Genomic DNA, 230,686 nt, shown 5'->3' on the forward strand with positions numbered 1-230,686 from the left:
AGATGTTCTTTTGTCACTGCTAAGTTCTTTTTCACAACCGATAGGATTTCACTTTTAGTTGACGGTTTTATGATGTAGCCTTTTAAACCATAGTGAGCCCACTTTTTAACAAGTTCTTTATTTTTATTACCTGTTAATGCGATGACTGGAGTATCTATTCCCTCTGATAATTGACGGATCTTTTTCGTTGCATTTAAACCATCTAAATTTGGCATAAATAAATCCATAAGAATTAAATCATAACGACCTTTTTTAATTTTATCTAACGCACACAGGCCATCCTCAGCTTCGTCTACGTGGTAATTTTCTTTTGACAGTACATTCGATATCATATCTCGATATAGCTTGTTGTCTTCTACTACTAAAATGGAGTGAGTTAATACGTTTTTGATTGTGGTTTTTTCTACGTTAATTGACTCATCTTCATTTAATTCATCGTTGCTTTGTTCAGTGTTATCTCTTTTTTTAATTGAGGCGACGTGAGTGATTAAGCCTTTTCTTTTTTGCTTTTTAACTGGCAGACTTTCTTTTAGTGATTCTTGCTGTGAAATAAGTTGTGCGATTATACTATCGAGACTTTTACGGATATCTTCTTCAAGTAGATGTAATAGGGGGTGTACATGTTCTTGGGTAATATTATCTAACATATCCTGATGACTGTTATTTTCTTGAGCGTTTTTTGTTAAATCAGACTTGGAAATTTTAGATATATCTTCACTACTTTGTGATATTTTTTTTAACAAATGTTGTTTACATCGGCTACCTTCATCGATTAAAGCAGAAAGTTCATCATCTATTTGTTCGCATAACTCCTCACTTTCTGTTTCAATTTGACTGTCGGTTTGAGTTTCTATCAAGCCGCTTTGTACTACCATGAGTAATCTTAATCTTTCATATAGCGGTTGATATACAAAGTAATTGTCAAAAAGATTTTTCATGCAACACCTAAAGGCTAAAGAAGACTCTTTGTTGTTACATAGTACGATGCTGTAATGTATATGATTAAGTTGCGATTCTTCCACTAGATATTTGTAATATTCAACTGATTTCTCTACGTTTGATAGAGCAAATAAAATTACAGAAGGTGCTACTTGATTTAAGTATTCAGCAGTATCGTCATCTAAATTTACTGTTCTATATTCATCAATGTGTGTTGCTAAAATATTAGCAGCACCTGATGTATCTTCATCACTATCAATAATCATCACTACTTTGGGGTGACGACTCCCAACAGGTAAGGGCTTAGACTTCATTTTTTATTACTCCGTAGACTTGCTTAATTGAGTTATTAATTAAAATAATGAGTTCCTTGCATTTGTTTTTATCGTTAAGCACAGATATATCTTCTAACTTTTGTAAATAATCAGCTGTTTGTTCAGCCCCTATTGCTTTGGCTGATGTTTTTAAAAAATGCGCCTCTTCTTTCATTAACTTAAAATCAGTTTCACTATAAGCATTACTAAGTTTAGCTATAGATTGCTTAGCTTGCTGTAAAAATTCTATTTGGAATCTTTTTATTAATTCGGCGTCATCACCAACAAGCTCAAACATGGTGTTTTTATTAACTATTTTTAATTGACTATTCATGTAAGTACCACTTTTTTAACATTGTTCTTAAATCAGATAATTGAATAGGTTTACTTAAAAAATCGTTCATTCCTGAAGCGATACAATATTCAGCATCACCACTCATTGCTGCTCCTGTTACGGCAATAATTGGCGTTGCTTTTTTTTGTTTAGTTTTTTCAATCGCTCTAATTTGTTTTGTCATTTCATAACCGTCTATATTGGGCATATGACAATCGGTTAAAATCAGTTGATAGGTGCCTTCTTCCCACATTAGTTTCCCTTGTAGTCCGTCGTCGGCAAGCTCACAGTGATACCCTAATCGTTCTAGTTGCTTTACGATAAGTTTTTGATTTAAAGGGTTGTCTTCAACAACCAATATATCGGCATGAATTGTTTTTTTATCATCTTTTTCAGTTGCTACATCAAAATCGAAATCGAGTTCATCTAATTCCATAGCGTCATTATCTGCTTCAAGTTCTAAAGAGCTTAAATCTAACTCGTCAAGGTTTAGTTCAAAACGGCTTTGCCATGTATGTTGTATGCATTGCACTAATTGAATTCTCGTCATAGGTTCAGAGCAAATAACCCTGATGTTTTTAAAGGTTTTTCGTGTTTCATCTATTGCTTTTCTATTTACAGCAATGGTAATGCGACTTTTGTTATTAATACTTTCTAGTAAATTTAAAACAGTATTAATATTGTTTTCATCTTCATTTAATAAAATAAATAACACATCGTAATCATCGTTTCTTTTGACGTAGTCATTTAATGTGTATGCATTAACATCAGCGCCTTCGTATTCTAAATATTGACTAAACATCTCCGCCTTATTTTTAGATTTTTCGTTGCAATCGATGATTGAAATTTTAATGTTAGATAGAGATTCAATATCCATTGCTCGTGTTTCTTGAGACTTCAAGAAGGGGATTTCTGCATCAAAACAAGAACCTTTACCTTTTTCACTGGTTAAAGTTATTCTTCCGCCCATTATCTCGGTAAGCTTGCCACAAATGGCAAGCCCTAATCCGGTGCCACCATATTTTCGTGTCGTGGAACGTTCAGCTTGCGTAAAGGGGTTAAAAAGCTTTTCTTGGGTTTTTTTGTCTATACCAATACCATTGTCGATAATTTTTAAGCTGATGATGCTAGTACTTTTATTTTTTTGGGTTACCGTTGTTTTAAGGCTAACTTTTCCAGGTTTTTTGATAGATGAACTGGTGAATTTTAGGGCGTTACCTAAAAGGTTAAAAAGAATTTGTCGTACTCTCATTGGGTCGCCCTTAATAAACATGGGCGTATTTGGATCTTCATAAACCTGCAAAGATATGTCTCTTTTAATTGCAACAGGTATAAACACTTTAATCACATTATCAATAATTTCTGATATTGAAAAAATACGTTCTTCTAACTCAAGTTTACCCGCCTCAATTTTGTTAATGTCTAATATATCATTCAGAATAAACACAAGGTTTTCTGCAGAGGTTTTTGCTGTATCTATTAAGTCTTTTGACTCTAATGTTTGTTTAGTTCCTGTGAGCAAGTCTAAAGAACCAATAACACCATTCATGGGGGTTCTTAGCTCGTGGCTCATCATCGAAAGGAAATCTGATTTTATTTGACTTGCGTTTTCGGCATCTTCTTTGGCTTTTATTAACTCAGCTGTACGCTCTGAAACGCGGTCTTCAAGTTGAGCATTTAATTTTTTAAGTTGTTGTTCTGCTTCTTGAATTTCAGTTTCGTCGATACAAATTCCATCTAATCGATAAATTTGGCCTAAACTATTACTAACAGCGCGACCAATACTTTGGAAATATTTTATAGATTTGTCTTTGAGAATAATACGGTACTTAAATGATAAATCTTCACCTGTACTAAAAGAGTAGCGTGTTATATTTTTCATCGCGTCTCTATCATCAGGATGTATTATTGATACCCATTTATTTAATTTTCCAATATCTTCAGGGTTTAAACCAAGCATTTCATTGGCAAAGTGATCCCATTCATAATGCCAGTTATCATCAATAAGTTTAATGCACCAAGTACCTATTTTTCCTGCTTTCATGGTAATGTTTTTACTTTCTATGGCATCATTTAATTCATTAAATATTTCTTTGTTAAGTGTGCAATCAGTAAGAGTTCCAATTATTGTTTTAGGTTGACCGTTTTCATAAAATAATTCTCCTTTTATGCTAAACCAATAGTTTTTCTGATTTATTGTCATTCTAAATTCGAAATTTAACGGGGATTTTGACTGAATATGAGACTTTAGAAATATCTCGAATAAGATTAAGTCTTCATGGTATATGTCTTTTTTAAACATATCCCATGTGTATATATCATTGGATCCTATTTGAAGTAACGCTTTAAATTTAGCTGAAAATAGAGCGGATTGTTGAGCAATGTCTAATTCCCAAATACCTACGTTACTACTTTCAATTGAATTAATTAACCTTGATAAATAAATGCTTTCTTGTTGATATTTATATTGCCAATTCTCTTCTAACGACAATATGATCAAACGATAATTATGATTATTTATAGGACTTATATTAGCTTTGTATATAGTTGAATTATTACCTGCTTTATATGATAAGTAGGCGTGGCTTTGTACTTCTAATTTATCAATAAATTCCTGATTAGATAAGTTAGCGTCGTAAGGGGAAAAAAACTCAAAGAAGGAATCGTTTTCTGAAAATTCAGATGTAATATTTAATAGGTTTGATGCTAATTCATTAGAAGCAATTATCCCATAGCTGTTAGTAACCGCTATGGATGGAAAAGGGATGTTTTTTAATTGTTCACATGCTTCACATTTCATTACCATATCCTAATTAAATGATTTTTTAATTAAAATTTATTAAAAGGGGATAATAAAAATATAGCAGTTAAATTGGATATATCTATTAATGTGAAAAATAAACTTATACCAAACGCATTGATGAATTGACCTATTTTATACGAAGAATAAATGGTCAAAGGGTTATTACGAGTGGTGTTAAACTTATTAAATTAATAAGGCAATCTTTGAGGTTTAGTACATAACTGTTAGGCTGAGAATAGTACTCAAATATAACCTAAGTAGAGGAGATATTAAGTTTTTTATTAATGCTATAGGCTTTAGTGGGTAATAAAAAGCATTAGGGTGAAAAACAATATAATAATCGTGTTAAAAGCAATGATGTAAGCAAAACCTTTCCATGCTTGTTTTATCGTGTAACCTTTAGAATTTATATACCACCACCAGAATAAACACATTAATACGGGGAGTAAAAAGAATAGCTTTATCATAGTTAGATTTCATTATTAAGTGTAATTTCAATATCATAGCTCAACTAATGTTTATCCGCACTTGAATTCCTTTAAAAGTTTACTCATACAGGTTAACTATTCAAAGGAATACGAAATAAAGCGTTAATTAGCTACATGTTAATAGGGCTCTAGTTAACCTGAGTTTGCCTTAATAAATGTTTTTCTAGCAGCTGTTTTTAATCACTTCGGCGTTAAATTCACTTGCAATAGGTCAGCTATTGACGCGTAAATTTGCCTTGAATTAAGTAAAAACATCAAGCTAGACGCGATAAGTTTTTTTGTTTTTATTTTTCAATAAGTTAAATCCTTATTGAACCGAACTCAGGTTAGTTAGATGAATTGTTATTAATCAATGCCGTGAGTGGTTTTCTAATGAAATATAAAAACAATAAACTAGGAATAACCATAACGGCTGTAAGCACAAAAAACAGCGCCCAATTACCATCAAGCCAATCAACAACTATTCCTGAGTAAGAACCAAGCATCACTCGTCCGAATGTACCTAACGATACCATTAATGCATATTGGCTGGCGGTAAATGTTTTATTACACAGTACCGAAATAAGTGCTACAAAGGCTACAGAGCCCCAAGCTGAAGTAAAGCCGTCTACAAAAACCGTTGCTGCAAATAATAGTTTATTTGGCCCTACCAATGCCATTACCGCAAATAACAGGTTGCTTGCCCCCATAGCGATACCACCAATAAATAAACCTTTTAATATGCCGTATCGAATAGTAAATACACTACCAATTAAAGAAAAAACGATGGTAGTTGCCCAGTTGATCATTTTTGAATAATAAGCAATATCGCTATTAGAAAATCCCACTTCACGATAAAACACAATAGACATTCGTCCTAAATAGGCTTCACCTAACTTAAATAAGAAAATAAACAGTAAAATAGAAAGCGCTAAGCGAGTCCCATTTCTGTCGAAAAATTCTTGAATTGGGGCTACTAATGTTGTTAACAGCCACGCTGTAATTCTATGAATATGATTTGGTGTATGGGAATGATGTAATGGAGTATTTTGTCTAATGGTTAAGTTTAACTTACCTAATTGTTGAATGAATATAAATAACAATAATACGATAAATAGGGTGATAAAGGTAAAGCGATAATCTGAAGAAATAACATTTTCAGGCCAAGCTGGGTAGCCTATATTGGCATAAATAATTGACGCAAAAATAGTAGGGAGTATAAGTAAAATAAATAAAGGTTTATGGCCTTGTCGGGGAAGCACATTTAAATAGTTTGCTTGAATAGAATCTAATTCTACTTCTCTATTGGTCTCTGGTTCTTTTACTATGAAGGCGGTTAACATAAGTATCGCCATAATAATGGATAAAACAAAGAACGCTTCAGGCCATGTCCAGTTTGGTTGATCTACTAATAAAAAAGGAATACTCCCTAAACCAGCAAAACCTGTCCACCACCCAGCGGTAGCCATTGCTGAACCTGCCGACATGTAGTTATTATCGTCACCCGAAAGTATATCTATTCGGTAGGCATCTATTGCAATGTCTTGACTAGAACCAAAAAAAGCAATGGTTAGTCCTAAAAGGGCAACTAAACTTAATTGACTTGATACATTCACTTGGCTTAACTGGTAAGTTGCGAGCACAATAAAAACTTGTGTAAACATAATCCAACTTCGACGTTGGCCAAACTTTGCCGTTATAAAGGGAATTTTGAGTCGATCAACAAAAGGGGACCATAAAAAATTGATGCTGTAAGTGACAAATATTAAACCAAATAATCCAATACTTGATCGACTTAATCCTTCATCTTTTAACCAGCCACTCATAGCTGAACCTGTCATAACCCAAGGAAAGCCGCTAGCAATACCAAAGCAAAAAATACTAAGTAATCTTTTATCTTTAAAGTAACGAATAGTGTCGAAAAGGGAGTTGGAACTTGGCATTCAGAATATTCAAATAATGTTAGGTGGGTAAAGCCTATCAGACTGTTTGTAATGAAAGAAGTTAATTATATGGATTGTTACAATGTTGTGGTATTTATAAGTTAAATTTAGGTCTTTTAGATTATAAAGATTATGCGATAGGTCTCCAGCCTATGCAATCTAAAGGATAGCTACCTGTACCTGCAAAAAAGTCTACACAGGTTGTTATTTCACTTTTAAAATATAAATTATCATTTAACGAATGAGCGCCATGAAGGCTTACTTCGTGAATCAGGTGCCAAAAAACTCTTTCTCTTGCATTAGCTGGAGTTTCGTCTTGTATTTTAAGTAAAGTCCATTCATCCATAGTATTTAATATGAATTGATCTAATTCAGAATGATGTAACGAATGACTTATTACGGCTTGAATGTAATAAATGGTTTGTTTAATTTTTTCATTGATAAACTGCTCGATTATCATATATTTTACTCTTTGAGTATGACGTCTTCTTTAATTCAATTTATATGAATTAAAATCTCCATGAAGTTCAGTATTTCCTATAGTTAAGTGGTATACGTTATATATGTATCGTTGAAAATAAAGTAAAAGTCAAAGAAGTTTATCTTGAAAATCGATTCTTATTTGTTGAATAATGTTCGATTTGTTCTTTTTCTTGTTGCTTTTAGTGTTGTTTTTTTTCGTTTTTTGTTCTTTTTTGTTACTGTTTATTTGTTGTATTAATTTTTTGAGAACCATCTTATTGTTATTATTTTATTCTGTGGGTAGCAATGTAGCTTTGATTATTATAACTGGTTCAACCGGAACATCTTGCCAACCCATTCCATCATGATAGTCGGTTTTAACTTTTGCTATAGCCTCTAGTACTTCTTGACCTTCAGTTATACTACCAAAAACAGCGTATCCCCAGCTTCTTCCTGGATCCAAATTGGTGTTATCAGCCACATTGAAAAAGAACTGCCTATTAGCCGTATGCGGTTTTGATTCTTTTGCCATAGCAATAGTGCCTATTTCATTTTTTAAGCCATTGCCAGATTCATTAACAATATCTTCATTTACTTTTTTAATAGTAAAATCTTTATCATAACCACCACCTTGCACGATAAAGTCTTTAATTACACGATGAAAAATAGTGTCGTTGTATTCACCTGTAATTACATAATTAAGAAAGTTGTCTACCGTAATAGGTGCTCTTACTTTATCTAATTCAACAATAATTGTACCCATTGATGTTTCAATTTTTACTTTTGGGTATAAGTTATCAGGGTCTATCTTTATGTCGTTAGCTTTAATAGCGGAGGAAGATAAAAGACAAAAAGCAAAAATGAGTTTGATGAAAGTTTTGAGCATAATAAATGAACGCCTAGGCTACGAAAAGAAGATAATTAAAAGGTATCAGAGTTGTTTGATTGTTGCTTAATCGCATTTTGTATTTCATTACTATTAGCAATTCTTACAAGTAATGAAGCAAGTTGGTGATTGAAATCTCGCTCTAGCACAGCAATATCAGCTACTAACGGCCCAGCACTGCTGCCAGCAGTATTAAAGCTTTTTGTGGTGACTTGGTTGGAATTTGATACAGAAACGGTTAAGGCTATTGTATTTTTAGCTGTATAGTTAACTAAGCTTTGCTGAACCGTTATTAAAGCCGTATCAATAGTAATGTCAACGGTTATGTTGGCATATTGATCAAGTGTAATACCTTGTTTACGTAACACTGGATTTATCGCTTTATTGATTATATTAGTTAAACTATCTTGGCTTGAAAGTAGTTTAGCTGGCTCACCATCTTCTAAAATTTGAACAACTTGGTTACCTGTACGTTGGTCGATAATATTGAGTTGAATGCTTTTATCAAAATACACACCTTTTGAATAACCGATCAGCTCAGGCGACACCACAATATGCCGAGGTAAAGTTGTACACGCCGTTATTATGTTTAATAAAGTTATGGTTAACAGTAATTTTAATTTCATCGTTTAATTGCCGCTGTAGTTACAAACTTATCATTACTAGCAACGAGTTTTTCATTACCAAAAATTCGCTGTAACTTGATATGATAAGCTAATTGGCGGTTACCTATAATACGTAACTCGCCTCCCTTTTTTAATACTCTATGGCTATCTTTAAACATTTGCCAAGCAATATGATCTGTTGTTGCTGTTTGTTGATGAAAAGGTGGATTACACAAAATTAAATCTACGCTTCCACCTTCAACGCTACTTAAACAATCATTAATATTGAATGTACATTTTTCTGCTAAATCTGGGAAGTTTGTTTTAATATTTTCTTCCGCTGATTTTATCGCCATAAATGATTCATCATAAAAATGAATTTCAGCGTCGGGTTGTTGATCTAAAACTGACAATCCGACAACACCATTACCACAGCCTAAGTCTATAACTGTTGCTCCAGCTGACACATTCGGCAGGTTATTAATAAAATATCGAGCGCCAATATCAAGTTTTTCTCTTGAGTAAACATTAGAACGATTGGAAATAGAAAATACTTTATCTTTGTTTTGTATTGACGGCATTTCCCAACAAGTTGGAAATGGCGATTCTATGTTTGGTTTATTTTCTATATGAGTAAAAACAAGGCGAGCTTTCTTTACGGCTAATGACGTTGTTGTAGCACCTAAATGCTTTTCAAATAATTTTAAGGTTGAGCTATGAATTTCTTTTGCTCTATCAGCTGCAATAAATACAGTATTTTCGCTGTACTTCTCATTAATTTGCATCAGTTGATCAATTAATAATGATTTACTTTTTGGGATCTTATATAAAATTAAATCAATATTATCTGGTAGTTCATCAGTACTTGTTAAATAGCTAATACTTTCAGCATTTATGTAGTTTTGTTCTACATTCAGTTTTATCCCTTGCTGACTTATATATGAATCATTAACACAAAATACATGATGCTGAGATAAGTTACAGGTGAGTGCGCCAAAAGCATCGTTAAACACGAGTATGTTTTGTTGCTTATCCGTTAGGTGATTTTCATTTAAGTAATTAATTAAATATTCATCAGCGGCATCCCAGGCTTGTAAACTACGGTTAACTTGTCCTACAGGGAAACGATCTAGAAAAAGGTTTTTATCATTAAAAATAAAAGGGCTGATCATATTAAAATTTACAACGAAAAAGTGAATGTTGGAGAAGTCTATTGTGTCAAAAATTAACGAGTGCGGCTAGTCGCTTTAAAGATAAATAATTAAAACTATTTATCTAAGTTAAACACATATTTAGCGAAAAGAGCTCTATATTCTGCTTATATTTGATGGATTATTTTACTTTATAGGCTACGCTTATTAGTAATGTTAATAAAAATAACATGAGGGAATATATGGCTATTGAATTGTTAATAGAAGAGAAACTTATCAACGCATTTTCTCCGTTGCATATTGATATTACTAAGGAAAAGTTACTATTTGATTTTCCTGATCCTGAACAATTTCATTTTAATGTCGTTATGATATCCACAATATTTGAGGGGGTGAGAATTAAACAACGGCATAAAGCCATCAACAGTATTTTAGCCAAAGAATTAATCGAAAGTATTTCGGTACTCACTCTTCATACTTATACCGAGAAAGAATGGTTATATCGGTTTTCATCCTTACCTTTATTTATGAGTAACTCAAACCTGACTAGAAAAATAGCGTAAAGGGATTAACATAGACGTGTGTCTTATACGAGGGGAGAAGCTGTAGATTAAAAATACATAAACATAATTATTTTAAAATAATTATGTTTCCACTTTTGAAATTCTGTTATTTTTGTCCGTATAATAATTACAATGTATGGATTTTCACTCAATGGGAAATAATCTCATTCAATCTTTTATTCATTTTATTGATAAATTTACACATTTAACCGGCAAGCTTGTTTCTTGGTTTTCTCTTTTTATGGTACTCATCACTTTTATTATTGTTGTACTTAGGTATGGTTTTAATATGGGATGGATTGCCATGCAAGAATCTGTTTTATATATGCATGGATTAGTTTTTCTTTTAGGTTCTGCTTATACTTTGAAAGAAAATGGCCATGTACGTATCGATGTTTTTTATCAAAAATACTCAGTAAAAACTAAAGCGTTAGTGGATTTATTTGGTACTGTTTTTTTACTTATTCCTGTTTGTACTTTTATTTTTTACATTAGCTGGGACTATGTTTTAGTTTCTTGGCGCATTATGGAAACATCATCTCAACCCGGTGGCTTACCCTTTGTTTATATAAGTAAAACCTTTCTATTACTTTTTTCAATAACACTTATTCTTCAAGGTATTTCAGAAATACTCAGAAATGTACTGATATACAAGAACGAGAAAACCGATACCGTAAATAATATCGAGGGTGTAAGTTAATGGAATACCTTGCTTTGTGGATGTTTTTATTCGTTTGTATTGTTTTAGTTATTGGTTATCCCGTTGCATTATCTTTAGCTGGCTCGGCGTTGCTTTTTGCTGGAGTCGGAGTGTTTTTTGACATTTTTGATGCCAGTATATTATCAGCGTTACCTAGTCGATTATTCGGTATTGTAAATAACCAAACCTTACTTGCAGTGCCTTTGTTTGTTTTTATGGGGGCGATGTTAGAGCGTTCTAAAATTGCAGAGAACTTACTTAATGCAATGACATTGTTGTTTGGTAAATTAAACGGTGGTCTGGGGATTTCAGTAATCATAGTTGGAATGATATTAGCCGCAAGCACAGGAATTGTTGGGGCTACCGTAGTAACTATGGGAATGTTGTCGTTACCTACTATGCTCAAGCGCGGTTACTGCCCTAAATACTCTTCAGGTATTATTTGTGCTACGGGTACATTAGGTCAAATTATTCCTCCGTCAATCGCTTTAGTTTTATTAGGTGATGTACTTTCAAGCGCTTATCAAAAAGCACAGTTAAATATGGGGATCTTTAGCCCTAAAACAGTTTCTGTGGGCGATTTATTCGCTGGTGCCGTTATTCCTGGCTTCATACTTGTTGGACTCTATATTCTTTATACAATTACATTAGCTATCTTAAAGCCTTCATCTGTTCCACCCCTTGATGATGAAGAAGTGAATAAGTTGATGAATGGTGAATCAAAGCTGAGTATCTTTTTATCTGCGCTTATTCCTCCTCTATTATTAATGTGCTGTGTTTTAGGGTCTATTTTATTAGGTTATGCAACGCCTACTGAAGCGGCTGCAGTTGGTGCTGTTGGCTCATTAATATTAGCTGCTTGGCAAAAACAGTTAACCTTACCTAACCTGCAATCGGTTATGCAAAGTACGGTAAAAATATCATCTATGGTGTTTCTTATTTTGATTGGAGCGAGCTTATTCTCTTTAGTTTTTAGAGGCTTTGGGGGTGAAGAACTTATTCATAGTGTATTTGAAGGAATTCCAGGAGGTGTTATTGGTGCAACAATTGTTGTAATGCTTATTATTTTCTTTTTAGGTTTTATATTAGATTTTATTGAGATCACTTTTGTTGTTGTGCCTATAGTTGCTCCTATATTATTAGCTATGGGGCTTGATCCTATATGGTTAGGTATAATGATCGCAATTAACTTACAAACATCCTTTTTAACACCACCATTTGGTTTTGCTTTGTTTTATTTAAGGGGCGTTGCAGATAAAAATCTTAAAACAATCGAAATCTATAAAGGAGTTATTCCTTTTATTTTAATACAACTATTCTTGTTAGGTGTCTTGGCTATTTGGCCTGAGCTCATAACCTGGTTACCTCAAAAAATATATGGATAGAAAATATGAATATACTAAGAAGTAAAATGTTTTCCTTATGCTCGGTACTCTTAATAAGTGCTGTTGTAATTACAGGATGTGGTAGCGACAAACAATCAACTTCTCAAGCTGGAGCAGCCGAAGTTAAAACTTATAAATGGAAAATGGTGACCTCTTGGCCGAAAAATTTTCCTGGTTTAGGAACCGCTCCTGAAACGTTTTCCAAGTACGTCGAAAAAATGAGTGCTGGACGTTTAACCGTTAAAGTATTTGGAGCAGGGGAGTTGGTACCGGGATTAGAAGTATTTGATACTGTTTCTCAAGGTACCGTTGAAATGGGGCATAGTGGTGCTTATTACTGGAAAGGTAAAATACCAGCAGCACAAATGTTTAGTACTATTCCTTTTGGTATGACAGCAACAGAAATGAATGCTTGGTTACACTTTGGTGGTGGTTTAGAGCTTTGGGAAGAGTTGTATAAACCTTTTGGTCTTATCCCTATGGCTGGCGGAAATTCAGGTGGGCAATTTGCAGGTTGGTTTAAAAAAGAAATCAATTCGGTTGATGATCTTAAAGGCTTAAAAATGAGAATGCCTGGTTTAGGTGGCGAAGTACTTAAACGTGCGGGTGGTATTCCTATTAATTTAGCCGGTGGAGAAATTTTTTCATCATTGCAAAGTGGAGCTTTAGACGCATCTGAGTGGGTAGGACCATATAACGACTTAGCGTTCGGATTTTATCAAGTTGCAGATTATTACTATTCATCTATATGGCATGAAACAGGCACAACACTTGAATTTATGATCAACGAAAAAGCTTTTAATGAGCTGCCAAGTGATTTACAAGAAATAGTAAGAATAGCGGCCAAAGCGGTTAATCAAGACATGCTTGATGAATATACTGCTCGAAACAGTAATGCGTTAAAAGTGTTAGTTGATGAGCACAATGTAAAATTAAAACAATTTCCTGATGACGTATTATTAGCATTAAAAAAGCACACAAAAGACGTTTTAGCTGATGAGGCTAAAAAAGATAAAGACTTTGCTAGAGTATTAGAGTCTTACCAAGACTTTCTTTCAAAAGCTCGTGACTACAACGATTTAACGCTAAAAGAATATTTACAGCATAGATAAATTTTGTCTGCAAAGTGTGATTGTTTTAGTTACACTTTGCATAATTCAACTGCTCGTACCTCTTATTTTTTTCAGCAGAGTAAACTATGCCCATTAAAATGAAGAGCAGTAATACTAAACGGATGAATTCACGCTAAATGATTACTCATATATCTGATTAGTATTATCGAGCTCAACAATCGACAACATATATAAATATAAGGTTTTTTTATGGTTATTAAGCCAAAAATTCGTGGTTTTATCTGTACCAATGCACACCCTGTAGGTTGTGATACTCATGTAAATGAACAAATTGCTTATGTTAAGCAACATGAACAAGCTAACACTAAACCAAAAAATGTACTGGTTATAGGTGCATCTACTGGATACGGTTTAGCTTCTAGAATTACAGCGGCTTTTGGTAATAATGCGAAAACATTAGGTATTTTCTTCGAAAAACCACCAACTGAAAAGAAAACAGCTTCAGCAGGTTGGTATAACACAGCTGCTTTTCAAAAAGCTGCAGATGAAGCAGGCCTTTGGTCTAAAAACATTAATGGTGATGCTTTTTCTCATGAAATAAAAGCTAAAGCGATTAACACCATTAAAGAAGAGTTAGGCCAAATAGATCTCATTGTTTATAGTTTAGCATCTCCACGTAGAACCGATCCTGATACAGGTGAAGTATACTCTTCAACGCTTAAGCCTATTGGTCAAAGTGTTACCACTAAAAATTTAAATACTTCAAAACGTGTTATTGATTCTGTTTCTGTAGAAGCCGCTTCTGAAGAAGAAATTCAAGGCACTATCGACGTAATGGGTGGAGCCGATTGGGAGCTTTGGATCAAAGCACTTAATGAAGCAGGCGTATTATCAGAAGGCTTTAAAACAGTTGCATACACATACATAGGTAAAGAATTAACTTGGCCTATTTACGGTAAAGCAACTATTGGTAAAGCCAAAGAAGACTTAGATCGTGCAGCATCAGCAATTAAAGCCTCAACACAAGCTATTAAAGGCGAAGCTTACGTTACTTCACTTAATGCGGTAGTTACTCAAGCAAGCTCAGCAATTCCTATTATGCCATTGTATATTTCTGCTATGTTTAAAGTAATGAAAGCTGATGGTACATATGAAGGTTGTATAGAACAGATTCAAAATTTATTTGTTGAAAATATTTATGGTGAAACGCCTCGTTTAGACGAAGAAGGGCGCTTACGTCAAAACTACAAAGAATTAGAAGACAGTGTTCAACAACGTGTAACCGATATTTGGAATACTGTTGATACCGACACTATTGATGAGTTAACTGACTATGAAGGTTACCATCAAGAATTTTTAAAACTGTTTGGATTTGGTGTTGATAGTGTTGATTATGACGCTGATGTAAACCCTGTTGTACAAATTAATCACTTAGATTAATTTTCAACCAAGGTTGCACCAATTTGAAAAGCCGATAATTAAAATATCGGTTTTTTTTGCACTAAAATATAACTTTTTGCGTGAATTTTGAGCTAATAATTATTTATTAGCCTAAATTATAATGAAAAGTTGTAGCGACCGTAGAATGATATTGAATTATTGTGCTAAAATCGCGCCAGAAAAATTTTAACCTAGAGCCAGTGGAAACAAGTTTATTCTCTGTTTCTTACTGAAATACACTGAAATCAATATTTTTATTTGTACTGGTTATGTTCATGCGTAAATGGTTTGAATAAAAATCTTTGATTTTGATACTCCCATCAAAAGTAGTGCAAGTGTTTATGATTACAATAAAAAAAGGTCTGGATGTACCTGTAGTTGGTTCGCCCCAACAAGTGATCCACGATGGCAATGCCATTAAAACCGTTGCAACACTAGGTGAAGAGTTTGTGGGTATGCGACCTACCATGTTTGTTAAAGTGGAAGATCGTGTTAAAAAAGGTCAGGTTCTTTTTGAAGATAAAAAGAACCCTGGCGTTAAATTCACAGCTCAAGCATCAGGTGTTGTAAAAGAAATCAACCGTGGTGAAAAACGTGTTTTACAATCAGTTGTTATCGAAATAGATGGCAATGAAAAAGAGACGTTTCCAAGCTACTCAGCAAATGAACTATCTAAACTAGATCGTCAAGATGTTGTAAATAACCTCGTTAATTCTGGGTTATGGGCAGCATTACGAACGCGTCCGTATAGTAAAGTTCCTGCTATTGATTCAACACCAACAGCCATTTTTGTTAGCGCAATGGATACAAACCCAAATGCAGCTGATCCTGAAGTTATTATTAACGAACAGGCAGAAGCATTTAAACAAGGTTTAATTATTCTTTCACGCTTAACTGAAGGCGATATTTTTGTTAGCAAAGCACCAGGAGCGAATATTCCTGTTGAAGCTAATGTAAAAGTAAATGAGTTTGCAGGTAAACATCCTGCTGGCCTTGTTGGTACGCAAATACACTTTTTAAAACCAGTAAGCGCTGACAAATTTGTTTGGCATCTTGGTTACCAAGACGTTATTGCATTTGGTAAGTTATTTACTACTGGTGAACTTGATTGTACGCGTGTTATTTCATTGGCGGGTCCTGCTGCTAAAAATCCTCGTTTAGTAAGAACCCTATTAGGTGCTTCAACTGCTGAATTAACTGAAAATGAAGTTAAGCCTGGTGAGTTACGTGTTGTTTCTGGTTCATTGTTATCAGGTTCTACGGCTAAAGGTGTTCATGGTTATTTAGGTCGTTACCACGTTCAAATTTCTTTAATTTTAGAAGGTCGTGAAAAAGAATTTATTGGTTATATGTACCCAGGACCAAATAAATTCTCAGTAACTCGTGCATATATGTCTCATTTCTTCCCTAAGAAATTATTCAATATGACAACTACAACCAATGGTAGTCCGCGAGCAATGGTTCCAATTGGAAACTACGAACGTGTAATGCCATTAGATATTTTACCAACTTTGTTGTTACGTGATTTAGCTGCTGGTGATACCGATAGTGCGCAACAACTTGGTGCTTTAGAGCTAGATGAAGAAGATTTAGCGCTTTGTACGTTTGTTTGTCCAGGCAAAACAGATTACGGCGTTCTACTTCGTGATTGCCTAACCATAATTGAGAAGGAAGGTTAGTCATGGGTGTCAAAAAGTTTATTGAAGATATAGAGCCGCATTTTGAAAAAGGCGGTAAACATGAGAAATGGTTTGCTCTCTACGAAGCCGTAGCGACTGGCTTATTTACTCCAGGTTACGTTAACAAAGGCAAAACTCACGTACGTGATAGTATTGACCTTAAACGTATCATGATCACTGTTTGGTTAGCCGTATTTCCTGCCATGTTTTTTGGTATGTACAATATTGGTTTTCAAGCAACTGAAGCATTAGCTGCTGGTTATGCTTTACCTGATACATGGCAAGTAGGCCTATTTGAAACACTAGGTGGTAGCTTAGCTGCTGATACTGGTTGGTTTGGAATGATGCTCTACGGAGCAGTGTTCTTTTTACCTATATATGCCGTAACATTTATTGTTGGTGGTTTCTGGGAAGTTCTTTTTGCAGCTGTACGTAAGCATGAAGTTAACGAAGGTTTCTTCGTAAGCTCAATCTTATTTGCATTAATTGTTCCTGCAACTATTCCATTATGGCAAGTGGCTATCGGTATTACTTTTGGTGTTGTTGTTGCTAAAGAAATATTTGGTGGAACAGGTAAAAACTTCTTAAACCCAGCGTTAGCGGGTCGTGCATTTTTATTCTTTGCTTATCCAGCACAAATCTCAGGTGATTCAGTTTGGGTTGCTGTTGACGGTTTCTCTGGTGCTACAGCTTTAGCTGCAGGCGCTGCGGCAAACGTTGGTGAAATTAGCTACGCTTTAAATGCTGACTGGTGGAATGCATTCTGGGGCTTTATTCCTGGTTCTGTTGGTGAAGTATCAACATTCGCTATTCTATTAGGTGGTGCATATATCCTTTATAAAGGTATCGCATCATGGCGCATCGTATTAGGTGTGTTTGGTGGTATGGTTGTTACGTCTTTACTATTTAATACCATAGGTAGTGAAACTAACGCAATGTTTGCAATGCCTTGGTATTGGCACTTAGTTGTGGGTGGTTTTGCATTCGGTATGATGTTTATGGCAACAGATCCTGTTTCAGCTTCTTTCACAAACACAGGTAAATACTGGTTTGGTGCTTTAGTTGGTGTAATGGTTGTGCTTGTTCGTGTAGTAAACCCTGCATTTCCAGAAGGTATGATGTTAGCTATTTTATTCGCTAACTTGTTTGCTCCTTTATTCGATTACTTTGTTGTACAAGGTAACATCAAACGGAGGCTTGCTCGTAATGTCTAGTAATAAAGAAACTCCTATTAAAACGATTGGTTTTGTACTCGTTGTTTGTTTGGTTTGTGCTGCATTGGTATCAATATCTGCAGTTCAACTGAAACCTTTACAGGTTGCTAACAAGTTACTTGATCAACAAACTAAGATTTTAGAAACAGCTGGTCTATTAGATGTTGCTGGTGATGATATCGTTGCTACGTTTAACAAATATGTTGACGCTAAAATGATTGACCTTGATTCAGGAGAGTTTATTGAAGGTGATCCATTATTATTTGATGAACGCCGTAATTCGCGAGATGCAACTAAATCTGAAAAACCTGAGAATGATATTGCAGGTATCAACCGTCGTTCTAATAACGCTGTTGTTTACTTAGTACGTAATGATGAAGGTGAAGTTAACACGATTGTTCTTCCTATCGTCGGTTCAGGTTTGTGGGATTTAATGTACGGTTACGTTGGTTTAGAATCAGATTTAAATACTGTACGTAGTGTTGTGTACTCTGATCATAAAGAAACTCCGGGCCTTGGCGCTGAAGTAATGAATCCTAAGTGGAAAGCATTATGGCCAGGTAAGAAAATTTATGACGAACAAGGTGAACCTAAAGTTCATTTAGTTAAAGGTGGCGCAAAAGCTAACGACATCCATGGTGTTGATGCTTTATCAGGTGCAACTTTAACAAGTAACGGTGTTACACGTACATTACAGTTTTGGTTTGGTGAAGAAGGTTACAAACCTTTTATTGCTAAGTATCGCTCTTCATTAGGTAAGGGAGGTGTTAACTAATGGCTTCAGAAACAAATAAGGTTTTAACTAAACCTATTTTTGACAACAACCCTATAGCGCTTCAAATACTTGGTATTTGTTCTGCTTTAGCGGTAACAAGTTCAATGGCAAATGCATTAGTAATGACATTAGCTGTTATTGTTGTTACGGCATTTTCTAACTTGTTTATTTCGATTATTCGTAATCAAATACCTTCAAGTGTTCGTATTATTGTTCAAATGGCAATCATTGCATCATTAGTAATTGTAGTTGACCAAGTACTTAAGGCCTTTTCTTATCAATTATCGAAAGAGCTTTCTGTATTTGTTGGCTTAATTATTACTAACTGTATCGTTATGGGCCGTGCAGAAGCTTTTGCTATGAAAGAAAAGCCTGGTGTAAGTTTCATGGACGGTATCGGTAATGGTCTAGGTTATGGTTTCATACTAATGAGTGTTGCTTTTGTTCGTGAACTATTTGGATTCGGAACAGTCTTTGGTATCGAAATATTATCATTGATTCAAAATGGTGGTTGGTATCAAGCAAATGGCTTATTAGTATTACCATTTAGCTCATTCTTCCTTATTGGTTTCTTAATTTGGGCAATTCGCCAATGGAAACCAGAACAAGTTGAGAAGGATTAGAACTCATGGAACATTATATTAGTTTATTAGTTAAAACGATTTTTATTGAAAACATCGCTTTAAGTTTCTTCCTAGGTATGTGTACTTTCTTAGCTGTATCTAAAAAAGTAAGTACTGCTATGGGGTTGGGTGTAGCTGTTATCGTTGTACTTGGTATTGCGGTTCCAGCTAACCAAATAATCTACCAAGCAATATTAGCGCCTGGTGCTTTAGATTCAATTATGGGGATTACAGACCCTAAAGAAACAATTGATTTAAGTTTCTTATCATTTATAACGTTTATCGGTGTTATTGCTGCATTAGTTCAGATCCTTGAAATGGTGTTAGATAAATACTTCCCTGCGTTATATCAAGCATTAGGTATCTTCTTACCGTTAATTACGGTTAACTGTGCGATTTTTGGTGCGGTATCATTTATGGTATCTAAAAACTTAACGCTAGGTGAATCTGTTGTTTATGGTGTTGGCTCTGGTATCGGTTGGGCATTAGCTATTGTATTGCTTGCTGGTATTCGCGAAAAGATGAAATATTCTGACGTTCCAGATGGCCTTAAAGGTTTGGGTATTACGTTTATTACTGCAGGATTGATGGCTTTTGGCTTTCTTTCTTTCGGTGGTATTTCGTTATAATAAGATTAACAAGGAATACGAGTTGTAACTTGTATTCCCCTAGAAAAGTATAAGGAAAAGTCGATGGAAATCATTCTCGGCGTAGGCATGTTCACTGCGATCGTTATAGCTTTGGTTCTAGTAATCTTATTTGCTAAATCGAAGTTAGTTGCAGAAGGTGACGTGACTATTAGTATAAATGGCGATCCAGATAAAGCAGTTACGACTAGTGCTGGCGGAAAGCTATTAGGCGCACTTGCTGACCAAGGTATTTTTATTCCTTCAGCATGTGGTGGTGGTGGTACTTGTGGACAGTGTCGTGTACATGTTCATTCAGGTGGTGGAGATATTTTACCAACTGAGCAAGGTCATATCACTAAACGTGAAGCTAAAGAAGGTTGTCGTCTTTCATGTCAAGTTGCTGTTAAGCAAGACATGGAAATTGAAGTAGAAGACGAAATCTTTGGTGTTCAACAATGGGAATGTGAAGTTATCTCTAACGATAACAAAGCAACTTTCATTAAAGAACTAAAACTACAAATTCCAAATGGTGAATCTGTACCGTTTAGAGCCGGTGGTTACATTCAAATTGAAGCGCCAGCTCATCACGTTAAATACAGCGATTTTGATATTGATGAACAATACCGTGGCGATTGGAATCATTTTGGCTTTTTTGATGTTGAATCAAAAGTTGATGAACCAACGTTACGTGCATACTCAATGGCTAACTATCCTGAAGAAGAAGGCATTATCATGCTTAACGTGCGTATTGCTACGCCTCCTCCAGGAAGATTACACTTACCAGCAGGTAAAATGTCATCGTACATCTTTAGCTTAAAACCTGGCGATAAAGTTACTATTTCAGGTCCATTTGGTGAATTCTTCGCGAAAGATACCGATGCTGAAATGGTATTTATTGGTGGTGGTGCTGGTATGGCGCCAATGCGTTCTCACATATTCGATCAACTTAAACGTTTAAACTCTAAGCGTAAAATGAGTTTCTGGTATGGTGCACGTTCACTACGTGAAATGTTCTATGAAGATGACTATAACGGCTTAGCGGCTGCTAATGACAACTTTGAATGGCATGTTGCACTTTCAGACCCTCAACCAGAAGATAACTGGGATGGTTTAACAGGTTTTATTCATAACGTATTACATGAACAATACTTGAAAGATCATGAAGCGCCAGAAGATTGTGAGTACTACATGTGTGGTCCACCAATGATGAATGCTGCTGTTATTCATATGCTTAAAGACCTTGGCGTAGAAGATGAGAATATCATGTTAGATGACTTTGGTGGCTAATATTTTATTTTAAGCTGCCTATTGGCACTACTTCAGCGTTGGATGTACTCATTGACTATCGTCAACTCCGTGCATCCGCCTTGAATTAGCACCACTATTCTTCGCTTAACTTTAAAATATAATTCACACTAAAATATTTAATTAATATTTTATTTAAAGGCGACTTAGGTCGCCTTTATTATTTATATAAGTGCAATTTACTATCTAATAGAAGTGCATTTACATAAATAATAATCTTTTGGAAGTTGTATGAAAAACTTAATATTAATCACGCTTGTTTTAACTTTACTGACGGGATGCTTTCCTAGTAAAAACTTAGACAAAAAAGAAGTACTACTGCAAGGTAGAACAATGGGAACCACTTATAATATTAAAGTGATAGTAGAAAACGACTCTATTGATACCCAATTACTACAAAAAGATATAGACAGTGCGCTTGTTAATGTTAACCAAGAAATGTCTACCTATATTCCTGATTCAGAGCTTTCACATTTTAATCAATTACGATCGTCAGAGCCTGTTACTTTATCTAAAGGTTTAGCGCGTGTTATTGAAGAAGCTATTCGTTTAGGTAAATTAAGTAATGGTAAGTTAGATGTTACCGTAGGGCCTTTAGTAAACTTATGGGGATTTGGTCCTGAATATCGTCTTGAAAAAGTGCCTTCTGATGAGTTACTCGAACAAACTAAAAGTAAAGTAGGTATTGAAAATATTGAGTTAGTAGATGGTCGATTAAGTAAAAAAATTGATGAACTCTATATTGATTTATCTACCATTGCTAAAGGCTACGGAGTCGATCTAATTGCCGAGTTAGTGGAAAGCAGAGGCATACACAACTACTTAGTAGAAATTGGTGGTGAAATGCGTTTAAAAGGCTTTAAAGATACTGGCGAGTTATGGCATATCGCTATAGAGAAACCAGTAACAACCGAACGCGCTGTTCAGCAAGTTGTTGTTCCTAAAAATAACGCTGTTGCTACTTCTGGTGATTATAGAAATTATTTCGAATCTAACGGGCAACGTTTTTCTCATATTATTGATCCTGCTACAGGAAAACCTATTAATCATAAGTTAGTCTCTGTAACGGTAATTCATCCATCATCAATGACGGCTGATGGTTTATCTACAGCATTAATGGTGATGGGCGAAAAAGAAGCGTTAGCTTTTGCAGAAGAAAATGAAATAGCTGCTTACTTTATTAGTAAATCAGAAAATGGCTTTGTTGAGCAAAGCACGGTAAAATTTGCTCAATATCTTAAATAAAAAAAATTAAGCGAGAATATTGTTTACATATACTCGGTCTATATTAAAAGTTGTGCTTTAAATAGAATAAAGCATGAATACATTTGAACAAAATATTAAGGTTACATTGTGGGTATCTTTTTAATTACATTATGTTTTTTTCTCGTGGTTGTTGCTGCAATGGCCGTTGGTTATATTTTTCAAAATAAAACACTTGCGGGCTCTTGTGGTGGTTTATCTTCAATGGGCATTGAAAAAGCTTGTGACTGTGATAACCCGTGTGAAAAAAGAATTGAACGTGAAAAAGCCGCTGCTCTTAACGAAAATTCTATAGATATTAAAAATATCTAATTATAGTCGACTATTTTAACGACCTAATAGCTTTACAGCTTTATATCACTCCAACAATTAAATAAGTGGTGCAGCATGTATCACTTATTTCTTCGTTCATTATCTTCCTCATTGTAAATACCTAACAACTCCTTTAAACTGTTTTTATATACAGTGCTTTGAGTTTTCTATGGTTCGTAAAATTATTCATATCGATATGGATTGTTTCTATGCCGCAGTAGAAATGAGAGATAATCCTGAATTAAAAAATGTGCCTATGGCCGTTGGCGGTAATGGTCCTCGCAGTGTTTTATCCACTTCTAATTATATAGCTCGCCAATATGGTGTACGTTCAGCTATGCCAAACGCTAAAGCCTTTATGTTATGCCCTGATCTTATTATTGTGAATGGCAGAATGGATGTATATAAAGAAATATCGGTAAAAATTAGAGCTATCTTCCAAAAGTATACAGACCTAATAGAACCTTTATCATTAGACGAAGCTTATTTAGATGTTACCGACTCTAAACACTGTCAAGGTAGCGCGACACTTATTGCTGAACAGATCAGACAAGATATTTTTGATGAACTCAATCTTACCGCTTCAGCAGGTATAGCTCCCAATAAATTTTTAGCCAAAATTGCCAGCGACGAAAATAAACCTAACGGACAATGTGTTATTACGCCTGACAAAGTTAACGACTTTGTTGAAAAAATGTCGCTCAGTAAAATTCCCGGTGTAGGCAAAGTAACGTTTGAAAAACTTAAAGCACATGGCTTAGAGTTTGGGCGAGATGTTATTGCCTACGAAAAATCTGAACTTATTAATAAGTTTGGTAAATTAGGCATCTCTTTATGGCATAAATGTCATGGCGTAGATAATAGAGAAGTGGTTACTAGTCGAATACGTAAGTCTGTAGGTGTTGAGAGAACCTTTGCTCACGATATTAGCTCAGTAGAAGAACTGAGTGAGTATATGCATGAAAAGCTGATTCCTGAGCTAAAGCGGCGTTCTGAATCTTATCTTCAAACACGAGATATCAGTAAATTAGGGGTTAAAGTTAAATTCAAAGACTTTCATCAAACCACTAAAGAATTTAAGCATCATAGTTTTGACGATGATATTTTTAATCAGCTTTTACAAGAAGCATTAGCTCGCGGAGAGGGTAAAGCGGTGAGATTATTAGGTGTACATATTGGTTTGGGGGAAGAAGCTGACGAGCAACATCAATTTGAGTTGGAGTTATAAAGAGATTAGGGCTACAGCTAACTTATATTGTTAATGCAGCCCTTAATTAGTTTTAAAATTTAATGGAATTATTACTCAACGTTTAACACTACTTTGATTGTTGCTGATGCAAGGTTAGCAACATCATATACAATGATCTCGTCGTGATATATACCAGAAGCTAACGTGTTGTAATCGACTAAGGTAATAATAAGCTCACTTGGCTTTTCAGTATCTTTAGTTCCTACTATCCAATCTTCATTTCTTAAGGCTTGCCAGCCACTATCAATATTGCCTAAATTAACAATAAACTGTTCATCTTCCGGTTTAGCTAACGGTACATTAAAGGTTACTTCAAGTGTGTCAGGCATAAATGGCGCTATGTTGGCAGTAATATTATTACTTGATTTATCGTTTGTTATTATGTGTTGAGCACTGAGTGAAAAACTAATATCAACAGGCGATATATTAAATAATTGAGTATTGTTAGAGGCAGAAATACTCGACATTAATTGTTGTTGCGTACTGTAGGTATTAATGTGTGTTTCATACAATATAGGTGAAGTATTAGGTACTTTAATTGTTCTTATATAATGAGGCTGATTAAGGCTATTTAGGTAAACAGAGTGAGTAACTATATTATCTTCACTTGAGGTTATATCTTCATTTACAATTGTTTCAGTGGCTTGATCCGCTCTTAGTACCGTTTCTTCTTTCGCTAATAAACCATTATCAGTAAAGCTTGTACCATCAAAACTCAGCCATTCAGATGTTTTACTCACAAGGTATAGATTTTTTTCATCGTTAGTTACGGCTAAATCTATAATAGGTTCTTCATCAGGCAGACTCGTAGGGTGGTAACTATGAGTTAAGTTAGTGGCTACTTTTTCTGTGGTATAGTCGTTTACTTCAACTTTAAATCTTTTTATTTTAGATAAACTCGAATCCGTATTATCAATTGCAAATACACTATGAGTTAATTCAGCAACTGCAATTTTAGTTGGGTTAAATCCTTCTTCATTATTAAAGTAAAGGCTTTTTAAGTTTTCGTCTGCAAACTCTAAAGCGGTTGTTAATACAAAATATCGGCCAGACAATCTAACGATACGATCAGGTGCAGCAACTATCGTCCAATCTTCAATTTCACTTATGGTATTGTCTGCTAAGTTGATTCTATATCTATGGGTAACCGTAGATGTTTCATCATCACTCGTTGTTGTTTCAGTTGCTTGAGCTAGCAAGTAGGTGCCTTGTGGGTGCATAACAAACTGTGCTACTTGGGTGCCTTCAGGTGAAGCAATTAAAGTATTAAGCAATTCCCCCGTGTAAATATTAAACACTTTAATTTCATTATTTACACCAACATATACCAAAGGCTGCGAAGGAGATGTTGCAATCGCATTAGTGTTTACTAAAACATTACTCAGATCTATATCTTGTTTTTCAGTTAAGGTAGTTGAATGAAATAAACTTACGCTTACAACATCAGTAATAGCTTCGTTTGTAGTATTTGATTCAATACTAATGTCGGCTAGTGATGTTGCATTTTCAGTTACCTTTGAAGTATCTGCGCTTATTTTAAGGGTATTTCCATCTGCTAAAGGCGTTAAAGTTAGCCAATCAGCCGTTGTAGTTGCTGTCCAATCAATCACTTTTTCTGCATTGTTTGATACAGATATAACCGTTTCAGTTATGTTGCTATTAGGCGTAGAAACTAAAGCAACATGCGGTTGGCTAGCAAAAAGGTAAGTGTTATCTAACCCTAGTTCTACAGGAATAATAAACTCTTCACCTGTTGTCGTATTTTTTAATGTGATGTCAGTTTGTTGTAAACCTGAATCGGTAAAAGAGCTGATATCAGCTGAACTGGTTAGTGTCAGAGTTTTAGTTTCAGTATCTTTATCTAAAACAGGTGTTAGCCAAGCCGCTGTTGTAGAAGCTTCCCAAGTATCATCGGTTGAATTAAGAAGAGTAATAGTTTGGCTTGCTATGTTATTTTGTCCCGCAACTGATTTAAAACTAAAAGCTGGAGCAATTAATATCGAAACATCTATATCATGATGAACAAGATCAACACTGTTGCCTTCAATACTGCCAGTAGAGAGCCTAACTTTAGTTTGATATAAATTAGGTATATATAGATCACTATCTAAAAGCTCAACATAAACCGTTGCGGAATTGTCGGTTACATTCTCTGTTCTAAACTTTATCCAAGATAGTGGTGTTGAATCGGGAGAAAAACCGACTAATAAGCCATCACCAGAAAATTCAACGTCAACTTTTAAAGATTGAGTCGACTTTTCCTGCGCTACCGCGCTAAAGGTTAACGATGTTTTGTCAGCTGAAATTGAATAACGTTCTTTGTCACTTGAACCACCACATGATTGCAATACAACCAATAAGCCAGCTAGAAGAATATTTCGAATGGTTAACATGTTTTTTAACATACAGATCCCTGTTTAGTTTTACAGCTTTTTGGACTGTTTTTATATGACTATATTTTGCGTGATCATCATGCAAATGTAAAAGCTATTTATTCTCTTGTTTATTTGCTTAAAATATTCAGTAAAATAAGCCTACTCATTGTATAGGTTTTAATTTAATTGAATAAAAGTATTTTACATTCCGCTATCGGGTTGTTATCTCGTAGAGAACACTCCACAAAAGAATTAACGCAAAAGCTTTTATTGAGAAAATTTGAGCTAGAAGAAATAACGCCGGTTATTGAATACCTTATTGAAGAAAACTACCTAAGCCATGAACGCTTTGCTGAAAGCGTTTTTAGAACGCGTGTAAATAGAGGTTATGGTTGGTTGTATATTAAAAATGAATTAACGCAAAAAGGTATTAGTTCATCATTAATTTCTCAATTAAAGAATAATCAGCAAATTGATTGGTATCTTCAGGCCGAGCTTGCGTATAATAAGCGTTTTGGTACAACAGCTGTTATTGATCAAAAAGATAAAGCAAAACGTGCACGATTTTTACAAAGCAGAGGTTTTTCCTCTGATGAAATTTTCGCTATTTTGTAAGTAACTACAATACGAATATAAATAATTAAATGTTAACGAGTTGGATTTCCCATGATTAAAACGAGTGCTGAATTACGTCAAGCATTTTTAGATTTTTACGCATCTAAGCAACATCAAATTGTAGCAAGTAGTTCTTTAGTTCCTGGTAACGACGCTACCTTACTTTTTACCAATGCTGGAATGGTACCATTTAAAGATGTTTTTTTAGGTGCAGAGCAACGTAGTTATACACGTGCTACTTCTTCGCAGCGCTGTGTTAGAGCCGGTGGTAAACACAACGACTTAGAAAATGTGGGATATACAGCTCGTCATCATACATTTTTTGAAATGTTAGGTAACTTTAGTTTTGGCGATTATTTTAAAGAACATGCTATTACTTATGCATGGGAATTTTTAACCACCGTATTAAAATTACCCAAAGAAAAACTGCTAGTAACTGTTTATGAATCAGACGACGAAGCATTTAATTTTTGGGCTGAAAAAATAGGCGTACCTGTAGATAAAATTATTCGTATAGGTGATAAATCTCCAGATAAAAAATACGAATCTGATAACTTTTGGTCAATGGGTGACACTGGGCCATGTGGTCCATGTTCTGAAATATTCTACGATCATGGTGAAGGTATTTTTGGTGGTCCTCCGGGATCTCCTGATGAAGATGGCGATCGCTTTATCGAAATTTGGAACCTTGTTTTTATGCAGTTCAATCGCCAAAGCGATGGAGCAATGGATCCACTTCCTAAACCTTCTGTTGATACAGGTATGGGGCTTGAACGTATTGCGGCTATTATGCAAGGTGTTCACAGCAACTACGAAATTGATATTTTCCAAGGTTTAATTTCTGATATTGCTAACTTGTTAGACTGTAAAGATTTAGAGCATAAATCATTACGTGTAATTGCTGATCATATTCGCTCTTGTAGTTTCTTAATTACTGACGGTGTTATGCCATCAAACGAAGGCCGAGGTTACGTACTTAGACGTATTATTCGTCGTGCAATTCGTCATGGGCATAAGTTAGAAGCTAAAACAGATTTCTTTTATAAAATAGTAGCGTCACTAGCTAAGCAAATGGGCGACGCCTACCCTGAATTAGTTGATCAACAAGCTATTATTGAAAAAATACTGCGTATTGAAGAAGAACAATTTGGCCGTACGCTTGACCGAGGCATGGCATTACTTGAAAACATACTATCTGAAATGAAAGGTAGTGTAATTTCAGGTGAAGACGTATTCAAACTTTACGACACTTACGGATTTCCGGCTGATTTAACCGCTGATATTGCACGCGAACGTGACCTAACTATTGATCAAGACGGTTTTGATCAAGCCATGGCACGTCAACGTGAACGAGCGCAACAAGCTAGCCAATTTGGTACCGATTACAACGAACAGTTAAAATCTGATCAAGTCAGTGATTTTAAAGGCTATACGCAATACCAATTATCATCAACGGTTGTAGAACTTTTTGCTAACGGCGAATCAGTAACAGAGCTGAAAGCGGGTGAACAAGGCGTTGTAATATTAGACCAAACACCATTTTACGCAGAGTCGGGCGGACAAGTAGGTGACTCAGGTGTTTTACGTTCTGACGCTGGCGTATTTGAAGTTAAAGATACCGTTAAAGTAGGTAATGCTTTTGCTCACCAAGGTGTGGCACAAGCAGCAATTAAATTACAACAAAAGGTTAATGCAGAAATTAACCTTGAAAGCCGTAATAATATTGTTAAAAACCATACTGCTACTCATTTACTTCATGCCGCTTTACGTAAAGTACTAGGCGACCATGTTACGCAAAAAGGCTCGTTATGTGATGCTGAAAAACTACGTTTCGATTTCTCTCATTTTGAAGCCGTAACAGCAGAAGAATTGCATACCGTAGAGCGCATGGTAAATAGTGAAATACGTACAAACCATAAACGCAACACCGAATTAATGGCAATAGACCAAGCCAAAGAAAAAGGCGCTATGGCACTATTTGGTGAAAAATATGACGAAGAAGTACGCGTAGTAACACTGGGTGAATTTTCTACCGAATTATGTGGCGGTGTTCATGTAAACCAAACGGGCGATATTGGCTTATTTAAAATAGCGTCTGAATCTGGTATTGCTGCTGGCGTTAGACGTATAGAAGCTTACACAGGTAACGGTGCGTTAAACTTTGTTGACGAACAAGCCAGTGCATTAAGTAAAATTGCGTCAATGGTAAAATCTGACACAAACAGCGCAGCAAGCAAAGTAGAGCTACTTATTAGTAAAGGTAAGCAACTTGAAAAAGAAATTGCCCAGCTAAAACAAACATTAGCGGCTCAAGCAGGTTCTGACTTAGTTAGCCAAGCAATCGACATTAATGGTATTAAAGTACTTATTGCGAATCTGGAAAACGCCGAAGCTAAATCATTACGTGGTATGGTAGACGACCTTAAAAACAAAATGGGCTCAGCTATTATCTTTTTAGCAACAGCTAACGACGATAAAGTGAGCTTAATTGCAGGTGTAACTAAAGACTTAACCAATAACGTTAAAGCGGGCGAATTAGTTAATGTAGTAGCCCAGCAAGTAGGTGGTAAAGGTGGCGGACGTCCAGACATGGCGCAAGCCGGTGGTAGCCAACCAGAAAACCTAGTAGCAGCACTTGCAACCGTTAAACCATGGTTAGAAGAAAAATTAGGTTAATAGCGCTTACTTAAATTAAATAAGAGTGAAACAACCTAAACATAAAAAGACGCATCCTGCGTCTTTTTTTATAGCAGTAATATTTTATATACATTAAGGATGAACAATGAACTTTCAAAAATTTAATATCCCAGTAAAAACGATTATATTTCTAATCGTCGGTTTTATTTTACTGATGGGGTCTATTTATACCGTTAACGAAGGGCATATAGGGATAGTTAAACGTTTCAGCGAAGCTAAAGAACAAGTAAACCCTGGGCTACACTTTAAAGTACCTTTTATTGATAGCGTAGAAGAAATAGAAGTAAGAACACGCAAAAACGAAGAAAGAATGGCCTCTAGCACAAAAGAACAAATGCCTGTTACGGTTAGTGTGTCTGTTAACTGGACTGTAGATAAAGCAGCTGCATTAGAGCTATTTAGACAATACGGCGGCCTTTCGCAATTTGAAAGCAGAATATTAGATCCAAGGTTTAGATCCGCAACGAAAGACGTGATCCCACGCTTTGATGCAGAAAAGCTTATTCAAGACAGAGCGAGCGCGATTCAAGCCATTGAAGCTAACTTAATTGAAGAGATGAAAGACTTCCCAGTAACAGTGGATAACATTCAAATTGAAAACATTCAGCTACCTGCTAAGTACTTAACATCTATTGAAACTAAGCAAACAGAAAAAAACTTAGCGGCAGCCGAAGAACATAAACTCGCAAGACAAAACCTAGAAGCACAACGAGACGTAAACACCGCTAAAGCAAAAGCTGATGGTATTAAATTAGTCGCTATTGCAGAAGCAGAATCTATTCGTATTAAAGGTTTAGCTGAAGCCGAAGCCATTACAGCAAAAGCGAAAGCATTAGGCGACAACCCATTAATTGTTAAGTTAACAGAAGCTCAAAATTGGGACGGTAAATTACCTTCAACCATGTTAGGTGGGCAGAACATGCCTATTTTAGATATGCGAGCTAAATAACCTTAGCTCGGGATAAGCAAAGTTACTCAACAAGCTATTTTTATGCCTAACTTCGTTGAATTTATTACTAATAGCTAGCTATTAGATAGAAAAATTCGCCTTGTTATACACAAAAATATCAATGTTGAGAAGCTAATATAGCTTATGAAAACAACGATACATATTAGGTTTTTGATAAATAATAACTTTAATTTATTCGCTAACATTCATTAACCCGAGTTGAGGTTAAATAGTTTTTAAAATATATGAGTTTTATATAAACGAAAAAAGACGCTAATCAGCGTCTTTTTGTATTTTAAAATCAATAAATTATATTGATTAAGGTTAAGTGTGCAAATGCAACGGAATAACAACCTTCAAACGTTCTAAATCACCATCGCCAACGCCGTGATTTTTGAAATATCTTCGCCATTCAGAAACAAGATCTAAGGTTTCTTTAATTATTTTTTCTGCTTTAAAACGCTTCAAACCAAATCTTTTAGCTTGCGACAATAAGTTTTCAACCGTTCCATTTCGTCCATCTGTACCAATGCCCATACCATGTTGGCCGTTTATATTAATGGGTAAAACATCATAAGCAGGTGATAAACGCCAATCTTTATTTTTGAATGAATATAAAAAAGCATGATTACGCGTATGATCATCGGTATTACCAATAAACACGTTAAACACCATACGTTGAAATAGTTCAGCAGCATCTTCAGGAACACTACCGTGCTTCAAAATAAACTCAGACAGAAATCCATAGCTGTATGTATCTACCAACAACGAGGGATTAATAGAGCGTAAATTAATAAGAGAATTAGCACTAATAAAATGGTGAGTAGGGCGTATACCTTCTAAATCAAATCGCTCAACCAATAATACATCACCATTATTTGTTTCTAACACTTTGGTATGTGCAACATGACCTGTTAGTTCTTTCAGCATATTCATCGAAGCATTTTCAACTTTAGCATGATTAAATAAATCATCAGCACGATTAAATTTAGCTAAATAGGTTATGTTACCGTCAGACACTGTGGTTTTAGGACGAGCACCCCCCATACTTGAACCATATTCAAAGGCTTTTTTTGCTTCTTTAGGTATTTCTTCATCATTTAGAATCGCGTCTTTCGCTCTCAATAACAGAGGAATATCCCCTAAAGTATTCTTATTTATTTTTAATTTAGAGGTAAGACTAGATAAGCTAAAAACTAATGATCCCACGCCCATGCCAGCACCAGCTAATAAAAACTCAAGCGCATTTTTAGGTTTAGTATTGTGTAGCGAAAGTATAACTTTTTCACCCCACGAGTCAGCACCCGCATCAGCAAGCACACCAAACATACCTCTTTGATTGGTTGTTTTATATATATTATTAGAAAGGGGGAGGTTTAGCGGGTCGAGCGGAAATGCATCTGCTCGCGCTAAATAGCTTTTACCGTAACGAAATTCACCATATTGTTTTTTTACATCAAGAGTAACTGCACCACAAACAATAGGCTTATCTTCAAGACCATCTATAAACACATAAGCTTTAGAAATCATTCGAAAGCTCTTCAGGCGCTTTTCTTGCTTTACGTGATCTAACAGATTCAATTAATGCAGAACGTTCATCAATGGATGCTTGTAGGTTTTGAGTTAAGTCTAAAAAAGCGAGAACATTAAATAACGCTTTAGAGTTAACACCAATCCCACGTTCAATGGCTGAAATAGTAGTACGGCTCACACCAACTCTTTTGCCTAACTCTGTTTGATCCATAGTTTCAGAGCGAACACTTTTAACAAGTAGTCCGATAGATTGTAATAAATTATCTGAGTTTTTATGCATTATATTTAAGTCATTAGCTTCTTATGAGTTAAATATAATGCATATTGTTTTATTTGTCTATTATGTATCAAATTTTAATCAATAGTGTTTGAAGAGGCTATGTGTTTATGGTGTAAGAGAATGTGGATTTCGCAACTTTAACGATTTCTTTTCGTCGTTAAAGAACGTTGTTGAACAAACGAAGTGCGTTAGTAAGTCTTTGATTTTAATAGGCCCCCGTTTAGTAATTCGGGGGTAAAGGTTAAGGGGGTGACGAACTATTAGCTTAGATGGTTTGTTTTAGCGACCGACCTTATTCCTTATGTTTTTACGTTCTAATATCTAAGTTTGATTTGTTAATAATAATCTATTTAGTTTACTGTTATGCATATAGTGTCCTATGCGTTCTTGCTATTTATAATTTCATTTTTTAATCAACATACTAAGTGATTGAGGATTATATTTAAGTTATATATATTGGCTTTAATTTAGGATAATTAGTTGGCTGTTTTTTTGTTTGTAGTAAACGAGAATAGTTTCTATTAATAAACTGTTAGGATTTTTATGGTGGGATTGAAGAAGGAAACATTGGTAGAAGCATTAAATCCAGATATTGATTCAAAGGATAGGCAACGATTTGAAACTTCATTTAAGGGTTTAGATTCCCAAAAACAATACTGTGAATTTCACTTCGAAGAGTATAAAAAGGCTTGTCAAAATTATGACCTTGCAATGCAAGACAAACTTAATATTAACGCACAAATAGATCCCCAGTATTATAGGATTGCTTTTGAGTCACATGGTTATGCTTTTTTTAGGTGTCTTCATGCATTGATTGAGTCAGTGCCATATATGTTAAATATTATTCTTCAAGCTAATCCTGATATTGAATTTCGTCATATTGGTTGGAGTACATTGTATGAATACATTAAAAATCATAACTTTAATGATGGTAATGCTGTAATTAATGATATTCGTCAATCTCAATCGTATCTAGAGCTTGAACATTTAGTAAATGTTTCTAAGCACCGTAGGATTCCAAGAATAGATAGCTGTTTTTTTAAAGAAATTGTTAATCAGTATAATAAACCAGAGTTTTCAAGTGAGGACTTGTGTATTGGATTCAGGAATTACAATATCGAATACCTTATGATTGAGTTATATAATGAGTTATTTCCTAAAACAATATCTTTAATTAATTGCTTCGTGTCATTTCACAGTATTGATAAAAGACTCTAATAATCAATTTAACTAGGATAAATAACTGATCTATTATTTCTATTTTAGTCAGCTATTGTGCATTCTTTTGTAGCACTTGATTGTTTATTTTGCATCCCCATATAAGTTATGTGCTATTTTCAAATATGCATTTAAAGCCTAAAACCAAGCAACACAACAAAAGGAAAAAATTATGGGAATTAAACCAGGTCCAAAACCAATTGCTAAATCAACAGGGGAGTTAGATAAGCGTCGTAGGGATAATAAAAACACTCCCGGGAATAAGCCTTCACTTAAGCCACATAAACACAAAAAAGGTGATTAGCAAAATTATTATTTCACCTAAAAAGTTACTTAAACAGAAAAGAATAATTGGTCATCGCTTTGCGATTATATACAACCATAATTTTCAGTTTAACAACGCATTAGGAAACTAAACTAGGACCTGAATTATGGGATGGATTTCATCACTTTTTAAGCGTAAAACTACTGATGGCAATGTCAATGCGTTCACTTTTCGACAAGGTAAAACTGTCGCTGTAGATGAGGCTTATGAAGCTTGAACTTCAGGTGATTTGGAGTTAATGCTAAAAGCGGTTGACTCTAAAACCAACCTGATTGATAGACATTTTCTATTACTGTCTATAGTCAGAGCTACTTACAAGTTAAGAAAAGAAGAAAAATATCGAAGTTTGTGTGTGGAGTACAGTGAAAAGCATTTACAAGAGTTTCCTGAAATAGCGCCTGCCTTAAAAGAAAATATGGGAGGTTTTCTTCCTCGTGTTACTACATTTCAAAATTATGCGACAGTTTTATCTGAAAATAATAATTTTGATAAGGCAATTGAGGTATGCCAACAAGCGCTAAGTTATGGGTTACATGATAATACTAAATCGGGCTTTAATGGGCGTATTGTAAGAATAGAAAAAAAGGCAAAAAAAATTATTTAATAAGTCGTTAAGTATGAAAAGAACAGTTGGTCATTGCATCATGATTGGAACCAATTATTATTCCCGCTTAGTTAGACATTATATTATTCACTAATCAAGGAGTTCAACTCGAAATCATGGATAATAATTTAGTAAAAGTTTGTTATAACGGTGAAACGGGGTCTAATGACATTAGAACATTTCATCGTAGTGAGATCTTATATATTTCATTACGTGATGTTTTGATTACATTGAATAAAGAAAATAAAGAAATAGATGATAACCATGTAGTGAAGTCTATGGTCAATGTAATTAAAGGGCAAATGAAAGCATTAGATTCTGATGAATACGTTATGGTTCCTGTAATAGACGGCTCTTATGTAGATGATGAAGAGGTTTTTGTTACTCAGCCGGGACTTTATAGAGTTTTATCTGGTGACAGAAGTCATGCAGGGAAAATTTTCCAAAGATGGTTATTCCATGAGGTTGTTCCTTCTTTAACTAAATATGGTGAGTACCCACCTCCTTTAGTTTCGCAAGACTCTGATGTAAAAAGATTAGCTAAAACTCTGTTACTAGAGATAGAACAAAGAGAAGAACTCGAACGTAAAACTCAAGAACAGTTTAATAAACATGAAAAAATGCTTAATCATCTTGGCAGTAAATTACAGAATTTAAACTCCAATAATCTGCATCTTGAGTTTATGTCGGTGACTGATTTTTGTAACTTGAACGAAATTGATAAAACTAATGAGCAACTAATTTTTGGGTGGAGTATTAAGATTTGCGCAGAAAAAGGTGAGCCATCAAGAAAATCTATCATTCAAGGGAAAGAAATACTCCAGTTTCCTCAATATGTTTTAATTGCGTCAGCTAAAGAGTTAAAAATAGCATAACAATTAATTATGAAAGATTAATAACTGCACTTAGCTGCCGTGCCTCGCTAATTTGGCTGACAATTTGTAACCTATGTCTGAATGGGGGCTTATCTTTCTATAGTTTTTTAAAAATTGGACAATTAGTGGACTTCAAATAAAAAAACCTTTACAACCTGTTGATTGTAAAGGGTATTGTGTGGTGGAGCGGGGGGGGGGTTCAAACCTCGCCACGCTACAGCCCTTTAAATACAGCGACTCTCTAAGGCTTCTTTATTCTGATGTGTACCAGTTTAGTGTATCAGTTAAATTGGGTTCAGTTCCCCGCTTGGGGGTTGAACTGTTTGTGTTGTTTGTTTTGATTGCTCGTATTTATTGGAACGGGATATTACTAGTTTCTATAAATAACTCTATTTCATCTTGACTCATTTTTTTATCGTTTCTGAGGAAGTGCCTCAACCCTTGCTTGCATTTGTTTTTTAATTTACTTGTTCTGATTACCACTTTTTGGATATCTTTGTAATCGAAGCAGTAACGATAGTAAGGTATAAAGACCCCGTTTTTCTCTCGATAACAGGGGTTCTGCTTATAATTCATATCAAAAGTAAGAAAGAAACGATATTCCTCCTCTTCTTTAAAGTTTTCGTTTTTGAATAAATATTTGTAATAAAGATATTCTGATAGCCACACATCTCCGGCCTCTAACCTGTGTAAGAAATGCTTTAATCCTGCGGGAGGTCTATCTAGATTAGTAAGAAAGTTATTCATATCAACCTGTAATCTAAGGTAGTCTTCCTCCATATGTGAAGCCATCTTTTTGCAAATTTCTTCCTTTTCACTATCTTCGTAGATACATGCCTCAAAACCATGGGAGTGTCTTGTTAAGACGTACGTATCATCTTTTGTCGGAGCCCCTACGATTGATAAGCCATCATCACACATGATATCTTTAAACTTATCTGGTGATTTAAAACCAATAGCGTATCCTTCTTCAGGTGGGCAATATCCTCGCCATTGACTTAATAGGTCTTTTTGTTTTGAGAAAGAACAACTATAGGCGTCAGTTCTAGTATCTATAAACTCAAGTAACTTCAATATATCTTTATTTTTAATATGCTTTCTAAGGTGTTTTAATAAGTCCGAGCCTTCATTTGCATCATTTAAAAAACTCGTATGAGTTATCCATAACTCTTGATTGGTTAAGATTTTTAAAGTCGTTGCTGCATCAGTGTAATGGTAAAATAGTTGGGTCATTTTGCACCTATTATTGGGTATTTGTCAGCTTAATGTGAATTACTTAAAAACTTCATCAGGTAAGTAAAAAGAAAGCTTAAGTTAGCTAACCAAAACAACCAATATGGAAATCTGAAATCTAGGTAGTAAGGCTCTCTAGTAATCGCCTTGTACTCGGATTTTATTATTTCATAATACTTAGTTAATTTTATTGATTGTGTAATGAAAATATATTCATTTTCTTTATCATAGTGCCTTACCTCCCATCTAGGTATACCTAGTTTATATTCAAGAGTGGGAGGAAAATACACTAAACCAGTCCAATTCTCTGATTCTCGCCCGCCCGTAAGGTTATATTTAATTGATTCAGGTAGTTTGTATGTATTACTAACTGGCTCGTCAGGCTCGTACCAATATGTTAAACCATGGGCTTCTATTGACTTCTCAGCCTTGTTTTTAAGTTGGAGGCCACACTCCGTTACAAGCTTAGGGGGGATTTTACTTCTTATTATTTCTCTAAATTTTTGACTGCCACCGCCATTACTTGTAACTAAATAAGAGTTGTAGCGTATAAAAAAATACATAAGCGTAACCATAAACAGGATTATAAATGCATTAGGATTTCCAACCTTAAGGCCTAACCCGTTCATCGATATTCCTGTTATTTGAGACTCAGATATAGAGTAAAAAATAACTAATACACTCATCAAAATTAAATTTCTTCGCTGCCTTAACAGTCCGGGCTGTTCATCTAAACTTTTAATGCTCATTTTGATTTAATTATCTCTCATTTGGTGAGGTTGACTTTTATATTAAACAATCTTTAACTGATGCGAATCGTGGAGCTATAACATACCTATTAATTGGCCGTCCTTTCCTGACGATAACTCCTGGCAATATCAATTTTTCAAACGCCTCTTTGTACCTTCCTTTGGTACTGCCTGTAGGTACTCCGCCAGAAACGGTCAGTAAGGAGGATATCTCCTCAGCCAGTTCAATATCATTCAAATGCCGATATATCATCTGAATAAAAGTTAACGGATTACCGCTTAGTATGGTTGGATGATTAGAGTACTCTGACAAACTGGCAAGAAACTTATCTGCAAGCTCGAAAGATTCGTGTGAAGCGAAGTTAATCAAACCGATTAAGCCTTCTAAGCTTGTGGCTGTATATGTTCGATTCTCCGTAAGGGCTGGGTTTTGGCTGTATTTATGTTCTATTTCTATCCGTACTCTTTTATTAGTCTTGGCGTATAACTTAAGCCTTTGTTTGGTTTTAAATTCAGCCCTAAGAGCTATCGCAGAACCCTCTGTAAGCGTTCCTGCATCATTATAATATGATGTTGACGTATTGTTTCCTAAAGACAAAAAATCGCGCTCTAATGATTTGACTGTAGCTACTGGGTTATCGCACTTTATGTCCCAATATGTTTCGATTGATTTAAGGGAGTAGTATGGTTCAAAACCTCGCAAGGCAAATCCCCCAGAGTGATATTCATTAATCTCATTGCTTAGGTAGTCGCTTATTGAGGAAATGTAACGCTCAAGGTTTTGTTGCCATAAACCTCTAGAGCCATTAAGTTTTGAAACTGGTTTCAATAAAGCATTGTCCTTGTAATCTAGAGTCCTTTCTGATGCATGGCTAATGCGGTCTTGCTTGGCAAATAAAACAAACGACTCAGTAAGTATTCTTTCAATTTTATTGTTATGTTTAACTCTTAATGGCGTGGGTTGGTAAACACAAAAGCGAGTAGGGTTAATTCGAAGCCTGAGCTTTAATATGTAGCTGTCTAGCTGTTCTGTTGCTGTTATTTTACGAACCTCTAAGTACCCTCCAAATAGCGGGGCATTATCCAGCAAGCCTCGCCCATATTTTGGCTTAAGGATTTGGAGTCGCTTAATTGCGGGAGAACTCAAATAATTATCGGATTGAAAAGCCCTGTGCGGTGATTGTGATTGACTCCTGTCTTGACTTCCTAGACATTGGATAAAGCCTGCCATCTCGGAATCAATAGCCTGAATAAACCACTCACCAACATCTAACTCTATTTTATCTTGCTTAGCATCATCAACACTAAGTGTAGTATCTAAAATATTACCTTCCATATAGTACTTGTTTTCTTCCTTTTTACACCCTCTACTAGAGGAGGGGATTTGAAACTGGTTTCAAATTATGCTTCATTTATTATGTTATAGATAGATTGTCGGCTGATATTTAATTTACATGAAACCTCAGTCTTAGGGGTGCCACTAGTGACCAGTTCAATAACCTGTGATTTTAATTGTTCGGTTATTGCGGGCTTCCTCCCCATTCTTACGCCTTGGGCTATAGCTGCTCTTCTTCCTTCATTGGTTCTTTCTAGTATCCTTTCTCTTTCTGCCTGTGCTACAGCAGCAAGGATGGTAACTACCATTTTACCCATAGTACCTTCGGTGCTTATTCCATCATCAAGGAACTTGACTGCTATTTTTCGTTTGTGTAAGTCATCAATTATCGAAATCATATCAGCAGTATTCCTGCCTAGACGGTCAAGCTTTGTAACTACAATCACATCACCTTCACGCGCTTTGGTTAGCATTAATTGAAGTCCTAAGCGCTCATCACTTTTACCAGATGCCTTATCGGTAAATAAAAAATCAGAGCTATCTTTGACGCCTTCAGCGATTAATCTTTCTTTCTGAATGCCTAAGTCCTGAATATTGGTCGATACTCTTGCATAACCTAATGAGGCCATAATGTGTCCATTAAATGGTTTGTTTTACATTGAGTGTAAATTAAGTCTAAAAAGTGAATTAATTTACACGTTATTGATGCTGTTACTGAATGTACAAAAAATGATAAATTAATTTACACTCTTTCTAACTCAGCCAATTCAACAATGCCGCAATAGAGTGGGCGGTTGTATGGACTTCTTGATTAGAAAATAGAGTTTTGTTTAGCTCAGGGTCGATATCTTTTCTGAAAGCTAAATCCAACTCTCTTTTTAGGGTGACAGCATAGGGCTTGTAATCATTAGGCGTCTTCAGCTTATTTATCATATCTTCGTTCAGAGCACCTGACTCTTTCATCGCATAAATCAGGTCTGCACACGTGGAGAGCTTGTTTTTAGAGCTTGCTGCTTGCCATATTAATGCACTTTCGGTATGTAAATTTCCTCCCTCGTACCATTTATGGTTATCACTTCTGGCTGAGCTAGATGATTCATCAATCAATCTACTTCCTGTATCAAGCCCGCCTGATGGTGAAACTAAAAGCGCCATAAAGAACAAGCCTACCACTAATTTTATTGATAATGACCTGTTAATATCAGCTAATGATAACTCAGGCTTATTGAGCTTATTCAGTAACCACGACTTTAGGTTTTTATCTAGTTGAGCAACTAGGGCTGCGCAGCAAAGTAGAAAAAGAAAGGATAATATCCCACCTTCAAGTAGTTGCCCTAATGACATTAATGTAAAGAATATTGAGGTGGCGACTATTTTTTTATTCATATTAATTCCTTGTATGATTTTATGGGTGGTCTCTGACTATAAAAAGCCAACAACCTATTATCCCAAAATGGGATGCTGCTGACAATATTCTATTTTAGGATATTTAGTTCAGGTTGGAATATTTCAGTGGCAAATAAATTATGGGACGTGAAGCGTGTAGCTTTGCGAGAAACACTGAAAGAGCTAAGGATGAATGAGGGGTACACTCAAGACCAATTGGCGGATAGCCTTTCAAAGCCACAGAGCTATGTTTCAAAGTATGAGAGTGGTGAACGTAAGTTAGACTTTGTTGACGTATTGGAGGTTATTGATGTTTTGGGTGTTGAGCTTGTAACTATGTATGGGGTGTTTAATAAAAAGCTCCAGCCCTGATTGTTTCAACTGGAGCGCCGTAGATTAGAATAAATGTGTAACTGAAAGGTTTAAATTTGTATTGTCATTAAGGTAATCAACGACTAGCTTTCTGTGGCAGAGGTGAGGCTTGTGCTCACTACAGAGTAGACAGGCATTGTTGAGAGTATTTTGGTTTATGTGTTTTTCTACATTACGTTGAGCCATCAAATTTAGAAATGACTCCTCATACCCCTCCCAAGAAATATCACCTTTCTTAAGGGATTTGAATAATTCGTCTGTTGGAGCTAGCTCAGGTAGGTGTATGTATTCTGCTTGGCATAGCTCTTTGGTAAAAAACTTTAAATCATCGCGCTTCGCAAAACCTGACAACTGAGATGTATTATTTAGCCTAACATCAATTAGAGTTGAAACTTTTGACTTTCTCAGTAGGTCAAAAAAAGCTCCTGCGTTCTTTTTGGTAAATCCTATGGTAAATACATTCATTAAATATCGCCTTATATAATTGATTAATAACAACAATATTCTGACATATTAGCTAATAAAGTACACAAGAACCGATTGTTATTGCCCTTGATTTTTATCGTTACGATTAAGTGTCGATATTAGCTCACATAAGGTTCCGTATTGGATTTTTTGAAGGTGGGTAGATAGGGTTGTCAGCTTATATCCAATACCGTAGTCATCCATCACATCTTTTGATGCTTTCCAGCCGCCTAATGCTGCACCCAGCTCTTTAGGTATTTGCGCCTCGCGAATAGCGTCGCGAAAACCATGCCTGAAACTGTGAAAGCAAACACCATTATTTTTAATATTTAAAGAGTTTAAAAACCGAGAGAACCATTTAGAAAAATTATCTGAATAACTGCCGCCTGCGCTTTGAGGTAAGTCTGGAAATAAGCGCTTATGTCCTTGGATTTTTATTTTATTAACATAATCAAGAAAGCCAATTTTAATTAGTTGCTTATGTATTGGAATATCTCTTTCACTACTAGCATTTTTAAGTGATTTCTCATTGTTATCATCAAGCTGAACTTGAATAACATTTACACCTTCAATACAGGTAATATCACTCGTAAACAACTGACAAATTTCATTTAATCTCATGCCTGTATATAAGCTAATTAAAGGTATCCAAAATTTATGTCGTCTTGGTTTATTCGTTCCAGCGGTCTTGTAGTTCCATTCGTCATCAACACACCCTGTGTATATGGGAGCTTGAAATAACGTGCTTAAAGCTTGCTCTGAAAACGATTTTTTACCATCTGTTTTTTTCTTTTTCTGCTTTAGATTGGGTACATGTTCACATGGGTTTTTCTTCAAGTATCCTTCTTGCACCGCAAACTTCAATGTGGCGGATAGCTTGTTAAGATTGCCATTAATAGAGATGATACTAAGAGTGCCTGTAGGTTTTTTAGAATGCGCTTCTATACTGTCTATGAGGGATAGGTGAGGATAACGCTTTTTAGCGTTTGAAGGGAGTTGCTGGAGCTTGTCTCTGAATTCTCTACAGTCTTCAGTGCTAATAGATGATAAAGGTTTGTTTTTACCAAATAGCTCTAGTGAAAAATCAAAAGCAAGTTTATACCCTGCTAATGTTTTATCTGTTAAACCATCACTCTTTTTAGCGGCCTTAAATTTAGCCAACACTGCGCCCCAAGTAAGCTGTGAGCTTTGATTTACTTGTGATGGTAATAGCTGCTCATTACGAGTTAAAAATAACTGGTAAGGTATTCGTTTATAAGTATCACCTAATCTTTCTAATCGTTTAAATGTTTGCTCTATAAGCGACTGGTGCATTAAAGACTGAGCAAAACGGTATTCTTCTTTTTGCTTGTGGTTATCTAAATCAGGAAAAAGGTTTTTTACTTTCTTCTGAATATCTCCGGCATATTGTGATTCATCCCCCCCATCAAAGACAGATAAGTCCTCCCGCAAATTATCAATAATTTGTATTCTTTCTTCGACAGATGAGTTAACCCTAAAGGTATCATCTTCGGTTGCATGTTTAGTTATTTCATTTTGGTGCCAGAGAATGACTCGTCTTTCTATACTTGTTCTATCAAGCAAAATGGGTAAAGGTTGAGGGGCTGGTCTTGTATTGCGAGCCTTTTCAAAGGTTTCTTCGGCCTCAAGTTGTTCAATAGGTAAACGCCTTTTAGCCTCACTGCGATTGCTCGTGCCTAGGGCTTTCTTTATTTCTTTTTTACCGATGATTGTAACCAAGTCCTTCGGAACTCTAGTTCTGAAGTAAAAGCGACCATTTCGTAGTAATAAATTAGATTGTTTTGACAAGTCTTTCATTCCTAAAGTGTACCACTAATGTGTACCATTTTAGAAACAAGAAGTTAGAGAGAGTGGGAAGTTGCTGATAATTCAACAACTTCCCATTAAGTGGTGGAGCGGGGGGGAATCGACCCTATCTTATAGCTTGATTAAATAAGGCCTTGCATTTAAAAACAATGACTTAGTGTTACATATTGTTATGGCTTGTTACTATCTGTTAGTACTGTTGGGTATTAATTGGGTACTTTGTTAGCCATTGGATTGAATTTTATAACGTCTTCTAAATGGGTTTTACTGAAGTGAGCATACTTCATTGTATCGTTTATACTAGCGTGTCCTAGTATTTGTTGAAGTACTAATATGTTCCCACCATTCATCATAAAATGACTAGCGAATGTATGCCTTAAAACATGGCTACATTGTCCTTTAGGGAGTTGAACCGCCGTCCGTTCTAATGCTTTTCTAAATGCTCCAATACAACCAGTAAATAATCTACCGCTATTTTTAGGGATCTCGTTATTTAGTTCTTTACTAATAGGAATGGTTCTATTCTTCTTACCTTTGGTGTTTATGTAGGTAATTTGATTGTTTGCAATTTGTCTTCCTGTAAGACTTTCAGCTTCACCCCATCTTGCACCTGTGGATAGGGCTATTTTTGCTACAAGGTAAGCGTCAGTATTTCTAGATTTTTTTAATTCTTCTAGTAGTAATTCTATTTCTTCAGGTGTTAAGAATCCCATTTCAGGTTGTTGGTATTTTAATGCTCTTACGTTTTTAATTGGATTGTTTTTAATTTCATTTAATCTTATTAATTCATTAAATAATGCATTTAGGTAGGTTTGTTCATTGTTTACCGTTTTAATAGATACTTTGTCTAGACGCGTAGCTCTATATTCTGACCAATCGCTACTTGTTATTTTTCTTGCAATTGGATTTTTCATTCCTTTACACATAGCTTTCATCTTGGCTAGTCGTTTTTTTATATCTGCTAGGCTTTTACCGTGTAGGTTGTACCAAAGGTTTATTAGTTCCTCAAGTCTTCTATTGTCTTCAGGAGCAGGTTCCCATTCTTTAGATGAGTTGGCGATAGATATTTGATGATTTTTGAAACGTCGTGCTTCACCCAATGTTAGAAACGTTTTTTTATATCGTGTTCCGTTGTGGCCATTTGGTCTAAAATCTAGTTGATAAGGTGTTTTTTCATCATCAGTTTTCCAAATACCATCTTCAACTTTTTTTACTTTTTTCATTGATGATGTTTGTCCCATTCAGTACTAAATCTTTCTGCCTCAACATTTCTTTTATTTAAGCAACTTGCAAATTGTGATGTGCTTTTAGGCTTTATGCATTCTTTAGGTGTTTTATAGTATTCTATCCATGCGTTTTGTTTATCTCCTTTAAACTTACCTTTTATTTTTACGGTACTCTTTCCAAAAGATTTTTTTACATATTGATTAGGGTAATACTTTTTCTTTGTAGTAGTTTTTTTTGAATAGATTTTTTTAGATTTATTATTGCTTGATTGGTTGTTTTTTCTTGACCTACATATTTGATATTTCTCATGCGCTTTATGTTCTTTATCTCTTAAATATTCACTTGTTTTATGTCTTAACAAAGATTGAATATGTTGTAATTCATTTAATTCAACTTCACATTTTGATTTTGCATAAGATTTATTTGTAATGATCAGGAATAAAATTATCCATAATGTTTTTAGCATCTAATATTTCCTTATTGCTATTTTTGTAAAACTTTAAAATTTAAGGAATGAAATGAAACAAAGCTTACTTATCCGTTATTTCGAATTAAAAAAATTACCACCTGATTTACGTTATCAAGCATTGCAACAATGGGAAAAAGAAGCGCAATTTAGAGTAATACAACAACAAAAGAACGAAGTTATTGAGCTTTGTCTAGTTTCTGGTTCTCATCGTTAATTTTACATATTTCTTTTATTTCAGACGTTATTATTTCCGTGATATGAGAAATTTTAACGTCTTTGTTTAATGTGATCATATCGGTTTGTATTGCTGCAAAAATACCTTCAGTAACTGATATTTTTAATTCATTTATATCTATTTTTTTTGAATCGTCTTCAATCCCAAAAATTAGATAATCCATAGAAACATCAAATTCTTCACATGCTTTTATACATGCTTCAAACGGAATTGAACCTCTATTTTTTACAGATGATCCCCAATTTTTTTTAAAACCAAGCAGTATTGAAAGTTCATTCAATTTTTTCGTTTTATATAACCCTAATAATCGATCAAAAATATCTTTAGAATTCAATAGCATATAAAATAAACCCCAAAACGCGATATATTTATGTTGAAATCCACAAATCGCGAGTTTAATATTCATATCAAGATTTAACGTCGCATAACGCAATGAGATATGAGTTTAAAAAATGTTAACTAATCATATTACACTTACTGACATACAATTTGAATCACTTAAAAGTGACTTGTTAGCCTCAAACCTTCCTTTTTTGAGTGTAGAAGCGTACGCACGAATTACAAACGATACAGTTGGCAATGTTCGCCAACAAGTTCATCAAGGTCGTTTACCTATCCGTAAAAAATTAAAGTCTCGCGAAAAAACATTCATCAATATGTCTGCTATTCGTGCAGAAGCTCAAGCGGCTATTTAATCATGATACCTAAAGACATTTATTTTCAAGTAGAGCAATGGGGCGATGTGTGTATTCAACACAAAGGCCAAGTGCACCACTTTACAAATCTAATGTCATTAATCTCATTTCTTCAACCTATCTACGGTGAAGACTTCAATTTAATAGAAGTAAACGACGAAAATTGGCAACAACTTTATGAACAAGGGGTGTTTGATGAACAATAAAAAAGCACTTTTTTGTAAAGTTGATGCGTTATCACTTACCTGGTCACCGCAAGAACTTCTCCACATAAAACAACTCGCTAAAGTTGGCGCTTGCATCAAAAAGAGCGATATAGAAGAAATTCAAGGTAATGCACTACTACGTAAACTGTCTAATTTAGAAATAAAAAAGAACATCGATTTATCTGCGGCTGAAACATTTAACCATGTTGCATATAACGACATTCTAGAAAGCTACAAAGAAACGGCTGAAGGTATTACGCGTGAATACAACGAGCGCAAATTCAAAGGGCTGAGTTCTGAAAGTTTTAGACTAGCAGAAAATGAAGTCGCCGCACGTTACGAACTGCGCCAAATGTTTAAAGGCGAACTCGAAGTCGATACCTCAAAAAAATACGGTGACCGATTAAACAATTTATTAGAGAACATTGGCGTTAACATGCTCGACACACTTTGTTGTGGAGAGTCAGAACGTTTCGTTTGTTTACTTAACAAAGTCTTTTCAAAAAACAACTACATGTGGACCATCAAAAACAATCCATCAGGTCGTTTTAATTACACCTACTCAGCCAATATATTTGCCGAAGGAGAACAAGCAGGTGTTATTTGTTGGGGTGGTAAAAACCTCGGCTGTTATGTGTCATTCATGGGTACGGGCTGTGAAGCTATAGACTTTCAAAGACTGTATCAAGAAATACAACATATTCCAGAAATCAAAATTACCCGTATCGATTTAGCCTATGACGATTTTTCAGGTACTCGTTCTATTAAATCAGCTAAAAGATTAGCTGAACAAGGCGCTTTTAATTGTGGCGGACGTCCTTCTTCTTACATGTATGTTGAATCAGGCCACTTATGCAAAGCCATGAAACAAACATACAAACGCCAATTTGCATTCGTTCCTGACAAGGGAAGAACCTTATATGTAGGTAGTCGTGAATCTGGAAAACTTCTTCGTGTATATGAAAAAGGCATACAGATGGGCGACCCAAAAGATAAATGGGTTCGCTGGGAACTTGAACTCCATTCAAGTCAACGTGTGATCCCATTAGAAACAATGATTAAACCCAGTGAATTTTTAGCAGGTGCTTATCCAGCGCTTCATTTTTTAAATGAAGAGCAATCAGTCATAAAAACAGTGGTTAAAAAAGCACTTATGACGGTTGAAAAAATCATTGAGAATCAAGTTGTTTCAACGCGTAAAGCTATCAACATGATGCGCCATTTATGCGATATGTCTGACAGTGAAATAGTCGATAAATTTTTAGTTGGTATCAAAAATCCATTGAGCAAGGAAGCTTTCCCTAAACGGCTACTTATACCCATAACAGAACAACAATTTTTAGAACAAACACAATCAATTTAAATGAGAGGTTAATCAAATGGAAACTGGAATTATTTTACGTGGCAAGTTACTAGGCGTTCGACCTACCGTTCGCAAATATACAAATGCTAACGGTGAAGAAAAGACAACTAACTTTACTGAAATAGGTATTGAAACATACGGAAGTGATGGTTACGGCGGTGTTAGACCGTTTGTAAATAACGTTCGTATATCAGCAGAAAAAGAAAAAGATTCTGCCTTTATGAAATCACTTAACGACAATCATTTTGCCATTGTTGAACTACCTGTTCAGTTAGGTAACTTTCAAAGTATCTATACCGATAGAAACGCCGTTTTATCTGTATTAGAACAATCAAAGGTTGCTTAACGCATGGTTCAAATAGTCGTTATTCATAACAAACCAATGAACATAACAGAGCGCGTTTTAGATAATGTGGCTTTTGAATGTACCTCATGTAACTGGGTTGGTTTTCCTGAATTTCTGGCTATTTTGAACGATTTTTCATGTTGCCCGATATGCCATGAATATGATGTACGGGTTAAAGATAAGTTACTGAGTATTACGTCATGAACGGATTTAAATTAACTCAATTTAGGGCGTTATATTTTTTAATCATTATCTTTCTTTTGCTCGTTATTTCGCAAACCGCAAATGCAGCATTTTGTGCAAGAGAACTTAACGATGGGACAGTGGGATTAACAAGCACTTCAGTAGAGCAATGTACTGGAATGATAATACTCACAAAGCCCGATTTTGAAGCATTAATTGGCGGGGCAAGCGCCTCGTCTGGAAATTTGGAAGTAACTCTCAATAAGCTTTTTGCTTTTGATGCAGAGTTATTTGCAATAGTTGAATTAGCGCTAATTATGGCTTTTTTAACGTCACACTTTGGCGGACGTATTGTTCGCTGGTTCGGTAAATCTTAATTTAAAATTATTCCTGAAGGGGAAATTATTATGTCTAAATTTGTAACGATTATTAAAAATGGTAAAGCGTGTGTTGTGGCAACGGCTGCTACTGCTCTTGTTTCTGGTGGTGCTTTTGCGGCTGATTATACAACTGAAATTGCATCGGCTTCGACTGAAGGTTCAGCAAACGTAACAGCGGTAATTTTAGCGGTTATCGGTATATCAATTCTTGGTTTTGGTGTTAACGCCTTAACGGGCTGGTTTAAAAAGTAATGGTGACAACTATATTTTTAGCTTGTGCGTTGTATTACGCAATGTTCGAGGGATTCACATCGGGTATTAGAGCCTCGTAATATAGTTGTTATCAAAATAGGGGGCTTTTTAAGCCTCCTTTTTTTTAAGGTTTTTCCTATGAAATCATTAATTTTTATTATTATCTTTTTTACCGCTTCATTTTCTAGTCATGCGGCTTTTAGTGTAAGAAGTGGTCTTCAACCTCAAATCCCTACAGGAGCAACTTGTACTGATTTTGAATCATGTGCAGGTTTATTTCATAACTTAGATGGTTATGTGTTAACGGGGGAATTTCAAATAAGTTATCCAGATTTAGTTAAAGCGACGTATCGTCGACCTAATGGAGATTTAAGGGTTTTCTCTGCTTCTTTTAATATATCTTCTGATTGTTATATGTCTTCAGAGATAGGTATGGTTTGTGGTTTAGATTGCAACTCTTCTGATTCTTGTCTTGCTTTTGCTTCTCAGGGATGCCCCTCTGGATATGTCAGTCAATTTGAGTTTACCAATGTTGCTAATTGGGTCCATTCCTGCGGTAGTTTTGAAGATACGGGGTCTATTCCTGATATCAGTCAGTTACCTGATGAAGCAATATTAACATCTACCTTGAAAGGTGATAGGGGGTTACAAGGACAAGCGGGTCAAGATGGTGCTGATGGAAAAGACGGTATTGATGGAATCGATGGTGAAGATGGAGAAAACGGTACTAATGGTATTGATGGTGTAAATGGGGCTGATGGTTTGAATGGTCTCAATGGCGCTAATGGAATAAATGGAAAAGACGGTGTTGATGGAACAAATGGAACCAATGGTGTTGATGGAACAGATGGAATAAATGGCACTAATGGAACAGATGGAAAAGACGGTAAAGATGGTGTTGTTGATCCCCTTGTTCTTCAACAAGTGCAGTCTAATGAAAATAACATTTCAGATTTATTTGATGATCTTTCTTTTTTAGACCAATCCATGAATATGGTTGTTAATGATGTGGTTCGTAACAATCAGGAGATAAGTTTATTAACTCAGGATAACACGTTACAGGACCAACAAATTTCAATGTTAGAGGTTGCTATACAGGCCGTTGATACTTCAGACGGTGTAGATGGGACAGATGGAATTGACGGAGTTGATGGAAAAGATGGTGTTGATGGCGTTGACGGAAAAGACGGTGTAGATGGGGCAGATGGAGAAGGTTGTTATACAACAACATCAACCAGTCACGTAACACAAGTTATTTGCGGTGAATCTAGTAGCTCGATTGAAAATGGCCGTGATGGTGTAGACGGTAAAGATGGGGCTGTTGGTGTTGATGGACAAGACGGCTCTGTGTTGAATCTGCAAGCGGTTGCTGACTCTATTAATGACGGTTTTGGTTATATTAAATCACCTTATAATTTTTCTTCGAGTGTTTCTAATTCTGAAGCTTATAACGGCTTCTTTACTGCTGAATCGATTTTAAACAATGATATAGCGGTCGGTAATTATAAAGAGCTTATTAAACGTGAAAACTCAACTTTTCATGACGTTATAAAAGGGAAATTTACGTTTAATGCTTCTTCTAGCGGTTATGAGTCTCGTAATCTTGATTTAGGTCAATGGGGGCAACATGACATTTCTATTTCGCGTATTACTCAACATTTTGGCGGACTCGCTAATATTATTTATTTTTTAGCGTCTTTAATGGCTTTAACGATAGTGCTGTCGGGGATTAAAGTATGAGATTAATCATTGTAGTTTGTTGTCTTTTTTCGTTTTCTGTATTGGCTCAAGAGGTTACAAGCGGCTCAGTTGATGGCCTGTCAGGCTTCTTTACGTTTGTCTCGAATATCCTTGCTGATATTAATAATTTTATCTTTGTAACAATACCTGAACTTATAAATAATTTTTTTGTTTGGGTGACTTCGTTTTACTTAAAACTTCAGTTTTTTGCTATGTATGAATCTTTGAAGTTCTCTCATGAGGTCGCGTTAACTTTTTTAAGCATGATAGATATTTCATCTTTTATTAATAGCGCGATTTCTGCATTGCCTCAGGATATGAAACAACTGGCCGTTGATTTACGATTTTTTGAAGCATTAACCTTAGTGGTTGAAGCTTGGGTTACACGACTTGTTTATACGGGGTTTAACTAATGGCGACTAAAATATTTCATGGTGCTCCAGGTTCTTATAAATCATCAACGGCCATGTGGTTTGAAATAGTACCGGCTTTACGTGCTGGCCGTGTTGTTGTTACCAATTTACAAGGTATAAAAACACTTGAGGTTATACAAAAGGAATTAGATGAGATTTTTCCTAATACCGCTAGATTATTACGTATCTCAATAGGTAATGATTTAGGCATGACGTTAATGCGTAATTTTTATCATTGGTTACCGATAGGGGCGTTAATTTTCTTAGATGAAATACAAGACATTTATCCAAACGATAAATCGTTCAAAGCATCAGATTATGATTATGTTCAGGAAGGGGCTTTTGATGAGCATTTGCCTAATGAATTTAAAGAAATATATCACCAAGAACAAAGGGCCATAAAAGGTTCTATTAACATTGAAGACTATCTTGATGATATAGGCGAATCCCTTTTTGATGAACGTGATTATTTACGTTATCCAAGAACATTACGCGAATGTTTTATGCGTCACCGTCATTACAACTGGGATATTTTAATCGCTACGCCTGATATTAAAGAGGTGTCTACGTTTGTTCGCTCTGTGTGCGAAGTGGCTTATGCGCATGTGAGTAAAGATGCAATGCCGTTACCGTACTTTAAACGACGACCGAGAATACTAGAGCATTCACCAAAATCTAACGGTATTACGGTTGGAAAAAACGATATAACTTCATATAAAAAGGTTCCTCTCGATGTCTTTAAACTTTATAAATCAACCGCAACTGGAAAAAGCACTAAGTCTGGCGCTGGTCAATCGCCTTTTACGAGTACTGTTATATTCGGCTTTATTGCTGTTCTCGCCGTTTTTGTTTATCTATTTTATTTTATACTCGATAAAACAAGCGCTGACGCTCCTAAAGAGACTCTTAAAAATTCATCTGTTCAAGAGGTCAAAGATAAGAAAGCGTTATCGAAAGTACCTGAGAGTCAAAAGCAAGTTGCTAAATCTGGTAAAGAAGTTCTTGATAAACGTGATTCTGTTTCTTTTCGTCATGATAGTTTTGAGACTATGTTTACGTCTAGCCGTTCTTTAATAAAGCATTTCGGTGTTACTTCTATTTATGTGAATGGCATTAGTACCGTTATATATGACCATAATAGGGTAGAGCGTGATTATGTATTTACCATGTATTCAGGTGAGCAACAATTTACGGTTGATTCTGATTTCTTTAAAAAGATGGGATATAAGATTTTTTATAAAAGTGAATGTCTCTTAGAGCTTCGGTACGAGTCTGTAAGTAACTATATTTTTTGTGAACCTAATAAGATTGAAACACATGATGATGGGCTTCAACAGACTGCTGCACCTAATGTAAGTTTGATTTAAATAATAAAGTCAAAGTAAACCAGCGCGAGAGCACTGAGGCGGAGGGCGAAGCCTGAGCAACGACAACGAAAGCGAGCAAGCGGTTTACCGTCTGCTCGTTTTTTTTATACCTATTAATAATATTAAATAGAGAACAATCGCAGCTTTAACGATTTCTCTTCGTCGTTAAAGAACGTTGTTGAACAAACGAAGTGCGTTAGTAAGTCTTTGATTTTAATAGGCCCCCGTTTAGTAATACGGGGGTAAAGGTTAAGGGGTGGGGAGAACTATTAGTTTAGATGGTTTGTTTCTTTTCACAGGTTCTAAATTAAGATATAAAAGTAAGTTATTGAACACAAAATATAAGTTTGATATGTTGCTTTAATTAAAAATTCATTGAGTGGATTTTTTCGCTTGTAGGAAACGAGAAATATTTCTCTTAATTTGCTGTTATGTTGCAAGGAGCTCATCTATGAGTTATATGATTAATATTGTATGTGCGTTAGGTGGAGCGTTATTTGGTTCATGGATTGGTCATAAATTTACTATAAGCTTCTTTAATTCTCGTACAAAAAAACAAAAGATAGCACTTTATGATGAAGTCCAGATTATTAACGAAGACTACATTAACTGGTTAAATATATTGATTGATGAATTTAATGAACCGTTGAAAGATAGTTATTCTGGAGCGCCATTTATACATACTAAACTATTAGATAATTTAGTAGTCGAACTCTCCAGCACTGATGAAATGTTAACTAAAAATCAAAGACGTTTACTTGTTGGTTTAAGTAATAAGAATCGAGCTTTAGCAGTTAAAGACAATGAACGAGATTTATGTATTAATGATTTGCGTACTAAAAGCGATCAACTTGACGATAGAGAACGATTTAGAGCAACTAAAAATATCGAGTTTTGGACTGCACATTTATTAAGAGAAGTAATTGAGATTATTTTTTATACGTCAAAGCTTAATGAAGAGAGTAATAATTTTATATTTGGAAAGTACGAGATTATCGAGCAGATAAAGGCAGTGTGCAAATATAGCAATCTAGACTTTGATGAGCAGTTTTGGCAAAAGGTTATTCAACGGATTTCAGCATAACAAACTGCTAAAAAAGGATCAAATACAGTTGGCTTTTTGTTTACTTATTTTTTGCCAACTTTATTTTTCCTGTTAAAAGGCTCGTTAGCTTTACTCATGAGGTTGTGGTTATGATAGGTAAGGATAAGTTTTCAAATTTGGAAGAAGCAATACGTATCATCAATGGCTTATCTCCTATAGAGCAAGCAATGAAGTCTTTTGAATCACAACAATCTTTAGTAGATAAAGCTTTAAGTATCACTAATGGCTTATCTCCTATTGAGCAAGCAATGAAGTCTTTTGAATCACAACAATCTTTAGTAGATAAAGCTTTAAGTATCACTAATGGCTTATCTCCTATTGAGCAAGCAATGAAGTCTTTTGAATCACAACAATCTTTAGTAGATAAAGCTTTAAGTATCACTAATGGTTTGTCTCCTATTGAGCAAGCAATGAAGTCTTTTGAATCACAACAATCTTTAGTAGAGAAAGCTTTAAGTATCACCAATGGTTCGTCTGCTATTGAGCAAGCAATGAAGTCTTTTGAATCACAACAATCTTTAGTAGAGAAAGCTTTAAGTATTACCAATGGTTCGTCTGCTATTGAGCAAGCAATGAAATTTTTTGACTCTCAAAAGCATTTAACAGAAAAAGCTATGTTAGTAATTTCAGGTTCTTCTTCTGTATTAGACGCTTTAGAAATATTACAGCAATCAAGTGTAATTAAACAAATATATCCTGAATTTTTAAATTGTGTAACTGGCTCTATTAATGAATCAAGTTTTACTGATTATTCGCCTCTAAATGAAGAAACTATAGAGTCTGATTTAAATGGTTTTTGCGAAGTAGTTAAGCAACTTCATCCAATTATCCAATTAATATTGATATTCTTTTTAGATGTGATTTTTTCTCAACTTAATAGTATTTCAGCGAATTTGTTAACACCTGTGGTAGAAGATTATTTATCTCAAAGTGATAAAACAAAAAGGGAAAATATTAAAAATATTAAGGTGTTGCCACGGAAAATATCTGATTTCGATACGAAAAGCCTTCGTTTTATTACTGGTAATAATGTTAGGTTAAGGGCTGGGGCATCGACCAGTTCAGTTATCTTGGATGAAATGGTTTTTGGTCAAGTTGTAACAATTCATTCTAAAAATAAAAACTGGATTGAGATCTCATATGAGTATGAGGATGGCTCATTCATGCAAGGTTGGGTATTTACTCGATATACTGAACGTTTTGTAAAGTAGTAATATTAACGAGCTGTTAAATAAGGATAAAATATAGTTATCTTTTTCTTTCAGCGCTAACTTTAGCTAATTTCTTATCAATAAATAAAAATCTAGTTTTTGATTTATCTGGATATTTTTTTCGAAACTTTTGAAGTTCTGAATACCACTTTCAAATTTTCCTTTATGTTTCCCATATTCCTTTTCATATTTTTCCTTTAGAACAATAGAAATCAGTATTTGCTCAACAGTTAAATTAATAAGAACAGTGCAATATGTTTGGTTATAATATTTTTTCTATATGTTGCAGGGTACTGATTGGGTACTAAAATAAAAAACCCTTTACAACCTATTGATTGTAAAGGGTATTGTGTGGTGGAGCGGGGGGGAATCGAACCCCCGTCCAAAAAACCTACATCCTCGGTACTACATGCTTAGTCGATTATTTATTTAACCAATTGGACGCCAATCGACAGGCTTCGTCATGGTGAGCTTAATACTATTTCGCGGTTCAGCCTTAAGCGTGCTTCCCTCGCTATCCTATTTGGGGTGACCATCGATCCTCTAAACAACAGGACAATTTTTGAGGCGATGGCTAGCCTAAGCGGCTAGTGCGAACGTTTCGTCGTTTGCAATTATAGTTTTGCGGCTTTTTACGAGGCCAACCGCCCCTCGGCATGCACCTTGGGTTTCGTGAATCTTGTCGAATCCTAGATCCGCCCCAAAGTTTTTATTAAAGTTTTCACTTTAATTTGTTCTACAACGTGCATTGTACAGCGCTTTCTTTATTTAAACAACGTGGTATTTTTTAACCAGTTAGCGCTCTAAATTTTTGTTTTTCATTAAACGGCTTTTATCAACAGCCCATTCTCTGTCTTTAATATCGGCACGTTTGTCGTGATCTTTTTTACCTTTACCTAGGAAAAATTCTAATTTAACCCAGCAGGCTTTCCAGTACATTGCTGTAGCTATAAGTGAGTAGCCATCGCGTTCTACGTAAGCGGTAACTTGTTCTAGCTCTCTGCGGTTTAGTAGTAATTTTCGGTCACGGTTTGGATCACATACTACGTGGCTAGATGCGGCATTGAGGGGCATTATTTCAGCACCAAGCAAATAGGCTTCGCCATTTTTAATATGTACGTAACAGTCTGATATGTTTACTTTACCACTTCGGATTGATTTTATTTCCCAACCCTGCAAGCTAATTCCTGCTTCAAACTTGTCGCTTAAAGTGTAGTTATGACGAGCTTTTTTGTTTTGTGCAATAGTATTGTTATTTGGTTTCTTTTTTTTTGCCATGTTAGTTCCATTCTTTTTGCCAAAATAGATAGCAAGCGGCGCCATTATACGGGGAATCTATAGTATTTAAACGGCTTATTTATCATTTTTCATATTAATGCGTTTTTTGTCGAGTTTTGTTATGATATCGCCCTTGAGAATTGGAGGGTAAATGCCAACTATAAGTCGTAGTGCCTTAGTAATGCACAGTGTTGAAGAGATGTACAAGCTCATTAATGATATTGTTTTGTATCCGCAGTTTTTACCTGACTGTAGCGATAGTAAAATTATTTCTCAAGATGAAACCTCAATGACGGCGTCGTTGCTTGTTTCAAAAGGTGGAATTAAAAAGTGGTTTACTACTAAGAATACGCTATTGAATAACTCAGAAGTTGTGATGGAATTAGTTGATGGGCCATTTAAAAAACTTACAGGTGGTTGGGTATTAACACCATTGTCGGAAGAAGCGTGTAAAATTGAGCTTGCTTTAGAATATGAGTTTTCAAGTAAGATTTTTGATTTGGCTTTTGGTAAGGTTTTTAATCAGTTAGCTAATAATATGGTTAAGTCTTTTACAAGCAGAGCAAATGAGGTTTATGGATAAAATGGAAGCTAATAGCACGTTAGATAATAAAATTACTATTGAAGTTGTGTACGGTACACCTACTAGTCAAAAGATTGTTGAAACGATTGTAGATGCCGAAACAACTATTGAAGAAGCGATTAAATCTTCAGGTATTATGGCTATTTATCCGGAAATTGATTTAGCGGTTAATAATGTTGGTATATGGAACAGAGCGGCTAAATTAACGGATAAGCTGGTTGATTTAGATAGAATTGAAATTTACAGACCTTTAATTGCTGATCCTAAAGAGGTAAGAAAGCGCCGAGCTGAAAAAGCTAAAGAAGAAGGTCGAGCGAATAAAATTACAGGCGGTAGAGTTAAGCCATTGTAATATAAATGAGTAAAAAAATTGTATTAAAAAAGGCTGATATTCAGCCTTTTTTATTGCCTTAACCCCTATTTTATTAGAATAATTGGGATGGCGTTAGTTACTTAGTTTTCTATTGGAGTGTTATATGATTCAGGTAGTTCGAAATCGCCTGAAGCTGAAACTAGATGACCATTTTCAAACACTACGGTGAATTGTTTTTTAACGTTATGTTTTTCACCTTTACCTGATTTTAAACGGTAAACATAGTGCCATGTGTCGTCGTGAAACGAGTCAACAATTACAGGACTACCTAAAACGAACTTAACTTGTTCTTTCGTCATATTTAATTGAAGTTTGTCGATGTCTTTTTGTACTAGATAATTACCTTGTGGCATATCTAATCTATAAACCCAACTCGAACAAGCACTAATTGATAAACATAAAATAAGGGTTAAAACGCGAAACAACATGTATTAAATTCTTCCTATTTAGAGGTAAGTGCAGATAATAACTAAGCTAAGCTTTATATACAAAGCTATTTTGATTTTATCTAACTTTTATACTTACTCAGCTTGTTTTTTAACCTTAACTGGCAAGTAGTTCTTGGGCATTTGCTAAGCTGGTATCTGTTATTTTATTACCAGCGAGTAAACGCGCAATTTCTTGGACTCGACCATTTTCAGAAAGTTCAGTTACGGTTGTTTCTGTTCTAGCTCCATCGGTTAACTTTGCAACAAACAGCTGTTGATGGCCTTTACTTGCTACTTGAGGTAAATGAGTTACACAAATAACTTGGGTGTTTTTAGCCAGCGTTTGTAATTTTGAACCTACCATAGATGCTGTTGGGCCACTTATGCCTACGTCTACTTCATCAAAAATGAGGGTAGGGGTTACAATTTTTTCAGCTAAAATAACTTGCATGGCTAAACTGATCCTTGAAAGTTCTCCGCCTGAGGCTACTTTGTCCATAGCTTCAAGAGGTTGCCCAGGGTTGATGCTAACTAAGAAAGACACGTCGTCGCTACCTGTAATGGATAGTTTTTCATTTTCAGAAGGTTGAATATTTGCCTTGAATTGACCATGAGGCATGTTAAGTTCTTGAATGTTAGCTGTTATTAATTTACTTAATTTTTGGGCTGATTTTATTCGTGATTTTGTGAGCGCATTAGATGCTTCAAAATAGTTTATTTTAGTTTTTTCTATTTCGTGGGCTATTTCTATTAATCTATTTTCATCTGAACTTATGTTTTTTAATTCTAGAGAAAGTTCAGCATGAAACTTAGCAAGATTTTCAGGTGCTATGTGATGCTTTTTAGCAAGTAGAATTGTTTGAGAATATCTTTCTTCAATCATTGCGTAAGTTTGGGGATCAAGCTCTAAATTATCGTAGTAGTGTTTTAATTCACTATTGGCATCTTCAATTTGAACAAGTGCTTCGTTAATTGTATTGGCGATGTTTGACAGTTTGTTATCTAATTTAGATAAGCTATTTAAGCTATCGCTTGTTTTTCTGAGTGAATCAACAATATTAAAATTATCGTCTTCAGATAGGGTTTGTATTGAGTATAGGGTATCGTTCAAAATATCTTGTGCGTTACTATGGCGTTTGTATTCAATTTCGAGGGATTCAAACTCACCATCTTGCAGTGAAAACTCATCTAGCTCTGTTACTTGATATTGTAATAAAAGTTGTTTGGCATCTCTCTGTAATTTAGTTTCATTTAATACCTCCAATTCGTTACTGAGCTTTTTGTAGTGATGAAAATAGTATTGAACATCGTTGAGTAAATGGCTGTGATTTGCGTAGCCGTCTAACATTTTGCGTTGTTCGGTACTTTTCATGATTAATTGGTGATCTTGTTGACCATGTATATTGATAAGTAAGCGGCCAATTTCTTTTAATTGAGTAAGAGGAACCTGACTACCATTAATATAGGCTTTAGAACGACCTTCTGCTGATACTACTCTACGCAGTATACATTCGCCTTCTTCGTTGATTAAATCGTGCTGACTTAACCATTTAAGTGCTTGTTTGTTTTTTGAAATATCAAACGTAGCGGCTAGTTCTGCTTTAGGTGTTTCAGGCCTTACTACGTTGGTTGTAGCTCTTTCTCCTAAACATAAACCAAGAGCATCAATAGCAATAGACTTACCAGCTCCTGTTTCACCTGTAATGGTTGTCATTCCATTTTGCCAGTCAATATCTAACGATTTTACAATGGCGAAATTTTGTATATTTAAGTGTAGTAACATAGTACGAATCAATAGTTAAAAATGATTAACTGTTAATTTATACAGTAACTGTTTTTTATGCAAGTATTGATTGAAAAATAGTTTGATTTTTTAGCTGTTGGTTATTTATGTATTAACGCATGCTATGTTTAAGGTATTAATTTAAATCATTAATGTATCATTTTTTATCGCTGTTTTGCTATTAACATTATAGTGGTTCAATTTTGTTCATTCTTATCATTAATTGTTTATCAGTAGGTTTTATATGGATCTTCATTAATAATGAGAGTTCTTGTTCAGGATTTTCTTGGTTGTAGCTATATTGAGCTAAATCAATTGAAATATTTATGTCAAAAGTCGTGAAAAACTATAAAAAATGTTACAAAAATAAGAAAATTTAAAAACTCCTAAGCTATGTAGTGAATGGTCGCTTATTAGACATTAGCTGAGGTTAGCTTTTGTGAAACCATGAGCATATTTAGGGAATATTATCCAATATTTTCTGCCACTTGTGGAGATGATTTAAGCTCATAGCTGACATTAATGTTCAAATTTTAACGTTGACTATGAGCTTTAATACATTAACTTTATAAGAGGTTCACTTCTTCAACTTTAATGATAATAAAGATGCTATCGCCACAAATAAACTTGATATCCATAAGCAGGCTTCTAGCCCGTAATTTTGATATACCCAACCTGAAAGCACAGTACCAATCAATCTCCCCATAGCATTAGCCATATAGTAGAAACCAACGTCAAGGGACACACCATCATTACCTGCATAACTTACAATTAGGTAGCTATGCAATGAAGAGTTAATAGCAAAAACAGCACCAAATATTAACAATCCTATAATGATTGAAGCTTGAATGTGAAAATTAAAGTGTAACGCTAAGGCTATCGTCGCAGGTATTACGGTTAGGTAGCTTGCCCACAAAAATGCAGATTTACCTGTTGGTACTTTTCCCTGATTTTTACCGGTAAAATAAGGCGCAAAGGATTGTACTATGCCATAGCCAATAACCCAGCTCGCCATAAATCCACCAACCCACCAATGATCCCAATTAAAGGTTACAGCTAAAAACACAGGTAATGCCACCACAAACCAAACATCCCTTGCGCCAAATAAAAACATTCGTGCCGCAGAAAGTAGGTTGATTGATGAACTTTTTGAGAAAATATCTTTAAATTTAGGTTTGTTTTTCGCTTTCCCTAAATCTTCTTTTAAAGTGATTAAACTAAATACCCATACAATGGCTAACAGTGCAGCCATTAAGATGATTGCCCCTTTAAACTCTAGTAAGGTTAATAGCAATCCACCTAAAAAGAACCCTACTCCTTTTAGTGCATTTTTAGAACCCGTAAGTATAGCAACCCACTGATAGAGCTTACTTTCAGCTCCTTCGGGCACGAGTAATTTTATAGAGCTTTTGGCACTCATTTTATTTAAATCTTTGGCAATACCCGATAACGCCTGTGCGATCATCACATAAATAACCGTTAACATTTCAGCAGGCACAGCTAACATACCAAGAGCGACTATCTGCATGGCCAAACCAATATTCATGGTTTTATTTAAGCCAAGTTTTGCACCTAACCAACCACCAACAAGGTTGGTAATTACACCAAATATTTCATAAAACAAAAACAGCATGGCAATATTTAAAGGGCTGTATCCTAATTGATGAAAATACAGCACTACCAGCATACGTAGCGCACCATCTGTTAAGGTAAAAGCCCAATAATTGCCTGTTATCACCAAGTATTGTTTAATCGCTGGAGGTAACGTTTTGAGTGATAAAAGCCCCATAAGAATTAACCTTTATCTGCCAAGCCAACCATACGTGCTAATTCTGCGGTTCTATTGGCATAACCCCATTCATTGTCATACCAAACATAAAGTTTTACTTGCGTATCATTTACGACCATTGTTGATAATGCATCAATGATGCTTGAACGTGGATCCGTTTTATAATCAATCGACACAAGTGGACGTTCCTCATATCCCATAATGTTTTTTAATTCACCTTGGGCTGCTTGTTTAAGTAATTTATTTACTTCTTCAACGCTTGTGTCACGTTCAACCTCAAAAACACAGTCAGTAATTGAAGCATTAGTTAAAGGAACTCGTATTGCATGACCATTTAATTTCCCTTTAAGTTCAGGGAAGATATGCGTAATTGCAGTAGCCGATCCTGTTGTTGTTGGTATTAAACTGATGCCACAAGAACGTGCTCTACGCAAATCTTTATGTGGTGCATCAATGATCGTTTGAGTATTGGTGATGTTATGAATGGTGGTCATTGAACCATGTTTAATGCCTATTTTTTCATGAATAACCTTAACTACTGGTGCTAAACAATTTGTGGTGCATGAAGCTGCAGTAACAATTGGATGAATAGCTTTATTGTAAAGGTTCTCATTAACTCCCATAACAATGTTCAATACACCTTCTTCTTTTACAGGAGCGGTAACCACCACACGCTTAACACCTTGGTCTAAGTAAGCCTGTAACAATGCTTTAGTTTTAATTTTTCCTGACGCTTCAATAACTACATCACAACCAGACCAATCAGTATCTTGAGTCGCTTTGTTGTGTGTACACGGTATTGCTTTACCATTAATAACGATTGAATCATTTTCATGAGTCACTTCATGGTGCCAACGGCCATGGACTGAATCAAACATCATTAAGTGTGCAAGTGTTTCAGCATTGCCTGCAGGATCATTAATGTGAACTATCTCAATATCATCCCAATCGAATGCTGCGCGCATTGATAAACGCCCCATACGGCCAAAGCCATTAATGCCAATTTTAATCGTCATAAGTGTGTCCTAAATATGTTGTTTAAATTTATAAATATGAATTAAAGTAATCGAGTTGAGCTGGATTTTTTAGAGCTTTAGGTCGTATTTTTTGAACTTCTTCAATAACCTTTTCACTAGGCCATCCAATCGCTAATAAAATCAGTCCAATCACTAAACCTGTTCTCCCAGAGCCACCTTTACAGTGGACTGCAATGGTGCCTTTGTTATTTATCACTTCTAATATGTTTGCCTTTGTGGCTGCCCATTCAGATTCAAAGGCTTGGCTTGGAGCGGCATCATCTAAAATAGGGAGTTGAACCCATGCAATGTCTTGTTTTTTACATTCTGTTGGTAAGGTGAGTGCATTGTTCTCTTCCATTTCATCATTAAACATCAAGGTAATAAGCATGCTTGTGCCTGCCTGTTTAAGTGTTGAAATAGATTGAGATAAATTAACTTCTTTCGTACCAGGGCAAGGGGTAAATATAAGTTGAGCACCGTTTTCAAGGGCTAAAATATCAAATGGATGTGTTGGCATAATATTTCCTAAAAATGAGTTTATATGGTTATGCTTTACTTAAACCAATGTTGCGTTCGATTAATAAAATAAACTAAAGAAAGCATAACAGGCACTTCAACAAGCACACCGACTACAGTGGCAAGTGCAGCTCCTGAATGTAAGCCGAAAAGTGATATAGCAACTGCAACAGCTAGTTCAAAAAAATTAGATGTACCTATTAAACATGCTGGTGCCGCAATGTTATGGGGTAGTTTCATCCATTTAGCTGCCACATAGGCAATAATAAAAATACCGTATGTTTGAAGCATTAATGGAATAGCAATTAAGCCAATGGTTTCAGGTTCAGAAATAATAGTATTTGCCTGAAAACCAAATAACAGAACTACTGTTGCTAACAAACCGATAACTGACCAAGGTTTTAATCTTGATAAAAGCTGATGTAATGACTTTTCACCGTGGCCATTATTCAATACTTTTCGAGTCAAAACGCCCGCAATTAAAGGCAGCAAAACATAAAGTACAACAGAGATTAGTAAGGTTTCCCAAGGTACTTGAATATCGCTCACGCCAAGCAATAATGCAGAGATAGGTGCAAAAGCAAAAATCATAATCACGTCATTTACTGATACTTGAATTAAGGTATAGTTCGGATCACCTTTAGTTAACTGTGACCATACAAACACCATAGCCGTACATGGGGCAACCCCTAATAAAATCATCCCTGCGATATATTCTTGAGCTGAAGCAGGATCAACTAAATCAGCAAAAAAGAAATTAAAGAACAACCAACCTAAACCGGCCATAGTAAAAGGCTTGATCAACCAGTTTATAACGATAGTTAACACAAGCCCTTTAGGGTTTTTACCCACATTTTTTATCGCTGAAAAGTCAATTTGTACCATCATGGGATAAATCATCACCCAAATAAAAACAGCGACGACAATATTTACATGTGCAATTTCAAAACCGGCAATTATTTGAAATGCATCAGGTTGCCATAAACCTAAAACCACCCCAAGCACAATGCTTAAGCCAACCCATACCGATAAATAACGTTCAAAAATTCCCATCATTAAATCCTTTATTCATTATTTATAGAAAACTTATTTACAGAAACTTGCTCGAGCAGGTCTATTTTGCATGCTAGCTAAACGCTCAAGCTCGTTACTGATCATGGGAATATTATTTTCTGTAGTTTGTGCAATAACTGACTTAGCCCATAGCGGAAGTTCAGGGGTAATACGATAAAACACCCATTGACCATGTTTTCTGTCGGTTATTACCTTAGCTTTCTTTAAAACAGCAAGGTTACGTGACATTTTAGGTTGGCTATCTTCATCCATCGCTTGCATTAGTTCGCAAACACAAAGCTCACCGTGGTAATGAGTTAACATTAATGTTTTCAGCCTAATTTCATCGGTTAGGCTTTTATAAAAAGAGAGGGGTTCAAAGCCATTAAGTTGATCATTTTCTGTGTGAACTAATGCTTCGGTAGCACCACTACTAATACTGATGTTTTTTTCTTCAACCAAAAGAAACATAGATAAGCGGTTATTAAGCTCATTTAATGTAGTAGAGAAAGGGTTACTGCCAAAGCGCTCTTTTGGATCGGGAAAATCCCATGCTAATTGCTTAACTGCATTGGGGTAGCTGCGACATTCATTATTAGCTTTGTCGCATAAAGTAATAACATAATCAAAAGCTTGACCTTCAAAGACACTCATATTTTTAGAAACTAAATTATTAGTATCTAAACCAAACTTCTCCAGTGCATTAATTGTACGAGGATCAACTATATCAGGCTGAGTACCAGCGCTATAAACATCATACTTATCACCCGCTTTATGTCTTAATATAGCTTCCGCCATTTGAGACCTAGCCGAGTTTCCAGTACATAGAAAAAGGACTTTTTGTTTACTTATTTTTTTCATGGTAATCAATAAAAATAAAATATACGAATAATTATATATATGAAAAACAATATATACAATACGGTTATTATATTTTACTAATTCATGAGGCTAGAAAAGAACGTTGAAATATTAGGTGGATTAATTTTAAGAAGTATTAGTAAATATTTTGTTAAATTTTCTTATAGGTTGAATTTCTTCTCGCGCGTCTAAAAAAGCTACACAAGTAAAAAGAAAGTTATGGTGATTATACATTAAATAATGTGAGACATGTCTTACATTGGCGTAGGACATAAAGCTTTTTTCTTAGGGGGATTTATTTGTGGTTTTTATTATCTTTATGATTTTGTTAGTTTATATTTGATTTGTTTTTTTAAAAAGTAAATGCTACTGAAGTTTTTTTAAAAGGGTATCTTCGAAAAGTAATTGATGAGCGTATCATTACCTATGTCAGGAGACACTCAGTCAGGAAGATTGATAAGTAGTAGGACTTACTGCAATGGAAGCTTAATAAAGTAGATAGACGGATCTAATGTAAAAGGATTTTTATATGGATATGTCGATATGCAGTAAAACATGGATGTAAGCATTAGGAAGATGCTAAAAATTTAATATTTAAGTAACTAAAGGGTAGTTGCTGCCATGGAAAGGTTTGAAGGACAACGAAAGATTCGTTTAAGGATTACTAAGGATAGTTATTAAGGATGATACAGGACCACTAATTGCAGGATGCAAAGGGAAGTAAGGTAAATACGGATGTGAGCATTAGGAATATGCTATAAACTTATTTGTGAGTAACTAAAGAGTAGTTACTGCCATGGAAAGGCTTGAAGGACAGCGAAAGATTCGTTTAAGGATTACTAAGGATAGTTATTAAGGATGATGCGGGACCACTAATTGCAGGACGCAATGAAAAAGCTAGTAAGAATGCGATTCATATGAATCGCATTTTTTTTGTCTGAAATTTGGGTATTAATGAATTTTGTAAGGGGGCATATTAACGCCATCAACTTTGTAGCCTCTAAGTTGCATTTCACCTAGGTATGACGATTCGCCATCACCACTAAACTCAAATTCAAAAACACTTACCCAATGTGGGCCATGTCTTTTATCAAAGCTTATTCGGCTTGATTTTCTTGCAAGTGATATGAATTGTAAATTTTCGGTATTGCAGTAGGTATTTATATGACTACGAGCGTATTCTGATATTTTTCGTAAATAAATAAAATACCAAAAAATAAGGCAGACAATCAGTAAGTAATATATGTTTTCCAATATTGTTACCTTTTATTTGTAGTTTGAAAAATATGGCCGATAGCGAGTGACAACGCTTCACTTCTTTGTGGTGCTCTCATTACTTCAAATATTTGGGGGCGTATAGAGGGAATAGCAATAAGATCTTTAAATATTTCTACAAATAATGGTAAATCATCTTTTTTAGCGATAGCTTCTAATAAATTTAATAGGGTGTTTGTATCTTCTAAAACATCCCATAAACGACCTGAAAATAAGATAATGTTGTTTGTTGATAGTATTTTTGCTTCTTCTAACTGCGCAGTTAAATATTGAATAACTAATGGGTGTTTACTTGAGCTGGCTAAACTTCTTAGTAAATTATGTTGTGTGTTTTCACTTGTATGAGTTTGTTGTAGTTGATTTAAAATGGCTTGTATTACAACTAATGGTAGTTTTTGGTTCTCTAGAGCAATACATAAAGGGGTTAAAACAGCTTCAGGTAAAAACTCAATAGCTTGAGCAAGTTTGTCAGCATTATTCGTTTCATTAATTTTGGCTGCAAAGTCGTTGATACCTTGCACACCTATATTCTGCCAATTATCCCAGCCTAAATCACCCGATATATATTGAGTAAATAATGGGTAGTGTTCACTCATTTCTCGCTTTAATTTAGTATTGATTATGCTATTTAACGCAGCTAATTTATATTGAGCTGGTGTAAAGTGATACGGGTTGTTTTTGAGTAACTCTTCCTGCTTTTCTGATGGTGTATCAGTAATGTTATTACCTAAAGCTTCAATAATAATAGCGATGTAATGGTTTCTGGCTCCTTGATTTAATAAACCTCTTTCATCAAGTGGTAACTTTATAAACCATAAAAAAGGTTGTGTTGATTCTTTTTGCCAAAAAACTACCGCTAAACAAGCATGTGATTGTGTAGGATAGGGATAAGGTAGCTGATTTAACTCTATTTTATTAAAGGTATCTTTAGATATTTTATCTATTTTTCTGCCTACATCGTAAACTCTAAATTGAGAACCGGATAAAGCGAGTAATTCTGAAATGGAAGAAATAGTAGTCATAGTTAAAATATGTATCGAATAATAAGCGCATTATAGAGATAATAGAAAGTGAACTCCACGATAAAAACTTTAGACGTACAAATTTAGATGCCTTTAGTCGCTAAGTTTTATTATCTACCTGATAAAATTCCCTTAGCATCTTGATTGGTAACGGGTATATATCTTTATTAAATAGCTTTTGAGTTGTGATAAATAAGAATGACTGAATTATTAGAAAATCACGAAGAAGATCTTGAAAAACCTGTATTAAAAATCCTTTACCAAGATGAGTTTTTAGTTGCGGTAGATAAGCCTTCTGGGCTTTTTGTACATCGTAGTTATATGAATAAAGACGAAATTTATTTTGCTTTGCAGTTGGTTAGAGATCAAATAGGGCAATACGTTTATCCTCTACATCGATTAGATAGACCAACATCAGGAGTTTTACTTTTTGGCTTGAGCGAAGAGGTTGCTCGTTTAATGGGGCAAGCATTTACCAATAAAACTATTCAAAAAACCTATTATGCGTTAACTCGTGGACATTTATTGGGTGAAGGATTAGTTGATTATCCTTTAAAAGAAAAGCTTGATAAAATTGGTGATAAGTATGTAGATCCTAATAAGGAGGCGCAAGAAGCACAAACGTATTTTGAATCGTTAGGTACAGCAACTTTAAATGAAACCGTAGGTAAATACGATTCAGTAAGATATTCCGTTGTTAAGTTAAAACCTGTAACAGGGAGAAGACACCAAATAAGGCGTCATTTAGCACATTTACGCCATCCTATTATTGGCGATATAAATTATGGCGACAATAAACAGAATCCATTTTTTAATGAGTATTTTGGTTTTAAGCGTTTAATGTTGCATGCTAAAAAGCTTAATTTTACTCATCCTATAACGCAAGAGCCTATAGAAATACAGGCTGACTTTGATGAGCAATGGAAAGGTGTATTTGAGCAACTATCGCTTAATGTAGCTGAATTAACCGATTGAGATTAAATTGGGAGTAGGTGTTGCTGGCTGTTAAGCCTTAAGGTAGTCCAGATAAGCCTGAAGTAGGCTTATTTATATTTCGTTTGATTTTAGAAGACTAGGACCTTGTATGGAAACCGCATTATTATCATTATCGATAAGTGCGCTGTAAATGTTTTGAGGTTCTGAGTTATCTATAAATTTAGGTCCTTTAATACTTACTGCGTTAACAAACATATTACTGTAATGAGTTTCTCGCTGTTGGGCAAAAGCTAACATCATTTGTTGATCTGCTGTTATGGGTCTATTGATTAATGACATCAGTAAGTAATGGTCAGATACCGCGGCTTTTTTTACAAACTTCATTTCTTTAGGTGTTGAATTACACGCGGTAATTAATAAACCTAGAATAACTGCAATAACAACATTTTTTATTTTCATGACAACAACCTAAATTAAAATCTACTTAATCTTATGATTAGGTATATCAAGTGCTGTGCCATGTTTTTAATGGATTGAATTTAAAGGAAAATATGAGAGGTTGTTGGTGTTTAATAAAGTGTTAATGTGCTGTTAACTGTTTGGGGTCAAAAAAATGACGGATATAATAATACTGCCCTAAATAAGAAATAAAAAAGCAGCGCTTATACCGCTGCTTTATTGATTTTACGTTACTATTCAATTAATCGATAGAACGTAATAAATCATTTAAACCTGTTTTACCTAATGTTTTAGCATCAACTTTTTTAACAATTACTGCACAGTATAAGCTGTAAGTTCCACATTTAGATGGCATGTTACCTGAAACTACCACAGAACCCGCAGGAACACGGCCATAAGTTACTTCGCCTGTTTCACGATCTAAAATTTTAGTTGATTGGCCAATATAAACGCCCATTGAAATAACTGAACCTTTTTCTACTATTACGCCTTCAACTATTTCTGAACGAGCACCAATAAAACAGTCGTCTTCAATAATTGTAGGGCCGGCTTGTAATGGTTCTAATACTCCACCAATACCAACGCCGCCAGATAGATGAACATTTTTACCTATTTGTGCACATGAACCAACCGTTGCCCATGTATCAACCATGGTTCCTTCGTCAACGAAAGCACCAATGTTAACGAATGAAGGCATTACTACAACATTTTTACCTATGTAACTACCGGTACGTACTGAAGCGCCAGGTACTACGCGAACGCCATCGGCTTTAAATTCTGCGTTACCGTATTCTGAGTATTTCATTGGTACTTTGTCGTAAAATTTGCTTTCAGCGCCGTCTAACGTTTCGTTATCCCAAATACGGAAAGATAAAAGTACTGCTTTTTTAAGCCATTGGTGAACGATCCACTCACCATCAATTTTTTCAGCAACACGAGCCGAACCGTTATTTAAAGCATCTAAAGCATCTAATACGGCTTTTTTTACTTCTGGTGTTACTGTTGAAGGGGTGATTTCAGCACGATTTTCAAATGCTTGTTCAATGATAGTTTGTAATTCAGACATTATATTTCCTAATGTTTTTTTTAAGGTGAATTTGGTATAGAGGTTTTGTCGCACAACATAAGCGTAAGTGCTTCTTGTTCTTCTAGAGTAAGTGCTTGTTTGTATTTGTTTGATAAAGTAAAAACATCTTCTGCTTTTTCACCAAACGTTGTTATTTTGGCCGAATGTATTTGCACTTCACATTGTTGAAATACATCAGCGATATTTGCTAGTAAACCAGGAGTATCTAACACAATAATTTCTAACATTGTGGTGTTTTTAGTTTTTGTTTCAATGAAATTAACCTGGGTGGGTATATTAAATTGTTTGAAACGTTTTACCAATGGTTTAGGCTTTATTAAACATTGAGATTCTGACAATACATTAGTTAGTGCTTCTTCAATTACACGGGTTCTATTAATATCATCAATAGGTTTACCTTGATGATCAAGTATAACAAAGGTATTTGCAGTATAACCTTTGTTACTCGTGATTATTTTTGCATCATGAATCGATAATTGTTTTGAGCCTAAAAGAGACACAATATTATAAAAGATATTGGATTGTTCTTTAGTGTAAACAAAAACTTCTGTTCCCCCCCTATAAGGAGTAGGGTTAATAATAACTAATGGTTTTTTTCTATCGTGCTTAAGTATATGTTTAGTGTGCCATGCTATTTGCGCAGGTGCATAACGTAAAAAATAATCAGCTTTAAATTCTTTCCAAACCTTAGCTGTTTGTTCTTCGGTTACATTCTGAGTTAATAGTAATTCTGTTGCTAGTTGCTGGTTTTCTCTGATTTTAGCACGCAAATCAACAGGTTTTTCTAAACCTCTTAAAAAGGCGCGCTTGGTATTATAATACAACTCTTCTAATAAGTTAGATTTCCAATTGTTCCATAAGCTTTCATTAGTTGCTCTCATATCGGCAACTGTTAAACAATATAAGTAATCTAGATGAGCTTCATCTCTAATAATATCGGCAAACTCTTTAATAACGTTTGGATCTGATATATCTCTGCGCTGTGCCGTAACTGACATTAATAAATGATGTTTAACCAACCAAGAAATTAAACGCCCGTCGTGATCGCTTAATTGGTGTAATTTAGCAAATGCTAATGCGTCTATAGCGCCTAGTTTTGCATGATCACCACCTCGACCTTTTGCTATATCGTGGAATATACCAGCGATATATAACAGCTCAGGCTTGCGAACTCGTTGAACTATTTTACTACATAGTGGAAATTCATGATTATGTTCTTTTTGACTAAATCGATATAAGTTTTTAATTAAACGATAGCTATGTTCATCAACAGAGTAGGCATGGAATAAATCAAACTGCATTTGGCCTACAATATTACGCCATTCTGGTAAATAAGCGGCTAATATTGAATGTCTGTGCATTAATGTAAAGGCTAAACCTAGACCTTTTGGGTGTTTCATTAATTGTATGAAAGTTTTTCTACAGCCTGCGTAGTCCATCATGCCCGATACTAAACGACGTCGAGCATTTCTCATTAAACGAAGTGTATTAGGGTGTAAATCAGTAATTTCATCATGTTCTGCTATTAATAAGAACATTTCCATAATTTTAACTGAGCGTGTAAAAATACGCTTGTTAGTAACTTTAATTTGACCGTCAACAATAATAAAGTCATCATTAATCGGTGTTACTTTTTTGTATTTTTTATCGTTGATAATGGCGTATTCAAAATGTTGGAGTAACATTTTGTTTAATTCAGCAACACGGCCAATAATTCTGAAGAAGCGTTTCATCATTCTTTCAACAGCGAGTTTTCCGCCATCACCAAAACCTAGTAGTTCGGCTACACTTGCTTGATGATCAAATAACAACCTGTTTTCGCTTCTGCCAGCCACAAAGTGAAGGGCACAACGCATGCGCCATAAGTAATCTTGACACTCTACAAGTTCGAAATATTCATTACTAGTGAGGTATTTATGCTCTACTAGCTCTTCTAGTGAGTCGGCAACAAAGTGACGTTTTGCTACCCAACCTATGGTTTGAATATCTCTTAATCCACCCGGATTAGCTTTTAGGTTGGGTTCAAGTGTATATGAAGCGCCATGATATTGTTGATGTCTATTGTATTGCTCATCTCGCTTTGCAATAAAAAATTTCTTAGAGGTCCAAAATACGTCTTGATTGAGTAAGGGTTGTAATTGTTCAGTTAATGCTTCGTTACCACAAACTTGACGCATTTCCATTAAGTTAGTTGCTATGGTTACGTCATTTACTGCTTGCTTTAAGCATTCTTTAACACTTCGTACGCTATGGCCAATATCAAGTTTTACATCCCATAATTGAGTAATAAAAGTTGAAATTTTATCTTCAAGCTCTTTATCTGTTTTTTCTTGAGTTAATATTAATATATCTACATCAGAATATGGGTGTAATTCAGCTCTACCATACCCACCAACAGCTAATAGGCTAATTTGGTACTCATCAAGTTCATGCTGACACCATAATTTTGTCAGGATGTTATCAACAAATTCAGCTCTTGCATTCACTATGGCGGTGATGTCTTCATCCGGAAATATTTCTCTTTGCCATTCATGAAAAGCTTTACCTAGTTGGCAGATTTCAGCACTCGATATGAAAGGGGCACTTATTGCTAACGGTTCAATAAATTGACAAGGAAGAGTAGACTCAGTATTCACTTTTTTCTTCTTATAGTAATTAATTAACTTAGAAAACATGATTAAATTGAACGCTAGTTGTGTAAAACCTTAGCTAGAGTTTCTTCCTTTCTTAAGGTGAGAATTTCACAACCTGTTTTGGTGACCACAATAGTGTGTTCCCATTGTGCCGATTTTTTACCGTCAATAGTATAAACCGTCCAGTTGTCTTCTTTATCTAAAAGGGTATTTGCTCGACCTAAGTTGATCATAGGCTCGATAGTAAAACACATGCCTTCTTCCATTTTTGTTTTATCATTATTTTTATAATGAACAATTTGAGGCTCTTCATGAAAAACTTGGCCAATACCATGTCCGCAGTATTCTTTAACAATAGAATAGCGACCTGATTTTTTAATAAACTTTTGAATCGCTGTACCTATTTCACCAAAAGTTACTCCAGGTTTTACTTTTTTAAGACCAACATAAAGGGCTTCTTGAGTAATGCGGCACAAGCGATTATCTTCTGGTGTTACATTGCCAATAAGAAACATTTTACTGGTATCGCCATGAAACCCATCTTTAATTACAGTGATGTCTATATTAAGAATATCGCCATCTTGTAATTTCGTGTCATTAGGGATGCCATGACATACTACGTGGTTTACTGATGTACAAATTGATTTAGGAAATCCGTGGTAATTTAAAGGCGCAGAAATGGCATTTTGTACTTTATCGGTATATTCAGCACAAATAGTATTCAATTCGTCAGTTGTTATACCCGCTTTTACGTGCGGTTCTATCATTTCTAGTACATCTGCAGCTAGTTGACCTGCAATACGCATTTTCTCTATTTCTTCCTGACTTTTTATATTGATTCCCATTAATGCCTCATTAATTCTTTGATGGTGTATTACTATTTAAAAATATAAATACTGATTAAAAGTTAATGCTAACTTTTAGGTTAACTATTTTGCCTAACTGCTTATATGATGTCTATCTGGATTTTTTGCTTTAACTAATTGTTTAGCTCAAGTTCTATGGCTTCTACAATAGCTTTGGGGTGTTTTAGGTATAGATTATGGTTTAATAGTATAAGCTTTTCATCAATTGCAAGTAATAGTGCGGGTATAGCTTTTGTACCCATAATATCTTGTAGTTCTTCAAGACTGCTTAATAATATTTCTGCATCTTTTGTGAATTTTTCTAATGTAAACACTTTGTTCGGTGGTGAAAGTTTAAATTCAGCGACAATATCACTAATATCATCAAATGAACGTAATTCGTTTGCTTGTTCAAAGTGAGCTTTAAATAAAGCATTTAATACTTCTAATCCTACTTGCGGAACTTTGTTTGAAACCCAAGACATCACGTTAGCGGTTAAAGTTGAGTCTTTAGCTTGCTTTAGTTGTGCTATGTAAGCATTACTAAATGTGGTTGAACTATCATCTTCAATCGTTTCAATAGTTTTTTTTGAAATATTTTCATCACCTTCATAACGAGCACAATGTAATAAGTTAAGCGTAAACTCAGGATGCGCAGCGACAATTTCATTCACCAAGGGAAGTGTTACATAGCTCCAAGGGCAGTGTGTATCGTAAATATAAAATAATTGTACAGACATAATTGTTTTCGATTGGTTATTTTGAGCTAATTTTAACGCGCAATGATCCATTAGCATAGAATATTCTTAAGCTCATCAAAAAATGATTATTGAATAAGATTATTTGCTCTAATTCCTAGTAAAAAGTGCGCCGTTATGGTATAAAGTGCGCCGCTAATAATTTGCATGGTGTTTACCATGATTTATTAAGCATTACTGAATTAACACTTAATGTTAGTTTTAAATATAAACTCACATACATCTAACAAAGATATACTGGGGTGCTCAGCTTAATCATTTTGAATGAATAAGCAATTAAAGAGTCTTGTATATTGGGTGTATGAACGCTTAACCCTCAAAGGAAAAAACATGCCAAACGTTTCAATGCGCGATATGCTTAAAGCAGGTGTACATTTCGGTCACAAAACTCGTTACTGGAATCCAAAAATGAAAAACTACATTTTTGGTGCTCGCGATAAAGTTCATATCATCAACTTAGAACAAACTGTACCTATGTTTAATGAAGCTCTTGCTTTTATTAACAACGTTTCATCTAAAAAAGGTAAAGTTTTATTTGTTGGTACTAAACGTGCTGCAAGCGATGCAATCAAAGATGCTGCGATCAAATGTGATCAATTTTACGTTAACCACCGCTGGTTAGGTGGTATGTTGACTAACTGGAAAACAGTTCGTCAATCTATCAAACGTTTAAAAGATTTAGAAGCTCAAAGCTCTGACGGTACTTTTGAAGCACTTACTAAAAAAGAAGCTTTAATGCGTACTCGTGAAATGGAAAAGCTTGAAAAAAGCCTTGGTGGTATTAAAAACATGGGTGGTTTACCTGATGTTTTATTCATCATCGATGCTGATCATGAGCATATTTCTATTAAAGAAGCTAACAACTTAGGTATTCCAGTAATCGCTGTAGTTGATACAAACTCTAATCCAGACGGTGTTGATTACATTGTACCTGGTAACGATGATGCGATTCGTGCTGTGACTTTATACTTAGATTCTGCTGCAAATGCAGTATTAGAAGGTCGTGAGAAGAATATCGTTGTTCAAGCTGAAAAAGACGGTTTTGTTGAAGCTGAATAATTAGCTCTTAACGTTTCTTTCATGTGGCGGTAATAGAGTTTCTTTATTATCGCCAACTTATTTAATACTTATGCCCAAACTGTATGGAGTGTTTATCTTAAAGGTAAGCAATCTCTTGTAACGGGGATAACTAAAAATTAGGAATTAACTCATGCAAATTACTGCTGCAATGGTTAAAGAATTACGTGAACGCACAGCTGCGGGCATGATGGATTGTAAAAAAGCTTTACAAGAAGCTGAAGGTGACATGGAACTTGCGATTGAGAATATGCGTAAGAACGGTCAAGCTAAAGCTGCTAAAAAAGCAGGTAACATCGCTGCTGAAGGTCAAATCATCATTAAAGATGGCGTATTAGTTGAAGTTAACTGTCAAACTGATTTCGTAGCAAAAGATGATAACTTTTTAGCATTTGCTAACAAAGTTGCTGATGCTGCTGCTGCTTCAAAAGTAACAATTGAAGAACTTCAAGCACAGTTCGAAGAAGAGCGTATTGCTTTAGTAACTAAAATTGGTGAAAACATCAATGTTCGTCGTGTTGCTTATGTTGAAGGTACTACTTTAGCTACTTATAAACATGGCGCTACAATTGGTGTTGTTGTTGCTGGTGAAGGTGATGTTGAATCACTTAAGCACATTGCTATGCATGTTGCTGCTAGTAAGCCTGAATTTATCAACCCTGAAGATGTACCTGCAGATGTTGTTGAAAAAGAAAAAGCTATCCAAATCGAAATTGCGATGAATGAAGGTAAACCTCAAGAAATCGCTGAGAAAATGGTTAATGGTCGTATGAAGAAATTTACAGGTGAAGTTTCTTTAACGGGTCAAGCTTTTATTATGGAGCCTAAGAAAACTGTAGGTGAAATATTAAAAGAGAAAGGCTTAACTATTTCTAACTTCGTACGTTTAGAAGTTGGTGAAGGTATCGAGAAGAAAGAAGAAGATTTTGCTGCTGAAGTTGAAGCACAAATTGCTGCTGCAAAAGCTTAATTTTTAAAAAAATTGATGTTTAATTAATTTTTGATGGTGTTATTTTGTAAATAGACTTTCGATAGTTAGCTAAACGTACTAGAATAGCCGCGACCAAATTTGGTCTCGGCTATTTTTTTATCTTCAGAAAAGTACAGGAATGTTTGTTATATGAGCGTGAACCCCAAACCTACATATCGTCGTATATTATTAAAACTTAGCGGTGAAGCCTTAATGGGCTCAGAGGGATTCGGTATTGATCCGAAAATCTTAGATCGCATGGCTCAAGAAATTAAAGAACTCATTGAAATGGGGATTCAAGTTGGCTTAGTTATCGGTGGTGGTAACTTATTCCGTGGTAAAGGATTAGCCGACGCAGGAATGAATCGAGTAGTGGGCGACCAAATGGGGATGCTAGCTACTGTAATGAATGGTTTAGCGATGCGTGATGCATTACACCGTGCATTTGTTAATACACGACTCATGTCGGCAATTGATCTTGCTGGCGTATGTGACCGTTATAACTGGGCTGAAGCGATTAGTTTATTAAAATCTGGTAGAGTGGTTATTTTTAGCGCTGGTACTGGTAACCCTTTCTTTACAACTGATTCAGCGGCTTGCTTACGTGGTATTGAAATTGAAGCGGATGTTGTTTTAAAAGCAACTAAAGTTGATGGTATTTATTCTGAAGATCCTGTAAAAAATCCTGATGCAACACTTTATAAGCATTTAACTTATGCAGAAGTACTCGATAAAGAGTTACAAGTTATGGATCTCGCTGCATTCACATTAGCACGTGATCATAGTATGCCTATTCGAGTATTTAATATGAATAAGCCGGGTTCACTTAAATCTGTTATTTTAGGTGAAGATGAAGGTACGATTATCGACCACGCAAAGAATTTAGATTAGTTTTAAGGAATATCAACGTGATTAATGAAATAAAACAAGATGCCCAAGAGCGCATGGGTAAAAGTATTGAAGCGTTAAAAAGTAGTTTAGCTAAAATAAGAACAGGCCGAGCTCATGCATCTTTACTTGATAATATTTCTGTAGATTACTACGGAATGGAAACACCTTTAAATCAAGTAGGTAATATTTCTGTTCCAGATGCTAGAAATCTTGCTATTACTGTTTTTGATAAAGGTATGATTGCTGCAGTTGAAAAAGCAATATTAAAGTCTGATTTAGGCTTAAATCCTCAATCAAACGGCACACTTATTCGTATTCCTCTTCCTCCATTAACGGAAGAGCGTCGTAAAGATTTAGTTAAAGTGGTTCGTGGTGAAGCCGAAGGTGGTAAAGTTGCTATTCGTAATATTCGTCGTGATGCGAACTCTGATTACAAGAGTCTTTTAAAAGATAAAGAAATCAGTGAAGACGAACATCATCAAGCTGAAGATGAGATCCAAAAGATCACCGATACATATATTAAGCAAGTTGATGAAATTTTGACCGCTAAAGAAGCGGAATTAATGGAAATTTAAATTTTTAATTGCTTATTAATAAACGCCGTAGATAATACCTGTTGGTAAATTTCTACGGCTTTTTTATATCGTAGAATAAGTTATACCAAACGCATTAATGAATTGACCTATTTTAGATGAGTATAAATGCTCAATGGGTTATTGCATTGGTATTATGTCAAACGGGTTAGGAAATTAGCTCTATTGGTATTAAAAGGTTAAAAGAGTAAATGTCAGAAGTTAGTCGAAAAATTCCACAGCATGTCGCTATTATTATGGATGGTAATGGACGTTGGGCTCAATCGCGTTCAAAAAATAGAGTTGCTGGACACAAAGCTGGCGTGGAAACTGTTCGTTCTTCGGTGACATCCGCAAGAAAGTTAGGTGTTAAGGCATTAACGCTTTTTGCGTTTAGTAGTGAAAATTGGTTGCGTCCTGAATCTGAAGTTAGTGTTTTGATGGAACTGTTTATGTTTGTACTGACTCGTGAAGTTAAGAGACTACATAAAAATGGTATTCGTTTTCAAATTATTGGTGATGTAACTCGTTTTTCAGATAAATTACAGAAAAAAATTAAAGTATCTGAAGAATTAACAAAAAACAACACGGATATGGTGCTATCTATTGCAGCTAATTATGGCGGGCGATGGGATATTACACAGGCAACAAAGTGTATTGCAGAAAAAGTACAAAATAAAGAATTAGCGTTAAACGATATAACAGAACAAGTTATGAATGAGCATATATCGTTAAATAACTTACCCGATTTAGATTTATTAATTCGCACCGGTGGTGATTATAGAATTAGTAATTTTTTATTATGGCAAGCTGCTTATGCTGAGTTTTATTTTACTGATATATTATGGCCTGACTTTGATAGCGAGGCTTTTGAAGAAGCTATTTATTCTTTTGATAAAAGAGAAAGGCGATTTGGTTTAACTGGCGAACAAACAAAAAATATTACCCAATAGGGAAATTAGCGATAAATATTGCTTATTAAAGCATATATTTATTTTTGTTAGTGTAATAAAGTGATTTTTAAAGCTTAATTTGTCGTAATAATTACAACAAAAAAAGCAAATAATAAGAATAAAAAATAACTTTAAAAAAAAAGGGTAAAATTTGTTAAAACATAGAATTATTACTGCACTTGTATTAGCTCCTGCAACTATAGCGAGCATTTTTTATTTACCCTTACCGTATTTTTCAGCACTAATGTTAGCTGTTATGGGAATAGGTGCTTGGGAATGGGGTCCTTTAATGGGCTTTGCAAACATAAGACGACGCTTAGCTTTTGTTATTGTTACCAGTATTTTAATCGCAACTCTTTGGTATTATTTTCCTTTATTAGAGTTATGGATAACCTCATCAAACCTTCAAAAGCCCATTATCTATATATTATGGCTTGCTGTTGCTTGGTGGTTATTATCAGCTACATTAACTTTTCTTTATCCTAGATACAGTAAATTTTGGTCTAGTCATCGTTCAATTAGAGGTGTTTTTGGTTGGTTAACGTTAGTTCCAACATGGCTTGCCTTTATTGTTATACGAAGTAGTGAATATCAAACGGATAGTTATCATGGTGCACAATTAATCATGTTCTTGTTTCTTATGGTGTGGAGTGCAGATATTGGCGCTTATTTTGTAGGTAAAGCGTTTGGTAAAAATAAGTTAATGCCTAATGTTAGTCCCGGAAAAACAATGGAAGGTTTTATTGGTGGTGTTATTGTTGCTTGTGTTTTAGTTACAATTGCTGGTGTTTCAATGAATTGGCAATCAGAACAGTTTTACTTGGTTATTCCTATTACGATATTAATTACAACGGTTTCTGTTTTAGGTGATTTGAATGAAAGTATGTTTAAAAGGCAAGCAGGTATAAAAGACAGCGGTTCAATCTTACCTGGTCACGGTGGAATTTTAGATAGGATTGATAGCTTAACGGCTACGGCTCCTATATATGCCTTATGTTACGCGTTAATAGGCTGGTAGTTAGTGTCTGATATAAAAAATGTTGTACGTCGCTTATGTATTTTAGGTGCGACAGGATCAATTGGTTTGAGTACGTTAGATGTGGTTCGCAGACACCCTAATAAATTTGATGTAGTAAGTTTATCTGCTTATTCAAATGTAGATGTATTACTAGCACAATGTGTAGAGTTTTTACCTGAATCTGTTGTTATGGTTTCAGAACCTCATGCGAAACAGTTAAAGAAACTTTTGGTTGAACAAGGCTTAGAAAGTATTCTTGTCCATTCAGGGGCTGCAGCACTAGAAGAAATTTCTAAAGAAGTAAGTACCGACACAGTAATGGCTGCTATTGTTGGCGCTTCAGGTTTAATGCCTACTATGGCTGCTGTTAATGCAGGAAAGCGTGTATTACTCGCAAATAAAGAAGCCTTAGTGACTTCAGGAGCTATTTTTATTGAGGCTGTAAAAGCGAGTGGCGCCCAACTGATCCCCATCGACAGTGAACACAATGCTATTTTTCAGTGTTTACCCATAGAAGCTCAAAATACTCCAGGTTATTGTGATCTAGCCTCAAACGGTGTCAGTAAAATTTTACTAACAGGTTCAGGTGGACCTTTTAGAACATATAATGTTGAACAATTAGAGAGCGTTACTGTAGAAGAAGCTTGTGCTCATCCTAATTGGGATATGGGACAAAAAATATCTGTAGACTCTGCCACTATGATGAATAAGGGTTTAGAACTTATTGAAGCCAAATGGTTATTTAATGTTGAGCCTGAAGATATTCAAATTGTTTTACATCCTCAAAGTACTATTCATTCAATGGTGCAATATAAAGATGGTTCTGTTCTTGCTCAGATGGGTAATCCTGATATGAGAACACCTATTGCGCATGCTTTATCTTTTCCTGAGCGCATAGAATCTGGCGTTGAACCTCTTGATTTCTTTAGTACTCCGTCATTTGATTTTCAGCCAGTAGATTTTGTTAAATACCCAAACCTAAAATTAGCTATTGAGGCTTGTAAGAATGGCCAAGGAGCATGTACAGCACTTAATGCAGCAAATGAAATAGCAGTAGATGCTTTTTTGAACAAAAAAATAAAATTTACTGATATATATAAAATAAATGAAACTTCTGTGAATAAATTTGTCTCAGAAGAGGTAACTTCAATTGATGACGTTATCAATTTAGATGGGCGAGTAAGAGAATTTACCACATCGTTGTTAGTTAATTATTCTAGAGAAGATAATCACGTGAAAGCGGATAGAGATAATCATTAGTATGTTTGAGTTTTTTTGGAATTTAGTCTCATTTGTTATTGCGTTAGGCATTTTAATTACAGTTCATGAATATGGCCACTTTTGGGTAGCTCGTAAAAATGGTGTAAAAGTTCAAAAGTTTTCAATAGGTTTTGGTAAAACCCTTTGGAGTAATGTGGGCAAAGATGGAACTGAATACGTTATTGCTTTAATTCCTCTTGGTGGTTTTGTGAAAATGTTAGATGACCGTGTTGATGACATTTCACCTGAAGATTCAGATAAAACGTTTAACAGTAAAACGGTTTATCAACGTATAGCAATTATTGCTGCAGGGCCTTTTGCTAATTTCGCCTTTGCTATTGTTGCCTTTTATTTAATGTTTTTAATTGGTGTACCTAGTATTAAGCCAATGATTGGTAATATTGAGCCAGCGTCTATTTCAGCAAAGGCAAACTTACCAGCTCAAAGTCAAATAGTTGAAGTAGCAGGGAAGAAAGTAGCCGATTGGCAAGACGTAAATCTTGCATTAGTTGGGGAGATTGGCAGTAAGGCTATTGAAATAAAAACGAAACAAGAAGACAGTGTTAATATTACTACTAGTTTATTAGACACTAACGAATGGCAGTTTTCACCTGATAAATTATCAGCTATTGAGAGTTTAGGTATAAAGCCTTTTAGCCCAAATGTTTATAATGAACTTGCTGTTATCCACCCTGATAGCCCCGCTCAAACTTCAGGATTAAAAGTTGGTGATATTTTATTAGAAGTTAATGGAATTTCTATAAAAGATGATTGGTATGATTTTTCTAATAAGATTAAAACATTAGCAGATCAATCAGTCGAAATAAAAATACAGCGTGAAGGTCTAACTCAAATAATAACAGTTACACCAAAAGCTATATCAAGAAATGGTAAAAAGATAGGCTATTTAGGTGTAACACCTAAGTCTGATAAATACCCAGAAAAATTTAAAATAAATACATCGTATGGTTTATTTGAAGCTTTAGAACAAAGTATTAATCGTACATGGAACTTGGTTGTACTGAGTTTTGATATGATAGGGAAATTATTAACAGGTGATGTTTCTGTTAAAAACTTAAGTGGGCCTATATCGATAGCACAAGGAGCAGGTGATAGTGCTAATTTCGGATTAGTATACTTTTTAGGCTTTTTAGCGCTAATTAGTATAAATCTAGGCATAATTAATTTATTACCACTACCAGTACTTGATGGTGGGCATTTACTCTATTACATTATAGAGCTCTTCACTGGGAAACCCGTACCTGAAAAAATACAAGAGGTTGGGTTTAAATTTGGTACTATTACACTATTGTGTTTAATGAGTATCGCTCTGTTTAATGATTTGTCTCGACTTTAGTAAAATTTCGACACTGACTATTTAATAAAAGAAGTAAATAAAGTTTATATTTTATGATGATAAAAAAAATTGCATTAGCTACCTTGCTTACTGGTTCAATCAACTCAGCAGTGGCAACAGAGGCGTTTCAAGTCGAAGATATCCAAGTTAAAGGATTACAACGTGTTGCCATAGGTGCGGCGTTGACTCATATTCCATTCAATATTGGAGATACACTAAACGATTATAGAATTTCTCAATCTATAAAGTCTTTATACAAGTCAGGTCATTTTAATGACATTGCAGTATATAAAGATGGCAACTCAATTATTTTCAGAGTGCAAGAAAGAGAAACTATCAGCGAAGTAACTTTTGATGGTAACAAAGATTTAAAAGACGAACAGCTAACTGAAAGCTTAGATGACAGTAATATTCGTGTCGGTGAAACGCTAGACAAAACAGTTTTATCAGGTATTGAATTAGGTCTGGAAGACTTTTATCACAGTGTTGGTAAATATAATGCTGATGTAACATCTGAGATCACCCATCTACCTCGTAATCGAGTAAAAATTGATTTTACTTTTAAAGAAGGCGATGCGGCAGCAATCGAACAAATTAATATCGTGGGTAATGAACTTTTTACCGATGAAGAATTATTAAAAAATATAGAATTAACCTTTGATTCACCTTGGTGGGATTTTATGGCGCAAGATCGCTATCAAAAACAAACCTTGCAAGGTGATATGGAAACAATAGAAAGTTTCTACCTAGATCGAGGTTATTTACAATATAAAGTTGATTCAACCCAAGTTTCAATGACTCCTGATAAAAAAGGCGTATACATTACCTTAAACATTACCGAAGGTGAAAAATACACGGTTAGTGATGTTGAATTTATGGGTGAACTTGTTGGCTTTGAAAATACAATTAAGGCTATTTCACCGTTAAAAGGAAACCAGTTGTATAATGGTGCGCTGGTTACTTATAACGAAGAAATGATCAGTAAGTTTTTTGGTCGTTTTGGTTATGCTTATCCTAAAGTAACGACGATTCCAGAAATTAATGAAGAAGATAAAACAGTTAAACTCGTTGTATCTATAGATGCAGGTAAAAGAGTATATGTTAATCGTATCAACTTTAAAGGTAATGATGTAACTGCCGATCGCGTATTACGTAGAGAAATGCGCCAAATGGAAGGTTCATGGTTATCAAATAATAATGTGGAATCTTCAAAAGCTTGGTTACAACGTTTGCCTTATATGGAAAGTGTTGAATTTGAAACAACTAAATTACCAGGTGAAGATGATTTAGTTGATGTTGACTTTAGCGTAAAAGAGCAACCATCTGGATCTTTTACTGCAGGTATTGGTTATGGTGATACAACTAAATTAAGTTTAAATGCTGGTATTCAACAAAATAACTTCTTAGGTACCGGTAACCGTCTTGCTTTGAGTCTTAATACTGTAAGTTATCAAAGTAGTGCAAGCTTATCTTATACGGACCCATATTTTACCGTTGATGGTATTTCATTGGGTGGAAGTATTTTTTATACAGAGTTTGATGCTGGAGCGGCTAACCTTGAGCAATACAACAGTAAAAAGTATGGTATTGGTGCTAACTTAGGTTTTCCTATTAACGAATATGTTCGCTTAAACTTTGGTATAAATTATAAAAATGAAACAATCACACGATTACAGTCTTATGAACAAATAGAAACTTTTTATGATTTATATGGTGATCCTAATGATCCCGGTGCAAAGCTACAATTTGAAACATATGATTTTTCGGCTGCCATTATACGTAATACGTTAAACAGAGGTACCTTTCCGTCTGACGGATCAAACCAAAGTTTATCATTTAAAATAACAACGCCAAACTCTGACTTACAATTCTTTAAAGTTAATTTAGATACAAAATGGTATTTTCCAATATCTAGAGATCAACGTTGGACGTTTTTAACACGTTTCCAAGCCGGTTATGGTAATGGCTACGGAACTATTAATGGTAACGATCAGATTTTCCCATTTCAAGAGAACTTTAGAGCAGGTGGTGCAGATACGTTACGTGGTTTTGAAACCAATATTGTAGGTCCAAGGGCTATTAATAGATATCCAAGAACTATTCCTTCTTTAGGTCAAGAGGCTTGTTGTTTTAGTGAAGATAGTGATGCTGTATTTTTGTCTCAACGTTCAGTTGGTGGTAATGCACTTGTACTAGCGGGAATAGAGTTAATTGTTCCTACTCCATTTTTAGATGAGGGATTTTCTAATAGTGTTCGTTCAAGCTTTTTTGTTGATGCGGGTAATGTATGGGATACTGAGTTTAATATAAATGATTATCGTGATTTAACGCCAATAGAGTTCAGTAAGGTAAGAGATTTTTCAGACCCTAATACATATAGAGCTTCTGCGGGTATGTCAGTACAATGGCTTTCACCAATGGGACCTATGATATTTAGTTTTGCTAAAACATTGAAATCTGAGTTTGATGATGATACTAAGTTCTTCACCTTTAATATCGGTCAAACCTTTTAAAAATAAAATTGATCCCTATATAGATATAATGATCAGTAACTAACATAAAATAAAAAGACACTTAGGAGTACACATTGAATAAATTTATGAAATCTTTAGTAATGACTACAGCAGCATCTGGAATGTTATTAGCTGGTTCAGTAATGGCAGCAGATCAAAAAATAGGCGTAGTTAATTTTCAAGAAATTATGAGTAAAATTCCACAGACTGCTATTGTTATGCAAACGTTAGAAGCGGAATTTAAAGACGAAAAAGCAGAACTTGCTCAATTAGAGAAAGACATTAAGTACTTTCAAGAAAAGCAACAACGCGATAGCTCGTTAATGAGTAAGAAAGAAAAAGAAAAGCTTGAGCTAGATATCACGACTAAATATCAAGAATATCAAACTAAAGGTAAAGTTTTTCAACAAAAAACTGGCGTTCGTCAAAACGAAGAAACAACTAAAATTATCGCATTAGTGCGTCAAGCAATAAATAGTATTGCTGACTCAGGTAAATACGATTTAATTTTAGAACAAAAAGCGGTTGTTTTTTCAAAACCTAATGCAAGTATTACTGACCAAGTTGTAGAAAAAGTTAGTAAACTTAAATAACGATGATAAAAAAAAACTTCACGCTAGCTGAAATAGCGAAAGAAATTGGTGCAACTGTTAATGGTGATGAAAATTGCGAAGTTAACAGTTTAGCCACTTTAGCAAATGCTAAAACAGGGCAAATTGCGTTTCTAGCGAATAAAAAATATCGTCAACAATTAAATCATACGCAAGCCAGTGCTGTTATTATCAATAAAGAGTGTTTAGAGGATGTACCTACAAATGCTTTAGTTATGGATAATCCTTATTTAGGATATGCACTTACAGCTCAATTACTTGATACCACGCCAAAACCTTCCTCATCCATACACTCATCTGCGGTTATTCATTCTTCTGTAACTTTAGGCGAAAATGTCTCTGTGGGCGCGAATGCGGTTATAGAAGCTGGTGTTGAACTTGCTGACAATGTAATCATTGGCGCAGGTTGCTTTATTGGTGAGAATACTTCAATTGGAAGTCATACTTCCATGTGGGCTAATGTCAGTATTTATCATAATGTTAAAATTGGTACGCATTGCTTAATTCAAGCGAATAGCGTTATCGGTTCTGACGGTTTTGGCTATGCACCTGTTAGTGGGAAGTGGCTTAAAATACCTCAACTAGGTTCTGTAATTATTGGTAATAATGTGGAAATTGGAGCAAGTACTACGATTGATCGTGGTGCTTTAGACGATACGATTATTGAAGATAATGTTATTCTCGATAATCAAATTCAAATTGCACATAACGTGGTTATAGGGGCTGGTACGGCAATGGCCGCATGTAGCGTTATTGCTGGTAGCACAACTATAGGTAAAAATTGCACTATAGCTGGCCTTGTAGGAATCAATGGACATATTGAAATTTCCGATAATTGTATTTTTACTGGTATGGCAATGGTCACTAAATCTATATCCACATCAGGAGTTTATTCTTCAGGAATGCCGGTTACTCCTAATAAAGATTGGCGCAAAATTAATGTTCATCTTCGTAGGCTAGACAGTATGTCGAAACGTCTTAGTACATTAGAATCTGAATTATTAGAAAAAAATAAGTAATTTATATCGGTTCTTTGATAAAATTATTTTAATTAAATTACTTTCATAAGGAATAATGAATTGGAATCTCAAAAAAATGAGTTAAACGTTCATGAAATTCAAGAGTTAATCCCTCATCGTTACCCAATGCTGCTTGTAGATCGTGTTCTGGATTATGAACCGGGTAAAAGTCTTCACGCAATAAAAAATGTTACTTTTAATGAACCTGTATTTACAGGGCATTTTCCTGAACTTGCTATTTTCCCTGGTGTTTTAATACTAGAAGCATTAGCACAAGCAACAGGGATTTTAGGTTTTAAATCGAGCGAAGGTCGAAAAGATGGCGAAATGTATTTATTTGCATCTATAGATAAAGCTCGCTTTAAGCAACCGGTTGTTCCCGGTGATACAATGCACTTGCATGTGGATTTCATCAAAGAGCGTCGTGGTATGTGGAAATTTTACGGTGAAGCGAAAGTGAACGGTAAAGTTGTTTGTTCTGCAGAACTGATGTGTGCCAGACGTAAGCTATAAACGATTTCAAAGTAAATAAATGGTGAAAAAATGATTCACGAACAGGCTATTATTGAGCCAGGTGCTGTTATTGGTAAAAATGTAACTATTGGACCTTGGACATATATTAGTAAAAACGTCGTTATTGGTGATGATTGTGTAATAAGCTCACACGTTGTCATTAACGGCCCTACACGAATCGGTAAAGGAAATCGTATTTTTCAGTTCGCTAGTATTGGTGAAGACTGCCAAGATTTAAAATATGCTGGTGAACCAACAGAGTTAATTATTGGTGACAATAATACCTTTAGAGAGTCGTGCACGATTCATCGCGGTACTATTCAAGATAATAGCCTGACTCAAATAGGTAGTAATAACTTATTTATGGCTTATACCCATGTCGCACATGACTGTGTGGTGGGCAATCATTGTATACTTGCCAATAATGCTTCTATTGCTGGTCATGTACATGTAGGTGATCATGCTATTTTAGGTGGTATGTCTGGCGTTCATCAATTTTGTTATATTGGTGCGCATAGCTTTATTGCTGCTAATGCCTTAGTGTTAAAAGATGTACCTCCTTATGTAATGGCTTCAGGTCAGCCGGCAAAACCTTTTGGATTAAATTCAGAAGGTTTAAAGCGTCGTGGTTTTGATAAAGATGTTATTTTAACTATTAAGCGTGCATACAAAGAAGTTTACAGAAAAGGCTTGTCAGCTGATGACGCTATTGAGTCAATGAATAAATTAGCTGATAACATGCCAGAATTAGATCTATTTTCTGATTTTATTCGAGATTCAAGCCGCGGTATTATTCGTTAGATACCGCATATTCTTTGCCTTTATCGTATAAGAAGTATTGTGATTCATCATTTAGACGAAACTTATTCAGTAGCACCTTCAACATCTAATATTCCTGTTATTGGTATTGTTGTAGGTGAACATTCTGGAGATACTTTAGGTGAAGGCCTAATTATAGCGCTAAAGCGTACTTACCCTAATGCTAAGTTTGTTGGTATTGGCGGCCCTAAAATGCTTGCACAAGGTTTTGAAAGTTTATTCGCAATGGATGAACTTTCTGTTATGGGAATTGTTGAAGTCTTAGGGCGCTTAAAGCGATTAATGTATGTGCGTAAAAGCGTTGTTAATTATTTTAAAGAGAATAAGCCGGATATATTTATTGGAATAGATGCACCTGATTTTAATTTAACCTTAGAAGAAAAATTAAAGCAGTGCGGAATTAAAACAGTTCAATATGTAAGTCCATCCGTTTGGGCTTGGCGAGAAAAGCGTATTTTTAAAATAGCGCGTGCAACTCATTTAGTCTTATCTCTACTCCCGTTCGAGAAAAAGTTTTACGATAAACATAATGTCCCTTGTACCTTTGTAGGGCATTCACTTGCTGACGATATCCCATTAGTTTCCAGCAAAACGGAAGCTAGAAAGTCTCTTAATTTACCTGAAAATGCTAAGATTTTAGCACTTATGCCAGGAAGTCGTGGTGGTGAGTTAGCTAAATTGGTAGAACCTTTTTTACAGAGTGCATTAATACTTGCTGAGCAAGATGATAATTTGTTATTTATTGCACCGATGATCAGTGAAAAAAGAGCAGAGCAATTTACTACGCTTAAAAATGAAATTGCACCTAATTTACCTGTACAAATTATTATTAACCAAACACATAAAGTGATGGCGGCAAGTGACTGCTTATTAACTGCTTCGGGCACAGTAACACTTGAAGCTGCTTTAATTAAACGGCCTATGGTGATTACATATAAGTTTAACCTTATCACTTATATGTTAGCTAAGTGGTTAGTAAAACTTAAGTGGTTCTCGTTGCCTAATTTGCTGGCGAATGAAACGCTTGTACCAGAGTTATTGCAAGATGAAGTGGTACCAGAAAAAATAGTGCCTTTACTACAGCAATTTTTAAACGAAGATCAATCTAATTTAAACGAAAAGTTTATGAAAATTCACCAAAGCCTTAAGCAAGACGCAAGTGAAAAAGCGGCTCAAGCAATTATCGGATTAATCGAATCATGAGTGAAAAATCAAACAAAGCTCTGGCTAGCAAAACTATTAAAAAGCCTAAAGTCGTTTTTCCACCCTTTGAATATCCATTAGCCTATTGTATTGCCGGTGTTGATGAAGTTGGTCGAGGCCCTTTAGTGGGAGATGTTGTTACTGCGGCAGTAATACTTGATCCCGATAATCCTATTGAAGGTTTAAAAGATTCTAAAAAATTATCGGAAAAAAAACGTCCATTATTAGCTGAAGAAATTAAACAAAAAGCCATATCTTGGGCAATAGGTAGAGCAACACCAGAAGAGATAGATACACTCAACATCTTACACGCAACGATGTTAGCTATGCAGCGTGCTGTACAAGGACTCGATGTTACACCTGATTACGTTTTAGTTGATGGTAATCGTTGCCCTGTATTTTTAGGTGAAAATGGAAATATAGAAACACAAGCGGTGGTAAAAGGTGATGATAGAGTTGCTGAAATTAGTGCAGCTTCAATTTTAGCTAAAGTTGCGCGTGATGAAGAAATGATTGCTTTAGATAAGTTATATCCCGAATACGGTTTTGCTCAACATAAAGGTTATCCAACAAAAGTTCATCTAGAAAAAATTATAGAACATGGTGTTTTAGATTGTTATCGTGCGAGCTTTAAACCTGTCGCCCAAGTTATTCAAGAACAAGGGGTTAATAAACCTTAATGTCTGATAATCAGTCTGAAGATACAAATCAACTTGTAGAAATAGCATCCGAAAGCGATGTACCTATGGCAAGAGATCCTAAATTTGTGCATTTAAGAGTACATAGCGACTATTCAATGTGCGACGGCTTAAACAAAGTTAAACCTATTGTGAGCAAAGCGGCTGATTTATCAATGCCGGCTTTAGCGCTGACAGATCAAACAAATTTATGTGGCTTAGTTAAATATTATCACGCGACTCATGGCGCTGGAATAAAACCGATTATTGGTGCTGATTTTTGGGTGAGAAGTGATGAGTTAGGAGATGAGCTTTTTCGTCTTGTGGTGTTGGCGTCTAATAACAAAGGCTATAAAAATTTAACTGAGCTTATTTCTAACGCTTACCTTCGTGGGCATATTCAAGACCGAGCAGTAATTGATAAGAGCTGGCTTGTTGATTATTCAGAAGGATTAATACTCTTATCTGGTGGTCGAGAAGGTGATATAGGAAAAGCGTTAACTAAAGGAAACATGCCTTTAGTTAACGAAATGGTGTCTTTTTACCAAGAACATTTCAATAATAACTTTTTCTTAGAGCTTATTCGTACTGGGCGAGAAAACGAAGAAACATATTTACATTTAGCGATAGACGTCGCACAAAAATATCAATTACCAGTCGTAGCTACGAATGAAGTGATGTTTTTAAAAGAAGAAAACTTTGACGCACACGAAATTCGAGTTGCGATTCATGATGGTTATACTCTTGATGACAAACGCCGGCCTAAGCGTTATAGCAAAGAACAATACTTACGTTCTGAAGAAGAAATGTGCGAGCTTTTTTCCGATATTCCTGAAGCATTAGCCAATAGTGTTGAAATTGCTAAACGATGCAACGTCACAGTAACTTTAGGTGAATATGTTTTACCTGATTTTCCCACTGAAGGTTTATCAATAGAAGATTATTTGGTTAAAGTTTCAGAAGAAGGTTTGCAAGAAAGGTTAGAGTTTTTATTTGATAAAGATGCGCCTGATTTTGCTGAAAAACGTAAACCTTATGATGAGCGTTTAGCAATTGAACTAGAAGTTATCAACAAAATGGGCTTTCCCGGTTACTTCTTGATCGTAATGGAATTTATTCAATGGAGTAAAGATAATAATATTCCAGTAGGTCCTGGTCGTGGTTCAGGCGCGGGTTCTTTAGTAGCTTATGCTCAAAAAATTACCGACTTAGATCCCCTTGAATATGATTTACTTTTCGAACGTTTCTTAAACCCTGAACGTGTATCAATGCCTGATTTTGATATCGACTTTTGTATGGATCGTCGAGATGAGGTAATAGATCATGTTGCCGAACTTTATGGTCGTGATGCTGTATCGCAAATTATTACTTTTGGTACTATGGCAGCAAAAGCGGTAATTCGAGATGTTGGCCGCGTTCTTGGCCATCCTTATGGTTTTGTTGATCGTATCTCTAAATTAATTCCTGGTGATCCGGGAATGACCTTAGCAAAAGCATTTGAAGTAGAACCCAAATTACCAGAAGTATACGCACAAGACTCTGATGTGAAAGATCTCATTGATATGTGTCGTATCTTAGAAGGTACAACCAGAAACGCCGGTAAACATGCGGGGGGTGTTGTTATTTCACCTACAACCATTACAGATTTTGCACCACTTTATTGTGATGACGAAGGCAAAAACCCCGTTACACAATTTGATAAAAATGATGTTGAAGATGCAGGTTTAGTTAAATTCGATTTTTTAGGTCTTAGAACGCTCACTATTTTGCAGTGGGCCATTGAGATGGCTGATGAGAAACTGCTAAAAGCGGGTAAAGAGCCTATTGATATAGCTAGTATCAATTTAGAAGATCCTGCTAGTTTCAAAGTGTTATTAAACGCGGAAACAACTGCAGTATTCCAATTAGAATCTAGCGGTATGAAATCACTGATCGCTAAATTAAAACCCGATTGTTTTGAAGATATTATCGCACTTGTGGCCTTATTTAGACCAGGCCCATTACAGTCAGGTATGGTTGATAACTTTATAGAGCGTAAACATGGTCGTGAAGTTGTAAGTTACCCTGATGAAACGTGGCAGCATATAGATCTTAAGCCTATATTAGAGCCTACTTACGGCATTATCTTGTATCAAGAACAAGTAATGCAGATAGCACAGGTTTTAGCGGGTTACTCTCTTGGTGGAGCTGATATGCTTCGTCGAGCTATGGGTAAGAAAAAGCCAGAAGAAATGGCGAAACAGCGTGCAGGTTTTGAGCAAGGAGCTATAAATCGTGGTGTAGATGGCGAGTTAGCCATGAAAATATTCGATTTAGTAGAAAAGTTTGCTGGTTACGGTTTCAATAAATCACATTCAGCTGCTTACGCGTTAGTTTCATACCAAACCTTATGGATGAAAACCCACTATCCAGCACCATTTATGGCGGCAGTAATGTCTGCCGATATGGATAATACCGATAAGATTGTTACCTTAGTTGACGAATGTGGAAATATGGGGATTGATATTCTTCCTCCAGATGTTAATGCCGGACATTACAAATTTACCGTAAATGAAGATAATCAAATCGTGTATGGTATTGGTGCGGTTAAAGGTGTAGGTGAAGGTCCGATTGAAGCGATTATTAACGCGCGTAAAGAAGGTGGACCTTTTGTTAATTTATTCGATTTTTGTGCCCGTTTAGATCTTAAAAAAACGAATAAGAGGGTGCTTGAAAAACTCATTAAATCAGGAGCTATGGATCATTTAGGGCCTCATCGAGCGGCATTATTTGAAACCCTACCTGAGGCTATAAAAGCAGCAGAGCAACATGCCAAAGCGCAAGCGTTGGGGCAAGACGATTTATTTGGCTTAATTAATGAAGAGCCTGAAGACACCAGACAAGCCTTTAAAGAAGTACCTAAGTGGGCTGAAGAAGTTTGGCTTAATGGTGAAAAAGAAACCTTAGGATTATACTTAACAGGCCATCCCATTAATCGATACTTATCTGAAATAAAGCACTATGCCAGTGGTCGATTAGTTAGCATGCAACCTACTAATAAAGATAAAACAACCGTAGCTGTTGGTTTAGTGTTGGGTGTTAGGGTTATGGTGAATAAACGGGGTCGTCGCTGGGCATTAGTTACCTTAGATGACAAAAGCGCGCGTATTGATATTCGACTTTTTCCTGATGATTATGATACCTTTGCCGAGCTACTTGTTACTGATGCTATTTTAGTGTGTAGTGGACAGGTCAGCTTTGATGAATATTCTGGTGGCATTACAATGACCGCCCGAGATATAATGACCATTGCTGACGCAAGAGAAAACTATGTAACATCTCTTGATATACACGTAAAAAGAGCGGCAATTAGTAATAATTTTATAGAACAATTTTCTCAGGTACTGTCTCCTTTTAAAGATGGTACTTGTCCTGTTAGAGTGTTTTACCAACGCGAAGAAGCGCAGGGAATGCTTGAACTAGGCGTACAATGGCGAGTTACTCCAGAAGATGCTTTATTGCATGAACTAAGAACACTACTTGGTGAAGAGTGCTTAGCGTTACAATTTAAATAAGAGTTGTGTACTACAGCTCAAAGACTTAGGTAAAAAATTCACATGTCATTAAATTTTTTAGACTTTGAACAGCCAATTTCAGAACTTGAAGCAAAAATTGAAGAATTAAAGTCAGTTAACTCTGGTCAAGAGCTTGATTTAGATCTTGAAGATCAAATTATGCAACTTCATGAGAAAAACAAAGAACAAACTAAAAAAATATTTGCCAACCTTGATCCTTGGCAAACGGCTCGCGTTGCTCGTCATCCACAACGTCCATATACGTTAGACTACATTGAACGTATGTTCACAGAATTTGACGAATTAGCGGGTGATCGTGCTTATGCTGACGATAAAGCTATTGTTGGTGGTACTGCTCGCTTAGATGGTATGCCTGTGATGATCATTGGTCATCAAAAAGGGCGTTCAACTAATGAAAAAGTTAGACGTAATTTTGGTATGCCACGTCCAGAAGGTTACCGTAAAGCTTTACGTTTAATGAAAATGGCTGAACGTTTTAATATGCCTATTATTACCCTTATTGACACTCCCGGTGCTTACCCTGGTATTGGTGCTGAAGAGCGAGGTCAATCAGAAGCTATCGCCACTAACTTAAAAGTTATGTCGCGATTAACTGTACCTATTGTTTGTACTGTTATAGGTGAAGGTGGTTCTGGTGGTGCTCTTGCTATTGGTGTTGGTGACAGAGTTAATATGTTGCAATATTCAACCTATTCAGTAATTTCACCAGAAGGTTGTGCTTCAATTTTATGGAAAACAGCTGAAAAAGCACCTGTAGCAGCAGAGGCTATGGGGATTACAGCAAAACGTATTAAAGAATTAGAATTAATTGATAACGTAGTTGAAGAGCCTTTAGGCGGAGCTCATAGAGATATGGATCTTATGGCCGAATGTTTAAAACAAGAACTTAAGCGTAACTTAGCTGAGTTAACTGATTTGCCTAAAGATGAACTTATTGAAAAACGTTACGATCGTTTAATGTCTTACGGTTATTGTTAATTTAGTAACCTGTTATAACTTTCCAGCGTTAAGCACTTAACGCTGGAAAATATTAAAAGAGTAAGGCTAATTTTATGTCGTTAGAATCCACTCTATTTAATTATATTACTACCTACCTTCAATCACATTCTAATACACATATTATTATCGCTTATAGTGGTGGAATAGACTCTCAAGTTTTATTACACGCATTATCAAACTTTAAAAACAACATTTTAAATAATCCTCAAAACATTAACCAAGCATTGAGTTGTTCAATAAGTGTGTGTCATGTTAATCATGGCTTAAGTAGTAACGCACTTAAATGGGAAAACTTTGCTCAACAGCAATGTAACTTGCACCAATTACCTTTAGATATTTGTAGGGTTAATGTAAAAGCTAAAGCACAACATAGTCTTGAAGAGCTTGCGAGAGATGCTAGATATGACGCGCTTAAGTCTCTCATCAAAAATAAAGAATTTAAGCACGTATTAGTGCTTACGGGCCATCATAATGATGATCAAGCTGAAACTTTTTTATTAGCTTTAAAGCGCGGTTCTGGCTTAAAAGGTTTGTCAGCCATGAAACAAGAAATGGTCTTTGGCACTTCATTATTGGGCAGACCGTTATTAGGTGTTTCAAGAAGCGAAATAGAGGCCTATGCGCAAGAGCATCAATTAACTTGGATTGATGATGAATCGAATGAAGACGTTCGATTTGATCGTAACTTTCTACGTCATCAAGTTATGCCTATTATTACCGAGCGTTGGCCGAGTTTTTTAAAAACGATGAACAGAAGCGCTGAACATTGCCAAGAAGCCGAGCTATTGTTAACTGAGTTAGCAGAGCAAGATCTGGAAAACATTCAAGTAGGTGTTAACACGTTATCGTTAGTTAAGTTACAACAATTATCTCAAGCACGATTTAATAATGTTATTCGTTATTTTTTAAGTATTCATCAATGCTTAATGCCTAGTACTGCGCAATTAATCCAATTACAAACACAGCTTTTAGCTAATAATGATAAAAGCCCTGCGGTAAAGGTAGGTAATTATTGGTTAAGGCGCTTTAAACAATGTGTTTATTTAACTCCTGACTTTAAAGACATCTCTGACTTTTATTCGTGTGTTAAGTCTGAATTAACATCTACTATAGATGAAGTTGTTAAATTGCCTGATGGTTTAGGTGATTTACTTTTTAAATATGAGGTTAAGAACAAGGATACTGAAAATCAAACTTGTCAGCTTATTTCGCCAACATGCACACAACAAGTTAGCATTCGGTTTACTCATAATAATCCAACTTGTATACCTGATTATCGACAACATTCACGCTCGTTAAAAAAGGTTTTACAAGAATTAGATATACCTACATGGCAGAGAAAACGGCTACCTTTTGTTTATTATGATGATCAGCTTGTAGCTGTAATAGGGCACTTTGTTTGTAAAGGGTTTGTGCCTAAAGATAAAGAAGATACTTTGCAGATAATATGGAATACTTGACTAAAAAAACAGCCATTTAATAATAACTAACCTGAATTCGGCTTAACAAATGCTTCTCTAGCTGCTATTTTTCCTAATTTCTGCGTTAAATTTACTTGCAATAGACCAGCTATTGACGCGAAATTTGCCTTGAATTAAGAAAAACTATCAAGCTAGAGGCTCAATGAAACTATTTTTTATATTTCAATTTATTAAACATCTCTTAAACCGAGTTCAGGTTAATCAAGTGGCTGTTTTTTTTAGTTGTATTAACGAATCTTTTTAACCAGAATTCAGGTTATTTATCCTTATCAAGATAATGAGATGCTGCAGCAGTAAACACTACATCTGTTGAGCTGTTGAGCGCTGTTTCAGCAGAATCTTGTATTACACCAATAATAAAACCTATCGCCACCACTTGCATTGCTACATCGTTAGGTACGCCAAATAAACTACAGGCTAGCGGAATAAGTAGCAATGAACCACCAGCAACCCCTGAAGACCCACAAGCTGAAATAGACGCCACTACACATAACAGTAATGCGGTAGGAAAGTCTATTTCAATGCCTAAGCTATTTGCAGTAGCAAGGGTTAAAACCGTTACCGTAATTGCAGCGCCTGCCATATTTATCGCAGATCCTAATGGGATTGAAATAGAGTAAGTGTCTTCGTGCAATTTAAGTTTCTTACATAAAGCTAAATTAATTGGAACGTTTGCTGCTGAACTTCGGGTGAAGAATGCTGTAATACCTGACTCTTTCAAACAAGTAAAAACTAAAGGGTAGGGGTTTTGTTTAGTAATAACATAAACAATTAATGGGTTAATAATTAAAGCAATGATTAACATAGAGCCAACGAGTACCGTTAATAGCTGACCATATTCAGCAAATACAGCAAAGCCAGTACTTGCAATGGTGTTAGCCACTAAACCAAATATACCAATAGGTGCAAAACGAATAACAAGCCTTACAATGCTTGTTATCGCTTCGCTAAAGTCGTGAACCATTGTTTTAGTGCTTTCATTGGAATGCTTTAGAGTGAGGCCTAAGCCAATTCCCCACGCTAATACGGCAATAAAATTACCATTAATAATCGCTTTGACAGGATTTTCTACCACTTTAAATGCGAGGGTTGTTAATACTTCACCCAGTCCTTGAGGTGGGTTTGCTACGGCACTGGCAATATTTAAAGTTAGCGTGGTTGGAAATAAAAAACTTAAGATAACTGCAACAAAGGCGGCACTTAGTGTTCCTATTAAATACAGTGCGATAATAGGTTTTAGATTAGCATCGTTGTTTGGCTTTTGATTGGCAATTGAAGACATAACTAAAACAAAAATTAGTATGGGTGCAACAGCTTTAAGTGCATTAACAAAAAGTTGGCCCAACACTGAAAACGACTGTGCTGTATCAGGGGCTATAGTCGCAAATATTGATGCAAATATAATAGCGATGATAATTTGGCTAACTAGCCCCATCGACTTTATTTTGGCGAGTAAAGAAAGGTTTTCGTTATTTGAGGTCATAAATTAAGCCTAAGTTATTGTTTTTATAATTTGAAAATTTTTTAATCATCTATAATGATGTAGACAGTTTTTCTTATTGTTAGCTTCTTGTCTACCATAATTCGACTAAGTAACGCTTTTAAGTGTTTATTCTTATTTACAATTGTTGTTTTTGCTATTGGGTCGTATAATTAGCGCACTTTTAATTTATCAATTTTGAGACATTAACATTTAGGAAAGCAAATGGTAGCGCAACAAGCATTGGAACAACGTAGTAATAACAGCTGTGAACTGTGTACAGAAAAGAATAATTTAGCTGTTTATCCCGTACCGCCGACAAGCGACTTAAGTGCGCAACAAAGTATTTTAGTGTGCAATACTTGCTTAACGCAAATTGAAGGTAATGCTGATTTAGATATTAATCACTGGCGTTGTTTAACTGACAGTATGTGGAACCAAGAACCTGCTGTTCAAGTAATGTCGTACCGTATGTTACATAAATTATCTACGGAGAGCTGGGCTCAAGATGCGTTAGATATTATTTACATGGAAGATGCTGTAAAAACATGGGCTGAACAAGGTATTGCTGCAGCAGAGCGAGCAGGGCCTACCAGAGACAGTAATGGTGCAGAATTACAAGACGGTGATGATGTTACCCTTATTAAAGATTTAAAAGTAAAAGGTGCAAACTTTACGGCTAAACAAGGTACATTGGTTAGAGGCATAACGTTAACTGACAACCCTGAGCATATTGAAGGTAAAGTTAACGGTACTCGTATTGTATTAGTGGCTGATTATCTGAAAAAAGCTTAGTTTTATTTTCTATTGATGAATTCATTTTATTATTTATGTATTGATTGAATTCATCAATATCACTTCCTTTTTATATCCAACGTCTTACCGTTAATAAGTAGTTTTGATAGTCTTCTTTAAACTTTCCTGCTAATACTTTTTCTTCTGGTTTTATTTGGTATTGAGTAATGAACCAAATAAACAATGGAATAGGTAAAAAAGCTAAAACATTTTCGTATAAAACACTTACCGCAATTAAAAAAATGAGCATAGCTAAATACATTGGGTTTCTTGAATAGGCATAAATTCCTGAATTAACAATCACTGAAGTTGTTTCAGGTTTTATAGGGTTAACCGTAGTTTGATGTTTTCTAAAAGAATATATCGCAATAAAAGCAAGCAATATTGATATTATGGTGAGTAATCCAAAAACAATAAATTTAAAGGAAAAATCAAACCTAAAGTATGGAAAAAATTTCACCATCAACTCCATTAGTATCATGGCAATGAATACCTGAAAAACAGGCAGAATTTTTTGTTCCATAAGATGTCCTTAAATTTTGCTAAATTTTAAAATGAAAATTGATCGATCTAGTTTCCCATCGAAGAAGCGCTTGAGCAAAATCACTTCTTCGTTAATCCTTTTTATAAGGGACGAAGCATTGCCTTGAATTGATATCGCTCAAGCACTCTGAAATACTCATTTGGATTGGTAACGGGTATATAAGTTAGGCTATGATCTTTTTATTTTTTAGTTCTTTCAAAATGTTATTACAATTTTCTGTTAAACATTCTCGTAGTAATCTCACTATAGGAGTAATTGATTGTTTACTTGGACATATTAGCCATAGTTCTGTCATCGTTGGTTGGTAGTCATGCATTACAGAAATCGCTTTATGGTTAATTAAATCATTTGACATATCTAAAGCTGATTTTACCGCTAAGCCCTTGCCAGAAATACACCAACGCCTGACTAAATCGCCGTCATTGGCAACTTTATTACCTTGCATTTTTATTGAATAGTGATGGGTTCTGTTGGTAAATGTCCATGTGTCGTAAACTGTGCCATTCATTTGATAAAAAAGACCATTATGGTTCGTTAAGTCTTTTGGGTGTTCTGGTGCTTTATTTTTTTGTAAATATTTTGGCGAAGCGCAAAGTAAGCGAGGTACGTCACAAATTTTAAAACCATACATGTTTGAATCTGTTGGAGCACCATACCTTAAGGCAATATCTACAGAATCACGGTAAAAGTCTAAAGCATGATCATTTAAAATTAATCTTAGGTTTAATTGGGGGTGTTGCTCGGCAAGTTCATCAAGCCATGGTGCAATAATGTTACGACCTAAATCTGAAGAGGTTGTTAAGCGTAATTCACCTGTTATAGATTCCTGATCAGTGAGTAAATCTTGTTGAGCCTTATTAAGCGTTTCTAGTGCTAATATACATTGTGGAATGTATTTTTCGCCACTAACAGATAATCTTAATTGTCGAGTTGAACGTATAAATAATTCAAACCCTAATTGTTTTTCAACACGTTTTATTGCTGCACTTGCTCTTGCTACTTGAATATCTAAATGAGTAGCCGCTGCGGTTATACTACCAAATTCAGCTGTTTTTATAATAATCTCTAAATCGGAAATTAACAATTTATGTATACTCAAATAACTATTGAAAGTGTAAGCATTATTATTAATGTTTTTACTAAATATAGCAAAGGCTTGTCAGTCTTTGCTATAACGCTCCCTCAAAATTATAGTTTATTAATATAAGCGTCTAAGCCTTTTTTAGATAAAGCTACAGCTTCTAATGAGCTTAGGTTGTTAGGGTATTCTTCTTGTTCTACTACTATCCATTTTGTGCCACCTACTGTTGAATTTGCTTTTAATAAGCTTGACCAATCAACACTATCTTGACCTATTATAGGGAGTTTTTTGTTATCTGACTTCATCGCTTCAGGTATGCGAGATTTATAATGGGTTGTTAATGTTCTTCCTGGATAACGCTTCACATATTCCACAGGATCTTTCCCAGCGTAAACTGCCCAGCCAGCGTCTAACTGCAAAATAACGTTTTGAGAGGTGTTTTGTGCAATATAATCCCAATAGGTACTGTTATTAAATGAGTTAAATTCATGATCATGGTTATGAAATCCGGTTTTCATATTATAAGGAGCAAGTTTCTTCGCTATTTCATTGAGTAAGCTAACAATTTCTTTTACTCCTTCTGGATGCCATGCGCGTTTGTCCCATCCAATAATTAAACTATCAACGCCTAATTTTTGATAAAAGCTAACGGTTTTTTGAAAATTTTCATCATTAAGGGCTTCAAATGAAACATGTGCACCACTTGCTTGTAAATTTAAAGTACTTAGGTATTGCTGGAGGTCTTCTGGTTTGTTTTTAAAAGGACCAAATTCATTAGCAAACTCTACTCCTGAAAATCCCATTGCCGATAGTTTTTTTAGTGTGCCTTTATAATCAATTTTGATTTGATCTTTGACTGACCATAATTGAACGCTTAAAGGGGGAATTATCGTTTTTTTATTTTTGCTACTACAGCTTATTTGAGACACGGTCAGTATAAACAAAGCTATTGAGACGAGTATCTTTTTCATTTTCGTTTCCTTAAATACGTTTTACTTTCATTTTTTACACAATAACCAACTTCGCGTTGTTAATGCCATACAAGTTAAAGAGAAGTTGCTACAACAGATTGATGTTACTGAAAGTGTAGCAATGGAGATTGTTTAGGGAGTAATAAATAATCGGATAATAATGCAATATTTTCGGCTTTATACCTGTTACCACTCAAGAGGCTATTTCAGAGCACTTGAGCGATATCAATTCAAGGCCGTGCTTTGTAATAATGGTTGTTCCCTTATAAAAAGCATTAACGCAGAAGTGATTTTGCTCAAGCGCTTCTTCGATGGGCCTAAAAACAATTTATGGGGCTTATTAACTTTAGTCAGGTTCCTACATGGATGTAGACCTTAGATTTCGTCTGGAACATGAAATCTGTGCCTAAATTGTTTTTAGTTCCCACTGAAACCGGCATCTTGAATGATAACGGGTATATATCATTATTTTATAAGACGTAATTAAGAGTCAGCTTATAATCATTCTGGACGTTGTTTAGTGAAAGGTTTAGTGATCCCTGCATATTCACTTGCGCCTAATCGAGCGAGAGGGTTAACCATATCAGCGTATATTTTTATTCTGTTTTTTTCATCTAGTTCGGTGACTTTATCATTGATGTAAACTTGCTTAACTTCAACAAAAATAAGGGTTTGAGGAATATCTCCAATTTCTTTTATTTCATAAAGTTCACAGCCGTAAGCAATATCGCATTGCTCTAGTCGAGGTAATGCAAAACCCTCGAAAGGCACTGTGCTTAAAAGTGAATTATCTACTGACTCATTTAAATTGATTAAATCAAGCTCTGATTCGCCATGAGGTAGTGTTGCTGCTGTTTGAGTGACTAATTCTGATTGTTGTTCAGAGGCGATATGAATGACCATTTTTTTATTTTTAAGTATATTCACCAAAGTGTCTTTAGGCTCACCTGTAGGCTTTTTACCCACAGAGATCATTAATATTGCAGGTTTACTTGAAACGGCTGTGAAGTATGAAAAAGGCGCTAGATTAAATTCACATCCATTGTCTTTTTTGGAGAGTTCATCACCAGATAAGGTGAGTGCCCATGCGATGGGGCGGGGAATAATGGTTTGAGTCATTAAATGGTAACGTTGAGTTGCTGAGTAATCTGAAAAATTTATGATCATGAAAGTATCTTATTTGGTTTAGGTTGAGTATTAAGTCAATTCAGTTGGTAAGGTTATTTTTAATCCCCACTGAAACCTGAATATAACTAACATACCTTAATCATTTTACCAACTATTGCTTGTACTCAGTAGCTTTACTTTTACAAGTTAGTTGTCTAGCTTTAGTGGTAGAAATATAAATTTATCTAACTATGTTGTCTTGTACTCAATGCGTTATTTATGTTGTGATAATTAAAATGTTATAGGCTGATTTTATGAGCGTACCCCAGAAGTTATTGGATGAAATAGCTTTATTAAAACAAGAATTAGCTCATGTGCAGCAGCTTAAGAATAATTGTGTTATTGAACACTATGATAGCAAAGGAAGGCTTATTTTTATTACGCACAACACTAATGACGGGTTGTGGGATTGGAATTTAGTGAATAATGATGTTTATTACTCTCCTAGTTGGAAAGAGATACTGGGGTACGAAGCTCACGAACTTAAAAATAATTTTGATACTTGGTCTAATAATGTTCACGTTGATGATAAAAAACTTGTTATACAGACTATAGAAAACAACTTATCAAATAATATTGACACATTTGAAATTGATATGCGCATGCTCCACAGAGAAGGATATTATCTGTACATTCGCTCTCGTATTTTACAAGTTTATCGAGATTCAAATAACAAACCTATCAGAATTATTGGTGCTCATGTTGATGTAACCCAGCGTAAACAAGCTGAATTATTTGAGCAGCGACATAGCGATATTCTAAAAATGATTGCTCAAGGCGATTCTGCTTCAAAAATTTATAATGAAATTGCTTCTCTTTATGAAGGTCGACATATAGGCATACGTTGTTCAATGCTTGAACTTGAAGGAGATACACTTATACATGGTAGTGCACCAAGTTTACCTCAAGAGTATTGTGACAGTGTTCATGGTTTAACTAATGGGCCAGAAGTGGGATCATGTGGCGCATCAACATATACAGGTAAACGTGTCGTTGTTGAAAACATAGAAACAGATCCTAAGTGGAAAAACATAAAGCATGTAGCATTGCCTTATGGTATGCGTAGTTGTTGGTCTGAACCTATCATTTCTTCTACAGGAGAAGTATTAGGCGCTTTTGGTATGTATCGAGATTATCCAGCCGTACCTAATGAAAAAGAATCAAATGATTTGACCGCAGCAGCACAGCTTACCAGCATAGTGATGGAAAGAGATAGAAACTTAAAGCGTATTCAATCTTTAGCTTATACTGATGAATTAACGAGTCTTTCGAGTCGTGCCCATTTATTTTTAAATGTAGAGCATTTGATTAAAAGTTCTGAACGTTACAAAGATCGTTTTAGCTTGTTATATATAGATTTAGACAACTTCAAAAATGTCAATGATAGCTTAGGACATGATATTGGTGATTATTTATTAAAAGAGGTTGGAGCCAGAATAGCTGATCTTAGTCGAGAAGCTGATTGCGTTGCGCGTATTGGAGGTGATGAGTTTTGTATTGTAACTAAAGAATTAAATAATAGTTATAGTGCAGCCATTATTGCCCAAAGAATTATTGATGTTGTTGCCACACCAATAGAATTATCGGGAAGAAAGTTTATACCTGCTTGCAGTATAGGTATTGCACGTTACCCAGAAGACGGTACCGATCTTAAAAGTTTATTAAAAGCTGCTGATACAGCATTATATTCAGCCAAAGATACCGGTAAAAGTTGTTATGCTTTTTATAATATTGAATTAAGTCGAATTGCAGAATACCACTTTAAAGTTGAACAACTGTTAAGAGAGGCAATTGAACAGAATCAGCTCTCATTAGTGTATCAACCTCAAATAGATATAGAAACAGGTATACTGGTAGGGGTTGAAGCTTTATCTCGCTGGTATCATCCCGAAATAGGTGAAATAGCGCCAGTAGAGTTTATCGCTATGGCAGAGCGTATAGGTATGATAAAGCCTTTAACTGAGTGGGTTTTTTATCAGGGGTGTAAACAAGCTGTAGCTTGGCGGGGAGCTGGTTTTCCAGAATTGCGTATGGCGATTAATATTTCACCTAATCACTTATTTGATCATGATTTTATTCCTTCCCTCAAATACGCCATTGAATCTACAGGGATGAACTCTCAATTCTTAGAATTAGAAATCACTGAAAGTGTTGTTCAAACCAGTGATTATGATCCTTCTATATTTAAATCACTGAAAGACTTAGGTGTGTTATTAGCCATTGATGATTTTGGTACAGGCTATTCATCTTTTGCATCACTCAAACATCTTGCGGTTGATTACCTAAAAATAGATAAATATTTTATTAACGATATGCTTAAAGATGAGAAAACTAAGTTACTCATTCGTTCAATGCTTGAGATGGGACATAACCTAGGTTACAAGATAATTGCCGAAGGAGTTGAAACGAAAGAGCAATTTATAAAGTTAAGGGTTTTTGGTTGCGATATTGCTCAAGGTTTTCTTTTCAGCAAACCCGTTAACGCTAAACACATAGAAAAGTTACTTAAAAAATCTATGAGTTTAAAACGAGTTTAACAATAAGCCTTTATTATCTATTTCAATATACTGCTATACTCCGCGCCCTAAATTGTTTGAGCTATTTGAGTCGAGGTACGCATGTCATTTTCAACACTGGGTTTATCAGAGCCCGTTTTAAAAGCAATAGCTGAGCAAGGCTATACAACACCTACCGACATACAAAAACGTGCTATTCCTATTATTTTATCTAAAAAAGATCTTATTGCTGCCGCCCAAACAGGTACAGGAAAAACTGCCAGCTTCGTATTACCCATTTTAGAGTTACTCAATACTGGTTATACATTACGAGGTAAGCGCATTAAAGCGCTTATATTGACGCCTACAAGAGAATTAGCCGTTCAAGTTGAAGCGAGTATTGCAAATTACAGTAAACACTTAGAATTAAGCTCTATGGCTATGTATGGTGGAATTGATGCTGAACCTCAAAAACAGCGTTTAATTTGGGGGATAGATATTCTTGTTGCTACACCTGGACGTTTACTTGATATGGCGCATCAACGAGCATTGCATTTTGATGAGTTGGAAGTATTAGTACTCGATGAAGCCGATAGAATGCTTGATATGGGCTTTAGAGAAGACATTAATAAAATAATTGAACGATTACCTACGCAGCGCCAAAACTTATTATTTTCTGCTACATTATCTGACGATATTCGCCAGTTAGCTAAACGAGCTATTGGTCCTCATGCGGTTGAAATTTCTATTAAACAAGACAAATCAACACAGCCTAAAATAGATCAATGGTTAGTCACTGTAGATAAAACCAATAAATCTGCTTTATTAAGTTATCTAATTAAAGAAAATGAATGGAAACAGGCGCTTATATTTATTGAAACCAAACACGGCGCTGCTAAATTAGTAAGCCAATTAGAAAAACGTGACATTAAAGCTGAGTGTATTCATAGCGGTAAAACGCAAGAAATAAGAGAAAAAATACTGGCTGATTTTAAATCGGGAAAAATTCAATTTTTAGTGGCTACTGCTGTAGCCGCCCGAGGAATTGATATTGATGATTTATCGAGAGTGATAAATTACGACTTACCTGATAAAGCTGACGATTATATACACAGAATAGGAAGAACGGGTAGAGCTGGCGCTAGTGGTGAAGCAATTTCTTTTGTGGCGAAAGACAACTTTAGAAACCTTTGTGCTATTGAAAGTAAGCTAGGGCATATTATTGAACGAAAGGAGTTCGAACAATTTCCTGTGAAAAAAGTAGTGCCTTTATCTATTTTAAATTATGTGCCTAAAAATAAACAAAGACTTTGATAGGTAAGTTTTTTAGAAAATTCAAACCGGATAAATCAGTTTTTAAGAAAGAATAACTAAACCCTAACCTCAGCATACAAGCTGAGGTTAGTAGACTTTAAGGCTAAGCTACTCAGGGGTTAGGCTTTAGATTGTTCACTTTTACGTAATGTTTTTTCTTTACGTTTTTCTTTAATAATATGTTTAACATCGCCGCCAATATGGCTTTCACCGCGTGCTTTAGCTAAATTTACTTGGCGTTCTCTTTCTCTAAAACCGGCACGTTGTGCATCCGTATATTTATCAATACAACGCGGACAGCTTACGCCTTTAACATAATGCTCACTTTGTTTTTCTTTTTCTGTAATTGGAAATCTACAAGCAAAACATTGATCGTATTGACCTTGTTCTAGGTTATGATTAACCGCAACTCGGCTATCAAAAACAAAACATTCACCTTCCCACATTGTTTCTTCTTGAGGGACTTCTTCTAGATATTTAAGAACGCCGCCTTCTAAATGATAAACTTCTTCAAAACCTTGTTCTTTTAAATAAGCTGTTGATTTTTCACAGCGAATACCGCCCGTACAAAACATAGCCACTTTCTTATGTTTATTTTTGTCTAAATTTTTTGCAACATATTCAGGAAATTCACGAAAGGTTTCGGTATCAGGATTTATCGCGTTTTTAAATGTACCTATTTCAACTTCGTAATCGTTACGAGTATCTACAAGTAGCACATCAGGATCAGAAATTAAGGCATTCCAATCTTTAGGTTTTACGTAGGTGCCAACAGTAAGCGTAGGGTCTATACCTTCAACCCCCATGGTGACTATTTCTTTTTTTAATTTAACTTTGGTACGTTGAAATGGATTTTCAGTGTTGTAAGAAACTTTAAAAGATAAAGGAGATAAACGACTGTCTTGTTCTAAAAAATTAAGTACATTATCTATACCTGCCTGAGGGCCTGCAATTGTCCCATTAATACCTTCTTCAGCTAATAATAGCGTACCTTTTACTTCGTTTTCTTCCATTGTAGAGACAAGAGAAGGTTTTAAATTTTCAAAATTTTCTAATCGAACAAACTTATATAATGCACAAACTGTAATTTGACTCATTGAGTTACCCATTGAACTAACCAGATCGTAAATCTGGTGCTGTAGATTAAAACAACATATGTAATATGTTGTTAGCTTAGTGTAATTAAAACTTCGATAGCCTTAATGACAAGGTGCGGAATTCTAGCAAATAATACGAATTAACAAAATACTTCTCGGTGTTAACTTTATGCGCTAGATCAATTTTTTTATTTAATTTCTTCAAGTTGTCATAGTTTAGTAAAGAATTAGTCATATTTTACTTTTACATTAATATCCATAAATTAAATGCTTAGCCCTATAGGTTAAGTCGTTAATTTATTACCTTATGAGCATTAATGCGATTTTAATAATACTTTTGAAGAGGCTTTGAAAATGGCTAATTATGATTTATATGAAATGGAAGAGTACTTTAACGAAGAAACAAACGTAGTCAGTAAAGTAAATATAAAAAGCACTAAAAGAAAATGGCGTGAAATAGAAAATTTTAAAGAAAAACAAAGATTACGTCGTGAACTATTAGAGTATAGCCAATATGGTTTGTAATTTTCTCATCTAGTAACTCTAATTGCTTTATTAGAGTTACTAGATACTATCCGTTACCACTCAGGTGCGTATTTCAGAGTGCTTGTTCATTCGTTCGTAGAACACTTCTTTTTCAAAAATTCGAATTAATCCTTTTTTCTTCTGTCATAGATGGGTAAGATCCTGTTTTATTTATTATTGACTTATCCCATGTTTGAACTTAAATACCATACCCCTTTTAAATGGACTGAAGCTGTTTTAGCTGATTTTGATACCTTTTTACAAGACCATGCAGCAGCAGAAAAAAAAGCTTCGGGTATGGCTATCTCTATGTTATCGCATTATCAAGACCGAACGCGCTTAGTAAAAGAAATGACGGATCTAGCACTAGAGGAACTCATTCACTTTAAACAAGTATTGAAACTTTTAACCGCTAGAAATGTCCCCTTAGCTAATGATAAAAAAGATACTTATGTAAAAGAAATACGTTCGGTATTTAGACACGGTCAAGAAGAGTTTTTTATGGACCGATTGTTAGTAGGTGCCGTTATTGAAGCAAGAGGGCATGAGCGTTTTTCATTAGTTGCAGAAGCTTTAGAAGCAGGAAAAGATAAAGATTTTTATGTCAGTATTGCTAAATCTGAAGCAAAACATAAAAACTTATTTGTAGAATTAGCTTATGAATATTTTGATAAAAATGCAGTAGATGTGCGCTTAGATGAAATTTTAGAATTTGAAGCAAAAATTTGCGCTAAACTTCCGTTTAGGGCTGCACTTCATTAGCTCATATTGTCGTGCTAATTAACCTCAACTCGGGTTAATGAATGTTAGATAATGAATTAAAATTATTATTTATCAAAACCTTAACCTGTACCGTTGTTTTCCTAAGTTATATTAGTCTCTCAACATTGATATTTTTGTGTATAACAAGGCGAATTTTTCTATCTAATAGCTAGCTATTAGTAATAAATTCAACGAAGTTAGGCATAAAAATAGCTTGTTGAGTAACTTTGCTTATTCCGAGCTGAGGTTAATTAGCCTGAAAACTGGATAAAGATTGAATTCTTTGCCCACCTTGCGATCAGAAATTTCGACTAAAAACGATTTGAAAGCAATAAATGTGGGCTAATGAATAAGTTAATAGATATATTTTTGATGTCGATGATTTTTGTCATCAATTTTTACCTGTATGGAAAACGACTTAATCGCTAACAGAACTAAAACGCGAATAAGTGTATGCCTATCGTTATAGCTTCTTATTAATAAAATACAGCTGCAAAGCGAGGCAGCTGAAGTATTTTATAAAGAGGTAATGAACAAATAAATTAATGAATTACCTCGCTAGTATTCAGTTTGTTTTACTGAGTCATATTATTTATTTTCAATTGCTTACTTTAAATCAAAAATATAACGCAGTAGGAAAATAGCCGTTATAAAGTACGTAATGCCTGATACTTCTTTCATTCTGTTTGTCCCCATCATTATGCCCACATAAGTAATAAAGCCTAATGCTATACCTTCACTAATACTAAAGGTGAGGGGCATGGCTATAAGTGCAACAGTTGCTGTGGCTAATGATGTCATGTCTGAGGTGTCTAAATGGCGAAAAGACTCCATCATAAATATGCCTACCATGATTAATGCTGGCGTAGTGGCCATTAAAGGAATAACTTTCATTAAAGGGGTTAAAAACAAAGCAAGAATAAAACAAATACCAACCACAATGGCAGTTAGACCTGTTTTTCCACCAGCAGATACACCTGCAGCTGATTCAATATATGAGGTTACGGGAGAGGTCCCTAATGAGGCACCAATAACGCTAGCACCCGCATCAGCCGTTAAAGCCGCGCCCATTTTAGGTAATTTACCGTTTTTATCAACCAAATTGGCTTTACGAGTAACGCCAATAAGGGTGCCAATAGTGTCAAACATATTAACGAACACTAACGCAAAAATAAGATCCCATGTTTGAGCTATGTTAATTATTGGGTACATAATATCCATAGCAAAAAAGGTATTACTAATACTGTCGGGGGCACCTAAAATTGATTCTGGATGAGTCGTTAAATAACCCGTTTCAGTTGGAATAAAGGCACCAATAACGGTTAATACAACCACTGAAATTAAAATTGCGCCTGTTATATTTTTAATAATTAATACAACGGTCAGTAAAACACCGAACAAAGCAAGTAAAGTGACGGGTTGCGATAAATCACCTATTGAAACAAAGGTCGCAGGATTACTTACCACTAATCCTGCGTTCTTTAAGCCAATGAAAGCGATAAATAAACCAATACCACATTGCACGCCTATTTTTAATGCTTCGGGTACTGATTCTGCAATTTTAGTTCTTATGCCTGTTAAAGAAAGAAGTAGAAATAAAATCCCATTCCAAAAAACTATACCTAAAGCAGCTTCCCAAGGAACCTCACGAGTTAAGCAAATTGTAAAAGCAAAAAAAGCATTAAGGCCCATGCCTGGCGCCATTGCTATAGGGTAATTGGTCATTAACCCCATCATTATTGTGCCGATACAAGCTGCCAGTGCGGTTACTGTAATAAGCCCTTCAATGGGCATTCCGCCAGCAGCTAATATGCTAGGGTTTACCACTAACACGTAAGACATTGCTGCAAAGGTTGTTAACCCTGCAACAATTTCTTTTCTAATGTCAGTACCGTGCTCTTGCAGTTTAAAAAGTGTTTCTAATATTTTTATCATATTATTGCTCAGTGTAAGGCTATATTTTTTATGTATGGTTTTTATGTATTGTATTTTAACGTAGTAAATAAAAAATATACTGCAAGATTGTTTTATTTATTTGGTGTTAATAAACAATAAGTTACTATTTCATTAGTCAATATTGAATACGTTTATTTTTTATCGTAAGGCATTGTAGTTCGGTACGTATCCCAATCACTTGTTAAGGTGTCGATAACTTTACTTCCTACACTATAGGCTGACTCGAGGGCTGATTGCATACCTGCGTAACCTTCAGAGCCACTTTCTTGTGCCAAGTTCTCTGCAGCGGTTAAACCATAGGGTTGAGTGGTATAGTTACTTGCTGTTCGTAAAACCATAAAGCGATTTTTATTAACTTTACCGGCATTATGTAAAAAGATCATTGCTTGGTAAGCACCTGTATCTTCCATACCAGAGCTGACAAAATTACCTTCTCCATTAGTCCAATATGTCGTCCAGTCGTTTGCCCAGTCGTTAAGTAACTTTCCGTGCCAAAATGTTGAAGATGATAGGTGTTCACCTTTTAAAACAAATGGAGGTTTTTGTGCATTTGGATATTGGCTGTACTGGTCACGTAATTTTTTCATTTTAGGGTAATCGTTAAGCTTTGTGTTTTTGGTTAGCTCATACGCCCAATTTGTAAGTTTGTGGTTCAGCTTAAACGCCTCACCATTCTTCGATTGTTGGTGATCTTCTGTGCTTGGGGGTTCTGTGTAAAAAAGTGGAAAATACCCTGTTTTCCAATCTTTAGGCATTTCTCTAGCATCAATTTGATGAGCCAAACCGCCATCTACTAACCATGTTGCCCAAGCCGCAGACCCTATCGAAGCATCTTCAGGATCAATGCCTGCAATACCTGCAACTAACCAATAGCTATGAGTTAGATCAAAGCGTTCATCAAGACCTAATGCCATAATAGCGGCAGATGCTTTTGCTATTCCCATACCTGTAACCATACCTAAAACACCTGTTTTTTCATTATAAAACAAGTCGTGGTGTCCTTGTGGGAAGTCAAACTTAGTGGAAAGGTTTTGCCCACTTTTCCATAATTGAAATTCTCCAGGTTTATCGCCACTGTCTTCGCCTATTTCAAACATAGTAACAACCACAGCCTTAACTTCGATAGGCGGTGGCGAAACACTTTGTGTAGTGTTTTTTTGTGTACAAGCGCTTACAACTATTACAGTTGTTAGTACCGATAATAGTTTTTTTATGTTAGTCATTCAAACTCCTAGGAGATTTTAAAAATGGTAAATAACGATGTTGTGCAATAATCAATTAACAAAGAGGGAACAATTAAGTTCCCATCGTATTGTTAAATGAATTTTGAAAATTTCCTCGCTTAAAATTTGTAGCTAAATTTAGCTTGAAAGTGTCGTGGCAGCTCAGGCAAGACTATTTGTCCACCGAACAAGTCAGGGAAGTTAGCACGGTAGTAATCTTCATTGGTTATATTTTTCAGGTTAATACTCGCGGTCCAAGTTTCAGCATCATAAAATACACCGGCATTAATTAAGGTATAAGCTGGTAATTCTACTGATTGAGAAAATCCTGAATATGTTGAGTCAGCTCTTACAACACTTGCATTGGCTGCAAATCCGTTAAGAAAGTCATAAGTTGCTGTTGCTGTATAGATATTTTCAGGCATGCCTGCTTTGCGAGACTCTTCTTTATTATTAACAAAGGTTAAACCTATAACGTTACCACCATAAATTAACGATGGATCAGTCAGTGATGTTAAGTCTTCTGCGCCTAAGAAACCAAATTGTGAGCCTTCTTCTAGCGCAGTTAGGTTATAGACTTTTAAGTTGGTATAACCTGCACTAATGACAAGTTGTTCGTTAACTACCCAGCGTAGTTCAAATTCAACACCTTCGTTTTGAGTTGTTGCATTGGTAATGATGGCTTGCGCATTGAAGTCGGTGCGCTTTTGTTCGTATGATGAAAGTGCGAAGTATAAACTGTCATCTAAAAAACTACCTTTAATACCAAATTCAGTTAATTCTGATGTATCAAATGCACCACCAGACGCTACTGTGCTAGCGTCTATTTCAGCACCTTGGCCTGCAATTAAGGTCGCTTGTTCAGCCTTAGTAAAATATGGAATTAAACCAAACTCTGTTTTGAATGAAATACTGGCGTTCCAAGAAATACCATCTACGGTATCTTCTTCGGTTGTTATAGGAGCTTTTACAAGTAGTTTGTCGCCTCTACTGGTCGATTTAATGTCGATACTGTCGTAACGAATACCTAACACAGCATTTAAACCAAAGTCCCATGTTAAGTCGGTCATTGCTGCTATGCCATAGTCAGTATAGTAACCCGTACTATAAGTGGTGTAATCAGAATCAATACGTGTAGATAGTAATCGTCTATCTAAAGCAGACGACGGTAGGGTTAAATCACGACGATCAAAGTATTCGTTTGTAAAATCATCACCATGCTTAAAGTTTGTATAGCGAATAGAGGGTGAAATTTGAACTTGTGCTATTAATGAATCCATTTCAAATTCGTTTGAAATAATAACTTTATCTTCAACAACGTAACTGTCATGGAATTGAGAAAAACCGTAAGCATTTTCATTTAAATTTTCGTAGGCTTCATAAAATAATTGGTTTTTAACTTCCCAATTATTGTCAGCATAATAAGTGACATCAAAATATAGTGTATCAACGGTGTTCGATAATATGTCATCAGGTGCTACAAGTACGCTACTTTTACTTAAAGTTGCTGTACCAGCATTATCAAGCATCATTTCTGGCGTTACTTGGTCATCTGTAAATGACGGTGGAAATGCGTAGAAAAAACCTGCACCTGCAAGATTAACTGCACCGTATTCTTGATGAGAGATTGAACCATCACCATCTGTATCTAGTGGTCTTGCGGTACCAGTGGTGTAAGTATTGTTGTCAATTAAGTCTTGTGTTAAACGGTTCCAGCCTGCTACTTGGTTACCATCGTATTTGTGATGCATACCACCTAATTCAATTTTAACGTTGTCGCTGATGTCTATGTCGAACGAGCCTTGTAAAATAGTTTGGTCTGTATTGGTGTTATCGTAAAAACTACCTGAATTTTCTATTTCACCATATAAGTAGAAACCAGCAGTTTTACCTGCAACAGTTGCAGGACCACCAATTTCAGCAGTCATTACACTTTTGTCCCAACTACCTGTGGTATATGAAAAAACACCTTTGTTTTCTTCTAAATAGCTACCGCCACTTGCACGTGCAGATTTTGGTGTGAAATTTAAATACCCACCAATTTTTGAAGGTCCATAAATAGGAGATGCTGGGCCACGAACAATATCTACTCGGCTAGAAGCGCCAATAGGAGTAGGGTAATTACCAGGGTTGTCTAAGCGTTTTACACCTCTGAAATAAGTTTCACCGGGAGTGCCTCGAACATCTAAAGAACCAGCAACACCGAAAAATGATTGTGTAAAAGTTCCCGGTGAGAATGCAACTAACTCATCGATATCACTTATACTAAAGCGTTCAATTTGTGCGTCAGATATTGTTGAAGCTGAACGAGGGGTTTCTAAAATTGATTTCCCAAAACCAAATACTGATTCTACATCGTTACCAGGCAAACTTCCTAGTGAACCGGTGACTTCTATTTTTTCAATATCCTTATTAGTGTTGCCAGCTTCCTCTGCCAGTACGTTAGACGAAATAGACAAGCTTAATGCTACAGCTGCGGCTAACGATGATACTTTATATTTTATTATTGGCATGATTACCCCTTGATAGTTTATAAATTTTTCGACGCTATTTTTGTAATTAGCTTTTGTATATATTTTTTTTATAAGTAAATAGTGTTTCTAAATTTAGTAACTGCAGAATTAATGCCACAATCCTGACACTGGTGTCAGGATTTGTTTTTTAATTATAAGTGGTTGTTTATTAGTCTTTTTGTTTTTGTTGATATGAGCGGGTTTATTTTTTATGCAAAAGTAATACGATAAAGTTAAGTGCTTTGTTTGTTTAATAAGCACCGTAGTGGTGCTTAATGCACCAATCAAGTTAGAGTTTTAATCTTAAAGGTAAAGTGTAGATAGCGATTTATTTGTTAGTTTGTTGATGGTTTAAGGTTTCTCCTAGAATTACGTTAATAATTCATATCTCAGGTTAATTAACATAAAGTGTGTAGTTTTTTGGCTAAATTATTATGTAATAAAAAGAGTTCTTCTTGTAATATTTTACTGTGGTTTGCATTTTCTATTACCCATTCTCCGCCTACCATCAGTTTTTCTACGTGTTGCGCACCACAAGTTACTATACTTGCGATAAAGTCACCTACACCTGAAAACCGTAATTCGTCTAACTTAAAAAAAGCAATGTCGGCTTGTTTACCCGGTGCAAGTTCACCAAGGTCACTTCTATGAAGTACGTTGGCAGAGCCTTTGGTGGCCCAGCCTAGTACTTTTTCAGCTGTAATGACTTGTGCACCATAAGTGAGTCGTTGTTGTAACAATGACTGACGTACTTCTTGTATCATATTTGAACAATCATTAGAGGCTGAACCATCAACTGCTATTCCTATGTTACAACCCGCTTTTTCGAGTGCTATGGTAGGACAAATACCTGAAGCTAACAGCATATTTGATGTTGGGCAGTGTGCTATTCCAACTTGTGCTTTACCGAGTGCATTGATTTCGTCTTGATTGAAATGAATGCCGTGTGCAAGCCATGTATTGTTAGTTAACCATCCACAATTGTTTAAATATTCAAGAGGTCTAACACCATATTGATTAACGCAGAAAGCATTTTCATCTTCTGTTTCAGCTAAGTGAGTATGAATAAGTACGTTGTTTTTGTTGGCTAGTGTTGCTGTTTCTTTCATTAATTCAGTTGTTACGGAAAACGGGGAGCAAGGCGCTAACGCTATATTCAGAAATGAGCCTTCGCTTGCGTCATGGTATGTAGAAATTAAGCGCTGGCTGTCATCTAAAATTGTTTGTTCGTTTTGTACTACGCTGTTTGGAGGTAAGCCACCGTCTTGTTCACCTAAACTCATAGAACCACGGGTTAACATAGCTCTACAGCCTAAATCATGTAATGCGTTTATTTGAATATCAATGGCATTTTCTAAACCTTTCGGGAAAACATAATGATGATCACAAACCATTGTTGTACCTGAAAGCATAAGTTCGAGCGATGCTAAGCGTGTGGCTGCATGCAACATAGGTTCATCAAGGTGTTGCCATACTTTATAGAGGGTTTTTAGCCATGGAAATAATGGTTTGTTTATCGCTTGTGGTAAGCAGCGCGTTAAGGTTTGATAAAAATGATGGTGTGTATTAATTAACCCTGGTGTTAGTACTAGATTACTGCAATCTATCACAGAGTCGTAACTACACTCGGGTTGTTTTCCTTTAGGCACACATTCTACAATTTTGTTGTTGTGAATAACTAATCCATTGCTTGCATCAAAAGTGTTAGCGGTAAATACCGCTTGAGGAGATTTAAGCCATAATTTACTTTTAGCTGTGTTTGGCTCAATCGTATTCTTTTGAATTTTTTGCATAGTTTACCTTTTAATTTTTATCTGAACTGGTATTGGTATCGAAAGCGTTTTCGTTTAGCTCAATAGTATTTTTTGGTAATAAAAGCGTAAGTGTAATGGCTGTAAACCCTGCGGTAGTTACCGGTGATGACAATATGTTTTTTAACCATAAAGGTAGCTGCGCTAATGCTTCTGGTACTAACATTGCGCCTAAGCCCATGCCAAAAGACGTTGCTATAATTAAACTGTTTCGCCTGTTAATAGGCTCGCAAGACATTATTTTTATTCCTGCAACCGCAATGGTGGCAAACATAATTAATGTTGCGCCACCCAAAACAGGTTTCGGCATAGCTTGTAAGATCCCTCCTAAAATAGGAAATAAACCTAACAAAATAAGAATGCCAGCAATGAAAAAAGCAACATATCGGCTTGCAACACCTGTTAATTGAATAACGGCATTATTTTGTCCGAACGTAGTATTAGGAAAAGTATTAAAAACCCCTGCAATTAACGAATTAATACCGTCGGCTAAAATACCGCCTTTTATTCTTTCTATATAGCTTTTACCTTTTATGGGTAAACCACAATACAAGCTATTAGCAGTAAGATCGCCAGCGGTTTCTACAGCCGTTAGCAGGTACACTAGTGCTACAGGAAGAAATATTTGCCAGTCAAACGCTAAGCCATATTTAAAAGGGAGAGGGATTGATATAACAGGTAGTTGCGACAGGTGATTAAATGAAAGTAATCCAAGCGGATAAGCGATTAATGCACCAACAAAAATGCCGATAAAAATAGACGACAATCTTAACCAAGCATTCTTGCTGGCATTTAAGGTAATTATTATGACTAGTACTGTTCCGCCTAATAACAGGTTTTGTATTGACCCGAATGATTCACTGCCAAATCCGCCAGCTAAATCTGTCATTCCTACCTTTATAAGTGACAAACCTATCGTTGTAATTACGATGCCGGTAGTTAATGGGGTAATAATTTTTTTAATTTTATCAATAAAGAAGCTAATAAAAATTTCAATAAATGAGCCAACCAGTGTTACACCAAACATCATGGCTAAAATATCATCTGCACTACCGCCACGACTTTTTACTATAAAGCCACCGGTAATTAATGCGGTAATAAAAGCAAAGCTGGTACCTTGCACTGCAATAAGCCCACAACCTATACGCCCAAACTGTTTAGCTTGAATAAAAGTCGCTATACCAGACACAATTAAAGCCATACTGATCAAATAAGGTATTTGGCTTGTTAAGCCTAAGGTTGAACCAATAATAAGTGTAGGCGTAACAATTCCTACAAAACTAGCAAGTACGTGCTGAAAAGCTGCCGTTACACTTTCAAAAAAAGGTGGTTTGTCGTTTAATGTATATAAAATATCATGATTTTTTTGCATATATTTAAACCTTAATTATTGATATTTCCCTGTTAAATAACGATAAAAAGACGGGTTCACCCAAATAGACTCTGTATTTATTTTTACAATACTCGGAGTGTTCACTAACTGTTTTTGTATATGGTTTATAACATCAGATTGTTGTGTGTTAAGTGCTAAAGTTGATGCCGTGAAATGACTAAATACGAGGTTAATGCGCGTCACTTTTTTATAGTTTTGTTCTTGAACAAGTGAGCGATAAAATGGCTGCCACCAAGCATGAATGATAAGGCCTTGTTGGTTGTTATTGTCGCGTTTAGCGTATTGGTTAATAAGGGGCATGAATTTAAGCTTTTCTTGATGGTTTTCAAAAGCTAGTTTTAAATCATATTCTTGTGCGTAACGTATTTTTTCCTGTAATTCGTTATCTGTTATGTCGTTCCAACCGGATCTAATATTAAAGGCCGATGTTTTAGGTATTAATTCCCAAGTAAATTTAACTTGATTAAGTGTTAATAAAATAATGAGCTGTTTAGCATGCGCTAGAGATGAATGCCCGTAGAGTAAGGTGTTGTTTTGTAATGAATTATTGTTATGGTTTTTGTTCTGCTTAATGTTATATCCCTGAATAATATTATTGCGTAATAATAAATTTAATGGGTTTATTATCTCTTTCGGAATAACTAAATGTTTATTGGCTAACGGGGACAGTGCTTTACATTGGATGAGTTGAGGTGGTTTAAGTTCTATTTTAGTAATACAGCCTAATTTTTTTAATAATGCGGCTGATTGACGTTCTTGGATTGTGGTTTTAAGTGTATTGATATTAAGTGTTTGTTCGCTGTCTAAGAGTATATCTTTTATCTGTGTTGGCGTAATCGTATGTGCAACTTCTGATAACTGAGCTTGGGCGATAACTTCAACATAACTCTTGTTTGATTGGCTTTTTAAAAGTTGCTTTGGAAGAGTATCTGCATAATTAAAGCAGGATATTGAAAGTAAAAAATATAAAGCGCTTTTGTATATTTTATTTTTGTTATTTATATCATTGTTTTTCATATTAACCAGCCACGGTAGGGGAATGGCTTAAAATAAATTCATTAAATACGGGACGTTTTTTTAATGACTTTTCCCCTTTGTGTTTATAGTTTTTTTCAAATTCCAAGATGTTGTTATCAAGTTTTTTCAGTAATTTTTTCTTGGTTTTAGCATCTAAAAAGCTGAAAGATAATGAGTTTTTACTTAAGCTTGTTATTTCAGACCATGACAAATTAAAATATTTAACCCCTATAAAGAATTCATCGGTCATATTTGAATGCCACATACCTCGATCGTCTGTTGATAACGCTACAGGAATCCCTAAGCGTAAAAATTCAGGAAATGGATGCTGATTAAGGTCAGCCACGTAACCGAGTTTTAAATTACTGATCAGGTTAATTTCTATTAAATAATCATTATTGCGCATTAATAATAGTGTTTGCGGATCACTTAATAAGTTAATTCCATGGCCAATCCTTTTTGCACCTAACAATAGCGTATCGCGAATATTAAAATTAGGCGCTTCAGATTCACCCGCGTGTATGGCTAAATTAATAGCTGGGTATTTGCTCCTAAGTTTTTTCAGGGTAGGTAAAAAACGAAGAGGGTGGCCTTTAGGGTTATCTTCACGGCCTACCATATTTATACCTACATAAATATTACGGTGCTTATCAACAAAGTCATACATAGATGTTAAGGCTTGTTCGGCATTGGGTAAAAATCGTAATAAGGCATATTGTAGACGCACAGTTACACCTGTTTTAATTGCATCTGGTTGACTTAAACGAGCGATATATATGTTTAATGCTTCTTCCTGTGTATAAGGGCTACCGTCTACTTTATATTTTTGCGTTGCATTTAATTGTGCTTCTATATACAGAAGTCCTTCTTTACCGAAAGACTCCATGTTTTTTACTAACATTTCTGCTGCAATAAAAGGATTTGCAGTAAGTTCGTTAAGTCGTTGCCAATGAGTTTGGAAAAACTCATCTCGTCCCTCATGAGGTTTATCTAACCAAATGCTTTTTTTCCAAGATTCAATTTCACTGTTATTGAGTTTATTGAGGGCAGTGTAATTATTTTTTTCACATTCGTTTAATTTGTTATAACTACTACCACTAATAGTACGAAACATGAGGGTTTGAGTTTCCATACCAAATTCATTTTTACCGTAACCGTTACAAATGTTTAGGTGAGTTCGGGTGAAATAGGTGTATCCACCATTTTTTTCTTTGTTCAATGCAAGCTCGTACCACCATTTAGGTAGGTGACTACCACTAGAATGATGATGGAGATCTCCACCTTTAGGCATGTTATATAAAAAGTGATAAAGCTGTTTATCTGTTGCGTTTTTTTTAAATTGTTCAAACCAAAGATGATCGTTATTTGAAGATATAAAGGAAGAAGTCACAGTTTTGTTAGCTGTAATATTATTCTTATCAACTGCAAATGAGTGCGTAGCAAAAATTACGAGTAACCCAATTATGTAATGTATGCGCTTTATAAATAAGAACATTTAACTTTCCTTATTAGAGTAATGAATGAAATGGATATGAAATCCCTTAAAGTTTAATGATAATTTTGTGTAGCATTGTTGATCACGCAACAAAAGGTTAAGCATTTCTTAGATTTATAGATACAAGCAAAAACATAACCACTTGGTTTGTTTTTTGTTTTTTATATTTTATTTTGGTGTAAGTGGTTGTATTTTAATTGAATAAATCTTTATGACATTTGCTAGATATTTTCTTATGAGGTTTGGTTAGTAATAAGTTGCAATTTAAACAATCGATAATCCTCTTTGTTGCACCAAAATCGATAGGCTTTTTTGATGAAGAGAATACAGTTAATTTAAGCCTGTTTAGTTTGTTTAAGGCTTTACTGGTTTTATAAATTGCAAAAACAGGCCGATTTACTATGTTGTAAGGCGAAATGTGCGGAGTAAATCATAAAACATTCATCATAAATGACGAATGTAGAGTAGGGTTTAAGTCGTTATTCCTGTATACTACGCGACCTTAAATTTGAGTCTTTGTTATTTAATTTTTTATTTTTATATAGCTGTTAGCACAACCTAGGAATATCCTTTTGATCACTACATCTAACATTACAATGCAATTTGGCGCAGAGCCTTTGTTTGAAAACATCTCGGCTAAATTTGGCAACGGTAACCGTTACGGTTTGATTGGTGCTAATGGTTGTGGTAAGTCTACCTTTATGAAAATACTGACGGGTGAATTAACACCAAGTTCAGGTAATGTTTCCATTTCAACGGGTAATAAAGTCGGTACCTTAAGCCAAGATCAATTCGCTTTTGAACAATACAGCGTAGTTGATACGGTTATTATGGGCGATGTGGCTCTATGGAAAGTTAAGCAAGAAAGAGACGCTATTTACGCTCAAGCTGAAATGAGTGAAGACGACGGTATGCGTGTTGGTGATTTAGAAAGCCAATTTGCAGAAATGGACGGTTACAGTGCGGAAAGTCGCGCGGGTGAAATTTTATTAGAAGCAGGTATTGAAGAATCTTTTCATTACGGTTTAATGCAACAAGTGGCGCCCGGTTGGAAACTACGTGTGTTACTTGCACAAGCTTTGTTTGCTAATCCAGATATTTTATTACTGGATGAACCAACTAACAACTTGGATATTCATACTATTAGCTGGTTAGAAAACGAGTTAAATAAACGTAAATGCACCATGATCATTATCTCTCATGATAGACATTTTCTTAATGAAGTTTGTACACATATGGCGGATATTGATTACGGTGAGTTACGTATTTACCCTGGTAATTACGAATTCTTCCTCGCGCAATCCGCCTTATTACGTGAGCAATTATTATCAGGTAATGAGAAAAAAGCTGCTGAAATTGAAGAGCTACAAGACTTTGTAAATCGCTTTGGCGCTAATGCTTCTAAAGCAAAACAAGCCAGTTCTCGCGCTAAAAAAATGGATAAAATTAAACTTGATGATGTGAAATCGTCAAGCCGTATAACACCTAAAATTGCTTTTGCTGCGGGCAAAAAAATGCATCGCCAAGCGTTAGAGCTTGAAAACCTTAGTCATGGTTTTGATGGCGAAACACTTTTTAAAAACGGTGATTTACTCCTTGAAGCGGGTGCTAAGCTTGCCATTATTGGTGAAAACGGCGTAGGTAAAACAACATTCTTACGTTGCTTAATGAAAGAATTAGAGCCACTCGATGGCGTAGTTAAGTGGTCTGAAAATGCTTCAGTAGGGTATTGCCCACAAGACAGCGGACACTTTTTTGATAACGATTTAACCTTAATGGATTGGATGTCGCAATGGCGTAGACCGTGTCATAACGATTTAACTGTACGTGGCATGTTAGGACGTATGTTGTTTACTGACGACGACGCTAACAAGAAAGCCCGTAACTGTTCAGGTGGAGAGAAAAACCGTTTACTTTTCGGTATGTTAATGATGCAAGACGTTAATGTATTAATTATGGATGAACCAACCAATCATATGGATATTGAAGCGATTGACGCATTAAATAATGCGCTTAAAGACTTTGAAGGTACACTAATTTTTGTAAGCCATGACCGTGAGTTTGTATCAAGCTTAGCAACACGTATTATTGATATTAAAGATAAAAAGGTGATTGATTTTCAAGGCACATTAGACGAATATCTTGATAACCAAAAAACTGCGGACAAAGTAGCTTAGTTTTCTAAGCCATAGTTCAGGTTATTAAATTCAAACTGTTATTTGCTATAAAAAATGCCAATCAGGTAATACTGATTGGCATTTTTATTCATGATGCAATTTAGGTATTAATCTTCCTCACTTGATATTTCAACTCATCGTACCAATTTAATAATAACGTTTACTTATAAAAACTTATTATGTTGTCATTTCTGTTACCTATTATTATTTGTGTTTTACTTATAGGGTTTTCTGTAGGTAAACCTTATTGGCGTGAATATAAACGTAGTGTTATTCGAAAAAAGCCGTTTAACAAACAGTGGCGTAAAATTATTCAACAACGTATGCCATATTTCAGAAGAATGCCGGCTGATTTACAACTACAGTTAAAACAACATATTCAAGTGTTTTTAGCTGAAAAAGAATTTGTGGGTTGCAATGGTGTTGAAATAACCGATGAAATAAAAATTACCATTGCCGCACAAGCGTGTTTACTTTTATTGAATAGAAAAACTGATTATTACCCTAAATTAAATACTATATTAGTCTATCCAAGTGCATTTGTTAAAGAACAACAAATACGAAATGCAGACGGAGTGCAATACACAAAAAGAACCGCGCTAGCAGGTGAATCTTGGGAACTTGGTAAAATAGTGTTGTCGTGGCAAGACACCTTAGATGGTGCTGAAATTCCTGATGATGGGCATAATGTTGTTATTCATGAATTTGCCCACCAGCTTGACCAAGAAGACGGTAGCGCAAACGGAGCGCCTATTTTAGGTAAAGACCAAGATTATAAAAGTTGGTCTGATGCTTTTTCAAAGCAATTTGAGTTGTTAAAAAAACAAGCCATGTCAGGTAGTCCGTCACTTTTTGATTATTACGGAGCAACAAATCCGGCTGAGTTTTTTGCCGTGGCAAGTGAGGTGTTTTTTGAGCAATCGAATAAATTCAATCATCATTACCCTACACTTTACCGACAGTTAAGTCAGTACTATAAAGTTGATCCTGTACATTGGTAGGGTAAGCCATACTAAAATACAAAATGATAATTATAAAAATTATTGGTCGGTTATCCCTGCATTTGCTAGCTGCTTAGCTTCAGTAAACAAACGTTGTGTTAGTGCTTGGAGTTCATTTGGGCCGTCTACGCCATAAGTCACGCACTTCTCATAATCAGGTAAGGTAAAACAAACCGTTGCACTTGACGCGTCAACCATACGTAAAGCATTAGTACCAATAGAGCCATTTTCGTTTAGATAAACTGAATATTTAATGTTATGACGACTTGGTAGATCGAAAAAGCGAATTTGATAGAAACTATTTAATATTTTTATAATATCTTTAGATGAATAATTTAATGGGGTTAGGTTCCCGTTTTGTTCTAATGTTGAATTACCTCGTCCAAAAATGTTGAGGCGCTGAGCACTGCTACCTTTTTTAGCTCCAGCGTGTATTGTTAGGTTAATACTAAGCTCGTCTAGTTTGTAGGTTGCAGGAGGGAAATTTGTTGTGGTGTTTCTTTCTTTTGCCATACAAGCTGTTCCCGTTAATAAAGTTCCTACTACATATATTGCGATAAGTTGATTAAACCACATTGCTTGAATACCTCGGGACAAAAACAAAAAAAAGCTCGTTTCCGAGCTTTTTAATCATTTATTTTAACACTTGTAACCGTATTATGCTTTACGGCGACGTAAAAATAATCCAGCAAGGCCAAGAAAAGCTAAACCTAAAGTTCCTGTTTCTGGCACACTTGTTGACGCAACTCTAGTGTAACCAATATCTGTTAATATACCAACGTCTACAGGACTATAATCACGAGTTTCTGGACCAAAATCTCTATCGTATTTCATCATATCAGTTGGGAAAGGCGTACCATCAATATGGCTACCACTGCTGCCGTCAACCCAAGTAGTAGGGCTGAATATTTCAACAGCGTTACCACCATTAGCCGCTACAGCATTAGCGCCACCAAAGTATAAACCATTACCTGTTCCGCCAACACTAGCAGCGTCCCAAACTGGTTGATTGATAAAGAAAGTATCAGTAACAACTTTTTCGCCTGTAGAGTCTTGTAAAAACGTATCGAATGTTGACCATTCGTCATTAAAGAAACCAACACCGTTTTGATCGATTAGTGAACTAAAACCAAGCGCATGAGTTAATTCATGAAAAAGCGCTGCAAAAAAATCAAATTCATTTGCTGTTGCGTCAGCTGGAGTGTTTGGATCTAGTTGCCAATCCCATCCCCAGTTTACATCTACGCTACCATCTAAGTCAGTGCCATTAGCATCAACACCTGTTTGTAATTTAGTTTTAACAACTTCTGTAATAACACAACCACCAGAAACAGGACACGTACTTACAAGATTTGAACCAGCTGAAGCTAGCGTACCACTTGTACTATCGTCAGTTGACGTAACGCTAATATCTAGAGTAGCAGAGTCGCTAAAGTAGCTACCAAACATAGATGAAAACATGTTGCCTGCAGTATCTAATGCAGCACGACGTGCCACACCTTCGCTGCTATCTAAAAAGCCAACACCAGCAGTGTTACTTGAGTAGTCGAAATTAAATATCACGCTAGCTTGGCTAGGCATTACAGCCATAGCTGCAAACACTGACGCTGTTATTATTGATTTTTTTAGCATTTTATATTTATCCTTGATATTAAAATGAATTCTAGATTCAAGATGATTGCTATTACATTGTGATACAAATCCGACGACGCTAGTAAAAATAGCTTGATTTTTAATCACTATTTTTTGCTTTAAAAAGCTTTTTCAACTTTAGCAAGCATCAAGCCATGTTGTTAATTTCTTGTTAAGTTACTATAAAGTAAAACTAATTTTTATATTTGAATGTGTTAAATTGTATATATAAGTATGAAGTGTAAAGTATTTCGACATCTTACGTTTGTATACAAAATACATTTCTAATGTGCTGTTTTAATAAGGTTTAATTTATAGTCAGATATGGCAGGTATTTTACTTTTATAGAAAAGGAAACAAAGCTAATTGAGTTTTTTGTTACTTATAGGTTAAGAAATAAATTCTTACATTTGTTATTATTTTGTTAATATTTTTGAGTGTGCATGATATTATTCACGCGCAATTTTTGCAGGATAAAGCATTAACTCTATTAGTACCCCTTAAGAGCTATAGGGTTAATTTTATGACATTTACAAATGGAGTGCTGTCATGTTAACTAATCTAATAAAAAATTCTAGGAAATCCCCTAAACTCAACTCAACCGCTATAAAGGTATTAATGCTTACTGCTTTTATTGGTGGCTGTAATAATGATGATAAAGATGTTGTTGTCGTTGAGCCTAGCCCTGAATCACAAGTACATTTTATGTTGTCATCTGTTGATGAAGGTACCTGTTCGATTTATGCTAATAATGAAACTATTGCTTCGGCTATTACTGAAACAGGTGTTGCAACCTTTAAAGATATTCCTGCAGATTTAGGTTTTGCACTTATTGAATGTGAAGGTGGCGAATATAAAGATGAAGCCACTGGCGAATTATTTACAGCTGGCCTTACGCGTGCCTACTACAATGTAACGTCTTCTACTTTTAGCACTAGCGTAACCCCATTAACTGAAATAGCGACACAAGTTGTTGAGGTGTATGACCTTGACCCAATTTCGCAATACTCAGGTGTTTTAACGAATGTAGCTAATGCCTTTGGTATGAATGGTTTTGATCTTACCAGCGCTATTCCAATGGATTTAAACATTGAAGAAGCTGACGGTACTGCCGGTGGTCGCTACGGTGTTGTGCTTGCTGCGTTATCTCAAATGCAACAAGATATTGAAGCTGAAAGTGCTGATGAAGTGATTGAAACGTTAGTCTATGGCATAGCAAATAATGGCTTATTCACCAGTGATGAAATACGTGATTACTATTTTTATGCAATGGAGAATATGTTTGATAACCCGCTTATTGATCCTAATTTAGGTTATGACGTAGATCTTGATGCCTATTTCCATGACGTAGTGTTAGCCCCGCTTGCTTCACAAGTTGAGTATGTAGATGCGGAGCATCCTGATAGTAATGATCATGAAGCCTTTTCAAAAATCACAGCTTTTGAAACATCGACTTTTGATATTGTAGGAACACATTTATCAATGAGTTTAGACGTTACTTTAGCGGGTGAAAAGTGTGCGGTATACGATCTTCAATCATTAAGTGATACCAATAACGCAACTAAATACAATATTATGTTTGCTGATTGTCCGGCGCAGAATGAAGGTGAAGTTGACCTTGTGATCATGGATCACGGCCGATTAGAAAACACGACGACTATTACGGTTGAAGCACCTAACGCAACTGCAAATATTAAAGAGAAAGCACCTGCTCGTGTTTCTGCTATAGCTACAGGCACAAGTATTTTATCTGGCCATATAACGGCTGAAGCACCAGGTATCGTTTACACAGAAAGTGCAGCGCATAATTACAGTAGTAACAGCTTAGAAATATTTGCTGTTGCAGGTGTACCTGTTGATATGATTGACTCAAACGGTGCAGTAATTGCTAGTACCGTGTCAGATGATCAAGGTTTTTATCAATTTGATAATGCACCTGAATCAACAACAGTTAAAGTTGTTGTTAAAGCGCAAATTCAAAAAACTCGTTCAACACCTAATGTGGGCCCTGAGTATAATTTTGCCATTCGTGACAATACAAGTGCTGGCGCGGTTAAAAAATTATACCAACTGACCTCAGACGCTATAACCATTAAAGATGAAGCCGAAAGTACTAACAAGCTCGATATTAGAGCGAAAGTTGGTTTTGACAGTGATGGGTATGTGATTGCTGATAGCGAGCGTGAATCAGCACCATTCTCAATATTACGTATTGTAAAAAGTGCAGCTGATAAATTAACAACTCTTAATCCTAATATTGAAATGCCAGATTTAAACCTTTATTGGTCTCCTAAAAACATTGCTGTTTGGGGAGATAGATCAATAGGTGAAATAGGAACTTCTCATTATAGCGGTAGCGGTTTATCGCCAGGTGTATATGTATTAGGTAAAGCTGATGCTGATACTGATGAATTTGACAAAGGTGTAATCGGTCATGAATTTGGTCATTACTTACAAGCGCAATTATCTTATGCTGATAGCCCTGGTGATAGTCATTCTTATAATGAATATAAAGACGCAAGTTTAGCCTACGGTGAAGGCTATGGTACTGCTGTGGGTGGTTTGTTGTCTGGAAGTCATTACTACTGTGATACTGCAGGTGAGCAGCAACTTGATGGTGCCTGTGAAGATTTAAACGCACCTATTGGTGAAGACCGAGCAAATGGCTTTTATTCTGAAGAGACGGTTATTAAGCTAATGTATGCAATGGGTAATATTGATGGTAAAGGTTTTAATGAGTTTTTTGATGCTGTAACTAAAATGAAAACGGGTATTCATTCAGCCACTATTTTTACCTTTTTAGATTATTACTTAAAAGCTAACCCTGATGTTGAAACAGAGGTTAAAGATTTAATGGCAATAGCTAACGTTAAAACAAGTGACCCTTTTGGTATGTATCCAGCCAATACTCCTGCGGATCCTAAAATAAGTGCAGCGGCAAATAAAGGTGGTTCAAGTGTAGGTGCAAATGATTTAGAGCAGTTATATATCACTATTCCACTTATTCAATCTGAAGCTCCAACGGATGATGCTGTAGTGATTTCATCTAATTCACCTGAGTTTTGTATCAATAATAACTTACCCGGTGCTAATTCTAGTAATGGGTTAGGGATGAGACGTAGAGCATTATTTACAGCTAACTTTACTGGTTATGTGGGTATAAAGGCTTTAAACAAGTTAGGTCATGAGGTAAGTGATCAATCGGGTTATATAAAAATACGTACTAATGCAGGACAAGCAGTTTCTCTTTATGATTATGACGATGGCTACTTTGGTCAAATTAGTGTTGTAGAGGGGAATCAGTACTCTATTGTATTAAGTATGAATAATCCTGAAGTTATTCTTCAAGGCAGCCAGTGTGGCTTTAAGTTTGAATTAGTTAGAATTGCTGATTAATTTGAATGAAACATTCATCGTTAATAAAAAGGCAAAATAAAGTGAGGGTTGCAAACTCACCTTGTTTTGCTTTATTTGCTCCTATTATTATATCTTTTGTAATGATGGGGTGCTCGCCTGAAATGACAGATACAAAAGCGTCGCTTAGCTCTGGCCATGAAGATAAAGTTGAACATGTAAAAGTAAAAAAAGTGAGTGTAAATAAGCCACTTGAGTTTGCTGTAACTGTTGACGAATCTCGAAGTGGATTATGGTTAGGTGGTAGCCCACCAATTAATAAGCGCGCTTCAGGTATGGATACTTACTATAAAATGTCTGTAGGTAGTCAACCCAATCGTTTATTAGTCACTTTGCAATTTGAAAGAGTAACAGCAGACGATGCTTATATTTCTTTTAATGCGCTTGATGGGGCTGAAATTTCATTAACTCAACCATTAAAGTACAAATTGAAAGCAAATAAAGTATCAGAAGTAACGTTTGAGGTGGCTATACCAGAAACACCTAGTTACTTAGCTCTTTATACCTTTCAAAATGGTCGAGGGGCATCTAGAGCCTTTAAATTAAAAGAGACAAAACACCTATAGTTAGTGTTTCGTTGATATTATGAAATTAAAAAATCGAGCTACGGCTCGATTTTTTATCTGATATTATTTTAATCTCAACTCGGCTTAATGAATGTTAGATGATTAATTTAAAGTATTATTTATCAAAAGTTTAACCTACTTTTTTTCCTAACCTTGTTGAGTCACTTTGCTTATCCTGAGTTGAGGTTATTTTAGCTTTTCTATTTCAATCAACGGAATATGTACGTTGTAAGAGTGCTCTCTAGTTTCGTCTGCTGCACAAAATAAAATGGCGGGCTTTCCGTCTTTAAACCAAATCTGTGGTCGTTCTAAATGATTAATTTTTTGACGACCTGATTGCCAATTTATCTCAATTTTTGAAACGAGTGGATTATTCGCTTTATGCCAATCAAAACCGTCTTTGGAGTTAAATAAAGCTAACGATTTGCCTGAACCAGTGAAGGCGCCTTTCATATCTTTAACAATGGCCCAATATTGATCATCTTGAAGCCAAATATAAGGATCTTCAGCGGGAAATTTTTCACCAATTTTAGTAAATACAGGATCTACATGTTTAGTGAAAGGTCCTGTAGGGGATTTTGCTGTTGCCATTAAGTGAACCACTGGACCACCTGCGGGTAGGGGGGCTTTTTTAGCTACCGCTTTGTAAACCATGAGAAAGGTGCCATCTGCTTTTTGCAGTACAGAAGGATTACTCACCATAAGCGCATCCCAAGCGTTGTTATTTTCGCTGGTATTAATTAACGGTGTATCTGTTCTTTTCCAAGGGCCATACGGGCTATTTGCTACAGCAACACCAATTCTTTGATTGTTACGATGAGAAAAGTTAAAGCCTTTCATCACTTTGCCATCGCCTGTATTGCCCATGTAATAAATATAATATTTATCGCCAAATTTATGAACCGTTGGGTTATGCGTAGATAAACCATCCCAGTAATTTTTACCTCTTGCAGGTAAAGCTATGTCTACATGTTTGTATGGACCTAAAGGTTTATCTGCTACAGCATGAGCTATTTCTGAGTGAGTTAACCAAGCATTATGACCGTATGATTTAAGCCAGCGGCTATAAAATAAATGATACTTTCCATCATCTCCTTCAACCATGCTAGAACCCCAAATATAATAATCAGGATCTATGAACTTTGCTGTATCAGGTACTGCTTGCATCGATTGGCTAATATCTAACTCAGCTGTATTACTTGATACGCAGCCTGATAAGCCCCCGAAACAAGCGATTAATAACAGAATATTCTTTATCATTTAATTTTATACCTTACTAGGTTTTTTTATTTTTCATGTTTAAATTTTATTCGAATTAAATGCTTGTTGCTCGCGGTGCAAGGGATATAGCATAGTTGTTCTATGTAAATTCCTTGCAACAATAATTAGCAAATATAAACAGACTCTAATCAACTAGTGATTTTTTAATAACTCATTTAGCGTGTAGTAAACTTTATCAACACTCACTGCACGGCCTTTAATATCACGTAAACCAGTAAAGTCTATTTGCACAACTTTGTCGGCTGTTAATGGCATATCAATATCAATCGATTTTCCATCTGCAGATAGCTTTATGCTATTAAGTTTTAATGATGTTAAGTTCTTTTTAGGAGAGCCGTAATTACCAGAATAATGATAATTCCATTCTTGCGCGTTTAAGCTTTCTTTGACCACACTATTTTTAGCTAATGCTTCAGTAAAGGTTAATCGAAAACCTGTTGTTGTTAGTTTTATGTCTAATAACTCAAAAGGGTTAGTACCATCCCAAACCACTTTTTGTAATCCAAAAGGTTTTCCGCCTTGTGCTCCCCAGCCTCTGGCTGTTTGCCCAACCCAAAGTTGGCCTAAAGAGTCAAATTTTGTGCGGATGTTGCCGCTTTGAAATTTGTTCATAAAGTTGATAACAGCGCCTTGATATTTACCATTAACTTTATCGAGTAGTACCCTAAATAAGTTAGATTGGGTTTGATCGCCTATAAAGATTTGTCCTGCAAATGGGCCAAACTTTCCTTTCGTTGTATCCCATTCTGGATTACCCGGTGAATTAGCCACTTCAATATGAGGGATCCAAACGACAGGTTTTTCACTCATCGCGGCAAAAGCTTCTACCGGCATTTCTTTTAGTTTATCTCGGGTGTATCCTTCAACATCAATTAACGATACCGGATGGCCGTAAAATTTGCCTTGTTCTAGTAAATGTAATTTTGACGTAGGAACCCAATCACCTTGGTTATCAGTAAAAAAGATTAATCCTTCTGGGCTAGCTCCTATCCCTGCTGGTGAACGAAGTCCCCAAGCGTAAGGGGTAAATTCGCCTTTTGGTGTTACTTTAAATGCAAATCCTCTATAACCTCCAGCACTTCCCATAGCTCCTAAACTAAAGGCTCCTGGGTTGTTATGACTTAAATTTAAGGTGCCATAAAAGTTACCATTTTTGTCTTTAACTGGGCCAAAAGTGAATTCGTGGTAATTATCATGAAAGTCCCAACCGCTCGCTAAGTTATCATATTGATCGGCTACGCCATCTTTATCTGTATCAGTTATACGGGTTAATTCAGGTTTATGAGCGATTAAAATAGAGCCTTCATCAATTAATAACCCTGTAGGTTCATGTAAGCCTTCAGCAAAAATTTTCCATTGTTCATTTTTATATAACCACACATCACCCAGTCGTGTAGTAACGTATACACCTCCGTTTTTATCTGTGTCTATACCGGTAACATGGAAGCGAACATCTTTAGGTGTTTCTATGGTGACAATTTTATAACCATCTGGTTTGTAAATGTTTTTTGGTGCACCTTGAGCAAAACTGTTAAAGGCCAAACTACTCAGTAATAACGAGGCGATTGATGTGGTAAGTATTTGTTTTTTCATGTGAACCTGCTTATTTAGTCAAGGTAGCAATTATGGCGAAGTTTCCTGATGCGTCAGGGGTAATTGTGGCACTGTTTTGTGTAATTGTGCCGCTGGGGGTTCTCCAAATTATAGAGTCTGTTTTAGGTAATTGAAGTGTAAATGTTGAGCTGTTTTTGTTATTGGTTATACGATAGTTAAAGCTGATCTCATCTGATTTTTTACTTACGGCTGTTACGGTAAACGTGTCATTTCCAATATTAAAGGTGAATACTGGTTCTTGATTTACTAATTTATAACCTTTGTAAGTGCATGATTTAGAATCGATATTATTTAGGTGTAATGTCTCAGGTGAACGGAATAACCAATTACCAAGAGGTAAACTTGGGCTTTCTCCTCTACCTGAAACGTTAGGACCTATGTTGAGTAAATCACCTTTCCATAATCCAACAACTGAACATGAACGTGTATTAAATGCATAATTAACTTTACTAGGTAAACCAACTGAAATTGAATAACTCGGTAATTTATGTATTGTTTTTCGAAGTACAAGCGTTTTTTCTGTCGCTTTAACTTCAATTTTATTGTCTGATAACACTAATTTTGCACGTGTAGATACAGGGAACCATTTAATGGTTCTATCTGAATTAGTTACAATTAACGAAAGATTTCTTTGATTAGGTTTGTTATTACCTGCGCGGTATATAATTTTTAAATGTTGTTTACCTTTTTTCAGTTTCCATGTGGGATACCAAATGGGCTCTTCTCGCTCAATTTTTTCACCATCAGTATAAAAATCAATATCGATAGGGCGGCCCCATTCAACCCAAATTTTTGTGTCTTTATCTTTTGGCGCATAAAAATCACCTTCAAACTCAATGGCGTAATGTTTTATTTCTGCTAATTGAAAATCAGGAAGGTTAGAAGCTAACTCACCTGTTTTTATAATTTTTTCAGCAGAAATAACTTTATCGTTAGCATCTTTCATTTGATATATTTTGTAGGTAAGACCTTCAAAACCTTCTCTTTTAGATAATACATAAGCAACAATTGATTGAAGTTGTAATTCTGAAAATACATTATTGAAGGCGAGCATACCGGCATCTGCAAAACCACGTTTTACGTTTTCAATTATTTGTGATGGTTGGCTGCCGTGGATCCATTCCCCATCTTTTAGGTTAAAACCTGAAGCTCCACTTAAGTCTTTTGAATGGCAAGATGCGCAAACTTGTTCAAATAATACTTTGCCTTGAGCTGTTATTTCTTGCTTGTCCGCCATATTTTTTAATTTTTGATTTAAGTCACTATCGTAGGCGTAAGCATAAATAGTAAAAGAAAATAAACATATAATGTTAAATCCTTTTTTGATTAAGTTGTTCATAACTCTGTATCCTGTTTTGTTAGCGTTATCATTTTAAGTTAAACGTATCTAAATTGTGCAGTGCCTTAAAAGTGGGTTTAAATCAGATAATATTGTTAGTCTTTTAGGTTTATTGCTGAAATAAAGCTTTCCTAAATTTGCGACCGGAAATAATTGTTTAGCTAATTGCAGGTAAGTGCAATAAAACCTTTAGCTACTTTCATAAAATTATTACTTGTTATTTAACTTCTTTGATTTTATTTTTTGGGTAGTTTTGAAAATGTAAAAATATCACATGTAGGATAGTTTTTGTCAATTGTTAACTTGTTTTATTTGATTTGTTGTTTTTATATATAAAGTAGTGTTCGGGTTTGAATGAACATTTTAACAGAAAATATAAGAGGGAAGGTGTTGTTTGATATGATTAGGTCATTTATCTTTTAAATGTTTAATGAAAATTTACTAAAAGTCAGATCAATTTAATCGTTTCAATCAAAGTATATTACCAACAGCGATGATACGATTAAATGATCTGTTTTATTGGAAAATTACTTTTATTTAAACAGCTCTTTAATTGCTTTACCTGCTTTAGGATTAAAGGCTTGTGGATCTTCATTTAAAAGCATTAATGCCGTAGCTGCAATTTGTTCTTGTTTCACTTCTTCTGTTGTTTTTAGTTCGCCCTGAGCTTTTATTTTAGGACCAATAGCAGCAAACCAAATGTTTTCTGAACCGATAATACCTTTTGGAAACTCTTTCAGGTTTTTCATGTAGTTTTGAATGGCAAGAGGTGAAGCATGATGCTGCCAATCTTTAGCTGTACTACCTCGTCCATGATCTGTGGTGATCATTAATACGGTATTATCTTTATAGTTGGGCATTGTTTGAATGGTATCCCATAAGTCTGCAATAAAAGCATCGGTTTGATGAGCTGACGTTAAATAACTGTCGTAATGGCCGTCATGAGCAAAATCATCCGTTTCTCCAAAAGAAATTATCATAACCTTAGGTTTTACGTTTAATAGATAGTCTTTTGCATATCTGTAGGTGAAGCTGTCTAAACGTACATTATGCCAAGGGCTAGGAATTTCTTTTTGTAACTGGTTGAGTAATTTGGCTTCTTCAGACAAAGCATAACCTTTTGCTTCTATAAATCCTGCATTTACATATAATTTGCTACGTTGTGTATTTAATATATATGGGATCACATCCCAGCTACCAAAAGCTGCAAGTTTATTTTGATAAAAAGGTTTGTTGTTTAACCATTCTAAAAATGACACTTGGGGATTTTCTTTTTTAGCGTTGCTGTCGAGAGAGTGATCAACAACCCCTGTAAATATTTCACTGTAACCCGGATAAGAAAAGTGCCATTTATTAGCTACAGACATAGTAGAACCTATGTTTCTGTTACCTATTAATACACCTTCTTTTGCGACTGTTTGCCAAATAAAAGGCATTAGCATTTCTCTACGTTGTGCTTCATTTGTATGCCAAAATTTTTCTTTAACCTTGAAGCCTTCACGTACAAACTCTTTATTATTAAGTAAGTTTTTGTCAGCACCTGAAAACATTTCTTGCCAGCGTAGACCGTCAATTGTAACTAAAATAAGGTTGCTATCATTTGCAGCAAATACATTGGCTGTAAATAAATTTAGGGTGATTAAAAGTAGTGAAATTTTTTTATACATATTTGATCTATTTTTATGTTGAAAAGTATGGATAAGGTCAGTTTATTGAATACATATGACGGATTGTTTAATAAATAATGACGGTTAAGTTATCTGAATCATATTTCTTCAGGTGTTAGAGAAATAACTCGGTTAACTGAGCTACTATTTTTGAGAGGAACAGCGTAAAATAGCGCTTTCAACTCTTCCTATTTTATTTGCCTTTCATGATTTCTTTATTAAAAAACACTTTACCTGCCAGTGTGTGGTATATGCTTCTTTCTGCTCTGGGTTTTTCACTCATGGCGGCTTGTGTAAAATTAGTAAGTACCTATGGCATTCCAGTATTAGAAATTGTTGCGGCTAGGGCGATTGTTTCAGGTTTTATTAGTTATGTTGATATTAAGCGTAAAGGCATATCTTTATGGGGTAATAATAAACCTTGGTTAGTTGCACGAGGTGCTGTAGGGGCATTAGCCCTTATTTTTGTTTATTATGCTGTAACCACATTACCTTTAGCTGAAGCGACTATTTTACAATATTTACATCCGGTTTTTACTGCGGTGTTGGCGGTTATATTTTTAAAAGAAAAAGTTCAGCGTTCTACTTTACTTTGTATTGTTATAAGTTTACTGGGTTTAAGTGTAATGGTTTCGCCTAACATTCAATTTTCTTCTTCTGCAATATCCACAATGCAATATTCATGGATAAGTATCGGGGCTGCTATTTTGGGGGCTTTTGGTAGTGCGGTTGCCTACGTTATTGTAAAAAAACTCACAAAAACTGAAGACAGCTCAGTGATCGTTTTTTACTTTCCTTTTGTTTCGCTTCCTATCGCCATTGCTTTATTAGGTAGCGATTTTGTTATGCCTTCATTACCGGCTTTTGGACTGTTACTTTTGGTAGGGATTTTTACTCAAGTAGGGCAAGTGGGATTAACCAAAGCGCTGCATTGTGAAGATGCCAACAAAGCAATGGCTTACGCTTATGTACAAGTGGTGTTTTCGGTATTTATTGGTTGGTTATGTTTTAGCGAAGTACCGCTTGTTACTACCTTAATTGGTGGTGGCTTAGTGGTGGGTGGTGCGTTGATTAATGTTTTGTGGAAACGATAATTTTTATGGATGTATTCACTCAAATAAAATCACTGTTAAGTGATACCAGCATTGTACTTGAAGAGGAGGTGCAATCGCTATGGAGTGGCTATGGCCAAATTATTCGCTGTAAAAGTAATAAAAGTGGGCAAAGCTATATTGTAAAAGTTGTCGCTCCTGAAAACGCCGGTGAGCATCCAAGAGGTTGGAACACATCGGCTAGCCATCAACGAAAAATACAATCGTATCAAGTTGAAGCGAGTTTTTATCAACATTATTCATATCTTGCCAATACACCTAATTATAGCCCTTTTTGTAAAGTTCCTCATTTAATGGCTAGTAGTGCAAACGACAGCCATACATTACTGGTAATGGAAGATTTAGATAGTGCAGGCTACTCTATTCGTAAAGCCTCGGCTGATTGGAGCAGTTTACGCTTAGCTATACGTTGGTTAGCATATTTTCATGCGAGGTTTATGGGCAGTTCAGCAGAAGGTTTATGGGAAATAGGAACCTATTGGCACTTAGCTACTCGAAAAGATGAATGGCTAGCTATGACTGAAAGTGGCTATAAAACACATGCTCAGGCGATTGATAACGTATTAAATAAGGCTAAATTTCAAACTTTAGTGCATGGTGATGCGAAGTTTGAAAACTTATGTTTCCACGTTAATAATGAAGAGGTAGCCGCGGTAGACTTTCAATATATTGGCCGTGGTTCCGGTGTAAAAGATCTCGCTTATTTAGTGGGGAGTTGTTTAAGTGAAGACAAACTCATTGAGTTTGAACCGTTAATACTTAATGAATACCTAAAGCAATTGAAACAAGCGTTAACCGAATACCATATAGCGTTAGACTTTGATGCGTTAGCCGCTGAAACAACTTATCTTTATCCTGTCGCGTGGGCTGATTTTTATCGATTTTTATTGGGCTGGAATCCACAAAGTTGGAAAGTTTGCGACTTCATGAAAACTAAAGCTAAGCAAGGTTTAGATATTGTTTTATCAAATTAAATTATGTTGCTCATTTCTATTTTGTTACTTAATGCCCAACCACTAAATAAGCTTTTTAAGCTGTTCTACTTGATGATAAAAAATATCATCAAAAGCGGCAATTGTTGAGGTGGCTAATGCAAAATAGCGTTGGTGATCTATGGCTATTGTTGGGCTATTTACCAAATCGTTAGATATTACTTGAGTAAAATCCTCCATTTTTAACGTTGCAGCGTTTATATAGTCGTCGTGTTGATCTACTTCATCCGATAAATAATGGAGTTTATGTAATGTGTTTGTGGTTATTTTTTTCATATTTTCAGTTAAAAAATTCAATCTGATTTTATCAACACTTGAGCAAACTTTTTGCACACAAACACTGGTGCCTATGGCTCTGGCTTGGCCAATATTTTCAGTTGAAATAATTAACTCTCTCCAGGTGTAACCAATATTAGGGAAACCATTACAATACTCAGCGGTCAATAAATAGGTTTCTGACGTATCTTCTAGCAAATAAGATAAATTTTTAACTAGTAAGCAATGCTGTTCAAAGCTATTCGCAACAGAGGGTTTGGTTTTCAGGTTCAGTAAACGTTGCCAATGATCATTAAAACTTACCCAACGTTCATTGGTGTGTAACTCGGTTTTTTTTAGATCCTTGATCATGTTTGCAATTTGTTTTTGTAAACTGGTTATCTTAGGTTTAACCGTTATATCACCGTTTAACCATGCCGATGACAGGCCTCTGTGTTGTTGTACAAGAGAAATAAGAGGCTTTAATTGCGTAATATAACTAATGCCTAACAATTGAGTTTTTTTAATTTTATTTTTGTTAAATCGTTTAATTATTAAAATACAAATAGCTAACAAGCAAATTGCAGTTATAAAAAAGTATCCCATATATGCTCCTAAACACTCGTTTGAGTGAGTTTGCGTAAATGATTGGCAACAGATTCTGATTGGTCTGCTATTTCAGCATTTTCTTTAGCACCAATAACAACAAGTGAAATATGCTCTGCTATTTCATGGGTTGCGGCGGTTTGTTGCTGTGAAGCCGCACTTACTACCTCCATGCGTAATTTAACTTGGTCTGTTGCATCATAAATATTGCTAAATGCTTCATCTACTTGTGCGGTTTTTTCTAAGCTTTGATCTGTTTTTTCTACCACTTCGGTCATGGTTTTTACAATTTCGGAGGTTTCTACGAGTACTGAATTTATGTTGGTGACAATTGCGTCGGTCGCGTTATTGGTTTTTTTTGCAAGTTCACGTACTTCTTCAGCAACTACAGCAAAACCTCGTCCCATTTCTCCTGCTCGAGCAGCTTCAATAGAGGCATTTAAGGCTAATAAATTGGTTTGTTGTGATATTTGCTGAATAGACTGAGTAATTTTTCCAACGTCTTTTACTAAATCATTGAGTAATATCATACGTTGTTGGGTTGATTGCGCACGATTACTAACATCGGTTACCGCTAAGCTTAAAGACTGTAAGGCGCTTTTTCCTTGCTCAGCAATATTTGAGGCTAAACAAGAAGATTCGTGTGTACTTGATATTTCATTATTGACTTCAATTAACGACTGACTTAATTCTTCAATAGCAGCCGCGGTTGATCTAGTAGCATCTGATTGTTTGTGTACATTGTCTTTAACTTTCGATGAGGTTTCTATTACTTGAATAGCTGAAAACTCGACTTCTTTATTACGCTCTTCATTATAGTTATTAAGTCGGCCTAGTTCGCGGTAAGTGCGTAATAATTGATCTAATAATTCAGTGTTGAAAATACTATTAAAATGTACATCTCGGTGATCAAAATCGTGTACATTAATCCTTTTTAATACACGAGTTAAATGATCTATTTGGTTTCTTGTTATAATCGCGATACCAAGCAGTAAATAAAAATAACAGGCAAAAACAATAGATAAAGCAACACCTTCTATTGTTAAACAGGCAACATAAAGCGCTAATGTATATAACAAGGTAAAAATAGTTACCTGAGTAAAGCCCACTATTTTTATAAAAAAATTGATAGGTGAGAACAATAGGTTCAAAAGCACATACTCCTTAACTTAGTTGATATTAACTAAAGCAAAACATGAGCCATTGTTAAGTTGTTGATTTATAATTGCTATGGTCTTTTTGTTTTTTGTGGTGCACTATTTTGGAGCGATAAATTAGAAAAAATCATCTTTCTGTTGAAAAGGTGAAGTCAACAATCAGATACATTAAATCGTTAAAATACATTATAAAAATGAGAGCTAATATGAATTATTCTAACTTTGGTCAAAAATTCTCAGGCAAGTCAGGCATTGTGGAATTAATGGACGACCTTGGTAGCGCATTAAATGAAAATCCAAATATGTTATTTATGGGAGGCGGTAACCCCGGTAGAGTGCCAGAGGTAGAAGCGTATTTTGAAAAACAATTAACAAGTATTGCTCAAGATCCTATTGCTCGTCATAACTTATTAGGTATTTATCAATCACCTCAAGGAGAAAAAGGCTTTCGTGAGCAATTAGCAAACTACTTAGCTAAAACGTTTAATTGGAACATTAGTGATAAAAATATTGCGGTGTCAAACGGGAGTCAATCCGCTTTTTTTATTATTTATAATATGTTGGCGGGTACGATGGAAAATGGCGATAAAAAAACCATACATTTTCCACTGGCACCTGAATACGTAGGTTATGCTGACGCTGGCTTATCTGATGAGTTTTTTTCTTCAACCAAGCCGAGTATTGAAATTATTGACAATGAAACCTTTAAATATCATGTCGATTTTTCTACGTTAAATATAGATAACAGTATCGCTGCTTTATCTGTGTCTAGACCCACTAATCCAACAGGTAATGTGATCACCGATGAAGAAATTGTTCACTTAGACAAAATAGCCAAACAAGCCAATATTCCATTAATTATTGACGGTGCTTATGGTTTACCTTTTCCTAATATTTTATTTACTGATGCTAAACCTCACTGGAACGAAAATACGATTGTAGTATTAAGTTTATCGAAACTGGGCTTACCTGGAATTAGAACCGGAATAGTCATTGCCAATGAGCAATTTATTAAAGACTTTACCAATGCCAATATTATCACCAACCTTGCTTGCGGTAATTTAGGCCCCGCACTCAGTAAAGATTTATTTAGTAAAAATGATATTCAAACATTAACCGATAAAATCACACCGTTTTACCAAGAAAAAGCAGAAAAAACCGTTGAGTTATTAAAACAAAACTTAGCGGGAATTCCTTTTAAAATACATAAACCTGAAGGCGCTATATTTTTATGGTTGTGGTTAGAAGGTTTGCCTATTACTTCCAAAGAGCTATATCAACGCTTAAAAGCTAAAGGTGTGTTAATTATTCCCGGAGAAGATTTTTTTATTGGAATTGACGATAGCTGGCAACATAAATATGAATGTATACGTTTATCTTATGCGCAAGATGAAAGCGTAGTAGAGCAAGCGGTAAAAATAATTGCAGATGAAATTAAAGGGCTCTATGTGATTTAATATTTTTTAGTGTAATTTTTAGTGTGAGTTAACTCATTTAAATAAGGAATAAGTATGAATATATCTCTTAAAGTTTTTTCAATTTTTCCGCTGTTAGTGTCAGCATCTATTTTTGCGGGTTCTTTTACTTTAACGAGTAAAGATATTACAGCAGGTGTATTAATGAATAAAACACAGGTGTTTAATGGTTTTGGCTGTACAGGGAGTAATTTATCTCCTCAGTTAAAATGGAGTAATGCACCTAAAGATACTAAGAGTTTTGCTATTACAGTATATGATCCTGACGCACCAACAGGTAGCGGCTGGTGGCATTGGCAAATAGTTAATATACCCGTAACTGTTACTGAATTAGCAACTGACGCAGGTAATACTAAAACGAATAAAGCGCCAAAAGGTAGTATGCAAATTAAAAGTGATTTTGGTAGCCGTGGCTTTGGAGGCGCTTGTCCACCAGAAGGTCATGGTGTTCATCGCTATCAATTTACCGTACATGCACTTTCGGTAGAAAAGCTTGAACTACCTGAAGATGCCTCTGGTGCATTAGCAGGTTATATGATTAATGCGAATACGATTGAAACGAGTACGATAGAGGCTTTGTATAAGCGCGATAAAAAATAAACGTAAGTATGTATTGGTTTTTATATTCGTCAATTTAAACAACGGGCTTCGGCTCGTTTTTTTGTTTTATAAACATTCAGTTCCGATAATGGCCAGTTTTTATTAAAAAATTCGTTATGATGTCGTTATCAAAAACACTTATCTTAGGTCGTTATGTTAAACGTTAAAATTTGCCAAAAAGCTCGATTATCTCGCGACCCGCGTTTCGACGGTAAGTTTTTTACTGCAGTTAAAACCACTAAAATATATTGCCGAACTATTTGTCCTGTTTATCCACCTAAAGAAGAAAACGTTTTGTATTTTTCAAGCGCGGTTGAATGCGCCAATGCAGGTTTTCGTCCTTGTTTACGTTGTAGGCCAGACAGTGCTCCAAATTCACCTGCATGGAAAGGCGTAAACGCAACACTCGACAGAGCAATTTGTTTAATTGATAACGGTGCTTTGCAACAAAGCTCATTACCTAAACTCGCAGAACGATTAGGCATTAGCGATCGTTATTTACGACAATTATTTGATAAGCATTTAGGTATGTCGCCCAAGGCATACGCCCTTTATCAACAGTGTTTATTTGCCAAGCAGCTACTACATCAAACGCAATTACCTATTACGCAAGTGGCGTTGGCAAGTGGTTTTTCAAGCATTAGACGATTTAACGACTGCTTTCAATCGCAACTTAAATTAACGCCATCGTCATTACGTAAATCGGGAGGCAACAAGCAAAATACACTACAACTTAAGTTGTATTACAGACCTCCATTTAATTGGCCATATATGCAAAATCTACTTAAAGCCAGAGCAATTAAAGGACTTGAGTGGTGCGAAAAAAATAGTTATGGTCGAAATTTTACGTGGTTAGATACCGAAGGAAGTTTTACTGCAACACATGTTAATGGCAAAAATAGATTTGACGTAACTATAGAGCTAGACGATGTAAAACACTTAAAAGGTATTGTTAATAACATTAAACGTGTTCTAGATTTAGATGTAGATATGCAAGCAGTAGAGCACGATCTTCAACAAAGTTTTGTTGCTGAGTTTCAGCTCAACACAGGTATTAGATTACCTGGTATTTGGGATATGTTTGAAGCTGGCATTAGAGCCATACTTGGGCAACAAATATCAGTTAATGCTGCAAAAAATTTAGTTGAAACCCTAGTTGTTAATTTAGGAAATAAACTAGATAACAATAAAGTCACTCGTTATTTATTTCCAACGCCTGAAGCTATTGCTAATAACGAGTTAGATTTTTTTAAAATGCCCGGTTCACGTAAACAAACCCTACGAAACTTAGCTCAGCATTTTATAACTAGCGATACACCTAACGACCCCAGTCAGTGGCTTAAATTAAAAGGCATAGGTCCTTGGACTGTAGAATACGCACAGCTTAGAGGCTTAAGTGATCCTGATATATTTTTAGCAGGAGACTTAGGCGTGAAAAAAGCAATGGAACAACTTAAAACACAATTTAAAGCCGACTTCTCACCTGAGCAAGTATCGCCATGGCGTAGTTATTTAACCTTTCAATTATGGAGTCAGTTGTAATGAACACTCAAGTTTATACCGATACGTCGACTAAAACATATATCGATTATTTTAATTCGCCTTTAGGATTAATTGAATGTAAAGCGACAGAAAACGGCCTTGCTCATGTTATTTTTTGTGGTGAAGAAAAGGGGGGTATATCGCCTAATCACTTTACCACCTTATGTAAACAGCAACTTGAGCAATATTTTAAAGGTGAACTAAGACAATTTGATATACCGTTAGATCCTAAAGGAACCGAATTTCAAAAAAGTGTATGGCAGTGTTTATCTACAATACCTTTTGGTGAAACGGTGTCGTATCTCGATATTGCTAAAATGGTAAATAAACCTAAAGGTTCCCAAGCTGTTGGCGGGGCAAATGGTCGAAACCCTATTAGCATCATTGTACCGTGTCATCGAGTGGTGGGTTCTAATGGTTCGTTAACGGGCTATGCTGGCGGAATTGAACGTAAGCTATGGTTATTAAATCATGAGGGGATTGAAGTAAAAGCATCTAAAGAAACGCAGACGCTTGATATTAACCATGTGATCAATGCAAGACAGTCAAAAACAGAGTTTTTATAAGAACTTTATATTTTTAACTTAAGCGATGAGCTCATAAAAATATTTAACCTCGAACAATGACGAGGTTAAATATTATGTATCTAATACCGTTTAGCTAACCTATGTTTAGCTTATGTATTGCTTATTAACGCGGCGTGTTAAACCACAAAATAAAGCGTAAGCAATGGTTTCTGAATACTTAGCAACTTGGTTCGCTAAAATATTATTTCCCCATAGCTCAACATCAAAACCTACACAGTTTTGACCTTCGAACATAGATAAATCAACCATCAACATGTCCATAGATACTCGACCTAATATACGGCTCTTTTTTCCATTAATATAAACAGGAGTGCCGTTGGCTGCATGCCTAGGATAACCATCTGCATATCCAATAGAAACTGTGCCTATTTGTGTCGTGCTTTTAGCTTTCCATAATGCGTTATAGCCAACGCCATCGTTTATATTAACGGTGCGTTGAGCAATAACTTTGGCATTAAATAACATAGCGGGTTTTAGTGTATTAGCTATGTCATTATCTTCTACAGGTGAAGCGCCATACATCATAATTCCTGGTCGTATCCAGCTGTTTTTAATATCACGAACCTTATTAGCTGGGTTAACTGCGTTTGTTAAAATAGCTGATGAATTAGCTAAACTAATGACTCCAGGTAAATGGTTAATTGTATTTAAAAATAGCGCTGTTTGATGCTGAGTTGCCGAAGAGTTTACATCATCTGCCGATGAAAAATGACTCATGTGTACAATTTGCTCAACTTGATTCATTTGATCTAATTGCTGCCAAGCATGCGCGTACTCATCAGGTAAAAAACCTAAACGATGCATACCTGAATCCATTTTTAACCAAACATTTATTGGCTTAGTAAGTTGAGCCTTTTTAAGGGCATCAAGTTGATATTGCGTATGTATTACGCACCATAAATTGTTTTCGCTAATGTAGGTTAATTCGTCGGCGGTAAAAAAACCTTCTAACAATAAAATAGGTTGTTTAATACCCGCATCACGTAACTCTTTTGCTTCTTCAATGCATGCAACACCAAAGGCGTCAGCAACATCGGCTAATGCAGTAGCGACTTCAATAGCTCCGTGTCCGTAGGCATTTGCTTTAACGGTTGCAATAGCTTTAGCGGGTTTAGCGAGTGATTTTGCGTATAAATAATTTTGTTTAATTGCATTTAATTTAATAACTGCAGTTGCTGTCCTAGCCATATATCCTCCTAATGTCTGTAACGTGCTATTGATAAGCCCGATTCATCAATGTCAGGTGGTTTATTACTAATAACATCGCTAATAAACTTCGCCGATCCAACTGCCATAGTCCAGCCCAAAGTGCCATGACCTGTATTTAGGAATAAATTGTCGATACCCGTTTTACCTAAAATAGGCGTGCCGTCTGGTGTCATAGGTCTTAATCCTGTCCAAAATTCAGCTTTACTTAAATCAGCTGCATGAGGGAATAAATCAGCAATCGAAAATTCGATATTTTTACGACGTTTCTCTGATAATGCTAAGTTATAAGACGTGATTTCTGCTGTGCCGCCCACTCGTATTTGATCACCTAATCGAGTGATCGCAACTTTATATGTTTCATCCATAATGGTTGATTCAGGAGCTGCTGAAAAATCATCAATGGGTACTGTAAGTGAGTAGCCTTTAATCGGGTAAACAGGGATTTTTATTCCGATATCAGCCAGCATATGTGTAGAGTATGAACCTAAAGCCATTAAATAAGCGTCAGCAATAAATTCGCCTTTACTTGTTGATACACTGGTTAATATATCGCCTTGTTTATTGAGCTTTTGAATGTCGGTATTCATAACAAACTTCACTCCTAACTTTTCGCATTCTTGAGCTAATTGGGTTACAAACATATGACAGTTTCCTGTTTCGTCGTTGGGTAAACGAATACCGCCAACAACTTTATGAATAGTATGTTTTAGAGCTGGTTCGTACATTAAGCATTCGTCGGGTGTTAATACTTGATGATCAACGCCACTTTCGTTTAATACTTGAATGTCTTTTTGCGAGCTTTTTACTTGGCTTTGCGTACGAAATAATTGCAATGTGCCTTGCGTTCTATGGTCGTAATTAATAGAAATTTCGTTACGAAGTTCTCTTAAACAGTTACGGCTGTATTCCGCTACCCGCATCATTCTTGATTTGTTTATGTGATAATCTTTGCCATTACAATTAGCGACCATTTTGGTCATCCACGCGATGGTTTCTAGATCAAAATCTTTTACGTTAATCTTTAATGGAGCAAGCTCCTGCATAAGCCACTTCATTGCTTTTGCTGGAATACCCGGTGCTGCCCACGGAGCTGAATAGCCTGGAGAAATTTGACCTGCATTTGCAAAACTTGTTTCGTTAGCTACGGTTGATTGTCTATCCACCACAATAACTTCATGGCCAGACTTAGCTAAATACCAAGCACTGGTTACTCCTATAACACCAGAGCCTAAGACTAAAATTTTCATTTATACCTCACAATAATTTTATACCCAGTTGATTCATCTATTATTCAAATGGATACGAGTTAAAAAAGATATGATAGATGACATCAATAATGATTAATGTTGGTATTTACAGAGATTTCAGGATAAAAAACCAAATTAAAAATAAAAGCAGCGCTTTAATCTGAAAATGTAAGTGGTCGAACCTGTGTGATGTTTTAATGTACAAATGTTAATAGCGCAATATTCATTTTTAAGTCGTATTTAGCTGTTTAAATAAAACATATTAATTTAAATGAATAAGCTCGTTGAAACTCAAAAAAAGAGCCATATAATAAGTTTTCTAAGCGGTGGGATTATTTTCATGTGGCGTAAATTAACAATTTTATTGTTTTTATTCGTTCTGGCTAAAACAGCTGGTGCTTTGCCGATCTCTAAAATTAATCATAATGCTTATTTATCTCATGAGAATATTTCTCAGGTAGTACCGCAAACAGTTTTTGATCTAGACTTAGAAGAAGATTCAAGTATAGATACAGAAGCACCTCAAGTTTTATATAATTTGCCAAGTTCTAGTAGGCTTAACGCTTCGTTATTTTCTGTTGAGGTTCAAAACAGTCCTGAATATGTGCTTATTGTTGAATTTTTCAAAATTAAGCTTAACGCGGGTGTATTCAAGCATTTAGCGAATCCTCCTGTAATAACGCCATGGTTTGAACAATTAAGCCATAGCAGCAATTCATCGCGACTTTCTGGTTGGAAAGACGGCAACTCTTTGTATTCTTCTCGAACGACTTACCACAGCTAATTCATAAAATGCGTTTATGAAAGTACATATCTGTATTTTCTGAACGGCAAAATCAAAAAAGTTAATTTTCCATGCTGATGTTTATCATCAGTTATTTACCGTACTTGCGATCTATAAGTCTAGTTTTTTAGCTGGGTTTTAATTGAATTGTTTGAGCAAAGTACGGTGCTATTTGATTTATATCTGTTTCGTTTATTTATTATGAATTTATGGAATGGGTGTTAGAGATTTTATGATGAATTCACGTAATAAAAAGCACGTAAAACATACAAAATGGCAGAACATTGTCATTATCTTCGTATTGTTATTTATGATAGTTAGCGCGTTGCCTAACTTATATTCTGACAAGCTAACGGTTAATTTAGTCAACAATAACAGTCAAGCTGAACAGATATCTGCGCAAGAAATTAAGACCTTGTTAGCCGAGCACAATCTAGCCATTGATGAGATAAGAACCTCGGCATCAACAACGTCTATCAGCCTATCGAACGAAGCGGATCAAAAAGCCATTGAAAAGCTTTTAAATACTGAGCTTAGTGATAGTTTTTCTATTGAAAGTGTTACAGAAAATACAGCGCCGACTTGGTTAAAAATGTTACACGGACAACCCATTAAACTGGGTTTAGATTTAAGTGGCGGCGTATTGTTTGTACTCGATGTAGATACTGAACGCGCATTACTTGATAAGTTAACGGGTATCGCTTTAGACGTTAAAACGTTAGCGATAGATAGCCGCATTCGTTTAAGTAAAGTTGCTCAGCCAGATAATCACTCAATCGTGATTAACTTTTCTTCTGCAAAGCAGTTAAGTGAAGGCACATTGTTGTCTGAAATTAAGAAAATGTACCCTGAACTGAGCCAAAAGAAACTTGATGATAACCAAGTTGTTTTAACCTATTCAGAGAAAGAACAAGTACTGTTTCGTCAAGAAACTATGACCCAAACCCTTAAAACCATGCGTGGCAGAATTGAGGAGCTAGGTATTACCGAAGCGGTAACTCAAAAGCAGGGTAAAAACAGAATTCGCATTGAATTACCGGGTGTTCACGATCCTGAAGAAGCGAAAAGAATTATTGGTGCAACGGCTTCGTTAGACTTTTACCAACTGGCTGAAAATTCAAAAGCCGCTGGTATTATTCAAATGACAGATAAAAATGGTCAACGACTTCGCATGAATAGCCAAGTGGTGTTTTCTGGTAGCCACATTAAAAATGCACGTTCAGGTGTGGGTGAAATGGGTATGCCGCTAGTTAATTTAACCTTAGATGATGTTGGCGGTAAGCAAATGTCTAACTTTTCTAAGAAGAATATTGGCAAGCCTATGGTGACTGTTTTTTCTGAGTTTTATCGTGATGTTAACGATGTGATGGTGAAGAAGAGCAAAGTAATTAACGTTGCAACGATTCAGCAACACTTAGGAGCGCAATTCAGTATTACCAATATGTCGAGCCCACAAGAAGCGCAAGAGTTAGCGTTATTGCTGCGTGCAGGTTCTTTGACAGCGCCTGTAACGATTGTTGAGCAACGTAGTATTGAAGCAACTTTAGGTGCAGACAATATAGACAACGGTATTAAAGCGTTAAGCATAGGCATAGGTATTACTTTAGTGTTTATGTTTGTTTGGTATCGCAGTTTAGGTTTGATCGCTAACGTAGCTTTAGCGCTAAACTTAGTGAGTTTACTTGGATTAATGTCTTTATTACCTGGCACGGTATTAACGCTTCCCGGTATTGCAGGCTTGGTGTTAACGGTTGGTATGGCGGTTGATACTAACGTACTTATTTTTGAAAGGATTAAAGAGGAATTGAAACGCGGTCGTAAAGTACTTTCAGCGATTGAATATGGCTATAACAATGCTTTTTCAACGATTTTAGATGCAAACATTACCACAATGATCACAGGTATTATTTTATATGCCATTGGCTATGGAGCGGTAAAAGGTTTCGCCATTATTTTATGTTTAGGTATTTTAACCAGCATGTTTACTGGCGTATTCGTATCAAAAGCATTAACTAACTTTTCTATTCGTGAAAACAAGTCTCAGTTACTTGGAGTAAAACTATGAACAACTTTATTTTAAATCAAACAGAAACCTTAAGTAAATTTCGTGTTGTCAGCTTATATTTTGCGGCCGCTTTAGTTATTTTTTCGCTAGCAGGTGTATTGAGTAAAGGTTTGAATTTAGGTTTAGACTTTACCGGTGGTTATTTAACAGAATTTACCACTCAAGAGCCTGTGAATAAAGCAGACATGGAAACCTTATTAACTGACTATCTACCCGATACATTTGGCTTAGCTTCAGCCGAAAATGGTACACATTGGAGCGTACAGCAAGCCGATAACGATATTAGCTTGAAAGGTAAAACGTGGTTAACTGACTTTTCTCAACAAAATGGCTTAAACATTACACCGCAAGACTCTATCTATATTGGTAGCCAAGTAGGAGATGAGCTGATTGATCAAGGAGGACTCGCTTTGATAACGGCTGTAATCGTTATATTGTTTTACTTGTCGTTTAGATTTGAATGGCGTTTAGCTGCGGGCTCTGTTATAGCTTTGTGTCATGACGTTATTGTGGTTCTGGGGCTATTCGCTTGGCTTGGTATTAAGTTTGATTTAACTATTGTGGCTAGTTTACTGGCGATTATTGGTTATTCACTCAATGACTCGATTATTGTCGGCGATAAGATACGTGAAATTATGAAACGTAATTCAGGCGCCAGTATTGAAAATATTGTTAACTTAGCAATTAAATCGACTATTGTAAGAACTTTGATCACTTCAGGTACAACACTGGCAACTATTCTAGCGATATGGATATTTGCAGGTGAGTCGTTATCTGGCTTTGCTATTTCATTGTTTACGGGAATTTTGATTGGTACTTTTTCATCAATTACCATTTCAGCAACAGTACCTCAGTTAATTGGTTTGTCTGCTGATTATTACAATAAACAAGAAGAAGAGGTTTGTGCGTTACCTTAATTGAAGAGGGGGGAATGCTTAATTTATAATGTGCCTGCTGTTATTTGGTAGGCACACTTATTGTTTTTTATTTACGTTTAAGCGAATTTGTTATCGTTTTAATGAATGCCTATACCTGCAATCATACTATCAATACTGTATTCAAGCTGTGACTGTTCAATACCTGAACGAGCCATTGACGCTGTTCCTTTTAGTATAGTGTAAATACTTACCCCATTGGCTTGTGCGTTTTTATTCAATCCTAAGTTTATGGCTTCAACATCATTATTAAATAAGTCTGTATAAAGCTGGCTCGGCATTACATCGGCTTTTTTAAGTAATTCTTTGGCTTGCTCTGGAATGTCGCCACTAATCAGTTCTGACTGGCATAATGCTAGGTAGCATCCTTTCGATTGTTCAGAAGCACATTGCATCGACACAATAGACATCATGTGGTTTTTTAAGCGTTGTTTTAAAGTAATGCCTTCTTCAAATAAAAATTTAATATGAGGCTGTATTTTAGTATCAATATAACATTGTGTGGCTTTAACAAATAAAGTTTCTTTATTACCAAAAGCACTATACATGCTGGGTTTGTTAATCCCCATACGTGTTGTTAGGTCTGTGAGTGAAGCACCCACATAGCCTTTTTGCCAAAATACATCCATAGCAGCATTTAAAGCTGTTTTTTCATCAAATGATTTTTTTCTGCCGCTCGTCACAATGAATGATCCTAAATTAAAAGAGATTAATAACCAATCTATTGTACCTATCGGTATTTTTTAGTCAATATGGCTGACAGGTACATAAAGCTTGCCTAACTTATTGATAATTTAGACTCATTGAAGAAGCGCTTGAACAAAATTACTTTCACTTTAATACTTTTATAAGGGAGTAACGATTATTACAAAGCACAGCTTTGAATTGATATCGATCAAGAGCTATGAAATATGCATATTGACGGGTAACGGGTATAACTGGCGCTGTGTCGATAATAGTTACTTGATTTTGATGTTTTTAAATATCATTATTTTTAAGTTTTAATGCTAGCACATTGTCAATATCTTCAGCGCTATGGCGGTTTTCAAGTTGTTCCCATGGTTCGCCCCAAGTTCGGTTGATAATACATCCTCGTTGTACACTCGGACGTTCTGACATTGCTTGAGCCCAACGTTGAACATGGGGGTAATCATCAACCTGAAGAAATTCTTTTGCATCATAAAGATTACCTAATACCAAGTTACCGTACCAAGGCCAAGTCGCAATATCGGCAATACTTAGTTCATCACCTGCGATAAATTCATTTTTTTCTAACTGTTTGTTTAATAGGTCTAACTGGCGTTTAACTTCCATGGTAAAACGATTAATAGGGTACTCAAACTTCTCTGGTGCGTAAGAATAAAAGTGGCCAAAACCACCACCTAAATAAGGTGCAGCACCATGTACCCAAAATAACCAGTTAAATACTTGGGTTCGCTTAATGCCTCTTTCAGGTAATAAAGCATCAAACTTTTCTGCAAGATAAACCAAAATAGAAGCCGATTCGAATATAGGTTCAGGCATTTCATTTGAGTGATCAACTAAAGCAGGAATTTTTGAATTAGGATTAACCGCTACAAAACCTGAAGAAAATTGATCACCTTCGCCAATGTTTATCATGTGAGCGTCGTATTCTGCACTTTTACCTAATGCTAATAACTCTTCTAACATAATTGTTATTTTTTGGCCGTTAGGCGTACCCATAGAATAAAGTTGTAGGGCATGCTTACCAACAGGTAGGGTTTTTTCATGAGTTGAGCCTGAAACTGGACGATTAATACTTGCCCATTTGCCACCACTTTCAGTATCGTGAGTCCAAATATTAGGTGGTGTGTATTGGTTTTCCATTGTTACTTTCCTCGGCTTTGTTAAATGTTATAAATGTAGGTTTTTTCTATAAAACTATAGGCTTATAAGTTCTTGGTTATTAAGGTACTTTGTGATCATTAACCTTTAAAGTCCCGCGAGTTCTTTTAATACTTCTTCATAAGTACTTTGCGGATGCGCACCTGTTATCGCGCTATTACGATTGAATATTACTGTTGGTACGCTCGAAATACCTTGTTGCTGCCATTGTTTTTCTTGATTTGATACGCGAAGGCGGCGAGCTGTGTCAGCTAAAGCTAATTTGGACGCTTCGAGATCTAGACCTACTGCTTGAGCTTCAGCGAGTAATACGACACGGTTTGAAATATCTTTATGTTCAGTAAAGAAAGCCGCAAATAAACGTTGTTTTAGCTGATGCTGTAACCCTTGTTCATGGGCAAAGTCTAGCAACAAATGAGCATCACGAGTGTTCACCATTTTCATTTCTTCAAAATAGTCAAACTTAAAACCATATTCAGCACCAAGCGCACTAATATTATCGCGTGCTTTATTGCTGTCTTCACGGCTAGCACCATATTTACGTAATACATGTTCACGTAAGTTTTCACCTTGTTCTGGCATATTTGGATTTAATTCAAACGGTTGCCATTCAATTTCTATTCTTTCTTGGAGACCTAATTCATTAATAGCAGCTTCAAGATGTTTGTATCCAACGATGCACCATGGGCACACAATGTCAGAAACAATATCCAGTTTAATTTTATCGTTCACAGTGCCTATCCTTGTTATGTATTTTTATGATGTAAAGGAGACAGTAACTAATATATGAGCAAATTCGATCAATATCAGGACTTGGTATAAGCACACTATAGAACTACTTGAATAAACGTTCAAGTTTTGTTTGAGCGATCGTTTCTGTGTTCTCTTCATGGATGCAAAAGCGTTTTGTTAAAGGAAACTGTTTTTAAATAATTTATTTATAAATTTTAAATATCCCTTTGATTTGTACCTATCGGTATGTTAAATTTACGTCATGTACCGACCGGTCGGTCTTTATGCTGTATTGCTGATTCATACTATTGTTCTGTTAAATAAGTCCTGAAAATAATAGTAAACAAAATACAGCTATAGGGTGCCGTTGTTTTTAGCCGCGGCGTTGATTTAACTAATTTTTAGAAGGTGAGATGAATATTGAATGTGTCACTTATTTAGAAAGCATTTCAATAGTCATGTAAAACTTTTACAACAACTTAACTTGAATAACATGATGAAATTTATATCTATTAATTTACTATTATTAACAACGCTATTTTTAGCATCTTTTTCTTCAATATCAGCCCCTTACTCTAGTTCGAGTGCCGTTGCGGTTGATTTATTAGTTGGCTCTGACGATATTACTGGCTTACGTTTGGCGTATAGGCCTTTTGTATATGAAATTAACAATGTCCCTTATTTAGATCAATTGAATATTTATTGGGAAGTTAGTGCAAACTTTTGGGAGTTTGGTGATTTAAATCACCATGAAACTAATTATGTATTAGCGCTTTCTCCTGTTATAGGTAAAACGTTTTATCATCTTTACCATAAGTATCCTGTGCGTTGGGAGTTTGGTATAGGGGTGTCTTTGGTACAAGATACTCGGTTTGCAGGTAAAAATATTGGTTCACACTATCAATTTGAAGATAGGTTGGGGATTGCCGTTGATTTTGATAAAGAACGTAAGCAGTCTGTAGCTATTCGTTATATGCATTATAGTAATGGTGGTCTTAACAGTCGAAACCCTGGCGTTGATTTTTTAAATTTATCGTATGCTTATTCTTTTTAAAAAATAGCGATAAATAAATGTTTAATTAAAAATGAACCTTAGCTTTGTTAATTTTTATAAATGTGTAGGCGTAATACTCTCTAGATGAGTTATAATACCGCAATATTTTGAAAAACCTTTCAAAGCAATTTTACCTTCTAGGCAATTTAATGATAAATAATGTAACTCTTAAACGTGTGTGTAATATTTTTGATTTTAACAATGAGAAAATATGCGCTGTATTTGGGCTTGGCCAATGTGAAATATCAGCAGAGCAATTAACTCAAATTTTTGTAGAAAAAAATGATCCTACATATAAAGAGTTACTTGATGTTGAATTTGCTGGCTTTTTAAATGGTTTGATTGTGGATCAACGCGGCCCAAGCGACGGTCCTGATCGTGCTGCTGAAGTGAGCCTGAATAACAATGCAGTATTTAATAAACTTAAAATTGCTTTAAATCTAAAAGCTGACGATGTAATTACTGTTTTAGGATTAGGTAAAATAACATTGGATAAATATGAATTAAGTTCATTTTTTAGAAACGTGAATAATAAACATTATAAAGAATGCTCTGATGATGTTTTATCAGCGTTTTTAACGGGTCTTAAAACTCAAAAAGAACAGTAATATAATTATTCGTACGTTTAATTGGTTCCATCAACAAAGTAATAAATAACCATCTAATTTAGATGCTTAGTTTATTGCTTTGTTCTTTACGCTCTCTTTTAATTAAATCATTAATCTCTGTATTAAGTTATTACTCTTCTTTAGCTATGTTTACGCTTTTAACATGCATGAGTTGTCTTTCTAACTGCACGCGTTGTCGCAAAAACGCTTCTTTTCAGGCTATTTGATATATATTTAACGTATAGAGTTACTGAACTAGAGGCTAAAATTAAAGTTCAGCAGCCTCCATATTTATTAATTACATGGTTTAATTGATGTTATGAAAGTAAATAAAACAGCAAGTACGCTCGAATTAGGCGCACAATCATTTTCAAAACAAAGTCATCAATTTTGGACCTTACAAATTGCAGGTTGGCTGGGTTATAGCATTGTTGTGTTTTTAGCTATTATTAGGCCGCAATTAGATCTGCCTGAATTTAACCTTGCTAGGCAATTTACCAATTTAATATTAGAAACCTTAAGTGGCTTTTTATTATCGTACTTTCAGTGGCTACTCATTCGAAAAATAGTTCATTTACCTCTTAAACAAACCCTGTTTTATAGTTTTATATCAGCCGCTGCTTTGGGCTTGGTTTTCAATGTAATGAAGCTGAGTTTTTATAAAACAATTGTATATCAACAGCAGTGGAATGAAGCTTGGAATATGTTGGAGTTTGGTGGTTGGTTATTGTTTTCGTTAACCACTATGTTTGTTTGGACCTCTATCTTTTTTATTATGTTGTACAACACTAAGCTTCAAAAAGAGCATGAAATGTTGCTAAGAGCACAAACTTCAGCCAAAGAGGCTCAGTTAGAAATGCTACGCTATCAGCTAAATCCTCATTTTATGTTTAATACTATGAATGCTATTTCAACACTTATTTTTAAGCATGAGAATGACAAAGCTAATGAAATGTTAGATAAACTATGCGAGTTTTTTAGGTATTCTTTAGACAAAAACGACAAAAGCAAAACTACATTACAAAAAGAATTAGAGTTACTCGATCTATATTTTTCGATTGAAAAAGTACGATTTGGCCAACGGTTAAATGTTGAACTTAATATTGATAATAACGTTATGGCTTGCCAAGTACCGAGTATGTTATTACAACCTTTAGTTGAAAATGCAATTAAGTACGCTATTGAATTACGTAAAGAAGGCGGCACCATTACCATTCAAGCTAAAAAAGTAAATGAAAGGTTAGTGATTAAAGTTATTGATGACGGTCGAGAATTAAATAAAAAAATGAGAGAAGGTTTTGGTATTGGGATAACTAATACGAAAGCGCGATTAGATGCTATGTTTAATGGAGACTTTGATATAAATCTCGCCAATAGTGAAGAGGGCGGTGCAACTGTATTAATTTCTATTCCTTGTGAACAATAGGCTTAATGATGAATGTAAAACCCTTAACGGCAATAATTGTCGATGATGAACCCCTTGCATTAGAAGGGCTTCGCCTTCGATTAGAAAAAATCCCTGAAATACATGTTATAGCTGAAGCGAGTGATGGTGACCAAGCTATCCATTTGTGCCAAACATTAACGCCTGACGTACTTTTTTTAGATTTACGTTTGCCTGGGCTTAACGGTATTGAAGTGGTTCAAGCACTACAGTCAGACATTTTGCCTATGATTGTTTTTGTTAGCGCATATGGCGAATATGCAATTGAGGCTTTTGAGTTAAACGCTATCGATTACGTATTAAAACCAGCTAACTTAGGTCGACTTCAAAAAACGGTTGAACGCATAATGCAGCGTGCTCAGCCTGTTAACATTAATGGTAACTCAGAAAATCATAGTGAAAGAAACGCCGCTAAAGAGAAATATAAGTTACTTAAAGCATTGGGTGAAACTTCAGGCATTGCCGTATCTGAACTAGAAAATTGGTTAGGATCAGACAGCCCTTTACCGACCTTATTTAACCAAGAGCTAGTGATTAAAAATAATGATCATGAAAAAGTATTTGTATCCGTTAAAGACATTCGTTGGATAGATGCTGCGGGCGACTATATGTGCATTCATGACAGTAATGAAACACATATAGTTCGTATAACCATGAAAAAACTAGAAAGCCAGTTAGATCCTAAATTATTTACACGTATTCATAAGTCCACTCTCGTAAACATTAACTATATTAAGAGTATTAAACCTATGCGAAATAGCGAAAGTATTCTTGATTTAGGTAATGACGTTCACCTTAAAGTAAGTCGAAATTATAGCTCTGTTATTCAACAAATACTTGAGTCGAAACAGCTTTAACATTTCATCTTATTTTTGTATCGCTTTATCTCTTAATTTTTTTCTACACCAGCATTGCCGCATGGTTTAACCATGATGCCGCATTTCAATTGTTAGTTTTATTTATTTAAACCAAGATAATTCTAGGGAGCAATTTAAAATTAAATTGTTTATCTACAAGTTTGGTTGTTTTGTATTGAGTGTTGTTAGCTAAAAACTCTCATAAAAATAGTTATAAAAAATACAAGAATACAAAAAACGAACAAATAAATCGTGTGAACTCGGGGACATTTATGAAAAAAGCTACGCATAAAGCTATGTACAAGGTATCGCAGTTAGTTGCTTTAGTTTCAACTGTATCGCTATTAGGATGTGGCAGTGGTGCAGAAACTGAAACAAATACTCGCGCTGTTGATGTATCTCAACCCGACAGTGGTTGGAAAATGGTTTGGGCAGACGAATTTGATAGCTCAGCTATCGACAGTAAAAAATGGACACATGAAGTTAACTGCCAAGGCGGTGGAAATAGTGAAAAGCAGTGTTATACCGATAGCGCTGATAATTCGTTTATTACTGACGGAAAACTTAATATTGTTGCATTACCTGCTGAAGAAGGTGCTCAACAACCTTATACATCAGCACGTTTAATTACACGTTATAAAGCAGATTTTAAATACGGGCGTTTTGAAATAAGCGCTAAATTACCGAGCGGACAAGGAAGCTGGCCAGCGTTTTGGATGCTACCAACCGATGAAGTATATGGTGGTTGGCCAAAATCTGGTGAGATCGACATTCTTGAAACCGTCAACCTTAAAACAACTGATGCAGATGGAAACGTAGAAAGTACGGTTCATGGCACATTGCACTATGGTAAAGAATGGCCTGATAACGTTAATTCAGGAAAAGCCTATAACTTACCTAACGACTTAAACCCAGCAGATGACTTTCACACTTACGCTGTTGAATGGCAAGAAGGTGAAATTCGCTGGTATGTAGATGACTATTTATATGCAACTCAACGTAAATCTGAAGTTAGAACGAACAGTAAAGACGAAGCCGTTGGCTTGTCTCACAGAGGTTGGTTTACTGAAAACTTTGATAATGTGAGTGGCGAGCTAACAACTTTTTGGGAAAATGCTCCATTTGATCAAGAATTCTATCTTATTTTAAACTTTGCAGTAGGCGGCGACTGGCCAGAAAATGTAAATAACTTAGGTATAGACGCTGAAGCTTTTGCAAATGGCCAATCATTTGAAATTGACTACGTACGCGTATACGAATGTCAGCAAAACCCTGATACAGGTAAAGGTTGTGAAACTGTTCGTCCTGGTTACGATAGTTTAGAAGATGCACTAGTAGAAGGCGAAGCACCAATTCCTTCACCTCCATCAACGGGTATTGCGGAAAACTTAACTATTTTTTCTGGCACTGTTAACCCTAACTGGCCTGCATGGGATTGTTGTGGTGGGTCAACCCCCGCGATTGTTGCAGACGGTGAAAAAGGTAATGTTACGGAATTCTCTATAGGTGCAGAACCTACAGTAATGGGCTTTATTTCTCGAGATGCATTTATAAACGACGAAGCAGGTAAAGCAAGTCCGTTTGATGCCTCACCTTTAATTGAAACCGGTACCGTTTCGTTTGATATGAAAGTGGTGTCAGCGCCTAGTAATACTGATTCAACCTGGGTCGTTAAACTAGAAAGCCAAGAAGGGACAACTGCCGCAGAGTTACCTATAACCCAAAGTGTTGAAGGTTTAGCGCCAACAACGGGAGAATGGCAAACTTATACTTTTCCTTTGAAAATGCTTGCTGATGCAGGTTTAGACCTAAGTGCAATTGACGTAGTTATGATTTTTCCTGTATGGGGAGCAGGTGATGGGGCTGTATATCAAGTCACTAATCTAACCATAGCTTCAGATGAATTATCATCTCCAGAATTGGTACTTTTTGAAAATTCAGAAAACCCTAGTTGGCCATTATGGGATTGTTGTGGCGGTTCTACACCTACTGTTGAATTAGATGACGATGCTCATACTAATGTTTCAGAGTTTTCTATTGGTTCAGAACCAACAGTAATGGGCTTTATTTCAAGAGACCCTAATACAACTCAACCTGCTCCGTTTGATGCTACAGGTATTATTACTAATGGTGTTATTCAGTTTGAGATGAAAGTAGTTAACATGCCAAGCGATTCAAGCACTGATTGGATTTTTAAAGTTGAAACCGACAATGCAGCATCTGCTTTTGAAGTGTCTTTAACAACAAGTGTTGAAGCTACTGCTCCTGTTGAAGGCGAATGGCAAACTTATACTTTTAATTTATCTGATTTAGCAACGGCTGGTTTTGATTTAAGTGCTATTGATGTTCTTATGATTTTCCCAGCATGGGGCGCAGGTGAAGGTGCAGTTTACCGTGTTGATAACGTAAAGATTTACGATCCTACAGCTGAAAGTAATTCAGATGGTTTTGTTTTATTTGATGAGCAAGCTAAAGACATGTGGAGTATTTGGGATTGTTGTGGTGGTTCAACACCAACTCTTGAAAACGATGGTACTGAACATGGCATGACTGCTCAATTTGTTATTGGCGCAACACCTACTGTTATGGGGTTGTTAGCTGATGATGACGTTTATTTAGATGTCTCTCATTTATTAGCAACTGGCGTTGTTAAATTTGATATGAAAGTGATTACTGCACCAAATGATCCTGATTCAACTTGGATTTTCAAAATTGAGTCAGGTGATACAGAGACTGCGGTTGAATTACCTATCACGGCAAGTCAAGAAGGTGTTGCGCCTGTAACGGGTGAATGGCAAACCTATACTTTTTCTTTACAAACTTTATTTGATGCCGGTTTAGATATTAGCCAGATAGATGTTGTGATGTTTTTCCCTCTATGGGCAACAGGCGAGGGTGCTGAGTACCGAATTGATAACGTACTTATTAGTAACCCTTAGCCCAAGCCATAATTAAAAATCGAGCGGTATTTACTTCTCAATTCATATAAATTTTTAAAAAGTAGAGTCAATATGAAAAACATTAAATTTAAACAAAAACATATAGCGACATGTATCTCATTAATTTTAGCTTCAGGTTTAAGTCATAGTGTATTCGCTGAAGAAGCTGCATTAACTGAGCCGAAGGCTGAAATAGAAGTTATTGAAGTAAAAGGTATACGCGGCAGTTTAGTACGTTCAATGAATATTAAACGTGATATGTCGGGTGTTGTAGATGCTATTTCTTCCGAAGAAATGGGTAAATTCCCTGATACTAACTTAGCTGAGTCATTGCAACGTATTACTGGTGTTTCGGTAAGTCGAAGTAATGGTGAAGGTAGTGAAATTACAGTACGTGGTTTCGGTCCCGAGTTTAACTTAGTTACTTTAAATGGTCGTCAGATGGCGGGTACAGGTTTTACTCGTTCATTTAATTTTGAAAACCTGTCTTCTGAAGGTGTAAGTTCACTTGAAGTAATGAAAACAGCTCGCGCTGAAGTACCAACAGGTGGGTTAGGCGCAACAGTAAATATTGTTACTGCAAGACCTTTACAAAATCCAGGTCAGAAATTCTCTATTATGGCGAAAGGTATCCATGATACATCGGTAGACGCCGGTGATAGTATTACGCCTGAAATTGCAGGTATTTATAGTAATACTTTTGATGACGATCGTTTTGGTGTTTCAGCAAACTTTTCTTATCATCGTCGAGACTTTCAACGTCAATCAGCTAATGTTCGTTCTTGGGTTGTTAATCCGAGTTTGACGGTAGATCCTGAAAATATTATTGATAACCGTCCTTTAGATGCAGATGGTAATGTGTCAAAACAGTTTTATGACCCAACTGCAGGAGAAGGAGGAGAATACATTTCAGCTTCATTCTTCCCACAAGAACTAAGCTATTCAAGAGATGACATACAACGTGAGCGAACTAATGCTCAAGTCACTTTTCAATTTGCTGCAACCGATGACTTAATATTTACGCTTGATCACACAATATCTAACGCAGTAACGGGTACTAATGCGTTATCTTGGGGTGTTTGGAATGGTTCGTTTGGTGGAAATGCTAATGCTTATGAATTAGATGAAAATGGTACTGCTATTTATTATGAATCAGCTGGAGATGACGGCTCTTTTACTTCGTTTCGTGAGACTAATGAAGTTGATTCAAAAGCAACCGGTATTAATATTGAGTGGTTCGCAACTGATGACTTAAGCTTTACATTTGATGCACATAACTCAAAAACCACAACTGATAATGGTAAGGATGCAGGTTTAGGCGCAAATGCTAGAGTGATATTGGGATCTGCTGACCTTTCAAGTAAAGAATATTTATTTAAAGAAGGTGATGTTCCTGGTTTTAATATTAATTGGAACAATGGTTCTCAAGAGATAGACCCAAGTCAGATTGGTTCTAACTTTAGTATCTTTACTAGAACTCCAGCAGAATCTGAAGTTACACAAGTTCAGTTAGACGGACAACTTCTTTTAGATACTAACTTTGGTTTAGAAACTCTTAAGTTTGGTACCGCTTATACAAAACAAACATTAACGGGATGGGGCGGTTCAAATAATGCAAATGCTCCAGGATTCAACAATGGAACATATGCTGAAATATTCCCTGATAGTATGTTTGAAAGGGTTGATTTAAGTGATTTCCTTGATGAATTTTCTTTTGGCTCTAATGGCGTTCAACCTGCCTATGCTTATACCTATAACCTTGACGAAGCTTTCACAAGACAAGCTTTATTCTTAACTGAAGATGTTGTGGGAAGTGACGTTTATGAAGTAGGAAGTTTTGACGAATTCCCAGTGAATAAAGTGGAAGAAGAAACTATCAGTTTATATCTTTCAACAGCATGGGCTTTTGAGGTTAGTGGTTATGATGTGCAGTTAAATTTAGGTGTGCGTTATGAAGAAACAGACATTGTTAGCCCTGCAAAAAGCCAAGTAGCTGAACAAGTTTACTGGGCGGGTGGCTCTGAGTGGATCACAGAATTTGCGGGTGGTGGTGAGCTTATAGAAGTAGATTTTGAAGGTGAATACGATCTGCTACTTCCTATGTTAGATATCAAGGTCGATCTAAGTGAAGATTTAGTTGCAAGAGCGTCTTGGGGACAAACTATTACAAGGCCAACACTAGACTCTATGTTGGGTAACCTTAGCTTAACATCGTCTCCTAAACTTAACTCGAGAAGTGGAAGCCGTGGTAATCCTAATTTAAAACCATTTAAATCAACGAACTTAGATCTAACTCTTGAATATTACTATGACGATGCAAGTTATGCTGCCATCGGCTTGTTCTGGAAAGATGTTGATGACTGGATTGATAACACTGAAGTTAAAACAACTTTTGAAGGTTTACATGATATTTATTTAGGCCAACGTTGGAATAATGCTGTAACTGCTATTGAAGGTCGAGGAGAGCAAGCTACTGACTCTGCTATCTACAATGAAATAGTAGCCAATGGTGTAGGTATCGGTGAAAACAATCGTGTATTACCTGATTCTGCAACTGATCCATTAATTGAATGGACTATTGGCTCACCTGAAAACGTTGGTTCACGTAAAGTAAATGGAATTGAATTAGCTGTACAACATTTATTTGGTGACTCAGGTTTTGGTGCTGGCTTTAATGCCACTTTTGTTGATGGAGATGTGGAATATGATAACTATATTCTTGCCTCTCAGGCTGTACTTTCGGGCTTAAGTGACTCAGCTAACCTGCAAGTTTTTTATGAGAAAGACGGCTTGTCTGTGAAAGTAACAGCTGCATGGCGTGACGAGTATTTGATTGGTCAAGGGTTACCTGATGCTGCAGGAACACCTCCACAATATGAAGAAGAGTACCTTCAGTGGGACTTAAGTGTTAATTACGAAGTTACTGACAAAATGACAGTGTTCTTTGAAGGCATTAACTTAACCAACGAAACCGAACGTTCATTTAGTCGTTTTGAAAGTCAATTCTTAGATGCCGCTCAATACGGACCAAGATATGCAGTTGGCTTTAGATACACTATGGACAATTAATCGACACTTAAGTTTAAGGTGGCTTATTAAAATAAGCCACCTGTTGTAGCTTGCGCTTATACGTAATGTAAGCGCACTTTCTTTCATCGGTGGACTGGTTGTTTAGCGGTTAAATTATTTCTATCTGCATAAATATAGGCAGCCAACATCGACTTATCTCAATATAGGAACTTATCTTATGGCTGGACATTCGGTCATTTTAGATCAAAACAATACTACGACTAATATTGGTTCGCCGAGTCAAAATCGTTTTGCTCTGATCTCATTAACAACGTTGTTTTTTATGTGGGGCTTTATTACCTGCTTAAATGACATTCTTATTCCTCATTTAAAAGCAATTTTTGACTTAACGTATACCCAATCAATGCTGGTGCAGTTTTGTTTCTTTGGTGCTTACTTTTTAGTGTCGTTACCGGCAGGGCACCTTGTAAAAAAAGTGGGTTATCAAAGAGGTATTGTTGCTGGATTGGTAGTTGCGGCTTTAGGCTGCTTGATGTTTTATCCTGCTGCGTCAATGCATAGCTATCCTATGTTTTTATCTGCATTGTTTGTTTTGGCAAGTGGTATCACTATATTACAAGTGTCGGCTAACCCTTATGTTACTTTACTTGGACCAACAGAGTCTGCGTCATCACGCTTAACTATGACTCAAGCATTTAATTCATTAGGTACCACAATAGCGCCATATTTAGGGGCTTTGTTTATTCTTAATGAAGCTGCCAGTTCTATGGCTGTTGCACCTTCAGCAGACTCAGTAAAAGTTCCTTACTTAATACTAACGGCCGCTTTGTTATTGCTAGCCGCTATTTTTGCTTGGTTAAAACTTCCTCATATCAGCAGTGCTGAAACGGCACCTAATGAAGTGGTATCAGGCTCTGCTTGGCAGTATCGTCATTTAGTTTTAGGAGCTCTGGGGATCTTTGTTTATGTTGGCGCAGAAGTGTCGATAGGGAGCTTTTTAATTAACTTTTTTGGTGAAGCCAATATTGCAGGTTTAGAAGAATCTCAAGCGGCCAAGTACTTAACCTATTATTGGGGAGGCGCTATGGTGGGGCGTTTTATTGGTGCCGCTGTAATGCAAAAAGTATCAGCGAGTAAAGTGCTTAGTTTTAATGGGACTTTTGCTGTTATTTTAGTGTCTGTTGCTATTTTGACAAGCGGTAGTATTGCGATGTGGTCGATCCTTTTAGTGGGGTTATGTAACTCGATTATGTTTCCTACGATTTTTAGTTTGGCGTTAAACGGCTTAGGTAAGCACACCAGTCAAGGCGCTGGCGTTTTATGTCTAGCCATCGTTGGTGGTGCTATTGTGCCGTTACTTCAAGGTGTTCTTGCTGATATTGTTGGTGTGCAATTGTCATTTATTATCCCTGTAATTTGCTATAGCTATATCGTTTATTACGGCATGAGTGGTGCTACACCAACCACAGACTTAAATCAGGAGCGCACGTAATGATTAAATTGACCTATGCAATTCTATCTGCAGCAGTTTTATTTGGTATACAGGCCTGTAACTCAGTAACTAAAGATAAAGTAAATAACAGTGAAGCTAGTGCGGAGTTATCAGATAAATCATCCTCAATTTGGCCAACAATTATTTCTGAAGTGAAAACAGATGTAGCTCTTGAGCAACAAGTAAAATCTATGCTGTTGACTATGACATTAGAGCAAAAAGTTGCACAAATGATCCAACCTGAAATTCGCGATATTACACCTGCTGATATGCGTAAATATGGTTTTGGTTCGTATTTAAATGGTGGTGGGGCATTTCCAAATAATAATAAGCACTCTACACCACAAGACTGGATTGCCTTGGCAGAAGAAATGTATCAAGCCTCAATTGACGACTCATTAGATGGAACAAGGATCCCAACCATGTGGGGCACCGACGCCGTTCATGGTCATAATAATGTTATTGGGGCGACTTTATTTCCTCATAATATTGGTTTAGGTGCGGCAAATAATCCTGAATTAGTCGAACAAATTGCCAAGATAACTGCTACCGAAGTTATGGTAACGGGCATTGATTGGGTTTTCGCACCAACCGTTGCTACAGTTAGAGACGACCGGTGGGGTAGAACCTATGAAGGCTATTCTGAAGATCCAGATATTGTAAAATTATATGCTGCTTCAGTTGTTAAAGGCTTACAAGGTCATGCGGGAAGTGACTTTTTAGGTGACGACAGAGTTATTAGTACCGTTAAACACTTTATTGGCGATGGCGGTACTATAGCGGGTAAGGATCAGGGAAATAATCCATTATCAGAGCAAGATCTTTATAAACTTCATGCACAAGGCTATGTCAGTGGATTAGCTGCGGGTGCTCAATCAGTAATGGCATCATTTAATAGCTGGAATGGTGAAAAAATTCACGGTAATCGTTATTTACTAACAGAAGTACTTAAAGAAAAAATGGGGTTTGACGGCTTTGTTGTAGGTGATTGGAATGGCCATGGGCAAGTTAAAGGCTGTAGTAACGAAAGCTGCCCACAAGCAGTAAATGCAGGACTTGATATTTTTATGGTGCCTACAGATGCATGGAAGCCGTTAATGGAAAACACCATCAAACAAGTCAACCAAGGTGTAATACCTATGTCGCGTATTGATGATGCTGTTACACGGATATTACGCGTTAAATTTAGAGCTGGTTTATTTAAAAAGCCAAGCCCAGCTAAACGCTTATATTCTGGAAAAACAGAACTCATTGGAAGTGATAAGCATCGTCAAGTTGCAAGACAAGCAGTACAAGAGTCTTTAGTGTTATTGAAAAATAAAGGTAATTTATTACCTTTATCGCCAAAGCTTAATATTTTAGTTACTGGAGATGGCGCGCATAATATTGGTAAGCAATCGGGTGGTTGGTCTATTACTTGGCAAGGTACAGGCAATACCAATGCAGACTTTCCTGGAGGTACTTCAATATTTGAAGGTATTGCAAATCAAACCTCTAAAGCGGGTGGTAAAGCTGTATTAAGTGTTGATGGACGTTACGAAGAAAAACCTGACGTGGCTATTGTTGTATTTGGTGAAAACCCTTATGCAGAAGGGCAAGGCGATTTAAAAGACCTTAACTTTCAGTCTGTTGACGAAAAATCGCTAACCTTGTTAAAGAAATTTAAACAGCAAGGTATACCCGTTGTTTCATTATTTATTAGTGGTAGACCTATGTGGGTAAATGCTGAAATTAATGCGTCTGATGCTTTTGTTGCTGCTTGGTTACCTGGCTCTGAAGGTGAAGGTATTGCCGATGTTATTTTAGCTGACAGCAATAATAATATTCAGCACAACTTTAAAGGTAAGTTGTCGTTTTCATGGCCAAATGAATCTAATCAAACCACAGTTAATCGACATGATGAAAACTATAACCCATTATTTTCTTACGGTTTTGGTTTGTCTTATGGCGATAAAGATGTGCTAACAGATACTTTAAATGAAACGGTAAGTCATACTGATTCAGTTGTTAAAGATGGAGATACTGTTCGAGCAATATTTAAAGATTCAATTAAAAAGCCTTGGTCGTTATGGTTGTATTCAGGTACTGAACAGTTAGCCGTTAATGCTAATACACATAAACTATCAGGTATTAGTTATCGAACCGTTGATAAAAGAGTGCAAGAAGACGCCTTTAAAATAACGTTAAATGATAGCGATTTAACAAGCAAAACAGCGAAGAGTTATTCTGGAATGTTTATTAAAAATAATAGCTCATTAACTGAAAACCTTAATATAACATCATCAAATAAATCGGTTTTACAACTTAGTGTGAATCTTGTAAGCAAACCATCTGATGAGGTTTTTGTGTCAATGTCTTGTGAAGGAATAAATAAATGTGGGTATAGCTACAATATTACCCAATATTTAAATGAACTCTCGATGAATAAATGGCAAACGATATCTATAGACTTATCTTGTTTTAGTCAAAATGGAATGGACTTTACTCAAACAACAGAACCTTTTGGGCTTTCATCAAAGGGTAAGTTAGAAATAAGCATTGCAGATATTGTTATTAAGCCTAAAACAAATGATGGCTTATTTCTTAGTTGCCCGTAGCTCTTTAATAAGCGCATTTTTATAAATAATAAAGAAAGTTAATAAGGTGATATACCCATAACCAATCAAGATGCTTATTTCATAGCTTTTGAGCGATATGAATTCAAGGCAATGCTTTGTAATAATGGTTGTTCCCTAAAAGCATTAACGAAGAAGTGACTTTGCTCAAGTGCTTCTTCGATGGGTTTAAAAACAATTTATGGGGCTTATTAATTTTAGTCAGGTTTCTACATGGATGTAGGACAGTTTCTTATACACACGTTTCCAAAAGCTGTTGAGTATGATCTAATACACCTCATGTGAAACTTATTTTATCAATACAATGCAGCAACTCACTTCTCAACAATGGGCTGAACAAGTATATCTCTTCTGAGGCTATTGCTGAAGCAGGATTTAAACACACAAGTGAACAGCTCCAATACGTACCACTTGTTATCATCATTCAAGATACCACCGAATTAAGTTACGAGCATAATGTCACTCAAGAGCTCGTAATGTAATTAACTCAAAGGCAGCAACCAGTCGAAAGCGCTCCTTACATGCTCACTCAACATTAATGTTAGACGCACATTCGGAAAAATATCGGACTTGCCAATCAACAATATTGGTTTAGAGAAAACAAAATTTATACCCTAAATATCAACATGCTCGTGTTACTATTTTTTGTATTTAAGGCATAAACCTGACGTATTCTTCATTCTACTTCTTTCTTCTTTTTAGTCTGGCTAAATCCCTCCTGAATAAATGATTATTATGGTACTGCTGTTATTTTTGTAACAAAACGGGGATATTTTTTAATACTCGCTATAATAGTAGAATGATCTAGAAAATTTTATTACGTAAACTACGTTAAAGAACTTTACCTGAAGTGATGTTAATTATGGAAAGTGAATAGATTTTAAGAAGGATAAGTATGAAATTCGTCTCCAAGTACGCTTTAGTTATGGTGGTTGGTATAGCATTAAGTGCTTTAATTGTTCTACCTAATCAAGCGCATACAATGCAAGCACAGCAGGGCACATTAGATATTGTCGGAAATGAAGTGTTTATTATGTTATCGCTACCTGTTTCAGCTTTTAAAAATATAGATGATGACCGTGATGGAAATTTATCGCAAGAAGAGTTTGATTTTCATCAGCAGTCTATTGTAAATACTATTAAAAAACACATTACACTTAGCGATACAGAAGGTGCTTTAGCGTTACAAGAGCTTCTAATTAAACCTATTTTAGGCCATAGTCATGGTCGTAAAACAGAGCCTGCATTACAGTTGACTCTGACAGGTAAATTTATATTAAAAGATATACATTCACCTTTAACTTTTTATATTGATTTGTACGGAAAATATACAAAAGAAAAATCATTTAAAATTACCGTAACACGTAAACTTGATAACACGAAACAAACTTTCGAACTAACACCGCAGCACTCCTTACAGCAGTTATAATTTGAAAAAAATTTATATCAAAAGGTCAAACGCTCTAAAATAAATGACATTTATTGTGTTATATAACCGAAAATTAGAGTCTAGGTTGAGGGGAGTATTTTACAGGAAAGGTATTCATTTTAAGAAAGGTATTTATTAAAAGAGTTGTGAGGTAGTAGTTATAAGGTGGTAATCTGTTAGCTTACACTCGGTATTTAACTAACAAGTTTAAGTTTTACCACCTTATTTTCTAACTATCACTCACACCCTTTGCTGTCGAATGAATAGAATATTTATTGTTATTATATTTTTAAACATATTATTCCTCGTAATATTTAGTCTGCGTAGGTTGAGTAGCTAGTATCATCACTTAATTCAACTTTACTGCTGATTAATGATAAATTTTCTTTAACTAATGGGTTACTGTCTAAAGATTTAGCAAAAGCTAAGTCGCTCATTGCACCAACCATATCATCTTTTAAGTAACGAGCAACCGCACGGTTGTTGTAACTAATAGATTGTAAGTAACGCATTTTTTTACTATTCGTATCTAATTTTTTTGCACTTCTGATTGCTGCTGTACAAGCCGTTTCAGACATTTCTTCGTTATTCGACTTTAAGTAAGCTACACATAATGTAGTGCTTTCTTCAAAATCTTGGTTCTTACTAGAAAGGTTAGCAATAGCTTCTTTGTATTCACCGTTAAGAATTGATTCGCTATCTGTAGCATCTTTAATTACAGCAACTTTAAGGTTCGCTTCACTAGCTATTGCTGCTAATGGGGCCGTAAGTATTGTCGAGCTAATCAGTGTTGTTAATAATAAAGGTTTAAGTTTCATGGGTATTCTCCGTTTGTTTAATGCCATCACCGTGATGACGGAGTAAATGTAATTAATTTAAGTGAGTACGACAAACGATTAAAATAAATGCCATGAGTGAAGAAAATTCATCTTTAATGTTTATCTAGTTTCTATACTTACTGGTTATTCTCTTGGGGCTGCATTATTTTATGAACTATATATAAATTTTTTATTGTTATTTTTTATTAAGAAAATTTTTATAGGGAGGATAAATTTAAGGCAAAAAAAAGGGTATCCGAAGATACCCAAAAATTAAACAAATTCAAACAAAACAACATTTCGTTAAAAGAAATCGGGGAGATTTCAAAACAAGTTCAGCTTACCTATGCGTAATATTGAACACAAACGGGAATTTATCATCCAACGGTTTAATTTTATTCACTTATATTGTTTCGTTGCATTGTCTTTAGTCACTTCAACTCGACTAATGTGTAGATCATTTTGAATAAAAAATAAATAAGTGAGAAATAAAACAACAGGCAAAAAAAAGGGTATCCGAAGATACCCAAAAATTAAACAAATTCAAACAAAACAACATTTCGTTAAAAGAAATCGGGGAGATTTCAAAACAAGTTCAGCTTACCTATACGTAATATTGAACACAAACGGGAATTTATCATCCAACGGTTTAATTTTATTCACTTATATTGTTTCGTTGCATTATCTTTAGTCACTTCAACTCGACTAATGTGTAGATCATTTTGAATAAAAAATAAATAAGTGAGAAATAAAACAACAGGCAAAAAAAAGGGTATCCGAAGATACCCAAAAATTAAACAAATTCAAACAAAACAACATTTCGTTAAAAGAAATCGGGGAGATTTCAAAACAAGTTCAGCTTACCTATGCGTAATATTGAACACAAACGGGAATTTATCATCCAACGGTTTAATTTTATTCACTTATATCGTTTCGTTGCATTGTCTTTAGTCACTTCAACTCGACTAATGTGTAGATCATTTTTAATAAAAAATAAATAAGTGAGAAATAAAACAACAGGCAAAAAAAAGGGTATCCGAAGATACCCAAAAATTAAACAAATTCAAACAAAACAACATTTCGTTAAAAGAAATCGGGGAGATTTCAAAACAAGTTCAGCTTACCTATGCGTAATATTGAACACAAACGGGAATTTATCATCCAACGGTTTAATTTTATTCACTTATATTGTTTCGTTGCATTATCTTTAGTCACTTCAACTCGACTAATGTGTAGATCATTTTTAATAAAAAATAAATAAGTGAGAAATAAAACAACAGGCAAAAAAAAGGGTATCCGAAGATACCCAAAAATTAAACAAATTCAAACAAAACAACATTTCAATATAAAGAAATCGGGGAGATTTCAAAACAAGTTCAGCTTACCTATGCGTAACATTGAACACAAACGGGAATTTATCATCCAACGGTTTAATTTTATTCATCTATTGCTTTGTTTTTTATCTAATTATCTTTTCTACTAAATTAGTCAATTTAATAATGAAATGGGTATAATAAGTGAAATGCACATAATAATAGGATGTTGGATGAAGCAACTAGCCGCTAGTATTGTTTTATTACTTTTCAGTGTGAATACTCAAGCCGAAAATTTATCGATAGATCAACAAGTTGATCAAATGCTTCAACCCATCGCCGATGTATTTACGAGTATAATCTTTTATACCGTTAATATTGGTGGAGTAGACGCGCCATTAATTGTTATGTGGCTTATTGTTGCTGCCGTTGTGTTTACTGGTTATTTTGGTTTCATTAATATTAGAGGCTTTAAACACTCTTGCCGAGTTATTCGAGGAGACTTTTCTGATCCAAACGATCCCGGTGAAACTACTCACTTTCAAGCATTAGCTACCGCTATTTCTGGCACGGTAGGTTTAGGTAATATTGCAGGGGTTGCTATTGCTGTTTCTATTGGTGGACCCGGTGCTACCTTTTGGATGATGCTGGCTGGCTTTCTGGGAATGTCGACTAAGTTTTTAGAGTGTACATTAGGGGTAAAATACCGACACATAAACGCCGCAGGTGAAGTACGTGGTGGCCCTATGTATTACTTAAGCGAAGGTCTATCACAACTAGGTCATCATAAATCAGGTAAAGCACTCGCTTACTTTTTTGCTGTTTGTTGTATTGTTGCTTCGTTATGCGGTAGTAATATGCTGCAAGCTAACCAAGCTTATCAGCAGTTTGTAAGTGTATTAGGTAGCGAACAAGGTTTTTGGGCAAATAATGGTTGGGTATTTGGTACCATTTTAGCTGTTATTATTGGTGTAGTTATTATTGGCGGTATTAAAAGTATTGCTAAGGTTACTGAAAAAGTTGTGCCACTAATGGCAGGTATATATTTATCAGCGGCTTTATTTATTTTGGCTTACCATTATGCCGAAATACCTCATGCATTTTCCCTTATTATTGAAGGTGCGTTTAATCCTACAGGCGTTGTAGGTGGTATGATTGGTGTTATGTTGCAAGGCTTTAAACGTTCAGCTTTTTCAAGTGAGGCTGGTATGGGCGCGGCATCTATTGCCCATGCAACAGCAGCAACTAAAGAACCTGTGCGCGAAGGTTATGTTGCCTTAATTGAGCCATTTATTGATACCGTGGTTATTTGTACTATTACCGCACTGGTTATTGTTATTACCGGAAGTTATCAAAATGTAGATGGTATTAGTGGTGTTACTTTAACCTCAAACGCATTTGCCAGTGTGATTTGGTGGTTCCCTTACGTGTTAAGTGTATGTGTTTTATTGTTTGCTATTTCAACTATGATCTCTTGGGCTTATTACGGTTCAATTGCATGGGCTTTTGTCTTTGGTGAATCTAAAAAATTAGCTATGTTGTATAAATTGATTTTTTGTTCGGCAACCATTATTGGAGCTTCAGCAAGTTTAGGTGCTATTATCGCAATTTCAGATTCTGCATTTTTCTCAATGGCAATCGCGAATATTATTGGCCTTTATTTACTAGCACCTCAAGTTAAAAGAGATTTGAAAAAATACCAAAATACCTACTGTGAAAATAAATAAAGCGAGCTAAACGTGTTTGATTCGTCAGTATTATTGGTGTTTATACCTACATTCTTTTTTGTGTCCATAACTCCTGGTATGTGTATGACCTTGGCAATGACATTAGGCATGAGTGTAGGTATTCGCCGAACAATGTGGATGATGATTGGAGAACTTATCGGCGTTTCTATTGTTGCTACTGCTGCTGTTATTGGTGTCGCGAGTTTAATGCTAAATTATCCTGACGTGTTTGTTGCATTTAAATGGATTGGTGGTGCTTACCTTGTTTATATTGGCGTTAATATGTGTCGCTCAAAAGGTAAAATGTCTGCCTCAAAAGGTCAACAAACTAGCATCAAAAGAAGTGCCTTATTCTATCAAGGGTTCATAACCGCCATAGCAAACCCTAAAGGGTGGGGATTTATGGTTTCTTTATTACCTCCCTTTATTAACGCCAATTACAACCTTGCTCCTCAATTATTAGTATTATTAAGCATAATAATCTGTACTGAATTTATCAGCATGATGGCTTATGCCACGGGTGGGAAAAGCTTACGCTTATTTTTAAACCGTGGTGATAATATTAAATGGATGAATATTATTGCAGGGGGCCTAATGATATTAGTTGGTATTTGGTTGGGGTTTAGTTAATTTTTTATATGATCAAAATTTTTTTGTAAATAACCTCAGCTCGGGATAAGCAAAGTTACTCAACAAGCTATTTTTATGCCTAACTTCGTTGAATTTATTACTAATAGCCAGCTATTAGATAGAAAAATTCGCCTTGTTATACACAAAAATATCAATGTTGAGGACTAATATAACTTAGGAAAACAACGATACAGATTAAGATTTTGATAAATAAGAATTTTAATTCATTATCTAACATTCATTAACCCGAGTTGAGGTTAAATAGGTTTTATTTTTACATACCATTCTACATGGTATGTTTTTTTGAAAAAATGGAGTTAAATACATGGAGTTTTTTACCAGCATAAAAGTGTTAAATAAACCTTTTAACGATCGTCTTGAGCAAAAAGCAGTTAATCATCATTTTCGAGATGCTTTATCCGTTAAGCGTAATAATAAAGAGCTCACACCTAGCCAAATACAATATAGAATTTTCGCTTATTTACCCCATTGGGTTAATGCTTTAATGCGTATAAGAAATTATATTGTTTCGTTTTTTGGTTTTGAAGTTGGTAAGGAAGGGCTTAGCCCTAAAGCTGAGGAATTATCGATAGGTGATAAAGCCGGCTTTCTTACGATAACTGAGAAATATGATGATGAAATAATATCGTTTGCTGAAGATAAACACATAATGATTTATATATCGGTAGCGATAAACGACAACGACATTACTGTCTCTACTTTAGTTAATAAAAAAACCTTAATAGGTCGACTTTATGTTAATTCTATTCTTCCTTTTCATTATTTTATAGCCAGAACCGTTCTTAATAATGCTCTTAAAGCAGGGAGAATATGAAGAATAAAAAGCGAAATAGAATATCTCTTCATTTATTTACGAGTTACATCTTAATATAATCGATATGGGTTTTTATTTGTGATACATTTTATTCATATATAAATACTTCTTGTGGTGTTAATAATGAAAAAAACACATTCAGTTAATAAACTTATCTCCGTTGCACTAAGCCTTTTTCTTACTGCATGTAATAGCCAACACTCTATTGATGCAGAACAAGAGAACTGGCTGTCTTTATTTAATGGAAAAGATTTAACTGGCTGGGATATTAAGTTCGCAGGTTTGCCCATTAACGAAAACTATCTTGAAACATTTGTTGTTGAAGATAATATGATCCGAATAAAATATGATAATTACAAAAACTTTAATAATGCTTTCGGTCATTTATATTATAAAACCCCTTTTTCATATTATAAATTAACCTTTGATTATCGCTTTACGGGTGAACAAATGGAGGGGGGAGCAGTTTGGAATGAACGTAATAGTGGCGTTATGTTGCATGCTCAATCCGCTCAAAGTAATGAGTTAACACAAAACTTTCCTATGTCTATTGAGCTTCAAATACTCGGTGGACTAAACGATGGTAAAGAGCGATCAACAGGAAATGTTTGTACTCCGGGTACGGCAGTAGAAATGAATAAAAAAGTAAATTACAAACATTGCATTCCATCTGCTTCTAAAACATACCACGGTGACCAATGGGTTCAAGGTGAAGCAATAGTGATGGGAGGCGAATCGATGGTTTTCAACATTGAAGGAGAAACTGTTTTATCGTTTCAAAAACCTCAATTTGATGGTGCATTTGTCAGTAAAAGCGACAAAGACAAAGATTGGGAAATGGCTGGAATGAGCCGTGATATAGAAATGTGGAAAAATAAATCAGGTCAATTATTATCCGAAGGCTATATTGCATTACAAGCTGAAAGTCATGCTGTAGATTTTAAAAATATTAAATTACTTAATTTAGTTGGATGCATGGATAGTAATGCCTCTAATTATAAGAGTTATTATGTAAAAGATAATAATCAATCTTGTATTTATTAGGTATTGTTGCAAGGAATTTACATAGAACAACTATACTCAGTCCTTTGCGCTGCCATCAACAAACATTTAATTAGAACAAAATATCAACATGAAAGTTCAACAGACCCTAATATATTAAAAATATAGTGAGCATGTCGCTAATACAAAGCTTCGAGCTATTTTTTACAGTAATCTTTTCTTGCTGGATTAACCAAAAAAATAAAGTAGCAACTTTCTCAACCCTAAAATTGATTATTTTATGTACATGAACCAAACTTATGTAAAACAGCATAGGATGAATCATCATGTTAAAAAAGCTTGTGGTAATTGTTCTAATAATTCTTATTATTCCGTTAGTTGTTGCGGTCTTTACTGATAGGTCATATGAAGTTGAACGTTCGGTGGTTATTAATAAACCTAAAGAGGAAGTATTTAATTATATCAAATACTTAAAAAACCAAAACTTTTACAGTAAGTGGGCACAAATGGACCCATACATGTTAAAAACATACCGAGGTGTTGATGGTCAAGTCGGTTTTGTTTCTGCATGGAATTCTGAAAAAGAAGACGTAGGTGCTGGCGAGCAAGAAATTATAGCTATTGATGAAAACTATCGTATTGACTTTGAATTACGATTTTTAAAACCGTTTAAATCCACAGAACCTGCCTTTATGGTAACTGAGGCTGTAGACGATAATACGACCAAAGTGGTTTGGGGATTTAGCGGGCACATGGATTACCCAATGAACCTTATGTTGTTATTTATAGATTTTGAGCAAGTCATAGGTGACGACTTACAAACAGGGTTAAATAACTTAAAAGCTATTCTTGAGTAGAGTCAGCTAGATGTTTCATATAATGATTAGGTTCAGTTTGTTATTAAAATTTTGTTAAAATTAAATGCTATTTATTATAAGTATTACGGCTGTAAAATACTCAGCGTTGCAAAAACATACGGTAAAAATCAATACGCTCTAAACAATTTAGCGTATGATCGGTTGTTTGATAGAGTTGAATTTAGCAAGGTAAAACATGACACAAAACTTAAGTGTTTTGATCACAGGTTGTTCTACAGGTATTGGTTTAAATGCTGCCATTACATTATCACAATTAGGCTATCAGGTATTTGCAACGGCTCGCAAACAAACCGATGTTGATAACTTAATCGCGCTTGGTTTAAATGCTCATTTACTTGATTTAGCGGATGAAGCATCTATTGATGCCGCGTTTAGTTGGGTGTTAAAACAAACGGGTGGCTCACTCTACGCGCTATTTAATAATGGCGCATATGGTCAAGCGGGAGCAATAGAAGACTTACCATCACAAGCACTAAAAGAACAGTTTCAAATTAACGTTTTTGGTTGGCATTACCTTACTCGACTCGTTATTCCTGTTATGCGAAAACAAGGCTTCGGCCGGATCATTCAAAATAGTTCAGTATTAGGTTTAGTTGCAATGCCTTATCGCGGAGCTTATAACGCATCAAAGTTTGCGATTGAAGGTTATACCGATACGTTACGATTAGAGCTAACAGGCAGTGGAATTCAAGTGAGCTTAATTGAACCAGGCCCAATAGAAACTCAATTTAGAGCAAACGCGTTAGCCAAAACAGTTGAATTTATTGATGTAAAAAACTCAGTCCATAAAGACAATTACAAAATTCAGATTGATCGCCTAAGTAAAGAAGGGCCGAGTAATAAATTTACCTTGCCAGCTTCAGCGGTTACCAAAAAAGTGATCCATGCGTTATCAAGTAAAAAAGCTAAAACACGGTATTACGTTACTCAGCCTACTTATATCATGGCGTTTTTTAAACGAGTACTGCCTTTTACGTGGTTAGATAAAATACTTATTAAAGGCTAATACCAATCGCAATAACAAACAATAAAAAAGCGAATCAAGTGATTCGCTTTTTTGCTTTTACAACAATTGAAAAAAATTATCCTTTAGGGATATGAATTTTCTTTTCTGGTGATTGACGGTAAATAACTAAAGTTTTACCAATAACCTGAATTTTTGTTGAGTTAGTTTCTCTACAAATCGCTTCAACAATAAGTCCTTTAGTGTCGCGATCTTCAACATTAATTTTAACTTTAATTAATTCGTGATGGTTTAATGCGAAATCTATTTCCGCTACAACAGCTTCAGTTAAGCCATTATTTCCTAGTAAAACTACTGGTTTAAGCGAATGCGCTAAACCTTTTACATGTTGGATTTGCTTTTTATTTAAGTTCATTAACAATTTTCGTTACAAGTTAGCTTGAATTATCACTATTTTAACTCCATCTTCTTTGTAATACTAATTTAATGTTTACTTATTGCTAGTTTAAATAAATTAAAATTATTAATAATTAAACATAAATAGTCATTTAATATCGAATTAAGCAGAGTTCATGAGTAAAAAAAAACAAACCGTTAGCAGCGCACGCTGGATGCAAGAACATTTTGATGACGAATACGTTAAAAAAGCACAAAGGTTAGGGCTACGTTCCCGAGCTGTTTTTAAAATTGAAGAAATCAACAATAAAGACAAATTAATCAAACAAGGAATGAAAGTCGTTGATTTAGGGGCTGCTCCTGGTGGGTGGTCTGAGTATGCTGTAAAAGCAGTAGGTGAGTCTGGGCAAGTTGTTGCATGTGATATTTTATCAATGGACCCTATTGTTGGTGTCGACTTTCTTCAAGGTGATTTTAGAGAAGAAGCTGTTTTAGATGCTTTATTAAATCGCATAGGTGGAAAGAATATTGATGTGGTTATGTCTGACATGGCAGCCAATATGACAGGTAACGAAACGGCTGATTCTGCCCGTAGTATGTATTTAGTCGAACTCGCTTTAGAAATGTGTCATCAAGTATTAAAAACTAATGGCTCTTTTGTAGTTAAAGTTTTCCAAGGCGACGGTTTTGATAACTTTGTTAAAGAAGCCAGAAAGGTTTTTAAAACAGTAAAAACGCGTAAACCAGCTTCTTCAAGAGCAAGATCAAGAGAAGTTTATCTTGTTGCGACAGGATTTAAATAGCAGCAAGCAACAAATTATAGTAAATTAGAGCAATCATGCGCTTAGTTAAGTCAATTATTTTAACTAAGGCACTTTTTAAACATTATGTACAAGTTACAAAGAGGTCATTAAGTTGAGCGATATGGCGAAAAATCTTATTTTATGGTTGGTTATTGCAGTTGTTTTGATGTCAGTTTTTCAAAGTTTTACACCTGACAGCAGCAATGGACAACAAGTTGATTACACCCGTTTCATCGAAAGTGTTCGTCAAGGACAAGTTCGAGAAGCAACCGTTGATAGAAGCGGTGTTATTAAAGGTGTTAAAAGAACAGGCGAAGAATTCGTTGCTGTGATCCCTGGGGGTTACGATCGTGACTTAATAAACGATTTAGTTAAACAAGGTGTAAAAGCGTCAGGTCAATTACCTGAAGAAACTAGCTTTTTAACTACTATTTTTGTTTCTTGGTTCCCTATGATTTTGCTGATTGGTGTATGGATTTTCTTCATGCGTCAAATGCAAGGCGGTGGCGGTAAAGGCGCTATGTCTTTCGGTAAAAGCAAAGCGCGCTTATTAAGTGAAGACCAAATTAAAACTACATTTGCAGATGTTGCAGGTTGTGATGAAGCTAAAGAAGAAGTTTCTGAATTAGTAGACTACTTGAGAGAACCATCAAGATTTCAAAAACTGGGTGGTCGTATTCCATCAGGCGTTTTAATGGTTGGTCAACCGGGTACAGGTAAAACACTATTAGCTAAAGCTATTGCTGGTGAAGCTAAAGTACCATTTTTTACTATTTCAGGTTCTGACTTCGTAGAAATGTTTGTTGGTGTTGGTGCATCTCGTGTAAGAGACATGTTTGAACAAGCTAAAAAATCAGCGCCTTGTATTATCTTTATCGATGAAATTGATGCAGTAGGTCGCCAACGTGGTGCTGGTATGGGGGGCGGACACGATGAACGTGAACAAACACTTAACCAAATGCTAGTAGAAATGGATGGTTTTGAAGGTAATGAAGGTGTAATCGTTATTGCTGCAACTAACCGTCCAGACGTATTAGACCCTGCGCTATTAAGACCTGGTCGTTTTGACCGTCAAGTAACCGTAGGTTTACCTGATATTCGTGGTCGTGAACAAATTCTTAAAGTACACATGAGAAAAGTACCATTAGGTGATGATGTTAAACCAGCGGTTATCGCTCGTGGTACACCGGGTTTCTCAGGTGCTGACTTAGCTAACTTAGTTAACGAAGCTGCTTTATTTGCTGCTCGTACTTCACGTCGCTTAGTTTCAATGGAAGAGTTTGAAAGAGCTAAAGACAAAATATTAATGGGTGCAGAACGTCGCTCTATGGTGATGGACGATGCTGAAAAAGAAATGACAGCATATCACGAAGCCGGCCATGCAATTGTTGGTCGTTTAGTACCAGATCATGATCCTGTTTATAAAGTAAGTATTATGCCTCGTGGTCGTGCGTTAGGTGTAACTATGTACTTACCAGAGCAAGATAGATTTAGTCATAGCAAACAGCATTTAGAAAGTAACATTTCGTCTTTATACGGCGGACGTATTGCTGAAGAACTTATTTACGGTTTTGACAAAGTATCTACAGGTGCTTCAAACGATATCGAACGTGCAACAGAACTTGCTCGTAAAATGGTTACTCAGTGGGGCTTATCTGAAAAAATGGGTCCAATGTTATTTGCTGAAGAAGAAGGTGAAGTTTTCTTAGGAAGAACCTCATCAAAATCATTAAATATGTCTGACGATACAGCACAAGCAATTGATGCTGAAATTAAAGAATTTATTACTCGTAACTATAAAAGAGCAGAGCAAATTCTTAAAGACAATCGCGATATCTTAGAAGCAATGAAAGACGCATTAATGGAATATGAAACAATTGATGCACTGCAAGTTGATGACTTAATGGCACGTCGCGACGTTAGACCACCAACAGATTTTCATGGTGATCGCTCTAACGACAAAAACGAACCACCTAAAGCAGATGCTAAAAAAGATATTGAACCTGACTTAACAACACCAACGGATGCGCCTGCTAAATAGTAGGTACATCTAGCGTATTTACAGCCTCAATATGTTGCTTCTACTTTAATGTAGAATCCAACTATCGAGGCTTTGTTTTATCTGTACTTTGAGAAGAACACATTGACTGAAGCAACAGCTAATATTAACCAATCAATCGACATAATGGGCATATTAAATATTACCCCTGATTCATTTTCTGATGGTGGTAAATTTACTCAAATAGATGCAGCGTTAGCTCAAGTTGAACGCATGATAGAAGATGGTGCTTCAATTATTGATATAGGTGGTGAATCGACAAGACCCGGTGCTGTAGATGTTTCAGTTGAAGATGAAATAGCTCGTGTTATCCCTTTATTAAAAGCAATAAAAGAACGATTCGATATAAAAGTATCAATAGATACCAGTAAAGCCAGTGTTATGGCTGAATCTATCGCACATCAAGCCGACATTATAAACGACGTAAGAGCCTTACAAAATGAAGGTTGTTTAGCCGTTATGTCGCAAACAAATTTACCAATTTGCTTAATGCACATGCAAGGCTTACCTCGTACTATGCAAGCTGCCCCTCAGTATGACGATCTTATTAACGACATTCATACTTTTTTCAAAGAGCGCATAGCTCACTGTAACGCCCATGGTATTGCTACCAAAAGAATTATTTTAGACCCCGGTTTTGGTTTTGGTAAAACACTTGAACAAAATTACGAGTTACTTGCCCAGCTTTCTACTTTTAAAACCTTTAATTTACCTATACTAGCCGGCTTGTCGCGTAAATCTATGATAGGTAATTTATTAAATAGAGAAGTAGACGAACGTTTAGCTGGCAGCATAACAACAGCTTTAATAGCGGCTCAGCAAGGTGCAAATATTATAAGAGTGCACGACGTAAAAGAAACCGTTGATGCACTTAAGGTTTTAGAAACCGTTAATAAATTTAAAAGATAACGAACAAGGATTAAAAGCATGTCAGAAAGAAAATATTTTGGTACCGACGGCATCAGAGGCTTAGTAGGTAAATACCCAATTACTCCTGATTTTGTAATGAAGCTTGGCTTTGCGGCAGGTAAAGTATTAGCGGCTAAAGGAACTAAAAAAGTCTTAATTGGTAAAGACACCCGTATATCTGGTTACATGCTTGAGTCAGCTTTAGAAGCCGGTTTTTCAGCTGCCGGTGTTGATATTGGATTACTAGGACCAATGCCAACCCCTGGTATTGCTTACCTAACTAAAACATTCCGAGCTCAAGCAGGTATTGTTATTAGTGCATCACATAATCCATATTACGACAATGGTATTAAATTCTTTTCACAAGATGGTCAAAAATTACCAGACGATATTGAACTCGCTATTGAAGCAGAATTAGATAAAGAAATGGTGTGTGTTGAATCGGCTAAACTTGGTAAAGCTAACCGAATTGACGATGCTGCAGGGCGTTATATTGAATTTTGTAAAAGTAATTTCCCAAGTAGATATTCATTAAATCACCTGACTATTGTTGTTGATTGTGCTCACGGTGCTACCTACCACATTGCGCCTAACGTATTTAGAGAGCTTGGTGCAAAAGTTATTGAAATTGGTGCACAACCTAACGGTACAAATATCAACGACGGCTGTGGTGCAACGTCAATGGACGCTATCAGCAAAGCTGTAGTAGAGCATAATGCCGATTTAGGTATCGCATTAGATGGTGATGGCGACCGCTTAATGATGGTTGATCACACAGGATACGTACTTGATGGTGATGAGTGTGTTTATGTAATCGCTTGTAACGACATTCAGTCGGGTAAAATGCAAGGTGGTGTTGTTGGTACCTTAATGAGTAACATGGGCTTAGAAATAGCCCTTGCTGATATGGATGTACCTTTTGCGCGCAGTAATGTAGGCGACCGTTACGTAATGGAAATGCTTAAAGAAAAAGGTTGGCAGTTAGGTGCAGAAAACTCAGGGCATGTTATTAACCTTAAACATACCTCTACGGGTGACGGTATCATTGCAGCACTTAATGTACTAACCGCCGTTTGTAAAAGTGATAAAACATTACACGAGCTGCGCCAAGGTATGACCATGCTACCTCAACTTCTTGTAAATGTAAGATTTGAAGGAGATACCGATCCTCTACAAGCTGAATCTGTATTAGCCTCAGTAGATGAAGTTAATAAAATACTTGTAGGAAGAGGCCGTGTGTTATTACGTAAATCAGGCACCGAACCTTTGATCCGTGTTATGGTTGAAGGACCCGATTTAGATGAAGTAACATCATTAGCTAACTTAATAGCTGATGCAGTAAAAAAAGCTTCTTAATTCATTAGCGTATTTTATAACGCTTAAATACACACTTAAATTGTTTTTACGCGTAAATAATAGCCACTTGAATAAGATATTAAGCATAATACTTGTATCTTATTCACTTGTTAGTTAATATCTCGCCGCTTTAATGTAGGAATAAATATGCAAAGACAAAAAATAATAGCTGCTAATTGGAAAATGAACGGAAATTTAGCACTTGTTAACACAATGACAAGTGAATTAAATAACATAAATTTTTCTGAAAAGGTAACCGTTGTTATTTGTCCAAGTTATGTATATTTAGGTGCGTTATCTTCAAAAATAGCAAACAAAAACATTAAACTAGGCGCACAAAACATCAGTGAACATGCAAGTGGCGCGTTTACCGGTGAAATTTCTGCCGATATGCTTAACGAAATGTCAGCTAACTATGTGATAATTGGTCATTCAGAAAGACGTAGTATTTTTGGTGAAACAGATACACAAATAGCACAAAAAGTTAAGTTCGCTTTAGCTAACAATTTAACACCTATTTTATGTATTGGTGAATCAGAAGCTGAACGCGTAGAAGAAAGAACAGACGCCGTATTATCTCAACAGCTACAACCTGTTATAGATGAAATAGGCATAGAAAAATTTAAAGACGTTGTTATTGCATACGAGCCTGTATGGGCAATAGGTACTGGAAAAACAGCTTCACCGGAAATGGCACAAGAAACTCATCAATTTATTCGACAGTTTTTAGCTAAAAACAATGCTGAAATCGCCGAAGGTGTGTCATTATTGTATGGTGGTAGCGTAAACGCTGCTAACAGCAAAGAATTATTTGCACAAACTGATATAGACGGTGGTCTTATTGGTGGTGCTAGTTTAAAAGTCGACGAATTCAAAACAATTTGTTCGGCAGCTCAAGGATCATAAAATGTTATATCAAGTATTAATTATTATATATTTAATCGTTGCTTTATGTTTAATCGGCTTAGTGCTTATTCAACATGGTAAAGGTGCAGATATGGGCGCATCTTTTGGTGCTGGTTCTTCTGCAACTATTTTTGGTTCAAGTGGTTCAGGTAACTTCTTAACTAAAGCAACAACATGGTTAGCCATCGCATTTTTCGGCATTAGCTTAGTGCTAGGTAACTTAACGGCTAATAACGTTAAAGCCGTTGACGAATGGAACAACCTTGATGCAGGTATTGAACAAACTATACCGGGTAATAGCGATATCCCAACGGATGTTGTTGCTCCAGTAGTAGAAAACACTGACGTACCAGCAAGTACTGTAGAAGCCGCTAAAGAAAGCGACATTCCACAGTAATAAGTAAAGTTAAATAGTTAAAAGTTACAATGCAGATGTGGCGGAATTGGTAGACGCGCCACCTTGAGGGGGTGGTGACTTAGGTCGTGAGAGTTCGAGTCTCTCCATCTGCACCAACTTTTAATTAGTAAGCACAAAATTAAAAACAAAAGCTCAATACACATGTATTGAGCTTTTTTTGTATCTGAACTTTAAAAATAAAATTACCTGTATATAAAATAAACTAACAAAATTAATTTAATTGACAAGCCATATTGAATGTAGCAACTTAGAATAAATAAAGGATTTACAATGGTATAAAATAGTAATGGAAGACTTCTCTCCCTCTGATCTAAAAACAATACTTCACTCTAAACGTGCAAATATTTATTACCTAGAATACTGCCGCGTAATGCAAAAAGACGGTCGAGTTTTATACTTAACCGAAACCAACAAAGAAAATCAGTACTACAATATCCCAATAGCAAACACCACCGTATTACTCTTAGGTAACGGCACATCTATCACCCAAGCAGCTATGCGCATGTTAAGCCAAGCAGGTGTGTTAGTTGGTTTTAGTGGTGGCGGTGGTACACCGCTTTATATGGCAAACAATGTAGAACACGCCATTGAATGGATGACCCCACAAAGCGAATACCGACCAACTGAATACCTACAAGGTTGGATGCAATTCTGGTTTGACGACGCAAAACGCCTTGCCGCAGGTAAACAAATACAAACAGCACGTATTGAATTCTTAAACCGTGTATGGCAAAAAGATGGAGACTTAAAACAAAACGGCTTTAACTTCAACGACACAGCTATTCAAACCGCATTAACAACATTTACCACACGAACCGAACAAGCGAAAAAACAAAGTGATTTACTACTTACAGAAGCACAGCTCACCAAAGCGCTGTACAAATTTGCCGCCAATAACACCAAGCTAGACGGCTTTACCCGACAACACCAAAGCACCGATTTAGCCAACGACTTTTTAAATCACGGTAACTATTTAGCTTATGGGCTAGCTGCATGCACATTGTGGGTATTAGGTATTCCGCATGGTTTTGCCGTAATGCACGGAAAAACACGCCGTGGAGCATTAATTTTCGATATTGCCGACCTCATTAAAGACGCCATCGTACTACCTTGGGCGTTTATTTGTGCCAAAGAAAACGCAACCGAGCAAGAATTTAGGCAACAAATACTACAAGCCTTTACCGACCACAAAGCGCTCGACTACATGTTTGAACAAGTAAAAAACATAGCGCTAAACAATTATAGCGATACACCGAAAATAGAAGATAAAAAATTATGATGGTGACCTTTGTAAGCCAATGTGAGAAAAACGCCCTTAAAAAACAAGGCGAGTACTCGACGCCTTCGCTAACCGCATTGGCGACAACACATGGCAAACGGTAATAACAGAAGACGGCCTAATAACCGTTAAAAAAATGCTACGCCAAACCGCCAGCAAAAGCACCGCAGTAAGCTGCCATTGGATCCGTTCACGCGCAAGAAGTCAGTTTTTGTGGGTGGTGGGGAATAAGAGTAAGTTCAATAGTGAGGGTGTTGTGCCAGTTAACTATACAAGCAAAGAGGTAATAATGGATATCAATATTGGAAAACCAATTAAAGGCGTAGTTTATGCCAATACTCATTTACAAACGTTAGTGGAACACTTATTTGCGGTTGGTTACGTTGCAGAGTTACTGCATAAAAAGCTGTTTCCCAATTTAGATGAAAACTCAAGTAAACAATATGCCACAACAAGTTTTGTTTCAGGTTGCTTACATGACCTTGGTAAATTAGATCCAAATTTTCAAAAGTGGGTGGTAAACCCTAAGAAAAAATCATTTGTTGCTGATGATGGTCAGCATATAGACGATGCAAAATTTAGTTTTGAAAAACACCCAAGACATAATGAATTATCGCTCTTGTTTTATCATTTGTTAGATGATGCAAAATTACAATTTGTTAGTACAGGAAACAAACGTACTATTCGACATGCGGTTTATTGGCATCATGCTAAAGCTTATCGTAATGATAAAATTGCAAAAGAGTTTGATACATACAAAGGGTTAGCAAAAAAATTCTTAGCCAATAATAAAGGAAAAGTGTTATCAGGTTTTATTGAACAAGCAAAAGTTATCTTACAAAAAATAGTTAATATAGAACTAAATTATCGTGGGCAAGAATGTTCTCTTTTACAGGGGGCTTTTCTAGAAGAGGTGCTTGATGGATTAGAAGAGTTACTACCCAACGCACCTATGTTACCGGAATACAAAGAATACGAACCAGAAGACGAGACTGAAGATTACCAAAAAAATATAAAAATAAACGCCAATAATAATATTACTAGAACTTGTTTAATAACGGCTGATCGCCTTGTTTCTGCTTTATCAGCAAATGATTTACATCAGGCGATTAAAAATAAAACGCTCGAAGACATAATTAAAGACACATTAGAAAATGATTCAACATTAACAACCCACATTACAAACTGTTTAACGAATTTTCCTGATAGTGAGCGCACTCAAAAGCAGCATAATATTGCGCAATTATTAACAAAGGTCGAAGATGTTGGTGTATTAGCAGGTGCCGCAGGTTGTGGTAAAACTAAAATAGCACTTGAATGGGCAGCGTTGAAAAATGCTAAGCAAATTATTTGGGTGTGTCCTAGAGTGCAAGTATGCCAAGGATTGTTTGCTGAATTAACCTCGGAACGTTATTTACCTAATGCCACCATTGAAATAATGACAGGGGAATTTAAATTTCAGGATAAGTGGGGAAATGATTCTGTACCTGAACGTTATTTTACTGGCGATGTAGTTATTACCACTATTGATCAAATATTAGGATCCGTGATCAGCCACACTAAAGCGAATACCCTAATAGATTATTTAAATGCACATGTCGTATTTGACGAGTATCACGAATACATCAACATGTCGGCGTTTAACTTATTATTCGCTGAATTAATCGCCTGTAAAAAAATGCAAGCAGAGTCCGCGAATACCTTACTTGTTTCTGCAACGCCACATTATGTGTTTTTAGAAGATGTATTAGATATAGATAAAGATGACATTATCGAAATGCCATCTTTTAATACAAGCCAGTATAAAATTGAATTTGATGTTTTTGATGATGCTAATTTATGTGCTTCAAATCCATTATTTAAAGTACAACAAAATAAAACCTTTGTTATAAGTAATACGGCGCTATCGGCACAAAATAGTTTTATTGCTAACCAACAAACTGAAAACAACATACTACTGCATTCAAAATTCAAAAAAAGCGATAAACAAAAGTGGTTTACTGAAGTTTATGAGTCATTTAAACAAGATGGAACTAATAAGTATGAAGTGTTACGCAGCGGTCCTATAGTACAAGCCTCGTTGAATATCAGTTGTGATCACATGGTGGCGGAAATATCTAACCCTGAAAATACTTTACAACGTTTAGGAAGGCTTGATCGCTTCGGAATCAATTCACAAGTGAATACCTATTGTTTAGCAGTACCACTAACCATTGCTAACAACAAAGGGCAAAGTGCAGCGTCACGTTTTTTAAGTAAATTGTATAGCTTGGCAACAACGCGTGCTTGGTATCAGGCATTAGTTGAGCACTTTGAAAATAAAACCTTTACCTTGCCTGAAATTTATAAAATGTATCGTTTATTTAACGAACAAACGGTAACGCGAAAAATGATTGAGAGTGATCTGGTTGCAGCGTTAAAAGCGAGTGTGTTAGATATTAATTACAAAGTGGTTGACCCTATTGTAATTCCGCCTAAAAAGCAGCAAGAAAAATCACGTGCAAAAGTGAGTAAAAATTCACTGCGTGGTAATAATCGATTTGTGCAAATGGCGATGTGTGATTTAAGCGAAGTTAATACGCCAACATTTATTGACCAATACGCTTATACCATGCCGTTAGATGATACAACCGACATTGACAATCTTACTTATTCAACCCTTGCAATTCAAGGGTATGGAAAAAGTGATCAAGATTTATTGTCACATATGTTTAAAAAATATCGCAGCATACATGGTGTAAGACCTTTCAATGATAACGTGTTATTAAGCCAAGCACGTGATCCTGAAATGCCGATTTATTTAAGCTATACATCGCAAGACCTTGTTGCAGTAGGAGGTGAATCTGCTCGACATAAACACTCTATTTATTATATGACCTGTGACAAGCAACCGATCGGCGCAATGTCACTACAACAACTTAACAATACAACTGAAAATGAGGAATAAATCATGGAAAAAGTAACTGGAATTAAAAGTGTTGATTTCAAAATTACTGCGTTAGGACATGGGGTGGTTAATTGGAATGGCTCTCCGAATTTAACAATAGTTAATGATAATAAATTTAAAAATATCACCAATCATTCAATGCCTAAACTGAGAGGTTATAGTAACGTCAAAGAATATAACGAAGATGGTACGGCTAAGTTTTACAAACATCCTGAAGACGTCGATTTTTCGAATATAAATCTTTATATAAGTCAAAACTGTATAAGACATCACTTATTTCGCGGCGAGCATTATAATTTAAATTCGCCACAACTAGCTGAAAATATTATTAAACTATTGTGTTCAACAACTGGTTTATTAAGAGGGTATGTTAATCCTAAAAATGAAAATAAAAGAACTAGCCCGTTATTATTAACTGATTTTGTAGATGAGTTAAATAATGGTAATTTTGAACAATTAGGTCGTTCAGGCAGTAAGGAAAAAGAAACTAATAAAGCAGGTAAAGATTCAAGTAATTCATTGTTTTCGAAGTTCACCTTCGGTGATACGAAATATACGGCTTATGGCTCTATAAGTATTGAACAATTACAGTTTATTCCTTTATGTGCTGATTTTGGTCGTGAATCGATGAAAATCAACAACCATAAAGAAGGAAAAGAAGTTGCAGAAAAGCTTACCGTGTATTTACAGTCTTTATCAGAAAATAAAGAAGCGGAAGCAATATACCATGAAAACTACGTACGCCGTGGCTCAATCTTTGATGAAGGTGAGCAAGGTATTTTATTAAATGATGCGGCAATTGATGAATTGGTTAACCAAGCTATTGAATTAATACAAACCTTAAGTATTAGACAAGCCAAAGGTTACATGTATGTTGATGATGTGCAGATCGATTACAACGATAGTTATATTGCCAAAGATATGTTCCGAATAAAAAAAGATGAAAGCTCAATTCAGCCGACAAAAAACACTAATAAATATGCGGTTTATTATGAAGGTAAGTGATCATGAGAATATTAATTGAATTTGATTCTTGTTGGCAAACAAGTTTTCTTGGAGATGATACAAAAAAGCCAATAGGTAAAGTATCTTCAAAAATTAATAAGCCATCAAGTGATGGCTATATGCAAAAATTTGTAGCTACCTCAGGCACTCGTGGCGAAACACCTGTGTCTATAAGCTTGAGTACAATATTAGGCGTATTGTCTCGTTTAATTGGTGATCAGAGAAAGCTTTATCAATCTAGGCAAAGTGGTAATTATTACTTTTCAGACTTAGAGGATAAAATCACCTGGAGTTTATCTGAACCTAAAATGGTAAATGAGTTGATCTATTTAACTAATAAATCTGATGACCGTTGTGGTCAATCATCTTTTTTAGGTGTACTAGAAGATGATAATCCTTGGTTTTTCGCTAAGGATTCTAATTTATTATGGTCCGTATTGTTTTTAAATCAGGAGCAGCTTGTTGAATTTATTTTAAGTAAAAATATAAATTTAATTACAACTGAAAACTGCTTGCCAAAAGATTTAATTGAGAGGGTTAATAAAATATCTGATTCTAAAAGTGAAGAAGGTCAGGTATTGAAAACTCGTGATAAATTAATCAGTGAAAAAGAGATCGTGATTGAAAAAAGTACCAAATCACTAAAGGACTACCTTGAAAAAATTAAAAATAACCCACCAAAAACTTCAACTCAAGGAGTAAAGGTAAAATCCCAATTAATCAAATTAGAGGCGGAATTAAACGATGCTAAATTAAGTTTAGAAAATTTTTTGAAAGATGATGAATCATTAATGTTTGATTCTAAGCTTATAAAAGCAATTGAGTTTTTATCAAGTAAATATCCTGATGTTAAAAAGGCTGGTGAAGAATACTGCAAAAATGGGATGGTTTATCCTATGAGCTTATATTCGGCAGCTCTTTATTTACAGGCAGAATATTTACTAGTTGCTGAGTATGATATGTCGTATCTCAAAAATTCAAAATCTGAAATACAGATCAAAGGGTTTTCTAAACGAGGGTTTAATGGCGTCCGAGATTGGCTTAATGCTATGAGTGGAAATAGGAAAAAGGAAGTTGGCACTCCTTGTATTGTAAACAAACATTCAGGCAAATTAGAAATTGAATTATCGTTAAATTCTAAAAGTGATAAAGGCAGTATTAAAAAAGATATTAGCAGGGCAGAAGAACTTGCCGAACTTATCGGAAACGCAGGTGTATCTTCATTTTACCTTGGTAAAAAAGGCTTGGCCTACGTGACTAAAATAAGGGTATAAATATGGAATATTATATTGATGTTCAAATACAGCCTGATACAGAGATGCGTGAAAATGTATTGATGAATAAGGTTTTTACCAAGCTTCACAAAGCGTTATTCGATTTTAAAAGTACCGGAATTGGTGTTAGCTTTCCTGAATACAAGGTGTTATTAGGGCGAAAAATACGTTTGCATGGTAACTCGTTGATGTTGAATGATTTACAAGGTTTAAACTGGTTAGGCGGTTTGTCTGGTTATTGTAAAATTTCTGAGATATTACCAGTTCCACAAAATGCACAATATCGAGTAATATCTCGTAAACAAAGTACCATGACCAATGCTAAATTAAATCGTTTGATTAAACGTGGAACTATATCTGAAGAAAATATAAAGGCTTACAAAGCTAAAATGTTTTCTAAAGGTTTAGATAACCCATACCTAGAATTAGTTAGTGCTTCAAATGAGCAGTTACACCGAAGATATATACAATTTAGCGAGGTTTTATCTGAACCTATTAAAGGAGCGTTTGACTATTTTGGTTTAAGTAAAACAGCCACAGTACCTTGGTTCTAACCATAAATTTAAGCCCATTGAACCTAATGGGCTTAAATTATTTATTTGGTTAAGACCAAATTTGGTTTATATTTAGCCTTATCTTGTCTTTGGAGTTAACACCATGTCATTAAGCGACCATATAAAACCGATCAGTTATTTAAAAGCCAATGCAGCCAAAATTGCTGCAGAGTTAAAAGATGATGGCGAAGCCTATATTATTACTCAAAATGGTGAAGCCGCCATGATAGTGCAATCAGTAGCAGAATATGAACAAACTCAAGAAACACTAGCAATGTTAAAGTTGATCACACAGAGCGATAAAGATATTGCACAAGGTAACGTACATGATGCAAAAAGGGTTCTAGCTGAATTGCGAAACCGTAGAAGGTTATAGTGACTAGCTATACGGTAACTTTAACTGACAATGCGAATAAAGATTTAGAAAATATTTATCAGCATTATATGTTGCGTGCGGACGACAAGGTTGCAGACAAGCTTCTTTCTGAAATTGAAGAGGCAATTATCTTATTGACTTCAAAACCTTTGTTAGGCTATTTACCGCTCGAATTACATTCAACAGACAAAGACTGCTTAGAAATGTTCACCAAATCATTTCGTCTCATTTATAAAATAGAAAAACAGCAAGTCATCATATTGATAGTTTTACATCAAAAACAAAGTGTTACTAAAGCGGTGTTTAATCGTTCGTTGCATTAGAGCACTCATCGTTATTTTGATTATAGAAAACAAAAAAAATCGCTCTTTAAAAATTCGTATAAATATTAATAAGTTACAAATAGGCTAAAAATTTAGGGTAAAACACTTTAAATTACCCCTAGCCTTTGTTGTGGCTTAATTTTTTGATATTATTTCATTGTTCACTGCCGCACAGGCAGCTTAGAAATTGTATATTTGATAAGTGCTTATAACTGCTGAGTTCACTGCCGCACAGGCAGCTTAGAAAAAGCGTGGTTGATACTTTACTAACAAGTAACGGTTCACTGCCGCACAGGCAGCTTAGAAATTTTGTTGCATTACCATCGTGAACACCAGCCTGTTCACTGCCGCACAGGCAGCTTAGAAAATGGGTAAAAGTCTGCCGCCACTGTCGGTAAAGTTCACTGCCGCACAGGCAGCTTAGAAATTAGTGGTTTTAGATGTTATTTTCACAGGTTAGTTCACTGCCGCACAGGCAGCTTAGAAAAACAATTACACGCTCAGTTCGACAAGAAGAACGTTCACTGCCGCACAGGCAGCTTAGAAAGCAAGGTTGGAATACAATCCGCGATTGGAATGGTTCACTGCCGCACAGGCAGCTTAGAAATGTTAATAAATCTGACAATACCGGCTCTTGTGGTTCACTGCCGCACAGGCAGCTTAGAAATGAAACGGCTTATATGCTTTCAATTACTGGTTGTTCACTGCCGCACAGGCAGCTTAGAAAAGTATTTCAATTCGCCCTTGGTTGGCTGGTTTGTTCACTGCCGCACAGGCAGCTTAGAAATCTTACGTCAAAAGAAATACCCTCTTCAGTAGGTTCACTGCCGCACAGGCAGCTTAGAAAAGACAAACACATTTGACGCTCTTTTTCTCTACGTTCACTGCCGCACAGGCAGCTTAGAAATATCACTAGCCTTTCAAGGTAAAAATCATGCAGTTCACTGCCGCACAGGCAGCTTAGAAAGAGGTGGTCAACAACAACCTAGACAACAACCTGTTCACTGCCGCACAGGCAGCTTAGAAATTATTTACTAATTAATTATAAACCAATTAACAGTTCACTGCCGCACAGGCAGCTTAGAAACAAGCCCAGCCGCGTTTAACAATATCAGGTATGTTCACTGCCGCACAGGCAGCTTAGAAAGTATTACATGGTTGAACCGGCAAACTGTTTAAGTTCACTGCCGCACAGGCAGCTTAGAAAAATTACGAAACGCCGAGTCGTTAGAAACCTCCGTTCACTGCCGCACAGGCAGCTTAGAAAATAAAGGAGGTGGTTGGAAAACCTCACTTTCTGGTTCACTGCCGCACAGGCAGCTTAGAAAATTGTTTTTTCAGCTAAAGGTTTCTTTCTGTTGTTCACTGCCGCACAGGCAGCTTAGAAATTTACTTGCTATGGCGTTATCTGATAGCACGTGTTCACTGCCGCACAGGCAGCTTAGAAAACTTACGATAGGTGTTGCCATGTTAATTCCTCGTTCACTGCCGCACAGGCAGCTTAGAAATATACCAATAAAACCAACATCTAAACCCGTTGGTTCACTGCCGCACAGGCAGCTTAGAAATAGATGCGTGGGTATACCTAAACTTTTCAACTGTTCACTGCCGCACAGGCAGCTTAGAAATCTTGTGAATTAAAAACGGGGGCAAACCAGCGGTTCACTGCCGCACAGGCAGCTTAGAAAAAAAACGTTATGACCCTGTAAAATTTTATTAAGTTCACTGCCGCACAGGCAGCTTAGAAATGTTTTTATTAACACTTCGCCTTGATTTATTGGTTCACTGCCGCACAGGCAGCTTAGAAAATTTAAATGTTTTTCTTTACCGGAGCATGTGAGTTCACTGCCGCACAGGCAGCTTAGAAATGTAAAACCTGTGCCGGGTGTTACGCCTAAATGTTCACTGCCGCACAGGCAGCTTAGAAAAACAGCGACAGTTTTTACACGCCAAGCTTTTAGTTCACTGCCGCACAGGCAGCTTAGAAAGATTTAACAGTTGAAACTAAAACTTCATTACCGTTCACTGCCGCACAGGCAGCTTAGAAAACCAAAACCATCTACGCCATAGAAATAAACCCGTTCACTGCCGCACAGGCAGCTTAGAAATTAAAGGGGAATCTTATGAATATGTTAAAAACGTTCACTGCCGCACAGGCAGCTTAGAAATGAAGCTAAATAATCAACTTCAGAATAACTAAGTTCACTGCCGCACAGGCAGCTTAGAAATATACTGTTCACTATTAGATTAATAGCCCATTGTTCACTGCCGCACAGGCAGCTTAGAAATTTATTCTTCGCAGTAAAACACGATAAATTCCGTTCACTGCCGCACAGGCAGCTTAGAAATTGCTCGATTTCTTCTTGTTCGTTTTCTTCTGGTTCACTGCCGCACAGGCAGCTTAGAAATGATGTTCGTTTTGAAAACGAAGCAAAGTTTAGTTCACTGCCGCACAGGCAGCTTAGAAATGTAATTGGGTGGTAAAAACTTAATCGACCACGTTCACTGCCGCACAGGCAGCTTAGAAAGTAATCGCGCGTTATTGCTTGTACACTAATGTGTTCACTGCCGCACAGGCAGCTTAGAAATATAACATCAAAACCAACACATGCCACGCTTGGTTCACTGCCGCACAGGCAGCTTAGAAAATGACCAGTAAAGCAATTAAAAATGCTTGTGAGTTCACTGCCGCACAGGCAGCTTAGAAAAATAGGGATAGTTCCCACATGTAATTCGAATGGTTCACTGCCGCACAGGCAGCTTAGAAAATTTTTTGCTTTTGTTCGGTAGGTGTACTCATGTTCACTGCCGCACAGGCAGCTTAGAAACTTTGGTGCGCATAGTGTAACAATTCTTCGTTGTTCACTGCCGTACAGGCAGCTTAGAAATACAAAATAGCGCACAGAACCGTCTTGGTATTGTTCACTGCCGCACAGGCAGCTTAGAAAAACAACCCTAAGTGCAAATGTACTTTCACTACGTTCACTGCCGCACAGGCAGCTTAGAAATGTAAGTTCTAGTGAATCAATTTCTTTGTATTGTTCACTGCCGCACAGGCAGCTTAGAAATCAAGATGTCAAGCAAGCTCTTGTTTCTATGAGTTCACTGCCGCACAGGCAGCTTAGAAATGAAAAGCCAAGATAAAAAAACAACTTACTTAGTTCACTGCCGCACAGGCAGCTTAGAAACAACAAAAAAACATTGAAGAAGGATGCCAAGAGTTCACTGCCGCACAGGCAGCTTAGAAAAATAAAGCAGCAAGGCTTTTTTTAGCAACAACGTTCACTGCCGCACAGGCAGCTTAGAAATCTAAGCGTATCGGTTTCTTGTTGGTTCTTGCGTTCACTGCCGCACAGGCAGCCAAGTAAAGAAGAAACCTTTTTACTGAAATACTTTAAAATTTGGATTTATCAGGTTTTTTAACAAGTCAAATATTTATCAAAAATATTTATTTTTAAACCATAAATAATTAATTACGCTTTTTGTTAAAATATATTTACGTTTTTGAAGCTTTTTTTAACGGGCATCTTCTGTTTACACTGAGTATGGTGATATCATTAAAAAAACGAATAATTTAACGATTTACTTGAGGAAATATAATGTCTATCACGATTCAGCCACTTGATGTGAATCAACGCCGATCTTGTCCTGAGAATTTTGCGTTTGGTACTACCTTTTCAGATCACATGTTTACACAAGAATACGACCAAACATCTGGCTGGAACAATGCTTTAATTAGCCCTTATCATTCATTATCGCTTGATCCTTCTGCTGCTGTTTTTCATTACAGCCAAGAAATTTTTGAAGGTTTAAAAGCTTACCGATCTCCTACAGGTGTTATTAATTTATTTCGTCCTGAAGAGAATATTAAACGCTTCAATCGTTCTGCTAATCGTATGGTTATGCCTCAAGTTGATGAAGCTTTACATTTAGATGCTATTAAGTCGTTAATTGCTTTAGATCATCAGTGGGTGCCGTCTCAAAATGGTTCGTCGCTTTATATTCGTCCAACTATGATTGCTACAAGCCCTAAACTAGGTTTAGGTGCTAGCTCTAGTTATCAGCACTTTATTATTTGTGGGCCAGCAGGCGCATACTTTAAAGGTGGTTTAGAGCCTATTGCTGTGCATGTTGCTGATAAATACCGTCGTGCTGTTGTTGGTGGTGTTGGTGAAGCTAAAACAGGCGGTAACTATGCGGCTAGTTTATATGCGTCTGAAGATGTTGTTAAAAAAGGTTATTCTCAAGTGCTTTGGTTAGACGCTGTAGAAGGGCGTTATGTTGAGGAAGTGGGCGCGATGAATATCTGTTTTGTTTATGAAGGTAAGCGTATTGTAACGCCTTCATTAAGTGGCAGTATTTTACCGGGTGTTACGCGCGATTCTTTGTTAAAGCTTGCTCCTACATTAGGTTATGAAGTTGCAGAAGAGCGTTTAGATATTGAGGTTATTCTTGCTGATATCGCGAGCGGTAAAATAACTGAGGTATTTGGTTGTGGTACGGCTGCGGTTATTTCACCTGTTGGCGTATTGTGCTTTAAAGATAAAGATTATGTTGTGAATAATCAAAAAACGGGTGCTGTGTCTAAACATTTATATGATGTGTTAACGGGTATTCAGTACGGCACACATGAAGACACGTTTAACTGGATTCAGCCGGTTGAATTATAATTAGTTGTGTTTTTTGATGTAGAGATGGTTTGTTACTTTGTGGTAACAAACCATTTTTTTATGTCTTTTTAATTACTACGAAACATATGCTCTATAAAAGGCTAATAAACTGTTTCAAAAATAATCAGCAAAGATCAACAGCTCCTAAACAAAGCTAATTGATTTATTAAAAGGTAGTTCTCTAATTCTTTTACCTGTTGCGGCAAATATAGCATTACCTAAAGCTGGAGCGGCTGGTGGTGTACCCGGCTCTCCGATTCCTCTTATTTTTTCTCCGTTTTCTAATACTTTTACTTGAATGTTAGGTGCTTGATTCATTCTAATGGCATCGTATTGATGAAAATTAGTTTGTTCTACTTTTCCGTCTTTTACTGTGATCTCTCCCATCATAGCGGCGGATAATCCAAAAATAATACCAGACATTACTTGAGCTTTAATGTTTCGAGGATCTAATGCTATACCTACATCTACCGCGGCATATACATTTAGTATTTTTATACCGTTTGGTGTGTTTTCTACTTCTACTATTTCAGCTACGGGCACGCCAAAAGATAAGGTGAAAGCGATACCTAATCCGATGTTTTTAGGGCGTTTAGTATGCCAGTTTGCCATTTTAGCCACGGCTTCAATAACTTTTTTACTGGGGTGATGATTAATAAGGTTGAGTCGACAAGTGAGTGGATCTATACCTGCGCTATGGGCTAATTCGTCGATAACACTTTCATGAAAAAATCCATTTTGTGAAGCACCAACTGATCGCCAAGAGCTAATAGGTAACATTTCAGGTACTTTGTAACCTCGTACCTGATAGTGTTCAATATTGTAGGGTTGTTCCCAAGCTGCTTGTACTATGGAAACATCAGGCCCAGCTAAAGGAATTCCCATTCTACCCATTTGAGAGGTTAATACTGAAGGGCAGGCGAGTTGTAAGTCGAGTGCTTTTATTGTGTTATTTGTACTTATACCTTTAAATTTAGCCAGTGCTAAAGGTCGGTAGTAATCGTGTGTGGTATCTTCTTCTCTCGACCAGGTAACTTTTATGGGTTTACCTTGTGTGTGTTGCGCTATTTCAATGGCGTATTTAATAAAGTCCATTTCTGCTCTTCGGCCAAAACCACCGCCCATATAGGTGGTATGCACAATAATATGCTGAGGTGAAAAACCTGTTATTTTTTCTGCTTCTTTTACTATTTGAGTGGGGTTTTGATTACCTGCCCATATTTGAATTTCATATTGCCCCAGTAATACTGTGGCATTAAGTGGTTCCATTGTGGTGTGGGCTAAATAAGGAACCTTGTATTCGCCTTCTATTATCGATTCAGATGATTCATTTATATTTGCTATTGCAGTATCTATGTCACCTTCTTGTTTGAGGGTGCTGTCTATATGTTTTTCAGAAAATGAATTTTTGACTACTTCGAACATTTCATCTGTAGACGCAGGGTAGGCAGCGTTCTCCCAAGTAAAGTTTATATTTTTAGCGGCTTGTAATGCATACCAAGTATTACTGGCTATAACGGCTACACCTTTGTTATTTAAGTTAATAACTTGTTTTACGCCAGTCATAGATATTGCATTTGAATCGTCGTAGGCGAGTAGCTTAGCGCCTAAGTTTGGATTCATTTTAACGGTAGCATACAATAAATCATCAGTATTTACGTCTATTGAAAACTCAGCTGTTCCGGTACATTTCGCTACCATATCTATACGAGGTAACGATTTTCCCAGCAACTTCCAGTCTTCTTTTCTTTTTAATTGTATATCTGTAGGTGGTGTTATTTTTTGTGCTGTAGGTGCAAGTTCACTGTAAGAGATTTTTTCTCCGCTACTACTTACAACATGCCCTTGGTAAGTAAAGAGTGTTGTTTTGTCTACTTTTAATATTTGTGCTGCAGCTTCAATAAGTACGGCTCTGGCTGTTGCTCCGGCTAATCGCATTTTTTCATATGCATCAACAATTGAAGAAGACCCGCCTGTAATTTGCATACCTAAAAACTTGGCCGGTATTTTGGTTAGTTTTCTAATGCTGTTAGCCATAAGGCCATTATTGGTGGCGGCAAAAGGTAAGCCTTCTTCTAACACTGCTGCATTATGGTAGGTGCTTGATGCTGGGCCATGTTCTACTCTTATTGTTTCCCAGCTTAAGTCGAGCTCTTCAGCCACTAAAGCGGCTAGCGTTGTGTGTATGCCTTGCCCCATTTCTGCTCGGGGAGTAATGATGGTAACGCCTTGCTGATCAATTTTGATATAAGGCGTGATAATAGACTGGTTAAGTTTAGGAAATTTAAGTAATGGGTTGTCTTGAGGCTGTTTGTATTGGTAATAACCAAAAGCTACGCCACCCGCAATAGCGGTAGAGCCAATTAAAAAACTTCTGCGGGTAAATGTTTTTAGCTTACCCATTACTGTCACCTTCAGCCGATGTGCCGATTAAGGACATGGTGTTTTTTTCTTGAATGATATTAATAGCGGCGGTTTTTATGGCGGCTTTAATTTTTGGATACGTACCACATCGACACAAGTTACCAGACATGGCGTTGTCTATATCTGAATCTGTAGGAGAGGTGTTTTGTGTAAGCAGTGCAACAGCCGACATAATTTGACCTGGCTGACAGTAACCACATTGCGCGACTTGATGCTCTACCCAAGCTCTTTGCACTATATGCATGGCTGATGGCGTGCCTAGCCCTTCAATGGTAGTTATGTCGTCATAAACTTGTCCAACCGGAAATGAGCATGAACGAATAGCTGTTTTACCTATATGAACAGTACAAGCGCCACACATGGCAATGCCACAACCGTATTTGGGGCCATTGATGTTTAACTCGTCTCTTAATACCCAAAGTAAGGGCATGTTGTTATCTACAATCAGTGTATGGGTTTTTCCATTAACTTTAATGTCCATATAAACCTTTTATTATTATTATTATTGTGATTAGGCACAATAGAATACCACTGAAAAAGCAAAGTTGGCAACAATGGCTTTATTTGTTAATGGATTGTTTTAAAAAGATAAAATTTATGTTTTTACGAGGTGTTAAAGACTGTTTTTATGTGATTTAAGCTAATCTTGGTCATGCAGTATCTAAATAACCTCAGCTCGGGATAAGCAAAGTTACTCAACAAGCTATTTTTACGTCTAACTTCGTTGAATTTATTACTAATAGCCAGCTATTAGATAGAAAAATTCGCCTTGTTATACACAAAAATATCAATGTTGAGAAGCTAATATAGCTTAGGAAAACAACGATACACATTAAGTTTTTGATAAATATTAACTTTAATTCATTCGCTAACATTCATTAACCCGAGTTGAGGTTAAATAATGTAATCGTCACTTGGTATTATTAAGTTCTTTATTAAGCCAGTCTAAACCAGATTGCCAGCCAAGCTCTAAGCCTGAAAACATTTTTAAATTAAAGTTATCAACTTCACGTGCTTTCAAAATATTGCTGGTTGATTCTTTACTCACTTCATTATAGTAAATAACAGCCATCGCTTTTAGTCCTTCTAATGAACCTATACTTAACTGAGCTTCGAAAGTGAAGCTATAGTGGTTAATTCTATTAATTAATAAGCCAAAATCTTCTTTAAAATGCTCAGCTAAAAATTGATCGTATTCGTCGATCATTTCAAGCGTTATTACCACATTATTATTAATAATAATTTCGGCAATATTCTCAGATAAAATGTTAATAAATCCAAAGCTTAAAGTTTTTTTCATTAATCTACTTATTTCACGTATTAGCGCTTTAATATTGTATATTTTGATAAGTATATATCATATTTCATATTAGACAGGGAAAGCCAAGGTGTAGATAGGTAATAACTTGAATAAACTAGGAAAATAAATGGAATTAAATTTAATTAGGGTTAATAGTGCTTAATATATGAACTATTAAAACCAAGGGCCTTAAAAAAGGCCGCTGGTGTAAATGAGGTTTTTTATGATATTCGGCTACTCATATAGTTTTCGTAGTCAGGAATTTTTTTCTCGTATTCGGTATCAAACAAGGTTGAGTTAATTAAAAAATCAGCAGAGGCTTGATTACAGGCAACAGGAATATTCCAAACTGCGGCGAGTCTTAAAAGAGCTTTTACGTCAGGGTCATGAGGTTGCGCTTCTAATGGATCCCAAAAGAAGATAAGCATATCTACTTTTTGTTCAGTAATAAGTGCGCCTATTTGTTGGTCGCCACCTAATGGACCACTAATGAGTTTATTAATGGTTAAGCCTGTATTGTTAGCTAATAATGTGCCGGTAGTACCGGTGGCATATAATTGGTGTTCGGTAAGCTTAGATTCAAATTTTTGGCACCAAAGTAGTAAATCTTTTTTCATATTGTCGTGGGCAACGAGAGAGATAGATTTTCTTTGAGGAGATGTAACCGTTGTGTATAACATGAAGGAACTCGTATTTTCGTTATTATTACTATTATCTTTAAATATTACAGACACAAAGTAAACACTAGAACGCTATAAATTAACTTTGTTTTACATTGTAAAAGTTTTATTTTTAAAAAGGTTTTTACGGGTTGACTTATGTTTCAACAATAGCGAGTATGTTAGGGCTATTATTAACTTATTAAATATTAAGAACGCTAAAATATGTTTAACCTTCTCATTACAGTATTAAATCCTATTCTTAATCGTATGGTCATTGCGGCCAAACGCTGGGAAGTTTTTTCTGTGGTGAATTGATAATAAAGTAACTAATCATTTTAAAGCCGCAGAACGAAAATTCTGCGGCTTTTGTCTTTTTTATATAACAAAGTTTGCAGTTATTCTTCGGCATCATTAATACCGTTAGGTATAACAAGGAGATATATTATGTCGGTACCAGCTGCTTACTTTGCTGTTGTATTAATTTGGTCAACAACACCGTTGGGGATTACTTGGAGTAGTGAAACCGTTAACCCAACGCTAGCAGTACTGGCTCGTATGGTTATTGCTGTTGTTCTTGGCGGGTTAATTTTAAAAATAAGTAAGATAGAGCTTCCTTTAAACCGACAAGCATTTAAGTTATATGGTTATTCAACTATTGGTATTTTTGGTGGTATGTCGTTTGCTTATGTTGCTGCCCAGTATATTGCTTCGGGGTTAATATCTTTGATTTTTGGTTTAGCGCCTATTTTTTCAGGTGTTTTAGCCCAAAAAATATTAAACGAACCTAAGTTTAGTAAAACCAAAAAGTTTGCATTATTATTTGCCATGATAGGTTTAGCTATTGTTTGTTACGACAAGGTTTTTGCACAAACAGGCGCTTTATCTTCAGATAGTTATTTAGGTATTGCTGCAGTTTTATGTGCTGTTTTCTTTTTTAGTATCAGTGGAGTATTAGTAAAGAGTGTTGATATAAAAATAAATGCTTTGGCTTCAACTGTTGGTTCATTAGTGTTTTCAATTCCATTTTTTGTTGCTGTATGGTTGATTTTTGACGGAACTCTGCCAATAGATGAGTGGGAAACTAAATCGTTATTAGCTATTTTATACTTAGGTGTATTTGGTTCTCTAATTGGTTTTATTGCTTATTATTATGTATTGCAAAAATTAGATGCGAGTACGGTAGCATTAATAACTATGATTACGCCTGTTATTGCCATATGTTTTGGTGCATTACTTAATAATGAAACTGTTACCGACAATTTAATTATTGGTGCTTCGTTTGTTATGGGCGGTTTAGCTTTATATCAATGGGGCGGGAGAAAACGAACTAAGGTTACGGCTCCAACTTAGTTATCCCTATTCGGGTTAGTTACTAATCTAGCTATTATTCTTTTTATAAAACGCTTATTCTTGTTATTTTAATAAGAATAAGCGAGGTTTACGTTTAAATGAAGTTGTCTGTTGGTTTTAGGCGTGCGGTAAGTACTGATATTGATTTTTTATTATTGTTAAGAAAATCGACAATGACAGAGCATTTGAATAATGCTGGTTTTAATTTTTCTGAGCAAGATCATATCAACCGTATTAATGAGTTTTTTAATGATTCATTTATTATTACTAATCATCAACAAAATATTGGTTTAATTAAATTAGGTGTGTTTTCAAACCGTATTCATATTCGACAATTTCAAATACTCCCTTCATTTCACAGAAAAGGCATTGGTAGTTATGTTTTAAATGTGGTGAAAAAGAAGGCGAGAGAAAATCAATTACCCGTTACATTAAATGTATTATTTGATAACCCCGCAAAAAATTTATACATAAGGCATGGTTTTTATGTTGAAGATCAATCAACACTTGAATATAAAATGAGATGGGAAGAACAATAGCTTAAATGCAAGCTATTGTTCTATAAGTTATTAATATATTTTTCCGTGAGCATCTACTTTAGATACATCCACTCGTGTTGGCGTTATTTTACCATTAACTATGTCTTTACTGGCTATTGATAATGACTCAATAACTTTGTGCATAGAGTTTAAATCTAAGCTGTTAATGTCGTCTGACGTTTGATGGTAATGCTGGTCTTTATCAAGTTGTGTACTACTAAAACTATGAGCAGGAACACCTAAACGCGCTAATGTTGCGTTGTCTGAACGGTAGAATAAACCTTGTTCAGGATATGGATCGGTGAATATTTCCATGTTGTGCGGAGCTAAACTTTTATTTAATAATTCGCCTAGGTTAGATCGCTCCATTCCTGTCATCCATAAAGTACCCGCACCAAATTTTGATGGTTTACCTATCATTTCAATATTTATCATAGCGATAACATTGTCTGGATTGAGTTGTTGAGATAAATAACGTGAGCCGTACCCGCCAATTTCTTCAGCCGTAAAAGCGGCAAACATTAAGGTTCTGGCGTTAGTGCCTTGTTTAGCAAAATGTTCAGCTAAGTTAATAACAGCTGTAGTGCCTGAAGCATCATCGTCTGCACCATTGTAAATTTGTTTACCATCAGGCGTTGTGCCTAAGTGGTCGTAGTGCGCTGAAAACATAACAATTTCATCTGCTTTACTATTACCCGGTAATATACCCACTACATTCGTTAATGATTTTTTACTTATAGTGGTTGAAGCTTGAACCTGAATTTGTTGAACATCTGTTTCATTTGTTAGTACAAGTACAATTGCGCCTTGATGATTTTCACCATTACCTTCTACCACAAGTTTAGTTAAACCACGGTTTAAAAATTGTTGGTACTTTTGAAAAATATCGTTATGCGCTGTATTCACTAAGATGAGATTTTGTCCGCCTGCATTATTCACTTTGCGCAGTAAATCTCTGAAATTGTCTTTTTTACCTAAAATATGAGTTTTTATTGCATCAGGATTTGTCCATGTCAGATCTTTCATGGTGCTGGCAACGGTAATGTTACTTTTAGGTATTTCTTTACCATTTAAACTGACTGAAAATGCACTGGGTGTAATACTGGTAATAGTAAAGGTTTGTTTGTAAGTGGATAATCCTTCTAAAGTTTTTAGGCCAATATCAGAAAAACGTTTACCTATATAGTCAGCGGCAATATCTATTTCAGGCGAAAAGCTTGCTCTACCTTTTAGATCATCGCTGGCTAGGTAAGTGATGTCTGTTATCATCTGCTTTTTTGATATGTTGTCAGCGAGTAAAGGGGCTGATAATAAAGCTAAACATGAGGTTATGCCTAAGGTTAACCTACGTATTTGATTGGTTTTTAACATGTAAATTTGCCAGTTTTTGAAAAGTAATAATAAGGCTACTATCGAGCAAAAATATTAATTTTGCAACTACTGGCTGTTGTAAAGCTTTACTTGATGGAATATATGATTTTTAAAGTAGTTTAGTGGTTTCAATCAACAAGCTTTCATCACCTGCTGTTAACCATAGCTGACCATCTTGAATACTACATTGAAACTCCATTGTTCTTGATATTAATTGTGCTAGAGCGTCTGTTGTTTCTTCGCTGAATTGTTCAATCGATAATTTGTCAAATTGGCGTAGTTTACTTTCTGATTGTTTCCACCAAGTGTCAACACTGCTGCCATAGCAATACAGTTTTACTTGTTGTGATCTATTGCAGGCTTTTTTAATGCGTTTCTCGTCAAGCTGGCCTAGTTCAATCCATAGTTCTATTTCTTCAGAGTAATTGACTTGCCATATAGCGGCTTCGTCTTCATCACTTACGCCTTTGCCAAATTGCAGGTTTTCATTGGCATTTAATATAAAGGCGATTAAACGAACCATCATACGAGAGTCGGTTTCAGAAGGATGCTGAGCAATGGTCAGGTTAATGGTGTCGTAATAGTTACGGTCCATATCTGATAAATGAATTGTTGCTTTGTTAATTGTTGCTTTTAACGCCATGTTTAGTTCATCACATTTTTTGAATGAGTAATTATACTCTGTATTTATCTTATACCAAACGCATTAATGAATTGACCTATTTTATACGAAGAATAAATGGTCAAATACACAGGTTCACCGTTCCCGACGGAACCTAAGCACCTACGTCCTGTAGGCGAGGCATTTATTTTAATAACTAGTTATTCTAATTATTAAATAAATAACGATGTAATTGGCTATTTAAACAAGTATAAATGATCAATTGGTTATTGCGATTGGTATTACTATACCTAAATTATGCTAAAGCTGCTTAAAGATGTTTGTTTGAGAAGAATTAAATTGCTTAGCTATTCCTTACATGTAGACTTTTTATTATTTGTTTTTAAAAGAAAAAATTTTTAATCGAGCTCCTTAGAGCAAAATGCATATTTGGATATATTGAGTATAAGCATAATCATTGTGCATTGACGCTGGTATATGTTTACAGTTGATGTATTATTATGCTTGTAGTTGACACTTGTGTCAGGTTTTGTTCGTGTTTATTTTTAATCTTCATATGAAATATATTTTAAATCTTTTAGGTGATGCGTAATGTCTATTAAATCTTTTATTCCTGTACCACGTACCTTAATGGGGCCGGGTCCTTCTGATGTAAGCCCACAAGTTTTGTCGGCTTTATCTCGTCCTACTATTGGTCATTTAGATCCTCTTTTTGTTGGAATGATGGACGAAGTTAAGTCGTTATTACAATATGCTTTTCAAACCAGCAACCCTTTTACTATTGCTTTATCAGCACCTGGTTCAGCAGGTATGGAAGCATGTTTTGTTAACTTGGTAACGCCTGAAGATACGGTTGTTGTATGTGTTAATGGTGTTTTTGGCATGCGAATGACCGAAAACGTTAAACGTTTAGGCGCTAAACTTGTTGTTGTAGAAGGCGAATGGGGCAGAGCTGTTGACCCACAAGCGCTAGAAGCTGCGTTAAAACAAAATCCAAACGCTAATTTTGTCGCTTTTGTACACGCAGAAACATCAACGGGTGCATTGTCTGACGCTAAAACTTTGTGTCAAATAGCTCAGCAGCATGATTGTTTAACAATAGTTGATGCGGTTACCTCTTTAGGTGGTGTTGAGTTACGTGTTGATGAGTGGGGCATAGACGCTATTTATTCGGGCAGCCAAAAATGTTTGTCTTGTGTACCGGGGATTTCTCCTGTGAGTTTTAGTGAACGTGCCACTAAAATTGTGCAAGAAAGAACAACACCTGTGCCTAGCTGGTTTTTAGATCAGTCTTTAGTGATGGATTATTGGTCGGGCGAAGGCAAGCGTTCATATCATCATACCGCACCGGTTAATTCTTTGTATGCTTTGCATGAATCGTTACTTATGCTTAAAAACGAAGGATTAGAAAACAGCTGGGCTCGCCATGCTAAACAACATAAAGCGCTTGCCGCTGGCCTTGCTGATTTAGGCATTAATTATATTGTGCCTGAAGATGAACGCTTACCTCAGTTGAACTCTGTTTATATTCCTGATGGCATTGATGACGCGAAAGTTCGCTCTTATTTACTTGAAGAGTACAACTTAGAAATCGGTGCAGGTTTAGGTAAGTTTGCCGGTAAAGCTTGGCGTATTGGTTTGATGGGATATGCGGCGCGTAGCGAAAATGTCGCGTTATGTTTAGCAGCGTTAAAAGATGCACTAAGCAAATAAATACTGAGTTATACAACTAAAAAAGGTTGGCGTAATGAATATGCCAACCTTTGTTGTTTTTAAATGACTTATATTTGAAAGTTAAGTTACTCTTCGTTCGCTTCTCTTATACGCTCTAATCGATTTTGCTCTTCTTCAAATGCGGCTTTTATCTCTTCTAATACGGTATCTACATCAGCAGATTCTGTACTTTCAGTAAATAGGCCTGTTAATTCTGTTTCAGGCGTAAGCTCGCCATCTTCATATAATGCCCACATTTCTTGAGCATATTTACTTTGTGCTAAATCAGGTGCGTATTGAGCGTAATAGGTTGTCATGTTTTCAACATCACGTATTAACATGCTTTTGGCGTTGTTATTTGATGAGGCGTCTACGGCTTGCGGTAAATCGATAATAACAGGGCCGTATTCATCAACTAACACATTAAATTCAGATAAGTCACCATGCACAATACCTGCACACAACATGCGCATAATATAAACCATAACAACCGCGTGATCTTCGCGAGCTTGCTCTGCATCCATGGTTATGTCGTTTAATCTGGGAGCAACACTACCTTCATCGTCGGTAATAAGCTCCATAATTAAAACACCGTCAAAACACCCATAAGGTTCTGGAACTCTTACACCAGAGCTAGCTAATAAATAAAGCGCATCAACTTCTGAGTTTTGCCAAGCTTCTTCTTGCTGGGCTTTACCATATTTAGAGCCTTTTTGTATGGCTCTTGCTCGGCGGCTGTTTTTACTTTTACGACCTTCTTGATATTGAACCGCTTTTTTAAAGCTACGTTTGTTTGCTTCTTTATAAACTTTAGCGCATTTTACTTGATCGCCACAGCGCACCGTATATACGGTGGCCTCTTTGCCACTCATTAGTTGGCTAAGTACTTCATCAACGATCCCCTCATCAACAAGGGGTTGTAAGCGTTTTGGTATTTTCATGGCGCTTTTATACCTTACTTACGTGCAATTTGGAATAGCAGATCATTTTCTTATGCATTTATATTCACAGTTCCAGCTAAATGGGGTTAAGTTCTCATTTCATTATATCACTTTAATGAGGAGGTTAAGCAATCGTTGTAAATAATGAAAAAGTTGACAAGTATGTAGGTTTTTTTAGTTATAATAACGACAAAGTAAGAATAGAGTATAAAAATTTGATTGAACAATGGGTTGGTACGATTAACGGATATTTATGGGGAAGTGTTCTTATATATCTCTTAAGTGGTTGTGGAATATGGTTTACGTTGCGTTTGAAAGGACTGCAATTTACGCATTTTTTTCACATGTTTACCTTGTTAAAGTTAAGTCGATCAAGCTCTAAAGAGGGTATTTCTTCTTTCCAAGCTTTGTGTACATCGTTAGCTGCTAGAGTGGGAACAGGCAACTTAATGGGGGTTGCTGTTGCTATTACTTTAGGTGGTGCTGGCGCTGTATTTTGGATGTGGTTAATTGCGTTAGTGGGGATGGCAACCGCCTTTGCAGAAAGTACATTAGGCCAATTGTATAAAGAAAAAGATGAGCAGGGTAACTTCAGAGGTGGCCCCGCGTATTACATGCGTAAAGGCCTGAACAGTAAAACTCTCGCTATAACGTTTTCATTATGTTTATTTTTTGGTTATGGCTTTGTTTTTAGTTCAGTTCAAGCAAACTCAATTACTGATGCTTTTTATGGTTCATATGGTTTAGACAAACTCACAACAGGTATTGTTATTACCATTTGCGCGGCTTTTATTATATTTGGCGGCTTAAAGAAAATAGCGCGTTTTGCTGAGTTTACTGTTCCTTTTATGGGGGTTGCTTACTTACTCGTATGTTTATATGTAATAGCAATAAATATTACATTAATTCCTAATATTATTGCTGATATATTTGCCTCTGCTTTAGGTTTAAAAGAAGCAGGTGGTGGGCTTGTAGGTGCTGCTATTGTTCAAGGTGTTAAGCGAGGTTTGTATTCAAACGAAGCCGGTATGGGCAGTGCGCCCAATGTAGCCGCTGCGGCTTCACCTAATCCTCCTCATCCTGTTGCTCAGGGGTATATACAAATGTTGGCGGTGTTTTTTGACACCATTGTTATATGTTCATGTACGGCATTTCTTATTTTACTTTTTAAAGATACGGGTTCACAGGCACAAGGTATTCAATTAACGCAACAAGCTATGGCGTTTCAAGTTGGCGGCTGGGGGAGTGATTTTATTACCTTTGCGATTATGTTATTTGGTTTTACTTCAATTGTTGGTAACTTTGCTTACGCTGAGAATAATCTTAAATACTTAAATTTAGATAACTTATATGGCCATTCATTTTTAAAAGTAGGCTTTTTAGCCATGTTGGTGTTTGGCTCTGTTGCAACTTTACCGGAAGTGATTGCTTTAGCGGATCTTTCTACAGGCTTGATGACAGTGTTTAATGTTATTTCATTGATCTTACTGACTAAGGCTATTTCAATGGTAACTAAAGATTATCATCAGCAAAAAATGCAAGGTAAGATACCGACTTATTGTCCGTCTGAAGATGAGCATAAAAGTCTTAATTTAACTCAAGGTATTTGGCAGAAAGATAAGTAACCTGTTGCTTAGATAAACTGTTATAATCCGCGAAAATTGAACATGTGTTCGAAAATTATTAGTGTATATTTGGTGAAAAAATGAGTGTTGATGCAATTGGCTTATCGGCTAATTTATTAAAAGCAGTAAAGGCGTGTGGTTATAAAAATTTAACGCCAGTACAGCAACAAGCTATTCCTGTTATTCGTACAGGCGTAGATTTATTAGCTAGTGCTCAAACGGGTACAGGTAAAACCGCTGCTTTTAGTTTGCCTATTTTAGATGCGATTAGTCGTAATATTAAAGACGACACTCAAGTTACAGGTCAAACGATTAAAGCGTTAATTTTAACGCCAACCCGTGAACTTGCAGCACAAGTTGCCAAAAACATTGAAACGTACAGCCAATTTTTACCGATTAAATCGGGTGTAATTTATGGTGGTGTAAATATGCCACCTCAAAAAACAATGTTGAAAAATGGGGTCGATGTTTTAGTGGCAACACCTGGTCGTTTACTTGAGCATTTAACTGAGCGTAGTGTTGATCTTTCGCATGTTAAATATTTAGTGTTAGATGAAGCCGACCGTATGCTTGATATGGGGTTTTTAACTGATATTGAAAAGCTTATTGAAGCAATGAAACAAAAACATCAAACCTTAATGTTTTCAGCTACCTTTTCAAACAAGGTTAAAACACTTGCAAAAAAAGTGTTAAGAAATCCTAAAACATTAGAAGTTTCTCGCCAAAATTCTACATCAGGTAAAGTAAAACAATCAGTTTATTGGGTGTCTGAAACGCGTAAACGTGAACTTTTATCTGAAATTATTGGTGTAAATAACTGGAAACAAGTACTGGTATTTGCAGGTACAAAAGAAAGCGCAAATCTATTAGCTAAAGAGCTAAAACTTGATGGCATTAAAGCGGCACTTTGCCATGGTGATAAAACGCAAGGCGCTAGAAATAGAGCGCTAGAAGAGTTTACCGAAGGTAAGGTGAGAGTTTTAGTTGCAACGGATGTTGCTGCACGAGGTTTAGATATTGCCGATTTACCTTACGTTGTTAATTTTCACTTACCGTTTTTAGCTGAAGATTACGTACACCGTATAGGTAGAACCGGTAGAGCAGGTAAATCTGGTACGGCTATTTCTTTAGTTAGCCCAAAAGATGAGCGCTTTTTAGAAAATATTGAAGAGCTAATTGGTCGTAAATTTGAGCGTATAGTGGCACCAGGTTATGAAATAGATAGACCATTACCTGCGCAATACAAAGAAAGTTTAGATGCGCCAGTTAAGAAAAACCGCTATCAAGCAACCCAAGATAAAAACCAAGCGATTGCTAAAAAGAAAAAAGTAAAACCAGCAGCTACTAAAAAATACAGCAAAAAAATACAGAAGAAGCGCTAGCGTTTTCTTATTTAAATCATTCAATGTTAACGGTTGTTACTTAAACTTATGAATGTTGATTATTGTTTAACAGAAGCACCTTTTGAATATCGTCATTTTTGTTGGTTTTGTGGAGAGCCTAAGCATTCGTTGTTTGGTTTTCCGCATAATAATTGGCTGGTATTTAATTGTCCTCATATCCCAATTCAGATCCCTAGCTGTAAAGAATGTTATCAATTCGCTTATTCAGCTAAAGTCGATAGCATTTGGCAAGTTCATGTACATGTTAAACAGCAATTAATGAAGCATTATCATAAAGATCTTGCTATCGGTTTAAATTGGACGAAAGAAGAATTAGAGAATAGTGGATTTGAAGGTGGTACCTTTGAAGGTTTTCAAAGAAGTGCGTGGTTTATGTACGAAGTAGCAAAAGGTCGAGTTAGCTATAAACCTTGGCCTCTTATTGTTAACGGCGTTACATTAGAGTACATAGATGAAAAAGAAACCTTTTACTTTGATGGGATGCGTTATCCTACAATTGATGATGCAATTAACCATTATGTAAAAATATTTGATTTAAATCTTAATTTCTTTAAGCAAGTATTAGCCAGAGTCGGCGATGCTAAGTTTTCTCAAGCGATTAGGTATTCACGAATATACATAGGAGCAACACCACAAGAGCAAAGAGCAGCGTTAGCAGATATATCTCTTACTCTTTAAGTGTTAAACCTTTTCTAATATCTTAATGACTTTAATTTCGTTATTTTCTAACCGAACGAAATAATGTGTCCATATTTTTTTTCTATATTTTTCAGAATAAAGGATAACTTTGAACTCGCCTTCTGTTGGGCTAGTGAGTTTTATATCGTATATCTCTTTTACTTCAGTCTCATCTTCAGGATAGTTGGCAATTTTTTTAAGAAAGTAAATTAAGTTTTCATTATCAAATGACAAAATAAAACCATGTACACGAGAGCCAACATTAAACTCTAAAGTAAAAGCTTTTGATAAAACAGCTAAAAAATCTTGCATGTTTTCGTTATTAATTTTGTTAAGTTTTTGGCTAAAAACATGTATTTTTTCTTTAGTTAATACGGTATTGGCTTCTTTAGCAAAGCTCACATTAAGAAAAAGAGTAAAGAATAGAGAAATGATTATCCCACAAGAATATTTCATATAAATCCTTTTTAGTTGAAATTTTTTGGCTATTTTATCAGATAGTTATTTATTTAAATAGCCGCATAATCATTCGATGATAATGAGGTGATAAAGTGATATTAAGAAAGAGGTAAAGGAGGGGGAATAGTTAAGCTCGCTAGCGCTCACTTAACTCGTTAATGTTGTATTTTATTAAGTAAAAGCTAATTACACTAAACTTAAGGACATGGGTTGACTAAATTTTTGTTGGTATAACGCTTGATCTGCTCTTTCAAAAAAGCTTTTCTCATCATCAGCTCTGTTCATAAAAGTATAACCTAAGCTACAGCCTACATTATATTTAGTAAGAAGCACGTCAGTATCGAGTGCTTTTTGGATGCGAGCTTCAATCATGAATAAAGACTCTTGGCTTGCCTCTTCAACAATAATAACAAATTCGTCACCACCAAATCTAAATACACTGTCAGAATCGCGAACACTAAGCTCTAAAGCTTTTGCAAAACTTTTTAGTATTTCATCGCCTACATGATGGCCAAAGGTATCATTAACTGCTTTAAATTTGTTTAAGTCTGCAACCACCAAGCCTACCTGATGTTTTTGACGATTTGCGTGATGCATAGCGCGTTTTAATTGCTCGTCAAAATAACGTCGATTGGCTAAGCCTGTTAAGCTGTCTTGCATGGCTAACGACATAGCATTTTTATATTTAATGGCATTGTTAAGTGGGTGAAGAATATATTGGTGTAATTCCTCTAAAATTTTATAGCTGGCTAAACTAATAGGACTATTAATTGCGTAGGTTAATGTACCTAAAAATTCATTATTTATTTTAAGTTCAAACAGACGTTCTGCTTTACCTTGTTTACTTCCTCGGATAGCCGTTCTTACATTCCCTTGGGTAAAATAAAGCCCTGAAAAAGCAATATATTTTGAAGCTTCCATAGCAAAAATATTCAATATTTTGTCAAGTTCAAGCGTGCACTGTAGTTGTTCCATAAGCGCAAGTTTACGTTGAGTATTTTCTTTATTGTTTAAATCGAATATTTTAAAGGCGTTATACTCATATGTTTGGCTTTCGAGTAAATTTAATGTTTGCATGTAACCACCTATTTCTATTTTAATGGTTATTATTTAGCAAATTCTGTACCTAAAGTGATTGTGTTTTTTATTATGTATAACCCTTTGATTTTTAATTTTTAATTTTGGTCGTTTGCACAGTCATTTTTTTGTCAAAGTAAAATTCGGCAATGTTTTGCCGCTTTTATTATGCTGTTTTTTATAAATAGATTTTAAATCATTTTGATGTCTGTAAAATGAGACACTATGCTTTTATATTCTGTTGTTTAGCATGCTCATCATTATTTAAGGAGTTTTCGTGGAAGGTTATTTTGAAATTCTTGCTATTTTAACCAGTGCTGTTTTTATTGTTTGGTTATTTAGATATCTAAATCTACCTGCTATTTTAGCCTATTTAGTTACAGGAATGTTGGTGGGCGAACATGGTTTTGCATGGGCACATCATCATGTTGATTACGAACACTTTGCAGAATTAGGCATTGTATTTCTACTCTTTACTTTAGGCTTGGAGTTTTCATTACCTAAACTGCTTGCTATGCGTAAGTTGGTATTGGCTGTGGGGAGCTTACAGGTTGGTATATCCCTTGTTATTTTTATTTTAATTGCTTTGGCTTTAGGACAATCTTTTCCTAGTGCACTGGTAATAGGCGGTGTTTTGGCACTTTCTTCTACTGCTATTGTTATCCGGCAATTAAGTGAAGCTGGGGCAACTAAACGTAAGTCGGGTCAAATTTCAGTGTCGGTTTTACTTTTTCAGGATGTGGCGGTAGTTCCTCTTCTTATTATTATTCCTATGTTTGCTATGGATTCTGATACTTCCATGGGATTAGCCTTACTTATTGCGCTAGTAAAAGGTGTGTTTGTAGTTGGTGTATTACTGTTTACCGGTAAGTGGTTATTACCACGTTTGTTTAATGTAATTGCCCAAGTACGAACAGATGAACTCTTTGTATTAACCACGTTACTTGTCACCTTATTAGCATCAGCTTTAACGCTATGGTTTGGTTTATCTATGGCTTTAGGTGCATTTTTAGCGGGTATGATGTTAGGTGAAAGCCAATATAAGCATCAGTTAGAGGCAGACATTAGACCTTATAGAGATATTTTATTAGGCCTGTTTTTTGTTACTGTAGGTATGAAGCTAAATATTAATGTGCTGATTAATTCACCTTTAGTTGTTTTAGGTGTTATGTTGAGTTTTATGGCGGTAAAAGTCTGCGTTATAAGGTTTTTAGCGGTTAAAGCAGGAGAATTGCCTAAAGACGGTTGGGCTTCAGGTTTTATGTTAGCGCAAATGGGCGAATTTGGTTTTGTGTTAATTGCTCTAGCCACGCAAGTTGAAATATTACCTATGGATGTAGCTTCAATCTTATTAGGCGTTGGTGTTCTTAGTATGGCGATAACGCCTTTTATGATTAATAACGCACGCAAATGGTCGTTAATGCTAACGCAAGATAAAGGAGTAGATACAACAGAATTAGAAACATTACCAGATAATAGCCAGTTAAAAGATCACGTTATTATTTGTGGTTTTGGTCGTGTAGGGCAAACAGTTAGCCGCTTTTTAAAACCAGAAGGTATTGATTTTGTTGCAATAGATATCGACCCTTTGCGTGTGACAAAATCAAGAGATGCAGGAGAGAACGTTTTATTTGGTTCTTCAAGACAAACAGAGTTGTTACATGCTGCTAATTTATCGGAGGCTAAATTAGTTGTTATCGCTTTTGGTGAAGATAAACAATCGTTAGACGTTATTGAAAAAGTAAGACGACTATCAAAGGATGTTCCTATTTTAGTAAGAACTCGAAATGACGACCAATTACAAATATTGAAAGATGCTGGGGCAAATGAAGTTGTACCTGAAATTTTAGAGGGAAGCTTAATGTTGGTTTCTCAAGTATTATCGTTAACAGGTGTACCATTCTCACGAATTTTCAAACGCGTACAAAAAGAACGTAATAATCATTACAATCATTTACATGGCTTCTACCAAGGTGAACATACAGATATGAGTCCAGAAGCGATTGAACGTATTGAATTTGCTCATGCAATACAGTTAACGAATGATTCATATGCTGTAGGGCATTCTATAGCAGAATTAAAGCAAGGTAATTCACACATGATTATAGTTGCGCTTAAACGTGGTGAAGTCGAAACAGAAGAGCCTGATGATAATATTGTATTACAAAACCAAGACACGTTAATTGTAAGAGGTAAACCTCGCCGAGTTGAATTAACTGAGCGCTTTATTCAAGAGGGGAGATAATAGCGTTATAAATTAAGGAAGCTTCTAATTGATGCTTCCTTTTCCATTGCATCTTCAAAACCTAATTTAATGAGCTGTTTACAGTAATTTTTTTCGAATAATAAATAACTGATAATACTTGATTCTGAATCGTTAGTGATCCCGATTGAACGTAATAATATTTTAATAGAAAGGGGTAACTCATCAAAATATTCTACTGCCATGGCATTAAAATCGTGGGTAGGATTAAGTAATAATGTATCTATTTTTTTTAATCCTGATTTTTCTTTACGTACATCTTCAGGGATTAAGGCGATGGTTTCGTTAATACGTTGAGCTCTTTCTATATCGCTTTGTAAGGTATCTGAGAATATTGAATCAAGTAAATGACCGGCTACACTTGATGCGGTTGGTGGGTGAGGATTGTTTTCATTAGCATATACCGGTTCTGTTGGTTGTTCTACGCCCACAATAAATATACGTTCAGCTCCTAAATGAATAGCAGGGCTCAACGGAGATAATTGATGAATAGAACCATCACCAAAGTGTTGTCGTTTAATATTAATTGAAGGGAAAACCATAGGAATAGCAGCAGATGCCATCAAATGTTCGCTATTAATTTGAGTTGGTTCGCCTCTTCGGTTTGCTCTAAACCAAGGTGAAATATGTTCTTCAGATTGATAAAAACTGATTGAATCGCCCGTGTTATAGCTAGATGCTGTAATAGAAACGGCAGATAAATAACCTTTTAAAATATTATTATCTATTCGTTTAAAATCGATAACCTCATTCAGCAGTTGACGTAACGGATCATTGTTAAGCAAGCTTCTGGCAGGACGGCTAGCGTAGTCTGCTTGAAAACTACCAAATATCCCTTTAGCTATATGACTAAATACTCTGTATGGATCTCCGTGATAAATGCGATTTGTGTTTAAGTTTTTCCAAACCCATTCAAGTTTTTTAACCCCTAATTGAAAACAAGAAGCATAACAGGCTAACGCTGTGGTGTTTATTGCACCGGCCGACGTACCACTAATAATAGGGAAAGGGCAACCATGATTACGGGGGATAAATTGGGCAATAGCAGACAACACCCCAACTTGATATGCGGCTCTTGCACCACCACCTGTAAGTATTAAGGCATTGTTTGTGTGTTTGTATGAACGTTTTTTAGCCATAAACTACTTTATCAATTTCAATATGTTAAGTGTAACGCTTTTTTTATTTTATGTGAAAAATATCCCGAACTTAAAGAAAAAATTATTTTATTTTTGCGGCTAATCAAACGATTTTTTTGTAAGTAAAGGAATTTTCAATAAGTACTAGCATAGTTTTGTGATGGCATTTTACCTATAATGCTCGCCCGTTTACGTATGCTGTTTCATATGGCGTAGATTAATTATATTTGGAAAAACTTTGGAAATCTGGATCTATTTCACCTTACTTGCTGCATTTATGCAGGCACTAAGAACCGCCGGTCAGAAAAAATTATCAGGCCACTTAAGTTCTATGGCAACTACATCGGTTAGGTATGTTTTTGCTTTACCCTTTGCTTGGGGTTACTTATGGTGGTTACTTGATTATAAAACGGTTGAAATTCCAGAACTGAATGCCTCATTTATACAATTCGCATTATTGGCTAGTGTGGCTCAAATAGTAGGGACAGCCTGCTTAGTTACCGCCTTTAGATACAGAAATTTTTCAGTCGCAACGAGTTTATCTCATACTGAAGCTGTTCAAGTCGCTATTATTGGCGCTACTGTTTTTTCAGCTTCGTTAAGTTTTTGGGGCTGGGTATCTGTTGTAATAGGTGTAATTGGTGTCCTTATTGTATCAAAAGTTAAATTTACTTATGACGATTTATTGAGAAACCCTGGCGCTGGTTTTGGTTTAGCTTCTGGCTTAGGGTTAGCTATTACAATGCTATTGGTACGAGAATCGAGTTTAGCTTTGAATACTGACTTAATGGTGAGCGCTGCTGTGACTTTAGTGTTTATGGTAACAGTACAATCTGTTGTATCTGTGGCATATGTTGCTGTTCAGAATACATCACAGATTATTTTAATGCTTAAACATTGGCGTGTGTGCGCCTTTGTTGGGTTAACCAGTGTTATTGGTTCTATTGGTTGGTATACAGCGACAAGTTATCAAGATACTGCTTATGTTAAGGCGTTGGGTCAAGTTGAATTCTTTATTACACTTTTTATTACTTATCGAATATTTAAAGAATCAATTAGTAAAATGGAATACTTAGGAATGTTTTTAATTCTATTAAGTGTATTTATTTTACTGTTATGGGCATAAAATATTGTAATATAGCGCCATTAAAATTAGCGTTAATCAAAATAAATAGGTAAAAAATGAAAATAGCAGAAAAAACAGTTGTTCAGTTTCACTATGTATTAAAAGAAGAAGACGGTACCGAAATTGAGTCGTCGTATGACAATGATCCAATGGCTTATCTACACGGTGCTAATAACACGTTAGTGGGTCTTGAAAACGCTTTAGCGGGTAAAGAAGCTGGCGATAAGTTTTCCGTCACATTACAACCTGATGAAGCTTATGGCGAGCGTCAAGAAGATATGATCCAACGTATCCCTGTAAAACATTTACAAGGTGCAGCAAAATGGAAAGCAGGCATGACAGCTGTTGTTCAAACGGAACAAGGTCAACGTCAAGTTACTGTAGTTAAAGTAGGCAAATTTATGGTGACGGTTGATATTAACCCACCATTAGCGGGTAAAGTATTAACGTTTGATTTAGAAGTAGTTGATGTAAGAGAAGCGACTGAAGACGAAGTTAAGCATGGCCATGCTCACGGAGTAGGTGGTCATCATCATTAGTTATAACCGATGATAGATAAATTAAACCAATGATCTTCATTGGTTTTTTTTCGTCTTGGATTTATATCAAAATATAAATTAAAGACGAAAAAAAACCTGCTAAAAGCAGGTTTTTTAATGTGGCTCCTCAACCTGGACTTGAACCAGGGACAAACGGATTAACAGTCCGTTGCTCTACCAACTGAGCTATTGAGGAATTGTTCTTTACTACTAACGTAACCGCTTTAAAAGCACTTACTAAAATGTGGCTCCTCAACCTGGACTTGAACCAGGGACAAACGGATTAACAGTCCGTTGCTCTACCAACTGAGCTATTGAGGAATTGTTCTTTACTACTAACGTAACCGCTTTAAAAGCACTTACTAAAATTTGGCTCCTCAACCTGTTCTAGAATCAGGAAGCAAACGCTGTTCTAATAAATAGCACAGTCCGTTGCTCTACCAATTGAGCTATTGAGGAATTGTTCTTTACTACTAACGTAACCGCTTTAAAAGCCATTACTAAAATTTGGCTCCTCAACCTGGACTTGAACCAGGGACAAACGGATTAACAGTCCGTTGCTCTACCAACTGAGCTATTGAGGAATTGTTTGCTAACCAACTTGGTTAACGGGGCGGAATATTAAAGGCCACGTGATGAACTGTCAATATAAAATTCTAAAAAATTTAAATATTTGTTTGTTTGCTTGTTTTGCAGGCAAATTGGGAGCTTTAAGAGCTATTTTTGTTGTAAATTTAGGCATGTTAATTTATTACGTTATTTGATTACAGTTATCCACTAATGCTGTGGATAACTATGTGCATTAAAGTGTAGATAGAGGTAGTTAAAACATAAGAATAGTGGGTAGAGCGAAGTCAATCTTTTTCATATAAAATAAATTAATCTATTTAAAACAGGTTGTTAGTGTGTTTTTGGTGTTAAAATGAACGTCTCGGTTTGTTTTTTGTGCAAAGTTGGCATTTTATACAATTGCCTGTGAATTTTTATGCAATTCAAATATTGCAAATATTATCTGTATTTTTTTAATAGGTAACTTGTTTACATTTATTTTCAAATTAAAGAGGAGAAATAAAATTTAAGCATAGCGACTCTTAGAGCTATCTTTTACAATACAAGTTCTTCCGCTTTTTATACCACGGGTTTTAAACTTTTAATGACTACATCTGTAAAAAAAAATCAAATTGACCTATTAAAAGATCCCGTGCCTCAAACATTAAAAAAAATGACTGTTCCTATGATATACGGAATGATCCTTTTAATGACTTTCAACCTTGTAGATACCTTTTTTGTTGGTTTATTGGGGACTCAGCCTCTAGCAGCAATAAGCTTTACTTTTCCTATCACTTTTACGGTTATTAGTTTAACCATTGGTTTAGGTATAGGAACCTCTGCCGTTATTGGTAAAGCTTTAGGTAAAGGTAATCATGCATTGGCAAAAAATTTAGCTACATCGGCTATGTACATGACCGCTGTTATTGTTGGGCTATTGTCTTATGTTGGTTATATATTTATTGATGAAATCTTTTTATTATTAGGCGCAAGTAATGACTTATTGCCGCTTATTCATGAATATATGGACGTATGGTTTTTAGGCAGCGTTTGTTTAATTGGACCTATGATTGGTAATGCTATATTACGCTCTGCTGGCGACACAAAAACTCCCAGTATAATTATGGGAAGCGCAGGCTTAATTAATGCGGTATTAGATCCTATTTTAATTTTTGGTTTTGGGCCTGTTCCTGCATTAGGAGTAGAAGGCGCGGCTATTGCGACTTTTATTTCATGGATACTTAGTACTGCTTTAGTACTTTATATTCTTATCCGTAAGAAAAACCTAATACATGCGACATTAATCCCATTAAATGAATTTATAGCCTCATGTAAAGAAATTTTAAACATTGGTTTACCAGCGGCGGGTGCTAATATGTTAACGCCAATTGCAACGGCTGTTTTAACTGCAATAGCGGCAACCTTTGGAGACTCTGCTGTTGCTGCATTTGGCGTAGGTTCAAGAATTGAGTCAATTGCTTGCTTAGTGGTGCTGGCTTTATCAATGACATTACCCCCATTTATTAGCCAAAACTTTGGTGCATCAAATATGAATAGGGTGAAAGAAAGCTATAAATCTACCGTTAAATTTGTATTAGCGTGGCAGGTACTTATTTACCTTGTACTTATACTTATTGCGCCTTACATCAGTCATACCTTTGCGAAAGAAGAAAAAGTTGCTGAGCTTATCGAGTTATTTATTTGGATATTACCTTTAGGGTACGGTTTTCAAGGTATCATTATTTTAACCAATTCGTCTTTTAATGCTTTGCATAAGCCTATGGTAGCTTTAGCTTTGAGTATTGTTCGTTTATTTGTGTGTTATGTACCTATCGCTTATTTAGGCAGTTATTTATACGGTTTAACAGGTTTCTTTGTGGGTGGGGTTATTGGTAATTTATTAATGGCGTTTATCTCTTACTGCTTATTTAGTAGGCAATTTACAACCGATGCTTTTAATATTGAATCAAAAGAGGTGTCAACCTAATGATGAAAGATATGGAACTGGTATCTAACTACACACCCAGTGGCGATCAACCTACGGCGATTGCAAAGCTGCTTGATGGTATTGAATCAGGCTTAGCACATCAAACCTTATTAGGTGTTACCGGCTCAGGTAAAACGTATACCATTGCTAATGTTATTGCTAAGCTTAATCGTCCTACTATGATGCTGGCGCCTAACAAAACACTTGCAGCGCAGTTATATGGAGAAATGAAAGAGTTTTTCCCGAATAATGCCGTTGAGTACTTTGTTTCTTATTACGATTATTACCAGCCTGAAGCCTATGTACCAACAACCGATACGTTTATTGAAAAAGACGCTTCGGTAAACGAACATATTGAACAAATGCGTTTATCAGCAACTAAAGCTTTGCTAGAGCGTAGAGACGTTATTATTGTTGCTTCTGTTTCTGCTATTTATGGTTTGGGTGATCCCGACTCCTACTTAAAAATGATGTTGCACATTAGCCAAGGCGATATTATTAATCAACGAGATATATTAAGACGTTTAGCAGAATTGCAATACACACGTAACGACGTAGCCTTTCAGCGAGCAACTTATCGTGTACGTGGCGATGTTATTGATGTATTTCCTGCTGAATCTGACAGGCTTGCCATACGTATTGAATTGTTTGATGAAGAAATTGAACAAATAAGGCAGTTTGACCCACTTACAGGTCAAATAGAGCGAACCTTGCCGCGAGTCACTATTTACCCTAAAACTCATTACGCAACGCCTCGTGAGAAAATATTAGCCGCGGTTGAAAATATTAAAATTGAGCTAAAAGACAGATCTGCGCAACTCAAAGAAAATAACAAGTTAGTTGAAGAACAACGCATTGTTCAACGTACGCAATTCGATATCGAAATGATGACAGAGTTAGGTTATTGCTCAGGTATCGAAAACTATTCACGGTACCTCTCAGGCAGAGGAACAGGTGAAGCGCCACCCACGTTATTCGATTACTTACCGAACGACGGCTTACTTATTATTGATGAATCCCATGTTACGGTTCCTCAAATAGGAGCCATGTATAAAGGCGATAGATCAAGAAAAGAAAACTTAGTTGAATATGGCTTTAGGTTGCCGTCTGCTTTAGATAATAGACCGATGAAATTTGAAGAGTTTGAAGCCTTAGCACCTCAAACTATTTATGTTTCAGCAACGCCGAGTCATTACGAAGTTGAAAAGTCGGGTGATGATATTGCACAGCAAGTGGTAAGGCCTACAGGTTTACTCGATCCTGTTATTGAAGTAAGGCCCGTTGAAACACAAGTTGATGATTTACTATCTGAAATTCGTAAGCGTATTGTTATTGAAGAAAGGGTACTTGCCACCACGTTAACTAAGCGTATGGCAGAAGATTTAACCGACTATTTAGATGAACACGGTATAAAAACTCGTTACCTACATTCTGATGTAGATACTGTAGAACGTGTTGAAATTATAAGAGATTTTAGATTAGGAAAATTTGACGTACTTGTAGGTATCAACTTACTACGTGAAGGTTTAGATATGCCTGAAGTGTCGCTTGTTGCCATTTTAGATGCCGATAAAGAAGGCTTTTTACGCTCTGAACGCTCACTTATTCAAACCATAGGACGCGCAGCTCGTAATATTAATGGTAGAGCTATTTTATATGCAGGACGTATTACTGGCTCTATGAAAAAAGCCATTGATGAAACCGAAAGAAGACGCGCTATTCAACATCAATATAATATTGACCATGGTATTACACCTACAGGCGTAAAACGTAAAATATCTGATGTAATGGGCCTAGGAAATGGCACGAGTCGAGTCGAGTTACGAAAAGTCGCAGAAGAACACGCGTCTTACAAAATAATGTCGACTAAAGAGATAGACGACAAAATTAAGCAACTTGAAGCTGAAATGATCAAACATGCCCAAAACCTAGAGTTTGAACTTGCTGCTAAAGCTAGAGATGAAATTGCTTCACTTCGTATTCAACAATTATCGACTTAATTTTAATGAATTCTATTGCGCTCTAACATAGTATAGTAAGTCATAATATTGACTATTTCTTCCTTTGTGCAAAGGGGAGAGCTGCTAATATCTTCAATAATTTTATCTTGAATATCTAAAGGGAATGATAAAAGTTGTTGGAGGTATTTTTGTTCATTCATTAAATTCAAAAGCTCATCGGCATGCTTTGTCCAAACGGCACTCATAATATACCTCAACTACGGTGTTTATTAATTTTAAGTGTAGAAGCTAGGTGGAAAAATATTATATAAATTTAGTATAAACAGCGATTATATGAAGTAATTAAATCTATAAAACTTTAAGTACTTCATTAAAAAGAAATTAATAGAAGAGTGAGTGAAAAAGAATATTGTAATATTTTTTGCTTTGCATAAAAGACATACAAAAAATATGACTTACAACAAGCTTTTGATAGCTGATTCTAGTTTATAAGGTTTAGTTATAGCTGCAAATCGCTTAACGACTTCCCCTTCTTTATTAATTAAAAACTTTGTGAAATTCCATTTAATACTTTCAGTGCCTAGAATTCCAGGTGCTTGTGTTTTTAAAAACTTGTAAAGGGGATGGGCGTTTGGTCCGTTCACGTCAATTTTACTGAATAAATCAAATTTAATATTAAACTGTAAATCGCAAAACGCTTTTATGTCGGCGTTGCTGCCTTTTTCTTGTTGTTTAAACTGATTACAAGGAAAAGCTAATATCTCTAATCCTTGCTCGTTATATTGTTCGTATAACGCCTGTAAACCTTTATATTGATCGGTAAAACCACACTCGCTGGCGGTATTTACAATTAATACGACTTTTCCGACGTATTGTGACAACTCAACCTTTTCACCGCGGTAATTGTCGGCAGTAAATTGATAAATTCGAGTATGCATTGTTTGACTTCCTTTAACTTACCCATGCGAATTATAAAATAACTAACCCGCTTGAACGTATTGATACAGTGCTTTTAACACTTTCATTTTTTCAGGATTGTTTTCATGTTCAAGGGCTAAATTTTCAATTTTCATGATAAATTCATCAACACTTAATAAACCTGCTTCACCATATTGTAGTTTATTCTCGCAATAATTCTTCCATTTATATTGCTCATCGCTTGATAAGGTATATGGGTAGTTTCTTGCTCTATATCTAAATAATAAAGTCGGTAACCGGGTGTCTTGAAACTCAAAAGGGTGGCTAGCTAATTGTTCTGGGCTAATTTGATGAAGAATTTCCATTTGCGCTTTATCGCCATGAGAAAAGAAACTTCCCCCGTATAATGATTGCTCAGCGTCTACAACAGTATCGTTATCATAACTTTGTGCAAACACATCGGTAAGTTTGTCTCGAATCTCAGTGTTTTTCTTAAGTTTGGCTAAATTCGCTAAACATGTCTCACGTGGAATATCTAACCTTGCTGCATTTTCAGGTAATAATGTTTTAGCCGGAGCGACAATAGGACACTTATTTACATGAATAAGTTTAACAGGAATAGGTAATTCACCTTCTTGTAACTCATCGTGTCGGGTGTATAAACGTTCTTTAATTTGTTCGCTGGTTAGATCGAATAAAGGCTGTGGATCTCTGGCTAGATCTATCGCGATAACTGCATTTTTATTAGTGGGGTGATAACTGATGGGGGCGAACCAACTTGTGCAACCATGAGCTGAAGAAACCTTACTTGATGTATGAACAATAGGTGTCATGTTGTATACATCAATCAGTTCTAACACTTGTTTTTTATTTTTTAAATTAAAAATAAAATCGTAAAGCTTAGGTTGTTTTTCTTTAATGAGTTTAGCCATCGCAATGGTTGCATACACATCGCTCATAGCATCATGGGCTGCTTCGTGACTAATACCATTGGCTTTGGTTAATAGTTCTAACCTAAAGCTAACTACACCATCGTCGTTAACTGGCCATTCAATACCTTCAGGTCTTAGCGCGTAGCAAGCTCTAACCATATCAATAATATCCCAACGGCTATTACCATTTTGCCACTCACGCGCGTATGGGTCGTAAAAATTACGGTAAAGTAAATAACGAGTCACTTCATCATCAAAACGAATATTGTTATAGCCAGCAACACAGGTATTAGGTTGCGTAAATAAGGTATGAATACGATCGGCAAATTCAGCTTCAGTTAACCCTTCTTGTAACGCTTTTTGCGGCGTAATACCTGTAACTAAACAGGCTTCAGGATGAGGCAAGTAATCTTGAGGAGGTTGGCAATAAAACATCTCTGGCTCGCCAACAATATTTAAATCGTAATCAGTGCGAATACCCGCAAATTGAGAAGGTTTATCTAACTTGGGAGAAATCCCCCACGTTTCATAATCGTGCCAGAGAATCGTCGCCTGTGCTGTGTTGTTCTGAGATGTTCTGTCTTGCATGTTTATCTCTTTATTCTTGTGGGTTACACCGATTTTGTTGTTTCACTGTGATAATATTTTTAGTGCATCAAATTAATTTAGTTTGTGACCCAATATCATAATGGCACTGTCCGATACCAAATTACGAAAAATAAAAGCACCATATAATGGAGAAGCTGAACTAGCCGATAGAGATGGTTTATCCGTAAGAGTCAGTCCTAAAACACTAATAACTTTCAATTATCGCTTTAGATGGGAAGGTAAGCAACAAAGAATTAAACTTGGTAGGTATCTAGGCTTGAAATTAATTGATGCCAGAAAAAAGTTAATAAATATCGACAGAATTTAGATGAAGGTCTAGACCTAAGGGCAGTACAACATGAAAGGCTAAGCCATAGTGTATTTGATGATATGTGTGAAGCATTCATGATTAAGTATGTTATGACAGAATTGCGGCCTAAAACACAAACATTATATAAATCTACTTTTTATAAATATGTCACACCTTATCAAAACATTGATATTGAACGATATAGATATCGATTGGATCGCTTACTTTGATTGGGTTAAAAAGGAGTCCAGTTCGGCTAATGCAGGTAGTGTTTTAAAACGATTTAAAGCTGTAGCTAATTGGGCGAAAGCTAGAGGTCAAATCAAACATTCTCATTTAATTGATATCCCGATAAAAGCAATTGGTAGTTATCAACAAAAAAGAGAACGAGTGGGATGAGGTCATTACCACAATGATGGCTACAGTGTTAACACGGCACAAATATCAACTACGTCTGGACTTGGGGTGATGATTTTTTAGCATGATTACTTTTTCCTAGTGAAAAATATGAAATCACTACAAAAGTACTGACTATGGCACCTAAAATCTTATAAGTCTCCGGAAAGCCAATGCTATCGTACATTGCGCCAACCACAACCGAAAGGCCACTCGCAATCACTTGCGACATAAACTGAAAGCCAACAATATAAATTGTTGCAGAATACTTATTGTCAAATGTAATAGAAATATACTTAAAGATGGCTACTAACATAATAGGTAATTCTGCAGCATGGAGTAATTTCATAATTGAGATGGTTACTGTGTCGTCAGCATAGCCTGAACCTACAATACGCATTGCCATAATAACACCACTTAATAATAAGCCATTCTTAGCGCCAATTTTGTTAACAATAAACGGCGCTAAAAACATCCCTCCAGCTTCAAGAAATACTTGGAAGGAATTTAAATAACCATACATAGCGTTACCTTCGTCTTGAGTAGGAAATAAAGACGAGAAGTAGATAGGAAATTGTTGGTCGTAAACGCCGTACACACACGACACGCCCATAATAAAAGTGGCGAATCCCCAAAACTCTTTTAGGGTAAGAATTTTTACAGCATCTTTAAAATTAACTTCATTGTCTTTAGCCACTGTATTATCAACATCTAACTTATCATTTTTAAGTTCATCACTATTTAACAGCGCTATAGACACTAAAAATATACAAGCGGATATGCTGGCTAAAATAAAGTTGTATGAGGGATCTAAATTAAACAAGTAACCAGCAAAGAAAGTCGCTGTGGCCCAACCTAATGACCCCCACATTCTTGCTCTACCGTATTCAAAGTCGGCTGCTCGGCTAACGCGTTCAACATAGGTTTCAACAGCACCCACACCTGCAGAAAAGGCGGCACTAAAAAATATTGCACCTAAAATAGCACCCAAGTAGAAGTTGCTAATAAGTAACGGGCCGTAAATGAAAATAAAGAAGGGGCCTGATAAAAAGAGTAATGCACCTACTGTAAATAATAAGCCTTTACCTAAGCCCAGTTTGTCCTGTATAAAGCCGTAGCAAGGCATAACGGCTAATGCAGCGAGTGCACTAATACTAAAAATAATGCCGGTTTGTTCGCCGGTTAATCCTATGGTTTGATTTAACCAAATAGGAAATAATGAAAAGCCAAAAGACCATGTGAGGAAAAATGAAAAGAGGGCGCAACTCAGCAGCCAGTATTTAGTGTTATTTGAAGTGTTCATTTTTCCCCTGTTTTACATTAATTATGCTTATTTAAAATGGATAGCCGCTCAACAAATTCGCCGCTAACCTTATGTGTTTCTGCCGTTTGATCTTCTGATATTGCTAATTTTGCTGCTAACTGACCCATGCTAAAATAAGGTAGTGTTACAGTACTTAGTTTTGGCACTAAGTTTTCGGCGATCATTTTATAGTTATCGTATCCAACAATAGATATTTGCTCTGGTATTTTGTAGCCCATTACTCCTCTAACTAGCATAAATACACGCATTGCCATTTTGTCGTTACCACACATAATTGCAGTAGGTGGGTTTGGTAATGCCATTAACTCTCTTAAAACATCTTCTAAATCTACAAATTCGTCGTTGTCATCTCTAAAAACACCACGGCGAATTAAGTCATTATCAATCTCAATGTTATGTTCTTTATGAGCCGTTTTATAACCTTGTAAACGTAAATTAGTTGCTACCATTTCTTCAAAAAGCGTTAACGATGCAATTCTCGTATGACCTTTACTTATGAGATGTGACGTTGCATCAAAAGCACCTTTTTCATCATCCGGCAAAATAGTAGGATGCGTGGTATTTTTTTCGAAACAGTTCACTAAAATAAGTGGGCATTGTTTGAACGCTTGCGTTATTTCTACTTCTCTGTGGTAAACCGTCGCAAGAATAATTGCTTGTGCTCGTTGTCTTCTAAAGTCATCAACAAGTTTAGAAAAGTTAGCCATGTTACCGCCGGTTTCACCTATCATTAGTAGTAGGCCGTTCTTTTCACAAATGTCTTGTATACCGGCAACAATGCCGTATGAATAAGGCGTTGTTGTTAAGCTATCGGTAATTAAACTCACAATACCTGCGCCCACACCTTTTAAAGCCTGAGCCGCCGCTGAAGGGTAGTATTCTAATTCCTTCATGGCTTTATCTACTTTCTCAGCTGTTTTAGGGCTAACGCCTTCATAGCCGTTTAAAATTCGCGATACGGTTTTAACTGAAACACCTGCAAGTGCTGCTACATCTTTGATTGAATTCATACGTTTAATCATATTAAGGTGAAGTTTCTGCAAGTATATCAAGCTAAAATTATCTTTCAGCGATTATTTATTTAAACCGTTTAAACAAATTTCTATTGGATTAGATTAGCAATTATAATTTATAATGTCTAACGTTAGACAAAAATAAATTTTTAAGGTAAATTACATCATACGTAAATTACCTCTCTGGAGAGTTATGAAAAATACAGAAACAATGATGACGAAACAGTGGCGTCCATTTATTCACTTTACACCAGAAAAAAATTGGCTAAATGATCCCAATGGTATGGTGTATTTTAATGATATGTACCATCTGTTTTTTCAATATAACCCAACCGGCGATAAGCATGGCAATATGCATTGGGGCCATGCTCAATCGACAGACTTAGTTAATTGGCAAGAAAAAGATATCGCAATTTATGCTGATCCTGATGGCCTAGGCTATGTGTTTTCTGGTGGCGCTATTGTTGATGTTAATAATACCAGTGGCTTAGGTAATGGAACTGTACCGCCGTTAGTTGCTACTTTTACTCATCACTCAAAAGATGAAGTGCAAGTACAAAGCCTTGCTTATAGTCAAGATGGCGGAGATACTTGGGTTGAATATGCTAATAACCCTGTTATAGCTAACCCGGGTTTAAAAGACTTTCGTGATCCTAAAGTTATTTGGGATGAAGAAAATAGCCAATGGGTTATGGCATTAGCCGTTGAACATTTTATTTATTTTTATGTTTCATCAAATTTAATTGATTGGACCTTTGCCAGTAAGTTTGGAGAAGGTCACGGAACGCACGGGCGTGTTTGGGAATGTCCAGATTTATTCCCATTAACAACACCATGCGGAATAACTAAATGGGTGTTAATTGTTAGTTTAGATCCTGCGGGTCCTAATGGTGGAACTGGAACTCAATATTTTATTGGTGAGTTTGACGGTAAACAGTTTATTTCTGATCATACAGAAACTCGCTGGTTAGATTACGGACCAGACAATTATGCTGGCGTTACTTGGGATGGATTACAACCAACAAGCAATAAACGCATTTTTATCGCGTGGATGTCTAACTGGGTATACGCTAACGATTTACCGACAAACCCATGGCGTGGTGGCATGACCTTACCGAGAGAATTAACTCTAGTTAATTCAAGCAAGGGCATAATGTTAGCAAACTTACCGAGCGATGATATTACTTCGTTAAAAGCTGCATTTTCTTTAACTGACGCTAATACGCTGCCTGAGTCATGCGCTTATGAAGTAGTATGGAAATTTGATAAGTCGTTAGGTGATAACAGCATAACGTTTTTCAATTCAGAAGATGAAAAATTAGTTATAAGTTATGTTGCCGAAAACAATGAAATTCAACTTGATAGAACACAGTCGGGTTGGATTGAGAAAGACTTCGGGCGTGTGGCTACAGCACCTTTAAAAATGACAGATGAAAACACAATTGAATGTTCAATTATTATCGACCAATCGTCAGTAGAAGTATTTACTGAAAAAGGTTTAACAACGTTAACGTCAAACATTTTCCCTAAAGTGCCATATAGTGAATTTACAACGACTCGTACAAGCCAACTTGAGTGCTTTACGTTAATAAATAAAGCAACAAGTTAAGCGCTTTTAAACAGGCGATTGCACTGAACTTTAAGTTGAGTTTTAGGTTGTAAGTTACTTGTGCCAAATGACTTAAGTCTACATACGTTAAATTGAATAAGTCTTAACTTGAACTGTCAGATTTGATTTTTAGGGCTGAATCAAATCTGACAGTGGATAGCCGCTTTGTGCCATAAGCGGACCTTCACGCGTAACTCGTTTCTGCCCCATTGCTTGCTAGGAAGGTGATTTTAAAGAACTCAACCAGTACAGCTGTTGGCGAAATATTTCTAAGGCTATAATAGTGAAAAACTGAAAAATGGCTGAAAGTTATGGCAAATAAAAAACGAAAAAAAATTTTTCCTCTAGAGCTACTTACCCCGAAGATACTGCCCGCGATATTAGAGCCTGAATTACAAGAACTATATAAGCTTGCCTGTAAAAACTCTGCGTCGGTGTGGCCAAAATTTAAAGCTGAAGATGGACAAAAACCATCTAAGGACGTCATTGATGAGTTTATAGATTTAACGCATCGAGGAATGCGTATGGCACAAGATAAGATGGTCAACAAACTTCTTTTATCCATAGAAAATGATGATGTCAGTCATGCTCGGCGTTTTGCGTATATGGGGATTGCTGATGCGATTGGTTGGCAGCTTTTTAAGAATGAGCTTGCCTATGTAAAGCGGTTTTTTATGGCACAGCAGCCGCCAACGCTTCAAGAATCAAACATTGAATCAGTTCTTCTTACTGTTGAACAATGTCACATACAAGACCCTGATTCTATAGCATTGATTTCAGACTTAACGACCTTCATTCAGGTAGGTGATATTTACCACATTAAAAAAGACGGCAGTACCAACATCTATGAAGTGAAAGAGGGTAAAACTAACAAACAAATATTACAAATATTAGCAGAGATGCCCACATTAGTTGACGATAGTGATGTACCAAATCAGTTTTCCGACAAACCAGTTAATTTTCAAAAACAAGTCCAGCGAACACTTCGCCAAAAACAACGAATGCAGTCATTACAAGATACGTTATCAAATGACGAAGGGATTGATGCCTTAACTGGAAAATCGGTTAAAATTTTAGATTTACCGACAGATGTTGGAACATGGTATAGCGCTATAATTGATTTAAGTAAACAATGTGAGTTAAAAGGTTATGCTATTGATGTGATTCAAGATTGTTTGTATATCGGTTGCTACGATACAGGTCGATTTAAAGCTCCAGGGCAATTGGCATTTGAAGGATGGTTTGCTGGTATGGGTGCTAGTCCTGATTGTCCGAGAACATCATTGGTCAACTGTATGATGGATCCACTCGGCTTACCAATCTACAACTTACCTATCCCCGACGAACTAAAGTTTGACTTACTGTTTGGCAGAAAACATATTTCTTTAGGCATTCACATGCAAAAGTTAATCGAAATTTGTATCGGCACTGGTATACCTATAAGACTTGCTGACAAAAAAGAGACGGCAAGGCTAAAACAAAAAAATAAGTATCTCTGGAGGTACAACGGGCAGGCTATCGTTTTTGGCGAGGGTCCAGAGCAGGGTTGTCTGGGAGAGGGTTTTGCTTTACGAGTATTTTATCACGGTGAAAAGCCAGTAGATGCAATGACTGCTCTTGCTACACTTTAAAACAGCAGTTTCACGGCGAGTATTTATTAATACTGAGAAAACTTACCCATACTTGTCATAATGTGAATATATGATTTTAAGTATTAGTTCTAACCAGTTTCTGTCCAGAGGTATGTTAGAGCGAACTTCCGCTTTTCGCTCTAAGCAGTCTGTCAAATTATGTCGAAACCTGTCAACACAAAGTGTCAGTTTAAGTATGAGCTACTACAGTTATATACTAAAAAGTCGCCTTAAGGGGCGACTTTTTTATTTCATCTTTCCAGTTAAATTATTCTCAGTTATTACTGTAATATGATATTTAATTGGCTGATTTTAACTGATGTATTTCAACGTTTTTGAAATGAGTTTCAGCACTTTTTGAATATAAATATAAACCGGTGCTGTCGGTTCTGCTTGGATATATTCGGTTAGCAAAAACAGCTTTGTCATTTATAAACACTGAAATGATAGAGTGATCAATAAACACTTGGAACTTTTCAGGTTTTCCAAATACTTCCTTATCGTAGTCACCTTTATAAATAGCGCTTTCTTCAAGCCCCTGAGTTAACGTCGATTTTAGTTTATCAATAACGATATTTTTTCCATCGTAATAAACCTTTGTAAACTCTTCTTTATTAGGGGAGGTGGCTATTAAAAATCCATATTCACTGGCTTGTGTATTTGCATCAAGTGTTAGGGTCATTTCTAGTTGGTTACCACTTTCAGCAAGCTTGTGTTCACCATTCACTTTTAGATTACTTTCGCTGTAAGCTTGGGTGTTTTTTCGTAATGAGTTAAGTTGAGGAGCAGGTACTTGGCCTATAGTTTGCCCGTCTTCAAGTAAACGTAAAATACGAGGTAAGCTAAAGGTATGTGCCCAACCTAGGTCATTTTGAAATTGTGCATTACTGCGTTCATCAACTATTCCAATAGCAACTAATTCATTATTGCTATTTCTAACGACAGAAGGTGATATATGACCATGAATAATATCTAAGTGTTTAGGAGTGGTGTAATCAGGTGTAAATTGTCCAGATCCACCTTTACCATTAGATTTCCATGTTCCCGTCCAGTAAACACTACGAACATATGGGGCTTGATTTTTTTTCATAGAGCCGCCAATAGGACTAACAATTAGAACATATTTTTTTTGACCATTGTGCATACCTAAGTATTCAAATACGGGCATTTCCCAAATAGCTGAACCAATATCCATTTTTGAAAATGCCACTGAAGAAAAGCTATTTTCAGCGCGTTGCCATTTACCTGAATTTATATCTGTTGAGGTGTAATACTCTACGCCACCATTGTTGCCTTCAGCACTACCAATAATCATGTGCCATGTGTTTCCTTCTTGCCAAAGGTAGGGATCTCTAAAGTCTGCAATTTTTCCTCTATTTGGGGTGTTTTTATCTATTATTCCACCGTGTTGAGTCCATTCTTCAAGTAAAGGATCTGAACTACTTGCCCATGCAATACCGGGATCATAAGCACCATCAAAATTTACGGTCGTATAAAAAGCATGTGCTATGCCTTTGTTATCAATCACAACATCACCAGACCAAATTCCTTTTGAACCTAAGCCTAGTGTTTTATCAGTATTAACACGTGGATAAAATGCATCTTTTAGGTGAGTCCAATTGACAAAATCTTCACTGGCCATATTGCCCCAATGCATCATCCACTTATAAGGACCGTTAGGCGTTCTTTGATAAAACATATGGTATTTACCTTGATAGGCGACCAAACCATGGGGCTCGTTTGTCCAATTAGCTGGTGGCATAGCATGATAACGAGGGCGTAAATGGTCGTCTTCAAAACGACTAGTAGGCACTGCAAGTGAGACTTGCCACGGTGTATTTTTACCTTTGTTATATTCGCCTAACAACTCATACGTACTTTTAGCTTTATCGTTTATTTTAGTTTCGTCGTAAGCGGCATTAATAGCGTTTACTTCAAATACATTAAATGAAATTTGTGGTGTTAACGCTTTGCCAATTACAAGTTTAGTATTTTGTGCTAGTTGAATATTGCCATTAACTGTCATTTTTTCGGCGATAATTTCACCATTAAGAAACAAACGTACTAATCCATTATTTACAGTAAATGCAACATGACTCCAGTGATAAAGGGGAAAGTTCTCTGGTGCGTTAACTCGAAAGTTTTGCTGGTTAATATTGATATCTAACCACCATTGGCCATAAGTGTTTATACCTAAATTAAAACCTTCATTATCTGATCTTTGATGTAATAAAGAAGACTCTTTAAGGTTTAACTCTTCCGTTGATGGATAACTTTCTAATGCAACCCAAGTTTCTAAAGTTATGGCATTGAGGTTAGGTGAGTTAAATGCTCCTGTTATCCATGTTGAATAGCCATCGGTTCGAAAAGCGTTACCTGATACACCAGGAACGCGTTCAGGCGGGTTGTTTGTGTGTTGTACTGTAAAAGGTGTGTTATCTATTTTATTTTGTGTAGTAACGCTGCCATTTTTTTCATTATAAGTTAAATGGAGCAATGACTTTGCATGGGCTAAATTTGTGTTAACAAGAGTTGTTAAAATAACGAATAAGCAGTAGGCGTTTTTCATAAATATTTATTCTTTATTTGGTTGATAGCTAATGTTCAATAGCTAAAGGGTAATGTGATTTTAGGTTAAAACTATTAAAAATCTCAAAAAAAAGGCCGCTAGTAATAGCGGCCCAAAAGGGTGAAGCTTTAATCTAATTAAAAATTAGAAACTATATGTTAATGAAGCTTTCATTGTTCTACCTAATAATGGTCTAGCTACACCAGAGTAACTTCCATCTGAGAATGATAAACCACTCTCAACTGAAGAACCTTCTGTGAAACTATCTGCATCATTTAAGTTACTAACGTGGAATTGAAACTCTAAATCGTCAGTAAACGAGTAAAGAGCACCTGCGTTAATTTGTGTGTAAGCAGGGTAAATAGTTACGTTAGTATTAGCGTCTGAAGCGAAACGATCACTGTAGTACATTACTTGTCCGTATAGCGTTAATGGAACTTCGCCAAAGCTATATGAAGGACGAATGTTAACTAACCATTGTGATTGTCTTCTTGGACGACGTTTGTCACCTGTAGAAACATCATAAACACGTGTGTCATTGATATTGTCATTGTTGGTATCAATTTCTGAAATACCACCTCTGATTTCGTTACTTTGACTTTGTTCAGGATCTTGCCAAACAACACTACCTTGAATAGTTAAACCTTCGATAGCATCAGGTGAATAAGAAGCTTCTAACTCAATACCAACAGTTTCTAGCGTTGTTCTAAAGTTATCTCTAATTTTAGGACAGTTAGCTGGTTCAGGGAATGTTGAACAGCTAATACCGCCTGTACCCGTTGCGCTTAGGTCATCAAGTACTGGGGCTAAGTTTTCTTTAGCAGCAAAGTCGATGAAGAAAGCACTAAGACCAAGCGTAAGTTCTTTGTCTGAAAATCTAAATCCACCTTCAATTTGGCTAATACTTTCAACT

198 protein-coding genes, 4 tRNA genes, 1 other RNA gene, 1 pseudogene and 1 CRISPR repeat array (2 of these 205 running past the window's edge) are annotated in these 230,686 nt (G+C 35.7%); of the genes and pseudogenes, 119 read left to right on the plus strand and 85 right to left on the minus strand.

From position 1 onward, the window contains the following. The 8 genes from ACM9HF_RS19845 to ACM9HF_RS19880 all read right to left on the minus strand — a co-directional run. On the minus strand, positions 1-1,253 hold the 5' portion of the coding sequence (locus tag ACM9HF_RS19845; protein ID WP_473613272.1) for a response regulator. 10 nt of this gene lie to the left of the window's left edge; the window shows 1,253 of its 1,263 coding nt (coding positions 1-1,253); the start codon lies at positions 1,251-1,253; its stop codon lies off the left edge, out of view. Beyond that, positions 1,243-1,587: an Hpt domain-containing protein gene (locus ACM9HF_RS19850; protein WP_473613273.1), complete on the minus strand. Its 345-nt coding sequence runs from the start codon at positions 1,585-1,587 to the stop codon at positions 1,243-1,245. Before ACM9HF_RS19850 ends, ACM9HF_RS19845 begins: the two co-directional genes overlap by 11 nt. After that, the gene (locus ACM9HF_RS19855; RefSeq protein ID WP_473613274.1) at positions 1,580-4,387 is read right to left on the minus strand and encodes an ATP-binding protein; all 2,808 of its coding nucleotides are present in this window, start codon (positions 4,385-4,387) and stop codon (positions 1,580-1,582) included. Before ACM9HF_RS19855 ends, ACM9HF_RS19850 begins: the two co-directional genes overlap by 8 nt. Positions 4,388-5,204: 817 nt before the next feature. After that, positions 5,205-6,800, minus strand: coding sequence for an AmpG family muropeptide MFS transporter (locus ACM9HF_RS19860; protein WP_473613275.1), 1,596 nt, complete (start codon positions 6,798-6,800; stop codon positions 5,205-5,207). Positions 6,801-6,930: 130 nt separating this feature from the next. After that, positions 6,931-7,260 (minus strand): hypothetical protein, encoded by a 330-nt coding sequence (locus ACM9HF_RS19865; protein ID WP_473613276.1) that lies wholly within the window; start codon positions 7,258-7,260, stop codon positions 6,931-6,933. Positions 7,261-7,551: 291 nt separating this feature from the next. Continuing rightward, positions 7,552-8,148, minus strand: coding sequence for a peptidylprolyl isomerase (locus tag ACM9HF_RS19870; RefSeq protein ID WP_473613277.1), 597 nt, complete (start codon positions 8,146-8,148; stop codon positions 7,552-7,554). 35 nt (positions 8,149-8,183) lie between these two features. Further along, positions 8,184-8,774, minus strand: coding sequence for a YajG family lipoprotein (locus ACM9HF_RS19875; RefSeq protein ID WP_473613278.1), 591 nt, complete (start codon positions 8,772-8,774; stop codon positions 8,184-8,186). Continuing rightward, positions 8,771-9,925 carry a methyltransferase gene (locus ACM9HF_RS19880; RefSeq protein ID WP_473613279.1) on the minus strand — a complete coding sequence of 385 codons (1,155 nt, stop codon included), beginning with the start codon at positions 9,923-9,925 and terminating at the stop codon, positions 8,771-8,773. The genes ACM9HF_RS19875 and ACM9HF_RS19880 overlap by 4 nt, the downstream gene beginning before the upstream one ends. A 221-nt stretch (positions 9,926-10,146) precedes the next feature. Here ACM9HF_RS19880 and ACM9HF_RS19885 point away from each other — a divergent pair, with 221 nt between their 5' ends. The 14 genes from ACM9HF_RS19885 to dinB all read left to right on the plus strand — a co-directional run bounded on the left by ACM9HF_RS19885 (position 10,147) and on the right by dinB (position 24,093). Continuing rightward, complete coding sequence (locus tag ACM9HF_RS19885; protein WP_473613280.1) at positions 10,147-10,467, plus strand: BolA/IbaG family iron-sulfur metabolism protein; 321 nt, start codon at positions 10,147-10,149, stop codon at positions 10,465-10,467. 151 nt (positions 10,468-10,618) lie between these two features. Next, positions 10,619-11,167, plus strand: a complete 549-nt coding sequence (locus ACM9HF_RS19890; protein ID WP_473613281.1) for a TRAP transporter small permease subunit — start codon at positions 10,619-10,621, stop codon at positions 11,165-11,167. Further along, positions 11,167-12,552 (plus strand): TRAP transporter large permease, encoded by a 1,386-nt coding sequence (locus ACM9HF_RS19895; RefSeq protein WP_473613282.1) that lies wholly within the window; start codon positions 11,167-11,169, stop codon positions 12,550-12,552. Before ACM9HF_RS19890 ends, ACM9HF_RS19895 begins: the two co-directional genes overlap by 1 nt. A gap of 5 nt (positions 12,553-12,557) precedes the next feature. Then, the gene (locus tag ACM9HF_RS19900; RefSeq protein ID WP_473613283.1) at positions 12,558-13,664 is read left to right on the plus strand and encodes a TRAP transporter substrate-binding protein; all 1,107 of its coding nucleotides are present in this window, start codon (positions 12,558-12,560) and stop codon (positions 13,662-13,664) included. A 210-nt stretch (positions 13,665-13,874) separates the two neighbouring features. Beyond that, complete coding sequence (gene fabV, locus ACM9HF_RS19905; protein ID WP_077338006.1) at positions 13,875-15,065, plus strand: enoyl-ACP reductase FabV; 1,191 nt, start codon at positions 13,875-13,877, stop codon at positions 15,063-15,065. A 341-nt stretch (positions 15,066-15,406) separates the two neighbouring features. Continuing rightward, positions 15,407-16,744: a Na(+)-translocating NADH-quinone reductase subunit A gene (locus ACM9HF_RS19910; RefSeq protein ID WP_473613284.1), complete on the plus strand. Its 1,338-nt coding sequence runs from the start codon at positions 15,407-15,409 to the stop codon at positions 16,742-16,744. 2 nt (positions 16,745-16,746) lie between these two features. Beyond that, positions 16,747-17,958, plus strand: a complete 1,212-nt coding sequence (locus ACM9HF_RS19915; protein ID WP_473613285.1) for an NADH:ubiquinone reductase (Na(+)-transporting) subunit B — start codon at positions 16,747-16,749, stop codon at positions 17,956-17,958. Then, positions 17,951-18,733 (plus strand): Na(+)-translocating NADH-quinone reductase subunit C, encoded by a 783-nt coding sequence (locus ACM9HF_RS19920; RefSeq protein ID WP_473613286.1) that lies wholly within the window; start codon positions 17,951-17,953, stop codon positions 18,731-18,733. Before ACM9HF_RS19915 ends, ACM9HF_RS19920 begins: the two co-directional genes overlap by 8 nt. Next, entirely contained in the window at positions 18,733-19,356 is a 624-nt protein-coding gene (locus ACM9HF_RS19925; RefSeq protein WP_473613287.1) for an NADH:ubiquinone reductase (Na(+)-transporting) subunit D, read from the plus strand. The genes ACM9HF_RS19920 and ACM9HF_RS19925 overlap by 1 nt, the downstream gene beginning before the upstream one ends. Positions 19,357-19,361: 5 nt before the next feature. Further along, the gene (gene nqrE / locus ACM9HF_RS19930) at positions 19,362-19,985 is read left to right on the plus strand and encodes an NADH:ubiquinone reductase (Na(+)-transporting) subunit E (RefSeq protein WP_076418586.1); all 624 of its coding nucleotides are present in this window, start codon (positions 19,362-19,364) and stop codon (positions 19,983-19,985) included. 63 nt (positions 19,986-20,048) lie between these two features. Then, complete coding sequence (gene nqrF / locus ACM9HF_RS19935; protein ID WP_077338002.1) at positions 20,049-21,272, plus strand: NADH:ubiquinone reductase (Na(+)-transporting) subunit F; 1,224 nt, start codon at positions 20,049-20,051, stop codon at positions 21,270-21,272. A gap of 249 nt (positions 21,273-21,521) precedes the next feature. After that, a complete protein-coding gene (locus ACM9HF_RS19940) occupies positions 21,522-22,535 on the plus strand; it encodes an FAD:protein FMN transferase (protein WP_473613288.1) in 1,014 nt (337 codons plus the stop codon). 108 nt (positions 22,536-22,643) lie between these two features. After that, positions 22,644-22,865 (plus strand): (Na+)-NQR maturation NqrM, encoded by a 222-nt coding sequence (nqrM, locus tag ACM9HF_RS19945; protein WP_076418581.1) that lies wholly within the window; start codon positions 22,644-22,646, stop codon positions 22,863-22,865. Between the two features lie 169 nt (positions 22,866-23,034). Next, complete coding sequence (dinB, locus tag ACM9HF_RS19950) at positions 23,035-24,093, plus strand: DNA polymerase IV (RefSeq protein ID WP_473613289.1); 1,059 nt, start codon at positions 23,035-23,037, stop codon at positions 24,091-24,093. A 71-nt stretch (positions 24,094-24,164) separates the two neighbouring features. On the opposite strand, the gene ACM9HF_RS19955 is transcribed toward dinB, so the two are convergent. After that, positions 24,165-26,519: a hypothetical protein gene (locus tag ACM9HF_RS19955; protein WP_473613290.1), complete on the minus strand. Its 2,355-nt coding sequence runs from the start codon at positions 26,517-26,519 to the stop codon at positions 24,165-24,167. 156 nt (positions 26,520-26,675) lie between these two features. On the opposite strand from ACM9HF_RS19955, the gene ACM9HF_RS19960 reads away from it, so the two are divergent. The 3 genes from ACM9HF_RS19960 to ACM9HF_RS19970 all read left to right on the plus strand — a co-directional run bounded on the left by ACM9HF_RS19960 (position 26,676) and on the right by ACM9HF_RS19970 (position 30,750). Continuing rightward, positions 26,676-27,104: a regulatory protein RecX gene (locus ACM9HF_RS19960; RefSeq protein ID WP_473613291.1), complete on the plus strand. Its 429-nt coding sequence runs from the start codon at positions 26,676-26,678 to the stop codon at positions 27,102-27,104. A 51-nt stretch (positions 27,105-27,155) separates the two neighbouring features. Further along, the gene (alaS, locus tag ACM9HF_RS19965; RefSeq protein WP_473613292.1) at positions 27,156-29,780 is read left to right on the plus strand and encodes an alanine--tRNA ligase; all 2,625 of its coding nucleotides are present in this window, start codon (positions 27,156-27,158) and stop codon (positions 29,778-29,780) included. Positions 29,781-29,886: 106 nt separating this feature from the next. After that, a complete protein-coding gene (locus tag ACM9HF_RS19970) occupies positions 29,887-30,750 on the plus strand; it encodes a prohibitin family protein (protein WP_473613293.1) in 864 nt (287 codons plus the stop codon). A gap of 324 nt (positions 30,751-31,074) precedes the next feature. Here ACM9HF_RS19970 and ACM9HF_RS19975 read toward each other — a convergent pair whose 3' ends face one another. Together ACM9HF_RS19975 and ACM9HF_RS19980 are read right to left on the minus strand one after the other, a co-directional pair. Further along, a complete protein-coding gene (locus tag ACM9HF_RS19975; RefSeq protein ID WP_473613294.1) occupies positions 31,075-32,280 on the minus strand; it encodes a type II toxin-antitoxin system HipA family toxin in 1,206 nt (401 codons plus the stop codon). Then, entirely contained in the window at positions 32,270-32,563 is a 294-nt protein-coding gene (locus ACM9HF_RS19980) for a helix-turn-helix domain-containing protein (RefSeq protein ID WP_473613295.1), read from the minus strand. Before ACM9HF_RS19980 ends, ACM9HF_RS19975 begins: the two co-directional genes overlap by 11 nt. A gap of 567 nt (positions 32,564-33,130) precedes the next feature. Here ACM9HF_RS19980 and ACM9HF_RS19985 point away from each other — a divergent pair. The 4 genes from ACM9HF_RS19985 to ACM9HF_RS20000 all read left to right on the plus strand — a co-directional run bounded on the left by ACM9HF_RS19985 (position 33,131) and on the right by ACM9HF_RS20000 (position 35,585). After that, positions 33,131-33,781 carry a hypothetical protein gene (locus ACM9HF_RS19985; protein WP_473613296.1) on the plus strand — a complete coding sequence of 217 codons (651 nt, stop codon included), beginning with the start codon at positions 33,131-33,133 and terminating at the stop codon, positions 33,779-33,781. A gap of 172 nt (positions 33,782-33,953) precedes the next feature. After that, complete coding sequence (locus tag ACM9HF_RS19990; protein ID WP_473613297.1) at positions 33,954-34,085, plus strand: hypothetical protein; 132 nt, start codon at positions 33,954-33,956, stop codon at positions 34,083-34,085. Positions 34,086-34,344: 259 nt separating this feature from the next. Continuing rightward, positions 34,345-34,710 carry a hypothetical protein gene (locus ACM9HF_RS19995; protein WP_473613298.1) on the plus strand — a complete coding sequence of 122 codons (366 nt, stop codon included), beginning with the start codon at positions 34,345-34,347 and terminating at the stop codon, positions 34,708-34,710. Positions 34,711-34,826: 116 nt separating this feature from the next. Next, positions 34,827-35,585 (plus strand): BRO family protein, encoded by a 759-nt coding sequence (locus ACM9HF_RS20000; RefSeq protein WP_473613299.1) that lies wholly within the window; start codon positions 34,827-34,829, stop codon positions 35,583-35,585. A 351-nt stretch (positions 35,586-35,936) separates the two neighbouring features. On the opposite strand, the gene ACM9HF_RS20005 is transcribed toward ACM9HF_RS20000, so the two are convergent. From ACM9HF_RS20005 to ACM9HF_RS20025, 5 genes are all read right to left on the minus strand, one after another. Next, entirely contained in the window at positions 35,937-36,818 is an 882-nt protein-coding gene (locus ACM9HF_RS20005) for a DUF2971 domain-containing protein (RefSeq protein ID WP_473613300.1), read from the minus strand. A gap of 29 nt (positions 36,819-36,847) precedes the next feature. Continuing rightward, positions 36,848-37,567 carry a hypothetical protein gene (locus ACM9HF_RS20010; protein ID WP_473613301.1) on the minus strand — a complete coding sequence of 240 codons (720 nt, stop codon included), beginning with the start codon at positions 37,565-37,567 and terminating at the stop codon, positions 36,848-36,850. A 37-nt stretch (positions 37,568-37,604) separates the two neighbouring features. Beyond that, positions 37,605-38,903 carry a hypothetical protein gene (locus ACM9HF_RS20015; protein ID WP_473613302.1) on the minus strand — a complete coding sequence of 433 codons (1,299 nt, stop codon included), beginning with the start codon at positions 38,901-38,903 and terminating at the stop codon, positions 37,605-37,607. A gap of 65 nt (positions 38,904-38,968) precedes the next feature. Further along, positions 38,969-39,532, minus strand: coding sequence for a recombinase family protein (locus ACM9HF_RS20020; protein ID WP_473613303.1), 564 nt, complete (start codon positions 39,530-39,532; stop codon positions 38,969-38,971). A 124-nt stretch (positions 39,533-39,656) separates the two neighbouring features. Further along, positions 39,657-40,289 (minus strand): hypothetical protein, encoded by a 633-nt coding sequence (locus ACM9HF_RS20025; RefSeq protein ID WP_473613304.1) that lies wholly within the window; start codon positions 40,287-40,289, stop codon positions 39,657-39,659. Positions 40,290-40,415: 126 nt separating this feature from the next. Between ACM9HF_RS20025 and ACM9HF_RS20030 the strand changes: the two genes are divergently transcribed. Beyond that, positions 40,416-40,661: a helix-turn-helix domain-containing protein gene (locus ACM9HF_RS20030; RefSeq protein ID WP_473613305.1), complete on the plus strand. Its 246-nt coding sequence runs from the start codon at positions 40,416-40,418 to the stop codon at positions 40,659-40,661. Positions 40,662-40,685: 24 nt separating this feature from the next. On the opposite strand, the gene ACM9HF_RS20035 is transcribed toward ACM9HF_RS20030, so the two are convergent. The 4 genes from ACM9HF_RS20035 to ACM9HF_RS20050 all read right to left on the minus strand — a co-directional run bounded on the left by ACM9HF_RS20035 (position 40,686) and on the right by ACM9HF_RS20050 (position 44,646). Further along, the gene (locus ACM9HF_RS20035; RefSeq protein WP_473613306.1) at positions 40,686-41,126 is read right to left on the minus strand and encodes a DUF488 domain-containing protein; all 441 of its coding nucleotides are present in this window, start codon (positions 41,124-41,126) and stop codon (positions 40,686-40,688) included. Positions 41,127-41,204: 78 nt separating this feature from the next. Continuing rightward, positions 41,205-42,935 (minus strand): DUF6538 domain-containing protein, encoded by a 1,731-nt coding sequence (locus ACM9HF_RS20040; RefSeq protein ID WP_473613307.1) that lies wholly within the window; start codon positions 42,933-42,935, stop codon positions 41,205-41,207. Positions 42,936-43,159: 224 nt separating this feature from the next. Beyond that, a complete protein-coding gene (locus tag ACM9HF_RS20045; protein ID WP_473613308.1) occupies positions 43,160-44,176 on the minus strand; it encodes a phage integrase in 1,017 nt (338 codons plus the stop codon). After that, complete coding sequence (locus ACM9HF_RS20050; protein ID WP_473613309.1) at positions 44,173-44,646, minus strand: hypothetical protein; 474 nt, start codon at positions 44,644-44,646, stop codon at positions 44,173-44,175. Before ACM9HF_RS20050 ends, ACM9HF_RS20045 begins: the two co-directional genes overlap by 4 nt. A 52-nt stretch (positions 44,647-44,698) precedes the next feature. On the opposite strand from ACM9HF_RS20050, the gene ACM9HF_RS20055 reads away from it, so the two are divergent. Continuing rightward, positions 44,699-44,863: a hypothetical protein gene (locus ACM9HF_RS20055; RefSeq protein ID WP_473613310.1), complete on the plus strand. Its 165-nt coding sequence runs from the start codon at positions 44,699-44,701 to the stop codon at positions 44,861-44,863. Here the strand turns inward: ACM9HF_RS20055 and ACM9HF_RS20060 are convergent. Continuing rightward, positions 44,826-45,224 carry a helix-turn-helix domain-containing protein gene (locus ACM9HF_RS20060; protein ID WP_473613311.1) on the minus strand — a complete coding sequence of 133 codons (399 nt, stop codon included), beginning with the start codon at positions 45,222-45,224 and terminating at the stop codon, positions 44,826-44,828. The genes ACM9HF_RS20055 and ACM9HF_RS20060 overlap by 38 nt on opposite strands. A gap of 112 nt (positions 45,225-45,336) precedes the next feature. Between ACM9HF_RS20060 and ACM9HF_RS20065 the strand changes: the two genes are divergently transcribed. The 12 genes from ACM9HF_RS20065 (at position 45,337) to ACM9HF_RS20120 (ending at position 54,145) form a co-directional block, all read left to right on the plus strand. Next, entirely contained in the window at positions 45,337-45,579 is a 243-nt protein-coding gene (locus tag ACM9HF_RS20065) for a hypothetical protein (RefSeq protein ID WP_473613312.1), read from the plus strand. Positions 45,580-45,581: 2 nt separating this feature from the next. After that, entirely contained in the window at positions 45,582-45,785 is a 204-nt protein-coding gene (locus tag ACM9HF_RS20070) for a hypothetical protein (protein WP_473613313.1), read from the plus strand. After that, a complete protein-coding gene (locus ACM9HF_RS20075; RefSeq protein ID WP_473613314.1) occupies positions 45,775-47,148 on the plus strand; it encodes a replication initiation factor domain-containing protein in 1,374 nt (457 codons plus the stop codon). The genes ACM9HF_RS20070 and ACM9HF_RS20075 overlap by 11 nt, the downstream gene beginning before the upstream one ends. Positions 47,149-47,164: 16 nt before the next feature. Then, on the plus strand, positions 47,165-47,494 hold the full coding sequence (locus tag ACM9HF_RS20080) for a DNA-binding protein (protein WP_473608214.1): 330 nt from the start codon (positions 47,165-47,167) through the stop codon (positions 47,492-47,494). Between the two features lie 3 nt (positions 47,495-47,497). Next, on the plus strand, positions 47,498-47,698 hold the full coding sequence (locus ACM9HF_RS20085) for a hypothetical protein (RefSeq protein WP_473608210.1): 201 nt from the start codon (positions 47,498-47,500) through the stop codon (positions 47,696-47,698). Then, the gene (locus ACM9HF_RS20090; protein WP_473613315.1) at positions 47,695-48,054 is read left to right on the plus strand and encodes a hypothetical protein; all 360 of its coding nucleotides are present in this window, start codon (positions 47,695-47,697) and stop codon (positions 48,052-48,054) included. Before ACM9HF_RS20085 ends, ACM9HF_RS20090 begins: the two co-directional genes overlap by 4 nt. Before the next feature lie 30 nt (positions 48,055-48,084). Next, the gene (locus ACM9HF_RS20095) at positions 48,085-48,309 is read left to right on the plus strand and encodes a hypothetical protein (protein WP_473613316.1); all 225 of its coding nucleotides are present in this window, start codon (positions 48,085-48,087) and stop codon (positions 48,307-48,309) included. Between the two features lie 138 nt (positions 48,310-48,447). Then, on the plus strand, positions 48,448-50,049 hold the full coding sequence (locus ACM9HF_RS20100) for a collagen-like domain-containing protein (RefSeq protein WP_473613317.1): 1,602 nt from the start codon (positions 48,448-48,450) through the stop codon (positions 50,047-50,049). Then, positions 50,046-50,462, plus strand: a complete 417-nt coding sequence (locus ACM9HF_RS20105) for a DUF2523 family protein (RefSeq protein ID WP_473613318.1) — start codon at positions 50,046-50,048, stop codon at positions 50,460-50,462. The genes ACM9HF_RS20100 and ACM9HF_RS20105 overlap by 4 nt, the downstream gene beginning before the upstream one ends. Next, positions 50,462-51,829, plus strand: a complete 1,368-nt coding sequence (locus ACM9HF_RS20110) for a zonular occludens toxin family protein (RefSeq protein ID WP_473613319.1) — start codon at positions 50,462-50,464, stop codon at positions 51,827-51,829. The genes ACM9HF_RS20105 and ACM9HF_RS20110 overlap by 1 nt, the downstream gene beginning before the upstream one ends. Positions 51,830-52,280: 451 nt before the next feature. Next, complete coding sequence (locus tag ACM9HF_RS20115; protein ID WP_473613320.1) at positions 52,281-52,913, plus strand: hypothetical protein; 633 nt, start codon at positions 52,281-52,283, stop codon at positions 52,911-52,913. 110 nt (positions 52,914-53,023) lie between these two features. Then, positions 53,024-54,145, plus strand: coding sequence for an SH3 domain-containing protein (locus ACM9HF_RS20120; RefSeq protein WP_473613321.1), 1,122 nt, complete (start codon positions 53,024-53,026; stop codon positions 54,143-54,145). A gap of 352 nt (positions 54,146-54,497) precedes the next feature. On the opposite strand, the gene ssrA is transcribed toward ACM9HF_RS20120, so the two are convergent. Together ssrA and smpB are read right to left on the minus strand one after the other, a co-directional pair. Continuing rightward, positions 54,498-54,847, minus strand: a transfer-messenger RNA (tmRNA) gene (ssrA, locus tag ACM9HF_RS20125). Between the two features lie 93 nt (positions 54,848-54,940). Then, positions 54,941-55,423: an SsrA-binding protein SmpB gene (smpB, locus tag ACM9HF_RS20130; RefSeq protein ID WP_473613322.1), complete on the minus strand. Its 483-nt coding sequence runs from the start codon at positions 55,421-55,423 to the stop codon at positions 54,941-54,943. A 151-nt stretch (positions 55,424-55,574) separates the two neighbouring features. Between smpB and ACM9HF_RS20135 the strand changes: the two genes are divergently transcribed. Together ACM9HF_RS20135 and ACM9HF_RS20140 are read left to right on the plus strand one after the other, a co-directional pair. Continuing rightward, on the plus strand, positions 55,575-56,006 hold the full coding sequence (locus ACM9HF_RS20135; RefSeq protein ID WP_473613323.1) for an SRPBCC family protein: 432 nt from the start codon (positions 55,575-55,577) through the stop codon (positions 56,004-56,006). Further along, positions 55,999-56,358: an RnfH family protein gene (locus ACM9HF_RS20140; protein WP_473613324.1), complete on the plus strand. Its 360-nt coding sequence runs from the start codon at positions 55,999-56,001 to the stop codon at positions 56,356-56,358. Before ACM9HF_RS20135 ends, ACM9HF_RS20140 begins: the two co-directional genes overlap by 8 nt. Before the next feature lie 101 nt (positions 56,359-56,459). Here ACM9HF_RS20140 and ACM9HF_RS20145 read toward each other — a convergent pair whose 3' ends face one another. The 9 genes from ACM9HF_RS20145 to ACM9HF_RS20185 all read right to left on the minus strand — a co-directional run bounded on the left by ACM9HF_RS20145 (position 56,460) and on the right by ACM9HF_RS20185 (position 66,125). After that, positions 56,460-56,807, minus strand: a complete 348-nt coding sequence (locus tag ACM9HF_RS20145) for an outer membrane protein assembly factor BamE (protein ID WP_473613325.1) — start codon at positions 56,805-56,807, stop codon at positions 56,460-56,462. Positions 56,808-56,922: 115 nt separating this feature from the next. Further along, on the minus strand, positions 56,923-58,590 hold the full coding sequence (gene recN / locus ACM9HF_RS20150) for a DNA repair protein RecN (RefSeq protein WP_473613326.1): 1,668 nt from the start codon (positions 58,588-58,590) through the stop codon (positions 56,923-56,925). Between the two features lie 577 nt (positions 58,591-59,167). Continuing rightward, the gene (gene arsJ, locus ACM9HF_RS20155; protein ID WP_473613327.1) at positions 59,168-60,379 is read right to left on the minus strand and encodes an organoarsenical effux MFS transporter ArsJ; all 1,212 of its coding nucleotides are present in this window, start codon (positions 60,377-60,379) and stop codon (positions 59,168-59,170) included. Positions 60,380-60,384: 5 nt separating this feature from the next. Next, on the minus strand, positions 60,385-61,395 hold the full coding sequence (locus tag ACM9HF_RS20160; protein ID WP_473613328.1) for an ArsJ-associated glyceraldehyde-3-phosphate dehydrogenase: 1,011 nt from the start codon (positions 61,393-61,395) through the stop codon (positions 60,385-60,387). Positions 61,396-61,423: 28 nt separating this feature from the next. Then, positions 61,424-61,915 (minus strand): phosphatase domain-containing protein, encoded by a 492-nt coding sequence (locus tag ACM9HF_RS20165; RefSeq protein WP_473613329.1) that lies wholly within the window; start codon positions 61,913-61,915, stop codon positions 61,424-61,426. Positions 61,916-61,950: 35 nt separating this feature from the next. After that, the gene (gene arsB, locus ACM9HF_RS20170) at positions 61,951-62,967 is read right to left on the minus strand and encodes an ACR3 family arsenite efflux transporter (RefSeq protein WP_473618340.1); all 1,017 of its coding nucleotides are present in this window, start codon (positions 62,965-62,967) and stop codon (positions 61,951-61,953) included. A gap of 33 nt (positions 62,968-63,000) precedes the next feature. Then, on the minus strand, positions 63,001-63,765 hold the full coding sequence (locus tag ACM9HF_RS20175; protein ID WP_473613330.1) for a metalloregulator ArsR/SmtB family transcription factor: 765 nt from the start codon (positions 63,763-63,765) through the stop codon (positions 63,001-63,003). 1,014 nt (positions 63,766-64,779) lie between these two features. Next, positions 64,780-65,082 (minus strand): DUF3301 domain-containing protein, encoded by a 303-nt coding sequence (locus ACM9HF_RS20180; protein WP_473613331.1) that lies wholly within the window; start codon positions 65,080-65,082, stop codon positions 64,780-64,782. Between the two features lie 5 nt (positions 65,083-65,087). Next, positions 65,088-66,125 (minus strand): DUF3549 family protein, encoded by a 1,038-nt coding sequence (locus ACM9HF_RS20185; RefSeq protein ID WP_473613332.1) that lies wholly within the window; start codon positions 66,123-66,125, stop codon positions 65,088-65,090. A 198-nt stretch (positions 66,126-66,323) separates the two neighbouring features. Here ACM9HF_RS20185 and truC point away from each other — a divergent pair, with 198 nt between their 5' ends. After that, entirely contained in the window at positions 66,324-67,100 is a 777-nt protein-coding gene (truC, locus tag ACM9HF_RS20190) for a tRNA pseudouridine(65) synthase TruC (protein ID WP_473613333.1), read from the plus strand. A gap of 72 nt (positions 67,101-67,172) precedes the next feature. On the opposite strand, the gene ACM9HF_RS20195 is transcribed toward truC, so the two are convergent. The 5 genes from ACM9HF_RS20195 to ACM9HF_RS20215 form a co-directional block, all read right to left on the minus strand. Then, positions 67,173-67,520 carry a hypothetical protein gene (locus ACM9HF_RS20195; RefSeq protein ID WP_473613334.1) on the minus strand — a complete coding sequence of 116 codons (348 nt, stop codon included), beginning with the start codon at positions 67,518-67,520 and terminating at the stop codon, positions 67,173-67,175. Positions 67,521-67,761: 241 nt separating this feature from the next. Further along, complete coding sequence (gene dapD, locus ACM9HF_RS20200; RefSeq protein ID WP_473613335.1) at positions 67,762-68,586, minus strand: 2,3,4,5-tetrahydropyridine-2,6-dicarboxylate N-succinyltransferase; 825 nt, start codon at positions 68,584-68,586, stop codon at positions 67,762-67,764. Positions 68,587-68,606: 20 nt separating this feature from the next. Further along, positions 68,607-71,243, minus strand: coding sequence for a [protein-PII] uridylyltransferase (gene glnD / locus ACM9HF_RS20205; RefSeq protein WP_473613336.1), 2,637 nt, complete (start codon positions 71,241-71,243; stop codon positions 68,607-68,609). 53 nt (positions 71,244-71,296) lie between these two features. Then, the gene (gene map, locus ACM9HF_RS20210; RefSeq protein ID WP_473613337.1) at positions 71,297-72,085 is read right to left on the minus strand and encodes a type I methionyl aminopeptidase; all 789 of its coding nucleotides are present in this window, start codon (positions 72,083-72,085) and stop codon (positions 71,297-71,299) included. 134 nt (positions 72,086-72,219) lie between these two features. After that, positions 72,220-72,825: a hypothetical protein gene (locus ACM9HF_RS20215; protein ID WP_473613338.1), complete on the minus strand. Its 606-nt coding sequence runs from the start codon at positions 72,823-72,825 to the stop codon at positions 72,220-72,222. Positions 72,826-73,173: 348 nt separating this feature from the next. On the opposite strand from ACM9HF_RS20215, the gene rpsB reads away from it, so the two are divergent. The 18 genes from rpsB to tilS all read left to right on the plus strand — a co-directional run bounded on the left by rpsB (position 73,174) and on the right by tilS (position 94,330). Then, positions 73,174-73,902 (plus strand): 30S ribosomal protein S2, encoded by a 729-nt coding sequence (gene rpsB / locus ACM9HF_RS20220; protein WP_473613339.1) that lies wholly within the window; start codon positions 73,174-73,176, stop codon positions 73,900-73,902. 151 nt (positions 73,903-74,053) lie between these two features. Continuing rightward, complete coding sequence (gene tsf, locus ACM9HF_RS20225; RefSeq protein WP_473613340.1) at positions 74,054-74,890, plus strand: translation elongation factor Ts; 837 nt, start codon at positions 74,054-74,056, stop codon at positions 74,888-74,890. A 150-nt stretch (positions 74,891-75,040) separates the two neighbouring features. Further along, a complete protein-coding gene (gene pyrH, locus ACM9HF_RS20230; RefSeq protein WP_473613341.1) occupies positions 75,041-75,781 on the plus strand; it encodes a UMP kinase in 741 nt (246 codons plus the stop codon). A 17-nt stretch (positions 75,782-75,798) separates the two neighbouring features. After that, positions 75,799-76,356 (plus strand): ribosome recycling factor, encoded by a 558-nt coding sequence (gene frr / locus ACM9HF_RS20235; protein ID WP_473613342.1) that lies wholly within the window; start codon positions 75,799-75,801, stop codon positions 76,354-76,356. A gap of 209 nt (positions 76,357-76,565) precedes the next feature. Further along, entirely contained in the window at positions 76,566-77,306 is a 741-nt protein-coding gene (gene uppS, locus ACM9HF_RS20240; RefSeq protein ID WP_473613343.1) for a polyprenyl diphosphate synthase, read from the plus strand. A 151-nt stretch (positions 77,307-77,457) separates the two neighbouring features. Next, a complete protein-coding gene (locus ACM9HF_RS20245; RefSeq protein ID WP_473613344.1) occupies positions 77,458-78,324 on the plus strand; it encodes a phosphatidate cytidylyltransferase in 867 nt (288 codons plus the stop codon). A 3-nt stretch (positions 78,325-78,327) separates the two neighbouring features. Further along, the gene (gene ispC / locus ACM9HF_RS20250) at positions 78,328-79,584 is read left to right on the plus strand and encodes a 1-deoxy-D-xylulose-5-phosphate reductoisomerase (RefSeq protein WP_473613345.1); all 1,257 of its coding nucleotides are present in this window, start codon (positions 78,328-78,330) and stop codon (positions 79,582-79,584) included. A 1-nt stretch (position 79,585) separates the two neighbouring features. Beyond that, positions 79,586-80,941, plus strand: coding sequence for a sigma E protease regulator RseP (rseP, locus tag ACM9HF_RS20255; protein WP_473613346.1), 1,356 nt, complete (start codon positions 79,586-79,588; stop codon positions 80,939-80,941). 53 nt (positions 80,942-80,994) lie between these two features. After that, entirely contained in the window at positions 80,995-83,454 is a 2,460-nt protein-coding gene (bamA, locus tag ACM9HF_RS20260; RefSeq protein WP_473613347.1) for an outer membrane protein assembly factor BamA, read from the plus strand. A 74-nt stretch (positions 83,455-83,528) separates the two neighbouring features. After that, positions 83,529-84,047 carry an OmpH/Skp family outer membrane protein gene (locus ACM9HF_RS20265; protein WP_473613348.1) on the plus strand — a complete coding sequence of 173 codons (519 nt, stop codon included), beginning with the start codon at positions 83,529-83,531 and terminating at the stop codon, positions 84,045-84,047. A 2-nt stretch (positions 84,048-84,049) separates the two neighbouring features. Beyond that, complete coding sequence (gene lpxD, locus ACM9HF_RS20270; protein WP_473613349.1) at positions 84,050-85,084, plus strand: UDP-3-O-(3-hydroxymyristoyl)glucosamine N-acyltransferase; 1,035 nt, start codon at positions 84,050-84,052, stop codon at positions 85,082-85,084. Positions 85,085-85,144: 60 nt separating this feature from the next. After that, entirely contained in the window at positions 85,145-85,597 is a 453-nt protein-coding gene (fabZ, locus tag ACM9HF_RS20275; RefSeq protein WP_473613350.1) for a 3-hydroxyacyl-ACP dehydratase FabZ, read from the plus strand. Positions 85,598-85,627: 30 nt separating this feature from the next. Then, positions 85,628-86,398 (plus strand): acyl-ACP--UDP-N-acetylglucosamine O-acyltransferase, encoded by a 771-nt coding sequence (gene lpxA / locus ACM9HF_RS20280; protein ID WP_473613351.1) that lies wholly within the window; start codon positions 85,628-85,630, stop codon positions 86,396-86,398. 42 nt (positions 86,399-86,440) lie between these two features. Beyond that, entirely contained in the window at positions 86,441-87,619 is a 1,179-nt protein-coding gene (gene lpxB / locus ACM9HF_RS20285; RefSeq protein ID WP_473618341.1) for a lipid-A-disaccharide synthase, read from the plus strand. Next, entirely contained in the window at positions 87,616-88,299 is a 684-nt protein-coding gene (gene rnhB, locus ACM9HF_RS20290; protein WP_473613352.1) for a ribonuclease HII, read from the plus strand. The genes lpxB and rnhB overlap by 4 nt, the downstream gene beginning before the upstream one ends. Positions 88,300-88,364: 65 nt before the next feature. Next, complete coding sequence (gene dnaE / locus ACM9HF_RS20295; protein ID WP_473618342.1) at positions 88,365-91,850, plus strand: DNA polymerase III subunit alpha; 3,486 nt, start codon at positions 88,365-88,367, stop codon at positions 91,848-91,850. A gap of 42 nt (positions 91,851-91,892) precedes the next feature. Further along, complete coding sequence (accA, locus tag ACM9HF_RS20300; RefSeq protein WP_473613353.1) at positions 91,893-92,849, plus strand: acetyl-CoA carboxylase carboxyl transferase subunit alpha; 957 nt, start codon at positions 91,893-91,895, stop codon at positions 92,847-92,849. 74 nt (positions 92,850-92,923) lie between these two features. Beyond that, positions 92,924-94,330: a tRNA lysidine(34) synthetase TilS gene (gene tilS / locus ACM9HF_RS20305; RefSeq protein ID WP_473613354.1), complete on the plus strand. Its 1,407-nt coding sequence runs from the start codon at positions 92,924-92,926 to the stop codon at positions 94,328-94,330. A gap of 277 nt (positions 94,331-94,607) precedes the next feature. Here tilS and sstT read toward each other — a convergent pair whose 3' ends face one another. Further along, on the minus strand, positions 94,608-95,834 hold the full coding sequence (gene sstT, locus ACM9HF_RS20310; protein ID WP_473613355.1) for a serine/threonine transporter SstT: 1,227 nt from the start codon (positions 95,832-95,834) through the stop codon (positions 94,608-94,610). A 222-nt stretch (positions 95,835-96,056) separates the two neighbouring features. On the opposite strand from sstT, the gene ACM9HF_RS20315 reads away from it, so the two are divergent. Next, a complete protein-coding gene (locus ACM9HF_RS20315; RefSeq protein ID WP_473613356.1) occupies positions 96,057-96,626 on the plus strand; it encodes a PhnA domain-containing protein in 570 nt (189 codons plus the stop codon). Between the two features lie 70 nt (positions 96,627-96,696). Here the strand turns inward: ACM9HF_RS20315 and ACM9HF_RS20320 are convergent, their stop codons facing one another. The 4 genes from ACM9HF_RS20320 to ACM9HF_RS20335 form a co-directional block, all read right to left on the minus strand. After that, entirely contained in the window at positions 96,697-97,149 is a 453-nt protein-coding gene (locus ACM9HF_RS20320; RefSeq protein ID WP_473613357.1) for a methyltransferase family protein, read from the minus strand. 184 nt (positions 97,150-97,333) lie between these two features. Next, positions 97,334-98,254 (minus strand): LysR family transcriptional regulator, encoded by a 921-nt coding sequence (locus ACM9HF_RS20325; protein WP_473613358.1) that lies wholly within the window; start codon positions 98,252-98,254, stop codon positions 97,334-97,336. 104 nt (positions 98,255-98,358) lie between these two features. Further along, a complete protein-coding gene (locus ACM9HF_RS20330) occupies positions 98,359-99,222 on the minus strand; it encodes a sugar phosphate isomerase/epimerase family protein (RefSeq protein ID WP_473613359.1) in 864 nt (287 codons plus the stop codon). Between the two features lie 501 nt (positions 99,223-99,723). Beyond that, complete coding sequence (locus tag ACM9HF_RS20335; protein WP_473613360.1) at positions 99,724-100,389, minus strand: flavin reductase family protein; 666 nt, start codon at positions 100,387-100,389, stop codon at positions 99,724-99,726. Between the two features lie 254 nt (positions 100,390-100,643). On the opposite strand from ACM9HF_RS20335, the gene ACM9HF_RS20340 reads away from it, so the two are divergent. After that, positions 100,644-102,926 carry a bifunctional diguanylate cyclase/phosphodiesterase gene (locus tag ACM9HF_RS20340; protein WP_473613361.1) on the plus strand — a complete coding sequence of 761 codons (2,283 nt, stop codon included), beginning with the start codon at positions 100,644-100,646 and terminating at the stop codon, positions 102,924-102,926. 81 nt (positions 102,927-103,007) lie between these two features. Continuing rightward, positions 103,008-104,198, plus strand: coding sequence for a DEAD/DEAH box helicase (locus tag ACM9HF_RS20345; protein WP_473613362.1), 1,191 nt, complete (start codon positions 103,008-103,010; stop codon positions 104,196-104,198). A gap of 119 nt (positions 104,199-104,317) precedes the next feature. Here ACM9HF_RS20345 and trhO read toward each other — a convergent pair whose 3' ends face one another. Beyond that, positions 104,318-105,295 carry an oxygen-dependent tRNA uridine(34) hydroxylase TrhO gene (gene trhO, locus ACM9HF_RS20350; RefSeq protein ID WP_473613363.1) on the minus strand — a complete coding sequence of 326 codons (978 nt, stop codon included), beginning with the start codon at positions 105,293-105,295 and terminating at the stop codon, positions 104,318-104,320. A gap of 354 nt (positions 105,296-105,649) precedes the next feature. Here trhO and ACM9HF_RS20355 point away from each other — a divergent pair, with 354 nt between their 5' ends. Together ACM9HF_RS20355 and ACM9HF_RS20360 are read left to right on the plus strand one after the other, a co-directional pair. Then, positions 105,650-105,820, plus strand: a complete 171-nt coding sequence (locus ACM9HF_RS20355) for a DUF3545 family protein (protein ID WP_473613364.1) — start codon at positions 105,650-105,652, stop codon at positions 105,818-105,820. 189 nt (positions 105,821-106,009) lie between these two features. Continuing rightward, a complete protein-coding gene (locus ACM9HF_RS20360) occupies positions 106,010-106,582 on the plus strand; it encodes a MiaE family protein (RefSeq protein ID WP_473613365.1) in 573 nt (190 codons plus the stop codon). A gap of 606 nt (positions 106,583-107,188) precedes the next feature. Here the strand turns inward: ACM9HF_RS20360 and ACM9HF_RS20365 are convergent. The 7 genes from ACM9HF_RS20365 to ACM9HF_RS20395 form a co-directional block, all read right to left on the minus strand. Beyond that, positions 107,189-108,517, minus strand: coding sequence for an NCS2 family permease (locus ACM9HF_RS20365; protein ID WP_473613366.1), 1,329 nt, complete (start codon positions 108,515-108,517; stop codon positions 107,189-107,191). 152 nt (positions 108,518-108,669) lie between these two features. After that, a complete protein-coding gene (locus tag ACM9HF_RS20370) occupies positions 108,670-109,761 on the minus strand; it encodes a purine nucleoside permease (protein ID WP_473613367.1) in 1,092 nt (363 codons plus the stop codon). 119 nt (positions 109,762-109,880) lie between these two features. Further along, entirely contained in the window at positions 109,881-112,274 is a 2,394-nt protein-coding gene (locus tag ACM9HF_RS20375; RefSeq protein ID WP_473613368.1) for a TonB-dependent siderophore receptor, read from the minus strand. Positions 112,275-112,672: 398 nt separating this feature from the next. Then, positions 112,673-114,067, minus strand: coding sequence for an 8-oxoguanine deaminase (locus ACM9HF_RS20380; RefSeq protein WP_473613369.1), 1,395 nt, complete (start codon positions 114,065-114,067; stop codon positions 112,673-112,675). 10 nt (positions 114,068-114,077) lie between these two features. Further along, positions 114,078-115,457: a nucleobase:cation symporter-2 family protein gene (locus ACM9HF_RS20385; protein WP_473613370.1), complete on the minus strand. Its 1,380-nt coding sequence runs from the start codon at positions 115,455-115,457 to the stop codon at positions 114,078-114,080. A gap of 15 nt (positions 115,458-115,472) precedes the next feature. After that, the gene (locus ACM9HF_RS20390; protein WP_473613371.1) at positions 115,473-116,495 is read right to left on the minus strand and encodes a hypothetical protein; all 1,023 of its coding nucleotides are present in this window, start codon (positions 116,493-116,495) and stop codon (positions 115,473-115,475) included. Between the two features lies 1 nt (position 116,496). After that, positions 116,497-117,990 (minus strand): adenosine deaminase family protein, encoded by a 1,494-nt coding sequence (locus ACM9HF_RS20395; protein ID WP_473613372.1) that lies wholly within the window; start codon positions 117,988-117,990, stop codon positions 116,497-116,499. A gap of 572 nt (positions 117,991-118,562) precedes the next feature. Between ACM9HF_RS20395 and ACM9HF_RS20400 the strand changes: the two genes are divergently transcribed. Together ACM9HF_RS20400 and ACM9HF_RS20405 are read left to right on the plus strand one after the other, a co-directional pair. Further along, positions 118,563-120,167 carry an ABC-F family ATPase gene (locus ACM9HF_RS20400; protein WP_473613373.1) on the plus strand — a complete coding sequence of 535 codons (1,605 nt, stop codon included), beginning with the start codon at positions 118,563-118,565 and terminating at the stop codon, positions 120,165-120,167. Between the two features lie 179 nt (positions 120,168-120,346). Then, positions 120,347-121,168, plus strand: a complete 822-nt coding sequence (locus ACM9HF_RS20405; protein ID WP_473613374.1) for a M90 family metallopeptidase — start codon at positions 120,347-120,349, stop codon at positions 121,166-121,168. A gap of 39 nt (positions 121,169-121,207) precedes the next feature. Here ACM9HF_RS20405 and ACM9HF_RS20410 read toward each other — a convergent pair whose 3' ends face one another. Together ACM9HF_RS20410 and ACM9HF_RS20415 are read right to left on the minus strand one after the other, a co-directional pair. Then, entirely contained in the window at positions 121,208-121,744 is a 537-nt protein-coding gene (locus ACM9HF_RS20410) for a hypothetical protein (protein ID WP_473613375.1), read from the minus strand. An 81-nt stretch (positions 121,745-121,825) separates the two neighbouring features. After that, positions 121,826-122,800: a hypothetical protein gene (locus tag ACM9HF_RS20415; RefSeq protein ID WP_473613376.1), complete on the minus strand. Its 975-nt coding sequence runs from the start codon at positions 122,798-122,800 to the stop codon at positions 121,826-121,828. 549 nt (positions 122,801-123,349) lie between these two features. Between ACM9HF_RS20415 and ACM9HF_RS20420 the strand changes: the two genes are divergently transcribed. Both ACM9HF_RS20420 and ACM9HF_RS20425 read left to right on the plus strand, forming a co-directional pair. Continuing rightward, positions 123,350-126,196, plus strand: a complete 2,847-nt coding sequence (locus ACM9HF_RS20420) for a hypothetical protein (RefSeq protein ID WP_473613377.1) — start codon at positions 123,350-123,352, stop codon at positions 126,194-126,196. 41 nt (positions 126,197-126,237) lie between these two features. Beyond that, complete coding sequence (locus ACM9HF_RS20425; RefSeq protein ID WP_473613378.1) at positions 126,238-126,780, plus strand: hypothetical protein; 543 nt, start codon at positions 126,238-126,240, stop codon at positions 126,778-126,780. A gap of 186 nt (positions 126,781-126,966) precedes the next feature. On the opposite strand, the gene ACM9HF_RS20430 is transcribed toward ACM9HF_RS20425, so the two are convergent. The 4 genes from ACM9HF_RS20430 to ACM9HF_RS20445 form a co-directional block, all read right to left on the minus strand. Then, positions 126,967-128,040, minus strand: a complete 1,074-nt coding sequence (locus ACM9HF_RS20430; protein ID WP_473613379.1) for a glycoside hydrolase family protein — start codon at positions 128,038-128,040, stop codon at positions 126,967-126,969. Positions 128,041-128,193: 153 nt separating this feature from the next. Next, the gene (locus ACM9HF_RS20435; protein ID WP_473613380.1) at positions 128,194-129,654 is read right to left on the minus strand and encodes a DUF7133 domain-containing protein; all 1,461 of its coding nucleotides are present in this window, start codon (positions 129,652-129,654) and stop codon (positions 128,194-128,196) included. 10 nt (positions 129,655-129,664) lie between these two features. Beyond that, the gene (locus ACM9HF_RS20440; RefSeq protein ID WP_473613381.1) at positions 129,665-131,014 is read right to left on the minus strand and encodes a c-type cytochrome; all 1,350 of its coding nucleotides are present in this window, start codon (positions 131,012-131,014) and stop codon (positions 129,665-129,667) included. Between the two features lie 533 nt (positions 131,015-131,547). Then, entirely contained in the window at positions 131,548-132,681 is a 1,134-nt protein-coding gene (locus ACM9HF_RS20445) for an alkaline phosphatase family protein (RefSeq protein WP_473613382.1), read from the minus strand. Positions 132,682-132,887: 206 nt separating this feature from the next. Between ACM9HF_RS20445 and ACM9HF_RS20450 the strand changes: the two genes are divergently transcribed. After that, positions 132,888-133,775, plus strand: a complete 888-nt coding sequence (locus ACM9HF_RS20450) for a DMT family transporter (protein WP_473613383.1) — start codon at positions 132,888-132,890, stop codon at positions 133,773-133,775. Between the two features lie 5 nt (positions 133,776-133,780). Beyond that, entirely contained in the window at positions 133,781-134,767 is a 987-nt protein-coding gene (locus tag ACM9HF_RS20455; protein WP_473613384.1) for a phosphotransferase, read from the plus strand. Between the two features lie 42 nt (positions 134,768-134,809). Here ACM9HF_RS20455 and ACM9HF_RS20460 read toward each other — a convergent pair whose 3' ends face one another. Next, the gene (locus ACM9HF_RS20460) at positions 134,810-135,646 is read right to left on the minus strand and encodes a nitrate- and nitrite sensing domain-containing protein (protein ID WP_473613385.1); all 837 of its coding nucleotides are present in this window, start codon (positions 135,644-135,646) and stop codon (positions 134,810-134,812) included. 8 nt (positions 135,647-135,654) lie between these two features. Continuing rightward, the gene (locus tag ACM9HF_RS20465; protein ID WP_473613386.1) at positions 135,655-136,803 is read right to left on the minus strand and encodes a methyl-accepting chemotaxis protein; all 1,149 of its coding nucleotides are present in this window, start codon (positions 136,801-136,803) and stop codon (positions 135,655-135,657) included. Between the two features lie 206 nt (positions 136,804-137,009). On the opposite strand from ACM9HF_RS20465, the gene ACM9HF_RS20470 reads away from it, so the two are divergent. The 4 genes from ACM9HF_RS20470 (at position 137,010) to ACM9HF_RS20485 (ending at position 140,986) form a co-directional block, all read left to right on the plus strand. Then, on the plus strand, positions 137,010-138,260 hold the full coding sequence (locus ACM9HF_RS20470) for a valine--pyruvate transaminase (protein WP_473613387.1): 1,251 nt from the start codon (positions 137,010-137,012) through the stop codon (positions 138,258-138,260). A 54-nt stretch (positions 138,261-138,314) separates the two neighbouring features. Continuing rightward, positions 138,315-138,878, plus strand: a complete 564-nt coding sequence (locus ACM9HF_RS20475; protein WP_473613388.1) for a YbhB/YbcL family Raf kinase inhibitor-like protein — start codon at positions 138,315-138,317, stop codon at positions 138,876-138,878. Between the two features lie 153 nt (positions 138,879-139,031). Next, positions 139,032-140,420, plus strand: a complete 1,389-nt coding sequence (locus tag ACM9HF_RS20480) for a DNA-3-methyladenine glycosylase 2 family protein (protein WP_473613389.1) — start codon at positions 139,032-139,034, stop codon at positions 140,418-140,420. Further along, a complete protein-coding gene (locus ACM9HF_RS20485) occupies positions 140,420-140,986 on the plus strand; it encodes a methylated-DNA--[protein]-cysteine S-methyltransferase (protein WP_473613390.1) in 567 nt (188 codons plus the stop codon). Before ACM9HF_RS20480 ends, ACM9HF_RS20485 begins: the two co-directional genes overlap by 1 nt. A gap of 105 nt (positions 140,987-141,091) precedes the next feature. On the opposite strand, the gene alr is transcribed toward ACM9HF_RS20485, so the two are convergent. After that, complete coding sequence (alr, locus tag ACM9HF_RS20490) at positions 141,092-142,195, minus strand: alanine racemase (RefSeq protein WP_473613391.1); 1,104 nt, start codon at positions 142,193-142,195, stop codon at positions 141,092-141,094. 8 nt (positions 142,196-142,203) lie between these two features. Beyond that, positions 142,204-143,463 carry a D-amino acid dehydrogenase gene (locus tag ACM9HF_RS20495; RefSeq protein ID WP_473613392.1) on the minus strand — a complete coding sequence of 420 codons (1,260 nt, stop codon included), beginning with the start codon at positions 143,461-143,463 and terminating at the stop codon, positions 142,204-142,206. 340 nt (positions 143,464-143,803) lie between these two features. Between ACM9HF_RS20495 and ACM9HF_RS20500 the strand changes: the two genes are divergently transcribed. The 3 genes from ACM9HF_RS20500 to secF all read left to right on the plus strand — a co-directional run bounded on the left by ACM9HF_RS20500 (position 143,804) and on the right by secF (position 147,229). Beyond that, complete coding sequence (locus tag ACM9HF_RS20500; protein WP_473613393.1) at positions 143,804-144,247, plus strand: hypothetical protein; 444 nt, start codon at positions 143,804-143,806, stop codon at positions 144,245-144,247. 232 nt (positions 144,248-144,479) lie between these two features. Next, positions 144,480-146,312, plus strand: coding sequence for a protein translocase subunit SecD (secD, locus tag ACM9HF_RS20505; RefSeq protein ID WP_473613394.1), 1,833 nt, complete (start codon positions 144,480-144,482; stop codon positions 146,310-146,312). After that, on the plus strand, positions 146,309-147,229 hold the full coding sequence (gene secF / locus ACM9HF_RS20510) for a protein translocase subunit SecF (RefSeq protein ID WP_473613395.1): 921 nt from the start codon (positions 146,309-146,311) through the stop codon (positions 147,227-147,229). The genes secD and secF overlap by 4 nt, the downstream gene beginning before the upstream one ends. A 98-nt stretch (positions 147,230-147,327) precedes the next feature. Here the strand turns inward: secF and ACM9HF_RS20515 are convergent, their stop codons facing one another. From ACM9HF_RS20515 to ACM9HF_RS20525, 3 genes are all read right to left on the minus strand, one after another. Continuing rightward, positions 147,328-147,930, minus strand: coding sequence for a TetR/AcrR family transcriptional regulator (locus tag ACM9HF_RS20515; protein ID WP_473613396.1), 603 nt, complete (start codon positions 147,928-147,930; stop codon positions 147,328-147,330). A gap of 295 nt (positions 147,931-148,225) precedes the next feature. Beyond that, positions 148,226-149,095 (minus strand): glutathione-dependent disulfide-bond oxidoreductase, encoded by an 870-nt coding sequence (gene yghU, locus ACM9HF_RS20520; RefSeq protein WP_473613397.1) that lies wholly within the window; start codon positions 149,093-149,095, stop codon positions 148,226-148,228. A 105-nt stretch (positions 149,096-149,200) separates the two neighbouring features. Then, entirely contained in the window at positions 149,201-149,845 is a 645-nt protein-coding gene (locus ACM9HF_RS20525; protein ID WP_473613398.1) for a DsbA family oxidoreductase, read from the minus strand. A 496-nt stretch (positions 149,846-150,341) separates the two neighbouring features. Here ACM9HF_RS20525 and ACM9HF_RS20530 point away from each other — a divergent pair, with 496 nt between their 5' ends. The 9 genes from ACM9HF_RS20530 to ACM9HF_RS20570 all read left to right on the plus strand — a co-directional run bounded on the left by ACM9HF_RS20530 (position 150,342) and on the right by ACM9HF_RS20570 (position 165,313). Continuing rightward, positions 150,342-150,899 (plus strand): acyloxyacyl hydrolase, encoded by a 558-nt coding sequence (locus ACM9HF_RS20530; protein WP_473618343.1) that lies wholly within the window; start codon positions 150,342-150,344, stop codon positions 150,897-150,899. 149 nt (positions 150,900-151,048) lie between these two features. Further along, positions 151,049-151,507: a YehS family protein gene (locus tag ACM9HF_RS20535; protein ID WP_473613399.1), complete on the plus strand. Its 459-nt coding sequence runs from the start codon at positions 151,049-151,051 to the stop codon at positions 151,505-151,507. A gap of 319 nt (positions 151,508-151,826) precedes the next feature. After that, a complete protein-coding gene (locus ACM9HF_RS20540; RefSeq protein ID WP_473613400.1) occupies positions 151,827-152,933 on the plus strand; it encodes a sensor histidine kinase in 1,107 nt (368 codons plus the stop codon). Between the two features lie 5 nt (positions 152,934-152,938). Beyond that, positions 152,939-153,808, plus strand: coding sequence for a LytR/AlgR family response regulator transcription factor (locus ACM9HF_RS20545; RefSeq protein ID WP_473613401.1), 870 nt, complete (start codon positions 152,939-152,941; stop codon positions 153,806-153,808). A gap of 272 nt (positions 153,809-154,080) precedes the next feature. Beyond that, positions 154,081-156,747 carry a family 16 glycosylhydrolase gene (locus ACM9HF_RS20550; protein WP_473613402.1) on the plus strand — a complete coding sequence of 889 codons (2,667 nt, stop codon included), beginning with the start codon at positions 154,081-154,083 and terminating at the stop codon, positions 156,745-156,747. A gap of 72 nt (positions 156,748-156,819) precedes the next feature. Further along, positions 156,820-159,816, plus strand: a complete 2,997-nt coding sequence (locus ACM9HF_RS20555; RefSeq protein WP_473613403.1) for a TonB-dependent receptor — start codon at positions 156,820-156,822, stop codon at positions 159,814-159,816. A gap of 178 nt (positions 159,817-159,994) precedes the next feature. Further along, a complete protein-coding gene (locus ACM9HF_RS20560; protein WP_473613404.1) occupies positions 159,995-161,269 on the plus strand; it encodes a sugar MFS transporter in 1,275 nt (424 codons plus the stop codon). Further along, positions 161,269-163,866, plus strand: coding sequence for a glycoside hydrolase family 3 protein (locus ACM9HF_RS20565; protein WP_473613405.1), 2,598 nt, complete (start codon positions 161,269-161,271; stop codon positions 163,864-163,866). Before ACM9HF_RS20560 ends, ACM9HF_RS20565 begins: the two co-directional genes overlap by 1 nt. Before the next feature lie 913 nt (positions 163,867-164,779). After that, positions 164,780-165,313: a hypothetical protein gene (locus ACM9HF_RS20570; RefSeq protein ID WP_473613406.1), complete on the plus strand. Its 534-nt coding sequence runs from the start codon at positions 164,780-164,782 to the stop codon at positions 165,311-165,313. Positions 165,314-165,627: 314 nt separating this feature from the next. Here the strand turns inward: ACM9HF_RS20570 and ACM9HF_RS20575 are convergent, their stop codons facing one another. Next, complete coding sequence (locus ACM9HF_RS20575) at positions 165,628-166,131, minus strand: hypothetical protein (protein ID WP_473613407.1); 504 nt, start codon at positions 166,129-166,131, stop codon at positions 165,628-165,630. A 1,546-nt stretch (positions 166,132-167,677) separates the two neighbouring features. Between ACM9HF_RS20575 and ACM9HF_RS20580 the strand changes: the two genes are divergently transcribed. The 6 genes from ACM9HF_RS20580 (at position 167,678) to ACM9HF_RS20605 (ending at position 173,522) form a co-directional block, all read left to right on the plus strand. Then, complete coding sequence (locus ACM9HF_RS20580) at positions 167,678-169,171, plus strand: alanine/glycine:cation symporter family protein (protein WP_473613408.1); 1,494 nt, start codon at positions 167,678-167,680, stop codon at positions 169,169-169,171. A 12-nt stretch (positions 169,172-169,183) separates the two neighbouring features. Then, positions 169,184-169,801, plus strand: coding sequence for a LysE family translocator (locus ACM9HF_RS20585; RefSeq protein ID WP_473613409.1), 618 nt, complete (start codon positions 169,184-169,186; stop codon positions 169,799-169,801). Between the two features lie 325 nt (positions 169,802-170,126). Continuing rightward, on the plus strand, positions 170,127-170,636 hold the full coding sequence (locus ACM9HF_RS20590; protein WP_473613410.1) for a DUF2867 domain-containing protein: 510 nt from the start codon (positions 170,127-170,129) through the stop codon (positions 170,634-170,636). A gap of 123 nt (positions 170,637-170,759) precedes the next feature. Further along, complete coding sequence (locus ACM9HF_RS20595) at positions 170,760-171,680, plus strand: 3-keto-disaccharide hydrolase (RefSeq protein ID WP_473613411.1); 921 nt, start codon at positions 170,760-170,762, stop codon at positions 171,678-171,680. Between the two features lie 284 nt (positions 171,681-171,964). Next, positions 171,965-172,495, plus strand: coding sequence for an SRPBCC family protein (locus ACM9HF_RS20600; protein WP_473613412.1), 531 nt, complete (start codon positions 171,965-171,967; stop codon positions 172,493-172,495). A gap of 196 nt (positions 172,496-172,691) precedes the next feature. Beyond that, complete coding sequence (locus ACM9HF_RS20605) at positions 172,692-173,522, plus strand: SDR family oxidoreductase (protein WP_473613413.1); 831 nt, start codon at positions 172,692-172,694, stop codon at positions 173,520-173,522. A gap of 76 nt (positions 173,523-173,598) precedes the next feature. Here ACM9HF_RS20605 and yhbY read toward each other — a convergent pair whose 3' ends face one another. Further along, positions 173,599-173,895, minus strand: a complete 297-nt coding sequence (yhbY, locus tag ACM9HF_RS20610) for a ribosome assembly RNA-binding protein YhbY (protein ID WP_077338631.1) — start codon at positions 173,893-173,895, stop codon at positions 173,599-173,601. 157 nt (positions 173,896-174,052) lie between these two features. On the opposite strand from yhbY, the gene rlmE reads away from it, so the two are divergent. The 15 genes and pseudogenes from rlmE (at position 174,053) to ACM9HF_RS20685 (ending at position 192,755) form a co-directional block, all read left to right on the plus strand. Further along, the gene (gene rlmE, locus ACM9HF_RS20615; protein ID WP_473613414.1) at positions 174,053-174,679 is read left to right on the plus strand and encodes a 23S rRNA (uridine(2552)-2'-O)-methyltransferase RlmE; all 627 of its coding nucleotides are present in this window, start codon (positions 174,053-174,055) and stop codon (positions 174,677-174,679) included. 112 nt (positions 174,680-174,791) lie between these two features. After that, entirely contained in the window at positions 174,792-176,720 is a 1,929-nt protein-coding gene (gene ftsH / locus ACM9HF_RS20620; protein ID WP_473613415.1) for an ATP-dependent zinc metalloprotease FtsH, read from the plus strand. 144 nt (positions 176,721-176,864) lie between these two features. Continuing rightward, complete coding sequence (folP, locus tag ACM9HF_RS20625) at positions 176,865-177,647, plus strand: dihydropteroate synthase (RefSeq protein ID WP_473618344.1); 783 nt, start codon at positions 176,865-176,867, stop codon at positions 177,645-177,647. A gap of 18 nt (positions 177,648-177,665) precedes the next feature. Then, positions 177,666-179,003 carry a phosphoglucosamine mutase gene (gene glmM, locus ACM9HF_RS20630; protein ID WP_473613416.1) on the plus strand — a complete coding sequence of 446 codons (1,338 nt, stop codon included), beginning with the start codon at positions 177,666-177,668 and terminating at the stop codon, positions 179,001-179,003. A 147-nt stretch (positions 179,004-179,150) separates the two neighbouring features. Then, a complete protein-coding gene (gene tpiA / locus ACM9HF_RS20635; protein ID WP_473613417.1) occupies positions 179,151-179,909 on the plus strand; it encodes a triose-phosphate isomerase in 759 nt (252 codons plus the stop codon). Position 179,910: 1 nt separating this feature from the next. Continuing rightward, positions 179,911-180,306: a preprotein translocase subunit SecG gene (gene secG / locus ACM9HF_RS20640; RefSeq protein ID WP_473613420.1), complete on the plus strand. Its 396-nt coding sequence runs from the start codon at positions 179,911-179,913 to the stop codon at positions 180,304-180,306. A gap of 31 nt (positions 180,307-180,337) precedes the next feature. After that, positions 180,338-180,422, plus strand: a tRNA-Leu gene (locus tag ACM9HF_RS20645). 191 nt (positions 180,423-180,613) lie between these two features. Next, a complete protein-coding gene (gene cas1f / locus ACM9HF_RS20650) occupies positions 180,614-181,606 on the plus strand; it encodes a type I-F CRISPR-associated endonuclease Cas1f (protein WP_473613423.1) in 993 nt (330 codons plus the stop codon). Further along, a pseudogene (locus ACM9HF_RS20655) lies at positions 181,603-184,553 on the plus strand (CRISPR-associated endonuclease Cas3''). The gene cas1f and the pseudogene ACM9HF_RS20655 overlap by 4 nt, the downstream one beginning before the upstream one ends. A 3-nt stretch (positions 184,554-184,556) precedes the next feature. Then, positions 184,557-185,558 (plus strand): type I-Fv CRISPR-associated protein Cas7fv, encoded by a 1,002-nt coding sequence (cas7fv, locus tag ACM9HF_RS20660; protein WP_473613424.1) that lies wholly within the window; start codon positions 184,557-184,559, stop codon positions 185,556-185,558. Between the two features lie 2 nt (positions 185,559-185,560). Continuing rightward, positions 185,561-186,832 carry a type I-Fv CRISPR-associated protein Cas5fv gene (gene cas5fv, locus ACM9HF_RS20665; protein ID WP_473613427.1) on the plus strand — a complete coding sequence of 424 codons (1,272 nt, stop codon included), beginning with the start codon at positions 185,561-185,563 and terminating at the stop codon, positions 186,830-186,832. A 2-nt stretch (positions 186,833-186,834) separates the two neighbouring features. After that, on the plus strand, positions 186,835-187,386 hold the full coding sequence (cas6f, locus tag ACM9HF_RS20670; RefSeq protein ID WP_473613428.1) for a type I-F CRISPR-associated endoribonuclease Cas6/Csy4: 552 nt from the start codon (positions 186,835-186,837) through the stop codon (positions 187,384-187,386). A 103-nt stretch (positions 187,387-187,489) separates the two neighbouring features. Further along, positions 187,490-187,762 carry a type II toxin-antitoxin system Phd/YefM family antitoxin gene (locus ACM9HF_RS20675; protein WP_473613429.1) on the plus strand — a complete coding sequence of 91 codons (273 nt, stop codon included), beginning with the start codon at positions 187,490-187,492 and terminating at the stop codon, positions 187,760-187,762. Next, the gene (locus tag ACM9HF_RS20680; RefSeq protein WP_473613430.1) at positions 187,762-188,085 is read left to right on the plus strand and encodes a type II toxin-antitoxin system RelE/ParE family toxin; all 324 of its coding nucleotides are present in this window, start codon (positions 187,762-187,764) and stop codon (positions 188,083-188,085) included. The genes ACM9HF_RS20675 and ACM9HF_RS20680 overlap by 1 nt, the downstream gene beginning before the upstream one ends. A 159-nt stretch (positions 188,086-188,244) precedes the next feature. Beyond that, positions 188,245-191,453: a CRISPR direct-repeat array (repeat unit 28 nt; unit sequence GTTCACTGCCGCACAGGCAGCTTAGAAA). 231 nt (positions 191,454-191,684) lie between these two features. Beyond that, the gene (locus ACM9HF_RS20685) at positions 191,685-192,755 is read left to right on the plus strand and encodes a branched-chain amino acid aminotransferase (protein ID WP_473613431.1); all 1,071 of its coding nucleotides are present in this window, start codon (positions 191,685-191,687) and stop codon (positions 192,753-192,755) included. A gap of 144 nt (positions 192,756-192,899) precedes the next feature. Here the strand turns inward: ACM9HF_RS20685 and ACM9HF_RS20690 are convergent, their stop codons facing one another. The 4 genes from ACM9HF_RS20690 to ACM9HF_RS20705 all read right to left on the minus strand — a co-directional run bounded on the left by ACM9HF_RS20690 (position 192,900) and on the right by ACM9HF_RS20705 (position 197,159). Next, on the minus strand, positions 192,900-195,158 hold the full coding sequence (locus ACM9HF_RS20690; RefSeq protein WP_473613432.1) for a xanthine dehydrogenase family protein molybdopterin-binding subunit: 2,259 nt from the start codon (positions 195,156-195,158) through the stop codon (positions 192,900-192,902). Beyond that, entirely contained in the window at positions 195,151-195,660 is a 510-nt protein-coding gene (locus ACM9HF_RS20695) for a (2Fe-2S)-binding protein (protein WP_473613433.1), read from the minus strand. Before ACM9HF_RS20695 ends, ACM9HF_RS20690 begins: the two co-directional genes overlap by 8 nt. A gap of 429 nt (positions 195,661-196,089) precedes the next feature. Next, on the minus strand, positions 196,090-196,479 hold the full coding sequence (locus ACM9HF_RS20700; protein WP_473613434.1) for a hypothetical protein: 390 nt from the start codon (positions 196,477-196,479) through the stop codon (positions 196,090-196,092). Between the two features lie 221 nt (positions 196,480-196,700). Then, positions 196,701-197,159 (minus strand): methylglyoxal synthase, encoded by a 459-nt coding sequence (locus ACM9HF_RS20705; RefSeq protein WP_473613435.1) that lies wholly within the window; start codon positions 197,157-197,159, stop codon positions 196,701-196,703. A 426-nt stretch (positions 197,160-197,585) separates the two neighbouring features. On the opposite strand from ACM9HF_RS20705, the gene ACM9HF_RS20710 reads away from it, so the two are divergent. Further along, positions 197,586-198,491 (plus strand): DMT family transporter, encoded by a 906-nt coding sequence (locus ACM9HF_RS20710; protein ID WP_473613436.1) that lies wholly within the window; start codon positions 197,586-197,588, stop codon positions 198,489-198,491. Positions 198,492-198,589: 98 nt separating this feature from the next. Next, positions 198,590-199,030: a GNAT family N-acetyltransferase gene (locus ACM9HF_RS20715; RefSeq protein WP_473613437.1), complete on the plus strand. Its 441-nt coding sequence runs from the start codon at positions 198,590-198,592 to the stop codon at positions 199,028-199,030. A 30-nt stretch (positions 199,031-199,060) separates the two neighbouring features. Here ACM9HF_RS20715 and ACM9HF_RS20720 read toward each other — a convergent pair whose 3' ends face one another. Beyond that, entirely contained in the window at positions 199,061-200,401 is a 1,341-nt protein-coding gene (locus ACM9HF_RS20720) for a M20/M25/M40 family metallo-hydrolase (RefSeq protein ID WP_473613438.1), read from the minus strand. A 109-nt stretch (positions 200,402-200,510) separates the two neighbouring features. After that, positions 200,511-201,044 (minus strand): YaeQ family protein, encoded by a 534-nt coding sequence (locus tag ACM9HF_RS20725; RefSeq protein ID WP_473613439.1) that lies wholly within the window; start codon positions 201,042-201,044, stop codon positions 200,511-200,513. 570 nt (positions 201,045-201,614) lie between these two features. Between ACM9HF_RS20725 and ACM9HF_RS20730 the strand changes: the two genes are divergently transcribed. Then, on the plus strand, positions 201,615-202,736 hold the full coding sequence (locus ACM9HF_RS20730) for a pyridoxal-phosphate-dependent aminotransferase family protein (protein WP_473613440.1): 1,122 nt from the start codon (positions 201,615-201,617) through the stop codon (positions 202,734-202,736). Between the two features lie 86 nt (positions 202,737-202,822). Here the strand turns inward: ACM9HF_RS20730 and ACM9HF_RS20735 are convergent, their stop codons facing one another. After that, positions 202,823-203,677: a PA4780 family RIO1-like protein kinase gene (locus tag ACM9HF_RS20735; RefSeq protein WP_473613441.1), complete on the minus strand. Its 855-nt coding sequence runs from the start codon at positions 203,675-203,677 to the stop codon at positions 202,823-202,825. A 215-nt stretch (positions 203,678-203,892) separates the two neighbouring features. Here ACM9HF_RS20735 and ACM9HF_RS20740 point away from each other — a divergent pair, with 215 nt between their 5' ends. The 3 genes from ACM9HF_RS20740 to ACM9HF_RS20750 all read left to right on the plus strand — a co-directional run bounded on the left by ACM9HF_RS20740 (position 203,893) and on the right by ACM9HF_RS20750 (position 207,383). Beyond that, a complete protein-coding gene (locus ACM9HF_RS20740; RefSeq protein ID WP_473613442.1) occupies positions 203,893-205,302 on the plus strand; it encodes an alanine/glycine:cation symporter family protein in 1,410 nt (469 codons plus the stop codon). An 80-nt stretch (positions 205,303-205,382) separates the two neighbouring features. Then, complete coding sequence (locus ACM9HF_RS20745) at positions 205,383-206,684, plus strand: DEAD/DEAH box helicase (protein WP_473613443.1); 1,302 nt, start codon at positions 205,383-205,385, stop codon at positions 206,682-206,684. 48 nt (positions 206,685-206,732) lie between these two features. Further along, positions 206,733-207,383: a hypothetical protein gene (locus tag ACM9HF_RS20750; RefSeq protein ID WP_473613444.1), complete on the plus strand. Its 651-nt coding sequence runs from the start codon at positions 206,733-206,735 to the stop codon at positions 207,381-207,383. A gap of 3 nt (positions 207,384-207,386) precedes the next feature. Here the strand turns inward: ACM9HF_RS20750 and ACM9HF_RS20755 are convergent, their stop codons facing one another. Together ACM9HF_RS20755 and ACM9HF_RS20760 are read right to left on the minus strand one after the other, a co-directional pair. Further along, on the minus strand, positions 207,387-207,839 hold the full coding sequence (locus tag ACM9HF_RS20755) for a hypothetical protein (RefSeq protein WP_473613445.1): 453 nt from the start codon (positions 207,837-207,839) through the stop codon (positions 207,387-207,389). A 189-nt stretch (positions 207,840-208,028) separates the two neighbouring features. Continuing rightward, positions 208,029-208,919, minus strand: a complete 891-nt coding sequence (locus ACM9HF_RS20760) for a GGDEF domain-containing protein (RefSeq protein WP_473613446.1) — start codon at positions 208,917-208,919, stop codon at positions 208,029-208,031. A 277-nt stretch (positions 208,920-209,196) separates the two neighbouring features. Here ACM9HF_RS20760 and ACM9HF_RS20765 point away from each other — a divergent pair, with 277 nt between their 5' ends. After that, positions 209,197-211,164: a monovalent cation:proton antiporter family protein gene (locus ACM9HF_RS20765; RefSeq protein WP_473613447.1), complete on the plus strand. Its 1,968-nt coding sequence runs from the start codon at positions 209,197-209,199 to the stop codon at positions 211,162-211,164. A gap of 5 nt (positions 211,165-211,169) precedes the next feature. Here ACM9HF_RS20765 and ACM9HF_RS20770 read toward each other — a convergent pair whose 3' ends face one another. Then, positions 211,170-212,321 carry a patatin-like phospholipase family protein gene (locus tag ACM9HF_RS20770; protein WP_473613448.1) on the minus strand — a complete coding sequence of 384 codons (1,152 nt, stop codon included), beginning with the start codon at positions 212,319-212,321 and terminating at the stop codon, positions 211,170-211,172. A 238-nt stretch (positions 212,322-212,559) separates the two neighbouring features. Here ACM9HF_RS20770 and ACM9HF_RS20775 point away from each other — a divergent pair, with 238 nt between their 5' ends. Then, complete coding sequence (locus ACM9HF_RS20775) at positions 212,560-213,447, plus strand: EamA family transporter (protein WP_473613449.1); 888 nt, start codon at positions 212,560-212,562, stop codon at positions 213,445-213,447. A gap of 56 nt (positions 213,448-213,503) precedes the next feature. Continuing rightward, complete coding sequence (locus ACM9HF_RS20780; protein ID WP_473613450.1) at positions 213,504-213,986, plus strand: FKBP-type peptidyl-prolyl cis-trans isomerase; 483 nt, start codon at positions 213,504-213,506, stop codon at positions 213,984-213,986. Positions 213,987-214,106: 120 nt separating this feature from the next. Here ACM9HF_RS20780 and ACM9HF_RS20785 read toward each other — a convergent pair. The 3 genes from ACM9HF_RS20785 to ACM9HF_RS20795 all read right to left on the minus strand — a co-directional run bounded on the left by ACM9HF_RS20785 (position 214,107) and on the right by ACM9HF_RS20795 (position 214,570). Then, positions 214,107-214,182, minus strand: a tRNA-Asn gene (locus tag ACM9HF_RS20785). A gap of 49 nt (positions 214,183-214,231) precedes the next feature. Next, positions 214,232-214,307: transfer RNA gene (locus ACM9HF_RS20790), tRNA-Asn, on the minus strand. A 187-nt stretch (positions 214,308-214,494) separates the two neighbouring features. Next, positions 214,495-214,570, minus strand: a tRNA-Asn gene (locus ACM9HF_RS20795). Positions 214,571-215,139: 569 nt separating this feature from the next. Between ACM9HF_RS20795 and ACM9HF_RS20800 the strand changes: the two genes are divergently transcribed. Together ACM9HF_RS20800 and uvrB are read left to right on the plus strand one after the other, a co-directional pair. After that, complete coding sequence (locus tag ACM9HF_RS20800; protein ID WP_473613451.1) at positions 215,140-216,522, plus strand: MATE family efflux transporter; 1,383 nt, start codon at positions 215,140-215,142, stop codon at positions 216,520-216,522. Next, positions 216,522-218,522 carry an excinuclease ABC subunit UvrB gene (uvrB, locus tag ACM9HF_RS20805; protein WP_473613452.1) on the plus strand — a complete coding sequence of 667 codons (2,001 nt, stop codon included), beginning with the start codon at positions 216,522-216,524 and terminating at the stop codon, positions 218,520-218,522. The genes ACM9HF_RS20800 and uvrB overlap by 1 nt, the downstream gene beginning before the upstream one ends. A gap of 2 nt (positions 218,523-218,524) precedes the next feature. Here the strand turns inward: uvrB and ACM9HF_RS20810 are convergent, their stop codons facing one another. The 3 genes from ACM9HF_RS20810 to sbcB all read right to left on the minus strand — a co-directional run bounded on the left by ACM9HF_RS20810 (position 218,525) and on the right by sbcB (position 220,921). Further along, a complete protein-coding gene (locus tag ACM9HF_RS20810; protein ID WP_473613453.1) occupies positions 218,525-218,728 on the minus strand; it encodes a hypothetical protein in 204 nt (67 codons plus the stop codon). A gap of 210 nt (positions 218,729-218,938) precedes the next feature. Then, positions 218,939-219,421, minus strand: a complete 483-nt coding sequence (locus tag ACM9HF_RS20815; protein ID WP_473613454.1) for a glutathione peroxidase — start codon at positions 219,419-219,421, stop codon at positions 218,939-218,941. A gap of 42 nt (positions 219,422-219,463) precedes the next feature. Beyond that, a complete protein-coding gene (gene sbcB, locus ACM9HF_RS20820; RefSeq protein WP_473613455.1) occupies positions 219,464-220,921 on the minus strand; it encodes an exodeoxyribonuclease I in 1,458 nt (485 codons plus the stop codon). A 100-nt stretch (positions 220,922-221,021) separates the two neighbouring features. On the opposite strand from sbcB, the gene ACM9HF_RS20825 reads away from it, so the two are divergent. Together ACM9HF_RS20825 and ACM9HF_RS20830 are read left to right on the plus strand one after the other, a co-directional pair. Then, the gene (locus tag ACM9HF_RS20825; RefSeq protein ID WP_473613456.1) at positions 221,022-221,249 is read left to right on the plus strand and encodes an Arm DNA-binding domain-containing protein; all 228 of its coding nucleotides are present in this window, start codon (positions 221,022-221,024) and stop codon (positions 221,247-221,249) included. 174 nt (positions 221,250-221,423) lie between these two features. Beyond that, positions 221,424-221,630, plus strand: a complete 207-nt coding sequence (locus ACM9HF_RS20830; RefSeq protein WP_473613457.1) for a hypothetical protein — start codon at positions 221,424-221,426, stop codon at positions 221,628-221,630. 49 nt (positions 221,631-221,679) lie between these two features. On the opposite strand, the gene ACM9HF_RS20835 is transcribed toward ACM9HF_RS20830, so the two are convergent. Together ACM9HF_RS20835 and ACM9HF_RS20840 are read right to left on the minus strand one after the other, a co-directional pair. After that, positions 221,680-222,930 carry an MFS transporter gene (locus ACM9HF_RS20835; protein ID WP_473613458.1) on the minus strand — a complete coding sequence of 417 codons (1,251 nt, stop codon included), beginning with the start codon at positions 222,928-222,930 and terminating at the stop codon, positions 221,680-221,682. Positions 222,931-222,947: 17 nt separating this feature from the next. After that, positions 222,948-223,961 (minus strand): LacI family DNA-binding transcriptional regulator, encoded by a 1,014-nt coding sequence (locus ACM9HF_RS20840; protein WP_175623871.1) that lies wholly within the window; start codon positions 223,959-223,961, stop codon positions 222,948-222,950. Positions 223,962-224,157: 196 nt separating this feature from the next. Here ACM9HF_RS20840 and ACM9HF_RS20845 point away from each other — a divergent pair, with 196 nt between their 5' ends. Together ACM9HF_RS20845 and ACM9HF_RS20850 are read left to right on the plus strand one after the other, a co-directional pair. Next, positions 224,158-225,573: a glycoside hydrolase family 32 protein gene (locus tag ACM9HF_RS20845; protein WP_473613459.1), complete on the plus strand. Its 1,416-nt coding sequence runs from the start codon at positions 224,158-224,160 to the stop codon at positions 225,571-225,573. A 311-nt stretch (positions 225,574-225,884) separates the two neighbouring features. After that, positions 225,885-227,204: a hypothetical protein gene (locus ACM9HF_RS20850; RefSeq protein WP_473613460.1), complete on the plus strand. Its 1,320-nt coding sequence runs from the start codon at positions 225,885-225,887 to the stop codon at positions 227,202-227,204. A gap of 298 nt (positions 227,205-227,502) precedes the next feature. Here ACM9HF_RS20850 and ACM9HF_RS20855 read toward each other — a convergent pair whose 3' ends face one another. Next, entirely contained in the window at positions 227,503-229,773 is a 2,271-nt protein-coding gene (locus tag ACM9HF_RS20855) for a GH32 C-terminal domain-containing protein (RefSeq protein ID WP_473613461.1), read from the minus strand. Between the two features lie 144 nt (positions 229,774-229,917). Continuing rightward, positions 229,918-230,686, minus strand: partial view of a TonB-dependent receptor domain-containing protein gene (locus tag ACM9HF_RS20860; RefSeq protein WP_473613462.1) — the end only. It continues 1,976 nt past the right edge of the window; 769 of the gene's 2,745 nt are visible here — the last part of the coding sequence; its start codon lies beyond the right edge, outside the window; the stop codon is at positions 229,918-229,920.

The sequence above is a fragment of the Colwellia sp. RE-S-Sl-9 genome (genome assembly GCF_048296855.1).
Taxonomy (GTDB): Bacteria; Pseudomonadota; Gammaproteobacteria; order Enterobacterales; family Alteromonadaceae; genus Pseudocolwellia.

Bases quoted from the DNA above. Each gene is read 5' to 3' on its own strand.
- ACM9HF_RS20565 (WP_473613405.1), top strand. From the start codon at position 161,269: ATGATTAAATTGACCTATGCAATTCTATCTGCAGCAGTTTTATTTGGT.
- ACM9HF_RS20405 (WP_473613374.1), top strand. From the start codon at position 120,347: ATGTTGTCATTTCTGTTACCTATTATTATTTGTGTTTTACTTATAGGG.
- lpxD (WP_473613349.1), top strand. From the start codon at position 84,050: ATGATAAAAAAAAACTTCACGCTAGCTGAAATAGCGAAAGAAATTGGT.
- ACM9HF_RS20370 (WP_473613367.1), bottom strand. From the start codon at position 109,761: ATGACTAACATAAAAAAACTATTATCGGTACTAACAACTGTAATAGTT.
- smpB (WP_473613322.1), bottom strand. From the start codon at position 55,423: ATGGCAAAAAAAAAGAAACCAAATAACAATACTATTGCACAAAACAAA.
- ACM9HF_RS20335 (WP_473613360.1), bottom strand. From the start codon at position 100,389: ATGATCATAAATTTTTCAGATTACTCAGCAACTCAACGTTACCATTTA.
- tilS (WP_473613354.1), top strand. From the start codon at position 92,924: ATGTCGTTAGAATCCACTCTATTTAATTATATTACTACCTACCTTCAA.
- ACM9HF_RS19890 (WP_473613281.1), top strand. From the start codon at position 10,619: ATGGGAAATAATCTCATTCAATCTTTTATTCATTTTATTGATAAATTT.
- rseP (WP_473613346.1), top strand. From the start codon at position 79,586: ATGTTTGAGTTTTTTTGGAATTTAGTCTCATTTGTTATTGCGTTAGGC.
- ACM9HF_RS20835 (WP_473613458.1), bottom strand. From the start codon at position 222,930: ATGAACACTTCAAATAACACTAAATACTGGCTGCTGAGTTGCGCCCTC.
- truC (WP_473613333.1), top strand. From the start codon at position 66,324: ATGACTGAATTATTAGAAAATCACGAAGAAGATCTTGAAAAACCTGTA.
- ACM9HF_RS19855 (WP_473613274.1), bottom strand. From the start codon at position 4,387: ATGAAATGTGAAGCATGTGAACAATTAAAAAACATCCCTTTTCCATCC.
- fabV (WP_077338006.1), top strand. From the start codon at position 13,875: ATGGTTATTAAGCCAAAAATTCGTGGTTTTATCTGTACCAATGCACAC.
- ACM9HF_RS20480 (WP_473613389.1), top strand. From the start codon at position 139,032: ATGTTAAACGTTAAAATTTGCCAAAAAGCTCGATTATCTCGCGACCCG.
- ACM9HF_RS20135 (WP_473613323.1), top strand. From the start codon at position 55,575: ATGCCAACTATAAGTCGTAGTGCCTTAGTAATGCACAGTGTTGAAGAG.
- ACM9HF_RS19990 (WP_473613297.1), top strand. From the start codon at position 33,954: ATGGGAATTAAACCAGGTCCAAAACCAATTGCTAAATCAACAGGGGAG.
- ACM9HF_RS20025 (WP_473613304.1), bottom strand. From the start codon at position 40,289: ATGAATAAAAAAATAGTCGCCACCTCAATATTCTTTACATTAATGTCA.
- ACM9HF_RS20545 (WP_473613401.1), top strand. From the start codon at position 152,939: ATGATGAATGTAAAACCCTTAACGGCAATAATTGTCGATGATGAACCC.
- ACM9HF_RS20120 (WP_473613321.1), top strand. From the start codon at position 53,024: ATGATAGGTAAGGATAAGTTTTCAAATTTGGAAGAAGCAATACGTATC.
- accA (WP_473613353.1), top strand. From the start codon at position 91,893: ATGTCATTAAATTTTTTAGACTTTGAACAGCCAATTTCAGAACTTGAA.
- ACM9HF_RS20755 (WP_473613445.1), bottom strand. From the start codon at position 207,839: ATGAAATATTCTTGTGGGATAATCATTTCTCTATTCTTTACTCTTTTT.
- ACM9HF_RS20445 (WP_473613382.1), bottom strand. From the start codon at position 132,681: ATGTATAAAAAAATTTCACTACTTTTAATCACCCTAAATTTATTTACA.
- ACM9HF_RS19980 (WP_473613295.1), bottom strand. From the start codon at position 32,563: ATGCATAAAAACTCAGATAATTTATTACAATCTATCGGACTACTTGTT.
- ACM9HF_RS20055 (WP_473613310.1), top strand. From the start codon at position 44,699: ATGAAACAAAGCTTACTTATCCGTTATTTCGAATTAAAAAAATTACCA.
- ACM9HF_RS20365 (WP_473613366.1), bottom strand. From the start codon at position 108,517: ATGATAAAAATATTAGAAACACTTTTTAAACTGCAAGAGCACGGTACT.
- ACM9HF_RS20825 (WP_473613456.1), top strand. From the start codon at position 221,022: ATGGCACTGTCCGATACCAAATTACGAAAAATAAAAGCACCATATAAT.
- rnhB (WP_473613352.1), top strand. From the start codon at position 87,616: ATGAGTGAAAAATCAAACAAAGCTCTGGCTAGCAAAACTATTAAAAAG.
- ACM9HF_RS20050 (WP_473613309.1), bottom strand. From the start codon at position 44,646: ATGCTAAAAACATTATGGATAATTTTATTCCTGATCATTACAAATAAA.
- ACM9HF_RS20410 (WP_473613375.1), bottom strand. From the start codon at position 121,744: ATGTGGTTTAATCAACTTATCGCAATATATGTAGTAGGAACTTTATTA.
- ACM9HF_RS20070 (WP_473613313.1), top strand. From the start codon at position 45,582: ATGATACCTAAAGACATTTATTTTCAAGTAGAGCAATGGGGCGATGTG.
- ACM9HF_RS20185 (WP_473613332.1), bottom strand. From the start codon at position 66,125: ATGACTACTATTTCTTCCATTTCAGAATTACTCGCTTTATCCGGTTCT.
- uppS (WP_473613343.1), top strand. From the start codon at position 76,566: ATGTCAGAAGTTAGTCGAAAAATTCCACAGCATGTCGCTATTATTATG.
- ACM9HF_RS19875 (WP_473613278.1), bottom strand. From the start codon at position 8,774: ATGAAATTAAAATTACTGTTAACCATAACTTTATTAAACATAATAACG.
- dnaE (WP_473618342.1), top strand. From the start codon at position 88,365: ATGGCAAGAGATCCTAAATTTGTGCATTTAAGAGTACATAGCGACTAT.
- ACM9HF_RS19910 (WP_473613284.1), top strand. From the start codon at position 15,407: ATGATTACAATAAAAAAAGGTCTGGATGTACCTGTAGTTGGTTCGCCC.
- cas1f (WP_473613423.1), top strand. From the start codon at position 180,614: ATGGAAGACTTCTCTCCCTCTGATCTAAAAACAATACTTCACTCTAAA.
- cas5fv (WP_473613427.1), top strand. From the start codon at position 185,561: ATGAGAATATTAATTGAATTTGATTCTTGTTGGCAAACAAGTTTTCTT.
- map (WP_473613337.1), bottom strand. From the start codon at position 72,085: ATGGGAATCAATATAAAAAGTCAGGAAGAAATAGAGAAAATGCGTATT.
- ACM9HF_RS19970 (WP_473613293.1), top strand. From the start codon at position 29,887: ATGAACTTTCAAAAATTTAATATCCCAGTAAAAACGATTATATTTCTA.
- arsB (WP_473618340.1), bottom strand. From the start codon at position 62,967: ATGGGAATTTTTGAACGTTATTTATCGGTATGGGTTGGCTTAAGCATT.
- ACM9HF_RS20705 (WP_473613435.1), bottom strand. From the start codon at position 197,159: ATGTTATACACAACGGTTACATCTCCTCAAAGAAAATCTATCTCTCTC.
- ACM9HF_RS19850 (WP_473613273.1), bottom strand. From the start codon at position 1,587: ATGAATAGTCAATTAAAAATAGTTAATAAAAACACCATGTTTGAGCTT.
- ACM9HF_RS20725 (WP_473613439.1), bottom strand. From the start codon at position 201,044: ATGGCGTTAAAAGCAACAATTAACAAAGCAACAATTCATTTATCAGAT.
- ACM9HF_RS20340 (WP_473613361.1), top strand. From the start codon at position 100,644: ATGAGCGTACCCCAGAAGTTATTGGATGAAATAGCTTTATTAAAACAA.
- ACM9HF_RS20375 (WP_473613368.1), bottom strand. From the start codon at position 112,274: ATGCCAATAATAAAATATAAAGTATCATCGTTAGCCGCAGCTGTAGCA.
- tpiA (WP_473613417.1), top strand. From the start codon at position 179,151: ATGCAAAGACAAAAAATAATAGCTGCTAATTGGAAAATGAACGGAAAT.
- ACM9HF_RS20420 (WP_473613377.1), top strand. From the start codon at position 123,350: ATGTTAACTAATCTAATAAAAAATTCTAGGAAATCCCCTAAACTCAAC.
- ACM9HF_RS20010 (WP_473613301.1), bottom strand. From the start codon at position 37,567: ATGAGCATTAAAAGTTTAGATGAACAGCCCGGACTGTTAAGGCAGCGA.
- ACM9HF_RS19920 (WP_473613286.1), top strand. From the start codon at position 17,951: ATGTCTAGTAATAAAGAAACTCCTATTAAAACGATTGGTTTTGTACTC.
- ACM9HF_RS20690 (WP_473613432.1), bottom strand. From the start codon at position 195,158: ATGGGTAAGCTAAAAACATTTACCCGCAGAAGTTTTTTAATTGGCTCT.
- ACM9HF_RS20435 (WP_473613380.1), bottom strand. From the start codon at position 129,654: ATGAAAAAACAAATACTTACCACATCAATCGCCTCGTTATTACTGAGT.
- ACM9HF_RS20085 (WP_473608210.1), top strand. From the start codon at position 47,498: ATGGTTCAAATAGTCGTTATTCATAACAAACCAATGAACATAACAGAG.
- sbcB (WP_473613455.1), bottom strand. From the start codon at position 220,921: ATGCAAGACAGAACATCTCAGAACAACACAGCACAGGCGACGATTCTC.
- ACM9HF_RS20485 (WP_473613390.1), top strand. From the start codon at position 140,420: ATGAACACTCAAGTTTATACCGATACGTCGACTAAAACATATATCGAT.
- pyrH (WP_473613341.1), top strand. From the start codon at position 75,041: ATGAGCGTGAACCCCAAACCTACATATCGTCGTATATTATTAAAACTT.
- ACM9HF_RS20090 (WP_473613315.1), top strand. From the start codon at position 47,695: ATGAACGGATTTAAATTAACTCAATTTAGGGCGTTATATTTTTTAATC.
- ACM9HF_RS19860 (WP_473613275.1), bottom strand. From the start codon at position 6,800: ATGCCAAGTTCCAACTCCCTTTTCGACACTATTCGTTACTTTAAAGAT.
- uvrB (WP_473613452.1), top strand. From the start codon at position 216,522: ATGATGAAAGATATGGAACTGGTATCTAACTACACACCCAGTGGCGAT.
- alaS (WP_473613292.1), top strand. From the start codon at position 27,156: ATGATTAAAACGAGTGCTGAATTACGTCAAGCATTTTTAGATTTTTAC.
- ACM9HF_RS20005 (WP_473613300.1), bottom strand. From the start codon at position 36,818: ATGACCCAACTATTTTACCATTACACTGATGCAGCAACGACTTTAAAA.
- ACM9HF_RS20315 (WP_473613356.1), top strand. From the start codon at position 96,057: ATGGTAGCGCAACAAGCATTGGAACAACGTAGTAATAACAGCTGTGAA.
- ACM9HF_RS20095 (WP_473613316.1), top strand. From the start codon at position 48,085: ATGTCTAAATTTGTAACGATTATTAAAAATGGTAAAGCGTGTGTTGTG.
- arsJ (WP_473613327.1), bottom strand. From the start codon at position 60,379: ATGGGGCTTTTATCACTCAAAACGTTACCTCCAGCGATTAAACAATAC.
- ACM9HF_RS19940 (WP_473613288.1), top strand. From the start codon at position 21,522: ATGAAAAACTTAATATTAATCACGCTTGTTTTAACTTTACTGACGGGA.
- ACM9HF_RS20750 (WP_473613444.1), top strand. From the start codon at position 206,733: ATGAATGTTGATTATTGTTTAACAGAAGCACCTTTTGAATATCGTCAT.
- nqrF (WP_077338002.1), top strand. From the start codon at position 20,049: ATGGAAATCATTCTCGGCGTAGGCATGTTCACTGCGATCGTTATAGCT.
- bamA (WP_473613347.1), top strand. From the start codon at position 80,995: ATGATGATAAAAAAAATTGCATTAGCTACCTTGCTTACTGGTTCAATC.
- ACM9HF_RS20715 (WP_473613437.1), top strand. From the start codon at position 198,590: ATGAAGTTGTCTGTTGGTTTTAGGCGTGCGGTAAGTACTGATATTGAT.
- tsf (WP_473613340.1), top strand. From the start codon at position 74,054: ATGCAAATTACTGCTGCAATGGTTAAAGAATTACGTGAACGCACAGCT.
- secD (WP_473613394.1), top strand. From the start codon at position 144,480: ATGATGAATTCACGTAATAAAAAGCACGTAAAACATACAAAATGGCAG.
- ACM9HF_RS20575 (WP_473613407.1), bottom strand. From the start codon at position 166,131: ATGAAACTTAAACCTTTATTATTAACAACACTGATTAGCTCGACAATA.
- secG (WP_473613420.1), top strand. From the start codon at position 179,911: ATGTTATATCAAGTATTAATTATTATATATTTAATCGTTGCTTTATGT.
- ACM9HF_RS20175 (WP_473613330.1), bottom strand. From the start codon at position 63,765: ATGGCGGAAGCTATATTAAGACATAAAGCGGGTGATAAGTATGATGTT.
- ACM9HF_RS19865 (WP_473613276.1), bottom strand. From the start codon at position 7,260: ATGATAATCGAGCAGTTTATCAATGAAAAAATTAAACAAACCATTTAT.
- alr (WP_473613391.1), bottom strand. From the start codon at position 142,195: ATGGCTAGGACAGCAACTGCAGTTATTAAATTAAATGCAATTAAACAA.
- ACM9HF_RS19880 (WP_473613279.1), bottom strand. From the start codon at position 9,925: ATGATCAGCCCTTTTATTTTTAATGATAAAAACCTTTTTCTAGATCGT.
- ACM9HF_RS19925 (WP_473613287.1), top strand. From the start codon at position 18,733: ATGGCTTCAGAAACAAATAAGGTTTTAACTAAACCTATTTTTGACAAC.
- ACM9HF_RS20380 (WP_473613369.1), bottom strand. From the start codon at position 114,067: ATGCAAAAAATTCAAAAGAATACGATTGAGCCAAACACAGCTAAAAGT.
- ACM9HF_RS20395 (WP_473613372.1), bottom strand. From the start codon at position 117,990: ATGTTCTTATTTATAAAGCGCATACATTACATAATTGGGTTACTCGTA.
- ACM9HF_RS20355 (WP_473613364.1), top strand. From the start codon at position 105,650: ATGGCTAATTATGATTTATATGAAATGGAAGAGTACTTTAACGAAGAA.
- ACM9HF_RS20060 (WP_473613311.1), bottom strand. From the start codon at position 45,224: ATGCTATTGAATTCTAAAGATATTTTTGATCGATTATTAGGGTTATAT.
- ACM9HF_RS19915 (WP_473613285.1), top strand. From the start codon at position 16,747: ATGGGTGTCAAAAAGTTTATTGAAGATATAGAGCCGCATTTTGAAAAA.
- ACM9HF_RS20065 (WP_473613312.1), top strand. From the start codon at position 45,337: ATGTTAACTAATCATATTACACTTACTGACATACAATTTGAATCACTT.
- ACM9HF_RS19870 (WP_473613277.1), bottom strand. From the start codon at position 8,148: ATGCTCAAAACTTTCATCAAACTCATTTTTGCTTTTTGTCTTTTATCT.
- ACM9HF_RS20530 (WP_473618343.1), top strand. From the start codon at position 150,342: ATGAAATTTATATCTATTAATTTACTATTATTAACAACGCTATTTTTA.
- ACM9HF_RS20540 (WP_473613400.1), top strand. From the start codon at position 151,827: ATGAAAGTAAATAAAACAGCAAGTACGCTCGAATTAGGCGCACAATCA.
- ACM9HF_RS20495 (WP_473613392.1), bottom strand. From the start codon at position 143,463: ATGAAAATTTTAGTCTTAGGCTCTGGTGTTATAGGAGTAACCAGTGCT.
- ACM9HF_RS20770 (WP_473613448.1), bottom strand. From the start codon at position 212,321: ATGGCTAAAAAACGTTCATACAAACACACAAACAATGCCTTAATACTT.
- ACM9HF_RS20035 (WP_473613306.1), bottom strand. From the start codon at position 41,126: ATGAATGTATTTACCATAGGATTTACCAAAAAGAACGCAGGAGCTTTT.
- ACM9HF_RS20685 (WP_473613431.1), top strand. From the start codon at position 191,685: ATGTCTATCACGATTCAGCCACTTGATGTGAATCAACGCCGATCTTGT.
- ACM9HF_RS20430 (WP_473613379.1), bottom strand. From the start codon at position 128,040: ATGATAAAGAATATTCTGTTATTAATCGCTTGTTTCGGGGGCTTATCA.
- ACM9HF_RS20460 (WP_473613385.1), bottom strand. From the start codon at position 135,646: ATGGGATACTTTTTTATAACTGCAATTTGCTTGTTAGCTATTTGTATT.
- ACM9HF_RS19900 (WP_473613283.1), top strand. From the start codon at position 12,558: ATGAATATACTAAGAAGTAAAATGTTTTCCTTATGCTCGGTACTCTTA.
- ACM9HF_RS20320 (WP_473613357.1), bottom strand. From the start codon at position 97,149: ATGGAACAAAAAATTCTGCCTGTTTTTCAGGTATTCATTGCCATGATA.
- ACM9HF_RS20570 (WP_473613406.1), top strand. From the start codon at position 164,780: ATGAAATTCGTCTCCAAGTACGCTTTAGTTATGGTGGTTGGTATAGCA.
- ACM9HF_RS20020 (WP_473613303.1), bottom strand. From the start codon at position 39,532: ATGGCCTCATTAGGTTATGCAAGAGTATCGACCAATATTCAGGACTTA.
- ACM9HF_RS20345 (WP_473613362.1), top strand. From the start codon at position 103,008: ATGTCATTTTCAACACTGGGTTTATCAGAGCCCGTTTTAAAAGCAATA.
- rpsB (WP_473613339.1), top strand. From the start codon at position 73,174: ATGCCAAACGTTTCAATGCGCGATATGCTTAAAGCAGGTGTACATTTC.
- ACM9HF_RS20110 (WP_473613319.1), top strand. From the start codon at position 50,462: ATGGCGACTAAAATATTTCATGGTGCTCCAGGTTCTTATAAATCATCA.
- sstT (WP_473613355.1), bottom strand. From the start codon at position 95,834: ATGACCTCAAATAACGAAAACCTTTCTTTACTCGCCAAAATAAAGTCG.
- ACM9HF_RS20470 (WP_473613387.1), top strand. From the start codon at position 137,010: ATGAATTATTCTAACTTTGGTCAAAAATTCTCAGGCAAGTCAGGCATT.
- ACM9HF_RS20555 (WP_473613403.1), top strand. From the start codon at position 156,820: ATGAAAAACATTAAATTTAAACAAAAACATATAGCGACATGTATCTCA.
- ACM9HF_RS20605 (WP_473613413.1), top strand. From the start codon at position 172,692: ATGACACAAAACTTAAGTGTTTTGATCACAGGTTGTTCTACAGGTATT.
- ACM9HF_RS20195 (WP_473613334.1), bottom strand. From the start codon at position 67,520: ATGAAAATAAAAAATGTTGTTATTGCAGTTATTCTAGGTTTATTAATT.
- dapD (WP_473613335.1), bottom strand. From the start codon at position 68,586: ATGTCTGAATTACAAACTATCATTGAACAAGCATTTGAAAATCGTGCT.
- ACM9HF_RS20500 (WP_473613393.1), top strand. From the start codon at position 143,804: ATGTGGCGTAAATTAACAATTTTATTGTTTTTATTCGTTCTGGCTAAA.
- ACM9HF_RS20720 (WP_473613438.1), bottom strand. From the start codon at position 200,401: ATGTTAAAAACCAATCAAATACGTAGGTTAACCTTAGGCATAACCTCA.
- ACM9HF_RS20165 (WP_473613329.1), bottom strand. From the start codon at position 61,915: ATGCCAACACATCCATTTGATATTTTAGCCCTTGAAAACGGTGCTCAA.
- lpxA (WP_473613351.1), top strand. From the start codon at position 85,628: ATGATTCACGAACAGGCTATTATTGAGCCAGGTGCTGTTATTGGTAAA.
- ACM9HF_RS20710 (WP_473613436.1), top strand. From the start codon at position 197,586: ATGTCGGTACCAGCTGCTTACTTTGCTGTTGTATTAATTTGGTCAACA.
- ACM9HF_RS19885 (WP_473613280.1), top strand. From the start codon at position 10,147: ATGGCTATTGAATTGTTAATAGAAGAGAAACTTATCAACGCATTTTCT.
- ACM9HF_RS20145 (WP_473613325.1), bottom strand. From the start codon at position 56,807: ATGTTGTTTCGCGTTTTAACCCTTATTTTATGTTTATCAATTAGTGCT.
- ACM9HF_RS19975 (WP_473613294.1), bottom strand. From the start codon at position 32,280: ATGATTTCTAAAGCTTATGTGTTTATAGATGGTCTTGAAGATAAGCCT.
- ACM9HF_RS20045 (WP_473613308.1), bottom strand. From the start codon at position 44,176: ATGAAAAAAGTAAAAAAAGTTGAAGATGGTATTTGGAAAACTGATGAT.
- ACM9HF_RS20595 (WP_473613411.1), top strand. From the start codon at position 170,760: ATGAAAAAAACACATTCAGTTAATAAACTTATCTCCGTTGCACTAAGC.
- ACM9HF_RS20475 (WP_473613388.1), top strand. From the start codon at position 138,315: ATGAATATATCTCTTAAAGTTTTTTCAATTTTTCCGCTGTTAGTGTCA.
- yghU (WP_473613397.1), bottom strand. From the start codon at position 149,095: ATGGAAAACCAATACACACCACCTAATATTTGGACTCACGATACTGAA.
- ACM9HF_RS19995 (WP_473613298.1), top strand. From the start codon at position 34,345: ATGCTAAAAGCGGTTGACTCTAAAACCAACCTGATTGATAGACATTTT.
- ACM9HF_RS19955 (WP_473613290.1), bottom strand. From the start codon at position 26,519: ATGTTAAAAAACATGTTAACCATTCGAAATATTCTTCTAGCTGGCTTA.
- ACM9HF_RS20215 (WP_473613338.1), bottom strand. From the start codon at position 72,825: ATGTCTGTACAATTATTTTATATTTACGATACACACTGCCCTTGGAGC.
- ACM9HF_RS20600 (WP_473613412.1), top strand. From the start codon at position 171,965: ATGTTAAAAAAGCTTGTGGTAATTGTTCTAATAATTCTTATTATTCCG.
- ACM9HF_RS20535 (WP_473613399.1), top strand. From the start codon at position 151,049: ATGATAAATAATGTAACTCTTAAACGTGTGTGTAATATTTTTGATTTT.
- ACM9HF_RS20590 (WP_473613410.1), top strand. From the start codon at position 170,127: ATGGAGTTTTTTACCAGCATAAAAGTGTTAAATAAACCTTTTAACGAT.
- ACM9HF_RS20840 (WP_175623871.1), bottom strand. From the start codon at position 223,961: ATGAATTCAATCAAAGATGTAGCAGCACTTGCAGGTGTTTCAGTTAAA.
- ACM9HF_RS20550 (WP_473613402.1), top strand. From the start codon at position 154,081: ATGAAAAAAGCTACGCATAAAGCTATGTACAAGGTATCGCAGTTAGTT.
- ACM9HF_RS20450 (WP_473613383.1), top strand. From the start codon at position 132,888: ATGATTTCTTTATTAAAAAACACTTTACCTGCCAGTGTGTGGTATATG.
- ACM9HF_RS20075 (WP_473613314.1), top strand. From the start codon at position 45,775: ATGAACAATAAAAAAGCACTTTTTTGTAAAGTTGATGCGTTATCACTT.
- ACM9HF_RS20580 (WP_473613408.1), top strand. From the start codon at position 167,678: ATGAAGCAACTAGCCGCTAGTATTGTTTTATTACTTTTCAGTGTGAAT.
- ACM9HF_RS20695 (WP_473613433.1), bottom strand. From the start codon at position 195,660: ATGGACATTAAAGTTAATGGAAAAACCCATACACTGATTGTAGATAAC.
- ACM9HF_RS20815 (WP_473613454.1), bottom strand. From the start codon at position 219,421: ATGCATACTCGAATTTATCAATTTACTGCCGACAATTACCGCGGTGAA.
- ACM9HF_RS20855 (WP_473613461.1), bottom strand. From the start codon at position 229,773: ATGAAAAACGCCTACTGCTTATTCGTTATTTTAACAACTCTTGTTAAC.
- ACM9HF_RS20360 (WP_473613365.1), top strand. From the start codon at position 106,010: ATGTTTGAACTTAAATACCATACCCCTTTTAAATGGACTGAAGCTGTT.
- ACM9HF_RS20100 (WP_473613317.1), top strand. From the start codon at position 48,448: ATGAAATCATTAATTTTTATTATTATCTTTTTTACCGCTTCATTTTCT.
- ACM9HF_RS20850 (WP_473613460.1), top strand. From the start codon at position 225,885: ATGGCAAATAAAAAACGAAAAAAAATTTTTCCTCTAGAGCTACTTACC.
- ACM9HF_RS20780 (WP_473613450.1), top strand. From the start codon at position 213,504: ATGAAAATAGCAGAAAAAACAGTTGTTCAGTTTCACTATGTATTAAAA.
- ACM9HF_RS20810 (WP_473613453.1), bottom strand. From the start codon at position 218,728: ATGAGTGCCGTTTGGACAAAGCATGCCGATGAGCTTTTGAATTTAATG.
- ACM9HF_RS20700 (WP_473613434.1), bottom strand. From the start codon at position 196,479: ATGAAAAAAACTTTAAGCTTTGGATTTATTAACATTTTATCTGAGAAT.
- ACM9HF_RS20140 (WP_473613324.1), top strand. From the start codon at position 55,999: ATGGATAAAATGGAAGCTAATAGCACGTTAGATAATAAAATTACTATT.
- ACM9HF_RS20675 (WP_473613429.1), top strand. From the start codon at position 187,490: ATGTCATTAAGCGACCATATAAAACCGATCAGTTATTTAAAAGCCAAT.
- ACM9HF_RS20455 (WP_473613384.1), top strand. From the start codon at position 133,781: ATGGATGTATTCACTCAAATAAAATCACTGTTAAGTGATACCAGCATT.
- ACM9HF_RS19895 (WP_473613282.1), top strand. From the start codon at position 11,167: ATGGAATACCTTGCTTTGTGGATGTTTTTATTCGTTTGTATTGTTTTA.
- ACM9HF_RS20735 (WP_473613441.1), bottom strand. From the start codon at position 203,677: ATGAAAATACCAAAACGCTTACAACCCCTTGTTGATGAGGGGATCGTT.
- rlmE (WP_473613414.1), top strand. From the start codon at position 174,053: ATGAGTAAAAAAAAACAAACCGTTAGCAGCGCACGCTGGATGCAAGAA.
- ACM9HF_RS20560 (WP_473613404.1), top strand. From the start codon at position 159,995: ATGGCTGGACATTCGGTCATTTTAGATCAAAACAATACTACGACTAAT.
- ACM9HF_RS20385 (WP_473613370.1), bottom strand. From the start codon at position 115,457: ATGCAAAAAAATCATGATATTTTATATACATTAAACGACAAACCACCT.
- ACM9HF_RS20800 (WP_473613451.1), top strand. From the start codon at position 215,140: ATGACTACATCTGTAAAAAAAAATCAAATTGACCTATTAAAAGATCCC.
- ACM9HF_RS20000 (WP_473613299.1), top strand. From the start codon at position 34,827: ATGGATAATAATTTAGTAAAAGTTTGTTATAACGGTGAAACGGGGTCT.
- dinB (WP_473613289.1), top strand. From the start codon at position 23,035: ATGGTTCGTAAAATTATTCATATCGATATGGATTGTTTCTATGCCGCA.
- nqrE (WP_076418586.1), top strand. From the start codon at position 19,362: ATGGAACATTATATTAGTTTATTAGTTAAAACGATTTTTATTGAAAAC.
- ACM9HF_RS20845 (WP_473613459.1), top strand. From the start codon at position 224,158: ATGAAAAATACAGAAACAATGATGACGAAACAGTGGCGTCCATTTATT.
- ACM9HF_RS20745 (WP_473613443.1), top strand. From the start codon at position 205,383: ATGAGTGTTGATGCAATTGGCTTATCGGCTAATTTATTAAAAGCAGTA.
- secF (WP_473613395.1), top strand. From the start codon at position 146,309: ATGAACAACTTTATTTTAAATCAAACAGAAACCTTAAGTAAATTTCGT.
- ACM9HF_RS20015 (WP_473613302.1), bottom strand. From the start codon at position 38,903: ATGGAAGGTAATATTTTAGATACTACACTTAGTGTTGATGATGCTAAG.
- ACM9HF_RS20440 (WP_473613381.1), bottom strand. From the start codon at position 131,014: ATGAACAACTTAATCAAAAAAGGATTTAACATTATATGTTTATTTTCT.
- ACM9HF_RS20080 (WP_473608214.1), top strand. From the start codon at position 47,165: ATGGAAACTGGAATTATTTTACGTGGCAAGTTACTAGGCGTTCGACCT.
- cas7fv (WP_473613424.1), top strand. From the start codon at position 184,557: ATGGAAAAAGTAACTGGAATTAAAAGTGTTGATTTCAAAATTACTGCG.
- folP (WP_473618344.1), top strand. From the start codon at position 176,865: ATGGGCATATTAAATATTACCCCTGATTCATTTTCTGATGGTGGTAAA.
- ACM9HF_RS20105 (WP_473613318.1), top strand. From the start codon at position 50,046: ATGAGATTAATCATTGTAGTTTGTTGTCTTTTTTCGTTTTCTGTATTG.
- ACM9HF_RS20160 (WP_473613328.1), bottom strand. From the start codon at position 61,395: ATGACGATTAAAATTGGCATTAATGGCTTTGGCCGTATGGGGCGTTTA.
- ACM9HF_RS20730 (WP_473613440.1), top strand. From the start codon at position 201,615: ATGTCTATTAAATCTTTTATTCCTGTACCACGTACCTTAATGGGGCCG.
- ACM9HF_RS20330 (WP_473613359.1), bottom strand. From the start codon at position 99,222: ATGAAAAAGATACTCGTCTCAATAGCTTTGTTTATACTGACCGTGTCT.
- ACM9HF_RS20415 (WP_473613376.1), bottom strand. From the start codon at position 122,800: ATGCTAAAAAAATCAATAATAACAGCGTCAGTGTTTGCAGCTATGGCT.
- ACM9HF_RS20390 (WP_473613371.1), bottom strand. From the start codon at position 116,495: ATGAAAAACAATGATATAAATAACAAAAATAAAATATACAAAAGCGCT.
- trhO (WP_473613363.1), bottom strand. From the start codon at position 105,295: ATGAGTCAAATTACAGTTTGTGCATTATATAAGTTTGTTCGATTAGAA.
- ACM9HF_RS20115 (WP_473613320.1), top strand. From the start codon at position 52,281: ATGAGTTATATGATTAATATTGTATGTGCGTTAGGTGGAGCGTTATTT.
- recN (WP_473613326.1), bottom strand. From the start codon at position 58,590: ATGTTACTACACTTAAATATACAAAATTTCGCCATTGTAAAATCGTTA.
- yhbY (WP_077338631.1), bottom strand. From the start codon at position 173,895: ATGAACTTAAATAAAAAGCAAATCCAACATGTAAAAGGTTTAGCGCAT.
- cas6f (WP_473613428.1), top strand. From the start codon at position 186,835: ATGGAATATTATATTGATGTTCAAATACAGCCTGATACAGAGATGCGT.
- ACM9HF_RS20760 (WP_473613446.1), bottom strand. From the start codon at position 208,919: ATGCAAACATTAAATTTACTCGAAAGCCAAACATATGAGTATAACGCC.
- glmM (WP_473613416.1), top strand. From the start codon at position 177,666: ATGTCAGAAAGAAAATATTTTGGTACCGACGGCATCAGAGGCTTAGTA.